At 70.5% G+C, this 227,824-nt stretch carries 191 protein-coding genes (2 of these 191 cut by a window edge); 90 read left to right on the top strand and 101 right to left on the bottom strand.

The genetic code is table 11. The features are described 5' to 3' along the window. The 3 genes in view from recJ to ETAA1_RS12070 are tightly spaced (at most 41 nt apart) and all read left to right on the top strand, a layout consistent with a single transcriptional unit that may run on beyond the window. Positions 1 to 1,466: the 3' portion of a single-stranded-DNA-specific exonuclease RecJ gene (recJ, locus tag ETAA1_RS12080; RefSeq protein ID WP_145238179.1), read on the top strand. It extends 343 nt beyond the left edge of the window; 1,466 of the gene's 1,809 nt are visible here — the last part of the coding sequence; its start codon lies beyond the left edge, outside the window; the stop codon is at positions 1,464 to 1,466. A gap of 30 nt (positions 1,467 to 1,496) precedes the next feature. After that, the gene (locus ETAA1_RS12075) at positions 1,497 to 3,860 is read left to right on the top strand and encodes a S9 family peptidase (RefSeq protein ID WP_145238176.1); all 2,364 of its coding nucleotides are present in this window, start codon (positions 1,497 to 1,499) and stop codon (positions 3,858 to 3,860) included. A gap of 41 nt (positions 3,861 to 3,901) precedes the next feature. Continuing rightward, a complete protein-coding gene (locus ETAA1_RS12070) occupies positions 3,902 to 5,845 on the top strand; it encodes a DUF362 domain-containing protein (protein ID WP_145238173.1) in 1,944 nt (647 codons plus the stop codon). Positions 5,846 to 5,863: 18 nt separating this feature from the next. On the opposite strand, the gene ETAA1_RS12065 is transcribed toward ETAA1_RS12070, so the two are convergent. From ETAA1_RS12065 to ETAA1_RS12050, 4 genes are all read right to left on the bottom strand, one after another. After that, complete coding sequence (locus ETAA1_RS12065; protein ID WP_145238170.1) at positions 5,864 to 6,202, bottom strand: hypothetical protein; 339 nt, start codon at positions 6,200 to 6,202, stop codon at positions 5,864 to 5,866. Positions 6,203 to 6,322: 120 nt separating this feature from the next. Then, positions 6,323 to 7,177, bottom strand: coding sequence for an MBL fold metallo-hydrolase (locus tag ETAA1_RS12060; RefSeq protein WP_145238167.1), 855 nt, complete (start codon positions 7,175 to 7,177; stop codon positions 6,323 to 6,325). A 97-nt stretch (positions 7,178 to 7,274) separates the two neighbouring features. Next, on the bottom strand, positions 7,275 to 7,481 hold the full coding sequence (locus ETAA1_RS12055) for a hypothetical protein (RefSeq protein ID WP_145238164.1): 207 nt from the start codon (positions 7,479 to 7,481) through the stop codon (positions 7,275 to 7,277). A 20-nt stretch (positions 7,482 to 7,501) separates the two neighbouring features. Next, entirely contained in the window at positions 7,502 to 8,542 is a 1,041-nt protein-coding gene (locus ETAA1_RS12050) for an FAD:protein FMN transferase (RefSeq protein ID WP_145238161.1), read from the bottom strand. A gap of 76 nt (positions 8,543 to 8,618) precedes the next feature. Between ETAA1_RS12050 and ETAA1_RS12045 the strand changes: the two genes are divergently transcribed. Together ETAA1_RS12045 and ETAA1_RS12040 are read left to right on the top strand one after the other, a co-directional pair. Continuing rightward, entirely contained in the window at positions 8,619 to 9,692 is a 1,074-nt protein-coding gene (locus tag ETAA1_RS12045; RefSeq protein WP_145238158.1) for a formylglycine-generating enzyme family protein, read from the top strand. A 117-nt stretch (positions 9,693 to 9,809) separates the two neighbouring features. After that, positions 9,810 to 11,141 (top strand): Gfo/Idh/MocA family protein, encoded by a 1,332-nt coding sequence (locus ETAA1_RS12040; protein WP_145238155.1) that lies wholly within the window; start codon positions 9,810 to 9,812, stop codon positions 11,139 to 11,141. A 49-nt stretch (positions 11,142 to 11,190) separates the two neighbouring features. Here the strand turns inward: ETAA1_RS12040 and ETAA1_RS12035 are convergent, their stop codons facing one another. From ETAA1_RS12035 to ETAA1_RS12015, 5 genes are all read right to left on the bottom strand, one after another. After that, complete coding sequence (locus ETAA1_RS12035) at positions 11,191 to 12,066, bottom strand: sugar phosphate isomerase/epimerase family protein (protein WP_145238152.1); 876 nt, start codon at positions 12,064 to 12,066, stop codon at positions 11,191 to 11,193. A gap of 280 nt (positions 12,067 to 12,346) precedes the next feature. Next, positions 12,347 to 13,618, bottom strand: a complete 1,272-nt coding sequence (locus ETAA1_RS12030) for a Gfo/Idh/MocA family protein (RefSeq protein WP_145238149.1) — start codon at positions 13,616 to 13,618, stop codon at positions 12,347 to 12,349. Positions 13,619 to 13,725: 107 nt separating this feature from the next. Continuing rightward, complete coding sequence (locus ETAA1_RS12025) at positions 13,726 to 16,203, bottom strand: DUF1549 domain-containing protein (protein WP_145238146.1); 2,478 nt, start codon at positions 16,201 to 16,203, stop codon at positions 13,726 to 13,728. A gap of 32 nt (positions 16,204 to 16,235) precedes the next feature. After that, complete coding sequence (locus ETAA1_RS12020; protein WP_145238143.1) at positions 16,236 to 16,637, bottom strand: hypothetical protein; 402 nt, start codon at positions 16,635 to 16,637, stop codon at positions 16,236 to 16,238. Positions 16,638 to 16,657: 20 nt separating this feature from the next. Beyond that, positions 16,658 to 17,950 carry a DUF1501 domain-containing protein gene (locus tag ETAA1_RS12015; protein ID WP_145238141.1) on the bottom strand — a complete coding sequence of 431 codons (1,293 nt, stop codon included), beginning with the start codon at positions 17,948 to 17,950 and terminating at the stop codon, positions 16,658 to 16,660. 235 nt (positions 17,951 to 18,185) lie between these two features. Between ETAA1_RS12015 and ETAA1_RS12010 the strand changes: the two genes are divergently transcribed. The 5 genes from ETAA1_RS12010 to ETAA1_RS11990 all read left to right on the top strand — a co-directional run bounded on the left by ETAA1_RS12010 (position 18,186) and on the right by ETAA1_RS11990 (position 24,754). After that, the gene (locus ETAA1_RS12010; RefSeq protein WP_238389425.1) at positions 18,186 to 21,101 is read left to right on the top strand and encodes a WD40 repeat domain-containing protein; all 2,916 of its coding nucleotides are present in this window, start codon (positions 18,186 to 18,188) and stop codon (positions 21,099 to 21,101) included. A gap of 154 nt (positions 21,102 to 21,255) precedes the next feature. Then, positions 21,256 to 21,864 carry an HAD family hydrolase gene (locus ETAA1_RS12005; RefSeq protein WP_145238135.1) on the top strand — a complete coding sequence of 203 codons (609 nt, stop codon included), beginning with the start codon at positions 21,256 to 21,258 and terminating at the stop codon, positions 21,862 to 21,864. Positions 21,865 to 21,906: 42 nt separating this feature from the next. Beyond that, positions 21,907 to 23,151: a serine hydroxymethyltransferase gene (locus tag ETAA1_RS12000; RefSeq protein WP_145238131.1), complete on the top strand. Its 1,245-nt coding sequence runs from the start codon at positions 21,907 to 21,909 to the stop codon at positions 23,149 to 23,151. Positions 23,152 to 23,181: 30 nt separating this feature from the next. Then, complete coding sequence (locus ETAA1_RS11995) at positions 23,182 to 23,628, top strand: hypothetical protein (RefSeq protein WP_145238129.1); 447 nt, start codon at positions 23,182 to 23,184, stop codon at positions 23,626 to 23,628. Between the two features lies 1 nt (position 23,629). Then, entirely contained in the window at positions 23,630 to 24,754 is a 1,125-nt protein-coding gene (locus ETAA1_RS11990) for a THUMP domain-containing class I SAM-dependent RNA methyltransferase (RefSeq protein ID WP_145238126.1), read from the top strand. A 3-nt stretch (positions 24,755 to 24,757) separates the two neighbouring features. Here the strand turns inward: ETAA1_RS11990 and ETAA1_RS11985 are convergent, their stop codons facing one another. The 4 genes from ETAA1_RS11985 to rlmN form a co-directional block, all read right to left on the bottom strand. Then, a complete protein-coding gene (locus ETAA1_RS11985; RefSeq protein WP_145238123.1) occupies positions 24,758 to 25,312 on the bottom strand; it encodes a hypothetical protein in 555 nt (184 codons plus the stop codon). 2 nt (positions 25,313 to 25,314) lie between these two features. Continuing rightward, entirely contained in the window at positions 25,315 to 27,018 is a 1,704-nt protein-coding gene (locus tag ETAA1_RS11980) for an anti-sigma factor (protein WP_145238120.1), read from the bottom strand. A 5-nt stretch (positions 27,019 to 27,023) separates the two neighbouring features. Next, positions 27,024 to 27,677, bottom strand: a complete 654-nt coding sequence (locus ETAA1_RS11975; RefSeq protein ID WP_145238117.1) for an RNA polymerase sigma factor — start codon at positions 27,675 to 27,677, stop codon at positions 27,024 to 27,026. Between the two features lie 194 nt (positions 27,678 to 27,871). Further along, complete coding sequence (gene rlmN, locus ETAA1_RS11970; protein WP_145238114.1) at positions 27,872 to 28,996, bottom strand: 23S rRNA (adenine(2503)-C(2))-methyltransferase RlmN; 1,125 nt, start codon at positions 28,994 to 28,996, stop codon at positions 27,872 to 27,874. Positions 28,997 to 29,196: 200 nt separating this feature from the next. Between rlmN and ETAA1_RS11965 the strand changes: the two genes are divergently transcribed. Together ETAA1_RS11965 and ETAA1_RS11960 are read left to right on the top strand one after the other, a co-directional pair. Continuing rightward, the gene (locus ETAA1_RS11965; protein ID WP_145238111.1) at positions 29,197 to 29,505 is read left to right on the top strand and encodes a DUF2089 family protein; all 309 of its coding nucleotides are present in this window, start codon (positions 29,197 to 29,199) and stop codon (positions 29,503 to 29,505) included. Then, complete coding sequence (locus ETAA1_RS11960) at positions 29,505 to 29,858, top strand: hypothetical protein (protein WP_145238108.1); 354 nt, start codon at positions 29,505 to 29,507, stop codon at positions 29,856 to 29,858. Before ETAA1_RS11965 ends, ETAA1_RS11960 begins: the two co-directional genes overlap by 1 nt. Positions 29,859 to 29,873: 15 nt before the next feature. Here the strand turns inward: ETAA1_RS11960 and ETAA1_RS11955 are convergent, their stop codons facing one another. From ETAA1_RS11955 to ETAA1_RS11940, 4 genes are read right to left on the bottom strand one after another with little or no spacing between them, the layout of a single operon-like run. After that, the gene (locus ETAA1_RS11955; RefSeq protein WP_145238106.1) at positions 29,874 to 31,517 is read right to left on the bottom strand and encodes a hypothetical protein; all 1,644 of its coding nucleotides are present in this window, start codon (positions 31,515 to 31,517) and stop codon (positions 29,874 to 29,876) included. Beyond that, entirely contained in the window at positions 31,514 to 32,800 is a 1,287-nt protein-coding gene (locus ETAA1_RS11950; protein ID WP_145238103.1) for a DUF1501 domain-containing protein, read from the bottom strand. Before ETAA1_RS11950 ends, ETAA1_RS11955 begins: the two co-directional genes overlap by 4 nt. 8 nt (positions 32,801 to 32,808) lie before the next feature. Then, positions 32,809 to 34,398, bottom strand: coding sequence for a DUF1553 domain-containing protein (locus ETAA1_RS11945; RefSeq protein WP_145238100.1), 1,590 nt, complete (start codon positions 34,396 to 34,398; stop codon positions 32,809 to 32,811). Between the two features lie 47 nt (positions 34,399 to 34,445). After that, positions 34,446 to 34,697 carry a hypothetical protein gene (locus ETAA1_RS11940; RefSeq protein WP_145238097.1) on the bottom strand — a complete coding sequence of 84 codons (252 nt, stop codon included), beginning with the start codon at positions 34,695 to 34,697 and terminating at the stop codon, positions 34,446 to 34,448. Between the two features lie 110 nt (positions 34,698 to 34,807). Here ETAA1_RS11940 and ETAA1_RS11935 point away from each other — a divergent pair, with 110 nt between their 5' ends. The 3 genes from ETAA1_RS11935 to ETAA1_RS11925 are packed head-to-tail and all read left to right on the top strand — an operon-like array spanning position 34,808 to position 38,138. Continuing rightward, positions 34,808 to 37,447, top strand: a complete 2,640-nt coding sequence (locus ETAA1_RS11935; protein WP_145238094.1) for a tetratricopeptide repeat protein — start codon at positions 34,808 to 34,810, stop codon at positions 37,445 to 37,447. Positions 37,448 to 37,470: 23 nt separating this feature from the next. Next, a complete protein-coding gene (locus ETAA1_RS11930) occupies positions 37,471 to 37,806 on the top strand; it encodes a DMT family protein (protein ID WP_145238091.1) in 336 nt (111 codons plus the stop codon). 23 nt (positions 37,807 to 37,829) lie between these two features. Further along, the gene (locus tag ETAA1_RS11925; RefSeq protein WP_145238087.1) at positions 37,830 to 38,138 is read left to right on the top strand and encodes a hypothetical protein; all 309 of its coding nucleotides are present in this window, start codon (positions 37,830 to 37,832) and stop codon (positions 38,136 to 38,138) included. A gap of 72 nt (positions 38,139 to 38,210) precedes the next feature. Here ETAA1_RS11925 and ETAA1_RS11920 read toward each other — a convergent pair whose 3' ends face one another. The 4 genes from ETAA1_RS11920 to ETAA1_RS11905 are packed head-to-tail and all read right to left on the bottom strand — an operon-like array spanning position 38,211 to position 43,082. Next, the gene (locus ETAA1_RS11920) at positions 38,211 to 39,581 is read right to left on the bottom strand and encodes a BRcat domain-containing protein (protein ID WP_145238084.1); all 1,371 of its coding nucleotides are present in this window, start codon (positions 39,579 to 39,581) and stop codon (positions 38,211 to 38,213) included. A 41-nt stretch (positions 39,582 to 39,622) separates the two neighbouring features. Beyond that, entirely contained in the window at positions 39,623 to 40,246 is a 624-nt protein-coding gene (locus ETAA1_RS11915) for a hypothetical protein (RefSeq protein ID WP_145238081.1), read from the bottom strand. A gap of 57 nt (positions 40,247 to 40,303) precedes the next feature. After that, the gene (locus tag ETAA1_RS11910; protein ID WP_145238078.1) at positions 40,304 to 41,563 is read right to left on the bottom strand and encodes a ribonuclease D; all 1,260 of its coding nucleotides are present in this window, start codon (positions 41,561 to 41,563) and stop codon (positions 40,304 to 40,306) included. Positions 41,564 to 41,612: 49 nt separating this feature from the next. Beyond that, positions 41,613 to 43,082 carry a glycosyltransferase family 39 protein gene (locus tag ETAA1_RS11905; RefSeq protein WP_145238075.1) on the bottom strand — a complete coding sequence of 490 codons (1,470 nt, stop codon included), beginning with the start codon at positions 43,080 to 43,082 and terminating at the stop codon, positions 41,613 to 41,615. 114 nt (positions 43,083 to 43,196) lie between these two features. Here ETAA1_RS11905 and ETAA1_RS11900 point away from each other — a divergent pair, with 114 nt between their 5' ends. After that, positions 43,197 to 43,460: a hypothetical protein gene (locus ETAA1_RS11900; protein ID WP_145238072.1), complete on the top strand. Its 264-nt coding sequence runs from the start codon at positions 43,197 to 43,199 to the stop codon at positions 43,458 to 43,460. A 101-nt stretch (positions 43,461 to 43,561) separates the two neighbouring features. Here the strand turns inward: ETAA1_RS11900 and ETAA1_RS11895 are convergent, their stop codons facing one another. Beyond that, positions 43,562 to 44,056, bottom strand: a complete 495-nt coding sequence (locus ETAA1_RS11895; RefSeq protein WP_145238070.1) for a MarR family winged helix-turn-helix transcriptional regulator — start codon at positions 44,054 to 44,056, stop codon at positions 43,562 to 43,564. A gap of 105 nt (positions 44,057 to 44,161) precedes the next feature. On the opposite strand from ETAA1_RS11895, the gene ilvC reads away from it, so the two are divergent. The 3 genes from ilvC (at position 44,162) to ETAA1_RS11880 (ending at position 46,936) form a co-directional block, all read left to right on the top strand. After that, positions 44,162 to 45,214 (top strand): ketol-acid reductoisomerase, encoded by a 1,053-nt coding sequence (gene ilvC, locus ETAA1_RS11890; protein WP_145238067.1) that lies wholly within the window; start codon positions 44,162 to 44,164, stop codon positions 45,212 to 45,214. Between the two features lie 531 nt (positions 45,215 to 45,745). Next, positions 45,746 to 46,135, top strand: a complete 390-nt coding sequence (locus tag ETAA1_RS11885; RefSeq protein ID WP_145238065.1) for a hypothetical protein — start codon at positions 45,746 to 45,748, stop codon at positions 46,133 to 46,135. A 39-nt stretch (positions 46,136 to 46,174) separates the two neighbouring features. Then, positions 46,175 to 46,936, top strand: a complete 762-nt coding sequence (locus ETAA1_RS11880; RefSeq protein ID WP_145238062.1) for an MlaE family ABC transporter permease — start codon at positions 46,175 to 46,177, stop codon at positions 46,934 to 46,936. Here the strand turns inward: ETAA1_RS11880 and ETAA1_RS33415 are convergent. Next, positions 46,920 to 47,477: a PEGA domain-containing protein gene (locus ETAA1_RS33415; RefSeq protein ID WP_145238059.1), complete on the bottom strand. Its 558-nt coding sequence runs from the start codon at positions 47,475 to 47,477 to the stop codon at positions 46,920 to 46,922. The genes ETAA1_RS11880 and ETAA1_RS33415 overlap by 17 nt on opposite strands. 154 nt (positions 47,478 to 47,631) lie before the next feature. Here ETAA1_RS33415 and ETAA1_RS11870 point away from each other — a divergent pair, with 154 nt between their 5' ends. Together ETAA1_RS11870 and ETAA1_RS11865 are read left to right on the top strand one after the other, a co-directional pair. Next, positions 47,632 to 48,966 (top strand): PP2C family protein-serine/threonine phosphatase, encoded by a 1,335-nt coding sequence (locus ETAA1_RS11870; protein ID WP_202920839.1) that lies wholly within the window; start codon positions 47,632 to 47,634, stop codon positions 48,964 to 48,966. Between the two features lie 118 nt (positions 48,967 to 49,084). Continuing rightward, entirely contained in the window at positions 49,085 to 51,448 is a 2,364-nt protein-coding gene (locus tag ETAA1_RS11865; protein WP_145238053.1) for an FG-GAP-like repeat-containing protein, read from the top strand. 5 nt (positions 51,449 to 51,453) lie between these two features. Here the strand turns inward: ETAA1_RS11865 and ETAA1_RS11860 are convergent, their stop codons facing one another. The 4 genes from ETAA1_RS11860 to ETAA1_RS11845 all read right to left on the bottom strand — a co-directional run bounded on the left by ETAA1_RS11860 (position 51,454) and on the right by ETAA1_RS11845 (position 56,730). Further along, positions 51,454 to 52,161 carry a 3-keto-disaccharide hydrolase gene (locus ETAA1_RS11860; protein WP_145238050.1) on the bottom strand — a complete coding sequence of 236 codons (708 nt, stop codon included), beginning with the start codon at positions 52,159 to 52,161 and terminating at the stop codon, positions 51,454 to 51,456. A 138-nt stretch (positions 52,162 to 52,299) separates the two neighbouring features. Beyond that, positions 52,300 to 53,814, bottom strand: coding sequence for a vWA domain-containing protein (locus tag ETAA1_RS11855; RefSeq protein ID WP_145238047.1), 1,515 nt, complete (start codon positions 53,812 to 53,814; stop codon positions 52,300 to 52,302). A 277-nt stretch (positions 53,815 to 54,091) separates the two neighbouring features. Further along, positions 54,092 to 55,474, bottom strand: a complete 1,383-nt coding sequence (gene tnpC / locus ETAA1_RS11850) for an IS66 family transposase (protein ID WP_145238044.1) — start codon at positions 55,472 to 55,474, stop codon at positions 54,092 to 54,094. Positions 55,475 to 55,734: 260 nt separating this feature from the next. Continuing rightward, positions 55,735 to 56,730, bottom strand: coding sequence for a zinc-dependent alcohol dehydrogenase family protein (locus ETAA1_RS11845; protein ID WP_145238041.1), 996 nt, complete (start codon positions 56,728 to 56,730; stop codon positions 55,735 to 55,737). A 72-nt stretch (positions 56,731 to 56,802) separates the two neighbouring features. Here ETAA1_RS11845 and cls point away from each other — a divergent pair, with 72 nt between their 5' ends. The 3 genes from cls to ETAA1_RS11830 are packed head-to-tail and all read left to right on the top strand — an operon-like array spanning position 56,803 to position 60,904. Continuing rightward, positions 56,803 to 58,272 (top strand): cardiolipin synthase, encoded by a 1,470-nt coding sequence (gene cls / locus ETAA1_RS11840; RefSeq protein WP_145238037.1) that lies wholly within the window; start codon positions 56,803 to 56,805, stop codon positions 58,270 to 58,272. Positions 58,273 to 58,307: 35 nt separating this feature from the next. Then, on the top strand, positions 58,308 to 58,802 hold the full coding sequence (locus tag ETAA1_RS11835) for an HIT domain-containing protein (protein WP_145238034.1): 495 nt from the start codon (positions 58,308 to 58,310) through the stop codon (positions 58,800 to 58,802). A 5-nt stretch (positions 58,803 to 58,807) separates the two neighbouring features. Beyond that, positions 58,808 to 60,904: a COG1470 family protein gene (locus ETAA1_RS11830; RefSeq protein ID WP_145238031.1), complete on the top strand. Its 2,097-nt coding sequence runs from the start codon at positions 58,808 to 58,810 to the stop codon at positions 60,902 to 60,904. Positions 60,905 to 60,978: 74 nt separating this feature from the next. Here ETAA1_RS11830 and ETAA1_RS11825 read toward each other — a convergent pair whose 3' ends face one another. Both ETAA1_RS11825 and ETAA1_RS11820 read right to left on the bottom strand, forming a co-directional pair. Beyond that, positions 60,979 to 61,398 carry a four-helix bundle copper-binding protein gene (locus tag ETAA1_RS11825; protein WP_202920838.1) on the bottom strand — a complete coding sequence of 140 codons (420 nt, stop codon included), beginning with the start codon at positions 61,396 to 61,398 and terminating at the stop codon, positions 60,979 to 60,981. Then, positions 61,395 to 61,745 carry an ArsR/SmtB family transcription factor gene (locus ETAA1_RS11820; RefSeq protein WP_145238028.1) on the bottom strand — a complete coding sequence of 117 codons (351 nt, stop codon included), beginning with the start codon at positions 61,743 to 61,745 and terminating at the stop codon, positions 61,395 to 61,397. Before ETAA1_RS11820 ends, ETAA1_RS11825 begins: the two co-directional genes overlap by 4 nt. Before the next feature lie 201 nt (positions 61,746 to 61,946). On the opposite strand from ETAA1_RS11820, the gene ETAA1_RS11815 reads away from it, so the two are divergent. Continuing rightward, positions 61,947 to 62,573, top strand: coding sequence for a 3-keto-disaccharide hydrolase (locus tag ETAA1_RS11815; RefSeq protein ID WP_145238025.1), 627 nt, complete (start codon positions 61,947 to 61,949; stop codon positions 62,571 to 62,573). A 68-nt stretch (positions 62,574 to 62,641) separates the two neighbouring features. Here ETAA1_RS11815 and ETAA1_RS11810 read toward each other — a convergent pair whose 3' ends face one another. The 10 genes from ETAA1_RS11810 to ETAA1_RS11765 form a co-directional block, all read right to left on the bottom strand. Continuing rightward, a complete protein-coding gene (locus ETAA1_RS11810) occupies positions 62,642 to 63,919 on the bottom strand; it encodes a metal-dependent hydrolase family protein (RefSeq protein WP_145238022.1) in 1,278 nt (425 codons plus the stop codon). A gap of 18 nt (positions 63,920 to 63,937) precedes the next feature. After that, a complete protein-coding gene (locus tag ETAA1_RS11805) occupies positions 63,938 to 64,789 on the bottom strand; it encodes an alpha/beta fold hydrolase (protein WP_145238019.1) in 852 nt (283 codons plus the stop codon). Positions 64,790 to 64,799: 10 nt separating this feature from the next. Then, entirely contained in the window at positions 64,800 to 66,119 is a 1,320-nt protein-coding gene (locus ETAA1_RS11800) for a Gfo/Idh/MocA family protein (protein ID WP_145238016.1), read from the bottom strand. A gap of 50 nt (positions 66,120 to 66,169) precedes the next feature. Beyond that, positions 66,170 to 66,616 (bottom strand): ATP-binding protein, encoded by a 447-nt coding sequence (locus tag ETAA1_RS11795; protein WP_145238013.1) that lies wholly within the window; start codon positions 66,614 to 66,616, stop codon positions 66,170 to 66,172. A 16-nt stretch (positions 66,617 to 66,632) separates the two neighbouring features. Continuing rightward, positions 66,633 to 66,998 carry an STAS domain-containing protein gene (locus ETAA1_RS11790; protein ID WP_145238010.1) on the bottom strand — a complete coding sequence of 122 codons (366 nt, stop codon included), beginning with the start codon at positions 66,996 to 66,998 and terminating at the stop codon, positions 66,633 to 66,635. A gap of 130 nt (positions 66,999 to 67,128) precedes the next feature. Further along, the gene (locus ETAA1_RS11785; protein WP_202920837.1) at positions 67,129 to 67,641 is read right to left on the bottom strand and encodes a YkgJ family cysteine cluster protein; all 513 of its coding nucleotides are present in this window, start codon (positions 67,639 to 67,641) and stop codon (positions 67,129 to 67,131) included. After that, positions 67,638 to 68,705: a D-alanine--D-alanine ligase family protein gene (locus tag ETAA1_RS11780; protein ID WP_145238005.1), complete on the bottom strand. Its 1,068-nt coding sequence runs from the start codon at positions 68,703 to 68,705 to the stop codon at positions 67,638 to 67,640. The genes ETAA1_RS11785 and ETAA1_RS11780 overlap by 4 nt, the downstream gene beginning before the upstream one ends. A 141-nt stretch (positions 68,706 to 68,846) precedes the next feature. Beyond that, positions 68,847 to 69,467: a Uma2 family endonuclease gene (locus tag ETAA1_RS11775; protein WP_145238002.1), complete on the bottom strand. Its 621-nt coding sequence runs from the start codon at positions 69,465 to 69,467 to the stop codon at positions 68,847 to 68,849. 38 nt (positions 69,468 to 69,505) lie between these two features. Next, entirely contained in the window at positions 69,506 to 70,528 is a 1,023-nt protein-coding gene (locus tag ETAA1_RS11770) for a D-alanine--D-alanine ligase family protein (protein ID WP_145237999.1), read from the bottom strand. 67 nt (positions 70,529 to 70,595) lie between these two features. Continuing rightward, complete coding sequence (locus ETAA1_RS11765; protein ID WP_145237995.1) at positions 70,596 to 72,014, bottom strand: KamA family radical SAM protein; 1,419 nt, start codon at positions 72,012 to 72,014, stop codon at positions 70,596 to 70,598. A 298-nt stretch (positions 72,015 to 72,312) separates the two neighbouring features. On the opposite strand from ETAA1_RS11765, the gene mutS reads away from it, so the two are divergent. Then, positions 72,313 to 74,877, top strand: a complete 2,565-nt coding sequence (gene mutS / locus ETAA1_RS11760) for a DNA mismatch repair protein MutS (protein WP_238389424.1) — start codon at positions 72,313 to 72,315, stop codon at positions 74,875 to 74,877. 3 nt (positions 74,878 to 74,880) lie between these two features. Here the strand turns inward: mutS and ETAA1_RS11755 are convergent, their stop codons facing one another. From ETAA1_RS11755 to ETAA1_RS11705, 11 genes are all read right to left on the bottom strand, one after another. Continuing rightward, positions 74,881 to 76,830 carry a sigma 54-interacting transcriptional regulator gene (locus ETAA1_RS11755; RefSeq protein WP_145237992.1) on the bottom strand — a complete coding sequence of 650 codons (1,950 nt, stop codon included), beginning with the start codon at positions 76,828 to 76,830 and terminating at the stop codon, positions 74,881 to 74,883. Positions 76,831 to 76,939: 109 nt separating this feature from the next. Beyond that, the gene (locus ETAA1_RS11750; protein ID WP_202920836.1) at positions 76,940 to 78,058 is read right to left on the bottom strand and encodes a pyridoxal phosphate-dependent aminotransferase; all 1,119 of its coding nucleotides are present in this window, start codon (positions 78,056 to 78,058) and stop codon (positions 76,940 to 76,942) included. Between the two features lie 9 nt (positions 78,059 to 78,067). After that, on the bottom strand, positions 78,068 to 78,265 hold the full coding sequence (locus ETAA1_RS11745; protein WP_145237989.1) for a hypothetical protein: 198 nt from the start codon (positions 78,263 to 78,265) through the stop codon (positions 78,068 to 78,070). A 130-nt stretch (positions 78,266 to 78,395) separates the two neighbouring features. Further along, positions 78,396 to 79,466, bottom strand: a complete 1,071-nt coding sequence (locus ETAA1_RS11740) for an alpha/beta hydrolase family protein (protein WP_145237986.1) — start codon at positions 79,464 to 79,466, stop codon at positions 78,396 to 78,398. Beyond that, positions 79,463 to 80,662 (bottom strand): methyltransferase, encoded by a 1,200-nt coding sequence (locus ETAA1_RS11735; RefSeq protein WP_145237983.1) that lies wholly within the window; start codon positions 80,660 to 80,662, stop codon positions 79,463 to 79,465. Before ETAA1_RS11735 ends, ETAA1_RS11740 begins: the two co-directional genes overlap by 4 nt. Positions 80,663 to 80,674: 12 nt before the next feature. After that, positions 80,675 to 82,570 (bottom strand): DNA mismatch repair endonuclease MutL, encoded by a 1,896-nt coding sequence (mutL, locus tag ETAA1_RS11730; RefSeq protein ID WP_145237980.1) that lies wholly within the window; start codon positions 82,568 to 82,570, stop codon positions 80,675 to 80,677. Between the two features lie 81 nt (positions 82,571 to 82,651). Further along, the gene (locus tag ETAA1_RS11725; RefSeq protein ID WP_145237977.1) at positions 82,652 to 84,043 is read right to left on the bottom strand and encodes a sigma-54-dependent transcriptional regulator; all 1,392 of its coding nucleotides are present in this window, start codon (positions 84,041 to 84,043) and stop codon (positions 82,652 to 82,654) included. A 30-nt stretch (positions 84,044 to 84,073) separates the two neighbouring features. Beyond that, positions 84,074 to 85,534: a caspase family protein gene (locus ETAA1_RS11720; RefSeq protein ID WP_145237974.1), complete on the bottom strand. Its 1,461-nt coding sequence runs from the start codon at positions 85,532 to 85,534 to the stop codon at positions 84,074 to 84,076. A 133-nt stretch (positions 85,535 to 85,667) separates the two neighbouring features. Then, complete coding sequence (locus tag ETAA1_RS11715) at positions 85,668 to 86,636, bottom strand: CoA transferase subunit A (RefSeq protein WP_145237971.1); 969 nt, start codon at positions 86,634 to 86,636, stop codon at positions 85,668 to 85,670. Between the two features lie 12 nt (positions 86,637 to 86,648). Then, on the bottom strand, positions 86,649 to 87,128 hold the full coding sequence (locus ETAA1_RS11710; protein WP_145237967.1) for a DUF1579 domain-containing protein: 480 nt from the start codon (positions 87,126 to 87,128) through the stop codon (positions 86,649 to 86,651). A 94-nt stretch (positions 87,129 to 87,222) separates the two neighbouring features. Beyond that, entirely contained in the window at positions 87,223 to 87,663 is a 441-nt protein-coding gene (locus ETAA1_RS11705) for a TPR end-of-group domain-containing protein (RefSeq protein WP_145237964.1), read from the bottom strand. A gap of 408 nt (positions 87,664 to 88,071) precedes the next feature. Between ETAA1_RS11705 and ETAA1_RS11700 the strand changes: the two genes are divergently transcribed. Then, on the top strand, positions 88,072 to 90,288 hold the full coding sequence (locus ETAA1_RS11700) for a tyrosine-protein kinase domain-containing protein (protein WP_202920835.1): 2,217 nt from the start codon (positions 88,072 to 88,074) through the stop codon (positions 90,286 to 90,288). Here ETAA1_RS11700 and ETAA1_RS11695 read toward each other — a convergent pair. From ETAA1_RS11695 to ETAA1_RS11680, 4 genes are all read right to left on the bottom strand, one after another. Next, complete coding sequence (locus ETAA1_RS11695) at positions 90,285 to 90,509, bottom strand: hypothetical protein (RefSeq protein WP_145237958.1); 225 nt, start codon at positions 90,507 to 90,509, stop codon at positions 90,285 to 90,287. The two genes, ETAA1_RS11700 and ETAA1_RS11695, sit on opposite strands and share 4 nt — an antisense overlap. Before the next feature lie 26 nt (positions 90,510 to 90,535). Continuing rightward, on the bottom strand, positions 90,536 to 91,969 hold the full coding sequence (gene glnA, locus ETAA1_RS11690) for a type I glutamate--ammonia ligase (protein ID WP_145237955.1): 1,434 nt from the start codon (positions 91,967 to 91,969) through the stop codon (positions 90,536 to 90,538). A 113-nt stretch (positions 91,970 to 92,082) separates the two neighbouring features. Next, on the bottom strand, positions 92,083 to 92,901 hold the full coding sequence (locus ETAA1_RS11685; RefSeq protein ID WP_145237952.1) for a hypothetical protein: 819 nt from the start codon (positions 92,899 to 92,901) through the stop codon (positions 92,083 to 92,085). Positions 92,902 to 92,908: 7 nt separating this feature from the next. Then, on the bottom strand, positions 92,909 to 93,292 hold the full coding sequence (locus ETAA1_RS11680) for an STAS domain-containing protein (RefSeq protein ID WP_145237949.1): 384 nt from the start codon (positions 93,290 to 93,292) through the stop codon (positions 92,909 to 92,911). 213 nt (positions 93,293 to 93,505) lie between these two features. On the opposite strand from ETAA1_RS11680, the gene ETAA1_RS11675 reads away from it, so the two are divergent. After that, entirely contained in the window at positions 93,506 to 95,554 is a 2,049-nt protein-coding gene (locus ETAA1_RS11675; protein WP_145237946.1) for an APC family permease, read from the top strand. 9 nt (positions 95,555 to 95,563) lie between these two features. Here the strand turns inward: ETAA1_RS11675 and ETAA1_RS11670 are convergent, their stop codons facing one another. Further along, complete coding sequence (locus ETAA1_RS11670) at positions 95,564 to 98,764, bottom strand: WD40 repeat domain-containing serine/threonine protein kinase (protein ID WP_145237943.1); 3,201 nt, start codon at positions 98,762 to 98,764, stop codon at positions 95,564 to 95,566. A 105-nt stretch (positions 98,765 to 98,869) separates the two neighbouring features. Here ETAA1_RS11670 and ETAA1_RS11665 point away from each other — a divergent pair, with 105 nt between their 5' ends. Beyond that, positions 98,870 to 99,874: a zinc-dependent alcohol dehydrogenase family protein gene (locus tag ETAA1_RS11665; RefSeq protein WP_145237939.1), complete on the top strand. Its 1,005-nt coding sequence runs from the start codon at positions 98,870 to 98,872 to the stop codon at positions 99,872 to 99,874. A 57-nt stretch (positions 99,875 to 99,931) separates the two neighbouring features. Then, entirely contained in the window at positions 99,932 to 101,032 is a 1,101-nt protein-coding gene (gene ychF, locus ETAA1_RS11660) for a redox-regulated ATPase YchF (RefSeq protein WP_145237936.1), read from the top strand. A 10-nt stretch (positions 101,033 to 101,042) separates the two neighbouring features. Here ychF and ETAA1_RS11655 read toward each other — a convergent pair whose 3' ends face one another. Beyond that, positions 101,043 to 101,795 carry a 3-keto-disaccharide hydrolase gene (locus ETAA1_RS11655; protein ID WP_145237933.1) on the bottom strand — a complete coding sequence of 251 codons (753 nt, stop codon included), beginning with the start codon at positions 101,793 to 101,795 and terminating at the stop codon, positions 101,043 to 101,045. Positions 101,796 to 101,966: 171 nt separating this feature from the next. On the opposite strand from ETAA1_RS11655, the gene ETAA1_RS11650 reads away from it, so the two are divergent. Continuing rightward, complete coding sequence (locus tag ETAA1_RS11650) at positions 101,967 to 102,971, top strand: glycosyltransferase family 2 protein (protein WP_145237931.1); 1,005 nt, start codon at positions 101,967 to 101,969, stop codon at positions 102,969 to 102,971. Here the strand turns inward: ETAA1_RS11650 and ETAA1_RS11645 are convergent. Continuing rightward, positions 102,934 to 103,401 (bottom strand): hypothetical protein, encoded by a 468-nt coding sequence (locus ETAA1_RS11645; RefSeq protein ID WP_145237928.1) that lies wholly within the window; start codon positions 103,399 to 103,401, stop codon positions 102,934 to 102,936. The two genes, ETAA1_RS11650 and ETAA1_RS11645, sit on opposite strands and share 38 nt — an antisense overlap. 211 nt (positions 103,402 to 103,612) lie before the next feature. On the opposite strand from ETAA1_RS11645, the gene ETAA1_RS11640 reads away from it, so the two are divergent. Then, entirely contained in the window at positions 103,613 to 104,626 is a 1,014-nt protein-coding gene (locus ETAA1_RS11640) for a S1C family serine protease (protein ID WP_145237925.1), read from the top strand. Positions 104,627 to 104,686: 60 nt separating this feature from the next. Here the strand turns inward: ETAA1_RS11640 and ETAA1_RS11635 are convergent, their stop codons facing one another. Further along, entirely contained in the window at positions 104,687 to 105,355 is a 669-nt protein-coding gene (locus ETAA1_RS11635; protein WP_145237922.1) for a 3-keto-disaccharide hydrolase, read from the bottom strand. A gap of 146 nt (positions 105,356 to 105,501) precedes the next feature. Between ETAA1_RS11635 and ETAA1_RS11630 the strand changes: the two genes are divergently transcribed. The 3 genes from ETAA1_RS11630 to ETAA1_RS11620 all read left to right on the top strand — a co-directional run bounded on the left by ETAA1_RS11630 (position 105,502) and on the right by ETAA1_RS11620 (position 112,047). Next, positions 105,502 to 106,971, top strand: a complete 1,470-nt coding sequence (locus ETAA1_RS11630) for an MFS transporter (protein ID WP_238389423.1) — start codon at positions 105,502 to 105,504, stop codon at positions 106,969 to 106,971. Between the two features lie 311 nt (positions 106,972 to 107,282). After that, the gene (locus ETAA1_RS11625) at positions 107,283 to 108,608 is read left to right on the top strand and encodes an efflux RND transporter periplasmic adaptor subunit (protein WP_145237919.1); all 1,326 of its coding nucleotides are present in this window, start codon (positions 107,283 to 107,285) and stop codon (positions 108,606 to 108,608) included. A 118-nt stretch (positions 108,609 to 108,726) separates the two neighbouring features. Then, complete coding sequence (locus tag ETAA1_RS11620) at positions 108,727 to 112,047, top strand: efflux RND transporter permease subunit (RefSeq protein ID WP_145237916.1); 3,321 nt, start codon at positions 108,727 to 108,729, stop codon at positions 112,045 to 112,047. 22 nt (positions 112,048 to 112,069) lie between these two features. Here the strand turns inward: ETAA1_RS11620 and ETAA1_RS11615 are convergent, their stop codons facing one another. Then, on the bottom strand, positions 112,070 to 112,567 hold the full coding sequence (locus ETAA1_RS11615; protein ID WP_145237913.1) for a hypothetical protein: 498 nt from the start codon (positions 112,565 to 112,567) through the stop codon (positions 112,070 to 112,072). Positions 112,568 to 112,656: 89 nt separating this feature from the next. On the opposite strand from ETAA1_RS11615, the gene dapF reads away from it, so the two are divergent. From dapF to hflX, 4 genes are all read left to right on the top strand, one after another. Beyond that, entirely contained in the window at positions 112,657 to 113,508 is an 852-nt protein-coding gene (gene dapF / locus ETAA1_RS11610) for a diaminopimelate epimerase (protein ID WP_145237910.1), read from the top strand. Positions 113,509 to 113,526: 18 nt separating this feature from the next. Further along, positions 113,527 to 114,237: a lysophospholipid acyltransferase family protein gene (locus ETAA1_RS11605; protein WP_145237909.1), complete on the top strand. Its 711-nt coding sequence runs from the start codon at positions 113,527 to 113,529 to the stop codon at positions 114,235 to 114,237. 51 nt (positions 114,238 to 114,288) lie between these two features. Then, entirely contained in the window at positions 114,289 to 116,067 is a 1,779-nt protein-coding gene (locus ETAA1_RS11600) for a glycosyltransferase family 87 protein (protein ID WP_145237906.1), read from the top strand. 80 nt (positions 116,068 to 116,147) lie between these two features. Then, a complete protein-coding gene (gene hflX, locus ETAA1_RS11595; protein WP_238389422.1) occupies positions 116,148 to 117,419 on the top strand; it encodes a GTPase HflX in 1,272 nt (423 codons plus the stop codon). Positions 117,420 to 117,492: 73 nt separating this feature from the next. Here hflX and ETAA1_RS11590 read toward each other — a convergent pair whose 3' ends face one another. From ETAA1_RS11590 to hemP, 3 genes are all read right to left on the bottom strand, one after another. Further along, the gene (locus ETAA1_RS11590; RefSeq protein WP_145237904.1) at positions 117,493 to 118,974 is read right to left on the bottom strand and encodes a DUF11 domain-containing protein; all 1,482 of its coding nucleotides are present in this window, start codon (positions 118,972 to 118,974) and stop codon (positions 117,493 to 117,495) included. Between the two features lie 94 nt (positions 118,975 to 119,068). Further along, positions 119,069 to 120,148, bottom strand: a complete 1,080-nt coding sequence (locus tag ETAA1_RS11585; RefSeq protein ID WP_145237902.1) for a hypothetical protein — start codon at positions 120,146 to 120,148, stop codon at positions 119,069 to 119,071. A 244-nt stretch (positions 120,149 to 120,392) separates the two neighbouring features. Next, positions 120,393 to 120,566 carry a hemin uptake protein HemP gene (hemP, locus tag ETAA1_RS11580; RefSeq protein WP_145237899.1) on the bottom strand — a complete coding sequence of 58 codons (174 nt, stop codon included), beginning with the start codon at positions 120,564 to 120,566 and terminating at the stop codon, positions 120,393 to 120,395. A 311-nt stretch (positions 120,567 to 120,877) separates the two neighbouring features. Between hemP and ETAA1_RS11575 the strand changes: the two genes are divergently transcribed. The 3 genes from ETAA1_RS11575 (at position 120,878) to ETAA1_RS11565 (ending at position 123,175) form a co-directional block, all read left to right on the top strand. Continuing rightward, complete coding sequence (locus tag ETAA1_RS11575) at positions 120,878 to 121,822, top strand: DUF1559 family PulG-like putative transporter (protein WP_145237897.1); 945 nt, start codon at positions 120,878 to 120,880, stop codon at positions 121,820 to 121,822. Positions 121,823 to 121,835: 13 nt separating this feature from the next. Next, positions 121,836 to 122,057, top strand: a complete 222-nt coding sequence (locus ETAA1_RS11570; protein WP_145237894.1) for a hypothetical protein — start codon at positions 121,836 to 121,838, stop codon at positions 122,055 to 122,057. Between the two features lie 71 nt (positions 122,058 to 122,128). Beyond that, complete coding sequence (locus ETAA1_RS11565) at positions 122,129 to 123,175, top strand: PepSY-associated TM helix domain-containing protein (protein ID WP_238389421.1); 1,047 nt, start codon at positions 122,129 to 122,131, stop codon at positions 123,173 to 123,175. A 63-nt stretch (positions 123,176 to 123,238) separates the two neighbouring features. On the opposite strand, the gene hemB is transcribed toward ETAA1_RS11565, so the two are convergent. Beyond that, the gene (gene hemB, locus ETAA1_RS11560) at positions 123,239 to 124,237 is read right to left on the bottom strand and encodes a porphobilinogen synthase (protein ID WP_238389420.1); all 999 of its coding nucleotides are present in this window, start codon (positions 124,235 to 124,237) and stop codon (positions 123,239 to 123,241) included. Positions 124,238 to 124,352: 115 nt separating this feature from the next. Here hemB and ETAA1_RS11555 point away from each other — a divergent pair, with 115 nt between their 5' ends. After that, positions 124,353 to 125,687, top strand: a complete 1,335-nt coding sequence (locus tag ETAA1_RS11555) for a BBP7 family outer membrane beta-barrel protein (RefSeq protein ID WP_145237889.1) — start codon at positions 124,353 to 124,355, stop codon at positions 125,685 to 125,687. A 231-nt stretch (positions 125,688 to 125,918) separates the two neighbouring features. Here ETAA1_RS11555 and ETAA1_RS11550 read toward each other — a convergent pair whose 3' ends face one another. From ETAA1_RS11550 to ETAA1_RS11540, 3 genes are all read right to left on the bottom strand, one after another. Next, positions 125,919 to 126,356 (bottom strand): RNA recognition motif domain-containing protein, encoded by a 438-nt coding sequence (locus tag ETAA1_RS11550; protein ID WP_145237886.1) that lies wholly within the window; start codon positions 126,354 to 126,356, stop codon positions 125,919 to 125,921. A 400-nt stretch (positions 126,357 to 126,756) separates the two neighbouring features. Continuing rightward, positions 126,757 to 126,966: a carbon storage regulator CsrA gene (gene csrA, locus ETAA1_RS11545; RefSeq protein ID WP_145237884.1), complete on the bottom strand. Its 210-nt coding sequence runs from the start codon at positions 126,964 to 126,966 to the stop codon at positions 126,757 to 126,759. 248 nt (positions 126,967 to 127,214) lie between these two features. Further along, positions 127,215 to 128,246: a HEAT repeat domain-containing protein gene (locus ETAA1_RS11540; protein ID WP_145237881.1), complete on the bottom strand. Its 1,032-nt coding sequence runs from the start codon at positions 128,244 to 128,246 to the stop codon at positions 127,215 to 127,217. A 158-nt stretch (positions 128,247 to 128,404) separates the two neighbouring features. Here ETAA1_RS11540 and ETAA1_RS11535 point away from each other — a divergent pair, with 158 nt between their 5' ends. After that, positions 128,405 to 129,127 (top strand): hypothetical protein, encoded by a 723-nt coding sequence (locus ETAA1_RS11535; protein WP_145237878.1) that lies wholly within the window; start codon positions 128,405 to 128,407, stop codon positions 129,125 to 129,127. A 22-nt stretch (positions 129,128 to 129,149) separates the two neighbouring features. On the opposite strand, the gene ETAA1_RS11530 is transcribed toward ETAA1_RS11535, so the two are convergent. Further along, positions 129,150 to 134,483, bottom strand: a complete 5,334-nt coding sequence (locus ETAA1_RS11530; protein ID WP_202920834.1) for an Ig-like domain-containing protein — start codon at positions 134,481 to 134,483, stop codon at positions 129,150 to 129,152. 315 nt (positions 134,484 to 134,798) lie between these two features. Here ETAA1_RS11530 and ETAA1_RS11525 point away from each other — a divergent pair, with 315 nt between their 5' ends. Both ETAA1_RS11525 and ETAA1_RS11515 read left to right on the top strand, forming a co-directional pair. Beyond that, the gene (locus tag ETAA1_RS11525; protein ID WP_145237872.1) at positions 134,799 to 135,554 is read left to right on the top strand and encodes a glucose 1-dehydrogenase; all 756 of its coding nucleotides are present in this window, start codon (positions 134,799 to 134,801) and stop codon (positions 135,552 to 135,554) included. A 48-nt stretch (positions 135,555 to 135,602) separates the two neighbouring features. Further along, a complete protein-coding gene (locus ETAA1_RS11515; RefSeq protein ID WP_202920833.1) occupies positions 135,603 to 137,438 on the top strand; it encodes a DUF4129 domain-containing protein in 1,836 nt (611 codons plus the stop codon). A 56-nt stretch (positions 137,439 to 137,494) separates the two neighbouring features. Here ETAA1_RS11515 and ETAA1_RS11510 read toward each other — a convergent pair whose 3' ends face one another. The 3 genes from ETAA1_RS11510 to ETAA1_RS31835 form a co-directional block, all read right to left on the bottom strand. Continuing rightward, on the bottom strand, positions 137,495 to 138,223 hold the full coding sequence (locus tag ETAA1_RS11510; RefSeq protein WP_145237867.1) for a cytochrome c: 729 nt from the start codon (positions 138,221 to 138,223) through the stop codon (positions 137,495 to 137,497). 67 nt (positions 138,224 to 138,290) lie between these two features. Next, the gene (locus tag ETAA1_RS11505; RefSeq protein WP_145237864.1) at positions 138,291 to 139,202 is read right to left on the bottom strand and encodes a metallophosphoesterase; all 912 of its coding nucleotides are present in this window, start codon (positions 139,200 to 139,202) and stop codon (positions 138,291 to 138,293) included. Positions 139,203 to 139,315: 113 nt separating this feature from the next. Further along, on the bottom strand, positions 139,316 to 139,612 hold the full coding sequence (locus tag ETAA1_RS31835) for a hypothetical protein (RefSeq protein WP_202920832.1): 297 nt from the start codon (positions 139,610 to 139,612) through the stop codon (positions 139,316 to 139,318). A gap of 382 nt (positions 139,613 to 139,994) precedes the next feature. On the opposite strand from ETAA1_RS31835, the gene ETAA1_RS11495 reads away from it, so the two are divergent. The 3 genes from ETAA1_RS11495 to ETAA1_RS11485 are packed head-to-tail and all read left to right on the top strand — an operon-like array spanning position 139,995 to position 143,144. Further along, entirely contained in the window at positions 139,995 to 141,245 is a 1,251-nt protein-coding gene (locus ETAA1_RS11495) for a tagaturonate epimerase family protein (RefSeq protein ID WP_145237863.1), read from the top strand. A 3-nt stretch (positions 141,246 to 141,248) separates the two neighbouring features. Further along, on the top strand, positions 141,249 to 142,055 hold the full coding sequence (locus tag ETAA1_RS11490) for an SDR family oxidoreductase (RefSeq protein ID WP_145237861.1): 807 nt from the start codon (positions 141,249 to 141,251) through the stop codon (positions 142,053 to 142,055). A 9-nt stretch (positions 142,056 to 142,064) separates the two neighbouring features. Beyond that, positions 142,065 to 143,144, top strand: coding sequence for an aromatic ring-hydroxylating oxygenase subunit alpha (locus ETAA1_RS11485; protein ID WP_145237858.1), 1,080 nt, complete (start codon positions 142,065 to 142,067; stop codon positions 143,142 to 143,144). A 68-nt stretch (positions 143,145 to 143,212) separates the two neighbouring features. Here the strand turns inward: ETAA1_RS11485 and ETAA1_RS11480 are convergent, their stop codons facing one another. After that, positions 143,213 to 144,277 carry an FAD-dependent oxidoreductase gene (locus ETAA1_RS11480; RefSeq protein ID WP_145237855.1) on the bottom strand — a complete coding sequence of 355 codons (1,065 nt, stop codon included), beginning with the start codon at positions 144,275 to 144,277 and terminating at the stop codon, positions 143,213 to 143,215. Between the two features lie 167 nt (positions 144,278 to 144,444). Between ETAA1_RS11480 and argA the strand changes: the two genes are divergently transcribed. The 4 genes from argA to ETAA1_RS11460 all read left to right on the top strand — a co-directional run bounded on the left by argA (position 144,445) and on the right by ETAA1_RS11460 (position 147,219). After that, complete coding sequence (gene argA / locus ETAA1_RS11475) at positions 144,445 to 145,770, top strand: amino-acid N-acetyltransferase (RefSeq protein WP_145237852.1); 1,326 nt, start codon at positions 144,445 to 144,447, stop codon at positions 145,768 to 145,770. A gap of 97 nt (positions 145,771 to 145,867) precedes the next feature. Further along, positions 145,868 to 146,164, top strand: coding sequence for a hypothetical protein (locus tag ETAA1_RS11470; protein WP_145237849.1), 297 nt, complete (start codon positions 145,868 to 145,870; stop codon positions 146,162 to 146,164). Between the two features lie 39 nt (positions 146,165 to 146,203). Next, the gene (locus ETAA1_RS11465; RefSeq protein ID WP_145237847.1) at positions 146,204 to 146,749 is read left to right on the top strand and encodes a hypothetical protein; all 546 of its coding nucleotides are present in this window, start codon (positions 146,204 to 146,206) and stop codon (positions 146,747 to 146,749) included. A gap of 23 nt (positions 146,750 to 146,772) precedes the next feature. After that, positions 146,773 to 147,219 carry a GNAT family N-acetyltransferase gene (locus ETAA1_RS11460; RefSeq protein WP_145237844.1) on the top strand — a complete coding sequence of 149 codons (447 nt, stop codon included), beginning with the start codon at positions 146,773 to 146,775 and terminating at the stop codon, positions 147,217 to 147,219. Here the strand turns inward: ETAA1_RS11460 and ETAA1_RS11455 are convergent. From ETAA1_RS11455 to ETAA1_RS31830, 4 genes are all read right to left on the bottom strand, one after another. Continuing rightward, positions 147,216 to 147,800, bottom strand: coding sequence for an anthranilate synthase component II (locus ETAA1_RS11455; protein WP_145237841.1), 585 nt, complete (start codon positions 147,798 to 147,800; stop codon positions 147,216 to 147,218). The genes ETAA1_RS11460 and ETAA1_RS11455 overlap by 4 nt on opposite strands. 5 nt (positions 147,801 to 147,805) lie before the next feature. Beyond that, a complete protein-coding gene (locus tag ETAA1_RS11450; protein WP_145237838.1) occupies positions 147,806 to 148,087 on the bottom strand; it encodes a hypothetical protein in 282 nt (93 codons plus the stop codon). 2 nt (positions 148,088 to 148,089) lie between these two features. Further along, positions 148,090 to 149,064 (bottom strand): sugar phosphate isomerase/epimerase family protein, encoded by a 975-nt coding sequence (locus ETAA1_RS11445; RefSeq protein ID WP_145237835.1) that lies wholly within the window; start codon positions 149,062 to 149,064, stop codon positions 148,090 to 148,092. A 71-nt stretch (positions 149,065 to 149,135) separates the two neighbouring features. Further along, positions 149,136 to 150,893, bottom strand: coding sequence for a hypothetical protein (locus ETAA1_RS31830; protein WP_202920831.1), 1,758 nt, complete (start codon positions 150,891 to 150,893; stop codon positions 149,136 to 149,138). Between the two features lie 199 nt (positions 150,894 to 151,092). Here ETAA1_RS31830 and ETAA1_RS31825 point away from each other — a divergent pair, with 199 nt between their 5' ends. Beyond that, entirely contained in the window at positions 151,093 to 151,353 is a 261-nt protein-coding gene (locus ETAA1_RS31825; protein WP_202920830.1) for a putative signal transducing protein, read from the top strand. A 72-nt stretch (positions 151,354 to 151,425) separates the two neighbouring features. Here ETAA1_RS31825 and ETAA1_RS11430 read toward each other — a convergent pair whose 3' ends face one another. Continuing rightward, entirely contained in the window at positions 151,426 to 151,749 is a 324-nt protein-coding gene (locus tag ETAA1_RS11430) for an HU family DNA-binding protein (RefSeq protein WP_145237829.1), read from the bottom strand. A 377-nt stretch (positions 151,750 to 152,126) separates the two neighbouring features. On the opposite strand from ETAA1_RS11430, the gene ETAA1_RS11425 reads away from it, so the two are divergent. Together ETAA1_RS11425 and tkt are read left to right on the top strand one after the other, a co-directional pair. Further along, positions 152,127 to 153,905, top strand: coding sequence for a WD40 repeat domain-containing protein (locus tag ETAA1_RS11425; RefSeq protein ID WP_145237826.1), 1,779 nt, complete (start codon positions 152,127 to 152,129; stop codon positions 153,903 to 153,905). A 227-nt stretch (positions 153,906 to 154,132) separates the two neighbouring features. Beyond that, entirely contained in the window at positions 154,133 to 156,202 is a 2,070-nt protein-coding gene (tkt, locus tag ETAA1_RS11420) for a transketolase (protein ID WP_145237823.1), read from the top strand. 37 nt (positions 156,203 to 156,239) lie between these two features. Here the strand turns inward: tkt and ETAA1_RS11415 are convergent, their stop codons facing one another. After that, on the bottom strand, positions 156,240 to 157,139 hold the full coding sequence (locus ETAA1_RS11415; protein WP_145237820.1) for a metallophosphoesterase family protein: 900 nt from the start codon (positions 157,137 to 157,139) through the stop codon (positions 156,240 to 156,242). A gap of 89 nt (positions 157,140 to 157,228) precedes the next feature. Between ETAA1_RS11415 and ETAA1_RS11410 the strand changes: the two genes are divergently transcribed. From ETAA1_RS11410 to ETAA1_RS11400, 3 genes are read left to right on the top strand one after another with little or no spacing between them, the layout of a single operon-like run. Further along, complete coding sequence (locus ETAA1_RS11410; RefSeq protein ID WP_145237817.1) at positions 157,229 to 157,978, top strand: SDR family oxidoreductase; 750 nt, start codon at positions 157,229 to 157,231, stop codon at positions 157,976 to 157,978. Positions 157,979 to 157,980: 2 nt separating this feature from the next. Next, positions 157,981 to 158,295, top strand: a complete 315-nt coding sequence (locus ETAA1_RS11405; protein WP_145237814.1) for a P-II family nitrogen regulator — start codon at positions 157,981 to 157,983, stop codon at positions 158,293 to 158,295. A 9-nt stretch (positions 158,296 to 158,304) separates the two neighbouring features. Further along, positions 158,305 to 159,654 (top strand): sulfatase family protein, encoded by a 1,350-nt coding sequence (locus ETAA1_RS11400; RefSeq protein WP_145237810.1) that lies wholly within the window; start codon positions 158,305 to 158,307, stop codon positions 159,652 to 159,654. Between the two features lie 48 nt (positions 159,655 to 159,702). On the opposite strand, the gene ETAA1_RS11395 is transcribed toward ETAA1_RS11400, so the two are convergent. Continuing rightward, on the bottom strand, positions 159,703 to 161,181 hold the full coding sequence (locus tag ETAA1_RS11395) for a c-type cytochrome domain-containing protein (protein WP_145237807.1): 1,479 nt from the start codon (positions 161,179 to 161,181) through the stop codon (positions 159,703 to 159,705). Positions 161,182 to 161,442: 261 nt separating this feature from the next. Here ETAA1_RS11395 and ETAA1_RS11390 point away from each other — a divergent pair, with 261 nt between their 5' ends. The 3 genes from ETAA1_RS11390 (at position 161,443) to ETAA1_RS11380 (ending at position 165,528) form a co-directional block, all read left to right on the top strand. Next, positions 161,443 to 163,434, top strand: a complete 1,992-nt coding sequence (locus tag ETAA1_RS11390) for a glycosyltransferase family 2 protein (protein ID WP_145237804.1) — start codon at positions 161,443 to 161,445, stop codon at positions 163,432 to 163,434. 533 nt (positions 163,435 to 163,967) lie between these two features. After that, entirely contained in the window at positions 163,968 to 164,096 is a 129-nt protein-coding gene (locus ETAA1_RS33410) for a hypothetical protein (protein ID WP_261342012.1), read from the top strand. 322 nt (positions 164,097 to 164,418) lie between these two features. After that, positions 164,419 to 165,528, top strand: coding sequence for an HD domain-containing protein (locus ETAA1_RS11380; protein WP_145237801.1), 1,110 nt, complete (start codon positions 164,419 to 164,421; stop codon positions 165,526 to 165,528). 76 nt (positions 165,529 to 165,604) lie between these two features. On the opposite strand, the gene ETAA1_RS11375 is transcribed toward ETAA1_RS11380, so the two are convergent. Then, positions 165,605 to 166,093 carry a hypothetical protein gene (locus tag ETAA1_RS11375; protein ID WP_145237799.1) on the bottom strand — a complete coding sequence of 163 codons (489 nt, stop codon included), beginning with the start codon at positions 166,091 to 166,093 and terminating at the stop codon, positions 165,605 to 165,607. Between the two features lie 169 nt (positions 166,094 to 166,262). On the opposite strand from ETAA1_RS11375, the gene ETAA1_RS11370 reads away from it, so the two are divergent. Then, complete coding sequence (locus ETAA1_RS11370; RefSeq protein ID WP_145237796.1) at positions 166,263 to 167,255, top strand: NAD-dependent epimerase/dehydratase family protein; 993 nt, start codon at positions 166,263 to 166,265, stop codon at positions 167,253 to 167,255. On the opposite strand, the gene ETAA1_RS11365 is transcribed toward ETAA1_RS11370, so the two are convergent. Next, complete coding sequence (locus ETAA1_RS11365; RefSeq protein ID WP_145237793.1) at positions 167,250 to 168,149, bottom strand: OB-fold protein; 900 nt, start codon at positions 168,147 to 168,149, stop codon at positions 167,250 to 167,252. The genes ETAA1_RS11370 and ETAA1_RS11365 overlap by 6 nt on opposite strands. Positions 168,150 to 168,253: 104 nt before the next feature. Between ETAA1_RS11365 and ETAA1_RS11360 the strand changes: the two genes are divergently transcribed. Continuing rightward, complete coding sequence (locus ETAA1_RS11360; protein ID WP_145237790.1) at positions 168,254 to 168,646, top strand: response regulator transcription factor; 393 nt, start codon at positions 168,254 to 168,256, stop codon at positions 168,644 to 168,646. Here the strand turns inward: ETAA1_RS11360 and ETAA1_RS11355 are convergent. From ETAA1_RS11355 to ETAA1_RS11340, 4 genes are all read right to left on the bottom strand, one after another. Further along, positions 168,643 to 168,933, bottom strand: coding sequence for a hypothetical protein (locus ETAA1_RS11355; RefSeq protein WP_145237788.1), 291 nt, complete (start codon positions 168,931 to 168,933; stop codon positions 168,643 to 168,645). The two genes, ETAA1_RS11360 and ETAA1_RS11355, sit on opposite strands and share 4 nt — an antisense overlap. A gap of 10 nt (positions 168,934 to 168,943) precedes the next feature. Beyond that, positions 168,944 to 170,416: a porin gene (locus tag ETAA1_RS11350; protein ID WP_145237785.1), complete on the bottom strand. Its 1,473-nt coding sequence runs from the start codon at positions 170,414 to 170,416 to the stop codon at positions 168,944 to 168,946. Positions 170,417 to 170,523: 107 nt separating this feature from the next. Continuing rightward, complete coding sequence (rnc, locus tag ETAA1_RS11345) at positions 170,524 to 171,249, bottom strand: ribonuclease III (RefSeq protein ID WP_145237782.1); 726 nt, start codon at positions 171,247 to 171,249, stop codon at positions 170,524 to 170,526. Between the two features lie 122 nt (positions 171,250 to 171,371). Beyond that, positions 171,372 to 173,078, bottom strand: a complete 1,707-nt coding sequence (locus ETAA1_RS11340; RefSeq protein WP_145237779.1) for a YncE family protein — start codon at positions 173,076 to 173,078, stop codon at positions 171,372 to 171,374. 280 nt (positions 173,079 to 173,358) lie between these two features. On the opposite strand from ETAA1_RS11340, the gene ETAA1_RS11335 reads away from it, so the two are divergent. The 5 genes from ETAA1_RS11335 (at position 173,359) to ETAA1_RS11315 (ending at position 180,412) form a co-directional block, all read left to right on the top strand. Further along, positions 173,359 to 175,401: a WD40 repeat domain-containing serine/threonine protein kinase gene (locus tag ETAA1_RS11335; protein ID WP_145237776.1), complete on the top strand. Its 2,043-nt coding sequence runs from the start codon at positions 173,359 to 173,361 to the stop codon at positions 175,399 to 175,401. 180 nt (positions 175,402 to 175,581) lie between these two features. After that, positions 175,582 to 176,487, top strand: a complete 906-nt coding sequence (locus ETAA1_RS11330) for a PP2C family protein-serine/threonine phosphatase (RefSeq protein WP_145237774.1) — start codon at positions 175,582 to 175,584, stop codon at positions 176,485 to 176,487. Positions 176,488 to 176,566: 79 nt separating this feature from the next. Then, positions 176,567 to 177,955, top strand: coding sequence for a N,N-dimethylformamidase beta subunit family domain-containing protein (locus tag ETAA1_RS11325; protein WP_145237771.1), 1,389 nt, complete (start codon positions 176,567 to 176,569; stop codon positions 177,953 to 177,955). Positions 177,956 to 178,127: 172 nt separating this feature from the next. After that, positions 178,128 to 179,423 (top strand): Gfo/Idh/MocA family protein, encoded by a 1,296-nt coding sequence (locus ETAA1_RS11320; protein ID WP_202920829.1) that lies wholly within the window; start codon positions 178,128 to 178,130, stop codon positions 179,421 to 179,423. An 80-nt stretch (positions 179,424 to 179,503) separates the two neighbouring features. Beyond that, positions 179,504 to 180,412, top strand: a complete 909-nt coding sequence (locus ETAA1_RS11315; protein ID WP_145237765.1) for a DUF6263 family protein — start codon at positions 179,504 to 179,506, stop codon at positions 180,410 to 180,412. A gap of 233 nt (positions 180,413 to 180,645) precedes the next feature. On the opposite strand, the gene ETAA1_RS31820 is transcribed toward ETAA1_RS11315, so the two are convergent. Beyond that, a complete protein-coding gene (locus tag ETAA1_RS31820) occupies positions 180,646 to 180,822 on the bottom strand; it encodes a DUF6800 family protein (RefSeq protein ID WP_202920828.1) in 177 nt (58 codons plus the stop codon). A gap of 130 nt (positions 180,823 to 180,952) precedes the next feature. Between ETAA1_RS31820 and ETAA1_RS11310 the strand changes: the two genes are divergently transcribed. Further along, positions 180,953 to 182,239, top strand: a complete 1,287-nt coding sequence (locus tag ETAA1_RS11310; protein ID WP_145237762.1) for a glycosyltransferase family 87 protein — start codon at positions 180,953 to 180,955, stop codon at positions 182,237 to 182,239. Here the strand turns inward: ETAA1_RS11310 and ETAA1_RS11305 are convergent. Further along, complete coding sequence (locus ETAA1_RS11305; RefSeq protein ID WP_145237759.1) at positions 182,236 to 183,573, bottom strand: TIGR02996 domain-containing protein; 1,338 nt, start codon at positions 183,571 to 183,573, stop codon at positions 182,236 to 182,238. The two genes, ETAA1_RS11310 and ETAA1_RS11305, sit on opposite strands and share 4 nt — an antisense overlap. A gap of 116 nt (positions 183,574 to 183,689) precedes the next feature. On the opposite strand from ETAA1_RS11305, the gene ETAA1_RS11300 reads away from it, so the two are divergent. Further along, entirely contained in the window at positions 183,690 to 184,097 is a 408-nt protein-coding gene (locus tag ETAA1_RS11300) for a CBS domain-containing protein (RefSeq protein WP_145237757.1), read from the top strand. A 6-nt stretch (positions 184,098 to 184,103) separates the two neighbouring features. Here the strand turns inward: ETAA1_RS11300 and ETAA1_RS31815 are convergent, their stop codons facing one another. Beyond that, positions 184,104 to 184,253: a hypothetical protein gene (locus tag ETAA1_RS31815; RefSeq protein ID WP_202920827.1), complete on the bottom strand. Its 150-nt coding sequence runs from the start codon at positions 184,251 to 184,253 to the stop codon at positions 184,104 to 184,106. Positions 184,254 to 184,515: 262 nt separating this feature from the next. Here ETAA1_RS31815 and ETAA1_RS11295 point away from each other — a divergent pair, with 262 nt between their 5' ends. Then, positions 184,516 to 185,943 (top strand): serine/threonine-protein kinase, encoded by a 1,428-nt coding sequence (locus ETAA1_RS11295; RefSeq protein WP_145237754.1) that lies wholly within the window; start codon positions 184,516 to 184,518, stop codon positions 185,941 to 185,943. A 25-nt stretch (positions 185,944 to 185,968) separates the two neighbouring features. Here ETAA1_RS11295 and ETAA1_RS11290 read toward each other — a convergent pair whose 3' ends face one another. Continuing rightward, positions 185,969 to 187,114 carry an endonuclease/exonuclease/phosphatase family protein gene (locus ETAA1_RS11290; RefSeq protein ID WP_145237751.1) on the bottom strand — a complete coding sequence of 382 codons (1,146 nt, stop codon included), beginning with the start codon at positions 187,112 to 187,114 and terminating at the stop codon, positions 185,969 to 185,971. A 39-nt stretch (positions 187,115 to 187,153) separates the two neighbouring features. On the opposite strand from ETAA1_RS11290, the gene ETAA1_RS11285 reads away from it, so the two are divergent. The 5 genes from ETAA1_RS11285 to serS all read left to right on the top strand — a co-directional run bounded on the left by ETAA1_RS11285 (position 187,154) and on the right by serS (position 191,831). Further along, positions 187,154 to 187,717, top strand: coding sequence for a hypothetical protein (locus tag ETAA1_RS11285; protein WP_238389419.1), 564 nt, complete (start codon positions 187,154 to 187,156; stop codon positions 187,715 to 187,717). 54 nt (positions 187,718 to 187,771) lie between these two features. Beyond that, positions 187,772 to 188,611, top strand: a complete 840-nt coding sequence (locus ETAA1_RS11280) for an amidohydrolase family protein (protein ID WP_145237748.1) — start codon at positions 187,772 to 187,774, stop codon at positions 188,609 to 188,611. 170 nt (positions 188,612 to 188,781) lie between these two features. Beyond that, complete coding sequence (locus ETAA1_RS11275; protein ID WP_145237746.1) at positions 188,782 to 189,930, top strand: citrate synthase; 1,149 nt, start codon at positions 188,782 to 188,784, stop codon at positions 189,928 to 189,930. Next, positions 189,930 to 190,436 (top strand): DinB family protein, encoded by a 507-nt coding sequence (locus ETAA1_RS11270; RefSeq protein WP_145237743.1) that lies wholly within the window; start codon positions 189,930 to 189,932, stop codon positions 190,434 to 190,436. Before ETAA1_RS11275 ends, ETAA1_RS11270 begins: the two co-directional genes overlap by 1 nt. A gap of 102 nt (positions 190,437 to 190,538) precedes the next feature. Then, positions 190,539 to 191,831, top strand: coding sequence for a serine--tRNA ligase (gene serS, locus ETAA1_RS11265; RefSeq protein ID WP_145237740.1), 1,293 nt, complete (start codon positions 190,539 to 190,541; stop codon positions 191,829 to 191,831). A gap of 54 nt (positions 191,832 to 191,885) precedes the next feature. Here the strand turns inward: serS and ETAA1_RS11260 are convergent, their stop codons facing one another. Continuing rightward, positions 191,886 to 192,245 carry a hypothetical protein gene (locus tag ETAA1_RS11260; RefSeq protein WP_145237737.1) on the bottom strand — a complete coding sequence of 120 codons (360 nt, stop codon included), beginning with the start codon at positions 192,243 to 192,245 and terminating at the stop codon, positions 191,886 to 191,888. A 764-nt stretch (positions 192,246 to 193,009) separates the two neighbouring features. On the opposite strand from ETAA1_RS11260, the gene ETAA1_RS11255 reads away from it, so the two are divergent. The 3 genes from ETAA1_RS11255 (at position 193,010) to ETAA1_RS11245 (ending at position 196,412) form a co-directional block, all read left to right on the top strand. Then, a complete protein-coding gene (locus tag ETAA1_RS11255) occupies positions 193,010 to 194,104 on the top strand; it encodes a DHH family phosphoesterase (protein ID WP_145237733.1) in 1,095 nt (364 codons plus the stop codon). 536 nt (positions 194,105 to 194,640) lie between these two features. Further along, the gene (locus ETAA1_RS11250; RefSeq protein WP_202920826.1) at positions 194,641 to 195,105 is read left to right on the top strand and encodes a TraR/DksA family transcriptional regulator; all 465 of its coding nucleotides are present in this window, start codon (positions 194,641 to 194,643) and stop codon (positions 195,103 to 195,105) included. A 173-nt stretch (positions 195,106 to 195,278) separates the two neighbouring features. Beyond that, positions 195,279 to 196,412, top strand: coding sequence for a S1C family serine protease (locus tag ETAA1_RS11245; RefSeq protein ID WP_145237730.1), 1,134 nt, complete (start codon positions 195,279 to 195,281; stop codon positions 196,410 to 196,412). 96 nt (positions 196,413 to 196,508) lie between these two features. On the opposite strand, the gene ETAA1_RS11240 is transcribed toward ETAA1_RS11245, so the two are convergent. After that, positions 196,509 to 196,619 carry an LPXTG cell wall anchor domain-containing protein gene (locus ETAA1_RS11240; RefSeq protein ID WP_145237727.1) on the bottom strand — a complete coding sequence of 37 codons (111 nt, stop codon included), beginning with the start codon at positions 196,617 to 196,619 and terminating at the stop codon, positions 196,509 to 196,511. Between the two features lie 335 nt (positions 196,620 to 196,954). On the opposite strand from ETAA1_RS11240, the gene ETAA1_RS11235 reads away from it, so the two are divergent. Next, positions 196,955 to 201,664 (top strand): glutamate synthase-related protein, encoded by a 4,710-nt coding sequence (locus ETAA1_RS11235; protein ID WP_145237724.1) that lies wholly within the window; start codon positions 196,955 to 196,957, stop codon positions 201,662 to 201,664. Positions 201,665 to 201,746: 82 nt separating this feature from the next. Beyond that, positions 201,747 to 202,028 (top strand): hypothetical protein, encoded by a 282-nt coding sequence (locus tag ETAA1_RS11230; RefSeq protein WP_145237722.1) that lies wholly within the window; start codon positions 201,747 to 201,749, stop codon positions 202,026 to 202,028. 44 nt (positions 202,029 to 202,072) lie between these two features. On the opposite strand, the gene ETAA1_RS11225 is transcribed toward ETAA1_RS11230, so the two are convergent. Both ETAA1_RS11225 and thiC read right to left on the bottom strand, forming a co-directional pair. Further along, entirely contained in the window at positions 202,073 to 202,894 is an 822-nt protein-coding gene (locus tag ETAA1_RS11225) for a ThuA domain-containing protein (protein ID WP_145237719.1), read from the bottom strand. Positions 202,895 to 202,947: 53 nt separating this feature from the next. After that, positions 202,948 to 204,825 (bottom strand): phosphomethylpyrimidine synthase, encoded by a 1,878-nt coding sequence (gene thiC / locus ETAA1_RS11220; protein ID WP_238389418.1) that lies wholly within the window; start codon positions 204,823 to 204,825, stop codon positions 202,948 to 202,950. Positions 204,826 to 204,913: 88 nt separating this feature from the next. Between thiC and ETAA1_RS11215 the strand changes: the two genes are divergently transcribed. Beyond that, positions 204,914 to 206,446 (top strand): sulfatase family protein, encoded by a 1,533-nt coding sequence (locus ETAA1_RS11215; RefSeq protein WP_145237716.1) that lies wholly within the window; start codon positions 204,914 to 204,916, stop codon positions 206,444 to 206,446. Between the two features lie 18 nt (positions 206,447 to 206,464). Here ETAA1_RS11215 and ETAA1_RS11210 read toward each other — a convergent pair whose 3' ends face one another. Both ETAA1_RS11210 and ETAA1_RS11205 read right to left on the bottom strand, forming a co-directional pair. Then, positions 206,465 to 208,345 (bottom strand): hybrid sensor histidine kinase/response regulator, encoded by a 1,881-nt coding sequence (locus tag ETAA1_RS11210; protein WP_145237713.1) that lies wholly within the window; start codon positions 208,343 to 208,345, stop codon positions 206,465 to 206,467. 185 nt (positions 208,346 to 208,530) lie between these two features. Next, positions 208,531 to 210,849, bottom strand: coding sequence for a tetratricopeptide repeat protein (locus ETAA1_RS11205; RefSeq protein ID WP_145237710.1), 2,319 nt, complete (start codon positions 210,847 to 210,849; stop codon positions 208,531 to 208,533). A 329-nt stretch (positions 210,850 to 211,178) separates the two neighbouring features. On the opposite strand from ETAA1_RS11205, the gene ETAA1_RS11200 reads away from it, so the two are divergent. From ETAA1_RS11200 to ETAA1_RS11175, 7 genes are all read left to right on the top strand, one after another. Beyond that, on the top strand, positions 211,179 to 212,438 hold the full coding sequence (locus ETAA1_RS11200; RefSeq protein WP_145237707.1) for a peptidylprolyl isomerase: 1,260 nt from the start codon (positions 211,179 to 211,181) through the stop codon (positions 212,436 to 212,438). A gap of 153 nt (positions 212,439 to 212,591) precedes the next feature. Then, positions 212,592 to 212,930: an ArsR/SmtB family transcription factor gene (locus ETAA1_RS11195; protein WP_145237704.1), complete on the top strand. Its 339-nt coding sequence runs from the start codon at positions 212,592 to 212,594 to the stop codon at positions 212,928 to 212,930. Positions 212,931 to 212,941: 11 nt separating this feature from the next. Further along, positions 212,942 to 213,424, top strand: a complete 483-nt coding sequence (locus ETAA1_RS11190) for an SRPBCC family protein (protein ID WP_238389417.1) — start codon at positions 212,942 to 212,944, stop codon at positions 213,422 to 213,424. Between the two features lie 57 nt (positions 213,425 to 213,481). After that, positions 213,482 to 213,748 (top strand): hypothetical protein, encoded by a 267-nt coding sequence (locus tag ETAA1_RS32855; RefSeq protein ID WP_238389416.1) that lies wholly within the window; start codon positions 213,482 to 213,484, stop codon positions 213,746 to 213,748. Between the two features lie 50 nt (positions 213,749 to 213,798). Further along, positions 213,799 to 214,749: a sugar phosphate isomerase/epimerase family protein gene (locus tag ETAA1_RS11185; RefSeq protein WP_238389415.1), complete on the top strand. Its 951-nt coding sequence runs from the start codon at positions 213,799 to 213,801 to the stop codon at positions 214,747 to 214,749. A gap of 10 nt (positions 214,750 to 214,759) precedes the next feature. Beyond that, positions 214,760 to 215,050 (top strand): FmdB family zinc ribbon protein, encoded by a 291-nt coding sequence (locus tag ETAA1_RS11180; protein ID WP_145237700.1) that lies wholly within the window; start codon positions 214,760 to 214,762, stop codon positions 215,048 to 215,050. A 91-nt stretch (positions 215,051 to 215,141) separates the two neighbouring features. Further along, entirely contained in the window at positions 215,142 to 216,602 is a 1,461-nt protein-coding gene (locus ETAA1_RS11175) for an NAD-dependent succinate-semialdehyde dehydrogenase (protein ID WP_145237697.1), read from the top strand. A 67-nt stretch (positions 216,603 to 216,669) separates the two neighbouring features. On the opposite strand, the gene ETAA1_RS11170 is transcribed toward ETAA1_RS11175, so the two are convergent. The 7 genes from ETAA1_RS11170 to rpoB all read right to left on the bottom strand — a co-directional run. Then, a complete protein-coding gene (locus tag ETAA1_RS11170; protein WP_145237695.1) occupies positions 216,670 to 217,380 on the bottom strand; it encodes a CPBP family glutamic-type intramembrane protease in 711 nt (236 codons plus the stop codon). Positions 217,381 to 217,383: 3 nt separating this feature from the next. Next, positions 217,384 to 218,784 carry an HD-GYP domain-containing protein gene (locus ETAA1_RS11165; protein WP_145237692.1) on the bottom strand — a complete coding sequence of 467 codons (1,401 nt, stop codon included), beginning with the start codon at positions 218,782 to 218,784 and terminating at the stop codon, positions 217,384 to 217,386. 188 nt (positions 218,785 to 218,972) lie between these two features. Then, a complete protein-coding gene (locus tag ETAA1_RS11160; protein WP_145237689.1) occupies positions 218,973 to 221,108 on the bottom strand; it encodes an elongation factor G in 2,136 nt (711 codons plus the stop codon). Positions 221,109 to 221,277: 169 nt separating this feature from the next. Next, positions 221,278 to 221,754, bottom strand: a complete 477-nt coding sequence (rpsG, locus tag ETAA1_RS11155; protein ID WP_145237686.1) for a 30S ribosomal protein S7 — start codon at positions 221,752 to 221,754, stop codon at positions 221,278 to 221,280. 116 nt (positions 221,755 to 221,870) lie between these two features. Then, positions 221,871 to 222,245, bottom strand: coding sequence for a 30S ribosomal protein S12 (gene rpsL, locus ETAA1_RS11150; protein ID WP_145237683.1), 375 nt, complete (start codon positions 222,243 to 222,245; stop codon positions 221,871 to 221,873). 134 nt (positions 222,246 to 222,379) lie between these two features. Beyond that, positions 222,380 to 226,780 carry a DNA-directed RNA polymerase subunit beta' gene (rpoC, locus tag ETAA1_RS11145; protein WP_145237680.1) on the bottom strand — a complete coding sequence of 1,467 codons (4,401 nt, stop codon included), beginning with the start codon at positions 226,778 to 226,780 and terminating at the stop codon, positions 222,380 to 222,382. A gap of 139 nt (positions 226,781 to 226,919) precedes the next feature. Continuing rightward, on the bottom strand, positions 226,920 to 227,824 hold the 3' end of the coding sequence (gene rpoB, locus ETAA1_RS11140) for a DNA-directed RNA polymerase subunit beta (RefSeq protein WP_145237677.1). The gene runs 2,833 nt beyond the window's last position; the window shows 905 of its 3,738 coding nt (coding positions 2,834-3,738); its start codon lies beyond the right edge, outside the window — the gene reads right to left on this strand; it ends in the stop codon at positions 226,920 to 226,922.

Raw genomic sequence — 227,824 nt, 5'->3', positions numbered from 1 at the left:
TCCCGCACCGCCTCTCGGAGGGGTACGGCCTCAACGCCCCGCGACTACGGGAGCTCGCGGCGTCGGGCGTGTCGGTGGTCGTGTCCGTGGACTGCGGCATTGCCAGCATCGAGGAGGCGGAGGAGGCGCGGGCCGCCGGACTGGAACTGATCATCACCGACCACCACGAGATGCGGACGGACGCGGCCGGCGTGCCGATCCTGCCGCCGGCCGCGTGCCTGGTTCACCCGCGCCTCCCCGGCAGCACGTACCCGTTCGGCGAACTGTCCGGCGCGGGCGTGGCACTGAAACTGGCGTGGGAAGTGGCTCGCCGGGCCAGCGGCGGCGCGAAGACGAGCCCCGAGCTACGCGAGTTCCTGCTGGACGCCGTGGGGCTGGCCGCGCTCGGCCTCGTCGCCGACGTGGTGCCGCTCCACGACGAGAACCGCCTGCTCGTGAAGCACGGCCTGGCGCGGATCGCGGAGAAGCCCACGATCGGCCTGCGGGCGCTCCTCGACGCCGCGATGGGCCGGCCCGAGGCGGGCAAGGAGCGGAAACCCGTGACCGCCGAGGACGTGGGCTTCCGACTGGGGCCGCGCCTGAACGCCGCCGGCCGGTTGCAGTGCGCCCGCATGGTGGTCGACCTGCTCACAACGACCAACACCGGGAAGGCCCAGCAGATCGCCGCATACCTCGAAGACCTGAACGGCCAGCGGCAGACGCTCGAGCGGAAGATCACCCAGCAGGCCAAGGACATCATCGACGCCGGCGGCCTGGCTTCCGCCCCCGGCCTGGTCGTGTGGTCGCCCGAGTGGAACGAGGGGCACCAGGGCGTGGTCGGGATCGTGGCCAGCCGGCTGGTCGAGACGTACGGTCGGCCGGCGCTGGTCATCGCCACCCGCACCGACGAGGACATCGCTGTCGGCTCGGGGCGGTCGGTGTCGGGCTTCCCGCTGCACCTGGCGCTGAAGGCGTGCGAGGCGCACCTCGTGGGCCACGGCGGGCACGCGGCGGCGGCGGGGTTCAAGCTGCGGCCGGCGAACATCCCCGCGCTGCGCGACGCCTTCGCCGCCTACGCCGCGGCCCACTTCCACACCGACGGCCCGCCCCCCCCGCGCGTCACACTCGACGCGGAGGTTCCCCTCAGCGCCGTAACCTGGGGCCTGCTCCGCGACATCGACAAGCTCGAACCCTACGGGGCACAGAACCCGCGGCCCAAGTTCCTCGCCGCGGGGCTGCGGGCCGAGAGCCTGCGAACGATGGGGAGTGGTGAGGTGCAGAAGCACCTGAGTTTTCGGGCCGTGCAGGGCGATACGAGCTTCCGCGCCGTGGCGTGGAACATGGCCGACCGGATGGAGGAGTTGCTCGCGGCAAACGGCGAGTGCTGCCTGGCGTTCACGCCGAAGGTGAACGACTTCCGCGGCCAGCGCTCGCTCGAGCTCCAGGTCATCGACGTGAAGGTGGGGAAGTCGGTACAACTCGGGTAGAGGCCGAACGCCCCCGAGAGACGTACCGCCATGACCCGTCGCCTCGCCCCGCTCCTCCTCCCTGCAGTTCTCGCCGTCGTTGTTGCCCGGCCGCTGCCGGCGGCGGACCCGCTGCCGCGCTTCGTCCCCACACCCGCCGACCTCAAGGATGCCGACCGACGGGCCGCCCTGCCGCCGACCCCGGGCCGCGCCTACCGCGACAAGGTGACGCCGAATTGGTTCGCGGAGGGGACGAAGTTTTGGTACCGGAACGACCTCAAGGCCGGGACAAAGGAGTTCGTACTCGTTGACGCGACGAAGGGGACGCGCCGCCCGGCGTTCGACCACGCCAAGCTGGCCGCGGGGCTGTCGAAGGCCGCGGGGAAGGAGTACGCCGCCGAGCGGCTGCCGTTCCAGTCGATCACGCTCGACGACGCCGTGACCCGCGTCCGCTTCCAACTGCGGGACGACGAGTGGACGTGCGACCTGACCAGCTACGTGTGCGCGAAGCAGGCCGCGCCGCCCGGCGGATGCGACGAGCCGGCACCCGCACCCGTCGTCGAGATGCCGGACCCGCTCTTCCCCGACGGCCCAGTGATCGCCCCCGACCCGTTCGCCGTCGTCGCCCAACAGCAACCGCCCCGCAAGTCCGCCGAAGCACGGTCGCCCGACCGCAAGTGGACCGCCGTCATCCGCGACGCCAACGTCGTGCTGCGCGACGCCGACGGCAAGGACACCCCGCTCACGAAGGACGGCAAGGACGGCGCCAACTACGGGATGCTGAGCTGGGCACCGGACTCGAAGGCACTCGTCGCCTGGCGGATCGAGCCGGGCGAGAAGAAGGAAGTGTACTTCGTCGAGTCGTCGCCGAAGGCCGGGGGGCGGGCGGTGCTGCACACCCGGTCGTACCCGCAGCCGGGCGACAAGTTCACCCGCTTCGAGCCGCACCTGTTCGACCCCGCCACTGGCAAGGAACTGAAGACGGACGCGCCGGCGGTTGACTTCGGCGTGCCGAACGTGCGGTGGGCGAAGGACGGCGAGCGCTTTACGTACGAGAAGGTAGACCGCGGCCACCAGCGGCACCGGCTCGTGGCCGTGACCGCCGCCACCGGGGCGACGCGCAACCTGATCGACGAGAAGAGCGACACGTTCGTGTGGACGCAGCACTTCGACGGGTTCAACTTCGCGGCCGTGACGTGGCTGACGAAGTCGGCAGAGATCATCCACGCGACCGAAAAAAGCGGCTGGCGGCACCTCTACCTGCTGGACGCGGCGACGGGCGAGCAGAAGGCCGCGATTACGAGCGGGGAGTACGTCGTCCGCGGCATCGACCGCATCGACGAGGACGCGCGGCAGGTGTGGTTCCGGGCGGGTGGCAAGAACGCCGGCGAAGACCCGTACCACGTCCACCACTACCGCGTGAACTTCGACGGCACCGGCCTCGTGGCGCTGACCGCCGGCAACGGCACGCACGCGGTACAGTTCTCGCCCGACCGCCGCTTCCTGATCGACACGTACAGCCGCGTCGACGCACCGCCCGTCACAGAGCTCCGCGGCTGCGCCGACGGCACGCTCGTGTGCCGGCTCGAAGCCGCGGACGTGACCGAACTGGCCGAGGTGGCACTGCCGGAGGTGTTCCACGCGAAGGGCCGCGACGGCACCACCGACATCTGGGGGCTGATCTGCAAGCCGCGGAACTTCGACCCGGAGAAGCGCTACCCGGTCGTCGAGTACATCTACGCCGGGCCGCACGGGTCACACGTGCCGAAGGCGTACCGGGCGTTGCCCTGGCACCGCGCCCTGACCGACCTCGGGTTCGTGGTCGTGCAGATCGACGGCATGGGCACGGCGAACCGGTCGAAGGCGTTCCACGACGTGTGCTGGAAGAACCTCAAGGACGCCGGCTTCCCGGACCGCGTCCGGTGGCACAAGGCGGTGGCGGCGAAGTACGCGTGGTACGACGCCGAGCGGGTGGGCATCTACGGCACGTCCGCCGGCGGGCAGAACGCGATGGGGGCGCTGCTGTTCCACGGCGACTTCTACCGCGCGGCCATGGCCGCGTGCGGCTGCCACGACAACCGGCTGGACAAGTCGAGCTGGAACGAGCAGTGGATGGGGTATCCGGTCGGGCCGCACTACGCCGCGTGCTCGAACGTGGACAACGCCCACCGCCTCCGCGGCCGGCTGCTGCTGATCGTCGGGGAGATGGACACGAACGTGCCGCCCGAGAGCACGTTTCGCGTCGCCGACGCGCTGGTGAAGGCGAACAAGGACTTCGAGCTGCTAGTGGTGCCCGGTTTGGGCCACTCCGACGGCGGGGCGTACGGCCGGCGCAGGACGCAGGACTTCTTCGTCCGGCACTTGCACGGGGTGGAACCGCCGGACCGCAACCGGGCGGAGCTCCCGCGGCGCTGATCGTGTTCTACGCTGGGAGCATAACTCCTGGGACGCCGCGCATGCTGACGACCGCCCTCGACCGGCTCGCCGAACTGGCCGCCCCCGGCGGCGGCTGGGGCTACCAGCCCGGCCAGCCTGCCCACCTGGAGCCGACCGCGCTCGCGGTGCTGGCGCTGTCCGCGGACCGCACCAGGTACGCGACCGTGATCGACGCCGGGGTCGCCGCGATCGAGGCGAACCGCGCCGCCGACGGCACGTACCGCCTCACCCGCGGCCGGCCGCAAGCCGTCTGGCCGACGGCGCTCGTCCTGTTCGCGGAGCAGGCGCTCGGCCTTGGCGCAGACCGCCTCGCCACCACCGCCGATGTGCTGTTGCGGTCCGAGAGCCGCGCCATCGACGGGGCCGACGAAAAGGACATGGCGTTCGACATCGACCTGACGCTGAAGGGCTGGGGCTGGGCGGAAGCGAACTTCGCGTGGGTCGAGCCGACGGCGTGGGCCTGCCTCGCGCTGCGGGCCGCGGGCAAGGGGTCGCACCCGCGCGTGGCCGAGGGGCTGAAGCTCCTCCTCGACCGCGCCTTCGACAGCGGCGGGGCCAACTACGGCAACCGCATCGTCCTCGGTAAAAGCACCGAACCCATTCCCGGGCCGACGGCCGTGCTCGTGCTCGCTCTCCAGGGCGTGCCCGACGAACCGCGTGTCGACGCCGCCCGGGGGTACTTGCGGGTTCACGCCGCGAAGTCGACCGACCTGGAACACCTCGCCTGGGCCAAGCTCGCGCTCGCCGCCGACCCGACCGATTCGGCCGCGTTTCTACCCGAACTCGACCAGCGCATCGCCGGCGCGCTGAGCGAAGAGATCCACCGAACCGACGGCCTCGGCGCCGGTCCGTATCGCCTGGCGCTGGCCGGCCTCGCGCTGAACACCGCGGCGCGGCACCCGTTCCGCCTCGCGGACAAGCCGACGGTCGGCGTCGGTGCCGGGCCGCGGCAGCAACCGCAGGCACCGCCGACGCCGCCGCTCATGGAGCGCCTGAAGGGGAAGGTGCGCAACTGGGTGCTCGGCAAGCTGAGCAACGTCCGCCCGCTACCCGAATCGTCGGCCGTTCACATCGCCCGCGCCGCCGACTACGACGCCCCGCTCGCCGACATCCTGGCGACGCAGTACGAACACTTCCGCGCCGCGGTGCCGCTCGCCGGCAAGCGCGTCGTGCTGAAGCCGAACCTTGTGGAGTACCGCCGCGAGAAGGTCATCAACACCGACCCGCGCGTCGTGGACGCGGTCATCACGCTCTGCAAGAAGGAAGGCGCGGCCGAGGTCGTCGTCGCCGAGGGGCCCGGGCACTGGCGGAACGTGCAATTCCTGGTGAAGGAGAGCGGCCTCGGGGCGGTGCTGGAAAAGCACGGCGTTCGCTTCGTGGACATCAACCACGACGAGCCGGTAAAGCTGCCAAACATGGGCCGCCTGACCGGCCTCGACCACCTGTACCTGTCGCGCACGGTGGCGTCGGCGGAAGTGCTGATTTCGCTCCCGAAGCTGAAGACGCACCACTGGGCCGGGGCGACGCTGAGCCTGAAAAACCTGTTCGGCACCCTTCCCGGCATTTGCTACGGGTGGCCCAAGAACGAGCTCCACTGGCGCGGCATCCCCAACAGCATCGTGGACATCGCCTGCACCTGCACGCCGCACCTGGCGATTGTTGACGGCATTGTCGGCATGGAGGGCGACGGGCCGCTCATGGGTACGGCGAAAACGGTGGGGGCACTCATCATGGGGGCCGACCTGGTGGCCGTGGACGCGACCTGCTGCCGGCTCATGCACCTGCCGCCGGAGCGGGTGCCGACGCTGGTACTCGCCGCGCTCAAGCGGCTCGGCAGGCTGAAGGAGGCGGACATCCCGCAACTCGGAGTACCGATCGCGGCGCTGGCGACGCCGTTCGAGTGGCCGCCGCGGATCGAGGAGCAACTGCTGACGGTCGAGAAGGCAGCAGCCGTGAAGGTGTGATGCAACCCGCCGACCGAATCAGGGTGCCGGTGGGACGACCAGGTACGGCCCTGATTCGGGAACTACTTGCACCCCGTTCAGAAGCAGCACTGTGTTGTGCGACACGGCCAGCCCGCCGACCAGCGCGACGGGTTGGTTGCTCGTCCCGCCGACGACCGCGTAGCCGGAATAGGTGAACGTCGGGGTCACGCTCAACAGCATGTTGCCGGTGGTGGCCATCGAAGCGATCAGCGAGTTTCGGAGCGCCACAACACCCGGGATGATGCCGAACACGATCACGGCGAGGATCAGGATCAACTCGACGGAGAGGATGACGCCATCGTCGTCGTCCCAGAGTTGGCGGAAGAGTCGGGTCATGGCGCACCGTATGGCTGAGCGGTGCCGCCGGGGTCGGTGTTCGTGACGAGGACATCCGAGTCCGGGACCGCCCCGCGGCCGCCGCGGATGAGATGTCATCCGCGAACGGCGTGCCGGCGGTCAAATCCACAGCCGCATCCGCGGCTTCAGCACCTCGGGCAACCTCGCGTCGAGCAACCGCCGCACCTCGTTCGGGTGGTAGCGCGTGCTGAAGTGCCCCGCCACGATCAACTCGTTCTTGAAGCGGTCGGCCCGCTCCACGAAGTCGTCCAGGTGCATGTGCCCGAACTTGTGAATCTTCTCGCGCCGGTGCTTGTCGCGGATGAAGCTCATCTCCGTAATCAGCACCTTCGCGTCGAAGCACGCCGGCTCGGCGTCGAGGCCGGCGGGGGCCGTGTCGCCGGTGTACGCCACCAGCGGCACCCGCACCTCACGCGTGATCTCGACGCCGGACAGCTTCAAGTCCCGGATCTGATTCCCGGGCAGGCCGACGTACTCATCCTTCAGCTTGTGCCGGCGGTCCCACACGACAAACCCGCGGCTCGGGATGGTGTGGACCGTGTTGAACACCGTGACGACGTGCTCCCGCGACAGCGCGATCTCGTCGCCGGGCGAGACGCCGCGAAGGTCGCAGTGCTGCCGGCCGCGGTCGAGGCGGTGGAAGATCATCAGCAACTTCTTCACGTCGTCGAGCGCCTCGGCCGGGACGTACACCGTCGGCGGCTCCATCTTCATCATCCGCCGCCGGGCCACGTACACCGGCAGGGCCGCAACGTGGTCGAGGTGCGTGTGCGAGATGAACCAGGTGCCGGTGCCCATGAAGTCCCACGGGTGGGCGCCGAGGTCGAAGCCGAGCTTCAGTTCCGGGACGCGCCAGTAGCTCTGCACGGCGGCGCGGGAGTAGCCTTCGATGGTGAGGCCGGCGTGGGCGTGCGTGAGGTACGGGGCGTTGTCCACCGGCCGGTCGGCGCTCATGACGGTCTCGCAACAAACTCGAAAGCCCCGGGACGCGGTCCCGGGGCTGCGTGCAGGTACGGATGGTTTACGACGTGGCAGGGTTCGCAGCGGCCACTCAACTGCCGAACATGCCGCCGAGCTTGTCGCTGAGGCCGCCGAGCGGGTTGCCGCCGCTCTGCCCCGTCAGGAAGCCTTCGACCTGACCCGCCAGCGGCTCCGGCAGCTTCCCCTTCACGAACTCCGCGGCCGTCGTCAGCACCTTTTTCACGGTGTCCGCCTCAATGCCCGTCTTCGCCGACACCTGGTTCACCAGTTCGTCCATCGGTCGTTCTCCGGGTGGGGTTACTTCGGCGGCTCGGGCACCAGATGCTGCGCGAACCGCCGCGTGGAACTCGACTGCACCGATTCGTTCGGGCCGACCGTGGCCTGGTACGCGGCCGCTCCAGGAGTTTGCTCGATCAGCTCGAAGCCGCGGCCGGGCGGCATCAGCATCACGGCTTTGGTATAGCTGTCGGCCGTGACGCCGCGCGGGGCGATCACTGTCACGCTCCGCCGGCCCGTGACGCCGAGGCCGGTCCGCGGGTCCACGACGTGCGAGTAGCGGACGCCGCCGATCTCCACGAACTGCTCCAGGTCGCCGGATGTGGAAACCGCCGCGTTCACGAGCCGGAGCCGCCGCACGGGCTCGCCGCGGGCGATGGGGGCGATGTCAACCTCCCAGGCGTCGCGGCCGGGCGGGGCGTCGCCGCAGGTGATGTCGCCGGCCGCCGCGACCAACGCCCGGGTGATGCCGAATCGACCACGCAGCAGCGCGAGCACGGCGTCGGCGGCGTAGCCCTTGGCGATGCCGCCGAGGTCGAGCTGCATTCCCGGTACAAGGAGGCGAACCGTCTTCTTCTCGCGGTCGAGCTCAACGCTTCGCCAACCGACCAGCCGCATCGCCGCGGCAAGTTCTTCCTTCTCCGGCAACTGCTGCGTCCGCCGCGCGTGCCGCCACAACTGCACGACCGGGCCGACCGTCACGTCGAAGGCGCCGTCGGATGCTTGCGACAACTCGCGGGCGGCCCACAGCACGGCGAACAGATCGTCGCTGACGGCGACCGGCGAGCCGACTTCGGTGCGGAACGCGGCGCACAGCTTCATCAGTTCGCTGTCACGCTTGTAGTCGCTCATGCAGGCGTCGAGCGCCGCTACCCGGGCGAAGCCGGCATCGGCGGCCTCTTTCGCGCTCGGCGCGTCGGCGGCGTACAGCACGATGCGGAACGTCGTCCCCATGTGCTTCGACTCGAACTCGTGCCGGGCGAGCGCGGGTTGAACCGGCCGCACGGGCAGCGCCGGGATAAGATACCCCAGCACGACGAGCAGCCCGACCCGGACGACCATCCGAAATCCCCCACTCGCGCCCGGTTCCGGCGGCCAGCCAGTTGACTTCGGCCGCCTCATCGGAGACTGTAACAGAATGCTCCCCCGCGTCACACTGTTCGCCGCCGCGATCGCTACCGCCGCGGTCGCGCTGCCGCCCGCCGCCGGCCAGCCCGCGGGCAAGTTGGAACCGAAGAACTTCACCGAGAAGGTGGTCGCGTACAAGATCGACGAGAACTCGAAGCAGAAGTTCGACATGAAGGCCCAGTTCGACATGGTGTACGTCCCCGGTGGGGAGGTCACCGTCGGCAGCCCGGACGGCGAGGCGGGCCGCGACAAGAACGAGGGGCCGCGGTACAAGGCGAAGGTCGGCAACTTCTGGATGGGCAAGTGCGAGGTGACGTGGGACGAGTTCGACCTGTTCTGGTTCGACAACTCCTACCTCGTGGCCAACGACGACCGCGCCAAGGACTTCAAGGCCGACGCCATCACCCGGCCGACGAACACGTTCGTGGACGAGACGTACGAGCACGGCCGCGACGGGCATCCGATCATGTGCCTGACGCACCACGCGGCGTGGATGTACTGCCACTGGCTGCGGAAAAAGACGGGTAAGAACTACCGCCTGCCGACGGAGGCCGAGTGGGAGTACGCCGCCCGCGGCGGCAAGGGCGACGCGGCCTACAGCTTCGGCAACGACCCCGCCGAGCTCCCCGAACACGCCTGGTTCAAGGACAACTCCCCGGACCCGGACAACTTCCCGAACAAGCCGAAGGGCTGCACCCACAAGGTCGGCACGCGCAAGGCCAACCCGTTCGGCCTCCACGACCTGTACGGTAACGTGTCCGAGTGGACCCTCGACCAGTACGACCCGAAGGCCTACGAGCGCCGCGCCGCGATCAGCCTGAACCTGAACCCGGTCGTGGTGCCGACGGCGGACAAGTGGAGCCACGTCGTTCGCGGCGGGTCGTGGGCCGACAAGGCCGACCGCTGCCGCAGCGCCGCCCGGCGCATGTCGGACCGGAGCTGGATGAAGTGGGATCCGCAGGAGCCGCAGAGCATCTGGTGGCTGACCCGGATGGACGTGGTCGGCTTCCGCGTGGTGATCGCGGAGACCGACCCGCCGGAGTTGCGTGACCTGGCCCCGAAGGTGATCAAGAAGTCCGAGTAACTCGGCGAACGGCCGGCGGCAGCCGGCTGGTCGTTGGCGCAAGTGCCTGTTATCGCCATCAGCCGGCTGCCGCCGGCCGTTCGCCAAGCCCGATCCCTAACCCCGAAGGAGACTCGCATGTCCTCTCCCCAGTCCGGCACCCGCCGCGACTTCGTGACCGCCTCGGCCGCGGCCGGCGTCGTCGCCGCAGCCAACGTCGGCGCCTACGCCGCCGGCAATGACACCATCCGGGTCGGCCTGATCGGCGCCGGCGGCCGCGGCACCGGCGCCGTCCGCAACATTCTCGACGCCGAGCGGACCATCAACGGGGCCAACGGCAAGGTCGAGATCGTCGCCGTCGGCGACGTGTTCAAGGAGCGGGCCGAGGGCGCCGTTCGCACGTTCAAGAACGGCCGCGACTACGCCCAGTACGCGGCCCAGGTGAAGGTGACGCCGGAAACGACCTTCGACGGCCTCGACGCCTACCAGCGCGTCCTCGGGGCGAACGTGGACCTGGTGATCCTGGCCACGCCGCCCGGCTTCCGCCCGCTCCACCTGGAGGCCGCGATCCGGGCCGGGAAGAACATCTTCTGTGAAAAGCCGGTGTGCGTGGACGCCGCGGGCGCCCGCAAGGTGTACGGGTTGGTCGAGGAGTCGCGCCGGAAGAATCTGGCGATCGTCGCCGGCACCCAGCGGCGGCACCAGAAGGGCTACATCGAGACGATCAAGCGGATCCACGACGGCGCGATCGGCGACGTGGTCTCGGCCCGGGTGGCGTGGAACTCGGGCGGCAGCCCGCCGATCTGGTTCAACGCCCGCCGGCCGGGCGAGACCGACGCCGCCTACCAGCTCCGCAACTGGTACCACTTCCAGTGGGTCTGCGGCGACCACATCGTCGAGCAGCACGTCCACAACCTGGACGTGGCCAACTGGGTGCTGAAGGGCCGGCCGGTGCGGGCCACCGGCATCGGCGGGCGGTCGAGCCGGCCGGGCGGGGCCAACGCCGACCCGAAGGAGTTCGGCAACATCTGGGATCACTTCGCCGTGGAGTACGAGTACGCCAACGGGGTTCGGGTGTTCTCGTACTGCCGGCACATCGCCGGGAGCGAGTCGGACGTGTCCGAGACGGTGTTCGGGTCGCGCGGCGTCAGCCGGGTGAACAACTACACCATCAACCGCGACGAGGTCGGCAGCGACGACCGCGACGCCTACGTGCAGGAGCACATCGACCTGCTCAACAGCATCCGCGCCGGCCGGCCGCTGAACGAGTTGCAGGCCGTGACCGACTCGACGTTCACCGCCATCCTGGGCCGGAACGCGTCGTTCGCCAACCGCTGGCTGACGTGGGACAACGCCCTGAACGCGGACGAGGACACGATGCCGAAGGGGCTGACGCTACAGGCGACGGTGCCGGTGCCGGCGGCCCCGGTGCCCGGGGCGTGGCGGCTGCCGCCGCGCGGGAAGGCGTAAGAATGCAAGAAGCCCACCCGCCACGGCGGGTGGGCTTTTTCGTTTCCTGCTACAGCCCCAGGACGCGGTCCATCTGCGCCGAGATGCGGCGCAGCACGTCCTCGCCGCCGCCGGCCACCTCGGCCGTCGCCCACCCGTCGTAGCCGACCTCGCCGAGCGCCTTGAGCACCTCCGGCCAGTCCTCGTCGCCCTCGCCGATCGGCACCCACTGCTTGGCGTTGCTGTAGCCCTTGAAGTCGAACTTCACCATCCGCCGGCCGAGGCGGCGAATCCACTCCGCCGGGGCGACGCCGTACTTGATCATGTTCGAGCAGTCGAAGTACGCCGCGACGTGCTCGCTGCGGAACTGGTCGACGTAGCGGATCAGCTGGTCCGGCGTCGTGATGAAGTTGTTCCACACCACCTCGATGGCGATCTTTACCCCGAGCTTTTCGGCGAGCGGCAGCGCCTTCCGTACCTCGGCCGTGGACCGCTCCCAGCACTGCTCGACGGTAACGTCCTTGTTCACCACGCCGGGCACCAGCAGCACCGTGTTCGCGCCGACCTTGCGGGCGTCTTCTAAAGCCCCGTTCAGCGCCCGGAGCCCGCGTGCCCGCACGGCCTCCTCCGGGTGCGAGAGCGTGTCGGACCAGTGGACCGAGTCGATGACGCCGTGGACGGCGACGCCCGTTTCCTTGCTCGCGGCGACGAGGTCGTCGAGGTTCTGGGTGCCGGGGCTGTCGATCTCGACGCCGGCGAACCCGCAGCGGCGGGCGAGGTCGAGGCGGTCCTTGTGCGACCCGCGGGCCTGGATCATGCCGTACTTGACGGCCTTCCGCAGCCGTGGCCGCTTCGGCTCTTGAGCCACCACGGCGGCGGGCGTGAGCGCCGCGGAGACCGCGGCGCACACCCGCAAGAACTCACGACGACCGATCGGTCGGGTCATGACGTGGACCTCCGGAGGCGAGTCGCGGGCGGCCTCCGGCGGCCCGGCTGCACGGGGGGACGACGTGGGGGCTTCCCGTCCTGGGGAGCCGGGGGGATGGGCGGGACGGCGGGCGAGTCGGCCGTCCGACGTGTCAGCTAAACAGACGCGGTGCAGCGACGCCAGCGCAAAATCGGGAGAATCGGTACAGGCGAGCGGCCCGCGTCCGCGGGCTGTTCCCGTGCGCATCGATGCGCACGGGAACAGCCCGCGGACGCGGGCCGCTCGCCTGTACCGATTCTCACACGAACTGGTACTGCCCCGGCTGGGGTACGCCGGTCACCTCGTGCGGCCCCCACTGCGGGTTCGCCGGCACGAGGTTCTGCTTCGACGCCAGCATCTGCGCCCAGGTGATCCGCTTGCCGCTGTACGCCGCCTCGCGGGCCAGGATCGCCATCAGCGTGCTGTTCGCCGCCGCCTCGCCGTCGTTGATCGGCCGGCCGGCGCGGATGCTGGCGAACAGCTCGTCGTGCTCCACCTGGTACATGTTCTTTACATCGCCCTCGCCCATCTCCCAGCCGGAGCCGCCGCCGTTCACGCTGATGCTGTGCCGCATCAAGTGCGCCTGGCCCTTCGTGCCGAAGACGTGGTCGTTCACGTCGCCGTTGCAGCCGGCCATCTGACGGCAGTGCGAGAAGAGCTTGGCTCCGCTGCGGTACTCGAACGTGGCCGCGAAGTGGTCGTAGATGTGGCCGTACTTCGGGTCGGTGCGGACTTGCCGGCCGCCGACCGCGGTGCAGGCCACCGGCATCTCGCCCTTGAACACCCACGCCGCCTTGTCGAAGTTGTGGCAGTGCTGCTCCACGATGAAGTCGCCGCTGAGCCACGTGTAGTAGTACCAGTTCCGCATCTGGTAGTGCATCGGCGTCCAGTCCGGGTTCTCGCCGCGGTGCCAAAGCGTGCCGGTGAGGTAGGTGATGTGCATGGCCTGCACGTCGCCGATCATCCCGTCGTGGATGCGCTTCACCGTCTCGCGCTTGGCCTGGTCGTAGCGGTAGCAGAAGCCCGAACACAGCCCGAGGTTCTTCTCGCGGGCCATGCGGGCCGTCTCGACCACGGAGCGGACGCCGGTGGCGTCCACGGCGACGGGCTTCTCGCAGAACACGTGCTTGCCGGCCTGGATGGCGGCCCGCAGGTGCTGGGGCCGGAACCCGGGCGGCGTGCACAGGAGCACCACGTCCACGCCGCTGTTGAGGAGGCGCTGGTAGCCGTCGAAGCCGTCGAAGCAGCGCTCGGGGGTCACGTCGATCTTGCCGGCAATGGCGCGGATGTTCCGCAGCTCGCGAAGGCTGCTGTCGAGGCGGTCCTTGAAGGCGTCGCACATGGCGACGAGCTTGACGTTCGGGTCGGCCTGGAGGGCCTGGCTGGCGGCGCCGGTGCCGCGGCCGCCGCAGCCGACGAGGCCGACGCGCAGGGTGTCGTTGCCGGCGGCGAAGGCGCCGGCCGGGAGGAGCGAGACGGCCGCGGCGGACCCGGCGAGGAACGTTCGGCGGCTCGTGGCGTCTGGGATCATGGTCGGCCCTGTGGGGTGGAAGAGATGGTTATTGTATCGGCTCAGGGTTTTCGCCGCCTGCGGCGTAGCGGCGTCGACGCCGCTACGCCGCAGGCGGCGATCTCGGGTCACTGGTTGAACAGGAACGCCTTGCTGTTCAACAGCGCCCACACGACGTTCTCGTAGGCCTGCTTCTTGGCCGCCGGCGTCGTCGCCCGGCCGATGTGTTCCACGGCCACCCGCAGCTGCTCGGCCGTCGGCCGGCGGGCGTGGGCTAGCAGGAACAGCTCCGTCACCTTGTCGGCGTCCGGCCGCGGGTCGCGGCTCAGGGCGTCGGCGCGGCCGCCGGCGCGGGCGATGCGGTCCTGAACGTCGTTCGAGTTCAGGAGGTGGAGGCTCATCGCCAGGCTCGCCTCGTTCACCCGCTCGCACTCGCACGCACTGATCCGCTGCGGCCGGCCGGTCACGTCCAGGAAGTAGCTCGTGAACGACTCGTCCGGCAACATGATCGCCCGGCTCGGGGCGTGGCGGTCGGCGGGAAGCCCGGCGAAGCCCGCGGGGCTGCTCGTCAGGCGACCCACGGCGTCGAACAGTACCTCGGCCTGGAGCCGCCGCGGGTAGTAGCGGGCGAACGACGCCTTGTCCTCGGAGTTGAACTCGTTCGGCGTGCTGCTCAACTGGTACGTCCGGCTCCGGCAGATCGTGCGGATCAGCGCCTTGAGGCTGAAGTTGTTGTCGGTCAAGTCCTTGGTCAGCGCGTCGAGCAACTCGGGGTTCGACGGCGGGTTGGTCACGCGCATGTCGTCGAGCGGGTCCACGATGCCGCGGCCGAAGAAGTGCGCCCAGTAGCGGTTGGCCACGGCCTTGGCGAAGAACGGGTTCTTCGGGCTCGTCATCCAGTCGGCGAACTTGGCCCGCGGGTCGTCCTCCGCGCCGAGCTTCACGCTCTCGCCTTCGAGCGGCCGCATGTCGGCGACGCCGCCGGTCCGCTTGTTCGTGACGCTGCCAGCCGTCTTCGTGAAGATCACCTGCCGGCCGCCCTGCTGACCCTGATTCTGCTGGCCGGGGATCGCCACCGTCTTCTTGCCGACGCGGCCGTAGAACGCGGCCAGCCCCCAGTAATCGTCCTGGGTCCACTTCTCGTAGGGGTGGTGGTGGCAGTTCGCACACGCCAACCGCTGGCCGAGGAAGACCTGACTCACGTCGTCGACGAAGTTCTCGGGCGTGGCGACCTCGCGGAACCAGAACGTGGGCGGGTTGCGGTGCTCGTCGCCGCTGGCGGTGATGATGCCGCGGACGAACTGGTCGTACGGCCGGTCCGTGGCGACTGCTTCCCGAATCCACTCGTGGAAGGCGAACGTGCCCGCCGCCCGGTTCGCCTGGTTGCGCCGCTTCACCCGCAGCACGTCGGCCCACTTGTTGGCGAAGAAGTAGGCGTACTCCGGCGTCTCCAGCAGCCGGTCGATCAGCTTGTCGCGCTTCTGCGGGTCACGGTCGGCGGCGAAGGCGACAACCGCGGCGGCGTCGGGGATCGTGCCCGTCAGGTCGAGCGTGACGCGGCGGATGAACTGCTCGTCGGTGCAGAGATCGGACGGGGCGATGCCCAGGTCACGCCACTTCTTCGCGGTGTGGCCGTCCACCACGGTGCGGGCGGCGAACTCGAACGCCGGGGCGGCGCCGGGCCGTGGCACGACCGCGCGGAAGACCGTCACGTTCCCCTGGTAGCGAACCATCACCGCGGCCTGCCCCGTCACGTTCAGGCTGTTCACCAGGCCACTCTCGCTGACCGTGGCGACCTCGGTGTCGTTGCTCTCGAACTGCGCCCGCCGGGTCACGTCCTCGGTGGTGCCGTCCGAGTAGTGGGCGTACACGGCCAGCTGCTGGCGACCCTTGCGGTCGATCACGCGGGTTTCCGGGTAGACGCTGACGCGGGTCACGGTCGGGTCGGTCGGGCTACCGTAGGGCAACCCGGAGGCGATCCAGCGGCGGACGATCTTGTACTCCTCGCCGTTCGGCTCCATCTTCTTGCCACCGCCGTGCGGCGCCTGGCCGGTGGCCTTGGTCAGCAGCAGACTCGCCTCCGGGTTGGCGGGGAACACGCGCCGGCCGCGGCCCTCCTTCAGCAGGTTCTCGTAGTCGAACTGCGGCTCGAAGCCGAGCAGGGACAGGCGGAAGCCGTTCTGCCCGGCAATCTTCCCGTGGCAGCCGCCGCTGCTGCACGCCAGCCGGGTCAGAATCGGCACCACCTGATTGGCGAAGTTGATCGGCAGCGCCCGGTCCATGTCCGCGCAGGTGACTGGCACGCGGACGGTGTGACCGCCCACGGTCGCGGTGATCTCGGCGGTGCCGTTGCCGACGGGGAACACCCGCCCGGCGGCGTCCACGCGCGCGACTTTCGGGTCGGACACGGCGTAGGTGGCGGCGGCGGTCACGTCCACGTCACGGCCGTCGTCCTGCCGGCCGGTGACGAGTAGTTGAGGGGCGTCTTCCAGGCCGCGCATCCGCAGCTGGGTGGGGTACGGCATCGCGGCGGTGATGGCCGGCTGGGCGGCCGCGGGGCCGGCCCAGGCGAGGGCGGCGGCGAGCGCCAGGAGCGTGCGGGACATGGTCGCACCTGCGGACTTGGAACCAGGCGGGGTTACTTCGGGGGCAGGCGGGTGAACCGGAAGGTGGAGTCCTTCCCGCGGCCGCCCACGATCATCTTATCACCGTCGATCACGACCTGCTCGGACAGCTTCGTCTGGCCGTCGAGCGGCGGGTCGAGGTTCGTGAGGGTCACGCTGTCGCGGAGGCCGAGCGTGTAGCGCCCGGCGGCGACCTTCTCGGTGTTCGGCTCGGCCCGGTCGGGGATGACGCGGAGGATGGTGAATTTTCCGTCCTCGGTGAACTCCCAGACGATGTCGGCGGGGCCGTTCGGGCCGACCGGCAGATCGACCGAGTCGGCCCGCCACCGGCCCACAATCTTCCCCGCGTTCCGCGACTCGCACCCGACGGCGGCCAGAACGAGAACCAGTGCGGCGAGGCGGAGCGTCGGGGTCATGGGGTCATGGTAGGAGCCGGTCAGCCGATCAACTCGCGGACCGGCTCGCGGTCGTCGAGGACGTACATCGGCCGGCCGCTGCCGTTCGGGAAGGTCATGGCGGGGTCGATGCCGAGGGCGCGGTACACGGTGCTCAGCACGGCCGGGACGGTGTAAGGCCGGTCCTTCGGCCGCTCGCCCTTCGCCGTCGATTCGCCGATCGCCTGTCCCATCCGCAGGCCGCCGCCGGCGACCAGGGCACTCATGACCGGGCTCCAGTGGTCGCGGCCGGCGTTCATGTTCACCTTCGGCGTCCGCCCGAACTCGCCCCACATCACGGTCACCACGTCGTCCTGCATGCCGCGGTCGTGCAGGTCTTGAATCAGCGTGGCGACGCCCTTGTCCACCTGCGGCAGCTGCCGCTTCAGCGTCTGGAAGTTCTGGCCGTGGGTGTCCCAGCCGCCGATCGACAGCGTGACGCAACCGACGCCCGCCTCGACGAGCCGGCGGGCGGTGAGGAACTGCTCGACGCCCTTGTACCGGTCGCGGCCGGCCTGCGGCTCCTTCGTCAAGTCGAGGGCGTTGCGGACGACGCCGGCGGTCACCATCTCGATGGCCCGCTCGGTGTAGGCGTCCATGCCGCGCATGGTGCCGGTGGCGTCGATCTCGCGGCGGGTGTCGTCGAAGCTCGTCAGCAGGTCGCGGCGGGCGTCGAGCCGCTGCTCGGTGACGTTGTTGGCGAGCCGCAGGTTCGAGTTCCCCTGGCCGCCCGGGGTGAACGGGCGGTGGGCGATGCCGAGGTAGCCGGGCTCGGTGCCGCGGCTCATCCCCCGCAGGCTCACGAACGGCGGCACTGCCGACGCCTCCTGGCTCCGCAGCTTGCTGATGACGGAGCCGATGGACGGGTGGTCGGCGGTGCGGTTGACGCGGTCGGGGTAGCCGGTGAGCACGAGCGAGTCGCTGTGCTCGTCCACGGACACGACCGAGCGCACCACGGAGAGCTTGTCCCACATCATGGCCTGCATCGGCATGTGCTCACAGATGCGGACGCCGGCGACGTTCGTGTCCACGGGGCGGAACTCGCCGCGGAACTCGGCGGGGGCGTCCGGCTTGAGGTCGTACATGTCCATGTGGCTGGGGCCGCCCGGCAGGTAGATCATGATCGCCGACTTCTGCGACCGCGTGGGCTGGCGGAGGGTCGCGGCGGCCTGGGCGTCGCGGGCGCGGAGCATGTCCGCGAGCGTCAGCCCGGCTCCGAACGCGCCGACCTGGAGGAAGTTTCGACGGGAGACGCCGTCGCAGAAGGAGCGGGCCGAGCCGGTGAACCGCAGCATGGCAGACCCCAGTAGAAAGTGAAAGCGAACGGGGTGGGCAGGGGAGCAGGCGGGGGCCGCGCCGCAAGGCGCGGAATTCAACTCCACCCCAACGATCACGTCCCGTACCAACGTTGTCAACCGGAAAAATGAAAATTCGATGGGGGCCGGCTCGTTGACGCCGCCGGCCGCGGGTGCGACACTGCCTCCCACCGGCGCAGCCGGCCCGCCCCACTCCCCCTTCCCCGGTCGTCCCATGCCACTCCCGCGTCGGCTCACCGTGCCGCTCGCCTTCGCCGTCGGCTTCTTCGCCGTGAGCTCGTCGGGCCAGGCTCCCGCCCCGGACGTGGTCGGCGTGCTGAAGGGGCACTCGGACACGATCGCCGCCGTGGCCGTGAGCCCCGACGGGACGCTGATCGCCACCGGCAGCTTCGACAAAACGGTTCGACTGTGGGACGCTGCGACCGGCAAGGAACTGCGCGTCTACGGTGGCGACAAGGGACACACACTGCAGGTGCTGTCGGTGGCGTTCTCGGCGCAAGGCGACCAACTCGTCAGCGGCGGGGCCGACAACAAGGCGCTCGTCTGGGATATGCCGACGCCGAACCCGGTGAAGACGTACGCCGGCGCCGCGGCGCTCAAGGCCGTCGCCGTGTCGCCGGACGGCGTGACGTTCGCGGTCGCCGGCGCCGACGGCACGATCAAGGTTTACCCGAAAGGCGAGGAGAAAGGCGCCGTCGAGTTGAAGGGACACACCGGCCCCGTCGTCGGGCTCGGCTTCAGCGCCAACAACGGCTTCCTGGTCTCGGCCGGGGCCGACAAGACGGTCCGCTTCTGGACGCCGAAAGACGGGAAGGCCGTAGCCGCGTACCACACCGGCACCGCCGATCTGACCGGCCTCGCGGTGAACGCCGGTAACGCGCTCCCGTACACGGCCAGTGCCGACGGCCTGCTGCGCGTGTGGCAGGCCCCGCCGCCGCCGACCCCGAAGGCGCCCCCGGCCGCGAAGGATGCGCTGACGCACCTCGTCACGTCAACGGACGGCGCCACGGCCGTGGTCGCCTCCGCGGACAAAACAGCCACGCTGTTCGCCGTCGCCAACGGCACCCCCGCCGGAAGCTACGGCCCGACGAAAGCCTCGATCGAAGCGCTGGCCCTATCGCCCGACCAGCAGACACTTGCGGCCGGGCTCGCCGACGGCTCCGTCGTCATGTGGGACCGCCAGGGGAAGGTGAAGGCCGAGGTGCCCGCCGCGGCCGCGGGCGGCGTGACGGCCGTGGGCTTCCACCCGTCGCAGCCGGTGTTCCTGACGGCCGGCGCGGACGGCTTGGCGAAGGGCTGGGCACTGCCGATCGACCCCAAACAGCCGGCCGACAAGGCGACGAAGTTCGCCATCAAGGCCCACACCGGCAAGCTAACCGCGGCGTTTTTTCACCCCACGAACGGCTATCTGGTGACGGCCGGCGCCGACAAGCTCGTCCGCGTTTGGGACACCGCGAAGGCCGACAAGGCACTCCGCGAGATCGGCCCGCTGCCGAACGTGCCGACGGCGCTGGCGCTGAGCAAGGACACCCAGACTCTTGCTGCCGCTGTCGGGAAGGACGTGATTTCCTGGAACCTCGCCGACGGTAAGGAACTCGCCAAGATCGCCCAGCCGGCTGACGTGCTGTCGCTATCTTTCAGCGCCGACAAGTCGCGCCTGCTGCTCGGCCGCGCCGATAACCTGGCAGTGCTCGCCGACGCGACGACGGGCGTGATCCATCAGGCGTTCCCGCACGCCGGGCCGGTGCGTGGGGCGTTCCTGTCGCAGGCCGCGCCAATCGCCGTCACCGCGAGTGCGGACAAGACCGTCGGCATCAGTCCCATCACCGTCCAGCGCGTCATCGTGGTCGGCACCGGGAAGGTGGCCGGGATTGCGCTGTCGCCGCAGGGCGAGCGCGTGATCGCGGTCGGCCCCGGCAAGGAGGTGACGAGCTGGAACACCGGCAACGGCACGAAGGAGAAGGCGTTCGACGTGGGAGCCGAGGCCATCGCGGCGGCGTTCACGAAGGACGGCCAGCGGCTCGCGGTGTCGGCCGCGGACGGCTCGGTGAAGGTGTTCACGATCGCCGACGGCAAGCAGGTCGGAAGTATCGCCGCCGGCGCACCGGCGACCGGGCTGGCCTTCCATCCGACCGCCCCGGCGCTGGTCGGCGTGCTGAACTCGAAGGCGGCTGCGGCGTGGAACGTGACCGTCACTCCCGGCATGCCCACGCCGCCGGAGTTCGGGCGCGCACTCCAGAGCTACCCGCACCCGGCGGCCGCGGTCGGCCCCGCGTTCCTTGCCGACGGGTCGTTCCTCACTGCCGCCGACGACAAGCTTGCCCGCCGCTTCAAGATCGCCGGCAACGCCCCGGCGAAGACGTTGCCGCACCCCAACCTCGTGGACGCCGTCGCCTTCGACGAGACGGGCAAGGTGATCGCCACCGGCTGCCACGACGGCTCGCTCCGGCTGTTCGACGTGGAGAAGGCGGCGCTGTCGAAGGAGGTGAAGGCCCACATCAAGCCGGCGCCGGCGAACGAGCCGCAGCCGATTTACGCGGTCGTGTGGGCGCCCGGGAGCAAGCAGGTGCTGACGGCCAGCTTCGACCGCTCGCTGAAGCTGTGGGACGCGGCCGGCGGCACCCTCGTGCGCGAGTTCAAGGCCGCCCCGGAGCCGAAGCCGGGCGACAAGCTCGAACCGCCGAAGGGGCCGGTCGGCCACCGCGATCAAGTGTTCAGCGCGGTGTTCACGAAGGACGGCAAGCTGCTGGCGAGCGCGTCCAGCGACCGCACCGTGAAGCTGTGGGACGTGGCGAGCGGCAACCCGGTCCGCGAATTCGCCAACCCCGACCTGAAGAGCCCGTTCCCCGGCGAGCCGCCGGCCAGCCACCCGGGCTGGGTCCACGCCGTGCGGTTCTCGACCGACGAGAAGTTGCTCATCACGGCCGGCCCGGCCCCGCGGTACAAGGGGTATTTGGCCGCGTGGTCGGTCGCCGACGGCAAGCGCGTCGCCGGCGCGGAGCGCGACGTGGGGCCGATCCACGCGTTAGCGGTGACGCCGGACGGCACCCGCATCGTGATCGGCTGCGGCCCCAAGTCGCGGGCCGAGTCGGCGGTCGAAGCGCTTATCCTGAAGGCGCCGGGGAAGTAGAAGCGAAATGGATTAACCACAGAGTCACAGAGGGCACAGAGAGAAAACAGAAAACCGAGACAGAGGATGGTTTGAAAACATCGTCTCACTCGGTTTTCTGTTTTCTCTCTGTGCCCTCTGTGACTCTGTGGTTAACTCTGATCTGGTAACTGTCATGATCCGCACCATCGTCTTCGACTTCGGCAACGTCGTGGCCTTCTTCGACCACGGCCGCTCCGTCGCGAAACTGGCCGCGTACACCGCCCTGCCGGCGGTCGAACTCGCGCTCCGCGTCTACGGCGACCCCATCGCCGACGACTACGAGCGCGGCCTTCTCAGCACCACCGAGTTCGTCCGCGAAGCCATCCTGAACGCCAAGCTTACCTGCACACCCGTCGAGTTCCTCGCCGCGTACACCGACATCTTCTGGCCCAACCCCGAGGTCATCGCACTCGTCCCGAAACTGAGGGCGAACTACCGCGTGCTGCTCGGCTCGAACACGAACGAGGCGCACTTCCTCCGCTTCACCGCCGACTACGCCGCGGAGTTGACCCCGTTCGACCACCTCGTGGCCTCGCACCACGCCGCCGCTCGCAAGCCGGACCCGGCGTTCTTCGCCTACGCCCACCAGTACGCCAACGCCGAGCCCGGTGAATGCCTGTTCATCGACGACCTGCCGGTGAACGTCGAGGCGGCGCGGCGGTTCGGGTGGGAGGGGCTGGTCTACCAGCCGGACGGGACGCTGCCCGAAAAGTTGCGGGCGGCGGGGGTTCAGTTCAGCTGACCGGGGCGATACAAAGAAGGGATTGCCGCCCCGGAGCCCCTGATGGACATTTTGGAACAGGCCGACCCCGAGGTTTTCGCCGCGGTCCGCAGCGAGCGCCGCCGGCAGCAGGACGGCCTGGAGATGATCGCCAGCGAGAACTACACCAGCCCCGCGGTGATGGCCGCGCAGGGTTCGTGCCTCACGAACAAGTACGCCGAGGGCTACCCCGGCCGCCGTTACTACGGCGGCTGCGAGTTCGTCGACGAAGTGGAACGTGTAGCCATCGACCGCGCCAAGCGGTTGTTCGGCGCCGCGCACGTCAACGTGCAGCCGCACTCCGGCGCGCAGGCGAACATGGCCGTGTTCCTGGCCACGCTCCAGCCCGGCGACACCATCCTGGGCCTCGACCTGGCGCACGGCGGCCACCTCACCCACGGGATGCGGCTGAACTTCTCGGGCAAGTACTTCAAGGTCGCCTCCTACGGCGTCCGCCCGACGGACCACCGCATCGACTTCGACCAGGTCGCCGCGCAGGCCCGCGAGCACAAGCCGAAGCTCGTCATCGCCGGTGCCAGCGCCTACCCGCGCGAGTTCGACTTCGCCAAGTTCGCTGACATCTGCGCTGAGGTCGGCGCGCTGCTGATGGTGGACATGGCCCACATCGCCGGGCTGGTGGCTGCCAAGGTCCACCCCGACCCGGTGCCGCACGCCGCGTTCGTCACCAGCACCACGCACAAGACCTTGCGCGGCCCCCGTGCCGGCATCATCCTGTGCCGCGAGGAGTACGCCAAGGCGATCGACTCGGCCGTGTTCCCCGGCGTGCAGGGCGGGCCGCTCATGCACGTCGTCGCCGCGAAGGCCGTCGCCTTCAAGGAAGCGCTCCAGCCGGACTTTGTTCGCTACCAGAGACAGGTGGTGGCGAACGCAAAAGTGCTGGCCGAGGAGCTGACCCGCGCCGGCTACACGCTCGTGAGCGGCGGTACCGACAACCACCTGATCCTGGTGGACGTGTTCGGCAAGCAGGGGGTGCCGGGGAAGGTGGCCGAACACGCCCTCGACCGGGCCGGTATCACGGTCAACAAGAACATGATCCCGTTCGACCCGCGGAAGCCGCTGGACCCGTCCGGCGTTCGCATCGGCACCCCGGCCCTGACGACGCGCGGCATGGCCGAGGCCGAGATGAAGCGCGTGGCCGCGTGGATCGTCGAGGTGCTGGCGGCCCCCGAGGACGCCGCGGTGCTGGAGCGCGTCCGCGGCGCCGTCCGCGAGTTGTGCCGGCAGTTCCCCGCCCCGGCCGAGGCGTGAGCTTCCTACCCCTGACTCCGAGGTTGAGCGGTGAATGGTAACGGCGGCAACGTCGGCGCCGTCCTGTTCGTCTGCTGCGTCTTCACGCTCCTGCTCCTGCCGGTCGTGCTGTTCCTGCTGACGTACATCTTCCGGCTGTCGTGCACGCTGTGCGGGTTGCCCAAGCCGTCGGTCCTGGCGGCGTCCGGGATCATGCTCATCAACTACGTCGCCGACGTGGTCGCCTTTGCTGTCCTGGAAACGGTCGTCCACGAGGGCACCCGGATGATCGCCATCCCGAGATGGGAGGCGTGGTTCGTCGCCAAGTTCCTGTACATGCCGCTCGACCTGGCGATCTCGGCCGGGCTCCACGCCGCGGTGATGGGGATCAAGTTCGGCAAGGGGATCGAGGTGTGGTTCACCCAGCGGCTCATCATGCTCGGCATCGTGGCCGCGTGCGTGCTCGTCGGGACGATCTACGTCCTGGCCCGGGGGTAGCGTGGTCGCATACTTCGTGACGTGCGCCCGCGGGCTGGAGCCGCTCCTGGCCGGCGAGCTGGTCGCCCTCGGCGGGGCCGACGTGGAGCTCGGCCGCGGCGGCGTCTGGACCCGCGGCGACACCGCCCTCCTCTACCGCGCCAGCCTGTGGCTGCGGACGGCCGTGCGAATCCTCCGGCCGGTGTTCGGCGGCCCCGTCCGCTCGACCGACGAGTTGTACGACGCCGTCCGGTCGATCGACTGGTTCGAATTCATGTCGCCGGACCACACCCTCGCGGTGGACTGCAACGTCCGCGACTCGGCGATCACGCACTCGCAGTACGCCAGCCGCAGGGTGAAGGACGCCATCTGCGATCAGTTCCGCGACCGCGTCGGCCGCCGGCCGAGCGTGGACACCGAGCGGCCGATGGTCGGCCTCAACCTGCACGTCTATCGCAACCACGCGACGCTCAGCCTGGACGCGAGTTGGGACTCGCTGCACAAGCGCGGCTACCGACCCGTGCAGACGCGGGCGCCGCTCAACGAGGCACTCGCCGCCGGGTTGCTGCTCCACGCCGGCTGGGACCCGGCGACGCCCCTCGTGGACCCACTGTGCGGCTCCGGCACGTTCTGCATCGAGGGGAGTTGGCTGGCGCTGGACCGGCCGCCGGGGCTGTTGCGGAAGTGGTTCGGCTTCCAGGGGTGGCCCGACTTCGACCGCGGACTGTGGGCTGCCGTACGGGAGGACGCCCGACTCGGCGTCCGGCCGCACCTGTCGGCGCCGATCGTCGGCAGCGACGGGCGGGCCGACGCGATCGAGTTCGCGCGCGGGAACGCCCACGCGGCGGGAGTCGGCAATCTACTGCGATTCGACCGCTTGGACGTGCGCGACGCGCGCCCGCCGGACGGGCCACCGGGGGTGTTGGCGTGCAACCCGCCCTACGGCGAGCGGATCGGTGAGGAGGCCGAGTTGGTGGGGCTGTACCGCACGCTGGGGGACGTGTTCGGCACCCACTGGCGCGGCTGGCGGGTGTTCGTGTTCAGCGGGAACGACAACTTGGCGGGCGAAGTGGGGCTCCCGGTGCGGGGGAGTACGCCCTTCTTCAACGGCAAGATACCGTGCCGGCTGTGGGAGTTCGAGACGTGAGCGTCACGCCTCGTGGAACTCACTCACCCCGTCCGCGGTCAGCTCGAACAGCCCGAAACTGATCGGCCGCCGGGCGTCGGCTTCCAGCTCGCGCAGCTTCGCCACCATCATCTCGCGGTACGCCCGGTCGCGCTTCGGCAGCACCACCAGCGACTCGCGCTGCGGCACAACCGCGCACACCTCACTGGTCTTCAGCAGGTCGCAAGCCTGCTCGTAGAGGTCGGGCAGCAACAGGCACGCCGCCGCCCGCGGGTGGTCGCAGTACAGCAGGAAATGAACCGGGTCGCCGACCTCACCGAGCATCTGGATCGACAAGTCGGGCGAGTCGTCGGCGAAGCGGACGAGGTTCGCCAGCGCCTGCTCGTGGGCGTCGCCCGCGCTCAGTCCAGCGGAGGCGAGCTGGTCCGGCGACACGGCCGCGTGAACGATGCCGTTCGCGCTCGTGGTGTCCTCGAACAGCTGCACCCACACGCCGTGCCCGACGGGTACGCACGCCGGCTCCCAGTCCGGGTTCAACAAGCCCGGCACGAGGTACGGGTACAACTGGTCCAGGTTCATGGTCACTCGCTCCCCGGCCGCGGCACCGGGCGCGGCGGCAGGCTGTACGTCTTCTCCCACTGGCTCGGCGGCCCCGGCGGCATCGCCCCGGGTACGCTCAGGTCGTGCGCCCGCGCCAGCCGCAGCAGCTCGGCCGGGTACTCGGGCCACCGCCCCGCCTTCTCCGCGAGCCCGGCCCACTCCGCCGGCGTAACCATCTTCTGTAGCGCCGGCAGGAACTGTTCAACCTCCGGCCGGAATTCGCCGGGCCGGGCCGGGCCGAGGTGAAACTCCTTCCCCGCGAACTTGGACTTCGACATCCCGCGGTTCACCTCCAGGGCGAAGTCGGGCCACCGGCCGACGACCTCCGCCCCGGCCTTGTTCACGATCCGCTTCGTCATCACGTCGCGGAGCAGCGGCGGCAGGTCGGCGAAGTCGGTGGTCATCTTCCCGTTCGGGCCGGCCTCGGGGTACGTCTCGTAACGCGGGTTGCGGGAGATGTCGTAGACCGTCTTGCCGAGCCACGCCCACTCGCCGCCCTTCTCCCCGCGCTCCAGCGCCTCGGTGAACCTCGTCCGGTCCGCGGGCAGCAGGCGGTTCTTCTTCGGGTCGCCGGGGTGGTAAGCCGATTGGGCGAAGTCCAGCACTTGCTTCTTCAGCGTTTCGTCGGTGAACGGCCACGGCTGGCGGCCGGAACGGACGAACTCGTGGTGGAAGCGGGCCGTGTTCCAGCGGTCGCGGTTCGTGTCCTCCTCCGCCTTCCACTTCACGATCGTCTCCCCGCGCTCGACGGGCGGCATCGTCTTGAGTTTCTGCCGCTGCGCCGCCGGGAGGCCGGCCACCCACTGCGTGCTGCGGGTGTCGTCGATCGCCTCCAGCCGGTCTCCGGGGGACGGTGCGGCGAGGATTTTCTTGCGGTCGGCGTCGGGGAGGCGCTGGAGCCACGCCGCGTACACCTCCAGCACCCGTAGCAGCGTGTCGCGGCGGGCGTCGGGCAGGTCGTGCAACTGATGATCCAGCTGCCGCAGCTTGTCCTGACGGTCTGGGGGCAGCTCGCGGAACGCTCTCACCAGTGCGTCGAGCTCCTTTCCGTCCGGCTTGTCTGGCTCGACCGGCGCAGCCGACTGAAGCCCCACGTCGTCGCCGAAGCGGTCGTGTGCGGCCAGCCTCTCGACGAACTCCAGGTCGTCGGCGGGGGCGTAGAGTGCGAGCCGCTCCACCACGCGGTAGTCGGCCAGCGGCAGCGTGTCGGCCGTCACGTCGAGGGGTGCGGGCGGCGGGAAAAGGTACGTCCGTGCCGCGGCCGTGCCCAGGTAACCGACGCCGAGCGACACGCCGATCAGCAGCACCAGCACCAGCGCCCACGTGCCCGTGCGCGGCGGCGGTACCGGCGTCAGGATCGGCGTCCCCGTCCCCGACGGGTGCGCGACCGGCACCGGCTCGGTCGGCTGCACCGGCGGCGCCGCCGGCGATGACTTCACCGCCGGCAGCCTGTCGAGGGTGCGGCTCGTGAACGCCGCCGAGGGCTCGGGTTTCGGCAGGAAGTCGAGCAGGTCGTAGGAGCGCTTCAGCGCCTCGGCCCGCGCCCGCAGCTTCGGGTCGGCCGCGATCCGCGCCTCCACCCGCCGCGCCGCCGCGGCGTCGAGTTCGCCGTCGAGGTACGCCACCAGCTCGACCTCGGTGTGGTCGGGGGCGTCGTCCGGCGGTTCCGTCAACCCGTCGGCCATCGGCGTCACTCCTCCGGGCCGTCGTCCGGCGGCGGGGCGTCGCCATCCATGTAGATATACCCCTGCAGCGCCTCGCGCAGCTTCACCCGGGCGCGGCTCAACAGCGACTTCACCGCCTTCGTGCTCAGTCCCATCACCTCGGCGATGTCGGCGTAGCCCATGTCCTCGAACTTGTTCAGCACGATCGCCACCCGCTGCCGCTCGTTCAGGCCGTCGAGCGCCTCGCGGATCACGGCCGCCAGCTCCTGCTGCTGGAGGCTGTGGGCCGGCGGCGCGTCGCGGGTCTGGGCGGGGGCGTTGTTCGTCGTGGGCACGTCGCCGCCGCTCTGCTGCAACTCCAGCGGCACGGCCGGGCGCCGCCGGCGGTCGCGCAGGGCGTTCAGCGCCAGGTTGTTGGCGATGGTGAACAGCCACGTGCTGAACTTGGCCCGCGGCCGGTACTTCTTGCGGGTGCGGTACACCCGCAGGAACACCTCCTGCGCCAAATCCTCGGCCTCGTCGGCGCTGCCGACCAGGTGGTGCATGACGCCGACGAGGCGGTGCTGGAAGCGCTCCACCAGTTCGGCGAACGCGGCGGCGTCGTCGTCCCGGACCCGGAGCATGAGCCGGATGTCCGGGTCGCGGAGGGCCATCAGCGTGCTGGTCTGGCCGATGGACATGGGGCCGCGGGGTGGGATCGGGGGGGCCGGTGCGGCCCTTCCGCGAGTGTAGCAACCAAATACCGAACGCGACAGCCGACGCCGCGAATCCTCATTCGGGCCCGGATCATTGTTTCCGGCCGAGGGGGGTCGATCCCCGGAAACATGTCACCAACTCATAAAAAAGTCGGTTCGTGCGAGTCACTCTACGAGTCTCACGCGGAACCTGCTGGGGCCACACCGGTTGCGGCCGCCTCGGCCTGTCGGCGTAGCTGGCCGCACGCGGCGTCGATCTCCGAGCCCTTCCGCTTGCGGACCTTCACGCTCACGCCCGAGCGGCGGAGGGTGTCGATGAAGTTGGTCAGGTCGCCGTCCTTCGGGCGGCGGTAAGGCAGGCCGTCCACGTCGTTCCACGGGATGAGGTTGACGTGCGCCTTCCGGCCGGTCAGCAGCCGGGCGAGCTCGCGGGCGTGGTCGGCCCGGTCGTTCAGGCCGCCGAGCACGACGTACTCGTAGGTCACCTGCCGGCCGGTCTTGTCGAAGAACTCGTCGGCCGCTTCCAGGATGGCGCGGATGCCCGTCTTGTCGTTGGTCGGCACGATGCGGGTGCGGAGCGCGTCGTTCGGGGCGTGCAGCGACACCGCCAGGCTGTACTGCTTGCCCGCCTCCGCGAGCCGCTTGATCTTCGCCGGCAGGCCGACCGTGGAGATGGTGACGTGCCGCGCCCCGATGCCCAGCCCCTTCGGGTCGCCGGCCACCTCCAGCGCTTCGAGGAGGTTGTCGAGGTTCGCCAGCGGCTCGCCCATGCCCATGACCACGATGTGCGACAGGCGCGTCGGCAGGTCGGGCCGGCCGCCGTCGTCCTCGCGGCGGGTCAGGTTGCGGAGCCGCAGCAGCTGTTCGAGGATCTCGCCGACGGTGAGGTTGCGGACGACGCCGTTGATGCCGCTGGCGCAGAACACGCAGCCCATGCCGCAGCCGACCTGCGTGCTGACGCACGCGGTGGCCCGGCCCTCGTCCTGGATCAGCACGCACTCGATCATGCGGTCGTCGGCGAGCCGCAGCACGAGCTTGTGCGTGTCGTCGCCGGCCTTCAGGTGCTTCTCGACGCGGGTCGAGAACGGGCTGAACGACGCGGCCAGTTCCCCGCGGAGGGCAAGCGGCAGGTCGGTCATGGCGTCGAACGACTCGGCCCGGTTGGCAAACAACTGCTTGCGAATCTGGGCGGCGCGCATCGGCGGCTGGTTCCGCTCGGCGAGCCAGTCGCGGAAGTCGTCGGCCGGCGTGTCGAGGAGGCCGGGCGGGCGGGACGGTACGGCGAGCGGCAGGGGTGCGGACATGTGGGGATTGTACGCGCGAGATGAGAATTGGGCTTGTTTGGGGTTTCGCCGCTTGCGGCGTAGCGGGGCACGCCCCGCTACGCCGCAAGCGGCGAAACCCGACGCGCAATCGTTTTCGTTTTCTTCACCTTGACTTTCGATTCTCCCATATCAATAATCCGCACATCGCCTTTCGCTTTTCGCAAGTTGGAGTCGGCCGAATGGAGTCCGGGGGCGTCCCCGTGTGGTTCGCCGAGCTGGGCGACGAGGACCGCGAGTTCGTCCGCCGGGTCGTGCTCGCGTCCGGGTCGCTGAAGGAGCTCGCGGAGGGGTACGGGGTGTCGTACCCCACCATCCGGGTTCGCCTCGACCGGCTCATCGCCCGGGTGAAGGCGGCGGAGGCGGCCCGCGGCGCCGACCCGCTGGAGCGGAAGGTGCGGGTGCTGGTGGCGGAGGGGGTCATCGACGCCGGCGTCGGCCGGCAGTTGCTCGCCGCTCACCGGGCGAGCTTAACCAGGGGGGGCGGGTGATGGCCGCGGAACCGTGGGTCGATCCTGTGGTGATGACTTGGGCGGGGGGCATCGGTGGTGGTGTCGTCGGGCTGTGGGGCGCGGCCCTCGGCACGGCCGGCAGCCGGCTCGTGCCGAAGGGGAAGGGACAGGCGTTCGTATTCGGGCTGCTCGGCGTCGGGGCCGTGGTGGGCGTATTGTTGCTGGGCTTCGGCCTGGTCGCGCTCGCGGCCGATCAGCCGTACCCCGTGTGGTACGGGCCGACGCTCGCGGGTGGGCTGCTGGTGGCGCTGTCGGTGCCGTTCGCGTTCATCATCCGGGGGCGGTACCGCGATGTGGAACTGCGCAAGATGCACGCCGCGGAACTTACCTGACCGCCGCGAGTGGCGTCACTCCTTCCGCGCCGCGGCGTCGAACGCCGTCGCCTCCGCTAGCGAGATCAGCCCGTCGCGGTCCGAGTCCGTCGCGTCGAACTCGGCCCGCGTGCCGACGAACTCGGCCCGCGACACGTCGCCGTCGGCGTTGCGGTCCATCTTGCGGAACCACACCGGGCCGGCCTGCGGCGGCCGCACCGCCCCCTGCCCCGCGTCCGGCGACTGGAACCCCGCGAACCGCTCCGCCGGCCGGCTCAGCCTCAGCATCGCCGTCGGCCGTATCGCCGCCTTCGTGATCGCGTCCACCCGCCCGCTCTCCGACGGCTCCAGCACCGCCAGCCGGTCCCACGCCGTGCGCAGCTCCCGCACCGACAGCCGGCCGTCACGGTTGTCGTCGAGCAGCTGGAAGAGGGTCGGCGTCTGCACGGCGGGCGTCAGGGCCACGGCCGCGGCTGCGAACGTTTCGAAGACGGAAAGGTGCGCGTCGAGCTCCGCACGGGTCAGCTTGCCGTCGGCGTCGGCGTCGGCCGGGTCGAACAGGACGCGGAGCAGCTGGAAGCGCGGGGCGTTCGCGCCGCCCAGGTCGGCGTCGGTGACGAACCGCTTGCCGGCTGCGGCCGCGTCGAACATGGTCAGGAACTGCGTCCGCTGCACGCCGCCCCGGGTGGCCGCGTTCGCCGCCCCCACGACCGCGGACAACTCGACGGCCTGCTGCCCGTGCCGCAGCACCAGCCGCCGCGGCTCCGTCTGCGACACCGTGAACCCGCGGGCGGCCAGCGCTTTCGGATCGGTGGTGACGCGGGCCACGCAGTCGGCCGCGGCCGGCGCGAACGACAGCGTCACGTCCGCGTCGGCCGGGTCGGTCCACCACGTCGCGGCCGGCCGGCCGAGCGCCGCCCAGTCGTACTTCGTGCGGACGTGTTCCTTCACCACGTCCGCCGCCCCACCCTTCCGGGCCACCGTGACCGGTGGCACGACCTGGCGCGGCGCGGGTGCGGCGCCCGCCGGCCGGACCACGAACGCGGTCGGGCCGACGACCTCGGTCAGGCTCAGGCACTCGTCCTCGTCGGCGTCGCGGGACACGACCAGGCGCTCGGCGGCGGCGACCTCGGCGCGGGTGAGTTTGCCGTCCTTGTCGGCGTCGAGCAGGGCGAACAGCCCCTCGGTGGCGGCGGCGTTCTGCGGGTTCTCGGGCAGCGGCGGGAACGCCTGCGAGGCCGCGGCCGCGGCCTGCCGGTAGTAGCCGGCGAACTCGGCGAACGACACCCGGCCGTCACCGCCGGCGTCCACCCAGGCGAGGGTCGGCAGGTCGTTCGGGAACGGCGAGTAGAAGCCGTTCTGGAGGAGCCCCGCGGCGGACGTGTCGGAGAACATCCGCTTCAGTTCGACGGCGTCAAGCGAGCCGTTGTGGTCGCGGTCGAACGCGCCGAACACGGCCTTCAGGCTCTCGGCCCAGCGCACGCCGAGCGGCTGCCCCTGGTAATGCACGTGGACGGCGACCCGGATCGGCCGCTGCGCGCCGAGCACGACCAGGTCGTACCGGTCGGCCGGCGTCGGCATCGGCGGCGGCGCGGGCGTGGCGCTCGGCGTCGGCCGCGGCGGGAAGGCGACGGCGGCGCTACCGCCCAGCGCGGCGGCCACGAGCAGGAGGCGGATCACGCGACGACCTCCGTCACCGGGTTCGCCCCGCGGTCGGCGATGGGGATCGGCCGGCCGACGTTGGACATGTTCGGCTTCTCCGGGTCCACGCCCACGATTCGGCACAGTGTCGCCAGGAAGTCGGCGGCCGACACCGGCCGGTCCGTCACGGTCACGCCGTCGGCGCTTGTGCGGCCGACGGCCTGCCCGCCCTTCACGCCGCCGCCCGCGACCACGGTGGACCACGCCGTCGAGAAGTGGTCGCGGCCGCGCTGTTGGTTGATCTTCGGCGTGCGGCCGAACTCGCCGGCGAACACGACCGTGGTGCGGTCGATCAGGCCGCGCTCCGTCAGCTCGGTCATCAGCTGCGCCCACGCGCGGTCCAGCGTGCCGCACAGGGCGCGGACCTGGTCGAAGTTGTTCGAGTGCGTGTCCCAGCCGCCGAGCGTCACTTCCACGAACGGAACGCCGCGCTCCACCAGCCGGCGGGCCAGCAGGCACCCCTGACCGAACAGGTTGCGGCCGTAAGCGTCGCGGACGTTGGCCTTCTCCTCCGTCAGGTCGAACACCTTGCCGCCGGCCGAGCGCATGAGCCGGACGGCGCGGTCGTAGGCGGCGGCGTGCGCCCGCGTGACCCCGCCGGGGTGTGTCGCCGCAAAGTCGTCGTGAACGCCGCGGAGCAGATCGAGGCGTGTCGCGGCGGCGTCCTCGGCGACGGTGCGCGGGCGGGCCAGGTCGGCGACCCGGAGGACGGCGTCGATGTCGGGCACGTTCGGGCCGAACTGGCCGTCGCCGACGATCAGCGGCGCGTGCTGCGGCCCGAGGAAGCCGGGGCTGTACGCCTCCTGGCTGAAGAACCGCTGTGGGGCGATGCTGACGAAGTTCGGCAGCTCGCCGGCCGGGTCGCCGAGTTCCTTCGACAACAGCGACCCGACCGTCGGGTACTGGATGCCGGCGGCGCTGGGGACGACGCCGGTCCGCATGAGGTAGGTGCCGCGGCCGTGGTCGCCCTCGCGGGTGCTCATGCCGCGGAGGACGGCGAGGCGGTGGCCGTGGTAGGCGAGGTTCGGCAGGTGCTCGCCGATGCGGAGGCCGGGGGCGGTGGTGTCCACGGGGCGGAAGGGGCCGCCGTTGTCGTGGCCGGGCTTCAGGTCGAACAGGTCGATGGTGGCGGGGCCGCCGGCCATCCACAGCAGGACGACCGAGCGCCGCGGCTTGGCGTCGGCCGCGGCCAGCCGGCCCAGCCAACCCGACACCGAGACGCCGGCGGCGGCGGTCAGGAGTTGCCGACGCGACAGGGTCATGGCGGGCCTCAGTGGTTGAACAGGAACTCGGGGCTGTTCAGCAGTACCCAGAACACGTCGCCCAGCCCTTTGCGCCGGTCGCCGCGCTCGACGTGGCTGCTGAACCGCTCCAGTTCGTCGGCCGTCGGCCGGCGGGCGAGCGCGGCCAGGAACAGCGTCTCGACGCGGCGCTTCGTGTCCCACCCGGGGATGTCGGCGACGGCGCCGAGCAACTCGGCCGTGTCGGGGGCCGTTTGCGCGTCGAGGAACTGGCCGTTCATCAGCATCAGGGCTTGCAGGATGGTCGTGCCCGCCTCGGTGGGCCGGTCGGTGCTGGTGAAGCGGTTCAGGAACAGGCTGCGCGGGTTGCCCGGCTGCACGAACCCGGCGAAGGTGTTGGCCCGCTGCTGGGCCGACTCGCGGTAGCCGGTGGCGCTGACGAGGCTGTCGAACAGCTGGGCCGGCGTCAGCCCGCGGACGCTCATGCGGGCGAAGCGGCGGGCGTCGGCCTGCGTCGGGTGGCTCATCCGGCTGCTCAGCTGGTACGCCTTCGTGCGGGTGATGGCGCGGACGAGCAGCCGGTTGTCGAACCCGCCGGCGGCGAACGCCTTGCCGAGCGCGTCCAGCAGTTCGGGGTGGCTCGGCGGGTTGGCGTCGCCGGGCTCGTCCACGGGGTCGGTGATGCCGACGCCGAAGAAGTGCGCCCACATGCGGTTGGCGAGGTTGCGGGCGAAGTACGGGTTCTGCCGGCTCGTCAGCCACGCCGCCAGCTCCTGCCGCGGGCTCGTCACCTCGTTCCACTCGGGCGAGGTGCCGTCGAAGAATCTGGCGACCACGACCTGCGACGAGTTCGGCAGCTGGATGCGGTTCCTGGTCCCCTGCGGGCCGGGCGGCGCGTCGGCGGTGGGAACGCGGTTCAGATCAGCGAAGAAGGCCGCGAACTCCCAGAACTGCTCCTTCGTGTACGGGGCGAACGGGTGGTCGTGGCACTGGGCGCACTCCAGCTTCACGCCGACGAACAGCCGGCTCACCGCCGCCGCCGCGTTCTCGGCCTTCGCCTCGTTCGCCTGGTAGAAGCCGACGATGGTCCGGTGGTCCGGGTCGTTCCCGACCGGCTGGACGAACCGGAAGGTGTTGCCGACCTGGCCGGTCACCTGCACCTGGTACGGCACTTCGAGCAGCGCCCGGACGGTGCGGTCGGCGGGGACGTTGTCGCGGTACTGCTTGCGGAGCCACGTCTCGAGCTGGAAGCCGAAGCCGGCGAAGTTCGCCCCGGCGACGGACTGCGGCAGCCACGCGGCCCGCGTCACGGCGGCGAAGTGCGCCGCGTGCGGGGCCGTGCCGAGGAGCCGGTCTACGAGCTTCGTGCGCTTGTCGGGCGCCTTGTCGTCGAGAAAGTCGAGCGTCTCGGCGACCCGCGGGGTGCGGCCGATCACGTCGAGGTACACGCGGCGGCAGAACTCGGCGTCGTCGGCGGGGGCGGCGGGGACGACGCCGCGGGCGGCCCAGTCGGCGGCGAGGTGCTTGTCGATGACGGCGGCGAGGTCCGTCGCCGGGTCGGCGGCGCGGGCGGGGGCGGCGATCATGAGGGCGGCGAGCGCCCAGGCCCGGATCGACATGCTTCGGCCCTCGCGGACTGAGGGGAGGACGGGACGCGACCCCGATTCTAACCGCCCCGGCGTTCGAGGTGGTCGGCAATCACGACCAACTGCCCGAGCGCGGCCGACGCCACGGCGAAGGTGGCGAGCAGGAGCAGTGCGAGGACCATCTCGACGCGCGTGGGGGCGAGGAATTGCAGGCCGAACACGCCGAACAGGAACGTGAACACGCCGATGCCGGTGAGCACGCCGCGGATCAACCGAGGCGTCGATCGTTCGGGGACGACGGTGGTGGCGAACAGCGCGCGGACGCGGGACATGGGGCACCTGCGACGGGAATCGATCCCGGAGCCATTATCAGCACGACGCCGCCCGCTTGCTCGCATTTCACCGGCCCGATAGGGTGGTGTTCGCCGCCCGGGGGTTCGTCATGCGCCGCGCCGTGTTCGCCGCCGTCACCGCCGCCGTGGTCGTCGCCCTCGGCACGTCCGCGCAGCCGCCGACGGGCGACCCGCTCGCCGAGCCGCGGCAGCGCCTCCGCCGCGGCAACTACGAGGAGGCCCGCGCCGGCTTCGCCGCCGCCGCTAAGGAGCACGCCCCCGCCGCGGCCATCGGCACCGCCCGCGCCTGGCGCGCCGAGGGCGAAGCCACGAAGGCCCGCGACGTTCTCGACGCCGCGCTGAAAGCATCCGCCGGCCACCCCGACCTGCTCGCCGCCCGCGCCGACCTCCTCTACTCGCTCGGGAAATGGGACGACGCCCTCGCCGACGCCGCGGCGGCACTGGCGAAGCAGCCCGACCACGTCCTCGCCCGGTGGGTCAAGGCCCGGCTGCTGCGCGATAAGGGCGACCTGCCCGCGGCCGACGCCGAGGTGAAGTGGTTCGTCCGCCACTACTCCGACGCCGAGAACGCCGACCGGCCGATCACCGACCCCGACACGCTGCTGATCGTCGGACAGGCCGGCGTCGAGAACGCGACGTGGAACAACCGGCCGCAGCAGTTCCAGTTCGTGCTCAACGAGGTGTACAAGGACGCCAAGAAGCACGCCCCCGACTGCTGGGAGGCGGAGTACCTCGCGGGTTCGTTGCTGCTGGAGAAGCACAACCGCGCCCAGGCGCTGGAGGCGTTCGACGCCGCGCTGAAGATCAACCCGCGGGCCGCGGACGCCCTCGCCGCCAAGGGGGAAGCCGCGCTCGACGCACTCGACCTGACCGTCGCCGACCGCCTCGCCGACGCCGCGCTGAAGGTGAACCCGCGCCACCCCGCGGCGCTGCGCCTGAAGGCCGACGTGTTCCTCGCCGGCGGCGACACGCTCACCGCCCGCCGGCACTTGCTGGCGGCGAAGCAGGTGAACCCGCGCGACGAGGCGACGCTCGCCCGCCTCGCGGGGCTGGCCCGGCTGGCGAACGACGCCTCCGCCTTCGACGCCCTCGTGAAGGAAGTCGAAGGCTTCGACGCCAGGCCGGCCGCGTTCTACCACGACCTCGCCGGCGTGCTCGACGCCCGCAAGCAGTACGGGCAGGCGGAGACGTTCTTCCGCAAGGCCGCCGAGTTGCGGCCCCAGTTGCCCGCGGCGAAGGCCGGGCTCGGGATGCTGCTCCTCCGCACCGGCCGCGAGCCGGAAGCGAAGGTCGTTCTCGACGCCGCATTCAAGGCCGACCCGTTCAACGTCCGCGTGTCGAACTCACGGCTCGTCCTGAAGCACCTCGAAACGTACCAGACGGTCGAGACGCCGCACTACGTCGTCCGCTTCGACCCGAAGGCGGACAAGCTGCTGGCCCCGTTCCTGGCCGAGTACCTGGAAGACGTGCACGCCGGGTTCGCCACGGACTACGGGTTCTCGTTCGACGGGAAGGTGGTGGTCGAGGTGTTCAGCAGCCGCGAGATGTTCAGCGGCCGCACGATCGCGCTGCCGGGGCTGCCCGACGTGGCGGCGGGGGCGTGTACCGGCCGCGTCGTCGCCTTCCCGTCGCCGTCCGCCGACAAGCTGAACTGGTCGCGCGTCGTGCGGCACGAACTCACGCACGCCTTCAACCTGCTCCAGACCGACTACCGCGTGCCGCACTGGCTCACCGAGGGGCTCGCCGTCCGCAGCGAGGGCGGCGAGCGACCGCCGGAGTGGATGGCGGTCCTGCGCGAGCGGCACGCGGCGGCGAAACTGTTCGACCTGGACACGATCACGCTCGGGTTCGTCCGCCCACGCACGCCCGACGACTGGCCGCTCGCGTACCTGCAAAGCCTGCTCTACGTCGAGTACCTGACCAGGACGCACGGCCAGCCCGCCGTCGGGAAACTGCTCGACGCCTACCGCGGCGGCGCCTCCACGACCGCGGCGCTGAAGGCGGCAACCGGCGTCGAGCAGGGGACGTTCGAGGCGGGGTATCGCGCCTTTGTCACCGAGGTGGTCCGCGGGAAGGGCGCGCGGCGCGAGAAGGCGCTGACCTTCGCCGAGCTCGAAGCGGCTCAGAAGGACCGGCCCGACGACCCGGACCTGATGGCGCGGCTCGCCGGCGAGTACGTCCGCCGCAACAAGGCCGCCGACGCCAGACGGCTGATCGACGCGGCGCTCGCTGCCGAGCCGGGTCACCCGCTGGGGTCCGTCCTCAAGGCGCGAATGCTGGACGCGGCCGCCGGTCGGGCCGTGCTGGAGACCGCGGCGAAGGAGAACCCCGACGACGCCCGCGTGCTGCTGGCGCTGGGCCGGGCGCTGACTGCGGCGAAGGAGTACGACGCCGCCGCGGTCGTGTTCGAACGCGGCCGAAAGGCAGCGTCCGAAGGGCCGGACTGGCTGCCGGAACTGGCCCGGTTGTACACCGTGCTCAAGAAGGCCGACCCGCTTGCCGATGTCCTCGCGGAGATGACCGCCCGCGACCCGGACGACCTGCCGGCCCGCCTGCGGCTGGCCCGGCTGCGGCTCGACGGCGGGAACGCGGGCGCGGCCGAGCGCGCGGCCCGCGAGGCGCTGCGGCTCGACCTGGCCCACGAGGAGGCACGGACGTTGCTACTGGCGGCCCTGCGGGCGCAGAAGAAGGACGCCGAGGCCGACCGCATCGCCCGGCGGTACGAGTGACGTTTGACACGCGAGGACCGTTGATGAACCCGATCGCCGCCGTGGTCCTCCTCCTGGTCGGGTCGAACGCCTTCATGACGGTCGCGTGGTACGGCCACCTCAAGCACCGCGACGCCGCCTGGTACTGGGTCGGCCTCGTTAGCTGGGTCATCGCCCTCCCCGAGTACGCCCTCCAGGTGCCGGCCAACCGCCTCGGCTACGGCCACCTCACCGCCACGCAGCTGAAGGTGATTCAGGAGGCGATCTCCGTCAGCGTGTTCGTCGTGTTCGCGTTCTTCTACCTCGGCGAGGTGCCGACGTGGCGGACGGCGGCGGCGTTCGCCCTGATCGTGGCGGCGGTGGCGCTGGTGCGCACGTAAGATGCCGGCAGGGGGGAGGCGCGATGTTTCGGCGACACTACAGCCTGATACTGATGGCCCTGTGGCTCGGCGTGGCTACGGCGCTGCTGGCCCCGGAGGCGGTGCTGCCGGAGAAGGCCCGCGGCCAGATCGGCGGCCTCGGCGGGTCGATGACCGGGATGCTGGCGCTGGCGTTCGCGGCGTACAACCTCGTCCGCTGGTGGGCGACCCGGCACGTGGTTTCGGTACGCCCGCGGCCGAACCCCCTGGCCCGCCGCGGCGACGACGAACCCTACGTGCCGAACCCCGAGCTCGACTTCCTCCGCCCGCCGGACGCCGAGCGCGAGAGATGAAGCAAGCTCACGCAGAGCCGCAGAGAGAACCGAGATGCCTGGGTCTCTCTGCGGCTCCGCGTGAGCTTGGATTTACGGCCCTTCCCGCAACGAGCCGGCGATCTGCTTCAGCCGGTCCTCGAAGACGAGGCGGTCTTCCCAGGCGCACCACGCCGTCACCACCACCACCTTCTCGCCCATCCGCCGGGCCGACACCACCCGCAGCCGGTTCGCCCCGCGCGCCCCCACGGCCTTCTCCTCGAACCGCGCCACCGGGGCCGTCTCGTCGATCGGGTTGGCCGGGTCGCCCTCCGGCTCGCCGGTCCGCGGCGTGAACACCAGCTTCACCCCGGGCGTCTTCTCCACCTCGGCCCGCCGCGCCTCCTGGACGTGCTTCACCCCCTGGGCCAGCGGGTCGTCGCCGGCCGGCGGCAGCACCAGCACCAGCAACTCGGCCTCCAGCGGGAAGTCGCGGCCCTTCCGCTTCTCCTTCGCCCGCAGGTACAGGTTGCCGGCCGGGTCGAAGTCCTCCGCCTTCCCGTCCGGCGGCTCGTTCCAGATCCCCTCGCCGTCGAGCACCTGGAAGTCGTACTTGTGCCCGCCGAACGGCCGCGTCGTCCCCTCCTTCGGCGTCCACTTGTCGCGGGCGGTCAGCAGCCGGAACCGGCCCCGGACGGCGTCGAACTCCGGGAACGCGGCCGCCGAGTCGCCCTCGCCGGTCCAGCAGATCGACCAGTACGCGAACCCCTTCGCCGAGACGGCGTGGGACTCGCCAACCCACGTCTGACCACTCTTCTTGCCGAGGCCGCGGAACTCGAACCCCACCGCCGGCTCGCCGAGCCACTTGCCGTTCTCGACCTTGTTCGTCGTCAGCTCGTCGAAGAGCGTGTTGAGCGGCCGGAGGAGGCCGTCGCGCAGCTCGCTCGGCCGCGGGTTACGGGTGTCGTAGTCGCGGGCGGCGAAGGCCATGAACGCCTCCGGGTTCTCGCGCCGGTAGGCGAGGAAGAACGGCGCCCCGAGCTTCACCCGCACGTCGTCGTCCTGCACCCACGGGGCGCCGGGCGGGTCGAACGTGAGGTTCCGCTCGCGCATCTCGCCGGGCGACGCGGTCGGGCCGCCGGTCCGCAGCGGGTTGATGCGGAAGTACACCATCAGGCCGACGCCCATCAGCATCGCCACGCCGACGACGACGAGGAGCAGCGTGTTCCCGGTGCTCACCGGGCTCGGAGGCACCGCCCGCGCGGCGGGCCGCGCGGCGGGCTGAGCGGCGGGTTCGGGGGGCGGGAGCGGGGCCGGCGGGGGTTGCGGCGGCGGGTATGCTGACGGGTAGGCGGGGGGGGGCGGCGGGCCGAGGGTGAAGCGCATGCCGCACCGCGGGCACGTCAGCAGCGACCCGGGCGGCACCTGGGTGGGGTCGAAGAGGTACGGGCAGCTCGGGTTCGGGCACTTGAGCGCGGTCGACATGCGGCCTCCCGGTCGTCCCGTCCGTTATACGGCCGGCCGGTTCAGCCGCGGTAGTAGCGGGCCGTCGCCAAATTCATCCCGCCGCCGTCCGCCGCCGGCTCGCGCTCGCGCTCGCGCCGCGGCCCGCCACCCTCGACGGCCGCGGCGAAGGCGTCGCTCACGCGGTCCAGCGTGATTGAGCGCTCGTCGATGGTCGCCGCCCGCACCCGGTCGTCGACGAGCGCGACCGCCAGCACGACGCTCGCCAGCCCGACAAGGAACGCGATCAGGTACAGATCCGTGGCGCGCTGCTTGCCGACGAACTCGGAGCCGAAGCCGGTGGCGAGCGCCGCCAGCAGCCCGATTCCGAGCGCCACCCACGCCCGCTTGCTGCGGCGGCGGTGGCGGTCGCACACCGGCAGCGCCAGGTCGATCGACCGGCGGGCGAACACGACGCCGTACAGGAACGGCAGGGCACAGGCGACGTTGGCCAGGCTGCCGGCGCGCGTGCGGGGAAACAGGTCGGGCGCGAGCCACGGCAGGCCGCACAGGAGCAGCGACCACGACACCCAGCCGGCGCTGCGGCGGAAGGTCTCGGTACGGGTGCAGGTCGCGCCCTCACCGCAGACGCAGCAGACGGGCGGCAGGTCGTGTGCGTCGGAGCGGCGAACGGTGGCGCGGGCCATGACTTCCTCGGCGGAGCGGGCCGGGAAGTGTAGGACACGCCGCGCCGAATCGAGCGGTCAGGTTTCGGCCGATTCCTCGGGTCCGTCGGCAAGCGTGGCGTCCGCCGCGGGCAACGGCTCGGACACGGGCAGGTACGCGAGCGGTGCCAGCGACGTGGGCTTTACCACCCGCAGCGCGTGATGGCCGTCCAGCACCGCGAGCAGTTCCGGAAGGATGTGCCGGCCGCGCCAGCCCCGCGTCAACTGCACGTCGGGCAGCTCGCCGCCGCAGGCGCGGGAGCGGGCCACGGCCTTCAGGTCGGACGTGGTGGCCACCAGGTTCGACGCCAGCTTCATCCGCGAGCACAGGTCCGTGAGCACGACGCCGAGGAGGTTCGCCATGAGCGTGATCTGCGGCGAATCGCTCTCCTTCGGCTCCACGCCCGGCAGCTCGTCGGCGGCCAGCGCCCGCGCCCGCGACACGGCCGAGAGGATGGCGTCCTGCTCGCCGCGCGGCAGGCCGCGGAGGTTTTGCAGGTCGTCGAGCGACTTCGGCAGCCGGCGGGCGATCTCGGCCAGCACGTCGTCTCGCATGAGCATCCGGGCCGGGCGGTTCACCCGGTGGGCGAAGCCGTCGCGCCAGGCGTGGAGCTCGCGCACCGCCGCGAGGCCGCGCGGGTCGAACCCGCCGGTCCCCTTCACGCGCCGCCACCGCTCGGCCGTCACGTCGTCGGCGACCGCCTTGTCGGTGAACGTGACGAACTCCTCCTCGGCCCACTCCAGCCGCTGGTCGCGGGTTAGCCGGTCGGTCAGCTTCTTGTGCGCCGGCAGGAGGAAGCGCACGTCGTCGAAGGCGTACCGCAGCTGGGCGGCGGCCAGCGGGCGGCGGCGCCAGTCGGTCAGCGTCTCGCCCTTGTTCATGCGGTGGCCGAGGAGTTCGGACACGAGCCCGGCGTAGCCGATGGGCCAGCTCAGCCCGGCGAGGCCGGCGGCGACCTGCACGTCGTACACCTTCGCCGGCGCCTTCCCGGCCGCGAAGTTGCAGATGCGCAGGTCTTCCCGCCCGGCATGAACGACGATCACCTTCGCGGGGTCGGTCATGACCTCCCAGAAGGCGTCGAGCGGGCCGCAGGCGAACGGGTCGATCACGAACAGCGCCTGCGACGACGACACCTGCACGAGGCACAGCTCGGGCCGGTACGAGTCCTCGCCGACGAACTCGGTGTCGAACCCGATGATCGGGGCGGCCGAGAGGTGGGCCGTGGCGGCCGCCAGTCGGGCGGGGGTGGCGATGACGTGCTCGGGTAGGGTCACGAGCTTGGAGGGTCGGCGGCGCATCGGGTCCAGGGCGGCGAGTCGCTCGGGCCGGGGGGCGGCCCTTATCCGGCTATCGTGGCAAGTCCCCCCCGGGTGGGTCAAGGCGCGCCGCCGCAGTCGTGCCCCCGTCCGGCCCGCGCACACCCCCCGACCGGCAGTATTCCAACAACCAGTACCCGCCCACGAGCTCGCCGCGGACCACGAGCGGGAACACGCGCACGCCCCGCGGCGGGTCGAACCCGCGGGTCATCTCGGCCGGGATCGGCTCGTCGGCGAACACCAGCACCCGCTCCCGCCCCGCCAGCCGCTCCGGCGTCTGCGTGAAGTGGCTGGGCCGGGTGATGCCGTCGATCTGGTGGGCGTCCACGCCGTGGAACCGGAGCAGCGCCGCCCACTGGTAGCTGGCGACGAACACGGGCTCGTCCTTGCCGCGAAGCGTTTCGGCAAGCGACCGGGCGAGCTCCATCTTCGACCGCTGCCGGGTCACGCGGTCGGCCTGCGGCGACAGCAGCGGCAGCGGCCGCACCAGGTGCACGGCCAACAGCAGTACGGCAACCGCCGGGATGCTAAAGCCGAGCGGGGTGACGCGCTTCCAGAACCCGCCCTCGCGCAGCCGGTCGTACCACACCGCGGCGAGCGGCCAGACGGCGATGTAGCACGCGAGCGCCCAGTTCCCTTCGAGCGGGCCGCGGGTCGCCTTGAACAGGAAGAACGCGAACGGGAACGCGAACAGCCCCGCACACGCCCGCAGCCGCGGGTCGGCGAGGACGAACCGGCGGTTCAGCACCGCCCAGCCGAAAACAACGAACGGGATCGTCCCGAACAGCAGCAGTTGGATGCCGACGAAGCCCAGAAACGGCATCACGCCCGGCTCCGGGCTGCTCATCGAGTGCTTCCACTGGTACAGCAACGGCGCGAAGTCGTGGCGGATGTTGTGGATCAGGATCGGCAGCGTCACCACGAACGCGACGGCCAGATGCCCCGCGTAGCCCACGACCCAGCGCCGCCAGGGCACCGCGACGGCGAAGGTGAGGAAGCCGCCCATCACGGCCAGGCCGGTGGTGTACTTGCCGAGGATGCCGCAGCCGAGTGCGACGCCGCCGAGGCACCACTGCCACCACGGCACGCCTTCCAATTCCAGCTTCTCGTGCGTCTTGACGAGCCACAACAGGTACAGCGCCCAGAACATGAGCAGCGGCGTGTCCGGCGTCACCAGCACGGCGCCGAGTGTGAACAGCGGCGTACACACGACCAGCGGCAACAGGCTCCGCGGCCGCGTCAGGTAGCCGACGACGCCCAGCACGGTGAGCGTGGACAGGACGGCCGGGAGGCGGATGGCGAACAGGGTGTCGCCGAACACGGCCGTGGCCGCGCGGATGAGGTACGCGGTCATCGGCGGGTGGTCGTAGTAGCTCCACTGGAGGCTCTCGGACCAACACCAGTAGTACAGCTCGTCGTCGGCCGGCGGCACGACCGCGGCCAGCACGAGGTACACCGGCACCAGTCCGGCGAGGAGCCACCCGAACCCGCGACCGCTCACGCCGTTCCCCCCCGTCCGTGGGAGCACCCGGGCCGCGTCGTGCGGCCGACGGCGGGGTATACACTACCTGGGCGGGCGGGGCGAGAGCGGTTTTCGAGCCACCGGAGCGGGGCGATGCTCGACGAGTACCTGAACGAGCGCGTAGTCCTCGACATGAGCAGCATGTTCGTCTGCCTCGGGAAGCTCGCCCGGTTCGACGACCACTTCATCGAGCTCCGCAACGCCGACATCCACGACCTGCGCGACACGGATACGACGCGCGAGAACTACGTCGCCGAGTCGGTGGCGACCGGCATCAAGCGGAACCGCAAGAAGGTGCTCGTGCGCCGGGCCGAGGTGGTGGCCATCGCGCGGATCACGGACGTGGTGGACGCCTGACCGGAGGAATGACCGATACCGATGACCCACCAATAACCAAGCAAGAAACCGCCGGTCTACCTTGGTCATTCGTGGGTTATCGGTATCGGTCATTCGCGGCGCTACCCCGCCACCTGTGCCAGCCACCGACGTAGTGTTTCCTCCAACTCGGCCCGCTCGTCCGGCTTGAACGGCGGCTGCGACTCGGCGGCCTCCGCGAACCGCGTCCGCGTCGCGGCGTCGATCGTGCGGCGGCCCTTCGCGGTCAACTCGACTACCACCTTGCGGCGGTCCTTCGGGTCGGTCTTGCGGTAGATCAGCCCGTCGCGGCAGAGCGAGTCGAGCCGGGCCGTCATCCCGCCGGACGACAGCATCACGCTCTCCAGCAACTGCGTCGGCGTCAGCCCGCCCTTCGGCCCGTTCCGCCGCAGCGTCGCCAGGATGTCGAACTGGCCGAGCGTGAGGTGGTGCTTCTCCAGCGCCTCCTCGACGCTCTTCTCCAGGTGTTGGGCCAACACGATCACCCGCCCGACGAGCCCCAGCGGGGACGGGTCCAGGTCCGGCCGGACGCTCTTCCACGCCGCCATCATCCGGTCGATCACGTCGGCGTCGCTCATGATTCTGAGGGTATTCGGAGATATCTTGATGTCAAGATTCTTGACGGCGAGAGAAATCGCCGATAGGCTCACCCCGGGCACCCACCCCCAACCCGCGAGGCGGCGATGAAGGAAATTCGGATCGGCGACACGGTCGAGCAGTGCGTCGAGCGGGCGGACTACCCGCCGGAGAAGATCAAGGCCATCCTCGGCGGCGAGACCGTCGCCGTGCTCGGGTACGGCGTCCAGGGCCGCGGCCAGTCGCTCAACATGCGCGACAACGGCGTCAAGGTGATCGTCGGTCAGCGGAAGGGCGGCAAGGCCTACGACCTGTGCATCGAAGACGGCTGGAAGCCGGGCGAGACGCTGTTCGACCCCGAGGAGGCGGCCGCGAAGGGGACCGTCGTCCAGTACCTGCTGAGCGACGCCGGCCAGAAGGACATGTGGCCGAAGATCAAGCCGCACCTCACGAAGGGGAAGGCGCTCTACTTCTCGCACGGCTTCTCGATCGTCTTCAAGGACCAGACCGGCGTCGTCCCCCCGGCCGACATCGACGTGATCCTGTGCGCGCCGAAGGGCTCGGGCACGACCGTCCGCCGGCTGTTCCTCGAAGGCCGCGGCATCAACAGCAGCTTCGCCGTGTTCCAGGACGCGACGGGGAAGGCCCGCGACCGGGTGCTGGCCCTCGGCGTCGCCATCGGCTCGGGCTACCTGTTCGAGACGGACTTCAAGAAGGAAGTCGTGAGCGACCTGACCGGCGAGCGCGGCGTGCTGATGGGCGCCATCTACGGGCTGTGGCTGGCCCAGTACGAGGTGCTGCGGGCCAACGGGCACAGCCCGAGCGAGGCGTTCAACGAGACGGTCGAGGAGGCGACGCAGAGCCTCTACCCGCTGATCGGCGAGAAGGGGATGGACTGGATGTACGCCAACTGCAGCACGACCGCGCAGCGCGGCGCGCTCGACTGGTTCGGCCCGTTCCGCGACGCGAGCAAGCCGGTGTTCGAGAAGCTGTACCAGTCGGTCGCCAGCGGCGAGGAGGCGCGGCGGACGCTGGAGGCGAACAGCAAGCCGGACTACCGCGCGGGGTTGGAGAAGGAGTTGAAGGCCATCGCCGAGTCGGAGATGTGGCAGGCCGGCGCGCAGGTGCGGGCGCTGCGGCCCGAGCGGCAGGGCCAGTGACAGTCGATTGTCACCAAAGTGACAGTGTGGTGTCACGACCAGTGACACCACACTGTCACGACCGGCGCCGCGGCACCGGCCGGGCGAAACGAGTTTTCCGCGGGAATTCCCGTGCGGAACGCGCAGACGGTGACACCGGCAATTCAGATACGAGCACCAACACGACATTTGCGACGCTTCTAGTCGTGTTTTTGAGCATCGAGCCCGCCGAAACTTTTTTTGGAATTCCTTCCGCCACCCCCGTCCGGCGCAACTGCTTACCCCGGCGGGGGGTCCGGCGGGGGCCGCGCGCGCATCTCCGCACGGGGGGTCGGGGGGCTCGTCCGCCGTCCTTGACACCCCCTTTGACCCCCCTCTAAGATGCCCGGGTTCGACCTCGGCCGCCCGTCGCCGGTGACCCTCCGAGGGTGGACTTATCCCCACCCCGGCCGGCACCCGGTCCCATCGCAGTGGCCCCGATCGACCGCGTATTCGTTGCGTAAGTCGTTGTCTCGTCGTCCGTTGCGGCCCGGCCGCAGGGGGAGCGTCGCCATGCCGCCGACCGACGCCGTCGCCGAGTTCCGCCGCAGCTGGCTGCCGTACACGACCGCCGCAGGACTAGGCCGCCTCATCGACCTGCTGGAAAAGTCGAGCCCCCTTTTGATCCACGGGGCGTTCACCCGGGCCGTTCCGATGGGCTGCCTGGCGACGCAGATCGCCTGGAATCACCCGCGCACGGCCCACTTCGAGCACGAGGCCGGGGTGATGTGGCTGTGCCGCGTCGCCCGCCTCAATCCCGCCACGTCGACGCTCATCCTCGCCTGGGACCGGAGCGGCGTCGGCGACTACGAGCTGCGCCAGGGGCTGCTGGAAGCCTGCCACGAGGAGCGCGAGCGGCGCGCGGGGGCGGGTGTGGAAGAGGCGGAACTCGTCGGCTGCTGACGCGAGGGGCGGTCGGCCCGCCTCGCGTATCATGTTTTCATGTCTTCGCCAATCGATGCCCTCGCCTGGGTCGGCCGACTTGCCGCGTTCGGCGCGCGTGCGTCGGCCGCAGCGCTTCTCGCGCTGCCGCGGTATCACCTGTGGGTGCGCCCGTTCCACGGCATGGTCGTCGGCGCGCTCCCCCTCGCCGGCGTCGCCGGGCTCGCCATCGGCGTCGTAATCTGGCTTCACACCCGCGACGTGCTCGCCCGCGCCGCGCCGGGTGCGGTCGAGTACCTGCCCACCTTCCTCGCCGCGGCGGTGCTGCTCGAACTCGCCCCCGTCGGTGCTGGGCTGATCGCCGCGGCGCGCACCGGGGCCAGCCTCGGGGCCGAACTCGCGTCGATGAAGGTCGGCGAGCAGCTCGACGCGCTGCGGCTCCTCGGCGTGTCGCCGCTCGCGCGGCTCATCGGCCCGCGGGTGCTCGCCGCGGTCCTGGCGGTGCCGGTCCTGCACGTGTTGATCGCGACGGTGGCGATGGGGAGCGGGTTCGTCGCCGAGGTGGTGGCGGGGCAGACGACGCCGCTCCGCTACGAGACGGCGGCGGTGCGCGAGTTGTACCTGGCGGACGTGCTGCCGGCGGGGCTGAAGACGCTTGCGTTCGGGCTCGTCGTGGGCGTCGCGGGCTGTTTCGTGGGGCTGACCGCCCGCGAGGGCTCGGAGGGCGTCGGCCGGGCGGCGACCGACGCGGTCGTGGTGTGTTCGCTGCTCGTGCTGGCGGCCGACGTGTTGTTGGTGGGGGCGATCAAGGCGCTGGCGTGAGGCGCGGCACCACCGGCCCGGGTGCCGGCGGCGCGACCGCGGCGGGCGGCGCGACCGCGGCGGGCGGCAACTCCATCGGGGCGGTCAACGTCCGCGGGCCGGGGTCGTCCGGGGCCGGGTCTTCGGCGCGGGGCAGGTTGATGCCCCGCATCCGCAAGCCGTCGGCGCTCTGGATCAGTTCGCCCGGGTCGGGCCGGCGGATCGGCGTCATCTCGAAGTAGTACCGCCGCACGTCTTCGATGCCGAACGGCCACAGCACGTCGGCCAGGAAGTCGAACGGCGGGTAGGCGTACCACGGGGCGACGACGTGGACGCGCTTCGTGAGCGTCTCGTGGTCGGGGTGGACGAGGCGCACCGTGTAGTAGCCGTAATAGTCGAACGGCGCGTGGGCCGGCGCCGCGCCCTGGTACTTGTTGTCGATGTACACCTGGGCGTTCGGGACGTTCGACTCGACAACGAAGCGGCGGTTGACGTGGCCGCACCCGGCCAGGGCCAGCCCGACCACCGCGACCGCGAGTATCCGACCGGCCCGACCGGACATCCGGTTCCCCCCGCCCCCGGCGGTTTGGTGCTAGAATGAGAACACGCCGCGGCCATACCCGCGGGTCGGGGTGGGGTCAACCGGAACCGCGGGCTGGCGGGTCGGCCCCCCTCCCGGCTACACTGGGGGCACGAGCTCTCCCGAGGGTCGTCCGTTGGCGGCATTTGAACCCGTCCGGTACGCCGCGCTCACCGACGTCGGTGTGAAGCGGAGCCACAACCAAGACGCCTGCCTGCCGGTCCCCGCGGCCGACGAGGCGGCGTGGCGCGACCACGGCCACGTGTTCGTCGTCGCCGACGGCATGGGCGGCCACGCCGTCGGCGAGAAGGCGAGCTTCAAGGCCGTCCGCGACATCCCGCAGATTTACAACAAGCACGCCCGCGACGGGGCGGCCGCGGCCATCCGCCGGGCGTTCACCGAAGCCAACCACGGCATCTACTCCATCGGCCAGGAGAACCCCGAGTTCCGCGGCCTCGGCACCACGGCCGTGGCGCTGTTCCTGCGGCCGGAGGGGGCGTGGGTCGGCCACGTCGGCGACAGCCGGGCCTACCGCTTTCGCGACGGCAAGGCGGAGCAGTTGACGTTCGACCACTCGTGGGTGTGGGAAATCGCCCGCCGGCAGGGCGTGGACCCGGACGAACTCGGCGACTTCAAGAAGAACGTCATCATCCGCTCCCTCGGCCCCGACCCCGAGGTCGAGGTGGACGTGGAGGGGCCGCACCCGGTCCAGCCCGGCGACGTGTTCCTCCTCTGCTCGGACGGCCTCACCGGCGTCGTGACGCCCGACGAGGTGGGGGCGGTGGCGACGGCGCTGCTGCCGGAGGACGCGGCGAAGCTGCTGGTGCACCTGGCGAACCTGCGCGGCGGGCCGGACAACATCACGGTGATGATCGTGCGCGTCGGCGGCGGGTCCGAGGCCGCCGGCGGCCGGCCGGGCACCGGGGTGCTGGCGCGGTGCCTGAAGGCGTGGAACCGGCGGGTGCCGCTGCCGTTCACCGCGCTCGGCGGCGGCGGGCTCCTCGCGGGCCTGGCGCTGGCCATGCACGTCAGCGAGATCCCCGGGGCGAGCATCCTGTTCGTACTCGCCGCCGCGGTGATCCTCGCCGGCATCGCCGGCCTGATCGGGCAGTTGATGAAGGACCAGCCGGAGGAGGAGCCGCCGCCGCCCGAGGACGAGGGGCCGCGGGAACTGCACGTGTACAAGACGACGCCCTGCCCCGTGAGCGCGGACGTGGGCGACAAGTTCGCCCAGCTCGAAGTCGCGCTCGAGCAGGCGATGCGGGCGCAGGGCGTGTCGGCCGACTGGGGCGGGCACCAGAAGCTCGCGGCCGCGGCCGAGGCCGCGAAGGCCAAGGGCGACGGCGAGGCGTTCAAGGCCCGGTGCAAGGCGCTGCTGTTCCTGGCCGAGGCGTTCCACAAGGCGCGCAACAAGGAAGAGTCGTTCCGCCCGAGTTGGAAGGACCGCAACGGCCCCGGCCCCTCCGCTTGACCCGTCCGATTTGACAACTCCGCTCCCCGCCCTATCGTTTCGCGTCGACCCGCCCCCCTTCGCCCGCGGTCGTCCCGGCCCACAACCCGCACGCCACCGTGCGGCCGAGGGATGATACATGCGGCGCCTCACCGCCCTCCCGCTCGAACCCCGCGACCTCCCCAGCCTGCTGGGCACCACCCTGTTCCCGGCCGACAACCCGTGGAACCAACGAATCACCGGCGCGCCCGTCGCCGCCAACTCGGCGGCGGTCATGACCGCGCTCACGGCCGCGGGGAACGGCCGCATCCACCCCGACTTCGGCGAGAGCAGCCGCGGCCCGAACGACCTGTACGGGATCCCTTACAACGTGGTCCGCGGCAACTCCGCGCCGCGGGTGAACGTCGTGATCGACGCCTACGCCGGCGAGAGCGACATCGTCGCGGTTCCGATGCCCGCGACGGTCGTGCTGGAGGGCGACTACCAGAACGGCCCGCGGGTGGGCGTCGACGCCCGCGGCGACTCGCACCTCTTGATCTTCGACATCGACAACAACCGGGCCTACGAGTTCTTCCGGGCGTCGCGCCCGAGCGAGAACCCCGACGGCCTCTGGCACGCCGACCAGCAGTCGGTGTGGGACACATCGGGCAACACCTTCCGCCCGCTGACGTGGACCTCGGCCGACGCCGCCGGGCTGCCGATACTGCCGGGCCTCGTGCGGCCGGACGAAGCGCTCCCCGTGTCGCAGGGCGGCCAGGGCGTCATCACCCACGCCATCCGCTTCACGCTGCAGAACAGCAAGGTGCTGAACCAGTTCATCTACCCGGCGTCGCACACCGCGAACCCGGGGAACACGAACGCAACCACGATGCCGCCGATGGGCGCCCGCTTCCGGCTGAAGGCGGGGGTGGACCTGTCGCAGCTCAACCCGCAGTCGCGGGTGATCGCCCAGGCGATGAAGGACTACGGCCTGATTCTCGCCGACAACGGCAGCAACTTCTTCTTCTCCGGCGCCAGCTACTCCGTGGACGCCAACAACGGCTTCGCCCTCACCTTCGACGACGACGACATTCAGCACACGACCTACGGCCTGAAGAGTCTTCGCTTCGCCGACTTCGAGTTGATCGACCTGACGCCGCAGGTGACCGGTCTGAGCGCGGCGACCGCCGCGGCCGGCGACACGATCACGATCAACGGCCTGAACTACGGCGGCGCCGCGGGCCATCTGGCGGTGTACTTCGGCCCCACGCCTGCGACGAACGTGACGATCCTGAGCGAGAGCCAACTACGGGTCGTGGTGCCGGCCGGCTCCGGCAGCGTGAACGTGACCGTGAAGTCCGGCGCGGACATGCCCGGGGTGCCGCAGAACATCAAGAACCCGGTGTTCGGCTACGGCGTGTCGCCGGTCACGACCGCCGGCCGGTTCACTTACGGTTCCCCGTCGAGCCCGCCACCGGCCAGCCCGCCGCCAGCGAGTCCGCCACCGGCGAGCCCACCGCCGCCGGCCAGCCCACCGCCACCGGCCAGCCCACCGCCGCCGGCCAGCCCGCCGGTGTACCCGCGTGTGTCGCCGAACGAGTTCGCCGTCGGAAACGACCGCGGCGGCGGGTCGGTACGGCTCTACAACCCGGACGGCTCGCCGCGCTTCACGGCGACGCCGTTTAGCAGCGGCTTCGTCGGCGGCGTGCGGACGGCCGCAGCGGATTTCAACCGCGACGGGGTCGCCGATGTGGTCGCGGGTACTGGACCCGGCGGACCGACGCGCGTGGTCGTGCTCGATGGCGTGACACAGGCGGTGTTGTTCGACACGGCCCCGTTCGAGCCGGCGTTCACCGGCGGCGTGTACGTCGCGGCCGGCGACCTGGACGGCGACGGCGTCGCCGATCTGGTGGTGACGCCCGACGAGGGCGGCGGCCCGCGGGTGCAGGTGTACGCGGGCACCGGCTTCGGAAAGGTCGCGGACTTCTTCGGGATCGACGACCCGGCCTTCCGCGGCGGCGCCCGCGCGGCGCTCGGCGACCTGACCGGCGACGGCGCGGCCGATCTCGTGGTTTCGGCCGGGTTCGGCGGCGGGCCGCGGGTCGCGCTGTTCGACGGCCGCTCGATCGGCGGCGGGCGCACCAAGCTGGCCGACGACTTCTTCCTCTTCGAGCCTGCGCTGCGGAACGGGGCGTTCGTCGCGGCCGGCGACGTGGACGGGGACGGGTTCGCGGACCTGATCGGCGGCGGCGGCCCCGGCGGCGCCCCGCGGGTTCTGGTGCTCCGTGGGGCCGACCTACTCGCAGGGAAAGCCGGCGGCTCGCGCGAGCTCGCCAACTTCTTCGCGGGCGATCCCGCCGACCGCGGCGGGGTGCGCGTCGCCGCGCGAGACCTGAACGGCGACGGCCGCGCCGACGTGGTGGTCGGCGACGGCACCGGCAGCCGCGTCACCGCGTACATCGGCGGCGCGGCGGCGTTCGGGTTCGACGCCTTCCCCGGGCTGGCCGGCGTGTTCGTCGGCTGACCGCGTTACTTGATCTCGACCCGGGTCACCTTGAGGTTCCGGTAGGCCACCGGCCCGTGGTCACCCTGGAGCATCAGCGGGCCTTCCGGCGCTTCCTTCCCGGTCAGGCCGCCGGGCGTTGCACCCTTCATCTCCACGTCCTTGTGGAGTGTCGTGCCGTTGAGCACGACCGACCGGAACTTGGCGTTCGTGGTCTTCTTCCCGTTCTCGAACTTCGGCGCCTGGAAGATGATTTCGAACTTCTGCCACTCGCCCGGCTTCTTGGCCGCGTTCACCTTCGGGGCGGCGGCGCTGTACAGCGCCCCGAGGTCGCCCATGCCGAGCTTGTCGGCCGGCTTGCCGTAACTGTCCAGCACCTGCACCTCATACTCGCCCATCACGTAGATGCCGGAGTTCGACCCCTTCGGCAGCATGAACTCGACCTCCAACAGGCAGTCGCCGAACTTCGCCTCGGTGTACAGGTCCGACCCGCCGCCGCTGATCGCGGCCAGCACCTTCCCCGAGCCGTCGGGCGAGTTGTCGATACCGCCGACGAGCTTGCCGGGGTCCTTCTCGTTCCACGACGCGGCGCACGCCTGCCACTGGTTCTTGGCGGGATTTTTCGCCTTCCAGCCGGTGAGGTCCTTGCCGTTGAAGAGCTTGACGGGGGTGGGGTCCGCGGCCGGCGCGAGCGACGCGACCAGGACGGCGGGGACGAGCAGGAGGAAACGCATGAGGGGCTCCGAGAGGAGTGAGCGGGGTGGGACCGACGCAACGAAATGCTACACGACGCGCCCGCGAAAAGCGACGTTGCCGCTAGCGGCTTCGCGCGGGGCAGCGCGAAGCCGCTAGCGGCAACTCAACGACCTGAGTTAGCCCGCCCGCCGCTCGGGCAGCGGGTACTCCAGGATTTCCTGGAGCAGCTCCCGCTTGCTCGGCCGGGCGAGCAGCGGCACCAGGTTCGGCAGCGCGTAGTAGTCGCCGTCGAACTGGTAGGCGTCGGCCGCGACCCCGGCCTTGCGGCACGCCGCCTCCAGCTCCGCCGTCGCGCCCGTCACCTTGACGAAGCAGACCGCCGGCTCGACCTTCAACTCGTCCCGGTACTTCAGGAGTTCCGGCACGAACAGGGGGGCGGTGTTCTCTCCCTCGTCGGTCACGACCACCAGCTGCTCGACGTACTGCCGCTTCCGCCGCAGCACCTCGACAGCCGCGCCCACCGACGTGCCGCCGCCGGCGGTGATGCCCGCCAGCGCCGTCTCCCACGCCGCCAGGTCCGGCCCCGCGGCCTCGACCGGGTAGGCGATGGTGTCGAAGGCGTAGGCGTACAGCTCCCGGTCGGCCACGGCCGCGAGCAGCGCCCCGAGCCGCTTGCCGACCTCGATCGCCTGCGACATCGACCCCGACTTGTCGATGAGCAGCGCCGTCGGCCGCGTGATCCGCCCCCGCGCCTTCACGCGGGCGTCGGCCACGGCGTCGAGCCGGGCCTTCACGTCGGCCGACACGCCGGCCGCGTCGCGGGCCTTCTCGGCCTTGAACGCGCTGACGCGGCCGACCGTCTTGGCCTGCTCCAGCCGGGCCTCGACGAGCGCCTTCACGGCCGGCTCGTCGAACGCCCCGCGGCGGCTGAGCATGTCGAGGTTGTTGATGACCTCCTGCGGCGTCATCCGGCCCACGAGCGCCTTCAGCACCGGCGGGGTCATCGCCTTCACCAGCCCGACGGCGACGCGGAACGGCACGTCGTGCTGGGCGATGAGCCGGGCCGCCAGGTCGGGCGAGTCGGCGCCGGCGAGGGCCTTGAGCCCGGCCAGCTTCGACCCCTCGGGCGGCCGGTCGTCGAACAGCACGGCCTGCGCCCGCGGGCCGGGCTTGACGTGCAGCAGGGCGTACAGCCGCTTCAGCGCCTTGCGGGCGGTGAGGGCGGTGCTGTCGAACCACCGGTCGTCGGCCTCGCGCTCGCGGAGGTACCGCGTGACCTCCGTCCGCACCGACCGCGGCACGTTCCGGCCGAGGCCGCCGTCGGCGGTCATCCGCACCCGCTCCTTCTTCGGCGCGACCACCTCGACGGTCACCTCCTCCTTCCAGCCGTGGATGAAGTCCACGACGCGGCCGAGCTGGTACGCCGGCAGCTGCCGGAGCAGCGCCAGGCCGACCCCGCGGTGGCCCGGGAAGCCGCTCAGCACCAGCGTGACGACGAACATCTCGTGGTGGTCGCGCACGTCGCCGTGGTCGGCGTACCAGGCGGCGAGGCGGACGTAGAACCGCGGGTCCGTCGCCGCCAGGTCGGCGTGCAGCGGGTGGACGAGGCCGAGGTTCCGGTGCGGGCAGGTGAGGAGGCTGTTGAGCATCGCCAGCCGCAGGTCCTGCTCGTTCTGCACGGTCGTCGTCATGGGCGGACCTCCAACGAAAGCGGCCGCCCGCGGCGGCCGTGGAATGGAACCCGTACAAGTTCGGGAAGCGGTCTTCACGACTGGTGTTCGGCCGGGGCGCGACCCCGTGTGGCCTCTTCGGCACCGAAATATGTGTGTACGCTTCCGCCGTCGGGTACGGGTTGGCTCGATGATAGCGGCGAACGCCCCGGGCCGCCGCACGAGTCCGGCCGGCTTTGGGTTACACAAAGTGCTCTACCACTGAGCTACCCCCCGGTGAGTCGGGGGCCGTACTTGATTAGCCCGTCGGCAGTAGCACCGGTCGCGGGACCAGCCCGTTGCCGGCCGCGCGGAGCGTCTGGCTGATGTAGTCCACGACCGCATGACCCCGTCGCCGGCACGTCTCCAGTACTGACATCAGCACCCCCTGCGCCCACGCGCCAGCCGCCGTTCGGTTCCCGCCCCACACCTTCCGGTTCACCACCGCCGGCCGGATCGCCTGCTCGGCCGCCCAGTTCGTCGGCTCGACCCGCGGGTCGAACACGAACCCGAACCACTGCTCGAAGTGACGCCACAGGTGCCGCGCCAGCGTGGCGTGCGCCGGGACCGCACGCGGCCGGAGCACCAGCCGCCGCAACCGGTCGTCGAACCCCTCCCGGTGCTCCTCCAACTGGTCCGACGTCCACGCCCCGGGCGCGTACCCGTTCCGCCAGTGGATCGCCTCCGTGAGCAACGCGATCACCTGCCGCGGGAACCGCACGGCTCCCCGGGTGGCCGTCGCCAGCAGGTCGCGGGCGCGCCGCAGCACGTGGGCCACGCACTGCTGATGGATCGCGCCCTCGAACCGGTCGTACGAGGCGAAACCGTCGTGGCTCAGGATGCCCGACCAGTCCACGCCGATGACCCGCTCCAGGACGGCCGCACTGCGCTGGGAGTCGATGGCGTACGCGGTGGCCCGGTCACCGACCCAGGCGTGGAGCCAGGCGGGGTGCCCCCCGATCCGCCACCCCGTCTCGTCGGCCGCGATCTGCTCGGACGTCCGCACCTCACCGAGGATGAGGTGGTAGTCCGGTTCGAGTCGCGTCGCCGCCCGGAGGTTGATCTGGGCGCTGGCCCCGCGGGTGAGCGTGATGCCGAACAGGGCGTCGAAGACGGCGGCCACCTTGCCGTGCGACAGCCCCATCCGGGTGTGCAAGGTCGCGGCCGCGGCCTGGGCGTCGGGGCCGACCTGGCTGGCGGCCGCGCCGAGGGCGTCGGACGTCTGGAGCGGGTGCCGGCCCTGGGTCCGCTTGCCGCACGTGTCGCAGTGACCGACGTGGATGCGGAACTTCCGCACGAGCGGGCGGCGTGGGATGTCGGTCTGGAACTGGTCGGCGGTGCCGGTCTCGACGATGCGGCCCGGGCAGTGCGGGCAGGCGTCGGGGAGGTGGGCGTCGTGGCACTCGGCGATCTGGTCGGGCGGCGGCGGGGGCCGGTGGCCGTGGGTACCGTGGGCGGCGCCCGACTTGCGGCCGGGCGTCTTCGGGTCGGGCTTGGGCGGACCTTTGCGGAACGGGGCGGCCTGCCGCTTGCCCGCGCGGAGTGCGTCCTCGAGCTTCCGGGTCAGCTCGGCGACCCGGGCTTCGAGAGCGGCGACGCGTTGGAGGAGTTCCCGGCAGCCGGGACACGCGGGCTCGTCCATGACGGCAGGGTAGGAAATCGGGCCGCGATCAGCTCCCCCTGCGTGCCAGCGGGGGCGCTAAACAAGTACAGTCGGGGGGGCCGGAGTCGAACCGGCGACCACTTCCGTTTAATGGAACGTGTTTGTAGGCCACCCGCGTTGGGTGCGGCGACCCGGTGCGTTCGCAAAAAGGGACGCGACGGGCGGGGGGAGGTTCGGGGGATTCCTCGGTTTTGCCGCAAGCGGCTTCGCACCGTGGTGCGAAGCCGCTTGCGGCAAACCTAATTCCGCTCCCCGATCCGCAGCAGCACCTTGCCGCCCTTCCCCGCCGCGGCGGCGTGCGTCACCGCCTCGCGCACCTTCGCCAGAGGGTACGTCGCGGCGATCGGGCTGGTCAGCGTGCCGTCGCGGATGAGTTCGCCGACCTCGCGGAACAGCCGCAGCATCCGCAGCACCGGCTGCGACTTCGCCCAGCTGCCGAGCCAGAAGCCTTCGACGCGCACGTCGCCGCTCAGGATGCGCCGCGGGTGAACGCTCACCACTTCGTCCGAAAGCGACCCGAACAGCAGGACGCGCCCGCCCGGCGCGAGTGAGGCGATCGCCGCGGTGCCGGTCGCGCCGCCGACGGGGTCGATGGCGTAACGCACGCCCCCGGGCACCGCCGCTCGCACCTGCTCCTCGATCGGACCGTCGCCCTCTACGATCACGGCGTCGGCGCCGAGCGCCGTCAGCTCGGCGGCCTGTTCGCGGCGGCGGACGACGTTCAGCGTGCGGAAGCCGGCGCGCTTGCCGAGGCGGATCACCATCTGGCCCAGGTTGCTCCCCGCGGCCGTTTGCAACAGCCACTCGCTGGCCGGCACCTTCAGCACGTCGCGGGTCATGGCGACGGCCGTGGCCGGGTTGACGAAGAACGTCGCGGCCTGCTCGTCCGGCAGGTCGTCGGGCACCGGGATGACCTGCCGGGCGCGGGTGACGGTGTACTCGGCCCAGTTGCCGACGCGGTCGTTGATGACCGCCACCCGCTTCCCCTTCCGCAGCCAGCCGAGGACGCCGCCGCCGTTCGATTCCACGACGCCGACGCCCTCGAACCCCGGCGTCGCCGGGAGGGTCGGCTTCAGCCCGTACTTCCCCTCGACGTACATGAGGTCGGACGGGTTGACGGGGCTGGCGAGCATCCGCACCAGCACCTCGCCGCGGCGCGGCTCCGCGGCCGGCACCTCGCGCAGCTCCAACACCTCGGCGGGGGGTCCGGTTCGGTCGAACACGACGGCATTCACGCGGGCACTCCTGGGGTGCAGGGTGTTTTACGGTAGAATCACACCACCGCCTCGATTCTGTAGGGAAGCCGCGTGACCGCATTCCTCGACCAGTTCTGGCAGGACGTCGCCGGCTGGCTGTTTCTCCTCGAAGTCGTCGTCACCGTCGGCACGCTGTTGTCGGTCCTGCACCTGAAGCGCGAGCCGATGTCGGCCATCGCCTGGAGCTTGGCGGTGATCCTGCTGCCGCTCGTCGGGCCGCTGATGTTCTTCGTCTTCGGCTACCAGACGATCAGCCGGCCGATCCGGCGGAAGCAGCACCGGCGAAAGAAGTACCTATCGCTGGCAGCCGACGTGCCGGCCGAGGCGAAGACCGGCGAAGGCGCACCTGGACCGCGCGCCGTGCCGCGCCGCTGGGAAGTGCTGGCCAAGTTGGCCCACCACCCGGAGGGCTTCCCCGTTACGGCGGGGAACCGCGTCGAGCTGTACCACCTCGGCGAGACGGCCTACGCCGCCATGCTCGCGGCCATCGCCGAGGCGAAGCACCACGTCCACATCGAGTTCTTCATCTTCCGCCCCGACGAGTCCGGTCGGCGGTTCGTCGCCGCTCTCACGCTGGCCGCGCGGCGGGGCGTCGAGGTGCGATTCCTGTACGACTCCGTCGGCTCGCACTCGACCAGCCAGCGGCTGTTCAAGGCGATCGTCGCCGCGGGCGGAAAGGTGAGCGGCTTCCTGCCGCTGCTCAACCCGGTGTACCGGTTCCGCGTGAACCTGCGGAACCACCGGAAAATCCTGGTCGTGGACGGCCGCGTCGGCTTCACCGGCGGGCTGAACATCGGCGACGAGTACGTCGGCAAGGTGCCGCAGTTCGGCCACTGGCGCGACACCCATCTACGCGTCGAAGGGCCGGCCGTGGAGTCGCTGCAGCGGGTGTTCCTGGAGGACTGGCACTTCGCCACCGAGGAGGCCGCCCGCGGCCCGGCGTACTACCCGGTGCACCTCCCGCACCCGGGGACGAGCCTCGTCCAGATCGTCCATTCCGGCCCGGACGCGGAGCACAAGGCGGTCCGCGAGTCGTACTTCGCCGGCATCCTCCGCGGGCGGAAGCGGGTGTGGATTGCCAGCCCGTACTACGTCCCCGACGCGGGCGTCCGCGACGCCCTCGTGCTCGCCGGCCGGGCCGGGGTGGACGTGCGGCTGCTGTGCCTGTTTCGGCCCGACCACTGGGTCGCGTTTCTCGCGGCCCGGTACTACTGGCCCGAGTTGCTCGCCGCCGGCGTGAAGGTGTACCAGTACGCCCGCGGCATGATGCACAGCAAGTACCTGCTCGTGGACGGCGAGTGGGCGTCCGTCGGCAGCGCGAACCTGGACAACCGCAGCCTGCTGCTGAACTACGAGGCGAACGCCCTGATCTACGACGCGAAGGTGGTCGCCGAGCTGGAGGCGGAGTTCCTAAACGACCTGGAGTGGTCGGTGCGGATCGACCCCGAGGTGTTCGCGGCACGCCCCGCGGCCGCACGGCTGGCCGAGAACGCCGCCCGGCTGCTGTCGCCGATTCTGTGACAACGTATCCTGACGCGACCGACCGGAGGACCGACGTGGATCAGCTCTGGGCGCCGTGGCGGCTGTCCTACGTGGCGGCCCCCAAGGAGAAGCCGAAGGACGACGGGTGTTTCATCTGCCGCGGCGTGGCCGAGACGGCCGACCGCGACAACCTCCTGGTTCACCGCTCCGAGCTGTCGGTCGTGGTGCTCAACCGCTTCCCGTACAACAACGGCCACCTGCTAATCGCCCCGAAACGCCACCGCGGCCGCCCCGCCGACCTCGACGACGCCGAACTCCTCGACCTCCAGCGCGTACTCCGCGACATGCTCGGCATCCTCGAACGCCGGATGACGCCGGACGGCTTTAACGTCGGCCTCAACCTCGGCGCCGCCGCCGGGGCCGGGCTGCCGGGGCACCTTCACTGGCACGTCGTGCCGCGCTGGAACGGCGACACCAACTTCATGCCCGTCGTCGGCGATACGAAGGTCATCGTGCAGTCCCTCGACGCCCTGTACGACCTCCTCGCCGCCGACCTCGCCGCCCGGTAACCGCCATGCGCCCCGCCGCCCTGCTCGCGCTTCTCGTTGCCGTCACCGCCGCGCGGGCCGAACTGCCGTCGCCGCGGTTCGACCGCCTCACCCCGCTCGGCGGCTCGCCCGGCTCGACCGTCGAAGTCGAGGCGATCGGCGCCGATCTGGAGGACGCGACGAAGCTGATCTTCGACCACGCCGGTATCACCGCCGAGCACTTGAAGGACCGAAAATTCAAGGTCACGGTCGCGGCGAACGTCCCGGCCGCGACCTACGACGCCCGGCTCGTCGGCCGCTACGGCGTCAGCAACCCGCGTCTGTTCGCCGTGTCCGACGGGCTGACGGAGCTGGCCGAGAAGGAGCCGAACGACGAACCCGCGCAGGCGCAGGCGGTGCCGGTGAACGCGGCCGTGAACGGCACGTCCGACCAGGGGCGCGAGGACGTGTTCCGCGTGGCCGTGCGGAAGGGCCAACGCGTCGTCGTCGAGTGCTTCGCCCAGCGCCTCGACTCGCAGCTCGACGCCACGCTCACCGTGTCCGCCGTGGACGGCCGGCCGGTCGCGTCCAACGGCGACTATTTTGGCCGCGACCCGCTCGTCGAGTTCGTCGCGCCGGCGGATGGCGACTACCTCGTGAGCCTGAACGACCTGTCGTTCCGCGGCGGGCACCCGTACCGGCTCGTCGTGTCCGACCGGCCCCACGTCGAGAACCTGTTCCCGCGGGCGGTGAAGGTCGGGCAGCCGTCGCTCGTGTCGGTGTTCGGCCGCAACCTCCGCGGCAAGGCGTCCGGGCTCGTCCTTAACGACCTACCGCTCGACGTGATCCCGGAGACGGCCGATCCGCTCCGCGACATTTTTAACCGCGGCCTGTTCCGCTTCACCGAGCACCCGACGGCCCACAGCGTGCTGCCGACCGCGGCGACGTGTACGCTCACAGGCCTCCAGCACCGCGGCGTGCCGCTACTTGTGACTGACACCGCGGTGTCAGTGGAACAGGAGCCGAACGACGACCCGAAGGCGCCTCAGAAGCTGGCGCTGCCGGCGGTCGTGAGCGGCCGGTTCGACAAGGTGCGCGACGCCGACTGGTTTGCGATCGAGCCGACGGAGAGCGGCCCGTACAGCTTCGAGGTGTACTGCGAGCGGATCGCCGGCCGGGCCGACCCGTACCTGGTCGTGCTCGACGAGAAAGACAACCGCGTCAGCGAGCTGGACGACTTCGGCATCCGCGCCAACGCCTTCGACGGCCACCTCCGCGACCCGTCGGGCGTCGTGAACCTGACCGCGAAGCAGAAGTACCGCGTGCTGGTGCAGGACCGCTACCGCCGCGGCGGCCCGCGCTACCAGTACGTGCTGACGGTCCGCAAGCCGGTGCCCGACTTCTACCCGGCGGTGATCCACCACCAGAACCCCGGCCCCGGCGGCACGACTGTCCGCAAGGGGGGTACCGCCTACCTCGACCTGATCGTCCACAACAAGGACGGTTTTGCCGGGCCGTTCACGGTCACGGCCGAGGGGCTGCCGAAGGGGCTGCACGCGGCGCCGACGGCGGTGACGGGCGGCGACCGCGCCGTGGTGGTGCTGTGGGCCGACCCCGACGCCCCCGACTTCGTGGGGCCGATCCGCCTGACCGCGACCGCGAAGCGCGGCGACGAGCCGCTCGTGCGCGAGGTGCGCCCCTACACCCGCGTGTGGAACAGCACCGACCTGAACAGCAGCCGGCCGACGCGCGAGCTGGTCGTGGCCGTGGCCGACGCCGCCCCGTTCGCGGTGGTGCCGGCGACCGAGCGCCTCACGATCGAGGCCGGTAGGAAGGCCGACCTGAAGCTGACGTGCCAGCGCCACCAGGCTGACTTCAAGGCCGCGGTGAACCTGACCGGCCTATCGGTGCCGAACGCGGTGCGGGTGACGACCGCGTCGATCCCCGAGGGGAAGGCGGACGCGACGGTGACGGTGGAGGTGCCGGCGAACACGCGGCCGGGCGAGTACACGTTCGCGCTGCAGTGCCAGGCCCAGGTGCCGTTCAGTAAGGACGCGAAGGCCGCGACGCGCCCGAACACCCTGGTGACGACGCCGAGCCGGCCGGTGACCGTCGTGGTGACGGCGGCACCGGGGAAGAAGTGACCCACCTGCCCGCACGACGGTAGCGGATGACGGGCTCGACCGAAGTACTCGCTCCTTCGGGCGAGCCCGCCCGCTCACTTCTTCCGACCCTGCGCCCGGCACTCCGCCGCGCACCGCCGGCACTGCTCCGCGCACGCCAGACACGTCCGGTCGTCCCGATGCTTGGCGCACTCGCTGGCGCACCGCTCACACGCTTCCGCGCAGGCGGCGCTGATGGTGGCTTCCAGCGGCCCGCCGCGGGCCGCGATCCGGGCGCACGCGCCGCAGACGTCCGCGCAGTCCTGACACAGCTTGATGCAGTCCTTCCGGTCCGCCTTGCCGCCCGCCAGCTCGTTGAGGCAGTCGGCGGCGCACCCGAGACACGACTTCTCACACGCCTGACACTCGATGCAGCAGCGGTCCGCCTTCTTGCCTTCCTGGGCGCTCGCCACGGGAGAGCCCGCGTTGGCGACCAGCACCGCCGCAACCAGGCCCACGAACAACGCACGGATCATCTTGTTCCCCTTGCAGGACGGTTAGGATTCGGGGGCCGAGCGGGGTTCCGCCCCCGCCTGTCGGTTTCCTCGACGAGACACAACCCACGCTCCAGGAGGATCAGCACGCAGTTGTCGACGATCCGGTAGTAGGCGTTGTTACCCTGCCGGCGGGACGCCACTATTCCCTTGTCCTGCAACCGTGCGAGTTGGTTCGAAACCGCTTGCGACTTCATGTCCAACGCCGCCGCCAGGTCGGTGACGCACACCTCATCCCGGCGGGCGATTTCGTGTAGGAGCCGCAACCGAGAATCGTTCGCCAGCACCTCGAACAGTGTCTCGACCTGACTCGCCTGGTCGTAGGACATGAGCGGCCGCACCCGGAGAGACGCCTTCTCCGGGCACGGTTCGGGGGACGCGTTCGCCGGACGTGGAGCCACACCTAAACCCTCCTGACACTGTGACACTACTCTGTGTCATAGTTACTGTCAAGCCCCAACCCGGTGATCCGGACCGGGTGTCGGAGTCACTATAACTTGAAGCACTTTCTCCCTCCCGAGGTCTCGGCCATGCGAACGGTACTGGCGCTCTTTCTCTCGTCGGTAACCACCACGCTGCTCGCGGCCGAGCCGGCGTCGCTGTTCGACGGCAAGACGTTCGCCGGGTGGGAGGGCGACACGGCGAAGACGTGGAAGGTCGCGGACGGCGTCATCACCGCCGGGTCGCTCGACGCTACCGTGCCGCGAAACGAGTTCCTCTGCACCACCAAGACCTACGGCGACTTCGAGTTGAAGGTCCGCTTCAAGCTGGAGGGCGACAAGGAGCGCGTCAACGCCGGCGTGCAGTTCCGCACGAAGCGCATCCCGAACCACCACGAGGTGAGCGGCTACCAGGCCGACGCCGGGCAGCAGTACTGGGGGGCGCTGTACGACGAGTCGCGGCGGAACAAGATTCTGGCGAAGCCGGACGAGAAGCTGCTCGCCGGCCTCGTCAAGCACGGCGACTGGAACGAGTACACGATCCGCTGCGAGGGGCCGCGCGTCCAGCTGTGGCTGAACGGCACGAAGACCGTGGACTACACCGAGGCGGACGAGAAGGTCGAGCGGACGGGTGTGATCGGCCTGCAAATCCACGGCGGGGCCAAGGCGCGGGTGTCGTACAAGGACGTCCGCATCGAGGAGCTGAAGGCGAAGTGAGCGCCGGCGAGCGGCCCGCGTGAGCGGGCTGTTGGCTCGCGCCACTGATACGCCGACCAACAGCCCGCTCACGCGGGCCGCTCGCCGGCAACTTTTCCCGCCTTCACCGCCCCGCCCTGCATCACGGCGACGAACCGGCTTCGGTCCTCCAGCAGCGAGATGTCCGCCAGCACGTCGCCGTCCACGACCAGCAGGTCGGCCAGCATCCCCGCCTCGACGGTGCCGAGCTCGGCGGCGCGGCCCAGGATTTCCGCCCCGGTGCGCGTCGCGCACGTCAGCACCTCCAGCGGCGACAGGCCCACGTAATTCACGAAGAACGTCAGCTCGCGGGCGTAGTCGCCGTGCGGGTTCCACGCGAAACCGTAGTCGCCGCCCATGCCGAGCCGGCCACCGGCCTTCAGGATCATGCGGGCGCTCTCGGCCCCGGCCTCCAGTGTCTCCTTGTGGCCGTCGATCACCCGCGGCGGCAGCCCGAACTCGGGGCCGCGCTCCACGCTCGCCCACTCGAAGTACAGCGCCGGCACACACGGCACGTCCCGCGCCAGCAGCAGGTCGAGCGCCTCCGCGTCCATGAACGTGCCGTGCTCGATCGCGTCGTAGCCGGCGCGCAGGGCGTTCTTGATCCCTGCGTTCGCCCGGCAGTGACCGGTCACCTTCAGGCTGTGGTTGTGGGCCGTCGCCACCACCGCGTGCATCTCCTCGAACGTCATGCAGAGGGTGTGGTGGTCGTTCGTGTCCGGGGCCGCGGCGTCGCCGGTGGGGTACGTCTTCACCCACTCCACGCCGTCCTTCACCAGCTTCCGCACCGCCGCCCGCGCCTCGTCGGGGCCGTTCACCAGCAGCACCAGCCCCTCCATGCCGATCTTTCGGTAGTCGGGGTTCCAGTCCATCAGCCCGCCGACGCCGCAAATCTCCCGCCCGCTCGCCGCCAGCCGCGGGCCGGGGCACAGGTCGTTCTCGATCGCCTTCTTCAGCCACACGTCGATGTTGAACAGGCTGCCGCCGCTGCGGGCCGCGGTGTAGCCGCACTCGAGCGCCAGCTTCGCGTTCGCGGCGGCCAGCAGCGTCACGTACTCGACCGGGTACTTGATGTCGAGGTCTTCGAGCGCCGCGACGTTGAAGTACGTCGGGTGGAAGTGCGCCTCCACGAGCCCCGGCATGATCGTCCCGCCGGCCGCGTCGATGCGCCGGGCCGTCGGCTCGACCGGCGGCGCCCCGCGGGCCGGGCCGGCGTAGGCAACGCGGCCGTCGGTCACGATCACGGTCGCGTTTGGGACGGGCGGGCCGCCGTTTCCGTCGAGCAGCGTGCCGTTGGTGACGACTGTGGTGCCGGGGGCGAGCTTCATGGGAGAGAGTCCGCCGGGTCAGAGCGAGTCGAGGAAGGCGTGGAGCAGCTTCAACGTCGCCGCGGGGTCTTGCGTGTGCGGCAGGTGGCCGACGCCCTGGAGATCAACGCGCGTGCAGTCGGTCAGCGCCGCGGCGAGCGGGTCGGCGTCGGCCGGCGGCAGCATCCCGCCGGCCTTCGGATCGCCGACGAGGAGCAGCACCGGGCAGCGGACACGGCCGAGTTGCGGCGCCAGATCGAAGCCTTCGAGCCAGCCGCCTTCGACTGCTGGGTTGAGGGTCGCCGGGTCGATGTCGGCGACGCACCGGGCGACGAACCGGACGGTCGCCGCGTCGCGGGTGCTACCGTAGGTGGTGGTCTGCCCCGGCCGCGTGGCGTCCGGCACGCGGAGGGCGCCGAGGCGCCGGGCGAGTTCGGCGACCGACGAGCCGCGGCCGGCGAGCGCGCGTATCCCGGCCCAGACGGCCGCGTACGGGGTTTCCGCGATGTGCGAGACGAACGTCGTTCCCGGCGGGTCGAGCAGCACGACGGCCCGCACCTTGTCCGGGCGCGCGGCCGCGACCCCCAGCGCGACCAGCGCCCCGAGCGAGTGACCGACGATCACCGCCGGCTCGCTCTCGTCCTGGACGAGTGCCGCGATGTCGCCGAGGTAATCGGTGACGAGGTACGACGCGGCCCGGTCAGACCGGCCGTGGCCGCGGTGGTCGGGCGCGCGGACGGTCCAGCGGGCGGCGAGGTCGGGGAGGATCGGGCCGAAGTCCTGCCAGCGGCGGATGAGGCCGTGGACGAGCCACAGCGGCGGGCCGTTCCGCGGCCCGGTCGCCACGTTCAGCCGCAGGTCGCCGACGGGCACGAGCGATTCGGTGAACACGCGGCGACCCTCAAGCCAGTTCCCACCCGCGGCGGTACTCGCGGCGGATCAGCGCGTCCGCCTCGGGGGCGTTCGTCGCCCTCATCGCCGCGGCGTCCCAGTCGAGCTTCTTGCCGACGCGGTAGGCCACGTTGCCGAGGTGGTTCGCCTCCGTCAGCCAGCCGGCGTACTCGAAGTTGCACGTGGTCGGGGCGCCGGTCTTGGCCGCGTGAATCCACTCGGTGTAGTGCCCGAGCGACTTCGGGATCGACGGCAGCGGGCGGGCGAAGTCGGCGAACTGGTTCTCGGGCAGCAGCAGGTGCCGCGAGTAGTCGGCGAGTAGCATCCCGCGCGAGCCGACGAACAGGACGCCGCTGCCCCACTGCGGGATCGTCCGGGCCGTCCACGCCGGCGGCTTGTTCGCCCCCTGGTACCACGTCATCGTCACCGCGGGCATCGAGCCGCGGGCGGGGAAGCGGTACGTCGCCTGCATCGACGCCGGGGCGATCTCCGGGTGCGGCGGCAGCGGGCCGCTCGCCTCGATGCTGGTCGGCGCCTTCAGGTCGAGCGCCCAGAACGGCAGGTCGTTCCAGTGGCTGCCGAGGTCGGACATGGTGCCGTTGCCGAACGCCCACCAGCGGTACCACTTCGGCCCCGGCACGTACACCGGGTTGAACGGCCGCGCGGGGGCGCCGCCGAGCCACAAGTCCCAGTCCAGGTCGGCCGGCGGCCGCACGTCCTCCGTCGGCCGGTCGGTGGCGTGAACGATGTCGCCGTTCTTCTTCGCGTCCTCGGCCGACTGCAAGCCCCACGCGCGGCCGACCCAGACGTGCGCCTCGGTCACGCCGCCGATGGCCCCGGCCTTCACCAACTCGACCACGCGGCGGTAGTTGTCGGTGGCGTGAATCTGCGTCCCCATCTGCGTCGCCAGCTTCGTCTTGGCCGCCTCGGTGCGGATGAGGCGGGCTTCCCAGACGTTGTGCGTCAGCGGCTTCTCGCAGTAGACGTGCTTGCCGGCCCGCAGCGCCCGCAGCGTGGCGTGGGCGTGCGTGTGCTCGCAGGTGCTCACCACGACGGCGTCGAAGGCGCGCTCGCGCTCGTCGAACAGGCGGCGGAAGTCGGCGTAGTGGGCGGCGCGGGGGAAGCGGCTCGCGGCGGCCCCGATCGCAGCGCGGTTCACGTCGCACAGGGCGACGACGTTCTCGGCGGCGACTCCCGCCAGGTTCGCGGCGCCGCGGCCGCCGCAGCCGATGACGGCGACGTTGAGCCGCTCGTTCGGCTGGCGGGCGGAGAGTACCATCGGCGCGGCGAGGGTACCGGCGGCGGATGCCAGAAAGGTGCGGCGGCGCATGACGGGCTCCGGGGGAGGGTGAAGACGGAACCGGCGGAAGTGTCGCGGCGTCAGCTGTCGGCGGGCGGCTCGGCGTCTTTCACCTTGCTCATCGTCACCACGTTGCCGCGGCCGTGGTAGCGGACCTCGTCCATGAAGCCGTTGATCAGCAGCAGCCCGCGGCCGCACGGCCGCTCGATGTTGACCACGTCCGTCGGGTCGGGCACGTCGGCCGGGTTGAAGCCGGGGCCGTCGTCCTCGATGCGGATCTCGAACCGCTTCGGGGTAATGGTGTAGCCGATGCGGACGCGCTTGTCGGGGTCGTACTGGTTGCCGTGCTTGACCGCGTTGACGGCGGCCTCCTCGACGGCGAGCTTGATGGCGAACTGCTCCGACTCGCCCCACCCGGCGGTGGCGAGGGCGGACTCCAGGCGGTCCTGGAGGAGACGAACCTCCCCCAGGTCGCTGAAGAACTCGTACTCGGTGTCGTACCCGCCGGGAGGCGCCGCACCGGTCATCGGAGCACCCGGGGGGTCAGAACGCCTGGAGCCCGGCCTGCTCGTCCGCCACGATCACCAGGATCTTGTCGAGCTTGGTGATGCGGAACACGTCCAGGATGTCCTTGGCGATCTTGCACAGCACCAGCTTGCCGCCGGCGCCCTGCAACTTGCGGTGGAGGGTGATGAGCTTGCCGAGCGCGGCGCTGGACATGAACTCGACGTTTTGGAAGTTGAGCAGCACCTTCTTCCGGCCGAGTTCGTCCACGAGCCGGAACAGGTCGTCGCCGATCATCTGGATGTTCTGCTCGTCGAGGATCTTCTTGTCGACGAAGTTGACGACCGCGATGTCCCCCATGTCCTCGACTTCGAGCCGCCGCCGACGGCCACCTGAGCCTGTCATCTCAGACCTCCGGGGGGACGTGCTCGGCCGGTCGCGACGAACCACGACCGCCACCGCGCGAGTCCGCACAAGGGATTCCAAGGCATCATTCTAGGACCGCCCCAACCTGTCAAGGGGCGCCGCGGCCGAATTAGCCCGGAACGCCGTCGAGCTTCGCGGCGAGGGCCAACTCGCCCTCCAGCGCCTCGACGGCCGGCCGGGCCGTGTTCGCCGGGTTGAGGCAGAACAGCGTCGTCCACTGCTCGCCCTCGTAGCCCCACTGCCGGACGTACCACCCGGCGTCGCCCTTCTCCAGCGGGAACAGCGCGCACTGGCTCGGCTTGTACATCAGCGGGTCGCCGTCCGCGGCGCCGATGCCGTGAAGGGTGCAGCCGCCGTTGAACAACACACACCACCCGGCCGCCACGCGGACCATCGGCTGTCCGAGCTTCTTGCGGTTGCTCAGGAACCCGTCGGCCTCGACCACCGCCCGCGCCTCGGGGCGGAGCAGCGGCAGCACCCGCGGCAAGAGGGCCGTGATGCGCGCGGCCTCGTCGGCGTCCACGCTCGGCCGGCCGTTACGGCAGCAGACGCCCTCGCAGCCGCGGCCGAAGCTGCAGTCGAAGGTGGCGGTGTCGGCGTTGACGACTTCGAGCGCGATCACGTCTCCACTCCGGTAACCACGCCGACGGGGACGTCGACTTCGCCCGCGGCCGGGCGGGTGCCGCCGCGGGCCAGGGCGGCGAGCGCCATATTCGTGACGACCCACTCGTGCGTGCGGTTCGTGGCCATCAGGCCGTTCACCAGCGCCAGGCTGTTCAGGTACGGGTTCGGGTTCATCTCCAGAACGGCGAACTTCCCCTCGGCCGTCAGCCGCACGTCGAGCCGGGCGTAGTCGCGGCACTCGAAGAGGCGGAACGCGCGCACCGCGATTCGTTCCACCTCCTTGAACAGCGGCTCGTCGATGTACACGGGCGCCTTCAGCGGCGCGTTCTTGTACTCGTCGCTCTCCATGTCCCACTTGGCGGTGAACGTGTACACCGGCCACTTGCCCGGGCGGCGGTCGTGGAATTCGATCTCGGCCAGCGGCAGCACCTCGGGCACCCGGGCGCCGGCGACCTCAATGACGTTCACGTGCAACTCGCGGCCGAACACGAACGCCTCGACGAGGCAGTCCCCGCCGTAGGTCTTGCGGACGTACTCGACCCGTGCCGCCAGTTCGGCCTGGGTGTTGACGACGCTCCCCTGGTCGATGCCGACGCTGGCGTCCTGGGCCGCAGGCTTAACGATGGCCGGCCAGCCCCGACGCCACCGGGGGATGGGACCGCCTTCCGGGACGACAAGGTACGGGGCGGTCGGCAGCCCGGCGGCGGCGAGGAGGTGCTTGCTCCGCACCTTGTCGCGGCCGACGGACAGGCACGGCGACGGGCAGCCGGTGAACGGCAGGTTCAACCATTCCAGCAGCGCCGCGACCGACACTTCCGTCCCCGGCTGGGTGGGGATGCCCTCAAACAGGTTGAACACGGCGTCCGGACGGTGGTCGCGGACTTCGTCGAGGAGCGGCCGGGGGTCGTGGTTGATGCCGAGCTTGCGGGCGTCGAACCCGGCCGCCTGGATGATCTTGAACGTGTCGGCGACGGTGTCGAGGATGTCGTGCTCGGCCCCGGCGTCCGGGTGGGACGCGGGCAGGACCGGCTCGTTGTACAGCACCAGCACGCGGGGGGGCATCGGACGACGGCGGCTCCGGCGGGCCTGCTTCAACATCCACACTTTATTGCGGCCGCAGGGGGTGTGCGGAATGCGGCGTCGGCGAATCCGCGCGGCGGACGGCGCGACGCGGCCGCACAGCCGTTACGAGCGGACCGCGGCTCAGCGCAACGGCGGGTTCTCGGGCAGTCGGACGCCGCGGTAGATCGCCGCGAGGGGTATCTCGACGGAGATGCACTCCAGGTCGAGCGCACCAGCCGGGTCATCGTACTCGATCAGCAACCACCGCCCGCTCGTCTGCCGGACGTACCGCTCTGCGTGCGTCTGCTCTTGGGAGATCATGACGTACTCGCGGAGCGACGGAATGCGCCGGTAGTGCATCATCTTCGTCGTCCGGTCGTACTTCTCCGTCGATTCGGACAGGACCTCGACGATGACCGTGGGATTCAGCAGGGTATCACGCTTCTCGTCGTCGAGGAACTCTGGCGTGCCGCAGTAGACGACAACATCCGGGTACGTGTGGAGGCCGGTGGCGCGCACCTTCACGCGCATGTCACTTGACAGCGCCTCGCACGGACCGCTTTCCAGGGCGTTGCCGAGGGCCCGGGCCACGTTCTCCTTGATCTTATTGTGGTCAAAGGTGGCGCCGGCCATGCCAACGACGCCCGCCGGGCCTTGCATCGGGTACATGACGCCGTCGTAGAACTCGCTCTTGAACTCGGCGGCGCGCTCGATTTCGAGGTACTCGGCCTCAGTCAGCTTTCGCTTCGGGATCGCGCTCATCTCGTGGACTCCGCGGTAACCACCAATGTTACCACGCCTCAGGCGAGCCCGCAGCGCGTCGCTGCGGCGCCGAAGATCAGGCGGATCAGGTCGGCGTAGGTGTGGCCCATGCGGTAGGCGAGGTAGCACAAGTCACCGCTGTCGGGGTTCAGCCCCGGCAGCGGGTTGATCTCCAGGAAGTACGGCACCCCGTCGCGGACGCGGAAGTCGGCCCGCGCCACGTCCCGGCAGCCGAGCGCGGCGAACGCCGCCAGCGCGTCGGCCTCCACCGCCGCGTACACGTCGCGCGGCAACTTCGCCGGCGCCTCGTAGCTCACCACGCCGTCCCAGGCGCGCTTCACTTCCAGGCTGTACACGAACTCGGCCGACGACTCCTTCGGGACCACACGCATCACGCCCAGCGGTTGTGGCGGGTCGTTCCCCACGATGCCGACCGTCACCTCGTCGCCGACGATGAACTCCTCGACCAGCGCCGGTTGGCGGTACTCCTGCCACAGCGCCACGACCGTGGGGCCGAACTCCTCGGGCGTCCGCACCAGCGCCGTGCGGCGGATGCCCTTGCTGCTGCCCTCCAGGGCGGGCTTCACGATCACCGGGCACGTCAGGCCGGCGGCTTCGAGTAGCGCGGGGAACTCGGCGTACTCGCCGTCGTACTCGCCCGGCGGCGGCGCGAGTGTGAATCCCTTCGGCACTGTCAGACCGGCGGCTTCCACGAGGCGGCGGGTCATGTCCTTGTCGAGCGCGACGGCGAGCGCGAGCGGGTCGGAGCCGGTGACGGGGACGCCGAGCATCTCGCACACCGCCGGCACACGGGCCTCGCGGGACCGCGACACGCCCTGCCCCTCGGCGAAGTTGAACACCAGGTCCGGCGGGTCGGCCATCACGGCTTCGAGGAACGGCCGGCCGTCGCCGAGCGAGCGGACGTCGTGACCCAGTGACCGCAGCACGGCGGCGACGGCCTCTACGGTGGCCGGCGAGTCGAACTCCTCGGCCCAGTCGTCACTGGCGCCGGGCGGTGGCGGGCCGTCCGGCTTCAGCGTGCAGGCGATGCCGATCCGCATGGGTGGCTCCGACAAAAAAGCCCGGGGACGGCTGTCCCCGGGCTTTTCAGGTTTCACGATTCGGGCTTCAGCCGTTCGACGCCGCGTGGCGGCCGTTCATCACCGGCAGCGGCAGAACACCCGGCGGCCCGTCCGAGTCGCCGCCGCCGCAGCCCGCCTCGTAGCCGGGGTCCAGCACTTCCATCCTCCGGCGGCGCTCCATCCGTTCGTTCCCCTCGGGCATCAACTGCGTCTTGTCGCCCTGGAGCAGCGCGCTCACGCCGCGGGTCCGCGGGCCGGCGGCCGGCGACAAACCTGGCTTGTCCTCGGCCTGGTAACGGATCAGCATCCCCTCGTAGTTCCGCAGCACGACCGCATCGTCGGCCATGCTCACGAGGTAGTTCGGCATCATCGGAATCTTGCCGCCGCCGTGCGGGCTGTCCACCACGTAAGTCGGGATGCCGATGCCGCTCATGTGCCCGCGGAGGCCTTCCATGATCTCGAGCCCCTTCCACACGCTCGTGCGGAAGTGGCCGGCACCGGTCACCGGGTCGCAGTGGAACAGGTAGTACGGCCGGACCTTGATCCGCAGCAGGCCGCGGAGCAACTCGCGCATCGTGCCCAGGTCGTCGTTCACGCCCTTCAGCAGCACCGAGTGGTTGTTCACCGGCATCCCGGCCTTCAGCAGCGCCTTCACCACGCGCGCCGACTCCGGCGTGATCTCGCGCGGGTGGTTGAAGTGCGTCTGGATGTACACCTTCTCGGCCGACGCCAGCAGGTCGATGAGTTCCTGGTCGAACAGCCGCTGCGGGAGCGTGACCGGCACGCGGGTGCCGATGCGGATCACGTCCACGTGGTCGATGGCCTTCAGGTTGTCCAGGTAATAGCGGAGCTTGCCGACCGGCAGGGTCAGCGGGTCGCCACCGCTGACGATCACGTCGCGGATGCTCTCGGTGCGGCGGACGTAGTCGATCATCCGCTCGTCGTCAGCGCTGATCCCCTCCCAGCCGCCGCGGGTGAGCGTGGCGCGCTTGCGCGTGCAGTACCGGCAGTACATCGAGCAGTTGGGCGTGGTGATGAGCAGCGCCCGGTCGGGGTACCGGTGCGTGAGGCCCGGCACCGGCGAGTCCTTGTCCTCCTCGAGCGGGTCTTCCAGCTCGTACCCCGACTGGTTCTGCGCTTCCAGGGGCGACGGCACGCTCTGGAGGCGGATCGGGTCGAACGGGTCGTCCGGGTCGATGAGCGAGAAGTAGTACGGCGGGATGGCGAGCTTGTACTCGCTCTCGATCCGGCCGATCGCTTCGAGCTCGGCGGGGGAGAAGGTGAGCAGGGTGCGGAGCTGGCGAACGGAGCGCACCGAGTTCTGCGTCTGCCACCGCCAGTCGGTCCAGAGGTGGTCCGGGACGTCCTGCCACGCGGGGAGCCGCCGCGACCGACTCGGGGGCTCGTCGTCGTCGAATCCGCTCGCGGCCGGCGTCGTGCTCGGGCGAGTGTCGGGTTCGGCCATGCCGGGTTTCGCCTCCACGGGCCTCTTAACCCGGGCCGGTGTCATCCGACGACGACCGGCACTGCGGGGGGGCGACGCCTTGAGTGCGCGAAGCGCGACGTACACCTTAAGAACAGATCGTAACGCGGGGTGTGTGAAAAACAAGTTGAGCGTCCGCCGTTGCCGCGCGGAATTTCCCACTTTTTCCCGCAACACCGGCGCGACACGGCGCACTTCGGCCTCAGCTCCCGGCATCCCGCGCCGCCGCGCGCGCCGATACACTTCTCTTTCCGACACCGACGAGCCGCGCGGGACCGCCATGAGCCGGATGCTGCAACAGTACCGCGACGCGAAGGCGCTTCACCCGGGAATGCTTGTCCTTTTTCGCAACGGCGACTTCTACGAACTGTTCGAGGACGACGCCGAGTTGGGCTCCAAAGTGCTCGGCCTCACGCTCACGAAGCGCGACGGCACCGTGCCCATGGCGGGCGTGCCGGTGCACCGCCTGGAGCACTACCTCGGTCAGCTCATCAAGGCCGGCCACCGCGTCGCCGTGTGCGAGCAGATGGAGGAGCCGGACCCGAAGAAGAAGATCATCCACCGCGAGGTGAACCGCGTCGTCACGCCGGGCACCGTCACCGAGGAGGGCTTGCTCGACCCGAAGTCGCCGAACCACCTCGTCGCCGTTTTCGCCACGAAAAGCAGCGTGTTCGGCGTGGCGTGGGTCGACCTCAGCGCCGGCGTCTTCGGCGCGGCCGACGTGCCCGCCGCGCGGCTGACCGACGAGTTCGCGCGCCTCAACGCCGCCGAGGTGCTTTACGCGGATGGACAGGCAGGCACGATCACGGAAGCGGCGAGCGTCGTCATGCCGCGGACGCGGTCGCCCCGGCCGGACTGGACGTTTGACCCGACGACCGCGACGCAAGCGCTCAAGACGCACTTCCAGGTGGCGACGCTCTCCGGCTTCGGCTTCGAGGACGACCAGCCGTGCCTCACGGCCGCGGGCGCGATCGTCGTCTACTTGCAGGAGACGCTCCGGGCCAGCCTGTCGCACCTGCGCCGCCTCCAGCCGCACCGGCCCGACACGCTCCTGACGCTCGACGAGGTCACGCGCCGCAGCCTGGAACTGACGCGCACCCTGCGCGACGCCCAGCGCGACGGCTCGCTGCTGTCCGTGCTCGACCGCACCGTCACGCCGATGGGCGCGCGGATGCTCCACGACAGCCTGCTGGCCCCGCTCACCGACCGCGCCGCGATCACGGCCCGGCTCGACGCCGTCGAGGAACTGGTGAAGGACCACGCCCTCCGCGGCCAGCTCCGCGACCAGCTCGACGCTTGCTCCGACATTCAACGCCTCGCCACGCGCGTCTCGACGGCCCGCGCCACGCCGCCGGACCTGGCGAAGATCGCCGCCACGCTCCGCCTGTTGCCCGCCGTGAAGGCGAAGCTGTCCGGCCGCCGCTCGTCGCTGCTGGCGGCGTTGGAGCAGCGGCTCGAACTGTGTCCCGACCTCCGCGACCTCCTCGACCGAGCCCTAAAGGTTGACCCGCCCTTGTCCGCGAAGGACGGCGACGTGATCAAGGAGGGCTACAGCCCCGACCTGGACGAGCTGCGGAAGCTGTCCAGCGAAGGCAAAGGGTGGATCGCCCGCTACCAGGCGGCGGAGATCACGCGGACGAACATCACGAGCCTGAAGGTCGGGTACAACGAGGTCCACGGCTACTACATCGAGGTGACGCACGCCAACGCCGGCCGCGTGCCGGCCGACTACGTCCGCAAGCAGACGCTGAAGAACGCCGAGCGCTACATCACGCCGCAGCTGAAGGAGTACGAGGAGAAGGTGCTGTCCGCGCAGGAGAAGAGCCAGGCGCTGGAGCTACAGCTGTTCAACCAGCTCCGCGAGCAGGTGGCCGCGCAGACGCACCGCCTCCTGAACACCGCCGACGTGCTCGCCGCGGCCGACTTCCTTGCGGCTCTCGCGGAGTTGGCCGCGTCCCGCAACTACGTCCGCCCGGTGCTGGTTGACGAACCCGTCCTCGACATCAAGGACGGCCGCCACCCGGTCCTCGACGTGATCCTGCCGCCGGGCACGTTCGTCCCGAACGACGCCGCGTTCGGCCCCGAGGCCGGCACCTTCTGGCTCATCACCGGGCCGAACATGAGCGGCAAGAGCACGTTCATCCGGCAGGTGGCGCTGCTCACACTTATGGCCCACGTCGGCAGCTTCGTCCCCGCGAAGGCCGCGACCGTCGGCCTGACCGACCGCATCTTTACTCGCGTCGGCGCCAGCGACGAACTGAGCCGCGGCCAGAGCACGTTCATGGTCGAAATGACGGAGGCGGCGAACATCCTGAACAACGCCACCCGGCGCAGCCTGGTCATCCTCGACGAGATCGGCCGCGGCACCAGCACGTACGACGGCGTGTCGCTCGCGTGGGCCATCACCGAGTACCTGCACGGGGCGGTCGGCTGTCGGGCGCTATTCGCCACGCACTACCACGAACTCGCGCAGCTCGCGGCGACGCTGCCGAACCTGCGGAACTACAACGTGACGGTCCAGGAGCACGAGAAGGACGTGGTGTTCCTGCACAAGATCGGGCCGGGCAACGCCGACAAGAGCTACGGCATCCACGTCGCCCGGCTGGCGGGCGTTCCGGAACCGGTGCTGGCCCGCGCCGAGTCGGTACTCGGCACCCTGGAAGCGCGGCACCAGCTGCCCGTCGGAACACCGCCGCCGGCGGTGGAGACGCCGGCACCAAAGCCGCCGGAACCCAAACCGACGCGGAAGAAGCCGACGCCGACGCCGGTCGCGCCGCCGGAAGCGCCGAAGCGAAAGCCCGCAGGGCCGACCCTGTTCGACGACCCGAACGGGCCGCCGTTCTGAGCCTCAGCGCGCCAGGTTGTACCCCTTGATCTTCCGGTCGAGCGTCGAGCGCTCGATCCCGAGGATCGCCGCCGCCTGCGACTTGTTCCAGTCGGTGTACTTCAGCGTCGCCTCGATGTGCCGCTTCTCCACGTCGTCGATCGTCTCCGGCCGGTACACGCCCGGCGCCGAGCCGATCACCGGGCCGCCGACGTCCAGTTCGCTCAGCCAGATGTCGACCGCGTCGACGACCGGGCCGGTCCCCAGCGCCACCGCGCGCTCCACGACGTTCCGCAGTTCACGGACGTTCCCCGGCCAGCGGTAGCCCTTGAGCTTGTCCACCGCGGCGGGGGTGAAGCCGCGCATCTTGCGGCCGGTCTCGCGGGCGAACCGCTTGAGGAAGTGGTCGGCGATCGGCGGCACGTCCTCCGGCCGGTCTCGCAGCGGCGGCACGTCCAGCTGCACCACCTGCAACCGGAAGAACAGGTCGCGGCGGAACGTGCCCGCACGCACGGCTTCTTCGAGCGGCCGGTTCGTCGCCGCGACGACGCGCACGTCCACCCGGATCGGCGTGTTGCCGCCGACGCGCTCGAACGCCTGCCCCTCCAGCACGCGCAGGAACTTCGCCTGCGTGGTCTGTGCCATCTCGCCGATCTCGTCCAGGAAGATGGTGCCGGTGTCGGCCGCCTCGAACTTGCCGATCATCCGCTCGGTCGCGCCGGTGAACGCCCCCTTCTCGTGGCCGAACAGCTCGCTCTCCAACAGGGTCTCGGTCAGGGCCGCGCAGTTGAGCGTCACGAACGGCGCGTCCTTGCGGGGGCTGCGCGAGTGGATCGCCCGCGCCACCAGTTCCTTGCCGACGCCGCTCTCGCCGCGGATCAACACCGTGGCTTTCGTGGCAGCGACCCGGCTCGCCTGCGACTCGATCGTCGCCAGGCCGGCGCTGTCGCCGACCATCTCGCTCTCGATGCGGAGCTGGTCCTTGAGGTTACGCACCTCGACGGACAGCGTCGCCTGCTTCCGCAGCCGGTGCCACGCGGTGCCGAGTTGGCGGGCGACGGCGAGCGTGAACTCCAGGTCGTCCGCGTTCAGCGGGTGCGTGATGTGCGCCCGGTAGAGGTGGAACAGCCCGATGAGTTGATCCTCGACGATCACCGGGGCGCAGATGAGGCTGGCCACCTTCAGGTCGGCGATGCTGTCGCGGTCCTTCAGCGCCCGCTCGAGGGCCACGTTCTCCGCCAGGATGGCCTGCTTCGTGCCCAGCACCTCGTGGCTGACGAAGTTGGACACCTTGTGGTACGTCGGGTGACCGGCCCCGCGGTGCCGGTACACCACCGGCTCGAACTCGCGGCCTTCCTTGAGTGCCAGCACCGCCCCCACCTCGGCCGGCGTGGCGCGGAACGCGGCGTCCACGACCAACTCTCCGAGTTCGGCGGGCGTGGCGGCGTCGGCCATGTCGAGGGCGAGGCGGTACAGGATGGCCAGCGCCTGCGACGGCGACACCCGGCTGTCGGTGCGGGCCGGCTCGGTCGGCGGCGCGGCCGACGGCGCGGGAATCGGCGGGTGGTACTTGGTCTGCCCGAGGCGCTTCTTGATCGCCATCCCGTCGGACTTGTCCGACGACCGCGACGCCGCCGGCTGCGGCACGTCCGGGATTTGCGTCAGGTCTTCGATGAACACGAACTCGACGCGGCCGACGCGAAGGTCGTCGCGGGCCGTGAGCCGCTGCTCGCGGCGGAGTTGTTCGCCGTTGAGGTGGGTGCCGTTGAGGCTCCCGAGGTCGCGGACGAACCAGCCGCCCTCGGCGGGGAAGACCTCGGCGTGCTCGCGGCTGCACAGGTCGTCGCGGAGCACGACGCGGTTGGTGGGGGCGCGGCCGAGGGTGTAGCGCGTCCCGTCCTGGAGCGGGTACACGTCCCCAAACCCGTCGTCCCGGCGGGCGACGAGAAACGCACTGGGTGGGGCGGCGGCCATGCCGTCACGATAAGCCGCCGGCCGGTCCGGGGGAAGGTGAGGACTGGCGAACGGCCGGCGTGAGCCGGTTGGTGGGGGTGGTAGGCACCCGTACCAACGACCAGCCGGCTCACGCCGGCCGTTCGCCCAGCCGATTCAGAATCTCGATCCCCCGGTCCAGCGTCTCGTCGGTCGCCGCGTAGGAGATGCGGAAGTGCGTGTCGCGGCCGCTGAACGTGCCGCCGGGGATGACCAACAAGTTGTTGCGGATCGCCTCCGACACGAACTCCGTTCCCGTGCCCCACGGAGCTTTCGGGAACAGGTAGAACGCCCCGCCGGGGACGGCGAGCTCGTAGCGGCCGCGCAGTGCCTCGCACAGCCGGTCGCGCTTGCGGCGGTAGTCGGCGACGAGTTCGGTCACGTCGTAGTCGAGCGCCGCGACCCCGGCGTGCTGGGCCATGCTGGGGGCACATACGTAGGTGAACTGCTGCAACTTCGCCATCTCGGCCAGGAGCCGCGTCGGGCCGTGCGCCCACCCGAGCCGCCACCCGGTCATCGCGTAGGTCTTGCCGAAGCCCTCCACGACCAGAACGTTCTCGTCCCACTCGGCCGGGCTGCGGGCCGGGCCGTCGTAGTGGAATGCCCGGTAAATCTCGTCGCTGATCAGGAGAACGCCGCGCTCGCGGGCCAGTTCGGCGACCGCCTTCAGCGCTTCCGGTGTCGCCACAACGCCGGTCGGGTTCGACGGCGTGGACAGCAGAATCACCTTCGTCCGGGGCGTGATCGCGGCGGCGATGCGGTCGGGGTCGAGCGCGAAGTCGGGGTAGCCCGGGACCGGCACCATGCGGCCGCCGGCGAGAGTGATCATGTGGGGGTAGGCGACGAAGTACGGGTCGGGCGTCACGACCTCGTCGCCGGGGTTCACGACTGCCATCAGCGCCAGTAGTAGCCCGCCGCTCGTGCCGCTGGTGACGAGCACGTCGCGGTCTTGGCCGGGGAAGCGGGCCGCGGCGTCGGCGGCGAGGCGGTCGCGCAACTCGGCCACACCCTGCGTCACGGTGTAGCCGTTGTGGCCGGCGTCGATGGCCGCCTTGGCCGCCTCCCGGACCGGCTCCGGGACCGGGAAGTGCGGCTGACCGATGCTGAGGTTGACGGGGTTCTTCAGCGACTTGCCGAGCTCGAACACCTTGCGGATGCCCGACAGCTCGATGTGCCGGGTGCGCTCCGCCAGCCAGGATTCGGGGATCATGCAACAGGCTCAGGGCTTGTCGGACACGCTGTCGAGATCGCCGACGCGGGCGACCACCCAGGCGACGAACACGACAACCGCGACCACGCCGGCGACGATCAGCCAGCCGATCATCGGGTCGCCGGTGGTATGAGCCGGGTCGCCGCCGGTGTAGGTGTAGCCCCCGGCCGGCGCGTCGGCGAACAGTCCGGTCAGATAGCGGGTCATGGGCAACCTCCCGGAAGTAGCCGGACCACCCGGCCGCCCCTGTCTCGACACCTCCGTTTACTCTATTGTTCGCTCCCGGCCGTCAGTTGTGGTGAAAATCGGCCCGAATTCTGCGGAAATCGCGGGCCGGTCAGGGTTTCAGCACCGAATCGAACAGCTTGTAGGCGGCCTCGCGCATGTCGGTCGGGAAGTCGTGCTCGCACTCGGGGTGCTCGACCCGCAACCGGTCCGGGTGGCCGTACAGACGAAACACAGGGCGGGCCGCCGCGGCGATTCGGTCCACGCTGTCGGCACGGAAGTTGGAGTCTCGCGTCGGGGCGACGATCAGGACGTGCCGCGGGGCGAGCGCCCCGACCATCTCGTGGAAGTCGAACGGGATGTCGGCGAGGCGGCCCTTGTAGTCGGCGAGCTTCCGCATGTACCGCGTCTGGCACCACCCGCGCTCCGGCTCCCAGTTCTTCGGGTCGCCGCGGTAGTAGTCGGAGTACGAGTCGAGACCGCAACTGCTGACGACCGCGACCAGCCGCGGGTCGAACACGGCGGCGTACACCGAGTTGTGCCCGCCGAGTGAGTGGCCGATCGCGGCGAACTTCTTCCCCTCGACGTAGGGGAGCGATTCGAGCAGATCGAGGCCGCGGGAGTTGTCCCAGACGGCCTTCATGGTGCCGCTCTCGAAGCCGAGCGCCTTCAGGTCCGGCTGGTATTTCGCCAACAACGGGTAGCTCGGGGCGAGGACGACGTATCCGCGTTCGGCCAGTTCGGCGGCGTAGGCGCGGTTCGCCTTGCCGCCGAGGCCGACCACCACGTCGTGCCCGATGGTGTTGTCCGTCGGGTGAAGCGCGAGCACCGCGGGCGCCTTCTTCTTGCCGTCGAGGGCAGTCTTGGGCACGAGCAGCCACGCCGGCACGCGGCCGCCGGGAGTCGAGCTGTACGTCACGAGCCGGCGGACGTAGCTCCCCGCGTCCGTCTCCGACTCGATCCTCAGGTCGAGCGGCCCACGCCGGTCGGCACCGGGGAACTTCCCCATCACCGACTCCATCCCGCGGACGACCTCGGCCCGCCGCTTCTCCCAGTCGGCGACGGTCTTCACCTCGGCGGCGGTGCCGTCGGCGGCGCGGTAGAGGAGCAGGTTCTCGCGCGGCAGCCGCGGAGCGGGGTCGGCGGCGAACACGAGCAGCGCGAGCGGGGCAAGACGAATCACGTCGGTTCCTCCCGGACGAGGCGGCGGAACGGGTCGCCGAGGGCGGTTTCGAGGTACGGCGTCACGCCCCAGAAGCGGCACAGCTCGCGGTACTCGGCAACGAACGTCGGGTCACCGACGGGCAGGCCGGAGGTGGCGCGGATCATCAGATTGCGGGCCGTGTGCTCGGGGCTCACGAACTCGACCACGTCCGTGCGGTAGCCCATGATCCGCAGCGCGAGCGCCCGCAGGGCGTCCGTCAGGATGTCGGCGGTGCGCTGCTGCAAGATGCCGTGGCGCAGCACGGGCCGAAGTACCGTAGCGGGGCCGTTCGACTTCACGACGGGATTCAACGCCTGATGGCAGCACGGTACGCTCAGCACCAACCGGGCCTCGGAGCGGACCGCCTGCGCGAGTGCGTCGTCGGTGGCGGTGTCGCAGGCGTGCAGGGCGAGAACGACGTCCGCGGGCCCGCCGAACGTGCCGATGCGGGCGCAGGCGAAGCCGGCCCCGTCGGCTGCGATTCGGTCCGCGGCAGCCGCCGACTTTTGCACAACGTGCGGGTTGGCGTCCACGCCGGTGACGCGGGCGGGGATGCCGAGCACGTCGTTGAGGTAGTGGTGCGCCGCGAGCGTGAGGTGCCCGGAGCCGGAGCCGCAGTCGAGTATTTCGACCGGCCGGCCGAGCCCGCGCAAGCCGGCGTCGTCGAGCTTGTGGTCGAGGTGCTTGAGGAACTCGTTCACCTGCGTGAACTTCGCCCGCATCGTCGGCCGGACGCGGCCGTCGGGCGTCATGACGCCGATCGCTTCGAGCAGGTGGTCGGCGCGGCCCTCGGGGAGTGGCAGGTCCTTCTCGCGGTTGTGAGCCGTGCTGGCGGCCGAAGCCGGCGCCGTGCGACCGACGAGCACCTTCCCTTTCTTCGAGAGGCGGATGTCGGTGCCGCCGGCGTCTGTGTCGAGGTGAACGGCAGAGAATCCGACTGACATCAGCTGATCGAGTCGGGCTTCGGACTCGCCGCGGCTGACGTTGTGCGTTCGACACTGGCGGGCGTCGTAGTACGCGAACTGGAGTTGGCGCCCCCCACGGAGTTCGACCGGCCGCACGACCACCCGGACCCAGCCGGCCGGGTTCTCGCCCCGGGCCACGCCGGCGAACGTGCCCCGGCGGAAGCCGGGGCCGAGCACGGCGGCGGTGACGATCGAACGCGGGTCACTCATGCGGTCATGCTATCAGACGCGGCCGAACTGCTTGTCGAGTTCGTGCCGGGTGAACCGGAGCGACGTCGGCCGGCCGTGCGGGCAGTGGTGGCTGTCCTCGGCCATCTCGCGGAGGTGGAGCAGGTACGAAATCTCCTCCGGCGACAGCCGGTCGCCGGCCTTCACCGCCGCCTTACAGGCCATCGTCGCCGTCAGGTCGTGGAGCAGAGCGTCTCGCGTCGGCGGGCGCTCCCTCGTGAGCAGGTAATCGACCACGCCCTGGAAAATCTCGTGCGGCGGCCGGCGGCCGAGGAGCGTCGGGTAGCTCGCCAGCAGCACCGTGTTGCCGCCGAAGTCGGACACGTCGAGGCCGAGTTCGCGGAGGGTGTCGGCCGCCTCGAGGACGAGCGCCGCCTGCTCGGCCGGCAGGTCGATCGGCTCCGGGATGAGGAGCCGTTGCACTTCGAGCTTGCCGTCGCGGATGCGGCGGCGGAACTGCTCGAAGAGGATCCGCTCGTGCAGCGCGTGCTGGTCGATCACGAGCATCCCGTCGGTCGTTTCGAGCACGAGGTACGAGTCGTGAACCTGCAGCGCGGTGCCCGGCGGCGGCAGCGGGAACGGCGTGAGTTCCGGGGCGCCGGCCGCGGGAGGCGGAGCGGGTTCGGCCGTCGGGACGGTTTCGGCACCGGCCGGCGCGTCGAGGGGCAGCCGCGGCGCAGCTGCCGCCGTGCGCACGAGCCCCGCGAACGGATCGGCCGCGCGCCCTTCGGGCGGCGCGACGAGCTCTGCCCGCCACGCCGCGGGCGGCATCTCCCACGGTGCGACGGTCCGGTCCGACACCGCCTGCCGCGGCGAGAACAGCGCCGGCGTGTCGGGCGCCTCGGAGCGCGGGCCGGCGCCCACGGCTTCGCCGGCGGGAGCAGCCAGGTACGGTACGAGGTTCTCGCGGAGCAAGCGGGCCTTCACCGTGGCGCGGACCAGGGAGTAGACCAGCGAGTTTTCCTGGAAGCGGACCTCCGCCTTCGTGGGATGGACGTTCACGTCCACACTGTCCGGCGGCACCGTCAGGAACAGGAAGCCGACGGCGTACCGGCCCGTCATCAGCAGCCCGCGATAGCTCTCTTGCAGCGCGTGGGCCAGGCTACGGTCGCGGAACCATCGGCCGTTCACGAACAGGTATTGCAGTTTCGCGTTGCCGCGGTCGCACTTCGGGTCGGCGACGTAGCCGACGACCCGCTGCCGGCCCGGGCCGCTGTCGATCTCGTACAGCGTGTCGCGGACCTCGGCGCCGAAGAACAGGCCGATGCGGTCCGCGAGTCCGGCCGTCGCGGGGACCTCATACACGAGCTTGCCGTTGTGCCGCAGCACGAGGTGGAGGCCGGGGTTCCCGAGCGCCAGCCGCGTCACCGTCTCGCAGACGTGGCCCAGCTCGGTGGCGACGCTCTTGAGAAACTTCTTCCGCACCGGCACGTTGTAAAAGAGGTGCCGCACCTCGACCCGCGTGCCCGGCGACCCGTTCCACGGCCGCACCGCCGACAGGTCGCCGCCGTCGCACCGCACCTCACACCCGCTGGCGAGCGCCGGCGGCCGCGACTGGAGCGTCACCTTGCCGACGCCGGCGATCGACGCGAGCGCCTCACCGCGGAAGCCCATGGAGCTGATGGCGAACAGGTCGTCGGCGGACGTTAGCTTGCTGGTGGCGTGCTGGGCGAAGGCGAGGGCCAGGTCGTCCGGCTCGATTCCGTGGCCGTCGTCGGCGACGCGGATGAGCTCCGTGCCGCCGACCTCCAGGTCGATGTCGATGCGGGTGCTGCCGGCGTCGATGGAGTTCTCGACGAGTTCCTTGACGACCGACGACGGCCGCTCGATGACCTCGCCGGCGGCGATCTTGGCGACGACGTGCGGCGGAAGTTGCTGGATGCGGGCCATGCGTCTACTATCGGCCGGCGGCCGGGGGCGGCGGAAGCTCAGTTGCCGGCTGGCAGTGCGACTGACCCGTATCGCCGACGGTCAGTCGGCCTCGTCCCCGCTCCCCTCATTCTTCCACTTCTGGAGGTTGCGGTACAGCGTCCGCTCGCCGATGCCGAGCAGCCGGGCCGCCTCCTCGCGGTTCCCGGTCGTCAGCTCCAGCGCCTTCTCCATGTAGTACCGCTCCACCTCCGCCAGCGGCCGGCCGATCAGCTGATCGCTGCCCGACGCCAGCCCGCCACCCTCCGCCGCCGGCTTCAGGCCCGAATCCTCGGGCAGGTCGTCGAGCGTCAGCTCGCCGTCGAGGTCGAGGACGAGCATCGAGTCGAGAAGGTTCCGCAGCTCGCGGACGTTGCCCGGCCAGTCGTGCGCTTCGAGCGCCTTCCACACCGCCGGCGCCACCTTCGGCACCACCTTGCCGTGGCGCTTCGCCAAATCCTTCAGGAAGTGCGCCGCCAACTGCGGCACGTCCTCGCGCCGCTCGCGCAGGGCGGGGAGTTTCACCACGCCGACCTTCAGCCGGTGGTACAGGTCGAGGCGGAACTTGCCGTCCTTGATCGCGGCCTCCAGGTCGCGGTTCGTCGCGGCGAGGATGCGCACGTCCACCCGGATCGAGTCGTTGGCACCGATCCGCGTCACCTCGCCGTTCTCCAGCACCCGCAACAGCTTGGCCTGGAGGGCGAGCGGCATGTCGCCCACCTCGTCGAGGAACAGGGTGCCGCCGTTGGCGTGTTCGAACCGCCCGGCCCGCCGCCCCCGCGCCCCGGTGAACGCACCGTCCTCGTGGCCGAACATGTCGTCGTCGAGCAGGTTCTCGTTGAGCGCGGCGCAGTTCATCGCCACGAACGGCCGCCCCTTCCGCGGGCTGTTGGTGTGCAGCGCCCGCGCGGCCAGTTCCTTTCCCGTGCCGTTCTCGCCGAGAATCAGCACGGAGGCCGTGGTCGGGGCGTACGCCTTGAGGAGTTGCAGCACCCGCTGCATCCGCGGGCTGTTGCCGACGACGCCCTCGTAGCCGAACTTCTCGTCCAGTTGCCGGCGCAGGTCACGGACGGTACGAACCCGCTCGGCCGACTTGTCCACGACCGCCCGCAGCTCGGCCAGGTCGAGCGGCTTCGTGAGGTAGTGCGACGCCCCGCGCTTCATCGCCTCCACGGCCGTCTTCACCTCGGCGTACCCGGTGACGACGAACACCTCCGCGTCCGGCAGCACCTTGCGGGCCTTCTCGACGATGGCCAGGCCGTCCACGTCGGCCATGCGCAGGTCCGTCAGCACCACGTCGAACGGGTCGCTGTCGAGCTTCGCGGAGCCGGCCCGGCCGCTGGTGGCGACGGTGACGGCGTGGCCGCGGCGCTCCAGGCTCTCGGCGATCGTCTCGGCTAGCAGCTTGTCGTCGTCGATGACGAGAACTTGCAGCGGCTCGGGCGCGGCGGACATGTCTACCCCGGCGGTGGCGCGTGAACCGGGTTAGTGTACCGGCCCCGGCAGCGCCTTCGGCTCGCCGACGCCGCGGAACGTGCGGAGGAACGCCAGGAACTGATCGAGCAGCGACGCCCCGGCACCGGGCCGACCCTCGATCGTCACAGCCGTGCGGCTCACGGTCACGCGGCCGGCGAAGCCCGCGAGCCGCACCTCGGCCGCGTCCGCACCGCTGGCGATGTGAACCTTCACGCCCTCCGGCGGGGCGTCCTCGATGCGGTCCACGAACTCTGCGACATCGACCGGCGCCGCGAACTCGAACACGAGTCGGTCGAAGCGGCTGCCGAACACGCTCGTGAACCCCTCGGACCGCACGAACCCGGGGTCCGCGAGGCGGCTCAGGTCGCGGCGCCAGATCACTTCCGTCGGGTCGTCCGGGTTCACTTCCACCGTCACCGTGTACTCGAAGTCCGGCGTGCGAAGGAAGCCGAGGCCGTCGCGCTCGGCGGAGGCGTCCAGGTCTTTGCGCTTGTAGCCGAACGTCTCGCGGACGGCGTCGAACGTCTGGTCGAGGTCGGCCTTGATGTCCGGCTGGGCGACGCGGTTGACGTACTTCCGCGCCCAGTCGTTGGCCCGGTCCGGCAGGCTGTGCGACTTGCGGAACCCGGCCAGCTCCTTCACCTTTCCCGGCGTCTCGGAGCGGAAAACCACTCGCTTCATGCGGGCCGGGTCGAGCAGGTCGCCGCCGGGGCCGAGGAGCGCCGCCAGGTCGGCGACGGCGTTACCGCCGTGGGCGTCGCCGAACAGCAGAGGCGTCTGTTCCTGGGGTGCCTCGTAGGCCCGGCGAAGGGTGCGCGGCACCGCGTCCGCGAGGTAGGCGTGTAGCCCGGCGGCGGTCAGGATGCCGTCCTTGCCGACGCCGCTGCGCGTCTTGCCGGTAACGGCTTCGATCAGGTGCGAGCGCCAGATGCCGTGCCGGAGGGTCGCCGACTCGTGGGAGCGTTCCCCGGGCGCCGCCGCGAGCAAGGTGACGCACGCCGGCGAGTCGTCGAGCAGCTTCCGGAGTTCGCCCTCGTCGAGACCGCCGGGGGCAAGATCGCCGGTGACGACGAGCGGGTCGAGGTCGAGAAGCACGGTCACTTCCGGGCAGCGTGTCTGGTGCAGCGCCGCGAACAGGTCGGTGACCGGGACGGCCGTTCCCGGCAGGTCGGCGGGTAGCGTGTCGGCGCAGGCAACGTAGCCGCGGCCCTTGTGGCTGAAGGCACGGCCGACGACCAGCACGAGGAGCGAATCCGGTTTCCCGATCAGCTTCGCGAGGCGCGCCAGGTGCGACTCGACGCCGGCCTTCGTGGTGCGGTGGCCGGCGACGAGGACGCAGCGGTCGGCGGAGTACCCGGCAGCCGGGAGGGCTCGCAGAAGCTCGGCCGCGTCGGCGGCGGCGTAGGGGACCGGCGGCGCGGCCTCGAAAAACGTCTCGACGGCGATCAACAGCGCGGCGCGGTTCGGCACTGAGGGCACCTCGGTGTGTTGGGGGGAGATTCTACCGGAGGTGCGACGGGCGAATCAAAGTGCGAAGGGTTCTGTTGCGTTGCCGCTTGCGGCTGCGCGCTGGGCAGCGCGCAGCCGCGAGCGGCAACCATCGCTATCGACCCATGTGCAGCAGGTGTTCGCGGTGCCGGAGCTGTTGCAGCCGCGTCAGCCCGCCGCACAGGTCCAGGTACTCGGGGAACGTCCTCACGCCGAAGACGTGGTCGTCGAGGAACTGCCGGAACGCAGCCGGGTCGCGCTCCACGTCCAGCCACAGGCGCAGGTGGTCCTCGTCGGAGAAGTACTCGCCGGGCATGTTGCCCGGGTAGCTGCCGAACGGCACCTCGCAGACGGCGTCCACGCACAGGAACGGGATCGTCGTCAGGTGCGGGTTGCGGCGCATTTCCTCGTGCGGCACCAGTCGCTCGCACGTGATGATGACGCGCTTCGCCGCCCGCGCCAGGTCGTTGTCGGCGACCGACGGGCCGATGAACCGGGCGTTGCCGTAGCGGTCGGCTTCGTGGACGTGAATCGCCGCCACGTCGGGGTACAGGGCCGGGACCGCCGCGACCGTCTCGCCGGTGAACGGGCAGGTGAGAGTCTTCGCGCCGCTGCGGGCGAACGTGTCCGTTCCCAACATGCTTCGCGCCGGCAGGAACGGCACCCCCATCGCGGCGGCGGCGAAGCGAAGGGCCAGCGTGTAGTTCGTCCACTCGACGCACGCCACGCCACCACCTTCGACCACGCGGCGGGCGTGCGGCGATAACCCGCGGGCTTCCAGGCCGAGGATGTAGGCCACGTCCACGAGCGCCAGCGTTTGCCCGCGGCCGGTCAGGTTGCCGGCGCACAGAATCTCGAAGTCGTGGGTGGACGTGTGGCCGGCGAAGCCGAGGCGCTGCCGGCCCTGGCGGAGGATCTCGTGCAGGACGGCCGTCGGGATGCGGTTCGTGCCGAAGCCGCCGGCCGCGAAGTAGTCGCCGTCGCGGACGAACCGCCGGACGGCTTCGGCGACGGGCATCACTTTGTCGGTCAGCCCGCGCGGCTTGTCGCGGAAGGCGGCGCGGGCGGCGTCGGATGCGGTCATCGTACCGTCGTCCTACGCGGCCCGGTGGTATTCGGCCTTCATGAACTCGTGCCAGTTCCCCTCGGCGTCGCGGAACCGCGACCGCAGCAGCTTGCGGCCGTCGGCCGTCTGTTCCCAGATGTCCTGGTAGAGTGCCGTAGCGTGCGGGTCGGTGAAACTCGGCCCCTCGGCGTCGAGTGTCAGCACGTCGCCTTCGAGGACGCCCTCGTAGACCCAGTGGTGCGTCATGCACGACGCGACGAACGATCCGACGAACTTGCCGCGGGCCGGGTCGAAGCCGAGGGTCATCCGGCTGGTCATTGGCGTGCCGTCCATGCCGGGCTGCACCCACTCCGAGATCGTCCACAGTCCGCCGAGCGAAATGGTCTTGTCCGTGCCGGCGGCCGTCATCGGCGGTTGGTCCGGCCCCATCACGCACTCGGTTGTAAACGTCCAGTCGCCGACCATGCGGGTCAGCCAGTCGTGCTCCGGCTTCGGGGCGGGCGGTTGCATTGAACCCCTCGGGGTGAAACGAACCCGCGGCGGGGTGCCGCAGGTGTTCTCGTGTATACCGGGGTATCGACTGATGGGTCGAGGTGAGTTGCGACTATTTCTTCCGCCGGAACTCCTTCACCAGTTGCCGGAAGCGCGGGTCCTTTCGGATCGACTCCAGGTCGCGGTCTTCTTCCATGTAGCGGAAGTCGCGGTAGCCCAGTTCGACCGCCCGTCGCAGCGTCACCAGTGCCAGGTCCGGCTGCTTCAACAGGGCGTAGCGGCACGCCAGGTTGTAGTGGGCGGTCGGGTCTTCGGGCCGCGTGGAGACCAGCTTCTTGTCGATCGTCAGGCCGTCGTGGAGGCGGCCCTTCGTCGTCAGGTTGCTGGCCTGCGCCCGCAGCACCTCGTGGAAGTCCGGGTTGCCGCTGAGGATGCGGCCGAAGAAGTCGAGCTCGAAGTCGACCTGATTGCGGTCCGCGAGGAACGAGAGCACGGACCCGGGCGGAAAGCCCTCCCCGGCCGGCGGGGACGGGCGCTTACTCGGCGACGGCATGGCGGTCCCCTGTCAGGAGGCCGGACCGGGAGCGGGCACGTAGGCGAGAGGCGAACCCACCACCCCATAGGATTATAACCTCACCCGGCGCCGGGGCAAACGGCCACCGCCGGGGCAACTGTCACGAAATTCCGGTCGCGCCGGAAGCCCCGACACCGCCTCGCCCGCACAGCTTACCGCCCGGCCGCGGAATCGCCGGTACTTCACACAATCCGGTCCGCCGGTTGCTGCGTCGTACGGGGGCGGCAGCTCATCCCCGGCGTCGGGCGGCACCTCCCCAGGTTGCCGAACCCTAACAGCCGGAAACGCTCCCGCACCCCGACCGGCCAACTCCTCTTGGACTCGGCCGGACGACCCCCAAGAATGGGGTTGGCCGCAGACCCCGTTCGACCGCCCCGAGGCAACCCCGTGGCCCTCTCGCCGCAACCCGATACTCCCGCCCCCGCCGAAGCCGCCACCACGGCCCCTGCCCCCGCCGCGGTGTCGGCGCCGGCGGCGCTTCCGACACCGGCCGCCCGGTCGCGGTCGGCGATGGTGCTCACCGCCGGCTTCGTCGGCCTCATCGCCGGGTTGGCTGCGGGGTACGACCACTTCCGGAAGCAACCGGCCGAGTACGCCTCGACCGGCGTCGTGTCCGGCCGCGATCCCGGGGCCGTGGTCGCGCCCGCCGTCCTGGATCGCGCCGCCCGCAAGCTCGACGCGATGGTGCCGTTCGCCCCGGCGCTTCCTGCGACCACATCGGAGCGCGCCGCGTACCTGCACGAGCACCTGGCGGTGGAATCGCGGGACGGCACGTTCCACGTCGTGTTTCGCGGCCCGAACCCGGCCGACACGCCGAAGTACCTGCGGGCCGTGCTCGAAGCTTACGTCGCCGAGGGCGCGCCGCGGCCGCAGCCGACACCGCCGCTGCCGCCGGCCCCGGGTGCGACAGTGCCCCCGAGCCCGACGCCGGTCGATTCTGATAGCAAGATTGCCGCCGAGCGGCAAAAGCTCGAACGCGACCTGGCCGCGGTTACGGCCGAAAAGCTGCCCGCGATAGAGACCCGGCTGGCGCAAAACAAAACCGCCCTGATGACGACGCAGGGGAAACTCCGCGACGCCGACCGCGACCTGAAGGCGATCGACGCAGCCGGCAGCGACAAGACCCGCCGCGCCGCCCTGATGAAGCAGTTCGGCGTGACGCCCGACGCCGCGCCACCGTTGGTGTCGAGCCCGGAGGAAAAGGAGTTGTCAACCCAGCTGGTGTCGTTCCAGCGGAAGAAGGCCGAACTCGGCCGGCGGCTCGGGCCGGAACACCGCGACATCGTGGCGCTCGACGAGCAAATCCGCTTCGTGCGAGATCTGCTGGCGAAGGCCGCACCCCCGAAGCCGGCCGCCGACGCGCTCGACCGCCACCGCGACGCGCTGACGGAGCGGTGGGCGAAGCTGAACACCGACGCCTCCGCGCTGGCGGAAAGCGTGCAGCGCGACGAAGCCACGCTGGCCGCCGCAGCCCCGATTCGGGCCAAACTCGACGAACTCGCCCTGCGCCCGCCGGCGCCGCAACCCTTCCCGGTGCAACAGCAGCCGGCACCAGCCGCGACTCCGACTCCCGCACCGGAGGCCGTCGCGACGGGGCCGGAGGTCATCAGTTCGCCGTCGGAAGGAGAGCGTGTGTCGCCGTTGCTGGCGGCGTCGCTCGTGCCCGGCGGGGCCATCGGCCTCGTCGGCGGCCTCGTGCTCGGCTTCCTGGCATCGCTTGTGTCAGCCGCAGTGGCCAACCGCCCGAAGCGAGAATCCCCGAAGGCCGCGCCGCCGAAGCCGGTCGTGCAGTCCGGCACGGTCCGCCGCACCGGCCTGACCCGCGTCGTGAAGTACGACGGCCCGCCGCTCGGCGTCCCCGTTCTCGGGCTGATCCCACCGCTGCGGCTCGACCAGCCGGTCGAGAAGAAATCGGTCGAGGGGTGGTCGCCGGCTCTGGTGAGCTACGCCCGGCCGAACAGCCCGGAAGCGGAAGCCTTTCGCGCCGCCCGCCGGGCATTGACAGACGCCCTCGACTCGGCCGGGCACAAGGCCGTCGTCGTGACCGGTCCCGGCGACGGCGGCGACGGCAAGACGACGACGGCCGCGAACCTGGCGCTCTCGCTGGCCCAGTCCGGGAAACGCGTTTTGTTGATCGACTGCGACTACCGCGGCACGAAGCAGCAGGAGCTGTTCCGCCTCGGCCGGCTCGGCGACTCCTTGAAGTCGGTGCTGATGAACGACGTGGACCTGCGCGTCGCGGTGCGGACGTGCGACGTGCCGAACTTCTACATCCTCCCCGCCGGCCGCGGCCCCGTGGACGGCGCCGACCTGCTGACGCGGGCCAAGTTCAAGGACCTGGTGTCCGAACTGAAGGCGCAGTACGAGTACGTCGTGCTCGACGCCCCGCCGACGACCGCGGAGAAGGAGTTGAAGGCGCTTGCCGAGCAGGCCGACGGGATGGTGCTGGTCGTTCGCGGTGGCGCCGACGCGGCAAGCCGCGTGGCGACGGCGACGAGCGAGATCGCGCGGGCGGGAAGCCGCGTGCTGGGGGCAGTGGTGACGGCGGCACCACCACGGCCGGCGGTGCCGCAGGCCGACCCGGCGGGCGCGACGGCGGTTTAACGGGATGGTTCGGGCGGTGTCGAGTCGTCCCCCTTCGCCCGCCGGAGTTCGTCTCGGAGTCGCCGGTTCTCGTCCTCCAACTCCGCGACGGAGCGGCGACCAGAATTCCTCCCGGACTGCACGACGACCAGTACGACGACGGCGACGACCACCGGCACGAAGCACAGAAATCCGAGGAGCAAGATTTCCTGCCCGCCCAGGCCGGGTATGAACGCGAACACGGTTCCTCCTTCAGCGGCGTCCCCGCTCAGATGTCGTAGTAAAGGCTGAACTCGTAGGGGTGGGGCCGCACCCGTACCGCGGCGACCTCCTCCTCGCGCTTGTAGCGCACCCACGTCTCGACCACGTCCTCGGTGAACACGCCGCCTTGCAGCAGGAACTCGTGGTCGCGCTCCAGCGCCGTCAGCGCCTCGTCGAGCGTCGCCGGCATCCGCGGCAAGTCCTTCAACTCCTCCGGCGGCATGTCGTAAATGTCCTTGTCGAGCGGCGGCCCGGGGTGCGTCTTGTTGCGGATGCCGTCCAGCATCGCCATCAGCATCCCGGAGAACGCCAGGTACGGGTTCGCCGCCCCGTCCGGCACCCGGTACTCCAACCGCTTCGACTTCGCCCGCGCCGAGTACACCGGGATGCGCACGGCAGCTGAGCGGTTCCGCTGGCTGTACGCCAAATTCACCGGCGCCTCGAAGCCCGGCACGAGCCGCTTGTAGCTGTTCGTCGTCGGGTTGGTGATCGCGGCGAGGGCCGGGGCATGCTTCAACAGCCCGCCAAGGGCGTACATCGCGGCGTCGGACAGGTTCGAGTAGTCGCTGCCGGCGAACAGGTTGGTGCCGTTCTTCCACAGGCTGACGTGGACGTGCATGCCGCTGCCGTAGTCGTCGAACAGCGGCTTGGGCATGAACGTCGCCGTCTTGCCGTGCTTCCGGGCCACGTTTTTTACCACGTACTTGTACTTCAGCACCGCGTCGGCCGCGCTCACCAGGTCGTCGTACCGCACGTTGATGGCCGACTGCCCGGCCGTGGCCTTCTGGTGGTGGTGGCTTTCGACCGTCAGGCCGCACTCCTCCATCGCCAGCATCATCTCACTGCGCAGGTCGTGCGTCGCGTCGGTGGGCGGGCACGGGAAGTAGCCCTGTCGGTACGGCACCTTGTAGCCCAGGTTCGGCTTCTCGCGCCGACCCGTGTTCCACGCCGCCTCGGCGCTGTCCACGGAGTAGAAGGCCGAGTGCGTAGTCTGGTCGAAGCGCACGTCGTCGAACACGAAGAACTCGAGCGACGGGCCGACCATCGCGGCGTCGGCGGTGCCCGTGCTCTTCATGTAGTTCACGGCCTTGCGGGCGACGTTCCGCGGGTCCTTGCTGTAGTCCTCCTTCGTCAGCGGGTCCTGGATGTTGCACAGCATCGCCAGCGTCACGTCCTTGGCGAACGGGTCGATGAACAGCGTCTCCGGCTGCGGCACGAGCAGCATGTCCGACTCGTTGATGGGCATCCAGCCGCGGAGGCTGGAGCCGTCGAACCCGATGCCGTCCTCGAACACGTCCTCGGTGACGGCCCCGGCGGGAACGGTGAAGTGCTTCCACAGGCCGGGGAAGTCCATGAACCGGAGGTCCACGGCCTTTACCTCGCGCTCGCGGAGAAAGGCCAGCACTTCGCGCGGCGTCCGGACGGGTTCGCGGGTCGGCACGGGTTCGGTTCCCTGGATCAACGGGAAAAGCGGTGCGCGGACGGGGGGAGGGGCCGTGCGTGAGTGTCGTTATAGGGTGGGGCGGCCGCCCGATGCAACCCGTTGGCGTCGCCCTAGTTGCCGCGCAGCCGCACGACCAGCAGGATCAGCAGTAGTGGCACCAGCAGCAGCTCAGGCGTGTGCAGCGCCCAACGCCACGCGGCGCGGACGCCGCGCCGACCGGCCCGGTGGGCGCGGCCCTGCGCCGACACGCGACGGAGCCACGCGTACTCGCGCCGGACGGCGTCGCGGCCGCGGCGCCAGTCGGCCGCCAGCGCCACCCGTTGGTCCGGGAGGAAACGCCGAAAGGTGTCGAGGATCAGCGGCTGCCGCACGAGCGCGGCGCAGACGCCACCCGGTTCGCCGACGCCGCCCATCACACCTTTCACACCCGGCAGCAACGGCCGGACGGTCCGAACGGCTTCGAGCAGGACCATGACGCGGACCGGCGTGTCGGCCGGGTCGTCCGGGTCGCCGAACACGACCCCGACCCGGTCCCACGCACGAATCAACCGCCGCACGACTGCGAGCCGGGCGTACACCCAGCGGCGGCCCGCCGGCAGGTCCTCGGCGAGTGGCAGCACCTCGGCCGGCGGCGGAAGCTCCTCCACCACCTCGAACGTCGCCGGGGGTCGTGCCGGCTGTAGTGGCTCGACGAACTCGTACCGCGGTGGTGCCTCAGAGAAGGCGATGAGCGCCTGGGCCAGCCGCGTCATCCCCTCGGTGACGAGTTCGGGGTGGAGGAGCTGGTACGGGCGGAGGCGGTCCATCCGGTCGAGCGCGCGGGTCTCGGCGTCGGCCGGGTCGGCCGGGTTGCCAAGCAGGACGTGCGGCTCGGGCGGCCACTCGCCAGCGGGGAGTTCGAGCCAGGACCGCAGAAGGGCGTGGTCCACGGATGAGTCAATCGGAGCCGCCGAGGGTGTTCAGGGCCTCGACCACCGTGTCGTACAGGGCCCAGTGGTTGTCCAGGTTGGTGATCCGCAGCAGTTCGCGGATGTTCGGATTCACCCCGGCCAGCACCAGCTCGCTGCCGCGCTCGGCGCACACGCTGTGGCAGCGGAGCAGGAACGTGATGAACGCCGAGCCGAAGTAGCGGACGGCGGCCAGGTCGACGATGATCTGGCCGGGCGGGTCGGCCTTCAGCGGGGCCAGCACGAGCTGCGCGGCTGGTTCCAGCAGCGTCTCGGGCAGGTGCTCGACCTGCGGCGACGGCACGATCACGGCCACGTCGCCGTGCCGGCGCACCTGGAAAAATTCGTTGGCCAGGTCCGCGTCGGAGGCCATGCGAGTGTCCTTCGGTCGGGGGAACTAACCCCCAAGCGTAACCCCGCCGGTGCGGGGACGCAAGCAGCCGTCGCCGGCCGCCTAGGACGGTACGCACCGACGGCTGCCTGGGTTCGAAGGAACTCGTCCGGCGGCCGGGGTTTTCTCTATCATGACGGACGGTTTTGGGGCGGTGGCGACTCACCGGAAACCGCCCGGCGTCTCCCCACCCCCATGAGCAACTCCCCGGGTCCGCACGCGGAGCCGGCCGGGCACCACCAGTCATTCTGGCTGTGGGTCATGTGCCTGACCGGCGTCGATTACTTTTCCACCCTCGGCTACCAGCCGTCGATCGCCGTTCAGAACGCCGGCCTGCTCGCCCCGCTGGCGACGGTCGTGCTCGTGCTCCTCACCCTGTTCGGGGCGCTCCCGGTCTACGCCTACGTCGCCGGGAAGTCGTTCACCGGCCAGGGCTCGATCGGCATGTTGGCCCGGCTGGTGTCCGGCTGGCCGGGCAAGCTCATGGTGCTGGTGCTGCTCGGCTTCGCCGCCACCGGCTTCGTCATCACCAAGACGCTGTCCGCGGCGGACGCGGCAGTCCACGTCGTCGAGAACCCGAGCTGGCCGTTGAAGCCGGGCGACGGCGAGACCGACACCCGGCAGCTGATTCTCATCACGATGCTGCTACTCGTCTCGCTCGGGGCGATGTTCATGCGCGGGTTCCGCGAGGTGATCGGCATCGCGGCCGGGATCGTCGGCGTGTACCTGGCGCTGAACCTCGTCGTCGTCGGCGCCGGGCTCGTGTACCTGACAAACCACCCCGAGTTGTGGAACGCCTGGGTCGCGCGGCTGGCGGCTGGCGAGTGGTACCTGCCGCACAACCCGCTGGGCTCGTGGCAGTTCGCCGGCTGGGGCGGGATGATCGCCGTGAGCTTACTGCTGTTCCCCAAACTCGCCCTCGGCCTGAGCGGCTTCGAGACCGGCGTCGCGGTGGCGGCGAACGTCCGCGGTAACGCGGACGACGACCCGGCGAAGCCGGCCGGGCGGATCGCCAACACCCGCAAGCTGCTGGCGGTCGCGGCGCTCGTGATGAGCGTTTACCTTCTCGGCTCGTCGGTCGTGGTCAGCACGATCATCCCGCCGTCGGAGATCACGCCCGTCGCCGCGGCCGGCGGCTACCCGTGCGACGCCGCCGGCCGCGAGTTGCCCCACCCCGAAGACTGGCCGAAGAAGCCGGCCGCCGGCCGGGCGCTGGCGTACATCGCCCACGGCGAGGGGACGACGAAGGCGGTGTGCCCGCTGTTCGGCCCGGTGTTCGGATTCGTTTACGACGCCAGCACCATCGTGATCCTGTGGTTCGCCGGGGCCAGCGCCATGGTGGGGCTGCTGAACCTGGTGCCCAAGTACCTGCCGAAGTACGGCATGGCCCCCGAGTGGGCCGCGGCCGTGCGGCCGCTCGTGTTCCTGTTCACCGCCATCAACCTGTTTGTGACGTGGGTGTTCAACGCCAGCGTGGACGCCCAGGGCGGCGCCTACGCCACCGGGGTGCTGGTGCTCATTACCAGCGCGTGCTTCGCCGCCGTCATCGACGTGTGGCAGGGCCGCACCGGGTCGTGGCTCCGCCGACTGTCGTGGCCGTTCGCGGCGATCACCGCGGTGTTCGTGTACACGACCGTCGCCAACGAGGTGGAGAAGAGCTTCCAGGGGCTCAAGATCTCGCTGTTCTTCATCGCCACGATCCTGGTCACGTCGATCGCGTCGAGGTTCGCCCGCAGTCGCGAGCTGCGCTTCGGCGGGTTCAAGTTCGCCGACCCGGATTCGCACTTCCTCTGGGACACGATCCGCCACCTGGAACTGACGATCCTGGTGCCGCACCGCCCCGGCCGCCGCACGCTCGCGGACAAGGAGGCGCAGATCCGCCTGGAACACCGCATCCCGTCCGAGCTGATGGTGGTGTTCGTGCAGGTCGAGCTCGCCGACGTGAGCGACTTCGAGCACGAGCCGGTGCTCCAGGTGGTGCAGGAGGAGGGGCGGTACATCATGCGGATCACGGAGGTGGCGTCGATCTCGCACACGCTCGCGGCGCTGGCCCTGGAGATGGGGAAGGTCGGCCGTCCGCCCGAAATCCACTTCGGGTGGACGGACGAGACGCCGGTGAGCGGCACCCTCGGGTTCCTGCTGTTCGGCGAGGGGAACGTGCCGTGGATGGTCCGCGACCTGATCCGCCGGGCCGAGCCGGAGGAGGCGAAGCGGCCGCTCATCATCATCGCGGGAACGGCGTAATCGGCGCCCTTACTGGGGGCCGTCCCAGAAAGCGATTTCGCCGCGGCCCCCGGCGGAGGCTGCGGCCGTGAGGAGTAGCCCGCCGCCGGCGTCGAACTCGGCCTCCGTCACCGGACCGTTGTGGCGGCGGAGGCTGACCAGTTCAACCCCGGTCCGCACGTCCCACAGCTTCACCTCGCCGGTAGCGCCGCCGCTGACGAGCGTCCGCCCGTCCGGCGACGCCGCCACGGCCGTTACCCGGCCGACGTGCCCCAGCAGCGTCACTTCCTCGCGGGCCTGGCTGACCGACCACACGCGGAGCGAGCTGCCGCGGCCGGCGGTCACGAGCCGGTCGCCGGCCGGGAAGAAGCGGAGGAGCCACAGCCCGTCGCCGTGGCCGGCAACCTCCGCGATCGCCTTCTCGGACCCCGACGCCCACACCCCGACGTTGTTCCCCGTCGTCGGCGCCGCCACCCGCTCGCCGTCGTCGGACAGCGTCAGGTGACGCACAGGCGCGCCGGTCGCGGTGTCCACTGACATCACCGGAGAGCCGTCGGCCACACCCCGCACCACGATCCGGCCGCGCTCGCCGCCGACCGCCAATCGCGCGCCGGTGGCCGAGAGCGTCGCAGCGGACACGCCGCCGGTGGGCATCTCGACGCGCAGGACCGCCGTCGGCGTCGCCCCGAACGTCCACACGACCGCGGCGCGGCCGGCCAGTTCGACGCCGACCGGCGGGCCGTCCCCCGGGCAGCGGATGGCTACGATCGGCCCACGCCCGCCGGGAGGCACGCGCCGCGGCGTCGCCCCGCGCTGGAGGCCGACCTCGACCGAGCCGTCGGCATAGGCTACGGCATACCCGCGGCCGTCCGGGTGGGCCGCGACGGCGGACACCGTACCGGGCAGGTCGCGGGCCGTCGTCCCTTCCGGGTCGGCGGTCAAGTCCCACAGCTTGAGGACGCCGTCCTCGGCTACGGTGACGAGTGATCGGCCGTCGGCCCCGAAGCCACCCCCTCGGACGGCCGCGTCGTGCCCGCGGAGCAAGAAACGAGTCGCACCGCTCGCGACGTCGAGCACCCGCACGCCGCCGTCGGCTCCCCCGCAGGCGACGAGTGAGCCGTCGGGACTGACGCAGACGGCGGTTGCGCCCCCGGCCGGCCCCAGGAGCGTACGGACTTCACGCCCGTCGCGGTCGAACAGGTGAACGTTTCCGTCGCCACGACCGGCGGTTGCCAGTACCCAGCCGGCCCCGTCCGGCAGCACGCCGCACCACCCGGCCCCGTCCACGCCACGAACCTCCCCGACGGCACGGCCGGTGTCGGCGTCCCAGATCCGTACCGAGGCGCCGAAGGTAAACGCGGACCGGGCGTCGGGCGACAGCGCGACGGAGGCGACCGGCTCGCCGGCCTCCCAGGTTCGCTCGGCGCGGCGCTCGGCCGCGTTCCACAGCACGACGACGCCGAGTCCGGTGCCGACCAGAACGCGGCGGCCGTCCGCGGCCACCGCGAATGACGTGACAGGGCCGGGGATCGCCGGTGGTGGCGCCACCGCCACAAGACCGCCGTTCGCGCCCACATTCCAGACGCTCAGCAGTCCGTCGCCGCCGGCGGACAGCAGCCTCGCCCCGCCGTTCAAGAAGGCGACCTGCCGGACGCCGCTCGTGTGGGCCGCGACCGTGCCCAGTAGCGTACCGGCCCCGCGGTCCCAGAGGGCAACGGTACCGTCGGCGTGACCCGTCGCGGCGCGGGTGCCGTCGGAGTTCAGTGCGAGCGTCCGCGCACCGGGCGGGCCGGTGGCCGAGAGACGCTCGACGCGGCCGAGTTGCCCGAGGTAGCCGAGGGCGAACCCGGGGTTGTCGTTGTTCAGCGACGCGACCGTCCGCGCGCCGGCCAGCGACTCGGCCATCTGCAGCCCGTCGCCGGCGCGCCAGGCCAGGAACGCGTTGCGGACGTGGCGGGCGTACTCGCGCTCGCGGTCGGCCCGAGCCCGCACGGCCTGCGTGTTGTCGCGGTCCGTCCGCAGCTGCACCGTCTCGCGGGCGTGCCACACGCCGAAGCTGCTGAACACCAGCGCGACCAACACCACGACGGCCAGCGCCACCGCCTGGTCGTTGCGGCGGAGCCACCGGGCGGTCCGGCCGGTCCACTGCAGCGGCCGGGCCAGCGTCGGCAGGCCGTCGAGGAACCGCCGCAGGTCGTCGGCCAGGTCGATCGCCGTGCGGTATCGCTTCGCCGGGGCGCGGCTCATGGCCTTCAGGCAGATCGCCTCCAGGTCGCGCGGGATTTCCGCCCGCAGTTCCCGCGGCGGGACAAGCCGGCCGTCGATGGCCTGGCGCAGAATCTCCACGTCGCTCGCACCGTCGAACGGCGGGCGGCCGGCGAGCAGTTCGTACAGCATGACGCCGAGGGCGTACACGTCGGCGCGCACGTCCACGTCCTCGTGCCGGGCCTGGGCCTGCTCCGGGGCCATGTAGCGTGGCGTGCCGAGCACCTGGCGCGTGGCCGTCTCGCCGGCGGCGGGGGCGGCCAGTTTGGCGAGGCCGAAATCGAGTACCCGCGGCACGTAGTTCTCGCCGCGGAGGTTTACCGAGCCGGGCGGCGGCCCCTGGTCGGCCGGTAGCCCCTTCGACTCCATCAGCAGGATGTTGTTCGGCTTCAGGTCCCGGTGCAGGACGCCGCGGTCGTGGGCGTGCTGAACGGCGTCGGCGATGGTGGCCACCAGCCGGGCCGCCTGCCGCGTGGGCACCGGGTACGCCTGCCGGTCGAGCCACTCGGCGAGTGTCTTGCCGGGGCAGAACGCGGTGGCGACGAACGACAGCGGCCCGATCTCGCCGGACTCGTAGACGGGGACGAGGTTGGGGTGGTCGAACTCGGCCGCGGCCCGCGCCTCGCGCGCCAGCCGGCGGCGGGCGTCGGCGTTGAGGAGCATCTCGGGCCGCGGAATCTTCAGCGCCACCTCGCGCTTCAGCTTCGGGTCGTAGGCGAGGAAAACGAGTCCGCAGCCGCCCTTCCCGAGTTGCCGGCGCAGCTCGTAGCGGCCGATGCGGTGCGGCCCGGTCGGCAGCGGTGACGGGGTGCGGACGTCCGGGATGAGTTCGCTGAGCGAGCCCTCGTTGCCCGGCTGAATGGCGAGGGTGGGGGCTTTGCCGTCGGCCGCGCCGATCCCCTGGTCGTAGGCGGCAAGCATCCGCGCCAGGTGTTCGTCGAGGTGGAGCAGTTCGGCCGAACTCATGAGGCGGAGCCGGTGACGTGGGCCGGGGCGGCGAGTGCGTCCCGGGCTCAGTGTACCATAACGACGACGGGCGGCCCCAACCGATTTCACGACCGGGGGACGGCGATGCGAGCGTTCGTGGTCCGCGGCGGGTTCGGGTTCGACAACCTGGCGTTCGAAGAGCGGCCGGACCCGGTGCCGGGTCGGGACGAAGTGCTGGTGCGGGTGCGGGCGGCGTCGCTGAACTTCCGCGACCTACTGGTGGCCCGCGGCGAGTACAACCCGAAGCTGCCGTTGCCGCGCGTGCTGGGCTCGGACGCGGCCGGGGAGGTGGTGGCGGTGGGGGAGAACGTCGGCGCGTGGCGAGTCGGCGACCGCGTGGTCGGCTGCTTCTTCCAGGAGTGGATCGGCGGGGACCTCACCGAACTGGCGGCGCGGTCGGCGCTTGGGGCGGACCGCGACGGCGTACTCGCGGAACTCGTGGTCTTCAGCAAGTACGGGCTGGTGCCGGTCCCCGAACACCTGAGTTACGAGGAGGCGGCGACGCTGCCGTGCGCCGCGGTGACGGCGTGGAACGCGCTCCGGGCTCCCGGTGCGGGGGCCGATATGACCGTGCTGATTCAGGGCACCGGTGGCGTGTCGGTCTTCGCGCTGCAGTTGGCGAAGGCGATGAGACGCACCGTGTTGGTGACGACACGCAGCGCGAGGAAGGCCGAGCGCGCTACGGCGCTCGGCGCGGACGCGGTGTGCGTGACCGCCGACACCCCGGCCTGGGAGAAGTGGGCGTGGGAGCAGACCGGCGGGCGCGGCGTCGACCTGGTGGTCGAAGTCGGTGGCGCGGGGACGATGGAGAAGTCTCTCCGGGCGGTGCGCTACGGCGGGCACATCGGCCTGATCGGCGTGCTGTCCGGGCCGGGGGCGTTCAACCCGATCGGAGCCGTCATGAAGCGGGTGACGATTCACGGCCAGTTCGTCGGCTCGCGGGCGGACTTTCTGACGCTGAACGCGGCCCTCGAACAGCGCCAGCTTCGCCCCGTGATCGACCGCGTGTTCCGGTTCACGGAGGCGCGGGCGGCGTTCGAGTACCTCGCGGCCGGCGGGCACGTCGGCAAGGTCGTTGTCGCGCTCTAGCCTCCCACGGTTCCGGGCCGTATCCAGGCTGTTTCGGCATCCCCGGAGACACTCGGCATGGGCTTCCGCTGCGGCATCGTCGGCCTCCCGAACGTCGGCAAATCGACCCTGTTCAACGCCCTCCTCTCGACCATGCAGGCCCAGGCGGCGAACTACCCGTTCTGCACCATCGAGCCGAACGTCGGCCGCGTCGAGGTGCCCGACCCGCGGCTCGACACGCTCGCCAAGATCGCCGGCTCCGCGAAGCTCATCCCCACGCAGCTGGAGTTCGTGGACATCGCCGGCCTCGTCCGCGGGGCCAGCAAGGGCGAAGGAAAGGGGAACCAGTTCCTCTCGCACATCCGCGAGGTGGACACGATCCTCTACGTCCTCCGCTGCTTCGCCGACGACGAGATCACGCACGTCGAGGGGAGCGTGGACCCGCTCCGCGACGCCGAGGTGGTCGAGCTCGAACTCATCCTCGCCGACCTGGAGAGTCTGGAGAAGCGCGTCCCCGCGACGCAGAAGAAGGCGAAGGCCGGCGACCGCGACGCCCAGGAGGTGATCGGCCTCATGGAGCGCGTCCTGAAGGTCGTGTCCGACGGGAAGCCGGCCCGGGCCACGGCCACCCGCGACGAGGTCGAGCGGAAGCAGCTGGCGAACATGCAGCTGCTCACGACCAAGCCGGTGATGTTCGTGTGCAACGTCGACGAGGCGTCGGCCGCGACCGGGAACGCACTGTCGGCGAAGGCCGAGGCGATGGCCAGGGAGCGCGGCGCCCCGTGCGTTGTGGTGTCGGCGAAGATCGAGTCCGAAATCTCGATGCTGCCCGAGGGCGAGAAGGCCGACTTCCTGGCGGCGATCGGCCTCAGCGAGACGGGCCTGGCGCGCGTCATCAACGCGGGGTACGGCCTGCTCGGCCTGGTGACGTTCTTCACCGTCGGCCCGAAGGAGGCGCGGGCGTGGACGATCCCGTCCGGCACGCTGGCCCCGCAGGCGGCCGGCGTCATCCACACCGACTTCGAGCGCGGCTTCATCCGCGCCGAGACGGTCGGCTATTCGGACTTCGTGGAGCTGGGCGGCGAGGCCGGCGCGAAGAAGGCCGGCCGCTTCCGCCTGGAGGGGAAGGAGTACCCCGTCCAGGACGGGGACGTGCTGCACTTCCGGTTCAACGTGTGACCGCCGCCGGTCAGTTCGGCAGTTGCTTGAGGTAGATGTTCTTGAACCACAGCGGGTCGCCGTGGAACTGGAGTTCCACCGGCCCGGCGGCCGGCAGCGCCTTCCCCTTGTCCCAGTAATTCGGCAGCGCGGCGCGGTCCACCACCAGCTCGTTGTTCAGCTTCACCGTCACCTTGTCGCCGACCATCGTGATGTGGAACGTGTTCCACTCGCCGACCGGCCTGTCCGCCTTCTTCAGCGGGATCTTGCCGACCTTCTGCCCGGCCTTGAGCGTCGCCGCGGCGTCCTTCGTGTCGGTGCCGGCCGGGTACGGCGTGTTCCACAGGCCGCCGGAGCCGGTGTGCTTGTCCACGCCGTTGGCGCCCGAGGACAGGTCCGAGTCCCAAATCTGCACCTGCGGCTGGCCGCGGAGGTACAGGCCGCTGTCGCCCTTGGCCTCGATCTTCCAGTCGAGCAGCAGTTCGAAGTTGGCGTAGTCCTTCTCCGTGACGAGGCTGACGCCGCCCTTCCCGTCGCAGTGGATGGCGCCGTCCACAACCTTCCAGTGCTCGGCGGCCGTCTTCGACCGCGTGGCCTGGAGCTCGGCGAGCTTCTCGGGGGCGAGCCTGGCCCGCTCGGCCATCGTGGTGTGCCCCTTCCAGCCGGTCAGGTCCTTGCCGTTGAACAGGGCGACGAATCCGGCCGGCGCCTTGGGGGCGTCGGCAGCGAAACTCACTGGCAGGAACGCGGCGGCGAGGGGTACGACCAACAAAGCGGCTCTCATGTGCGGCTCCGGGCGGGAGGGATGGGGCCGGGTCAGCGTACCCCTCGCGCGGGGGTTGGCAACCGGAAACCAGCCCCGCGGTTCACGTTGACACCCACGTCCGCCGGAGGGTAGAAACCCGCGGCGGCCGTCGCCCACGGCCCGCAGCCCGGCACCCGCAGGACGCGCTTCATGCCGCAGGCCCTCCCCGCCGTCCCCACCGCGACCCCGCCGCCGGCGGTCGTCGACGTGTCGGTGTGCATCGCCAACTGGAACTGCTGCGACCTCCTCCGCCGCTGCCTGGAGTCGCTCTACGACCAGCCGCAGGGCGTCAGCTTCGAGGTCGTCGTCGTCGACAACGCCTCCACCGACGGCGCCGCCGACATGATCGCGGCCGAGTTCCCCGGCGTCCGGCTGGTGCGGAACAAGGACAACCGCGGCTTCTCGAAGGCGAACAACCAGGCGGCTGCACTCGCCACGGGGCGCTACTTCTTCTTCCTGAACAACGACACCGTCGTCCCGCCGGACACGCTGCGGAAGTTCCTCGAATTCGCGGAGGCGAACCCGGCCGTCGGCATGGTCGGCCCGCGGCTCCGCGGCGGCGACGGGAACGCGCAGATCTCCTACCGCCGCCGGCCGACGCTCGGGGCGCTGCTCCACCGCGTCAGCCTGCTCCGCTGGACCGGCCTGTTCCGCCGGGCGTACTACGACTACCGCCGCGACTCGTTCGACCCCGAGGGCGTGCGCCCGGTCGAGGTGCTGATGGGGGCGGCGGTGTTCCTGCCGCGTGCGGTGTTCGAGGACAGCGGCCGGTGGGACGAGCAGTACCGGTTCGGCGGCGAGGACATCGACCTGTCCACGCAGGTCGGCCGGCGGCGCGAGCTGGTGTACGTCGGCGACGTGGAGGTGGTGCACTACGGCCGGATGTCGAGCCGCAAGAACATCGGCTTCGCGGCCCCGAACGTGGCGATCGGCTACGTCCACTACTTTCGCAAGGCCGGGGCGACGCCGGCGGCCCTGCGGGTGTACAAGCTGTTCGTCACTGCCGACGCCCCGGTGCAGTGCCTCGGGAAGTGCCTGCAGGGGGTGGTGAGAATGGCCCGCGGCCGGACGGAGAAGGCCCGCAAGAGCTGGCTCGCCGCCCGCGGGCTGTGGCACTTCATGACGCGCGAGCTGGTCCGCTTCTGGCAGGCGTGACCGGGCCGGCCCCACTCCCACTCCGAATTTCCCGCGGCTTCGTCGCCGCGGGCGTCACGGTGCCCGGAACGGTCACGGTGCCGGGTCGCCACGGGTCCGGCCGCGAGACCGTTCCGGGCACGGTCCGCGGGGCCGTCGCCGCCGCGGGTGTCACGGCCGGCGGCGCGGGCGGGATCGCTGGCGTGGCCGGCACCACGGCCCCCGCAGGCAGCGGCGCGGGCCGCGGCTCGGCGACCGTCGGGGCCGGTTGCGTCACCACGCCCGGACCGGTCGGCACCCCGGCACGGGGGCCGTTAGTGATCCACGGCGGGGCCGGGAAGACGAGCCGCGTCGGCCCCTGCGGCGCCGGCCGCGGCGGGTACTGCGCCGCAACGGGGGCGGCGGCGCCGATCACCGTGGCGAGACCGAGCAGCTTGCGGGCTAGGGTCATGGGTCGATCCTCCGTGACGGACGGGTCGGCGCCACCGCGGCCCGAACGTCCCCTTCATCGGACACCACCTTCGCAACCCCCGCCGCCCGCACCACCGATTCGGACGGTGCCGGAGCGGCGCCGCCGCACGACCCGCACAGCTTACCCCGCTTCACGCCGCCCGCTTGACCCGCACGGCTACGATGGGTCACCGCGAACCCGGGAGCAGGCCGTGAGCCGGTTCTGGCAACATTTTGTGACCAACGGCGGGACCGACCCCGTCCCAGCCGATAGCGGCGCGCCGCCCGACGATGCCGAGGCACTCGACGCCTTCTCGAATGCCGTCGTGAGCGTGGCCGAGAAACTGCGGCCGGCGGTCGTGAATCTCCGCGTCGGTCGGCGCGGCCGCGGCGGCAGCGGCTCCGGGGTGTTGTTCGCTCCGGACGGTTTCCTCCTCACGAACCACCACGTCGTCGGCCGCGACGACGACGTGCGCGTCCGACTCCACGACGGCACCGAACTGCCCGGCCGCGTCGTCGGCAACGACCCGTGGACCGACCTGGCCGTGGTCCGCGTCGAGGGAGACCGCTTTCCGCACGCCACGCTCGGCGACTCGGCGAAGTTGAAGGTCGGGCAGTTGGCGGTGGCAATCGGCAGCCCGCTCGGCTTCGAATCGACCGTGACGGCCGGCGTGATCTCGGCGCTCGGCCGCACACTGCGAAGTGTCAGCGGTCACCTTGTGGACAACGTGATCCAGACCGACGCCGCGCTGAACCCCGGCAACAGCGGCGGCCCGCTCGTGGACAGCCGCGGCCGCGTGGTCGGCATCAACACCGCGGTCATCCAGCCGGCTCAGGGCATCTGCTTCGCCGTGCCGGTAAACACGGCGAAGACGATTCTGCCGCAGTTGCTGAAGCACGGCCACGTGGTCCGCGGCTACCTCGGCCTACACGCCCGGCAGGTGCCGGTGGCCCCGGACCTTCGCCAGCGCTACGCCCTGGAGCAGAAGTCGGGCGTGGAAATCGTGATGTTGGAGGAGGACGCCCCAGCCCAGGCGGGTGGGCTGTGGATCGAGGATGTGGTGGTCGGCTTCGCCGGCCGGCCGGTCGCCGACGTGGACGACCTGCACCGACTGCTGACGGCACACCCGGTCGGCATCCCGGCCGCGGTCGTGGTGCTGCGCGAGGGGCGGCGGCTGGAGCGGACGGTGGTACCGGCGGCGTACCCGGATACCGTGCGGACGTGAGCGGTTCCGCCGCTCGGGGCGTGGCGGGCGATAGCCGCCACGCCCCGAGCGGCGACCCGATTACTTCGTCAGCTTCTTGAACTTGATGTCGCTGAACTCGACGCGCATGGAGGCGTACCCCGCGTGCGCCTGGAAGGCGATGATCCCCTCCGTCGGGGCGGCCTTCGCGTCCTTGCCCGGCAGCGTCGGGAAGTCCTGGTCCACCATCGTCTCGCCGTTGATCTTGATGGTAATGCGGTGGCCCTTCGCCAGGATGTAGTACTCGTTCACGCCGTCCTCCTTCACGGCGGCCTTGAACTTGGCCGGGTCGGACGCCTTCATCATCCCCCCGACGCCCTCGCCGTACAGGCTGCCCCAATACCCCTTGCCCACGTCCACCTGCGGCCCGCGGACGCGGTACGGGTTCTTGTCGCCGTCCTGGTCGGTGCGCTCGCTGCGAATCTGAACGCCGCTGTTGCCCACGCCGCCTTTCAGCACCACCTTGCAGGTCAGCTCGAAGTCGGCGTACTTGGTCTTGCTGCACAGGAACGTGTTGTACTTCGGGTCTTCCTTCGTCTCGCCGACGACCTTGCCCGGTGAGACGGTCCAGATGTCCTTCCGGCCCTCCCAGTTGTCGGGGTTGAGGAACGCGGCGGTGTCGTCGCCGGTCTGGACGGCGGGGGCGGGGGCGGCGGCGAGGACCGCGGCCAGGGCGGTCGCGGCGAACGCGACCAGGTGGGGGAGGCGCATGCGGGGCTCCGGGAGGGACCGGCCGGCGGCCGGGCCGTGATAGCATCCGCGGCCGCCGGCCCGGAGGCAAGGGGCGGTTGCCCGCGGGGGCGTTGTCCGTACCTTTCACCGCACCCGCCAGTGCACCCGTCCCGGAGAGCCGCACCGTGTCGTCCGTCACCAAGTGGCTCGTCCTCACCGTCGCCGCCGTCGGCTTCTTCTTCGACACCTACGAACTGCTGATGTTCCCCGTCATCGCCGCCCCGGCGCTGGGCGAGCTGTTGAAGGTGGACCTCGACAACGAGCAGGTGACGCTGTGGGTCGGCCGGATGCTGTGGATCGCGGCGGTCTGCGGCGGCGTCTTCGGCCTCCTCGGCGGCGTCCTCATCGACCGCCTCGGCCGCAAGCGGGTGATGGTCGGCAGCATCCTCATCTACTCGTTCAGCCCGGTCGCGGCGGCGTTCAGCACCGAGCTGTGGATGCTCGTCCTGTTCCGCTGCACCACCTTCATCGGCGTGTGCGTCGAGATGGTGGCCGCCGTCACGTGGCTGGCCGAGCTGTTCGAGGACAAGAAGGCCCGCCAGCTGGCCATCGGCTGGACGCTGGCGTTCGCGTCCGTCGGCGGCCTGTTCGTGTCGCTGGTGAACAAGGCGGCCATCGCCTACGGCGCGTCGCTCCCCGCGCTGCCCCTGCCGGAGGGGTTCGACCAGCACGCCGCGTGGCGGTACACGCTGCTGACCGGCCTCGTGCCCGGCGTGTTCATCGCGCTGCTGCTGCCGTTCGTGCCCGAGTCGCGGGTGTGGGCGGCGAAGAAGGCCGCGGGTACGTTGCGGCGGCCGGCGTTCGGCGAGCTGTTCGCCCCCGGCCTCATCCGCGTCACGCTCGTCTCGACGCTGCTCTCGGCGTGCGGGTACGCGGCAGCGTTCGGCGCGCTGCAACTCACGCCTCCGCGGATCGTGCCGGGCCTCCCCGAGTTCTCCGAGCGACGGGCCGAGCTCGGCAAGGAAGCCAAGGTGCTCGACGCCCGCAAGGAACTGCTGGCGAAGGTGACCGACGAGAACGACAAGATGAAGGGCGGCGACAACCTGAAGGCCCGCTACGCCCAGTTGAAGCAGGACAAGGCCGAGCTGAAGAAGGCCGGGCAGAACCGCGGCGCGACCGTTCAGTTCTGGCAGGAACTCGGCGGCCTGACCGGCCGCGTGCTGCTGGCCGTACTCGTCGTCTTCGTCGCGGGTCGGTTGCTGCTGCGGCTGTTCGTCGTGCCCGGGTTGCTGATGTTCCCCGTGACGTACTACCTGCTGTTCCCCGACCAGCCGGGGCTGTTCGTGGTCGGCATCTTCCTGTGCGGGCTGTGCACGGTGGCGCAGTTCAGCTACTTCGGCGAGTACCTGCCGAAGGCGTTCCCGATGCACCTCCGCGGCACCGGCGGCAGCTTCGCCTTGAACGTCGGCGGCCGCATGGTCGGCACCTCGGCCGCGTTCCTGACGACGAACGTCGTCGCCCCGATGATGCCGTCCGAGAATGCGTTCCGGCAGGTGGCCATGGCTGCGGCCGTCGTCGGCGGCGGGGCGTACCTGCTGGCGCTCGTGCTGTCGTTCTTCCTGCCCGAAGTCCAGGAAGAAACCGAGGTCGCTTGAACCGGGATTGTTGTTTCGGGCAAGGGGGGTCGGGTTCCCGAAACATGTCACCGACTCATAAAAAAGTTTGATCCGACCAGCCGGTCGGCGAGCGTCGGCCGTAAAGGCCGACGCCGCCCGCACATCCGCCGTCGCGGACGACGGCAGGTGGGTTCACCCGCACCGTGGGGCTGCCGGCGACAGCGCTGTAAGCACCTCCGCACGCCGCTGGTATCCGTAGCTTTGGGGATGACGCGGCCGCCGCACGTTCTCACCGTCGGCACGGCGTTCGCTCCCCGTCCGCGGGTCCGTCCACGCATTCAGGGTTCCGTATGCCCCCCGCTCTCGGTCGCGTGGCCTTCCTCGTACTGCTCGCCGCCGCACCCGGGTGCAAGAAGGCCGCCGAGGCGCCACCGCCCCCGCCGCCGCCGAAGGTCGGGGTCGCCAAACCCACCGTCGCCCCCGTCCTGGGGTACTACGAGTACAACGGCACGCTCGAGACTACCAAGGCCGTCGAGGTCCGCGCCCGCGTCAAAGGCTTCCTGAAGAAGGTGTACTTCGTCGAGGGCACCGAGGTCCGCGGCCCCGACCCCGAGGCGTCCGACGACGAGCACAAATTCGGCGAGAAGCTGTACGCCATCGACCCGCGTGAGTACAAGACGGCCGTCCGCAAGGCCGAGGCCGAGCTGGCGAAGGCGGGCGCCGACATCCTGAACTGGAAGGCGCAAATCAAGCTCGCCGCCGCCGACGTGGAGCGGCTCACCCAGGCCGGCACCGCCGCGTCCAAGACCGAGCTCGACAAGGCCAAGGCCACCCTCGAGGTGAACGAGGCCGAGCTCAAGGCCGCCGAGGCCACCCGGGAGGCGGCCGACGCCTCGCTCCACACCGCCAACATCCAACTCGGCTACACCGACGTCCGCGCCCCGCTGTCCGGCCTCATCAGCCGCACGCACGTGGACGAGGAGAACCTCGTCGGGCAGAGCGAGCCGACGCTCCTCACCACCATCGTTCGGATGGACGAACTCTACGTCTTCTTCGACGCCCCCGAGCGCGACCTGGTGGACTTCCAGCGGGCGTCGGCGGCGAAGAAGGTGCCCGACCCGGTGGTCACGTCCGTGCCCGTGTTAGTCGGCGTCACCGGCGAGGACGGCTACCCGCACAAGGGCACCATCGACTTCCGCGAGAACCGCGTGGACCCCGGCACCGGCACCATCCGCGTCCGCGGCCGGGTGCCGAACCCGAAGTCCGGGCCGAACAACGTGTGGCTGTTATACCCGGGCCTGTACGCCCGGGTGCGGGTGCCGGCGGGCACGCCGGCCGACAAGCCCGTGATCCCCGAAGAGGCGCTGATGACCGGCCAGGAGGGGCGGTACGTGTACGTCGTCGGCGCCGAGAACAAGGTCACCAAGCGGACGGTCACCGTGGGGACGCAGGTGTACCGCGCCCCGCCGCCGGCCCCGGACGCGCCGCCGGCGGCGTGGTCGTACAAGGCGCCGAGCGGCGCCCCGCCCGGGCCGGTGGTGCGCTCGGTGGTGGCGATCGAGAAGGGGCTGACGAAGGACGACGTGGTCGTGATCGACGGCTTGCAGCGGGTGCGGCCGGGCGCGCCGGTCGAGCCCCAGGTGTACGAATTGAACGGGCCGCCGCGGGCCAAATGACGACCGCGCCGGCGAACGGCCGGCGTCAGCCGGCTGGTGGTTGGTACAAGTGCCTGGGGCAACGACCAGCCGGCTGACGCCGGCCGTTCGCCGGGTGTGGGCATTACGCGGAACCTGAATGATCTCGCGCTTCTTCATCGACCGCCCCGTCTTCGCCAACGTCCTCGCCATCCTCATGGTGCTGTTCGGCGTCGTCGCGCTGCGGCGGCTGCCGGTCGAGCGCTACCCGTCCATCACGCCGCCGACGGTTACCGTCAGCACCAACTACCCCGGGGCGAACGCCGAGGTGGTCGCCAACACCGTCGCGGCGCCGATCGAGCAGGAGGTGAACGGCGTCGAGCGGATGATGTACATGGCGTCCACGTCCAGCGCCGACGGGTCGTACCAGCTGACCATCACGTTCGAGATCGGCACCAACCTGGACGACGCCCAGGTGCTCGTGCAGAACCGCCTCCGCGTCGCCGAGCCGCGGCTACCCGAGGAAGTGCGGCGGCAGGGCGTCACCGTCAAGAAGCAGTCGCCGAGCATTCTGCTCGTCGTGTCGCTCACGTCGAAAGACGGCACCTTCGACGGCCTGTTCCTGTCGAACTATGCCAACCTCCGCCTCCGCGACGAGCTGTCCCGCGTCGACGGCGTCGGCGACGTGCTGGCGAAGGGCGTCGGCTCCTACGCCATGCGGGTGTGGGTCGATCCGGACAAGCTGGCCGCGCGCCAAATCACGACGAACGAGGTTGTCGGGGCGCTGGCCAGACACAACGTGCAGGTCGCGGCCGGGCAGGTGGGGCAGCCGCCGAACCCGTCCGGGCAGGCGTTCCAGCTCACCGTCACCACGATGGGCCGACTCACCGACGTGAAGCAGTTCGAAGAAGTCATCGTGAAGGCCGGCGCGGAAGGCCGCACCGTCTACCTCCGCGACGTGGCCAAGGTCGAGCTCGGGGCGCAGACGTACGACTCGTACACCGAACGCAGCTCGCTCGAAGCGAGCAACATTCTCATCTACCAGCTGCCGGGGTCGAACGCGCTCGACGTGGCGACCCGCGTCCGCGAGGCGATGGAGCGGATCAAGCCGACGCTCCCCGACGGCATGGAGTACGACATCCCGTTCGACACGACCAAGTTCGTGGACCGGGCCATCACCAACGTGTACCGCACGCTGATCGAGGCCGGCGTGCTGGTGCTGATCGTGATCCTCGTGTTCCTCCAGAGCTGGCGGGCGCTGCTGGTGCCGGCCACCACGGTGCCCGTGACCATCATCGGCGCGTTCGTCTTCCTGTGGCTGTTCGACTTCTCGGTGAACCTGCTGACGCTGTTCGGGCTGATCCTCGCCATCGGCATCGTCGTGGACGACGCAATCGTCATCGTCGAGAACGCCAGCCACCACATCGAGCACGGCACGGCGCCGCGCGAGGCGACGATCAAGGCGATGGGCGAGGTGACCGGGCCGGTCATCGCCATCACCGTGGTGCTGATGGCGGTGTTCATCCCGACGGCGTTCATGGGCGGCATCACCGGCCAGATGTACCGCCAGTTCGCGCTCACCATCGCGGCCACGGCCATCATCAGTGCGGTGAACGCGCTGACGCTCAAGCCGGCGCAGTGCGCCGCCTGGCTCAAGCCGCACGCCGGCAAGAACTGGTTCACCCGCGGGTTCGACTTCTTCTACAAGCCGGTGGAGCGCCTGTACTCCTGGTCGGTGGGCCTGCTGCTGACCGTGTGGCCGCTGGTGCTGGCCGCGTTCGTCGGCATCGTCGGGTTCACGGGCTGGTGGTACACCACGATCCCGACCGGCTTCCTGCCGACGGAGGACGAGGGCTACGCGGTCATCGCCGTGCAGCTGCCCGACTCGGCGTCGCTGGACCGCACGAAGGCCGTGACCGACAAGATGAACAAGGTGTTCGCCAAGTACAAGGACCGGGGCGTCGTCGAGAACTGGTTCACCATCGGCGGGCTGTCGCTGCTCGACGGCGTGAACGCCCCGAACGGCGCGACGGCGTTCGTCGCCTGGAGCGACTGGGCGAAGCGGACGACGCCCGAGACCTCGCAGGCGGCGCTGGTGAAGGAGCTGCAGGGCGAGTTGTTCGCGTTCCGCGAGGCGAACATCTTCGTGATCGTGCCGCCGTCGATCCAGGGGCTCGGCTTCGCCGGCGGCTTCGAGTTGAAGATCGAGGACAAGGAGGGGGTGGGGCTCGACGTCCTTCAAGAGCGGACGCAGGCGGTGATCGACACGGCGGCGAAGACGCGGCCCGAGATCGCCCCGCCGCCGGCCATTCGCACGACGTTCCGGGCCGGCGTGCCGCAGATCTACCTGGAGATCGACCGCGCCAAGTCCGAGCAACTCGGCGTGCTGATCAGCGACGTGTTCTCGACGCTGCAAACGAACCTGGGTTCGGTGTACGTGAACGACTTCAACAAGTTCGGGCGGACGTACCAGGTGCGGGTGCAGGCGCAGCCCGAGTTCCGCGCCGACGCCGAGGTGATCCGCCGGCTGGAGGTTCGCAACCGCGACGGCAAGCGGGTGCCACTCGGGACGCTGTTGACCGTGGAGCCGAAGGTGGGGCCGCCGGCCATCGCCCGGTACAACCTGTACCCGTCGGCGACGATCTCGGGGGCGACGGCGCCGGGGGCGAGTTCCGGGCAGGCGCTCGAGGCGATGGAGGAGGTGGCGAAGGAGGTGCTGCCGAAGTCCATGGGGTTCGAGTGGACGTCGATCGCGTACCAGGAGCGGCGCGTCAGCGGCGGGGCGTACACCGTGTTCGGGCTGGCAGTCCCGGAAGCCGTCATGATTTTCGGGCTGGCCGTGCTGCTGGTGTACCTGGTGCTGGCGGCGCAGTACGAGAGCTGGCTGCTGCCGTTCGCGGTGATCCTCGTCGTGCCGCTCGGGCTGCTCGGCGTGGTCGCGGCGGTGTGGTACCGCGGCCTGGAGAACAACATCTACACGCAGATCGGCGTGGTGCTCATCATCGCGCTGGCGTCGAAGAATGCGATCCTGATCGTGGAGTTCGCGCGGGAGTTGCGGCTGGCCGGGCGGTCGATCCGCGAGGCGGCGGTGGAGGCGAGCCGGCTGCGGTTCCGGCCGATCCTGATGACCTCGATCGCGTTCATCCTCGGCGTGGTGCCGCTGGTGCGGGCGACCGGGGCCGGGGCGGCGAGCCGGCAGGCGCTGGGCACGGCCGTGTTCGGCGGCATGGTCACGGCGACGGTGCTGGCCGTGTTCTTCGTGCCGATCTTCTACCTGGTGATCCAGACGATCAGCGAGTGGATCAGCGGCCCGCCGAGGACGCCGGGTGAGCCGAAGCCGGCCGACGTGCCCGCGAAGGTGTTGCACGCGAACTCGCCGAACGGTACCGGTGCGAACGGCACGCACGGCCCGCCGTGGAAGGCGGAACCCGCCCCGGCGGGAGCGGGTGACCTGAACCACCCGGACCGTGACGGCCACTGACCTGCGGCGACCGGCCCGCGGCTTACGAGGCGGGCTCGGCCGGTTCTTCCTCACCCGTCAGCGTCGCGGCGTAGGCTTCGAGCGCGTCGCCGGCGGCGTCGGCGAACTCCTCGGGGTCGTCGATGTCGAGGCGGATGTAGCCGTAGGGCTCGCGCGGGTCGATCCGCGCCACGATGTCCACCCAGTAGCCGCCGAGCTGGTACGTCAGCCAGCCGACCTCCATCGGCTCGAACCGGGCGTCCGGCACGCCGAACAGGATGGTCGTGTCGGGCCGGTCCGGCTGCACGAGCCGCGCCGCCTCGCGGACGGCGTCCTTGAGCTGCGGGTACAGGTCGTCCGGCGGCGGCGTCAGCTCCCAATCGCTCCCCTTAACGCGGTAGTAGAGCGCCCCCTCGCCCTCCATGAAGCGCACCTCGACGCGCTCGGCCTTGTCGCGCAGCGCGGTGAGGAGGATGGTGTGGAGGTAGCGCCGGGCCGGCGGCTCGGCGAGGAGTTGTTCGGTCGATTCGTAGACGAGCACGGCGGGTTCCTTGGGGTCCGGCCATTGTAGGTCGGGCTTCACGCCCCGGGCCGGGATGGTACAATTCCGCCACTCACCCGGGAGCAGCCATGCGGTTCACCAAGATGCACGGGATCGGCAACGATTACGTGTACCTCGACTGCGTCCGTCAGCGGCCGCCGGCCGACCCCGCGGCGCTGGCCCGTGCCGTCAGCGACCGGCACTTCGGCATCGGCTCCGACGGGCTCATCCTGATCTGCCCGAGCGAGCGCGCCGACGCCCGGATGCGGATGTTCAACGCCGACGGGTCCGAGTCCGAGATGTGCGGCAACGGCGTTCGCTGCGTCGCCAAGTACGTGTACGACCACGGCATCGCCCGCAAGCCGCGGCTACTCATCGAGACCGGCCGCGGAGTGCTGACGCTCGACGTCGAGGTGACGGGTGAGACGGTGAGCCGCGTCCGCGTGAACATGGGCGAGCCGATCCTGAAGTCGGCCGACATCCCGACGACGCTCCCGGGCGACCCGCCGGTGGACGCGCCGCTGACCGTCGGCGGCGTGACGTTCGCGGCGACGTGCGTGTCGATGGGGAACCCGCACGCTGTCGTGTATGTCGGCGACGAGTACTTCCGCGCCGGCGAGCGCGATTTGGTGGCCGAGCTGGGGCCGAAGGTCGAGCACGCCCCCGAGTTCCCGCGGCGGGTGAACGCGCACTTCGTGAAGGTGCACTCGCCCGGCGAGATCACGATGCGGACGTGGGAGCGCGGCAGCGGCATCACGCTGGCGTGCGGCACCGGGGCGTGTGCGGTGTGCGTCGCCGGCGTGCTGACGGGCCGCACCGGCCGGACGCTGCTGGCCCACTTGCCCGGCGGCGACCTGGAACTGGAGTGGTCGGAAGCCGACAACCACGTGTACATGACCGGCCCCGCGACCGAGGTGTTCTCGGGCGAGTGGCCGGGGTAGCGACGCCGGCAGGACGCCATGAAGATCCGCAACCCGCGCCTGCTCGCGGCCGTCGGCTGGGCCGCCACCCGCGCCACCCGCGGGCTCGTCCGCACGCTCCGCGCCCGCACCCAGGCGATCGACCCGGCGAGCCACCCGGACCACGTCCCGCCCGGCGGCCGGGTCATCTACTCGATCTGGCACGAGAACCTGCTCTTCCCCACCGTCCACTTCGGCCGGCCGTCGATGGCCGTGCTCGTCAGCCAGCACCGCGACGGGCAGTTGCTCGGCAGCCTCATCACGTCGCTCGGCATGGGGATGATCTGCGGCTCGACCACGCGCGGGGGAGTCGAGGCGGTGCGGAAACTCGTAGACGTGAACGCCCCGTTCCGCCACGTGGCCGTGACGCCGGACGGGCCGCGCGGGCCGCGGCGCGTCGTGCAGCACGGGCTCGTCTACGTCGCGTCGCGGACGGGGATGACGGTGTCGTGCGTCGGCGTCGGCTACCGCCGGCCGTGGCGGCTCGGCAGCTGGGACCGGTTCGCCGTACCCCGGCCGTTCACCGCGGCGCGGTGCGTCATCGGCGCGGGGATCGTGGTGCCGCCGGGGCTGAAGGCGGGGCAGCTGGAGCCGTACCGGCTGCTCATCCAGGCCGAGATGGACCGGCTGAACGCCGCCGCGGAGGCGTGGGCCGAGTCCGGCCGCCTGGAGCTGCCGCCGGCCGCCGCGCCTCTCCGGCTCGCCTCTTGACCCGGCACGGTCGGCCCCGCACGTTGTTCGAGGTGCGAACGGAGGGCCGGCGTGAGTGAGGGGATCCCGCGGCGGGTCTGGGGCTGGGCCGCGGGCGGGTGGGTCCCCCGCGCCGTCGCCTGGGCCGTCGTCCTGGCCATCGCCTTCAACCGCTACCACACCGCCCGCTCGTGGCTGGCCAACACGCCGGACACGCCCGACGGCGTCCGCCGCCCGTTCTCCGACCCGCTGACGCACACGCAAATCGACTTCGGCGGCCAGTGGGTGATGGGCCGCATGATCGCCCTCGGCCACGGCCGCCAGCTCTACCACCGGCAGGTGCAGTGGCAAGTCGTCCGCGCCGGCTACCCGGTGTCGGAAGAAACGCCCGCCCAGCGCGAGGACTCGCTCCAGTCGCCAGACCAGTGGCGGTTCGCCCGCACCGCCGACGACACCGGCCACGACGCCGACGGGCTGATGTGGACGTTCATGGGCGCCGACCCGGCCGAGTGGAAGACCGTCGGCGGCGCCGCCGCCCTCCCCCTCGCAGCCGACTTGACCGGCAACCCGCTCGCCGCCCTCGCGCACGGTGTCGCCGCGCACGAAGCGGTGACGCCCGAAGTCGTCGCGGCCGTGAGCGAGCCCGCGATCGGCGGGCCGCTGTACCCGCCGGTCCACGGGCTCTTCTACGCCCCGCTCGGGCTGATCGACTCGCCGCGGGTGGCGTGCCACGTCTTCCAGTGCGTCGCGCTCGGGTTCGCGTTCCTGGCCGGGCTCGGGCTGTCGGCGCTCAGCCGGTGGCGCGTGTGGTGGTCCGGTTGCACCGCGGCGGTGCTGCTCTTCCCCGGGTGCGGGCCGTCGCTGGAACTCGGCCAGAACCCGACGCTCACGCTGTCCATCGCCGTGTGGGGCTGGGTGCTGGCGAGCCGCGGGCGCGACGCCGCCGGCGGCGTGGTGTGGGGGCTGTTCGCGTTCAAGCCGGTGTGGGCGTTGGCGTTCTTCCTGGTGCCGCTGCTCCAGCGCCGGTGGCGGTTCCTCGGGGCGATGGTCGGCACCGGCGTGGCGCTCGGCGTGGCGACGTTCCCGGTCGTCGGCGTGCAGGCGTGGTTCGACTGGCTCGCGGTCGGGCGCGAGGCCGCGGCCCTGTACAACGTGAACGAGTCGTGGATCCATTTGAGCCGGGATTTACAGGGCATCCCGCGCCGCTACCTGCACGACTTCTCGAAGCCAGAGGCCGAGCGCGAGACGCGCTTCGCCGCGCTGCTGGCCTGGGGGCTGTGGGGGGCGGTGTTCGTGCCGACGGTGGCGATCGGCCTGTGGCGCGGCGGCCGCCGGGCGGTCGGGCTCGGGGCGGCGTTCCTGTTCTGGGGCGCGTTCCTGACGTGCTACCGGTTCATGTACTACGACGTGCTCCTGGCGCTGATGGGCTTCGCCGCCCTCGCCGGCGAGCCGGGGCGGCTGCTGCGGACGCGCGTCGTGCGGATGCGCGTCTCGCCGCCGGTCACGCCACCCGACGTACCCCCACCCGCCGCCGACGACACCCGCGCCCTCGGCTACGTGAACTCCTTCGCGCTCACGGTGCTGTTCGGGCTGTACGCCCTGGAGAACGTGCTGATCCCGTACGACCTCAAGGCCACGGCCTTCGTCGGCGGCTGGTCGCGGACGAAGCCCGACGGCACGGTCGGCCCGGCGACGTTCGAGCTGGTGGCGAACCTCGACTACCCGTGGGACACGTACCTGATCGTGCTGCTGTGGGCGTGGGCCGGGGTGAAACTGCTGTGGCGGGCCGAACCCGGTGAAAAAACCGCGTGTCCGGTGCTTCCGCCGGGGGGCGCGGCCCCTCTACAATAGGTGATTCCCGCGGAGGTGCGACTATCAGCAAGGCATTCGAGACGAACCGCGCCGAGTTCTCGGTTTCCAGCGAGAAGGCGGTGCTGGTCAGCGTGGCGCTCCCGGCCCGGCCGTGGACAACCAACGACCCCTGCGACGAGATCCGCGGGCTGGCGACGACCGCCGGCGCCACCGTCGTCGGCGAACTGACGCAGAAGCGGCAGGAGGTGCAGCTGGGCACCTACGTCGGCAAGGGGAAGGTGGAGGAGCTCCAGGAGCTGGTCGAGCAAACGGACGCCGACGTGGTCGTGTTCGACAACGACCTGTCGCCCGCGCAGGCCCGCAACCTGGAGCAGGCGCTCGGGGTCAAGGTGCTGGACCGCAGCGAGGTCATCCTCGACATCTTCGCCACCCGCGCGCAGACGGTCGAGGCGCGGTTGCAGGTCGAACTCGCGCAGCTCGAGTACTCGCTGCCGCGGCTCAAGCAGATGTGGACCCACCTGTCGCGCCAGAAGGGCGGCGGCATTGGCCTGCGCGGCCCCGGCGAGACGCAGCTCGAAGTGGACCGCCGGCTCGTCGGCGGCCGCATCCGCGACCTGAAGGACCGCCTCGCCGAGGTGCAGGCCCGCAAGGACCGCGAGGTGGCCAGCCGCAGCTCCGAGCACACCGTGTCGCTGGTCGGGTACACGAACGCCGGCAAGTCGCGGCTGATGAACGCGCTGACCAAGGCGGACGTGTACGTCGAGAACAAGCTCTTCTCGACGCTCGACACGCGCACCCGCCAGTGGCGCATCCGCGACTGGGGGCGGGTGCTGCTGTCGGACACGGTCGGGTTCATCCGCGACCTGCCGCACCACCTCGTGGCGTCGTTCCGCGCCACGCTCTCCGAGGCGCGGCACGCCAAGCTGCTGCTGCACGTCGTGGACGCGAGCAACCCGCACGCGGAGGACCACATCAAGGCGGTGAACAGCGTCCTGTCCGAGCTCGGGTGCGGCGACAAGCCGACGATCCTGGTGCTGAACAAGGTGGACGCCGTGGCCGACCACTCGCGGCTGCACCTGCTGACGGCCCAGCACCCGAAGGCGGTGACGGTGAGCGGCCTGACCGGGGCCGGCATCCCCGAGCTGGAAGACGCGGTGATGGCGTCGCTGGCGGCCGACTTCGCCGAGGCGGAAGTGGTGACGACGGCCGGGAACGGGCGGGTGCTGGCGTTCCTGAACGCCCACGCGGAGATTTACCGGCAGGAGTTCCACGACGAGTCGAACGAGGTGGTCATCCGCTGCCACCTGCCGCGGCACCTGGCCCGCCACATCGCGGGGCCGGACGTGAAGGTGCGCTACCTGAACGGGAGCGCGAGCGAGCGGCCCGCGTGAGCGGGCTGTTCCTGAGCGCGTTGACGTGCTCAGGAACAGCCCGCTCACGCGGGCCGCTCGCCGGCCGCACTTACTACCGCACCTTCGCCCGGAAGCGAACGGTACCGCCCTGCCCCGGCAGCAGCACGCCGGGCAGCTCCCAGCGCACCACCGACGACCCCGCCTCGTTCTCGCCCGCGGAGAAGTTCGCCGCCCGGTCCGACTCCGCCGAACCCGGCACGAATTCCAGCCGGCCGCTGAGGCTGTCGCTCACCACCACGTCCGACACCGGCCGGCTGCCGCTGTTGACGTACCGGAGCGTGATCGTCACCACCGAGCCCGAGCGCACCTCGCCGTCGGCGTCGATCACCTTCGACACGGTCAGCGGGCAACCCGGATACCACGTCAGCACCTCGGGCTCGACCACCGCACCGGTCACGGCCACGCCGTCCACCTGACCCACGATCGCCGGCCGCGTGCCGCCGACGAAGAAGCCCACGCCGGTGAGGCCGACGTAGCCCATCGGCCGCGACCGGCCCTGCACCGCACCCGGCCGCTCGCGGCCGACCTCGGCCATCGCCGCCTGCCGCTCGCGGAAGGCCTGCGGGGCCACGAGGTTGTGGTTGACCGCGAGCGAGAACGGCACGTCCAGGGCGTTCGGCCCGATCTCCGTGCGCTGGATCACGAACCGCGGCACGCACAGGCACACCACGTTCGACGTGGTGACGCGCCGCTTGCCGTCGATCGTGTACTCGACGCCCACGTCGGTCGGGTTCAGGCCGCCGAGCCGGCCCGCCGGGCCGATGCCGAGCGGGGCGAGGCGGTCGCCGCCGTCGATGAAGCACTCGCCCACCGGGCCGCGCGGCCCGGCGATGGGGTCGAAGAAGCGGGCCACCGCGAACGGCAGCTGCGGCGGCGCCGCCGGCGCCCGCAGGTGCCGCTCGCCCGGCGCGAGTACGGTGCCGTCCACGGCCGAAGCCTGAAGCTCGGCGGCGGTCGGGGACTTGGAGCCGAGCCGGACGATGGCGACGAGGCGGCCGTTGGCGATGGCCTCGTTCACCACCTCCTCCTCGGAGCCGGAGGGAATTTCGACCGGGTTCATCAGCCCGAATTCGGTCGGGATCGCCTTCTCGGGGTCTTCCAGATACACGGCCTTGACCACGACGCCGCCGGCGAGGGCGCGGTCGAGGTCGGCCTGGGTAAACAGCAGCGGCGCGGGCCAGTCCATGTACCGCATCCCGGCCCGCGGCACGAGCACGCCGCGCACCTCGACCTCGGGGTACAGCACGCGGCCCGGCTGGTACGGCAGGTTCGACAGCTCCAGCCGGTAGACGTACCCGGGGCGGAAGCCGAACACGGCCGGCGCGTCGTGCATCCGGGCGAAGCCGGTGCCGGGGTTGGCCGTGACGCGGACGCCCGCCGGGGCGATGACCCGCGCCGCCAGCAGCGGCGCCGGCACCGGCAGGCCGCTCCCCGGCTGCGGCGCGGCCATCACCGGCACGGCGGGCGCAGGCTGCGGCAGCGGCTGCTGCCCGACGGCGAGCGACCCGACCAGCGTGAGCAGACCGACGTTCATGGCGAACCCCTGCGAAAAAAGCCCACGGACGCCGGTCCGCGGGCTTCTGGTTGAACGCCCACCCGCTGCCGCGGGCGGGCTTCGCCCACAACGCTTAGCGCGCCGCCGGCCGCGGCTGGACCGACATCGGCAGAGCGCCGGGGCCGCCAGGCAGCGCGCCCGTCGGCGGGGGCACGGTCGGGACCGGCATCGGGCCGCCGCCCACGCCCGGGACCGGCGGGATCATGCTGCCCGGCGGCGCGGTCATCGCCGGCGAGCTGCGGTTCTCCAGGTCGATGTTGCCGAGCCGGATCACGGCCAGGATGGTGCCGCGGCGCTGGGCCTCGGCCACCGGGTCGGCCCCCGGCTCCAGGCGGGTGGAGACGATCTCCTCGATCCCGCCGACGGCCGCGAAGTCCTGGAACGTCGGGTCCGGCAGGTAGACCACCTTCACGACGAGGTTGCCGTCGGCGGCCTGGCGGAAGTCCTCGTCGCTGAACGTCAGCGGCACCGAGGCGTGGGCCAGGAACGTCAGCGTCCGCGGCGTAGCCGGGGCGATCTCCAGCGTCGGGTAGAACACCCGGCCCGGGAAGTTCGGCATGATGTTCGTCAGCCGCAGGCGGTACACCTGCCCCTGGACGAAGTTGTACTCCTTCGGGGCGGTCAGCCCGCTGCCCTCGTCGTTGAACCCGCCGGTCGGCAGCTGCCACGTGATTCGCATCCCCTGCGGGCCGGTGAACCGGACCGAGGTGCGGGCGTTCGTGGCCGGCGCCCGGAACGGGGGCACCATCGCCCCGACCGCGGCGACGGCTCCGGGCGGCCCCATCCCCGGCACGGGGAGGATGCCGCCGACCGGCGGGACGCCCGGGCCGCCGCCACCGAAACCGTTGACCTGCTTCACGCCGCCGTCGGTGTACAGGCCGCCGGGCAGGTTGGCCTGCACGACCTTGCCGCCGGCGGACTTGCCGCCGGCCGGCATCACGGCGGACAGCATCGTCTTCTTCTCGGAGGTCGGCGCCGCCCCGCGGGCGGTGGTCATCGTGACCGGCTCACCGCCCGGCCCCTGGACGCCCGGGATGGTGGCGGGCCGGGTGACGGCCCCGAACTTCCCGGACGGGTTCTCGGCCCGGTCGGGGGTGGTACACCCGCCGCCGAACCCGGCCAACAGCGCCAGCGTGGTCGTGGTCCGTTTCATGGTTCCCCCCAGCGTCGTCGCACCCCCGGGGACCGGTACCCCGGGCGGGGGCGATCCCTGCGAACAGAGTTCGTGCGGCCGGTCGCGTCGCTACAGGTTTCGGCACCGCGAAACCCCGAACTTTGGTCAAACCCGGCGCGACCGGCACGACGGGCAGGGCGGGAACCGGTGAAGGGGTGAAAGGGTGAAGGGGTGGGAGAAGCGGGGCAATCCCGAGAACGGCCGGGCCCGGCCGTCGACCTCGCTACTTCTGAAGAATCAGCTTACCCCGTCGCGTGATCCGCAGTCGGTAGCGGACGCCGTCCAACTCGATCCACACCTCGCGCCTGTCGCCGAACAATTCCGCGGCCCGGAGCACGCGCGAGGGCTCGCCGTCGGCGGGGATGTCGGCGCGGTCGTCGTCGTGCGAATCGGGCATGGGCCACCCGTGGGTGAGACGCGGTATCAGCAGAAGCGGCTTTTCCACACCGGCTCCCCGATCTGGGAGCGATCCGGTGCGATTTTTTCGCCACTGGTTCTTGACTGTATCCCGACGCCGGCTAAGGTAAAGGCGTCTTGTTGAGATTGTGTCTCATCTGCAACAAGGCCGGGTGCCGCGGTTGAACTGCAGTACCCGCCCGCCGAGTACGCTCCGCCAACGTTCGGGACGCGGCCCCTCACCGGGCGGCTCACCCTCCGTCGCAACGCGGCTCGCCTGACCCCGTTCCCCGGAACCGGAGGGCTGCCCCCATGCGTCGTGTTCGTACCCGCGGGTTCACCCTGATCGAGCTGCTGGTGGTGATCGCCATCATCGCGATCCTCATCGGGCTGCTCCTGCCCGCCGTGCAGAAGGTCCGCGAGGCCGCCGCCCGCACCCAGTCGCTGAACAACCTCAAGCAGATCGGGCTGGCCGCCCACATGTTCCACGACGCGAACAACCGCTTCCCCTCGGCGAACTACGCCGAGGCCGCGGGCGGCAGCGGGTCGAGCAGCGCCACCAACGCCCGGTTGTACAGCGCCTTCACCGACATCCTGCCGCACCTCGAGCAGGAGGCCGTCTCGAAGCGGTGGCAGCCCGGCCTGTCCTCCTCCGACCCCACCCCCGGGCCGGACGGGTGGAGCAACCTGACCCTCACCCAGCAGCCGGTGAAGACGTTCATCGCCCCGGCCATGCCGGCCCCGTCCCCGGACCCCGGCCCCGGGTGGAGCAGCTACGGCTTTTGCGCCGGCAACCGGGTGGTGGACCCGGCCGTTCACCTGTACGCCTCCCGGGCGGACGGGATGATCGTCCCGGCCATCCACGGGAAGGTGACGCTGACCGGGGTACCCGACGGCACCTCGAACACCCTGCTGGCCGGGGAGATGCACTGGACCATCCGCGGGTGGACCTACACGTCCGGCCCGAACGCCGGGCAGCCGCGGACGGGGCGGACGTTCTGGCACAACGGCCACCCGTTCGTGTCCTGGACGTGGACCAACACCCCGTTGAACACGGCCGACGAGCCGGCCGTCGCCCCGACCGGGGACGCCTGGTGGAACCGGGGTCTGTACTCGTTCCGCAGCGTTCACCCGCAGGGGGTACACTTCGTCCTGGCCGACGGGTCCACCCGGCTGATCCGCCAGTCCATTCCGCACGCCACCTACCAGGCCCTCGGCAGCCGCAACGGCGGCGAAGTCCTCACCGCCCTCGACTAACGGAGTTCACGACGTGAAGCGAATGTCCTGCGCAGTCGCCGCGGTCCTGGCGCTGACTGCGGCCGGGTGCGGCGGGTCGTCGGCGCCGGCGGCCGGCGACCCGAGCAAGAAGATCACCTGGGAGGTGTTCCGGAAGATGCCGGCCGAGGAGCAGTCCGACCCGTACGTCTTGAACAACCTCGACGACGACGCCCGGAGGAAGCTGGCCGAGGCGGGCAAGAAGAGAGGCCGGTAGGTGCCCTGATGGCCACCCCGGGCGACCCCCCCGCCCGGACTTCATCCGCATACACCACCCGAATTATCCCCATGAGTACCGTCTGGCTCGACCCGACCGAAGTCGAACCCGCCCCCACGGCCGCCCCGCGCCCGCGGCCGCTCCACAAGCGGCTGATGCACGTCGTCCGCCGGCTGCACCTGTACCTGGGGCTGTTCCTGTTCCCGTGGGCGGTGCTGTACGGCGTCACGGCGTTCCTGTTCAACCACCCCGCGGCGTTCAGCGACCAGCCGACGACGACGTTCGGCCCGGCCGCGACCGCCGGCACCGCACTGGCCGAGGCGCCCGCCCCGACCGCGGTCGCCGAGGCGGTCGTGGCGAAGCTGAACGAGCAGCAAACGCCGGCGACGCCGTACAAGCTGGCCGGCGCGGCAAAGTTCGCCCGCGACTTCGCGTTCGCCACCGTGAAGGCCGACAGCCAGACCGTCAGCGTGCTGCTGGACGTTAAGAACGGCGGCGGCACCGTCCGCGTCACGCCGCCGGCCGTCGAGAAGGCGGAGCCGGAGAAGGCGCCGTTCGCCACCGGCGCGGCGAAGGCCGGCGGCCGCGACAAGGGCGGCAAGGGCGGCACGAGGGGGGGGATGAAGGGCGGCGCGACCAACGCCCCCGGCGAGGGCGTGAAACTGCCGGACCAGCTGCACGACCGTTTCAAGGCGGCTGTGCCGACGATCCTGGAGCGGACCGGCTTCCCGACCGGCGAGGTGACCGTCACGTCGGTGCCGGACATCTCCTTCCCGGTCGAGGCCGACGGCCGCACGTGGACGGCCAGCTACAACCCGCAGACCGGGGCCGTGAGCGGCTCGCCCGAAGGGGCCGCGCCCGCGACCGAGCTCGGCTGGCGGCGCTTCCTGCTGCGGCTGCACACGACTCACGGGTATCCGGGCGAGCAGACCGCGCGGTGGTTCTGGGCGGTGGTGGTGGACGTGATGGCCGGCACGATGTGCTTCTGGGGCGTGTCGGGGCTGGTGATGTGGTGGCAGTTGAAGGGCACGCGCAAGCTCGGCGCGGTGGTGCTCGTGTTCAGCGCCGCGGCGGCGACCGTGCTCACGCTCGGGATACACGCGGCGCTAACGGGGTAATCCGATCCGCCGCTTGCGGCGTAGCGGCTAACACCGCTACGCCGCAAGCGGCGACCCGACCGACTACCGCAGCCACTTCGCCACGTCCTTCGCGTGGTACGTCAGCACCATGTCCGCTCCGGCGCGGCGGATGCTCGTGAGGATTTCGAGCGTCACCCGCCGCTCGTCGATCCACCCCTTCGCGGCCGCGGCCTTCACCATGGCGAACTCGCCGCTCACGTTGTACGCCGCCACCGGCACGCGGAACCGCTCCTTCACCCGGCGGATGATGTCCAGGTAGCTCAGCGCCGGCTTCACCATCACCATGTCGGCGCCCTCCGCGAGGTCGAGCGCCACCTCCTTCATCGCCTCGTCGCCGTTGGCCGGGTCCATCTGGTACGTGCTGCGGTCGCCGAACTGCGGCGGCGACTCGGCCGCGTCGCGGAACGGGCCGTAGAAGCCGCTCGCGTACTTCGCCGCGTAGCTGAGGATCGGCACGTGAACGAACCCTGCCGCGTCCAGCCCGCGGCGGATCGCCCCGACCATGCCGTCGAGCATCCCGCTCGGCGCCACGATGTCGGCGCCGGCCTTCACGTGGCTGACGCACTGCTCGGCGAGGTTCGCCAGCGTGGCGTCGTTGTCCACGTCCGTCACGCCGTCGCGGGTGTGGAGAACGCCGCAGTGGCCGTGGTCGGTGTACTCGCAGAAACACTCGTCCGGGATCAGCAGCACGTCTCGGCCGAACGCCTTCCGGGTCGCCCGCAACGCCTGCTGCACGATCCCTTCGTCGTGCAGGGCGCTGCTGCCGGTGGCGTCCTTCGTGGCGGGGATGCCGAAGAACATGAACGACGCGATACCCATCTCGCGGGCCGCGCCGACTTCGTCCACGAGCGTGTCGACGCTGAGTTGGAAGTTCCCCGGCATCGAGCCGATCTCCTGCCGCACGCCCTTCCCCGGCCGCACGAACAGCGGCAGGATCAGGTCACGCGGGGAGAGTTCCGTCTCGCGGACGAGCTCACGGAGGAGCGGGTGCGAGCGGAGCCGGCGCGGCCGGGAGGTGGGGAAGCCGGGGAACTCGGACACGGCGGCACCGGGGGTTAGGGAAGGCGGATATTCTACGGCGGCCGTCGGTTCGGCTGGACGACCGCCGGCCGTTGCGGCATAGGTTCCACCCACAATAGGTGCGGAGAACCGAGTCATGCGGACGGTCGCCCTTGCCGTCGCGGGTTGGCTCCTGGTCACGAGTGGGGCGGCGGCCCAGCCGCCCGTCGTCATCCCCGTCCCGCCGCCGGCCGAGCCGGTCGAGCCGGCACTGCCGGGCGGCGCGGCCGTGTCGCGGCCGTTGCAACCGGTCGAATTGAAAGTCGAAGCGCCCAAGCCCGCCGACCCGCCGCCGCCGGAGTTGCCGCCCGAGATCACCGAACCGTGCCGCGACCCCGGGCCGAAGAAGATTCTCGGCGGCCACTGGGGGAGCGACGAAATCCTGATTTGGTGGGCGAAGAACGCCCCGGTCCCGGCACTGGTGACCGGCGGCCGCGCCGGCCCGCCCGTACTCGGAGCCCCCGGCACCGACGTGCTCCTCGGTGGAAGTCCGATCAACACGCCGGACATAGCCGGTTACCGCCTTGCCTACGGCTACTCGCTCGACGCCGGCGATCGCGTCGGCTTCGAGGGCACGTACTTCTTCCTCGGCACGCGCACGATTTCCGACTTCGCCACGAACGTGACGAACCCGCGGCACCCGTTCGTCGGCCTGCCGTTCGTGAACGCACAGACCGGCCAGCCCGACGTGCTGACGCTGGCCCGCCCCGGCGACTCGTACGTGCTCGCCAACCTGTACACGTCCACGCGCCTGCAGGGGGCCGAGGCCACGCTCGTCGGCAACCTCGTCGCCCGACCCGGGGCGAAGATACACGCCGTCGCCGGCTACCGCTTCTTGCAGGTGAACGAGGGGCTGCGGCTCGAAACGACGTGGATGCAGTTCGCGCCGTCGCGGTACGGAAACTCGACGGTCCTCGGCATCACGGCGGACCAGTTCGACGGCCGCAACGAGTTCCACGGGGGGCAGGTCGGCCTCGTCGGCGACTTCCACCGCGGGCCGTTCTACGTCGAGGTGACGGGCAAGGTGGCGGTCGGCACCAACTTCCAGGTCGTGAACGCGGACGGTCAGACGCACCTGCTCACGGCGGCGAACCCGGTGCCGGTGGGCGCCTCGTTCAACGGCGGCGTGTACGCGCAGCCGACGAACATCGGCCGGGTGACGCAGACGGTGTTCGCGGTCGTGCCCGAGGGGATGTTCAAGGTGGGGCTGAAGAGCGGCGAAAACGGCCGGTGGTTCGTCGGTTACAACTTCTTGTACCTGAGCAACGCCGTCCGCCCCGGCGACCAGATCGACGGGACGGTGAACCTGTCGCAGATCCCGACCCTGAACCCAGGTGGCGGGCTGGTCGGCCCGGACCGGCCGCGGCTTGGCATCACCACGTCGGACTTCTGGGTCCAGGGGCTGCTGATCGGCTTCGAGGGACGCTTTTAGGCGAACGGCCGGCGTCAGCCGGCTGGTCGTTGGTGAAGGTGCCAGTACCAACGACCAGCCGGCTGACGCCGGCCGTTCGCCTAGCAAAAAAGCCCGGGGGGTGTCCCCCGGGCTTTCACCGTTGACCCCGTGCCGGGTCGGGCCGGCGGGGGAGTCGGAGTTGGGTTTGACGACACTTCCCGTTTCACAAGGAAGGGGCGCTCCTCACCCACTCCCCGGCTTCACGCCGGATCAGTATCCGCCGCGGCTGCCGCCGCCGTAGCCACCACCGCCGCTGCTGCGGCCGCCGCCGCCGCCGCCGTAGCCACCACCGCCGCCACCGTAACCACCGCCGCCACCGCTGCGGCCACCGCCGCCGCCGTAGCCGCCGCCACCGCTGCGGCCACCGCCGCCGCCGTAGCCGCCGCCGCCACCGCCGCCGCGGTCCTCACGGGGCTTGGCCTCGTTCACGGTCAGGGTGCGGCCGCCCAGCAGGGCGCCGTTCATCGCGTTGACCGCCTCCTCGCCGCCGTCGGCCATCTCGACGAAGGCGAAGCCGCGGCTGCGGCCCGTCTCGCGGTCGGTGATGACCTGGGCGCTGGTGACGGTCCCGAACTGGCCGAACACCTGGGCCAGTTCCTCGTTCGTGGTCTGGAAGGCGATGTTGCCTACGTACAGTTTCTTGCTCATGGTCCTGCTTCCGAGGGCCTCACGGCCCGATACTCGAACACGCCCGCGGCCCCTACGGCCGCGGTTCACGGTCAGGTCTGACGACGGCCCGACGGGCGGGTCCACTTCCGGCAGTAGCGCTCATCCCGACGGGAGGGCCACAACGACGGACGTGCGGACTCAAACGCCGAACCCCTGGGGCGGCACTGGCTTCACAATCTTGGGGGCCGTGAGGAAGAACTCAGAGCTGTGGGACCAAGACGGGTCGAAGCAAAAGGGCTGCACTACGGTTCGTCGGCTCCTGCACGGCGGGCAACTTACCCGCCGTCACGGAACTATACGCTCCGGGCCGGAAGAATAAAGCCGAAATTCCCGAAAATCGGGAAAAAGGCTGGACGCCGGCCGCGGAGTGCTCTCGGTGTCAACCGCGGCCGTCGGGCTCGGCCTTGACGACCGACCCGCCGGCGCGGGTGCCGTGGATCGCCTCGTACACCTCTTCGCGGTGGACGGGCACGTCCTTCGGGGCGACGATGCCAAGGCGCACCTTGTCGCCGCGGACCTCGATCACGGTGATGACGATGTCGCCGGCGATGACGATCGATTCGTTCTTCTTCCTGGACAGCACGAGCATGGCTGCCGAGCCTTGGGTGGACGTGGTCCGGCGGGGTCGGTCCTCCGTGGCGATGGGGTCGGCTCCGGCGACCCCGGGCGCGGCCGACGGTCCCGTTCCCGGTGACACCAGTTGTGCGTCCGGTACGGGACAGGTTCGTGCCCGAACCGGCACGACCTTCGGCGCCCAAATACCACTGTAAAACGGGGTAAGATGCGCAGTCAAGGACGGTTCGCGGTGCCGGCGCGGATTTTTCTTGACTTGTCCGATCAGTTCCCACTTACGGGTCGGACCGCGCCGTCCACCCGCCCCGAGGCTGCCCGGTAGTACGCCGCGATACGACGCACCGTCGGTTCGGGGTCGGCCTCGGCCAGGCGCGTTACCCACGGCGGCAGCGCCTGCCGCCGCTCGGCCGCCATCTCCGCCGCCACCCGGGCCGCTCCGGCCCGCACGCCGGGGTCGGCGTCGCGTGCCAGCCGCTCCAGCCAGGGCTCGGCGTCGGGCACGTCGTCGTCGGACCGCAGGTCGAGGAGCAGGTCCAGCCGCTCGCCCGGGTCGGGGTTCGTGAGGCGACGCCCGAGGCGGATTTCGGTGTCGGTCCGTCCGCGGCTGGCCAGTGCGTCCTGACACACGCGGCGGACGCCGGCGTCCGGGTCGTGCAGCCAGCGGAACAGGTCCTCGTCCCCGATCACCGGCTCGTCGTCGGTCGCGGGGCCGACGGCGAACAGGGCCGCACGCCGGACGTCCGCCTCGGCCGCGGCCAGCAGCGGCACCACCTCCGTCCTCAGCTTCACGAGCGGGTGCATCGCCGCCCGGATCGCCGCCAGCCGCGCGGCCGCCGACGGCAGCTTTAACCCCGTCGTGGTCGCCGCCTGGCACCGTGCGGCGCCGGCCGGCCCGGTCCGCTTCAGCAGCGCGGGGGCGAGCGACAACACCGCCTCCTGCCCGCCGGCGTCGCAGGCCGCGAACCCGTCCAGCAGCGCCTCCGCCAGCGCGGTGGTGGCGGGGTCGCCGTCGGGTTGATCGCCGAGCCGATTCTCGACGACGGGGACGATCGCCGCGCGAACCTCCGGGCTCCCGGCGACGACCAGCCCGACGACCGAGCCGCGCGCGGCGTCGCCGTACTCGACCAGTCGGACGGCCCACGCGGTGCGCTCGTCGTCGCTGGCGGCGCGGGTCAGTTGCCGGGCGGCGTAGCGGGCGCCGAGGTCGGCGCGGTTCGCCCACGCCCACGCGCCGGCGGCCGCGACCACGAGGCCGAGCCCGATTGCCCCGCGCTTCCACCCGCGTCCGTGCGCCATCGCCGACCCTCCGGCCAGTCAAGCGCGGGAGTCTAGCCCGGCGGCGGTAACGGGGGCAAGGGCAACGGTACGAAGCCCCCGGAATTCCTCATCCCACCCGCCCCGCCGGATCGATGCCTACCCGCGTATCTTTCGCCCGCCCCCGGGTCGAGGTGCTCATGGTCCGCGTCGGCCGCTCGCTCGGCGTGTTTCTCGGCACCCTGGGTACCGCCGTGGCCCTGGCCCAGCCGCCGGCCCCGGGGCCGGTCGCGCCCGCCACGACGATGCCGGCCCCCGCCCCGACGCGCGTGGTGCTGTCGGAGGTGGTGGACCCGCCGTTCCGCGCCGCGGTGCTGGAAGTGGTGCGCCGACCCACCGTGTCCACGCGCGGCTCGGGGTCCGACCTGGTGTGCTCGCCGGACCTGTTCGCGTGGCTGCTCGACCACCCCGACCGTACCGCCGCGGCGTGGCGGCGGCTCCAGGTGCCGTGTGTGGAGATCGCCGACGCCGGCAAGGGCCGGTTCAGCTGGACCGACACCGACGGCAGCGACCTGAGCTGGCAGACGGTCGGCACCTTCCCCGAGGGGCGGGTGTGGTACGCGACGGGGAAGGTGAAGCCGGCCGCGGTCGGGCCGACGGTGCCGCTGAAGGCGGTGGTGGTGGTGAGCCACCCGGGGACGGCGGTCGGCGGCGGGGCGGCGAGGATCACTCCGACGGTGCAGGCGTTCGTGCAGACCGACAGCAAGGCGGCGGCGGTGGCCCTGCGGGTGCTCGGCCCGACCGCCCCCAAGCTGGCCCAGGACGCGGCCGAGCAACTGGTGCTGTTCTTCGCGGGCGTCGCGCGGTACGTCCACGCCCACCCCGACCGGGCGGACGAACTGCTGGCCCCGGCGCGACGCTAAGGCGAACGGCCGGCCGTTCGCCTCACCCCGCGCCGACGAACACACCGCCGGGGAAGTCGGCCGCGTAGGCGTCGATCATTTCCAGCAACTCGTCCGCCTTCGGGTCGAGCACCAGCACCGACCGCGCCTGCTCCGTCGGCGCCACGATCACCGCGGCGCGGCCGTCCGGGGTGCGGCCCCGCGTCGTCGCCACCGAGATGCCGCCGCGCAGGTCCTCGTCGAACGCCGTGGTCGAGGTCATCAGCTCGCCGGTGCCGCCGCGGAAGACGCGGACTACCGGGCCGCCGCCGTCGCCGGGGCCGACCACGATGTCCGCCTTGCCGTCGCCGTCCACGTCGCCGGCCGCCACCGTGATGCCGACCCGGGCCACGTCGAAAGCCAGAAACCCGCTCAGCACGACGCCGTCGCGGCCGAACACTTTTACCTCGGGCGAGAGCGTCGCGGCGCCGACGATGATCTCGTCGCCGGCGATGCCGTCAAAGTCGCCGAGGGCCACGTTCACGCCGCCGGAGAAGTCCTCGCCGAAGGCGAAGAAGCTACCGAGCGGGCCGGCGATCTGCCGGGCCTCGCCGTCGGCCACGTGGAAGGTGCGGAGGTGCGACCCGCCGCCGGGGGCCGCGGCCGCAACGACCTCCGTCACCCCGTCCGCGTCGACGTCGCCGACGGCGATGTTGGCCCCACTCCGGAAGCGCGCGTCGAACGCGAAGAAGCTCGCGAGCTCGGTCAGGTCGAGGCCGCTGAACACCTTCACGTGCGGGCCGCCGCCGGGGCCGGGCGTTGTGACGATGTCTGGCACGCCGTCCCCGTTCACGTCGCCGACGGCGACGCGGACGCCGCCGCGGAACGACGAGTCGTAGGCGAAGAAGCTGTACACCTCCGCCCCAGTCTCGGCGTCAAACACCTTCACGTGCGGGCCGCCCCCCGACCCCGCGCCGGTGGCGATGAACTTCCGCGGGGTCGGCGTCACGGTGATGGTGACGGTCGCGGCGGAGCTCGCCCCGTGCGGGTCGGTGGCGGCGTAGACGAACGAGTCGGTGCCGGCGAAGCTCGGGTCCGGGGCGTAGGTGTAGCTGCCGTTCCGCTCCAGTGTCAGCCGGCCGTGAGCCGGGCCGGACACGAGTGAGATGGTGATCGGCTCGCCGTCCGGGTCGGAGTCGTTGGCGCGAACGCCGCCGGACGGGCTGGCGGTGAACGACCCTTGCTGCACGGTCACGCCGTCGGCCACGGCCACGGGCGCCCGGTTCTGCCGGTTCACCTGAAGGAACGCGGTGGCCGGTGCGCTGGTTCGCGGCGGGCCGCCGGCGCTCGCGTCGTCCGTCACCGTGAAGGTGAACGAGTCCGGCCCGTCGTACCCGGGGGCGGGCGTGTAGGTGACGAGGCCGGTGGCCGGGTTGAAGCCCGACAGGGTGCCGTGGGCCGGCGGCGTGACGATCGAGAACGTCAGTGCCTGGGCCACTTCCGGGTCGCCGTCGTCGCCGGCGAGTTGTAGCCCCGCCGACGAGTTGGCCGCGACCGACACCCCCTGCGAGAACGCCGACGGGGCCGCGTTCGTGGCGGCGACGGTGACCGTCACGGTGCCGTCGGACGAGTCGCCGTTCGTGTCGCTGACACGGTAACTGAACGTGACCGTGCCGTTGGTGCCCGGCGGGGGCGTGTACACGATCGAGGTACCGACCACGACCGCGGAGCCGACCAGCGGGGCGGTCAGGAGGGCGAGCGTGATCGGGCCGTCGAGGAGGCCGCCGTCGTTCACGAGTACGGGAATCGTGACCGCCAGCCCTTCCGGCGTCGTGACCGTGTCGGGGACGGCGGTCGGCTGCGCGCCCAGGATGAACCGCTCGATGCCCACGTAGGTCACGCCCGGCGAGGTGGCGATGGAGCCGGCCCCGGGCGCCGGCCGGTCGGGGACGGTGGCGGTGAGGACGAGCGTGTCGCCGGCGGCGTGCGGCCCGCCGACGACCGTGAGCGGCAGCGGGCCGGGTGTCACGGTGAAGGTGTCGTCGTCGGCGCTGCCCACAGCCGTGAGTGTGTCGATCCCGGTGCCGGCGGTCACGGGCAAGAAGCCGGCGAAGCGGACGGAGCCGTTCGCCACCGTCGCGTCGGCCGACGCCGGCGCCGCCACCGACACCCGCAGCCCGTCGGCGGCCGCGAACGTCGGCGCGGTCACCACCAGCGACGCGGCCGTGAGCGACACCTCGACCGCGGTCATCAACTGGGCCGTCGCCGTGGTCGGCCCGGTGACGCGGACGTCGACGGTGCTGTTGGTGGCGGACGAGTTGAGCGCGAGTTGCCCGGCCCCAGCGTCGACCGCGACCGGGCCGAACCGGACGTAGCCGACGACGCCGTGCCCCGCCTCGGACACCTGCCCGCTCATCGTCGGCGTGAACGACACGGCACCGCCCGAGCCGACGACGCGGAGGGTGTTGGCCGAAGCCGTGTCGCCGCCGTCGAGCGAGACGCCGCCGGCGAAGGCGTGGTCGGCTGCGACGGTGAAGTGGTCGGCGCCGTCGCTGCCGTTCAGGTTCAGCCGGTCGGCGGTGACGCGGACCGCGTGGGCGTCGCCGCCGGCGTGCGCCAGCGAGACCGTGCCGTCGGTGGCGATCGAGATCGAGTCGTCGTACGCGGTGCCGTCGACGAACACGACCGTCGCCGCGACCGCCGCCCGTTCGATGTTGCGGTACAGCAGCGCCAGCAGCGCCGAGCCCGCGGCGGACGCCACGTTTACCGTGCCGGAGCCGCCGACGAGTCCGAAGGTGACGCCGGCCCGCGGGGCGTTGACCGTCAGGGCGTCGGCCCCCGCCTGCCCGAGGCCGTCGGCAGCGAGCGATTCGACGTCGGTGAGCGTGAACGCCGTGGCGGCCGAGCCGCGGGCGAGTGTCAGCACGCCGCCTTCGGCCGAGTCGGGGGCGTAGGTGATGGCGTCGTCGTCGCCGCCGCCGAACATCGTTACCGAATCGCTGCCCGAGCCACCGACCACACGTACGGCCGCGGTGAAGCCGGCGTCCGGCGCCCGCAGCGCGACGGTGTCGCCGCCGTGGCCGAGGCCGACGACGAGCGTGCGCGTGGGGTTCCGAAAGCGTGTGTACTCGAAGGTCGAGCCCGACACGGCGGAGAAGCCGGGCCGCCCGGCGGGGCCGTCGGGGTCGCCCGACCCGCCGTCGTCGCCGACGCTCACGTCAGGGTTCGGCGTCGTCGGCAGGTTCACGATCAGGTCGGCGGCGTCGCCCGTGAGATCGACCGGCTCCACCTCGGCGAAGCTGATCAGGCCGCTGGTGCCGATCTGCACCGTCCCCGTCTCCGGGCCGTCGTGGCCAACCACCACCACGTCGACGCTGTAGCCGGTGACGACGATGCGGTCGTTGTCGCCGGGCGTCTCGCCGCCGGCGAACGACAGCCCGGCCGAGGCGAGCGGCGCGCCGTTGCCGTGATCGACGGTGAGCGTGTCGGAGCCGGCGCCGCCGTGGACCGTGACGCGGCCGAGCTTGGCCACCGAGATCGCGGCCAGCAGTGCGTCGTTCTTGAAGAACTCGACGGCGTCGCCGGTCGCGTCGCGGCGGACGAGGAAGCGGTCGTCGCCGTCCCCGCCGTCGAGGGTGACGTCGAACGGCCCGCCGACCGCGAGCACCGCCGGGAGCGCCTGGACGAGGCCGGCACCGGTGTCGGCGTCGAACCCGCGCGGCCCGATGTCGATCGCCGTGGCCGCGAGCGCGTCGACGACCTGCGTCGGCGTCAGGCCGCGGTTGGCCTGGAGCATCAGGGCGGCAATGCCGGCGGCGTGCGGGGCCGCGGCCGACGTGCCGGTGAAATTCGGCGACCCGTCCGGCTCGTCGTCGCTCCCGAAGAACGTGGTGTTCACGCCGTCCGGGGCGACGAACCGCGGCTCCGGGCGGGTCGAGGCGCCGGTCGGCGTGCCGGAGCCGTCGAAGGTGAGGATCGGGGTGCCGCCGCGGCCGCTGAACGCGCGAACGATGCCGGGGTCGGTGCCGAACCGCGGCGTGTCGGAATACCGGGCCGCGCCCACGGTCGCGGCCCCGGCCGCGTTGGCGTGGCCGAACACGGTCGAGCTCTGCGTGTCGTACTCATTCTGGACGAAGCCGTCCGAGAACGCGACGTACTTCACCAGCACCGGGTCCGGGCTGCTGACGGAGAACTTGCCGAGTGCGATCTGGTAGCGGCCGCCCGTGAGGCCCGCGTCCACTTCGAACACCTCGGTCGGGTCGCCGCCGACGTTGGAGGTGAACCCGCCGACCGCGGCCAAGAAGACGCCGTTCTCGTCGAACAGCGCCAGGTCCATGTCGATCTGCGCCCCCGGCCCGCCGGCCGAGGCGTAGCGGTCCGCCCACTGGAACGAGAACGTCGTCCTGCCGGCGGGCAGCGTCACCGACTGGAAGTAATCGACGCCCGCGCCGGGGTCGAAGTCGTGGGCCAGGAAGTTGGTCGTGGTGGGGATGATGCCGGTGCCGCTGCTGCCGAGGTTCTCGCCCTGGCGGTACGCCGACTGATACGACTGCCGCCCCAGATTTCCCGCGGCCGAGAAGTAAACCACGCCTGCGGCGACGACCTGATCGACGGCCTGCGCCACCGGCCCATCCTGGAACATCGGTTCGGACGGGAAGGTCACGTCGTCCACGATGATGTCGGCGCCGGCGTTGGCGAGCGCCCGGATACTGGTGGCCAGTTGCAGCTGCGTGGTGCCGGCCGCGGTGAACAGCAGGTGCGCCCCGGGGGCCACGTCGTGGATGACCTGCAACATCGCCCGGCCTTCGTCGCTCCCCCCGGCCCCCTCGCTCAGGACCGTGACGTTGGCCGGCAGGTCGCCCGAGAGCACGTCTGCGGACGCGCCGCCGCGCACGTTGTAGCTGTCCGAGATGACGCCGACGCTGACGCCCGAGCCGTCGAGCCCCAGAAGCGAGCGCACCTCGTCGGAGCGCTGGGCGGCGTCGCCCTGGCTCGTGACGCTGCCGGCACTCGTGACGATCCGGTACGCCGGCCGCAGAGATACGAGGGACGCGAGCTCGGCTGCGGCCCCGATGCTGCGGATCGGCAGCCAGCCGGCGACGACGGCGGCCGGGGGCGTCGTGGAGACGAACCCGACCCCGGCGAGCCCGACCGCGGTGTCGGACGTGACGGCTTCGACGGCGACGTAGCCACCGAGCACTTGAAGGAGGGAATTCGATGGGGGGGAGCCGGCTACGGCTTCACGGCTGAGCAGTGCAAGGTCGAAGCCGACCTTCGCCAGCGGGCCGGTGCGGTCGCCGCCGGTGTCGAGGCGGGCGAGAGCGACGAGCGATTGGTCGGCCAGGACGGCGGGGACGGCACGGTCTTCGAGTGCTTCCGCGAGCAGGCGGACGCGCACGGGCCTAACCGCGGGCCGCGGTAACCGAAGGAACCACCTGGAGATGCGAACCATCGACCACACGGTGTGGGCACCTCGGGGCGGTCGAGAGCCGGACGGCAGGGTTGCGGGGGGACCGGGACAACCAGGCCAGTTTGTTTTACCGAGGCCGGGCTGCACGACAAACCGACGACGGTTCGGACGTGGGAGTGGCGGCGCGCGGACTTTACAGTTTAGACGGCCCGGGTGTCCGGTCGGTTTGCCAGCGGCCGAATTTTCCCCCCGACCGCCCCGCCCTATACTTTCCGCGGCGACCGACCGGCACAGGGGGAGCACATGGCGGACAAGCGACTGGCGGGGAAGGCTGCGATCGTCACCGGGGCCAGCCGCGGCATCGGCGCGGCCATTGCCAAGCGACTGGCCCGCGACGGGGCCGCCGTGGTGGTCAACTACTCCAGCAGCCGTGCGGCGGCGGATGACGTTGTGAAGGAGATCGAGGCGGCCGGCGGACGGGCGATCACCTACCGGGCCAACATGGGAACGCCGGCCGACATCCCGCCGCTGTTCGACGCCTGCCTCAAGGAGTTCGGCCGCCTCGACGTCCTCGTCAACAACGCCGCCGTCATGAAGCGGACGTTCCTGGAGGAGGTGACGGCCGAGAACATCGCCCAGCACTTCGACGTGAACGTCCGCGGCTACCTGCTGGCGTGTAAGGAGGCCGCCGCCCGCATGACCGGCGGCGGCTGCATCATCAACGTCGCGAGCGCCATCAGCCGCATGGCCTACCCCGGGGCGGTCGTCTACACCGCGACGAAGGGCGCCATCGACGTGATGACCCGCGTGCTGGCGATGGAACTGGGGCCGAAGGGGATTCGCTGCAACGTGGTCGCCCCGGGCTCGACCATCACCGACATGAACAGCGAGAAGAGCGGCAAGACGCAGGCCGAGGCCGACCAGGAAATCGCCATGACCGCCCTCCGCCGACAGGGGCTCCCGGACGACATCGCTGACGCCACGGTGTTCCTCGCCACCGACGACGCTCGCTGGGTGACCGGCTCGTGGCTCGATGTGTCCGGCGGCATCCGGCTGTAACCGGCGGCCGCGGCCGGCGTCGTACAATCACGCCGCCCGGAGCCGCCGATGGCCGCCGACCGTGACCCGCCCACCGCCGCCGACTACGCCGTCACCGCCGCCAGCCCGGCGCTGGTGATGCTCATGGTCGGCAGCCTCGTCTTCTTCCTCGTTGAAGTCCTCTACGCCGGCTTGTACTCCGAGCGCCTGCTGTACACGCTGTTCTTCTTCGTCTTCGGCGCCGTCCTCGTCGCCCGCATCGCCATCCAGTACGACGCCGCCCGCGCCACCGTCTACGGTCTCGGCCTCGGCGGCGTCACGTTCCTGGCGCTGATGGCCTACGTCGAGTACCCCGCGGGCACGCCGTTCCAGTCGGTGCGCTGGCTCGTCAACCTCGGGCTCATGCTGCTGATCTGGTGGAGCGCCCACAAGCTGACCTGGGACTGCACCCACATCGACGAGAACCGCGACAGCTCGGGCCGCGGGCTGCTCAGCGCCGCAGGGTTCGGCGACGAACCGGCCGAGGACGAACCCCCTGCCCCGGAGCCGGCCGGGAAGAAGAAGAAAAAGAGGGGGCACGGGGCGTTCGCGGGGTGGGTCAACGGCTGGCGGGCGACCCTCGCGGCCCGGCGGAACCGGCCGCACACGCCGGGCGTCTGGGTCATTTATTTCGCCCTTGCGGCGCTGCCGCTGTTCGCCATTGGCCAGTCGCTAATCCCGCCCGACGACGCCGACCGACGCCGGGCCACGTTCCTGCAAATGGCCGTGTACGTCGGCAGCGCCCTCGGCCTGCTCGTCACCACCAGTCTGCTGGGGTTGCGGCGATACCTGCGGCAGCGGAAGGCGAAACCACCCGCAGCCCTGACCGCGGGCTGGCTCGGGCTCGGGGCGGGGCTCATCGTGGTGTTCCTGGCGCTCGGGGCGTTCCTGCCGCGGCCGCACGCCGAGGTGCCGTGGTTCGGCCTGCCGCGGGCCGGAACCAGCGAGCGTGAGGCGAGCCAGTACGCCCAGCTTGGCGACTCGGCCGGCAAGGGCGATGGGGCGGAAGGGAACGTGTCCGAGAAGGGGGCCGGCAACGCCGCCGGCAAGGGCGGCGAGCCCGGCGGCGGCAAGGGCGAGAAGGGAGCCGGCGGCAACGGTGACGACGGCAACAGCGGCGGCGGGAAGGACGGCAAAGGGGCCGGCAAGTCGCAGGCCGGCAGCAAGGGCGAGGCCCGCGGCAAGAGCGACGGCGCGAAGGGGAAGGACGACGGCAGCGGCGGCAAGGTCGAGCGGGACGGCGGTGAGAGCCGGGGCAAGTCGGGCCGGCGGACCAGCGGCGGCGGCAGCCCGCCGCAGGTCAGCGAGTCGGTGCAGAAGGTGGCGGAAATCGCCAAGTGGATCGTGCTGGTGATCGTGGCCTTCCTGGTGCTCGCCGGCGTGGTCCTGGCGGTGCTGAAGTACCTGGCCCCGTTCACCGGCTGGGCGCAGCGCTGGCTCGACGCCGTCCGCGCATGGTGGGTCGGGCTGTTCGGCAAGACGGAGGCGGGGCGTTCGGCTGCGGCGGACGAGGAGGAGCACGGCCCGCTGCGGCCGCCGCCGTTCTCGGCGTTCACCGACCCGTTCGCGGGCGGCTCGGCCGTCGGCCGCGACCCCGCGGAGCTCGTGGAGTACACGTTCGCGGCGCTCGACTCGTGGGCCTGGGACCGCGACCACGGCCGCCGGGCGGACGAGACTCCGTTGGAGTTCGCGGCCCGGCTGGCGGACGAGTTCCCCGACCACGGCCCCGATTACCGCCGCCTGGCGGGCGCGTACGCGCGGGTGGCGTACGCGACGGGATCGCCCCCCGCGGGGACGCTGAAGTTGCTGGAAGCGGTGTGGGACCGCATGGTACACGGCACGAGTGCCGCGGCGGCCGTGGACTGAGGCAAAACAAAAGCCCGGGGACGGTCGTCCCCGGGCTTCGCGGCTAACCCCCCGCGTCAGTCGCGGAAGTCGTTGTGGCAGTTGCTGCAGCTGTCACCCATCTTCTTCAGCGCCGTCGTCATCGCCTTGGCGTCGTTCTTGGCGGCCGCCTCGGTCAGGCCCACGCCGGCCGTGCCCATGTCCTTCGACCACCGCTCCCACTTCGTCTTCATGCTCGCGTTCGTCAGGGCCTTCTCGTTCGGGAGCTTCAGCGTGTAGTCGGCGATGGCCGCCACGCGGGCGCCGAGCACGAGCGCGTCCTTGGCGTCCACCTTGGCCCCGGCCTTGGACAGGTCACGGATGTCCTTCTCGATGTTCAGCCCGCCCGACTTGCTCATCGAGAACGGGTGCATCACGTCGTGCAGCTCGAACGTGCCGTCGATCGCTTTCGAGTCGAACTTGCCGCCGGCCGGCGGGCTCGCGAGCGCCTTCACGGCCTCGACGCCGCCCTTGTAGTCCTTCTCCTTCAGCTTCAGCCCGGCGTACACCTTGGCCGCCTGGGCCTTCGTCGGCTCGTCGCCGTAGTTCATCAGCAGCAGCGCGATGCCGCGGGCGCCGACGGCCAGGTTCTTCTTCTGCGTCGAGGACAGCTCGGCGAGTTGCTTCTCGAGGGTGGCCACGTCGGCGGCGACGGCGGCCTTGGCGGCGTCCTTGGACAGGTCAGCGGACACGGCCCGCGGCGCGACGACGAAGCCGAACGCGACGGCGAGCGTGGAGCAGGCGAACAGGCGGGAGCGCGGGGTCACGGACGATTCCTCCGGGGGCGAAAGACTCGCGGGTATTATCGCAGCGGGGCGGGGCGTCGGCCATCAATCACGCGGTCATTCCGGCCGCCCGGAGGGTGAACACGGCAACTTCCGGGCGGACGCCGAAGCGGAACCGCCAGCCGTAGCCGACGCCCTTGTTCACGTACACCTGCCCGCCGCCGTGCGCGTACATCCCCGCCGCCCACCGCTTCGCCTTGCGGCTCAGCATCAGCCGGCCGAGGCCGGGCCAGTCCACCTGGCCGCCGTGGGTGTGGCCGCTCAGCATCAGGTCGAACCGGTGGCCGGCGAACTGCTCCACCGACCGCGGGTTGTGCGCCAGCACCAGCCGCGGCGTGTCCGGGCAGCACCCCGCCAGCGCCGCCGCCGGGTTCGATTCGAGGCTCCACAGGTCGTCCACGCCGGCGACCACCAGCCCGCCGCCGGGCCGCGTCAGCCGCACCGACTCGTTCCGGAGCACACGCACGCCGTGGCCGCCGAGCGCGTCGGCGACGTGCCGGTGCAGGTCGGCGTGGCGGCGCACGCCGCGGGCGGTGTGGACCGAGAAGTCGTGGTTGCCGAGGACGCCGTACACGCCGAGCGGCGCCCGCAGCTCGCGGAACAACTTCGCCGCGGCGTGGAGGTGCTTCGGACCGCGGTCGATGAAGTCGCCGGTGAGCGCGATCACGTCCGGCTTCTCGGCCAGCGTGCGCTCCAGGGCGCCCTCGACGTAGCCCTTCGGCAGGTGCGGGCCGTAGTGGAAGTCGGTGAGGTGCGCGACCTTGAGGCCGTCGAAGTCGGCGGCCAGCCCGCGGACGGAGAGCGTGAAGCGGTTCAGTTCCAGCCAGGTGGGTTCGACGTGCCGGGCGTAGCCGACGCGCGCCCAGTTGCGGCCGATGGCCTGGGCGAGACGCGCCTTTACCGTCGGCGGCCGGGGCGGTACGGGCCGGGGGAGGTGAGGCGGGCGGGGCGGGTGGTTCATCGCGGGCCGCACTCCGGAGGCAGGGCCGGCGGGTTGGAGGCGGTCCGCCTCACCGGGGATTCTACGCCCCCGGGAAAGAGCACGGGGCGGGCCGAAGCCCGCCCCGCACGCGATTACTCCTCGTCGTCGTCCTCTTCTTCCTCGTCGTCGTCCAGGTCGTCGTCGTCGTCGTCGTCGAAATCGTCGTCGTCGAAGTCGTCGTCCAGGTCGTCGAGGTCATCGTCGTCGTCGAACTCATCGTCGTCGAGGTCGTCGTCGAGGTCGTCGTCGTCATCGTCGTCGTCGTCGTCTTCCAGTTCCTCGTCGTCGTCCTCGTCGGCGGCGGCGAGCGGGGCCGGGACCAGCGACCACGACCGGAGTTCGTCGTCGGCCGGGGCCATTCCCGGGAGGGTCAGCAGGCGTCCGGGCATGCGGGATCCTCTGTGTACGGGGTGTACAGTGTGTCCGGTGGGTGCTATCGGCGCCCGCCGGGGGGAACTCCAATCCGATAACCCGCTACCCGCGGGGTCGCTCGCGTGTCCGCCCCACGGGCCAGGGGCGGTCAAAGGTAGACGCTTCTTATCACCCGCCGCCGGTGAGGCAAGCAAACTTCCGGAGTTTTCGCCACACCCACAAACCCTCACGAAATCAGGGCTTGTGGCGCATCGAATCGGAATTCCTGAGACAGTTCCGACAACCGCGCCGACCCCGCCGATCGGCGCGTCACGGAGAACCGCGCCGCGGCCGAGGTTCGCACCGGTCGCCCGGACGCGCCCGGCGGCGTAGAACAGCCGCACCCCCCGCGAGGCGCCCATGCTCTCCCTGGCGAAGTTCTCGATCGGCGTCGGAGACCGCTTCGCCCACCAGGCGAAGGCCCAGTTGCGGGCGTGCCTGCTGGCCGCGGACCACGGCGTCGAGGTGATCCCCGTCTGGAACAAGTCGAACCGTGAGCACACGATCATCGGCAGCGAGCCCGGCACGACTCGCGCTGCGGCCGACGCCGCCGTCCGCGAGTTGAGTTGGGCGAAGCCGTACCACGTGGACGCCGACCACATCCGGCTCGACACCGTCGATCGCTTCCTGCCGGCGTGCGACTTCTACACCATCGACGTGGCCGACTCCATCGGACTTCCCGCGGACCCGGCCGCGGTCGAGGCGCTGGCCAACCGGCTGTCCGACCTGGCGGGCCGGCTCAGCATCCCCGGCATCGACGAGCCGTTCACGGTCACACGGGCGGACCTGCTCCGCGTCGGCACGAAGTACCTGAAGGCGGTCCAGGACGCCGGCGCCATCTACCGCAAGATCGCCGCCACGAAGGGGGCCGGGAACTTCATCACCGAAGTGTCGATGGACGAGACCGACGCCCCGCAGACGCCGCCGGAACTCCTCGTGATCCTGGCCGCGCTCGCCGCCGAGGGCGTGCCGGCGCAGACGATCGCCCCGAAGTTCACCGGCCGGTTCAACAAGGGCGTCGATTACGTCGGCGACCTGCGGCAGTTCGAGAAGGAGTTCCGCCAGGACCTCGCCGTCATCGCGTTCGCGGTGCGGGCGTTCGGCCTGCCGGCGAACCTGAAGCTGAGCGTGCATTCCGGCAGCGACAAGTTCTCGCTCTACCCCGTGATGCGGCAAGCCGTCCGGGACTTCGGTGCCGGCCTCCACCTGAAGACGGCCGGCACGACGTGGCTCGAAGAGGTCATCGGCCTCGCGGAAGCCGGCGGGCCGGGCCTGGCTCTGGCGAAGGAGATCTACGCCCAGGCGCTCGCCAAGAAGGACGAACTCTGTGCCCCCTACGCCACCGTGATCGACATCGACTCGGCGAAGCTGCCCTCGACCGCGGTCGTGGCCGGGTGGTCGGGAGCGGAGTTCGTCGCGGCGCTGCGGCACGAGCCGACGAACCCGGCGTTCAACCCGCACCTGCGGCAGCTGGTACACGTCGGCTTCAAGGTCGCGGCGAAACTGGGGGACAAGTACCTCGGGCTGCTGCGCGAGTGCGAGGCGAGTGTGAGCCGGAACGTGACCGGCAACCTGTACGACCGCCACCTGAAGCCGCTGTTCGTGGAGTAGGCGATGAACCTGTTCGACCTGTCCGGCGAAGTCGCGGCCGTGTTCGGCGGCACCGGCGTGCTCGGCGGCGCGATGGCCGACGCGCTCGCGGCGCACGGCGCCAAGATCGCCGTCATCGGCCGCAGCGAGGACCGCGGCCGTTACGCCGTCGAGCGGATCGAAGCGGCCGGCGGTACGGCGGTCTTCGTCCCCGCCGACGCCATGAGCAAGGACTCGATCCGCGCCGCCCGCGACACCATCCTGAACAAGTGGGGCGCGGTCACGGTGCTGGTCAACGGCGCCGGCGGCAACAAGCCCGAGGCGACGGTGATGCCCGGCGGCGACTTCACGAAGCTGCCGCTGGAGGGCTGGTCGGCCGTGTTCGACCTGAACCTCGTCGGCGGCACCCTGCTGCCGTGCCAGGTGTTCGGCGAGACGATGGTCGCCGCCGGCCGGGGAAGCATCATCAACGTCGCGTCGATGTCGGCGATCCTGCCGCTGTCGCGGGTGGTGGCGTACTCGGCGAGCAAGGCCGCGGTGCTGAACCTGACGCAGTGGCTGGCCCGCGAGTGGGCCACGAAGGGCGTGCGGGTGAACGCCATCAGCCCCGGCTTCTTCCCGGCCGAGCAGAACCGGCGGATGCTGCTCCGCGACGACGGCACGTACACCGAGCGCGGCCAGTCGATCGTCGGGCACACGCCGATGGGCCGGTTCGGCGAGGCGCCGGAACTCGGCGGCGCGATCGTCTGGCTGGCGTCACCGAAGGCGTCCGGGTTCGTCACCGGGCAGAACATCGTCGTGGACGGCGGCTTCTCGTCGGTCACGATTTAAGGGGCAACAATGGCCCACGGCTTCGACCCGGCGCTGCCCCTCTCCCGCGCCCGCACCCTCCCCAACACGTGGTACACCGACGCGGCCGTGCTCGCCGCCGAGCGCGAGCACGTCTTCGCGCGCGGCTGGCAGCTCGTCGGTCGCGTCGAACAGGTGAAAGCCCCCGGAGACTTCCTCACCGCGAATATCTCCGGCGAACCCGTGCTGGTCGTGCGCGGCGACGACGCCGTGCTACGGGCGTTTTTCAACGTGTGCCGGCACCGCGCGGCGCCGATCCGCACCGAGCCGTGCGGCCACGCCACCAAGCTCCGCTGCCGCTACCACGGCTGGACCTACGACCTCGCCGGCAAGCTCCGCGGCACCCCCGAGTTCGAGGGCGTCGAGGAGTTCGACAAGGACGCCAACGGCCTGCCGCCGGTGGCCGTCGCCGAGTGGGGGCCGTTCGTGTTCGTCCACCTCACGGAACCCGCCGCGTCACTGGTCGATTTCCTCGGCCCGCTGCCGGCGTCGGCGGAAACCCGGAACGCGTTCGCGGGACTGGAGTGGAAGGCCCAGAAGAGCTACGACCTGGCCTGCAACTGGAAGGTGTACGTTGATAACTATCTGGACGGCGGCTACCACGTGAACACCGTTCACCCCGCGCTCGCCGGCGTACTCGACTACCGCGAGTACCGCACCGTCTGCGACGGGAACACGGTGCTACAAAGCAGCCCGCTGACGCCCGGTGACGGGGCCGCCGGCCGCACCCGCACCGGCGACCTGGCCGCGTACTGGTGGGTGTGGCCGAACCTGATGCTGAACCTGTACAGCGGCGTAATGGACACCAACCTGGTGCTGCCGCTCGGCCCCGACCGCTGCCGCGTCGTCTTCGACTTCTACTTCGCCGCGGGCACCGACCCGGAGTTTGTCGAAGAGAGTGTGCGCGTCGCAGACCAGGTGCAGGCGGAAGATGTCGGCGTGTGCGAGGAGGTGCAGCGCGGGCTGAACAGCCGCAGCTACACGACGGGGCGGTTCAGCGTGAAGCGCGAGAACGGCGGCTACCACTTCCACCAGATGCTGGGTCGAACGATCGGCGAGCGGCCCGCGTGAGCGGGCTGTTCCTGTGCGCATTGGTTCGCACAGGAACAGCCCGCTCACGCGGGCCGCTCGCAAGCTCATCACACCAGCCCGTGGTGCCCCAGGTAGCGCTCCGCGTCCAGCGCCGCCATGCACCCCGTCCCCGCGGCGCTGATCGCCTGCCGGTAGTAGTCGTCGGCCACGTCGCCGGCCGCGAACACGCCCTCGACGCTCGTGTAGGTGCGGCCGAGGGTCGTCCACTCCACGTACCCGCCCTCGTTCAACTTGAGCTGACCGTCGAGGAAGTTCACGTTCGGCGTGTGGCCGATCGCCAGGAACAGGCCGCTCGCCGGCATGTCGGTCGTCTCGCCGGTCTTGAGGTTCTTCGCCCGGATGCCGGTGACGCCGGCCTTGTCCTCGCCGAGTACCTCGTCCACGGCCGTGTGCCAGCGGATGTCGATCTTCGGGTTTTTCAGCGCCCGCTCGGCCATGATCTTGCTCGCCCGCAGGGCGTCGCGGCGGACGAACAGGTGGACCGTGCTGGCGAACTTCGTCAGGTAGCCGGCTTCTTCCACGGCCGAGTCGCCGCCGCCAACCACGACGATCGGCTTGTTGCGGAAGCGCGGCAGCGCCCCGTCGCAGACGGCGCAGGCACTCACGCCGTTGTTCTTGAACTTGTCCTCGCTCGGCAGCCCCAGGTAGTTCGCCCGCGCCCCCGTCGCCACAATCACGGTGTGGGCCTGCACCGTCTCGCCGTCGTGCGTGGTGAGCGTGAACGGGCGCTTCGAGAAGTCCACCTTCACCACGTCCTTCGACTCGACGCGGGTGCCGAAGTTCACGGCCTGCTTGCGGCTCAGGGCGACGAGCTCGGGGCCGTTGATCCCGTGCGTCGGCTGCGGCTTGTTGGCCGTCACCCAGTACGGCTGGTCTTCCTCGTCGAGGGCGGTCTTGAGGTACTGGCGGGTGTCGCCGGCCGGCCAGCTGGGGAAGTTCTCGACCTCGGTGGTGAGGGCGAGCTGCCCGAGCGGCAGGGTGCCGTTCTCCTGATTCTTCTTGTCGAACGGGTTCCCCTGGATGACCAGCGGGTTGAGGTTCGCCCGCGCGGCGTAGATGGCGGCCGTCCAGGCCGCGGGGCCGGACCCGATGATGACGACGTTCTCAGGCATCGCGGAGAGCTCCGGCGGGGGCGGGTATCTGTGTCGTAATGTACCGGGTCGCGGCGGCGGGTTCGCACGGCCGGGCCTTGGCCGGCCAGCGGCCCGGCCTATCGCCGCGGCGGGCAACGGGTGTATTGTAGAAAGCCATCACGGCACGGGGTTTGGGGTCCACGTTGATGCGTGAGCGGCTGACGCAGTTCCGCGAAATTCTCCGCTACGTCCCCCGGTTCCGCGACCGGGTGTTCGTCATCGCGCTCGACGGCGCGGTCGTGGAGGACGAGAACTTCCCCAACCTGCTGCTGGACATCGCCCTGCTCCGCAGCCTGAGCATCCGCGTCGTGATGGTCCACGGCGCGGCCCACCAGATCAAGCGCTACGCCGAACGGATGCACGTGCCGCCTTCAGACACCGACGGCACCGGCATCACCGACCGCGACACGCTCCAGGTGGCCATCACGGCCGCGAACCGCGTCACGCACGAGATCCTCGAGGGGTTGCTGGCGAACGACCTGCGTGCCACCTGCCCGAACGCCGTGGTCGCGCACCCGAAGGGCATTCTCGGCGGCGTCGATCACCAGTTCACGGGTCGGGTCGAGCGGATCGACGTGGTGTTCCTTCAAACGCTGCTCGAACACGACATCATTCCCGTCATCCCGCCGCTGGGCTGCGACGGCGCCGGCAACTCGTACCGCCTCAACTCCGACGCGGTGGCGGTCGAGGTGGCGAAATCGTTGCGGGCCATCAAGCTCGTGTTCCTCACCACCGAGGGCGGCATCCGCAACACGGCCGGCGCGGTCGTGCGGCAGCTCACCGTCGAGGAGGCCGACGCGTACCTGAAGCGGAACAAGGCCGACCTGTCGCCGAACGCGCTGACGAAGCTCGGCCACGCCGTCCGCGCCGGCAAGGAGGGCGTGGAGCGAGTTCACGTCATCGACGGCCGGGAGCAGGAGGGGTTGCTCGGCGAGGTGTTCTCGAACGAGGGGATCGGCACCCTGGTGTACGCGAACGAGTACCAGTCGATCCGCCCGGCCCGAAAGTCGGACGTGCGGGCCGTGTTCAACCTGATCCAGCAGGGCGTGAAGTCGGAGGAACTGGCGAAGCGGACGCGGGCGGACATCGAGAAGCAGATCGCCGACTTCTACGTCTTCGAGGTGGACCGCAACCCGGTCGCGTGCGCGGCCCTCATTCGGTACCCGGAGGAGAACAAGGCCGAGATCGCCAGCGTGTACGTGGACGACCGCTACGCCAACCAGGGGATCGGCCTCAAGCTCATCCACTACGCCGAGAACCTGACGCGGGCGGAGGGCTTCGGCACGCTGTTCTGCCTGAGCACGCAGGCCATTAACTACTTCGTGCAGAAGGCGGGGTTTGCGCTGGGCACGCCGGACGACCTGCCGCCGACCCGGCGCGACCGGTACGAGCAGCAGGGGCGCAAGTCGCAGGTGCTGGTGAAAGTGCTCAACGAAGAAAGCTCACGCAGAGGCGCAGAGCCGCAGAGATGAACGGGAGTGACGGTTCTTTCTCTGCGGCTCTGCGCCTCTGCGTGAGCTTTCTTCTTTTGCCCCCGCTCCCCTCCCCGCCGCGGCCGATCGTTGCGGCATGGCGACGTTCTACATCCTCCCGCCGCGGGCCTGTCTCGACGACGCCGTGGCCGCGTTCCTGGGTAAACTCCTTCCCGGCCTCCCCGCCCCGTCGTGGGATCGACTCGCGGACGGACTCGGCCGCCCCGGCGTGTACTTCGTCCCGCGCGACGAGTTGCCGGATGGGGAATCCCTGGCCGAGGCGCTGGCGGGCGGCTTCGGCGCGGAATTCGGGGACCGGGTGGTCGAGGTCGCGCTGACCGGCGCGGCGCGGGCCTGGGTGGTGGGCGGCGTGTCCGGGGCGGCGGCGGCCTGATAAGATGTCGGTACCTTACCCACCGACAAGAACCCTCCCATGACCGACCCGGACGACGACTGGGGCGACCTCGCCCGCGAACTCGGCGTTCAGAAGCCGACCGCCTCCGCCGCCGACGCCTCGCCGCCCGAGGAAGTCGAGGAGCCGGAGGCGATCCACGAGCTTCACGCCACCCCGGTCGAGGAGGAACCCGAGTTCGCCGAAGGTCTCGCCGACGAGGCGGCCGAGGGCGAAGTCGAGGGTGAGGGTGAGGGTGAAGAAGGCCCCGGCGACAAGCAACCGGGCGACGGTCGCAAACGGCGGCGCCGCCGGCGTCGTCGGAAGAAGGGCGAAGGAGACGCTGCCGACGCCGGCATTGCGGACGAGCCAGCCCCCAGCTATCAGGCCGCCGGCCGGGCGCCGGTCGTGGTGGCGGCGCCCGTCGCGGAGCCGGCGGGGGACGACGAGGACGGCGACGACGGGGAGGTCGGCGGCGGCGTGGTGTCGCCCGCCGAGGAGGACACGGCCGGAGAAGTCCTCCGCGAGCTGATTGCCACCTGGAATGTGCCGGCGTGGGACGAGATCATTTCCGGCCTGCACCGCTGAGTGCGCCGGACGGGGGCGTGCCGATGGCCGACGCTGTGATCGACGTGCTGGAGAAGGAAGAACTCCCGCAGCTGGTCGAACTTTACAACCAGGTGTACCGCCCGACGCGGACGGAGGAGACGTTCCGCCGCCGCTGCCTCGGCCGGTACAACGTGCTGCCGCTGGTGGCCCGGATCAAGGACCGGCCGGTCGGCTTCTTCCTCGGCTACGAGGCGGAGCCCGAGGTGTTCATCGCCTCGACGTGGGGCGTGCTGCCGGACGCGCGGCGGGCCGGCATCGGCTCACAGTTGCTCGAAGCGGCTCAGGAGTGGGCCGGCGAGCGCGGCTACGAGTCGGTGCGGCTGGAATGCCCCAACAGCCAGCACCCGATGCTGCACATGGCCCTGGGGCTCGGCTACGACATCGTCGGCACCCGGGCCGACGCCGACCGCGGCGTCACGATGGTGCTGTTCGAGAAGAGCCTGTCTTAACGGACCGGTGCCAGCGCCAGGAAGTTCTTCAGGATCGTCGGCCCTTCGACGGTCAAAAAGCTCTCGGGGTGGAACTGCACCCCGTGCAGCGGCCACGTCTTGTGCCGCACGCCCATGATCTCCCCTTCGGCCGTCCAGGCGCTCACCTCGAAGTCCGGGTTCGTCCACGTCTCGCGGCGGATCACCAGCGAGTGGTAGCGTGTCGCGTCGAACGGGTTGGACATGCCCGCGAACACGCCCTTGCCGTCGTGGTAGATCGGCGACACCTTCCCGTGCATGATGCGGCTGTTGCGGACGACCTCACCGCCGAAGCTGTGGCCGATGCACTGGTGGCCGAGGCACACGCCGAAGATCGGCCGCGTGGGGGCGAACCGCACCAACACGTCGTTGCAGATGCCCGCTTCCTTCGGCGTGCACGGGCCGGGCGACAGGATGATGTGCGTGGGGTTCTGGGCCTCGATCTCGGCCAGCGTGATCTGGTCGTTACGGACGACCTGCATCGGCAGCGTCGGGTCGATCTCCCCGAACCGCTGGACGAGGTTGTAAGTGAACGAGTCGTAGTTGTCGATCAGCAGGATCATCGGCGTCAGGATTGGCGGGTGGGGAGCTTCTGGGCGCTGTTCGCGGTGGCGTCAAACTTCACGTCGGCAGCGGTCACGACTTCCAGGAACGCGGCCGTGGCCGGGATGTCGTACCACGCCCCGTCGGCGAAGTCGACCAGCGCCCGGCCGCCGTAGTTCACCGTCACCACGCGGCCGACCATGCCGGCGAAGCGGGTGTACTCGGGCACCCCCTCCCGGACGCGGACGTACTTGTCCGTCCACTCGGCCTTCAGCGCCTCGGCGTCGTCGAAGCTCGGGAACTTCACCGTTACCTCCGCGCCGGCGCGGGTACGTCGATGGCCTTCACGAACCGGCAGGCGTCGGCGGCGCCGTACTCGCGGTCCATGCCGGGGTCGTGCCAGTCCACGGCGAGCGGGCCGTCGTAGCCGATCTCGTTGAGGACGCGCACCAGGCCCGGCCAGTCGATGCCGCCGTGGCCCGGCGAGCGGAACTGCCAGCCGGCCCGCGGGTCGCCGCTCGGCCAGTACCCGGCCAACAGCCCGGCCCGGCCGTCGAGCGTCAGCTGGGCGTCCTTCACGTGGACGTGGTAGATTCTATCGGGAAACCGCCGCAGAAACGCGGCCGGGTCCACGCCCTGCCAGTGGAGGTGGCTCGGGTCGAACAGGAAGCCGAACTCCTCGCGGCCGCCGAGGGCGTCGAGCACCACTTCCGCCGAGTACAGGTCGAACGCCAGCTGCCCGGGGTGAACCTCGCACGCGAAGCGGACGCCGCAGTCGCGGGCGGCGTCGAGGATCGGGTGCCACGCCGCGGCGAACTCCTTCAGCGCGTCCGCGATGACGTCCGGTCGTGGCGCGGGGTAGCCGGCGACGTAGCCCCAGATCGGTGAGCCGGTGAAGCCGCTCACGACGCCCGCCCCGAGTCGCTCGGCGAGGCGGAACGTCGCCGTCATCTCCTCCGTGGCGCGCTGCCGCACGCCCTCGGGCCGGCCGTCGCCCCAGACGTAGTCGGGGAGCAGGCCCTGGTGCCGCTTGTCGATCGGGTCGCAGACGGCCTGCCCGACCTTGTGGTTGGCGACGACCGGCACTTGGAGGTCGCTGCGGGCCAGCAGGTCGAGGCGGGCGGGGCCGTAGGTGTCGTCGGAGAGGGCGCGCTGCACTTCGAGGTGGTCGCCCCAGCAGCACAGCTCGAAGCCGTCGTAGCCCCAGGCGGCGGCCTTGCCGGCGAGGGCGTCGAGCGGCACGTCGGCCCACGGGCCGCTGAACAGCAACACCGGGCGGGGCATGGGTTCGTCCGTGAAGCGGCAACAAGAAAGCCCACCCGTCGCAACGGGTGGGCTTCGTACACGTCACCCGGTCACACGATCGGCTTGTCGTCCGGCTTCGGCGCCTCGGCCGGCGGCGGGGGCGAGACGACCGGCGGCGGGGGCGAAACGACCGGCGGCGGGCTCACGACCACAGGCGGCGGGGGCACCACCGGCGCGGGCGGAACCGTCGGCGCGGTGATGACCGTCAGCGGCGTGCCGCCCACCGGGCCCGACGCGACCGCCGGCGCCTCGGGCGGCTTCGGCGGGGCCGGCGGCACCTGCGGCTCGTCGTCCTCCAGGAACACCTCGTCCGGCTCCGCCTCGTCCACCTTCTTCCGCATCAGGAAGTACACCGCCGTCGCGGCCGTCCAGAAGAAGCTGTAGCTGAACCCGAGCATCATCAGGAACGCCAGCCCCAGCCAGAACCCAACCAGCCCGGCCCCGAACGTGTTGAACCAGTAGAACTCCGCGCGGTTGCGGTCGTACTCGGCCGGGTCCTTCTTCGAGTACACGTCCACCACGCGGCCCGCCGGGCTCACCGCAGTGCTGTGCGTCACCTCGTAGGGGCTCCCCTGCAGGAACAGCTCCTTCCACCCGAACGACTCGGGGGCGTAGATGAACAGGTACTCGGGCTTGCGGCTCTCCGCCATCGTGCTCGCCGGCAGCCCGACCGCCCACTTCCCCACGTACACGGCCAGCGACGTGAAGAACAGCACGAAGAACGTCACGATCGCGCCGTACAGCACGGCCACGAACCAGTACCAGAGGTAGTGCCACGGCGACTGGTAGACGTAGTTCACCGACCGGCTCAGGGCGTCGAACGTGTCGGAACTGTCGCCCTCGACCGACAGCGTCGGGTACATCAGCGGGTAGCCGACGAGGCCGACCAGGAAGATGGCCATGATGACGCCGGCCAGCAGCACCAGCGGCAGCAGGAGGCCGAGCAGCAGGATGTCGCCGACGAGCGGGATCAGGGCGATCGTGCCGTAGACGAACAGCCCGACGATCACGACGGCGATGATGGCCAGCGGCACCATCGGCGAGAGGACGTAGTTCACGTACCGGGTGCAGACGAACTGCACGGCCTGCTTCAGCGTGACCGGCCCGCGGCCGGACAGGCTCACCGCCGCCAGCCGGGTGATGACGCCGCCGAAAAATGCCCACACCGCCACGTTCCACAGGATCAGGAAGAACAGGTAGACGCGCGTCTGCGCCCCGACGCCCGGCGACACCATCTTCGCCACCGGCACGAGCAGTTTTACCAGCGGCTCGACCAGCACGGGGATGGAGCCGCTGATGAAGCGGCCGAAGGCGTCGGCGCGCTCGGTGGCGCCGCCGGCGAGCGCGTTGGTGGCGAACAGGAACGGGTTCGGGCCGCGGTACTCGTCCCACGGGGCGGCGCGGAACCGGCCGACGGGGATCGGCCGCTTCGTGGCCGGGTCCACCTCGTCGGCGGGGCCGGCGAGGTCGGCCATGACCCGCCACTTCTCGAAGTCGGCGGCGAACCGCTTGTTGCCGATGTCGGTGAAGTCGGCCTCGGTGTACGAGGCGTCGGTGCCGGGCTTCTTCTGCCCCTCCTTCTCCTTGGAGATGGTGCCGTTGCTGTACTCCGGGGCACTGCGGTCGGGCGCCTTGTAGTAGAAGAGCGCCGACAGCACCCACCAGCCGATCGACATGACCAGGATGCCGGCGGCGGCGACCAGCAACTTCCGCGGGTCGAGTGCGACCTGGAAGCAGCGGAAGATGCTCATCCACGGGAACGCGGCCCGGAAGCTGAATCCGGGTGCGGCGTTGGGCCCGTCTGCCATGCTGGTTCCTCAGTCGGTGGGCTGCGGCCGGACGGGGCCGCGCGGGTCGGGGGTACAATATACCCACCCCCCACGGACCGGCCACCGACGGCGCCGGAACGCGGCGGCTCCCAGTCGCAACCGCACGGCGTGTGTCTACGTCGCGCGGGGGCGGAACGGGGTTTGCGGTGCTGGCATGCCGTCGCCCAGGAGGACACCCGTGGCACACGACCCGACCGACGTTGTGAAGGTGGCCCAGGCCGACCACGTGACGACCGAACTGTACCGCAACGAACTGGTCGCCGAGGGGATCGACGCGAGGGTGCTCGGCGAGAGTTTGGAGGCGAGCTTCGGCACCGCGATCCAGGGCTCGGTGGAGCTGTGGGTTCACCGGGCCGACGCAGACCGTGCCGCGGCGCTGATCCGGCGGATGGAGGCCGAGCGCGGCACGACGACGGAGGAGGGACTCGTCGGCGAGTAACGACCGAGCCGGCCCCGGGGGGAGCGCCTGGCGCTTCCCCCGGGGCCGGCTCGGGAATCACCTCGACACACGTTACTTCAGCGATTCCTTGAGCGCCTTGATCGGGCTGAGCCGGACCTTGTTGTAGGCCGGCTTGTCCTTGGTGATGTAGGTGCCGCCCGTGAGCGGGTTCTTCTTCTCGACGCCGCCCTTCACGGCCTTCACCTTGGTGGCGCTGATGCGGGCCAGGCCGGGGATGACCAGCTTGCCCGGGCCCTTGCCGCTCAACTCCCGCTGCACCAGTTCGACGATCGCGGTCATGACCGCGTCGATCTGCTTCTTGCTCAGCTCGGTCTTCTCGGCCACCTCGGCCAGGAACGCGGACTTCGTGAGCGCCTTCTTCGCAGCCTTCGCCATGACGTGTTCTCCGGTCTGAGGGGAATCAGAACTCGAAACTGCCTGAAAACTAAGGGTTCCGTCGGGGGGTGTCAACGGACACGCCGGGATTTCCGCGAAATAATGCCGGTCTTTTCCGCGAAACCGCCGTTTTCCGGAGTTTCCGCGTCCGTCCTGTGAGCTCACGACCCCACACACGACCCGTTGACCGCTGGAATCGCACCCCGTGGTACGCTGACCCGGGGACGGCCGGCCGGGGCATTCACCCCTGCCGCTCCCTGCCGTGGCGCGGTACGATCGGGTGACCGACGAACCGCTGCGCCGGCGTCATCCTCCATTCCAAACCGGCCGCGGGCGTCGGGCTTCATCCCCATCATTCCCGTTTCCGGGAGGCCGTCGTGCGTGTCCTGGCCCGTCTCTCCGTGTTCGCGCTCGCGCCGCTGGTCGGCGGCGTGTGCCGCGCCACGGGCGTCGCCGTCGCCGCCGAAAGCGCCTCGGCCGTCGCCCGCTTCCTGTCCGACCGCCTCAGCGACCAAAGCCTTCGCGTCGCCGACGCACTCCGCGACGCTGCCGACCGCGCGTGGGCAACGCTCGACCGAGCCCTCGCCGGCGACTCGGCACTGGCCGTGGCCGACCGTGCCGAGGACCGCGCGTTCCGCGAGCAGCTCCGGCTGTTCGTGCTCGCCGCGCAGACCGACGGCCGGGCGACCGCCGACCCGACGTTCGTGCCGCGCTGCCGCACCGAGCTGACGGCGGCGAGGGCCGCCGGCCTCCTCGCCGGCGACGCCGACCCCGTCGCCCTCGCCGACGGGCTCGGCACCCTCACCCGCTTCGACGAACCGACCGCACTCCTGGCCGCGCAGTGGGGCGTGGCCGACGCCCTCGCCGCCGACCTGCACGCCGAAGGATTCCCGTCGCTGGCGTCGCTCGTGGCGCTGCGGCCGCCGTCCGACCCGACCGCGGCTCCGCTGCTTGCGGTGGCCGTGCGCTACTACTTCCGCCGCTCCGTGGAGGACGACCCGAAGCTGTTCCAGGGGCTGGCGTTCGCGCAGCTCGAACGGCTCGGCAAGGCCCAGGAGGACGGCGCCGCCCAGCTGGCGGCGCTGATGGCGCGGTACGTCGAGCGGCTCGAGGCGCGGCTCGGCGAACTGACGGACACGGCCCTGACGACGCGGGCGGAGGTTCGGGCGCTGGTGGCCGCTCTGGCGAGCGGCGGCGGGCAGTGGGCGGTGGGCGGTGGGCAGGCCCACCCCGAGCCGGCGACGCCGGTGCTGCCTTCACAGCCCGCCGCCCACTGCCCGCTGCCCACAGTGCTGCAAGTCCACACTGGTGCCGTGGCCTGCCTGGCGATCTCGCCCGACGGCACCCGCGCCGTGTCCGGCGGCGCCGACCGCGGCATCGTCGTATGGGACCTCGTCGCGCGGCGCGAGCTGCGCGTCATGGCCGGGCACCGGGACCGCGTCTGCTGCCTGGCGTTCGGGCCGGACGGGCGGAGGGTGCTGTCCAGCAGCCTCGACCAGACGGTGCGCCTGTGGGACGCCGACGCCGGCATCGAGCTGAAGACGTTCGACCGCCAGACGAACCGCAGCGCCGCCTTCGCCCCCGACGGCACGACGGCCCTGTGCGGCGCCCTCTACGACGGCAAGCTGCGGCTGTTCGACGTGGCCACCGGCAAGGCGCTGAAGGTGCTGCCGGGGCACGCCGACTGGGTGGTCGGGGTGGCGTTCGCGGCCGACGGCAAGCTCGCCCTCTCCGGCGGGCTCGACCGCGCGGTGAAGTTGTGGGACGTGCCCACCGGCCGGCTGCTGCGGACGTTCGCGCTGAAGAACACGATCCTGTCGAGCGTCGCGTTCAGCCCCGACGGCTGGCGGGTGCTGTCGGCCGGCGCCGACGGGCTGGTGCGGGTGTGGGACACGTTCACCGGCGCCGAGCTGTTCCGGCTGGTGGGCCACACGGACGCGGTGTCGTGCGTGAGTCCCGCGCCCGACGGCGACCGCGCCGCGTCGGCCGGGCACGACGGCACGGTCCGCGTCTGGGACTTGCGGGCGAAGAAGGAACTCGCGCGGTTCACGGGCCACGTCGGCAACGTGCTGACGGTCGCCTTCACGCCGGACGGCAACGCCGTGCTGTCGGGGGGCGACGACGGCACGGTCCGCGTTTGGGCACTGAACCGTTGACCGACCGTTACCGTTTCGGTTGCAACCGGCGACGGGCCGGCGGCTTCGCCAGCGACGGCCTGTCGCGCCACCCCAACGTTCTTTTGTGGCATAGACTCAATGCGTGCCTCGACCCCCCGGGGGGGTCGGTGACACACAATGAGGCCGGCCAGACCGTCGTTCCCGCTGACACGCCGCGCCGCGACTCGTAAGCTGGCACCGACCCCGATTCCCACCCCGAGGCAGTCATGGCCCAGCCCGCGTTCGACAACCTGGACGGGCTCTGCGTCAACACCATCCGCACCCTGGCGATGGACGCGGTGCAAAAGGCCAACAGCGGCCACCCCGGCGCCCCGATGGGCCTCGCCCCCGTCGCCTACGTGTTGTGGAACCGGTTCCTGAACTACGACCCCAAGTTCCCGTACTGGACGAACCGCGACCGGTTCGTGCTGTCGAACGGCCACGCCTCGATGTTGCTGTACTCGCTGGTCCACCTGGCCGGGGTCGTGGACCGCGACGAGCACAACAAGCCGAAGGACACGCCGAGCCTGCCGATGGAGCAACTGAAGCAGTTCCGCCAGTTCGGCAGCCGCACCCCGGGCCACCCCGAACAGGAGGCCACGAGCGGCATCGAGACGACGACCGGGCCGCTGGGTCAGGGCGTCGGCAACGCCGTCGGCATGGCCATCGCCCAGAAGTGGATGGCCGGGTACTACGGCCGGCCGGGGTTCGAGAAGCTGTTCGACCACAAGGTGTACGCCATCTGCGGCGACGGCTGCATGATGGAAGGCGTGGCGTCCGAGGCCGCGTCGCTGGCGGGGCACCTGAAGCTCAACAACCTGTGCCTCATCTACGACGACAACGGCATCACCATCGACGGTCACACCCACCTGGCGTTCAGCGAGGACGTGGCGAAGCGGTTCGAGGCGTATGGCTGGGACGTTCTCCGCGTCAACGACGGCAACGACACCGCCGGCATGGCGGCGGCGCTGGAGACGTTCAACAGCAGCGCCACGAAGCCGACGCTGATCGTGCTGAAGACGGTGATCGGCTACGGCTCCCCGCACAAGGCCGACACGCACGCGGCGCACGGCGAGCCGCTCGGCCCCGACGAGATCAAGCTGACGAAGAAGGCCTACGGCTGGCCCGAGGACTCGTCGTTCCTGGTGCCGGACGGCGTGTACGGCCGCTTCCAGGACGGCATCGGCAAGCGCGGCGGCGCCGCCCGCGCTGCGTGGGACAAGCTGTTCGCCGACTACAAGGCGAAGCACCCGGACTTGGCGACGCAGATCGAGACGCTGGAGCAGCGCGACCTGCCGGCCGGGTGGGACAAGGACATCCCCGTGTTCCCGGCCGACCCGAAGGGACTGGCGACGCGGGAGAGTTCGGGGCAGGTGCTCAACGCCATCGCCAAGAACGTGCCGTGGATCGTCGGCGGGTCGGCCGACCTGAACCCGTCGACGAAGACGTTCATGAAGTTCGAGGGCGCCGGCGTGTTCACGGCGAAGACGCCGGCCGGGCGGAACATCCACTTCGGTGTCCGCGAGCACGGCATGGGCGCCATCATGAACGGCCTGGCGCTGTCGAACCTGAAGGCCTACGGGTCCGGGTTCTTCATCTTCAGCGACTACGGCCGCGGGGCGCTGCGGCTCGGGGCCGTGATGCACATCCCGGTCGTCTACGTGTTCACCCACGACAGCATCGGGGTCGGCGAAGACGGCCCGACCCACCAGCCGATCGAGCACCTGGCGAGCCTGCGGGCGATGCCGAACATGGTGGTCCTCCGCCCCGGCGACGCGAACGAGGTGGCCGAGGCGTACCGGTACACCGTCCAGCAGAAGCACCAGCCGGTCACGCTGGTGATGACCCGGCAGGCGCTGCCGACGCTCGACCGCACGAAGTACGCCCCCGCGGCCGGGCTCCAGAAGGGCGGGTATGTACTTGCCGACGCCGCGGGAGGGAAGCCGGACGTGATCCTGATTGGGACCGGCAGCGAGGTGTCGATGGTGGTCGAGGCCTACGAGAAGCTGACGGCCGAGGGCGTGAAGGCTCGGGTGGTGAGCCTGCCGAGTTGGGAGCTGTTCGAGAAGCAGGACCAGGCGTACCGCGACAGCGTCCTGCCGCCCGCGGTGACCGCCCGGGTGTGCGTGGAGATGGCGGCGGCGTTCGGGTGGGAGCGCTACGCCGGCCCGACGGGTGCGATCATCGCCATGCGGTCGTTCGGGGCGTCGGCGCCGCTGAAGGACCTGATGAAGCACTTCGGGTTCAGCGTCGAAAACGTGCTGAAGGTGGCTCGCGAGCAACTGGCGAAGAAGTAACGAGACACGAAGCCCACCCGCCGCGGCGGGTGGGCTTTCACTCGCCGTTCAATTCCAACTCGAATCGGTCCGCGTCCAGGAAGCGCCCCGTACCCAGATCAAAGACCCGCCTCAGCCCACGCAACCGCGTTCCGTCGATCTCGTACTCGTGATAGCCCCACAGCTTCTCCTGGCAGGTGCTGCCGACGCACACCGAGTGGAACGGCTGTGCTTCACCGGTTTCGAGCACGTACCACACGTGTTTGTGCCCGTGCAGCCAAAGGCCGACGCCGCACGCTGCCGCCGCGTCCCGCGCCTCGGCCCAATCGAGGAGACGGTGCCAGCGGGCCTCGGGGTGCCGGCCGCGCGTCAACAGCGGGTAGTGGCTCACCACCACGCGCGGCCCCGCGTCGAGCCTGGCGCACAGCCGCTTCAGCCGTTCCAGTTGCGCCGTGCCGACGCGTCCGGTCGCGTCCCACGGCAGCACGTTCGGCTTGGCCGAGTTCAGCGCGATCAGCCAGACGTGGCCCACCTTCTTGGCGAACGGATACGTGTGCGTGTCGTCGGCGCGCTCGCCCTGCTGCCACGCCGAGAACGCGAACTCGAACGTCCGCCGGCGGGTGGCCCCGAACGTGTACAGGTCGTGGTTCCCCGGCACGGCCAAGGCCGGCGGCAGCGTCGCGTCCCACACGCCGAGCCGCCGCGCCGACTCGGTCATCTCGGTGTCGAACGCCATCGTGGTGGCGTCGCCGGAAAAGACGAGTTGGTCGTACCCGCGGGTGCGGCAGTCGGCCAACAATGCCTCGACCACCTGATTCGCGTACCGGAACCGATGCCCGCGGCCGCGCAGGCGCACGTTCACCCAGCCGGTGCCGCGCTTGGTGAACAGGTCACCGAGCCGCCACCCGACATTCGGGGCGGTGAGGTGCACGTCGCTGAAGTGGATCAGCCGAATCATGCGGATTGCGGGTTGCGGAAGTCTGTTTCCCGGCGACAATCCCTGTCAGCGGCCTGTTCTATTCCGCGTCCCGCAAACCGCATTCCCTCATGATCAAGTTCGACTTCGCCGGCAAGGTCGTGCTCGTAACCGGCAGCTCCCGCGGCATCGGCGCCGCGATCCTCACCGCGTTCGTCCGGGCCGGCGCGAACGGCGTCTTGCACTACTGGGACGACCCCGACGGGCTCAACCGCGCCGACGCCGCCGCACTCGCGGGGCGGCTCGGAGACGGCGTGCTGTCACTGGCCGGGGACATTCGGGACGCCGCACAAGTAGAAGGGTTAATGCGGCAGGCGAAGGAGCGCTTCGGCGGCCTCGACGTGGTCGTGAACAACGCCGGCATCATCAAGGACCGCACCCTCCGCAAGATGACGCCGGACGAGTGGCACGCCGTCATCCAGACCAACCTCGACGGCGTCTTCCACGGCTGCAAGTACGGCGCGGAGGTGCTGCGCGACGGGGGCCGCATCGTGAACATCGCGTCGGTGGCGGGGCTGGTCGGCTTCCACGGGCAGGCGAACTACGCAGCGGCAAAGGCCGGCGTCATCGGCATGACGCGCGTGCTGGCGAAGGAGTTGGCCCGCCGCGGCATTACGGTGAACGCCGTCGCCCCCGGCGTGATCCAGACGCCGATGCTCGGCGAGGTGAAGGCCGAGGTGATGGCCGAGTACCTGAAGCAAATCCCCGCCGGCCGGCTCGGGAAGCCCGAGGACATCGCCAACGCGGTGCTGTTCCTTGCGAGCGAAGAAAGCGGCTACATCACGGGCCAGGTGCTGCCCGTCACCGGCGGGTGGGTGTAGCCGTGAAGCAACTCACGATCGTGGTGAAGCCGTTCCGGGCCGAGGCGGTGCTGGCCGTGATTGCCGAGATGGGCGTGAGCGTGTGCGCCGTCCGCGAGGCGAAGGGGTACGGCCGGCAGAAGGGCTACCTCGACCGCTACCGCGGCTCGGAGTATAGCACGGCCTACCTGCCGAAGGTCGAAATCACCGTCTGGGTAACGGACGACACGGAGCACGAGCTGGCCGACCGCGTCGCCCGTACCGCCCGCACGGGGCGGATCGGCGACGGGAAAATCTTCGTCGTCCCCACCGTGTGGCCCGACGCGCTCGAGTTCTGAGGCGACCCCATGACCCCACTACTCCTCTCCCTCGCCGCGTTCACCCCGACCGACAGGGCGCCGCCGCCGAACGTCGTGCTGCTCATCGCCGACGACCTCGGCGCCGACGACTGCGGCCCGTTCGGCAACCGGGCCGTTCGCACGCCGAACATCGACCGCCTCGCCCGCGGCGGGACGCGCTTCGACCGGGCGTTCGTGCCGGCCAGTTCGTGCAGCCCGAGCCGGTGCAGCCTCCTGACCGGCCGCTACCCGCACAGCCACGGGGCTCCCCAACTCCACCAGCCGCTCCCGGCCGGGCAGCCGAACCTCGCCGCGCTGCTGCGCGCGGCCGGGTACTGGACCGCCATCGCCGGCAAGACACACCTCGGGAAGGACGCCCTCGCCGGCTTCGACGTGGTGAACGCCGGCGGCGGCCCGAGCGGCTGCGGTCAGTGGGTGGAGACGCTCCGCCGGCGGCCGCGTGACAAGCCGTTCTTCGCCTGGCTCGCCGCGTTCGACCCGCACCGGGACTACGCGCCCAACGCGATCCCGCAGCCGCACCGGCCGGCAGACGTAATCGTGCCGCCGTACCTGCCCGACACGCCCGAAGTCCGCGCCGACCTGGCACTGTACTACGACGAGGTTTCGCGCCTCGACCGCTACATCGGCGACGTGCTCGACGAACTCGACCGGCAGGGTGTGGCCAACGACACGCTCGTACTGTTCCTCAGCGACAACGGCCGGCCCTTCCCGCGCTGCAAGACCACGGTCTACGACAGCGGCTGCCGCACGCCCTTAATCGCCCGCTGGCCGGGCGTCGTACGGGCCGGCGGGACGTGCGGGAGCCTGGTCAGCACCATCGACATCGCGCCGACGCTGCTGGGGTTGGCGGGTGCGGCAGTGCCCCCGACCGTGCAGGGCCGGAGCTTCGCCGGAGTGCTCCGCGACCCGGCCGCAAAGCACCGCGACTTCGTGTACCTGGAGAAGAACTGGCACGACTTCGACGACCACGCCCGCGCCGCGCGCTCGGCCCGGTACCGCTACGTCCGCAACAGCTACCGCGACGTGCCACTGACGCCGCCGGCGGACGCTGTACGCAGCCCGACGTTTCAGGCGATGATCGCGCTGTTCGACGCGGGGAAGTTGCCGGCGGAGATGCGGACGTGCTTCGTCACGCCGCGGCCGGCCGAGGAGTTGTATGACGTGGACGCCGACCCCCACGAGTTGCGGAACGTCATCGCCGATCCGCGGCACGCCGCCGTGCTGGCGTCGCATCGCCAGGCGCTGGACGAGTGGGTCATGGAGACGAGCGATCGGGTGCCCGCGGCGCGGACACCCGATCGGTACGACCGGCGGACGGGGTTGGTGCCCAAGAAGTGACACCGCTTGCGGCGTAGCCCGGGCCGCGCTACGCCGCAAGCGGGTGGGCTACTTCTTCGCCGGCTCCGGCGGCCGTGCCACGAACCCCGGCGAGGCGTTGAACAACTTCGGAGCCGCCTTCGCGTCGGTCACCTTCCACACGGCCACGTTGCCGTCGTAGCCGCCGCCGGCGACGTACTCGCCGTCCGGGCTGAACGCCACCGCGTACACGTAGTCCGTCAGGCCGCTCAGCGTCGCCCCGGCGGCCAGCGTCTCGCTGTTCCACAGCCGGACCGTCTTGTCCGCCGACGACGTGGCCAGCATCGGTTGCTTCGGGTGGTAGATCACGCGGAACACTTCGTCGGAGTGGCCGCCGACGCCCTTCACCTGCTTCCCCTCGCCGCCCGGCTTCCACGTCCGCAGTTGCTTGTCGGCGCCGACGGAGAAGCCGGCCGAGCCGTCGCCCTTCACCGCGACGCCGTACACGATGTTCTGGTGTTCGGGGAACGTCACCACCGACTCCTTCGCCCGCAGGTCCCACACCTTCGCCGTCTTGTCGCGGCCGGCGGTCACCAGGTAGCGGCCGTCGTTCGAGATCGACACGCCGAGCACCCAGTCGGCGTGGTTCTCGACGGTCTGGTCGAGCCGGGCGTTGGCCACGCCCGCGGACAGGTCCCACACCCGCACGGCCCGGTCGGTGCCGCCCGCGGCCAGGAACTTGCCGTCCGGCGACACCGCGATGCACAGGACGGCGTCCTCGATGTCCACGAGGTGCTTCACCATCACCGCCTTGTCGTTCACCCCGTCCAGAATCTCGACCGCGCCCGCCATCCGGCCCTTGGCCTTCAGGTCGTAGACGCGCACGTCGCCCTCCTGCCCCGGGCGGCCGCCGGCAACGGCGAGCAGGCCGTTCGGCAGGAACACCATCCCGTAGGCCCGCTCGGAGCGGGTGTAGACGCGCTTCAGCAGCTTCGACTGAGCGAAGTCCCACACCGTCAGTTCGTGGTGGCCGCCGATCACCAGCGTCTTGCCGTCGGGGCTGAAGGCCAGCGCGTTCACCACGGCCGGGAACGTGTACTTCTCCGGCGGCGTCGGCGGCTGCCAGCGGACGCGCAGTTCCTTCACCAGGTCGGCCTTCGGGTCGAGGCCGCCGTCCAGCTTCGCGCCCTGGTCGATCCACCTGGCGATCAGCAGCGCCTTCTCCTTCGGCACCGCCTCGCCCTTGTCGCGCGGCGGCATCCGGCGCTGCTCCGTCGTCACGATCAGGTCGTGGAAGTCACTTTCCTTTGCCTTCCCGGCGGTGATCGGCGGGCCGTCGGGGCCGCCGGCCATCATCTTCTCGAACGTCGTCATGTCGTACTTGCCCGACTTTTTCTTGGCGTCGTGGCAGGCGAAGCAGTTCTCCTTCAGGATCGGCGCCACGTCCTTGATGAAGCTCACGGACTTGTCCTGCGCGGCGGCGCGGGGCGGGGCGGCGAACAGCATCAGGTACGCGGTCATCGCCGCGGTCGCGCAAAGGATGCAGAAGCAGAAGCGGCGTCGCAGCATGACGGCGTCCGGGAAAGGAGTCGGGGCAGGAAGTCTGATTCTACCGGGCCGGTGGAGGGTTCGGAAGAGTTAAACCCCGACCGCGGGCGGAGGTGTCGCTCAAAGCTCGGCCCGAGCCCATTGTGTGTACGGCTCCCCCCCGGGGGGTCGAGGCACGAATTGAGTCGATGCCACAAAAGAGCGTCAGATCGACGGCCGGGGTTGTGTCGCATCACCCGGCGGGCTATAAGTCGCCACTTCCGCACACGTTCGGATGATCCGATGGCCGACGACCCCGCCCGCGATCTCGCCGCCGCCCGCCGGCGCATCGAGCAGCTCGAAACCGCCCTGATGCGGCGGACGGAGCTCCTCGAACAGAAGCAGGCGGAGCTGGCTGCGGTCCGCGCCTCGAAGGCGTTCCGCGCCGCCAGCTTGATCAACAAACTCATCGATCGCCTGTTCCCGCTCCACACCCGGCGCCGCACCGTCCTGAAGCGCACCGCCCGCCGCCTGACCGCCATCCCCGCCGCGCTGTTGGCGCGCCGCAAGGCCGCGAACGGCCCCCCGCCCGACGAGCGTTACCTGAGCGAATGCACGCCGCCGGACGAGTACCGCCGCTGGATCGGCAAGCACGAACCGGACGCCGCCGCGCTGATGAAGCAGCGTGCCCACCGCTTCAGTCGCGCGCCAAAGATCAGCGTCGTGGTGCCGGTCTACAACCCCCCTGCGGGCTTCCTCGAAGCGATGATCGCGTCCGTCCGCGACCAGACCTACGGCAACTGGGAGCTCTGCCTCGCCGACGCCAGCACGCAGCCGCACGTCCGGCCGGTGCTGGAGAAGGCCGCTGCTGATAGCCGCATCAAGGTCGAATTCCTCGCCGAGAACCGCGGCATCGTCGGCAACTCGAACGCCGCCGCGGCAAGTGCCACCGGCGACTACCTCGCCCTCCTCGATCACGACGACACGCTCGCGCCGTTCGCGCTGCACGAGGTCGTCGCCGCGATCAACGAGTCGCCGGACGCCGACTTCCTGTACTCCGACGAGGACAAGATCGACACCCACGGCGACCGCGTGGAGCCGAACTTCAAGCCGGACTGGTCGCCGGAAACGCTCCGCAGCCGCAACTACGTCTGCCACCTCACCACGCTCAAGCGGGCGCTGTACGAGACGATTGGCGGCTTCCGCCCCGGCTTCGACGGCTCGCAGGATTATGACCTGGTGCTGCGGGCCAGCGAACGTGCGAAGCGCATCGTCCACATCCCGCGGGTGCTGTACCACTGGCGGATGCACGCCGAGTCCACGGCGTTCGTGAAGGGCTCGAAGAACTACGCCTTCGAGGCCGGCAAGAAGGCCGTGGCCGAACACCTGACCCGCCTCGGTATCGACGCCAGCGTCCACGACGGGGCCGTGCAGGGGCTCTATCAGGTCGTCTACCACCTGAGGACGCAGCCGCTCGTCAGCGTCATCATCCCCAACAAGGACCAGGTGGGGCTCCTGTCGCGGTGCGTCGAGTCGCTGGCGAAGTCGAGCTACGCGAACTACGAGGTGGTGATCGTCGAGAACGGCAGCACGCTCCCCGAGACGCACGCGTACTACCGCGAGTTGCAGAAGCAACCGCACGCCCGCGTCGTGGAGTGGACGAAGCCGTTCAACTACGCCGCGGTGAACAACTTCGCCGCGGCGCAGGCGAAGGGCGACCTGCTGCTGTTCCTCAACAACGACACCGAGGCCATCAACCCCGACTGGCTCGAAGCGATGGTGACGCAGGCGGTGCAGCCGGGCGTCGGGGCCGTCGGCGCGAAGCTGTACTACGCCGACGACACGATCCAGCACGCCGGCATCGTCGTCGGCATGGGCGGCGTGGCGGGGCACAGCCACCTGTTCTACCCGCGCCAGGCAAGCGGCTACATGCAGCGGCTCCGCATCACCCAGAACGTGGCCGCGGTGACCGGGGCGTGCCTCCTCATGCCGCGGGCGGTATTCGCGGAGGTGGGCGGGTTCGACGAGGGGTTCGTGCTGGCCTTCAACGACGTGGACCTGTGCCTGGCGGTGCTGAAGGCCGGCTACCGCGTGGTGTGGACGCCGGACGCCGAGCTGTACCACCTGGAGAGCAAGACGCGCGGCTACGAGGACACGGCCGAGAAGCAGGCCCGGTTCCGGCGCGAGTACGACCTGTTCCACCTGAAGTGGTCGTCGTTCCTGAAGGCCGGCGACCCGTACTACTCCCCGCACTTCCGCCTCGACCGCCCCGACTTCGCGCTGAAGGCGGCGTAGCGCGGAACCGCTCGTTGTCGGGTATCATCCGGCAAGAGCGGTTCCGAGGATGGGCTATGACCGAAGCGGAATGGCTGGCGGCGACCGACCCGTTGCAGATGCTTCAATTCATTCAGGGCCGCACGAGCGACCGGAAGTTGCGGCTATTCGCCGTGGCATGCTGTCGGCGAGTTTGGCAACGACTTGTTGCACAGCGTCACCGAGCTGTCGTTGAGTTGGTTGAGGCGTTTGTGGATGGAGGAGTGAGTTACGACCAAGTCCGCGCTGCGAGAGGGGCAATCTGGCAGGGGCCGAAACTTTGGCCGACACCTTGGCAAGCTGCGAACGACGATGCGTTCAGGGCTGCCCTATTCACACACCAGAACGCTGCCCGTATCGCAAGCCGCAGCACGGACGACAAATCGTCTCATCAAGACCTGCTTCGTGACATCATCGGGAATACTCAACGCACCATCGCCTTCGAGCCGTCTTGGCGGACAGAAGCCGTCGTCGCCCTCGCCCGTGGGATGTACGAGTCGCGGGACTTCGCCCCGATGCCCGTGCTGGCCGACGCGCTCGAAGACGCCGGCTGCGCCGACAACGACATCCTCGCCCACTGCCGCGGCGACGGGCCGCACGTCCGCGGCTGTTGGGTCGTCGATCTGGTGCTGGGGAAAAGCTAATGCGGTCGTTTCACGTCCGATGGCGCCGAGGTTTTCAGGCCAACGGCCTGACAGCCCTCAGCCCAGGGCAACGCCCTGGGTAGGCGGCACGAATCACCTTGCAGGCTGAAGGCCTGCGAGCCGGCTCGCAGGCCTTCAGCCTGCAACTCCCCGTAACCACAAACCCAGAGCGGCGGTCGCTGCGCTCCCTTGCCCTGGGCTGAGGGCTGTCAGGCCGTTGGCCTGAAAACCGAGGTTGCTCCGCGGCAGCCGTGGTACAATGCCCCCGAGCCTCGCGGCGGCACCGGACAGGCTCGTTAATCAAACCGCCGCACCCCCTTCGATGCCGGACCCCAAGCTCCGCCGGGCCATCGCCTTCGAGGCCGCCCGGCTCATGTACGCCCGCACCGAGTCCGAGTACTTCACCGCCAAACGCAAGGCGGCCGACCGCGTCTGCCGCGGGTCGGTGAAGCCGTCGGACCTCCCCAGCAACGCCGAGATCCGCGACCTCATCCAGGAGTTCGCCCGCACCCACGAGGGCGACCGCCGCACCGCCGACCTCAAGGACATGCGCCTTCACGCCCTCCGCCTGATGAAGCTCCTCGCCCGCTTCCGCCCCCGGCTCATCGGGAGCGTGATGACCGGCCACACCCGCAAGGGCTCGGACATCGACCTCCACCTGTTCAGCGACCACCTCGAACCCGTCACCAGCGTGCTCGACGAGGAGGGCGTGCAGTACGACGTGGAGCGGAAGCAGATCACCAAGCATAACGAAACCCGCGTGTTCACGCACGTCCACGTCTACGACGTGTTCCCGTTCGAGCTGACCGTCTACGCCGAGGACAAGGCCCACTACGTGTTCACCAGCTCGATCACCGGCAAGCCGATCGAGCGGGCCACGACGAAGGAGTTGGAGGAACTCATCGCCCGCGAGCACCCCGAGGTGAACGTCGCCGACGCGCTCGCCGAGCAGGAGGCGGCGGTGGACCCGCACCAGGTGTTCCGCCTGCTGCTGCTGCCGCTGGAGCGGGTGAAGCAGAACCCGAAGTGGCACCCCGAGGGGGACGTGCTGTACCACTCGCTGCAAGTGTTCGAGCAGGCGAAGGACGCCCGGCCGTGGGACGAGGAGTTCCTGACGGCTGCGCTGCTGCACGACGTGGGCAAGGGGATCGACCCCTACGACCACGTCGCCGCGGGCGTGCAAGCGCTGGAGGGGCTGATTACGGAACGCACGGCGTTCTTGATCGAGAACCACATGCTCGCCCAGGAGTACAAGGCGGGAACGCTCGGCCACCGGGGGCGGGTGCGGCTGGAGGCGTCGGACGACTTCGAGGACTTGCTGGAACTGCGCGAGTGCGACGACCGCGGCCGGGTGCCCGGTGCGGTCGTCGGGACGGTGGACGAGGCGCTGGGTTTCTTGCGCGAGCTGGAGCGGAGCAACCGGGGGAAATGACAGTTTCGAGTTCAGAGTTTCGAGTTCAAAGTTGGGCAACCGAACTTTGAACTCGAAACTCTGAACTCGAAACTCGTCAGCGGCCCGGCTCGTACATGAAGAAGTCGCGCGGGCTGCGGACGAACGGGTGGTGCGGGAACACCAGCGTGCCCTGGTTCGCCGCGTACGGGTTGGGCGCACCGTGGCCGCCGACGCCCGGGCCGCCGGTGTAGCTGCCGTGGCCGAACGGGCCGCAGCCGCCGCTCGGGCAGCCGCCGCGGTGCTTGCCGTTGCACTCGCCGCAGGTGCTGCACCCCTTGTTCAGCGAGAACAGGTTCCGCAGCCCCGGCAGCAGGCCGTAGCGGTCCGGCGGCCGCTCCGCCGGGGCCGACATGGCGCCCATCAGCGTCGTCGGCGCGGCAGCGGGGGCGTTGTGGTTGGCGGGCATGGCGTAGCCGCCGGGCATCTGGCCGCCGGGCGCCTGCTGGCCGCCGCGCGGGGCGGGCGGGGCGAAACCGCCGGGGTCGGCGCTGGCGGCGGTCGCGGACAGGGCGGCGACCGCCAGCGCGAGCAGAATCCGTTTCATGATCCGGTCCCTCCGTGGCCGGGCGGGGCTCCGCCCCGGTCCGTGCGTCTGGTATCGGCCGCACCCGCCCCCCGGCCGGCACATCCGACTCGTTCCAACGCCCACCCCGGCGGACGGCCGGCGTTACAGCCGGTATACCCGGAAGGGTCGGACCACGGGCGGGGGTTGCATGGCAGGCGTGACGGTCGTCACCGGCGGGGCCGGGTTCATCGGGTCGCACCTCGTCCGGCTTCTGGTCGAGCGCGGCGAACGGGTGCGGGTGCTGGACCGCCCGGGGGCCGCGGTCGAGCATCTGCCGCTGAGCCAGATCGACTACGAACCCTGCGACATCCGCGACGAAGCGGCCGTGGCACGCTCCCTGCGCGGCTGCGGCGTCGTGTACCACCTGGCGGCCAACCCGCAGTTGTGGACGCGCCGGCGGCGCGACTTCCACCGCGTCAACTACCTCGGCACCGTCCACGTCCTGACGGCGGCGCTGCGGGCCGGGGCGACGCGCGTCCTCCACACCAGCACCGAGAGCATCCTGACCCGCCGCCGGCAGACGGCCGCCATCGCCGAGACGCAGGACGTACCGAGCCGCGACGTGATCGGGCCGTACTGCCGCTCGAAATTCCGCGCCGAGGGCTTCGCGTTCCACCTGGCTCGCGCCGGCGCCCCGGTCGTGGTCGTGAACCCGACACTCCCCGTCGGCCCCGGCGACCGCGGCCGCTCGCCGCCCACGCAGATGATGCTCGACTTCTGCCGCGGCGGCCGGTCCGCGTACCTCGACGCCGACCTGAACCTGATGGACGTGCGCGACATCGCCGCCGGCATGACGCAGGCCGTGGAACGCGGCAGACCGGGTGTGCGGTATCTGCTCGGGGCCGAGAACTGGTCGGTGAAGTCGGTCTTCGATTACCTGGCGAAGCAAACCGGGCTGCCGCCGCCGCGGTGGCGGGTGCCCTACCCCGTCGCGCTGACGGCGGCCTACGTCAGCGAGTTCGTCGCCGACGCGATCACGCGCACGATCCCGGCCGCGACCGTGACTGGCGTGAAATTGACGCGGCGGCGGATGAAGTTCGACGCCAGCCGGAGCCTCGCCGAGTTGGGCCTCACGCCGCGGCCGGTTGCGGGTTCCATCGACGAGGCGTTGGCGTGGTTCCGCGAAGTCGGCTGGCTATGACGGCGGCGGCAGCACGACGGCCTCGGCGAGCGTCGCCTTTCCGTCCACCAGCCCCAGGCACTTCCCCGTCGCCGTGACCGGCGAGCCGCGGCGGGCCGGTACGTTCATCCGCGCCTTCGCCGCCCGCCGCACGGCGACGTCGCCGTCCACGGTGAACGCCCCGTCAGCGGTGTCCGTGACCTTCCCGTTCACGCGCACCCACCGCCCCTTGAACCGGCCGTCGGCGGCCGCGGGGTCGGCCTTGTACGCGGCCGCGAGTTCCGTCGCCGACACGGCCAGCGGTTCCTCCACGATCGCCGGCCCGAATGCGGGGCCGAGCTTCACCGTGTCGAAGAACGCGGCCGCGTCGGCGAGCGCGGCCTCGGCGCCCGCCTTGTCGCCCGGCGCCTTCACGGTCATCCGCACGGCGCACGTCTCGCCCACGACCACGCGCACGGCCGTCAGCCGGCCGTCGTCGCGGCCGGCGATCACGACCTCGCGGCCGACGTGCCCGTCGTGCTTCGCCGCGCGGCTGGTCACGGGCGTGCCGTCGGTGTTCGCCGCGAACATCACCACGAGCATCTCGGCCTGCGCGTCGCGGCCGGCGGGGCCGGGCTCCTGGTTGCCGGGGTTCAGGCCGTCCTGCACGGTCACGGCGTACTCGCGGCGGCCGACCGACGCCTTGGCCCCGCGCTCGCCCCACTTCAGAAATGCCGGGTCGGCGGTGATGACGGGAAGCGCCGCCGGCGGGTTCGGGAACGTCGCGGTGAACACGCCGTCGGGGTCGGCGTAGTCGGCCGGCCGCGACAGGTTGGAGTAGACGAGCCACCCGCCGCCGCCGGCGGCCGCGAGGACCACCAGCGCGGCGAGGAACCAGCCGAACCGGCGGCGGGGCTTCGGGGCGGGCGCGTTCATCGGGCACCGGGCGGAGAGGGAGGTGCGGCTAGCATATCCTTGTTCCGGCCGGCCGGCGCTGGTAAGGTTTAACGTGTTCCGCGTGCCCGAGTCGAGGTCCGGTCATGGCCGATCAGAAGCTGGTGCTCGTCGTCGACGACGACCGCGAGTTGGTGGACGGGCTGCGGATGATGCTGGAGCGGCAGGGCTACAAGGTGATCCAGGCCCACGACGGCATCCAGGGGCAGCAGGCGATCTACGGCCAGCGGCCGGACCTGGTCATCCTCGACATGATGATGCCGCGGAAGGGCGGCTACCCGGTTCTCGAGCACTTCAAGGGGAAGGCCGACGCCCCGCCCATCATCATGATCACGGCCAACGAGGGGAGCCGGCACAAGGCCTACGCCGAGTACCTCGGCGTGGTCGACTACATCCGCAAGCCGTTCGCCATGGAGCGGCTCATGGAGGTGGTGAACCGCACCCTCAAGCCGGAGCCGAAGGCTCCGACCGAGGGCTAGTCGGCACCGGTCTCGAGGTCCGGCCGACGGGCCAGCGAGTGGTCACGGCCGCCGCGGCACAACTGGTACACACCGGGTTCGTCCAGCGTCTCGCCCGGGGCCAGCCGGCACGCCGCCCGCTTCAGTCGTGCGACGGCCAGCAACTGCGGCAGACACGCGGGGCACGCGAGCGAGTACGTCTTCAGTTCGTCGGTCAACCCGTCCGACCAGTGGGCCGCCACCTTGTACGCCGCCAGCTCCGGGCACCCGGGTGCGTAGCAGCGGACGGGGTAGGGCGGCATCGACATCGGGTGCGACTCAGTAGTTCATCTGGAATTGCAAGCGGAACACGCCGCCGTCGAAGTTCCGGTACGAGGTCACGCGCGCCTGGTTGATCGCGTTCAGGTTCGCCCCGTCCACCAGGCTGTACTCGGCCACCAGTTCCATCTCCTTGCGGATCTGCCACTCCACGCCCAGGTCCCACTGGTTGTGTGTGCCGTAGGGGGCGTTGGCGATCGACCGGTAGCCGCCTTTGTAGTACTGCCAGCGGCAGTACGGCGTGAAGATGCCGTAGTCGCAGGTGTCGACCTTGCACATCACCATCGCGTAGCCGCCCTGGAGCCAGCGCGTCTCGACGGCCGTCTGGGCGTCGTTCAAGCCCGGCCCTTCGCCCCAGTTCCACTCCGACTGGAAGCCGAACGGCTGCGGGTAGTAGACGAACGTCGTGCCGACCCGCTGGTCGCGGTGGCCGGTGTTGCCGCCGGTCCCGGCCGGGGTTATCGCACTGCCGCGGCCGAGCGGGCGGATGGCACTCCCCTGCACGACGTATTCGCCGGTGTACCCCTGGACGCTGGCCTCGACCACCTGCCCGCTGTCGAGCCGCGTCGGCCAGGTGAGGCGGGCGACGGTGTGGAGGTTCAGGTTCTGCTCGACCTGCGACCCGCCCTGTCCGTCATACACCCCGATCCCAAAGATGCCGTAGTTGCCGCTCCCCTTCAGTCCGCCGTCGACCAGGTCGCGGAAGAGTTTCTGCTTGTCCTCCGGCGTCCAGTAGTAAAACACCCCCAGGTCCCGCTCGTTCGGACTGACCGCGCTGTTGATCGGGTCGGTCCGGTCGAGGGGCACCCGGTTCTGGCTCGACTGCAGGTTCTCGAATCCGAACGGCACTTTCGACAAGCCGATTCTCAGTCGGTGAATTTTTGTGGTGTCGATGTACACGTCGGCGTAGGTGTCCCGGAGCTGGCCGAAGAACGTGTTCGTCGTGGCTCCCTGGGGAAGGTTTGCGAAGTCCGGCTGGATGTACACCCCGAGGTGCTCGCTCACGTCCCCAAAGATGATGAGCCGCATCCGTCGAATCGAAAAGTTCTCGGCATTCCCATTGACCGACCGGTCCCCGAGCAGGTTGGGGTTAGCGCTATCGGTCTCTTGGTCGATGGTGCGGGTGAACCGAAACTGCGTGTAACCGCGAATCGCGATCTTGTCGTACCACTTCGACTTCGACTTCCCCGCCGGGTGGAGGGAGTCGAACAGCGACTTCAGGCCGTAGTCGTCGTCCTGATGGAGCGAGTCGGTCAACGACTTTTCGGCCTTCGCGCCGCCGTCGGCCTTCGCCCCGTCCTTGCCCTTCGCGTCGTCGGGCAAGTCGGGGAGCACCTCGGGCGCCACGACCGGCGACGGGCCGGCGATGGGCTCCGGCCCGGGAAGAAGCGCCCCGGGGGTCTGGGCGAATGCGGGGCCGCCGGCAACGAGTGCGGCGGCAAGCAGGGCGATTCGGGCGGTGGAGATTGGCAAGGAACGGCCCAATGCGGGTCGGGTCTTGCCGGTGGTATCGATTGGAAGGGGGGCCGAACTTCAGTCCGGTGCCCGATCAGGCGGAATAATCAAACACCCGCGGCGGATCAGTGCGTCGGCAACTCCTCACCGCGGATCTCGGCCAGGCCGTTGAGCGCGGCCCGCAGCTCGGCGTCCTTCTTGTTCCGCCCCCAGGCCGGCGGGAACTGGTACCCGGCCGCCTGGGCCGCGACCTTGAAGCACTTGTCGTGGTCCGGCCCCTGCTCGTCCAGCACCGCGTACCGCGGCGCCTCGCCGTACAGCTGCTGCACGACGTGCTGGAACTGCGACTTGGCGTTGGCGCCGACCGCCTCCTGGGCCACGCGGTCGATCTCCGGGCCGACGAACCGCTTCACGAAGTCGCGGGCCGCGTCCCACCCGCCGTCCAGGAAGATGGCCGCCACCAGCGACTCGAACACGTCGGCGAGGATGTTCGACGGCAACTCGCCGTAGTTGCCGACGCCCTTCCCCAGGAACAGGAAGTCGCCGAGGCCCATCTCCTGGCTGAACGCCGCACACGTCTTGCGGCTGACCACCACCGACTTGACCTTGGTCAGGTCGCCTTCCTGGTACTCCGGGAAGCGGCGGAACAGCTCCTCGCAGGTGACGAGGCCGAGGACGCTGTCGCCGAGGAACTCGAGCCGCTCGTTGGAGGCGGCCCGGGTGTTGGCCCCGGACGTGTGGGTGAGCGCGGCCTTCAACAGTTCCGGCTTGCGGAACTGGTAGCCGACGGCGGCCTGGCAGTCGTCGAGAACGGCGCGGTCGCGCGGCACGGTGCGTGGCGGGGGGGGCATTCGTCGGCTCGGAGGGCGAGCGGTGACGGCGAGTGTGAAGAGAAGCTAACACCCAGCCGGGCCGCCGGCAAGCCGACCGGACAGATTGTGACCGCCGTGTGAGAACGGCCGCCGCTCGCAGGCTACTCATCGTCGGGGTCGTCGAGCACGGTCAGGCGGAACTGCTGCTCCGTGCCGACGTCGCCGACTTCTACCCGCAACCGAACAACTGACGTGCGGGCCGCCCCCGTACCCGGCGTCCAAACGACTTCGCCGTTCGGCTTCACCTGCATCCCGGGCGGGCTCTCGACGAGCTTCACGGCGGTGGGGCCGTCGCCGTTCGTCCACACCGCCGGCCGGTACCGCCACTCGGCCGAGCGCGGTGCCCACCGAGACGGGTCGGAGCCGATCACGACGTGGGTTTGAACGAGGTCGGACAACAGTTCCTTGACGTCGACCTTGGTCAGGAGCAACCGCGTGGGGGTGCCGGTGGAGACCACCACAGCCAGCCCCGCCGCCGGCCACAGGTGGACGCGCTGGTCTGCCGTCACCGCCGACAGCTCACCCATTTCTACCCCCTTCGGGCCGCCGACCGACGACAGGGGGACTGAGGCGGCGGCGGCGGCGGTCAGGTGGAGGCGCAGCTCCGGGGTCGGGTCGGCCGCGTCCTGCACCACCTGGCTCAGGAACAGATCGGTCCCCTGGGCGGTGGGAAACGTCAGCCGTTTGGGGCCGGGTTGGAGGGCACCGTCCGGGGAGAACAGTCCTCTCGGCGTGAACACGAGCGCGCCGTTCCGGGCCGGGGTCGCATACTTCGGGGGGTTGGGCCCGGTCGCCCGGAGTACCACCGCGGTCGGGGCGGCCTGTGGCGAGGGGAAGCGGAGCACCGCCGCCCCACTCGCGGTCGACGCGGTCAGCGTCAGGCCGTCGTCGGAGGCGCGGACGTGCGTGTGGGCCGCGCCGAGCCAGTTCGGCACCCCGTACGCCGCCTTTTCCGCCAGCGTGTCGGCGTCGATGACCCGGACCGTCGCCGCACCGTTGATCGGGGCGTTCACCAGGTACAGCGGCCCGTCCGTGCCCGCTCCCACGGCCAGGGCTACGGGCGGCAGTGCGTCCCGCGGACGCTGCACGCTGTGTTCCTTGACCCGCGTTTCCAGGTCCCACCGCTCCAGCGAGTTGCCCGCGTCGTCGGTCCGGAACACGAATAGCTTGCTCGCCGAACCGGCGAACAACGACCGCCCGCCGCCGGTGTCGAACTTGGCGATGACGTCGCCGACGTTCGGGTCGAAGACGTGAACCTCACCCGTCCGCGAGGTACGCAGCAGCAGGTAGCGGCCAGCGGCGGCGCGGCCGACGGCGTCGACCGTGCCGGCGAGTTGAATCTGGCCGCTGTCGGCGGCGTATTTGGTGGACTCGACCGGGCCCGGCCGCGCCCCCGTGTGAACGACGGTCGTGCCTCGGTCGTCGGGGAGGCCGGACAGGAGCGTGAGCGCCGCCCAGCCGAGGAACGACATCGACGCCACGAACCCGAGCCCGAAGCAGCCGAGGACCGCGCACGCGGCGAACACCTGCGGCTTCGGCGGTTCGGTCGGCTCCTCAACCCGTCGCGGCGGGCCGGCCGGCGGCGGCTTCGGCCGCGCCGGAACCACCTCCGCGAGCGGCAGGTCGTCCGCCGGTGCGGCGACCGGCGGGGGGGCCGGCGGTCCGACCTTCAGGTCCGGCCCCGGCTTGGCCTCGACCAACTCGGCGAAGAGCGGGTCGTCGAGGAGCGAGTCGCGGGACGGTTCGATGACCTCCCGGCCGGCGGGTGGCGGTGCGTCGTCGTCCGGCGCGGGGGGCGGGGGGCTCATGGGCACTCCGAGGTGCGAAGTGATGGGATTCTACCGAAGCACCGGCAACGACGGGAGTACCGGTCGGAACGGGGGTGCCGGCGAGCTCATTCCACCGGCAATTTCGCGCCGGCCCGAACGACCGGATCGGCCGGCCGGGCCGCACCCGCGGCATCGCCCCTATGCCCGGACCTGACAGGAGTTAATTCGTGCCACGAGCGGACTCCGGCCGACTGGCCGTGCAGGAGGCCGATTCGTCCGGTATGCTGGTAGGGGTCGAATTCGTCCGGGGGGAGGCCGCGTGGGCCGCCGCCGGATCCTCCCCCACCGAGCCGACCGCGCCGGCACCCCGCCGCGGTCGGACCCGTTCATGGCCAGCCGCGTGAGCCCCGCCGCCGACCCCGACGCCCCGGGCGACCACACCAAGGTCGCCCCGGCCAACCCGTCCCCGTCCGCCGCCGGCCGGGAGGACACGTCCTTCGCGCTCGCCGCCGACCTGGCCCCCGGCCGCGTGCTCAGCGGCTTCGAGATCATCGGCGAGATCAACCGCGGCGGCATGGGCGTCGTCCTGAAGGCCCGCCAGCAGGGGCTCGACCGCATCGTCGCACTGAAGGTCATCTCGCCGACCCGCCTCGGCAACCCGGACGCCCTCCGCCGCTTCAAGCAGGAGGTCCGCGCCGCCGCCTCGGTGGTCATCTCCCCCAACGTCGTCGCCGTCTACCACACCGACCTCGACGGCCCGCTGCCGTTCCTGGCGATGGAGTTCGTGGACGGCATCGACCTGTCGAAGCTGGTGAAGTCGAGCGGCCCGGTGGCCCCCGCCGACGCCGTGTTCTACCTCCAGCAGGCCGCCACCGGGTTGCAGCACGTCCACGAGGCCGGGCTCGTCCACCGCGACATCAAGCCCGCGAACCTGATGGTCACGCCGAACCCGCTGCTGACGAAGGGTAAGAAGACCGGCCGGCTGCCGAAGCTGAAGATTCTGGACATGGGCCTGGCCCGGCACGCGACCGAGGCCAAGGAGGAGTCCGGCCTCACCCGCGACGGCATCTTCCTCGGCACGCCCGACTACGTCGCCCCCGAGCAGGCCGAGGACTCCCGCAAGGCCGACATCCGCGCCGACATCTATTCGCTCGGCGCCTCCATGTACTACATCCTGACCGGCGAGGTGCCCTTCCCCGGCACCACGATCGTGCAGAAACTCCGCCGCCAGATGACCGAGCCGCCGCCGTCGCTCATGGCCAAGCGGCCGGAGGCCGGCCCCGGGCTGGACCTGCTCGTCCGCCGCATGATGGCCCGCAACCCCGACGAGCGCTTCCAGACGCCGTCCGAGTTGCTCGACGCCGTCGACCGGGTGAAGCGCGGCGGCGCGCCCGAGACCGCCACCCACGCACCCATCGGCGTAGCCGGTCAGGCGCCCCTCAACGGCGGGTCGGCGGTGTTCTCGCTGCCGGCCGGGCATACCAGCACGAAGGCCCACGTCGGCGCCGTCAGCGGGTTGCTCGTGAGCGGCGACGGCAAGCAGGTCATCACCGGCGGCCCGGACGGCACCATCAAGGTGTGGAACGCCCTGAAGCTGAAGGAAGTGCGGAGTTTCGAGGGCGACGTGGGGAGCGTCGAGCAGTTGGCGGGCGCGCCGAACGGCCGGTGGATCGCGTCGTGCGCCACCCGGCTGACCGTGCCCGAGATGCGGATCCAGATCTGGGACACCGCCACCGGCACCGAGCACGGCCGCCTGAAGGGCGCCGGCGACAACTACCGCTGCGTGGCCGTGAGCCCGGACGGGAAGCGCGTCGCGGCCGGCAGCGCCGACCGGTCGGTGTGGGTGTGGGAGTTCGCGGCGGACGGGCCGAAGCCGACTCAGTTGCTCGGCCACACCGGCGCCGTGACCGCCGTGGCCTTCCCGAAGTTCGGCGACACCCTGCTGAGCGCCGCCGCCGACGGCACGGTCCGCCAGTGGGGCCTGACGACCGGCAAGGAGCGGGCGTCGCTGAACGGCACGGTCGGCCCGGTGTTGGGCCTGGCGTTCCAGGGGAAGAAGCTGGCCGTGACTGGTAAGGCGCTGGCCGTGCGGCAGACGGACGGCTCGTTCCACCGGTTCGTCGGCCACGACGGGCCAGTTCTCTGTGCCGCGTTCAGCCCGGACGGGCGGCTGCTGGCGAGCGGCGGCTCCGACGGCACGGTGCGCGTGTGGCAGGCCGACGACGGCACCGAGCTGACGACCCTGACCGGCCACGCCGGCCCGGTTCGGTCGCTGAGTTTCGGCGTGGACGCAGGCGTCTTGTACAGCGGCGGCGAGGACGGGACGTTGCGCCGCTGGCCGGTCGAGGCGCCGCTGGGCTGACCGGAGTCGGCGGGCCATCCGTGGTCGGGGGATCACCCCCGAGGCCCGAACCCGGACTGTTGATGTCGCGCCTTCCGCGAGTCCACAACTCGGCGATAGCACGTCTCGCCGCACATCGTTTATACTCCAACCCAGCGGCCGATCTGCCGACAGTGACCTTGCTGGCAGAGGAGGTGGCGGGTGAGCGACACCAACGAGCATGACACGGTGGACGATGTCCCGTCCCTCGGCGGGGGGGCGTCGCGGGCCGTCGGGCCGATCTTCGTCGACGCCGCCGGGCGGACGCACGTCGGGCACGCCCGCAAGTCCAACGAGGACAACTTTCACATCACCCGTTTCGGCCGCTACCTGCGGACGGTCGCGTCCAGCCTCACCGCGCCCGACACGCCGGACGACTTTGAGCAGGTCGGGTATGGATTTGCGGTCGCCGACGGGGTCGGCGGGAGCGCCGCCGGCGAGGTCGCCAGCCGGCTGGCGATCACCCTCATCATCGACCTCGTTCTCCAGACGCCCGACTGGGTGTTCGCCGAGAACGCGATTGACGTTCGAACCGTGATGGCGCGGACGGCACGGCGGTTCGGCCTGGTCAACGACGCCGTCGTCGCCGAGGCCGCGGCGCGGCCGGGGCTGCGCGGGATGGGGTCAACCCTTTCACTGGCCATCAGTATGGGCGCCGAACTGATCGTCGCTCACGTCGGCGACTCGCCCGTGTTCCTGTACCGCGGCGGCCGCCTGCTACGGCTGACCCGCGACCACACGGTCCCCACGTCGCAGCTCGGCGTCCACCCGGCCGTCGCCGCACGCGTCCGGCTCGCCCTGACGCACGCGATCGGCATCCCGGCCACCGGCGGAGCCCCGGAACTGTCCCGCCACAAGCTGGCCGACCGCGACCGCATCCTCCTCTGCACCGACGGGCTGACCGACCTCGTGAGCGAGGACGACATCGCCGACGAGTTGGGCCGCGTGTCGGCCGAGGACGCCTGTCAGGCCCTCGTGGGGCGGGCGCTGGACCGGGGCGGCGGGGACAACGTGACCGTGGTCGTCGCGTCCTTTCGGTTCCCTGGTACGGCCGGCACCACGGGCTGACGCCGGCCGGGCAGTTTGGTTTTGGCACGCGGCCGACGCGGGGAGTACACTGGCGGCGGACCGACTCCCCCGGTGACGTATGCCCCGCCCTACCCGCCGCACCGCACTCGCCGCCCCGTTCGCGGTCGCCGCCGCCCAGCCGGCCACCCGACCGCCCCTCGAAGCCTACACCGACCAGCTCAGCTACGCCCCCGGCGACACGGTTCGGTTCCACGTCTCGTTCGCCGGCGGCTTCGGCGGGCGGCTCGTCCGGGTGGGCGGTGGGGACGCGGTCACCCTGGACCTGCCGGGTGCTCAGGCTGAGGCCCACCCGGTGCTGAAGGACGCCTCGGCGCGCGGCTGTCGCTGGCCGGCAGCACTCGCCTACACGCTGCCTGCGGGCACGCCCACGGGGTACTACCGCACCGAGTTCCGCACCGGCCGCGGGGACGGGGCGGCGGCCGGCGAGTGCTTCTTCGTGGTGCGGCCGAGGCGGCCCGCGGCCGACGCCAAGGTGCTGATTCAGCTCTCGACCAACACCTACAACGCGTATACGAACTGGGGCGGGTACAGCCTGTACGCCTACCACGGCCGCGACAAGGTGCAGGGGCGGCGGGTGTCGTTCGACCGGCCGCTCAGTTCGCAGTTCCGCCAGTGGGAGGAGCACTTCGTCCGCTGGGCCGAGACCGCCGGGTACAGGCTCGACTACTGCGTCAACTCGGACCTGGAGTTCCGGCCCGAAATCCTCGCCGGCTACAAGCTCGTCCTGAGCGTCGGCCACGACGAGTACTGGTCGGCGCCGATGCGCGACAACCTGGAACGCTACATCGGTGCCGGCGGGAACGTGGCCTTCTTCAGCGGAAACACCTGCTGCTGGCAGGTCCGTAGCGAGGACGGGGGCCGGGCGCTGGCGTGCTGGAAGCAGAACTTCGGGGACGACCCTGCGTACATGGCCGGCGACCACGCCAAGCTCACGTCGCTGTGGAGTCATCACCTCGTCAAGCGGCCGGAGAACAGCCTAACCGGCGTCGGCTTCCTGTGGGGCGGGTATCACCGCAGCCACGGGCAGTTCATGGACGGCAGCGGCGCGTACACGACGCACCGGCCCGAGCACTGGCTGCTGGCGGGAACGGGCCTCAAGCGCGGCGACCCGTTCGGGGCGAAGCTGCCGGCGTACAAGGTGGTGGGCTACGAGTGCGACGGCTGCGAGCTGAGCTGGACGAACGGCCTGCCGACGCCGACGGGGCGGGACGGCACGCCGGCGAACTTCGAGGTGGTGGCGACGGCCCCGGCCCGGTGGCACCCGGACGACTGCGAGTGGTACGAGCGCTGGGAGAAGGGCCGCACCGGCAACGCGGTGATCGGCAGCTACACCCGCGGCGGCACGGTGGTGACCGTCGGCAGCACCGACTGGGCGCACGGCCTCCGCGGCAACGACCCCGCGATCACGCGGATCACGCGGAATGTGCTGGACCGCCTCGGTTCTTGAAGCAGAAGCGGGATTAACCACAGAGTCACAGAGAGCACACAGGGAAGACAAGAAGCAGAGAGGAGACGAAGTCTGTGTTCGAACTCTGCTTCGTCTCGGCCTCCTGTCTTTCCTCTGTGCTCTCTGTGACTCTGTGGTTAATCCCGCTTTCCTCCCCTCCCCGGAGCCTGTCATGCCCTCCCGCCGCGTCTTCCTCTCCACCGCCGCGGTTGCCGCCGTACCCGCTTCTGCCCCTGCCGCGCCCGGCCCCGACGCCGTTCCGATCGCCGTCATGGGCTGTGGCGGCATGGGCACGAACCACCTCCGCCTCCTGGCCCAGAACCCGCGCGTCCGCATCACCCACGTCTGCGACGCCGACGCCAACCGACTCGCCGCCGCAGCCAAAATCGCCACCGACGCCGGCCACCCAGGAGCGCCGGTGAAAGACATCCGCCGCGTCCTCGACGACCGCGGCGTTGTCGCCGTGTGGATGGCGACGCCCGACCACTGGCACACCCCCGGCGCGATTCTCGCCGCCGACGCCGGCAAGCACGTGTACGTCGAAAAGCCGTGCAGCCACAACGTCCGCGAGGGCCGGCTGCTGGCCGACGCCGCGGCGCGGAACAAGGTCGTCATCCAGGTCGGCACCCAGGCCCGCAGCACGCCGACGGTCAAGGCCGCGATGGACCGCCTCAAGGGCGGCGCCATCGGCGACGTGCTCGCGTGCAAGGCGTGGAACAGCCAGCTGCGGCGCAACCTCGGCAAGGTGCAGGCGTCGAAGCCGCCCGAGCACCTCGACTACGAACTGTGGCAGGGGCCGGTGCCGGAGGCGCCGTTCTTCAGCAACCGCGTCCCCGGCATGTGGCGGTTCTTCAAGGACTACGGGGCCGGCGACATCGGCAACGACGGCGTTCACAACATCGACGTGGGCGTGTGGGGGATGGGCTTCGACCGGCTGCCGAACCGCGTCGCGGCGCTCGGGTCGAAGGCGTTCTTCGACGACGACCAGGAGTGGCCGGACACGCAGTACGTGGTGTGCGAGTACGACCCCGGCAACGGCGGCCGCACCCGCCGGCAGTTCACCTTCGAGCAGCGCATCTGGTCGCCGTACGTCCAGGAGGGGTACGAGAACGGCAACGCCTTCTACGGCACGAAGGGCGTCCTGATCATCGGCCACACCGTCGGCTGGAAGCTGTACGGCGAGCGGAACCGGCTGATCGAAGAAATGACCGGCAGCGTCGACCTGCGGGCGCACCACAACAACTTCCTCGACGCCGCGACGCGCGGCGCGGCGGCGAACGCGCCCGCGGCGGTGGGGCACGTCGCGGCGGGCATCTGCCACCTGGCGAACATCGCCGGCCAGTTGCGGGCGACGCTCGAGTTCGACCCGCAGCGGGAGGCGGTGTTGAACAACCCGGCGGCGCAGGCGATGCTGTCGCGCCGCTACCGCGAAGGGCACTGGGCCGTGCCGCGCGGCGTCGCGGGCTGACGGCGGGTGCTTGCTTCTGCCGGCCGCGGCGCCTACCGTTCCCTGTGGGCACCTCCCCGCCCCCTACCCCGGAGCAATTGATGCGCCCCGTTCTCGCCCTGGCCCTCACGGCCGGGCTCGTCGTCACGAGCGGCACGGCCCAGGAGCCGGTCACCGTCAAGTGGACCCTCAAGGAAGGGCAGCAGTTCTACGCCAAGGCCGTCACCGACATGGACATGTCGATGGGCATCCTCGGCATGAACGTCGACCTGAAGATGAAGACGACCGCCGTCCAGAAGTTCAAGGTGTCGTCCGTCAAGGACGACTCGACCACCGTCGAGATGACCTTCCTCGACATGTCGATGGAGGCCCAGGGGCTCCCCGGCGGCGGCGGCCTGCCCGGGCTCGGCGACATCGGCGACAAGATCAAGGGGGCCAAGATCGGCGCCGTGCTCGACAAGGAGATGCAGGTCACCAAGCTGATCGGCTACGAGAAGTTCATCGACAAGATCGCCGGCGACGACGACACCGCCCGCGCCCAGCTCGGCGCGCAGCTGTCCGAGGCGGCGGTCGGGCAGATGGTGTCGCAGGCGTTCACGTCGGTGCCGCCGATGCCGGTGAAGGCCGGCGACACCTGGAGCCGGACGACGAAGGTGCCCGCGGCCGGGCTCGGCGACGCGACGGTCAAGGAGAAGTACACGTTCGACGGCGTCTCGAACGGCGTGGCCAAGATCGGCGTGGTCGGCGACATGACGTTCAAGTCGGGCAAGGGCGGCGTGCCGGGCCTGCCGCCGGGGGTGAAGGTGAGCCGGTTCAGCATGAAGGCCGAACAGTACAAGGGGACGCAGCTGTTCGACCTGAAGGCCGGCCGGCTCAAGGAGGGGACCGTGGACATGGTCATGAAGGGTTCGCTGGCCATGTCCGCGAACGGCCAGGACATCGAGATGACGATGCGGATCAAGGCCAAGCAGTCGACCACGGTGACGGAAAAGAACCCGGTCGTGGACTAAGGCGGCATCGCGAGTGGCGAGCGGCCCGCGTGAGCGGGTCGCTCGCCACTTCCACGTCAACCGGCTTGCGGCAGACAAGTTCCGTGCCGCGGGATCCGCACCCACGCGGCGACGCTGAACACCGCGGGTCAACCGGCTTGCGGCAGACAAGTTCCGTGCCGCTGGGGTGGGGCCACTTTCCCGCCGGCCCCACCCCAGCGGCACGGAAGTGAGCTACGGGAACCCGGTTCACGTCACTTCTTGGCGTCGTCCTTGGCCGGCTCGGTCCACCACGGGCTGAGGCGGTGGATCTTGTACAGCACCTTGTCGCGGTCGGCGCCGCTCGTGGTCTCCAGCTTGGCCTTCAGCTTGGCCATCTTCTTCTTCCGGTGGTACCGCCGGCCCAGTTCGATCTGCCGCTCCACGGCCATACAACAGCCCTCCGCTCACGCGCCCGGTTGGAACCGAATGAGTGCAACTTACGCCCCGCCCCCCGCCCCGACAAGCCGGCGCTGGGTAACCCCCGCGCTCGCCGCGGTGCCGGTCGTGTGGTGCCTTGCCGTGCTCGTACTCATGCGGCCCGACGCCGTCGCGGCGCGGGAGGCGATCCCGTTCGAGATCAAGTGGCTGGTCTACGACGAGTCCGACCTGACGGCCCTGGCCCTCCGGGGGGCGAACGCGCACGCCGGTCGCCTTCCCGGCCGGATGGACGAGCCCGAGGGCGTGGACGACACCCGCGACTTCGCACCGTACCTCGACGGCTACGAGCAGCCGCTCGCCGACCGCTACTACCTCGAATACCCGACGCCGACGCTCGCCCTGTTCCGCCTCGGCTTCCTGCACCGGCCGCGCGACCCGAACCTGCTGCCGCCCGCCGTCGCCGACGGGCAGCAGTTCGGCATCGGCTTCCACCACCCGCGCGACGAATCGGAGCGCGCCACGTGGTCGGTTCTCCACGACGGCGTGGTGGCGATCGTCGTCGTGATGACGGCTAGCCTGGTGGCATTAATCCTGATCCTGCGCCGGGGCTACGAGCCGGGCGACCCGCGGCCGTGGGCGTGGCTGTGCGTGTTGCCGGGGGCGGTGTTCTTCTCGCTGAACCGCTTCGACATCCTCCCCGCGATGCTCACCGCCGCCGGGTTCGCGCTACTCGCGCGGCGGTGCGACGGCTGGAGCGGCGCGGCCTTCGCCGTGGCGGCGCTACTGAAGGTGTACCCGGTCCTGCTGGCCCCGGTGATTCTGCGCCACCTCGGCGTCCGCCGCGGGGTCGTGTGGGCGGTGGCGTTCGGGGGCGTCGGCCTCGCCGCGATGGGCGTATCGGTCGCAACGCTCGGGCGGGAGTCGACCGAGGGGCCGATCCGGGTGCAGCTGTCGCGGGACTACGTGGAGAAGAGCTGGACGCTGTACGGGGCGGTGCTGCCCGAGTGGCTGGCCCAAAAGGAGCAGAGCAACGTGCGGCTCGCCGTCCTGGCGGCGGCGGTGCTGTTGGCAGCGGCCACACGCCCGGCGGGGCTGCCGGGCCTCCTGCGGCGGTGCGGCGTGGTCCTCGTGGTGTTCGTGGTCCTGGCGGTGTTCTGGTCGCCGCAGTGGATCGTGTGGTTCCTGCCGCTGCTGGCGCCGCTGGCCCCGCGGCGGCGGTGGGTCGGCGTCGCGGCCGTACTGCTGGACGCGGTCAACTACTTCAACTTCCCCGTGCTGTTCTGGATCCTGTGGAACACCGTCCAGAGTCAGGACGTGCTCGACGTGCTGGCCGCCGCGATGATCTGGGTGCGGGCGGCGCTGTGGCTCGGGCTGGCGGCGGGGCTGGTGTACGACGAGTGGCGGGCGACGCGCGGGGCGACCGGCTAACGCTCGCGGCGTGCCGGGAACGCGACGCGGCGCCGGAGTTCGTCCACGTTGCCGGCGTCGGGGTTCGGGGCGTCGTGGTCCAGCGCCGCCATCGGCCCCGAGCCGTCCACCGGATTACCGGTCACGTCCGGAATGACGCCGCGGGCCACGGCCGCGTCGCGGACGGCGTTCACCCCGCGCCACGTCAGCCGGTTGCCGCTCACGTCGATCGCCTGGAGTCCGGGAAGCCCCCGCGCCACGGCGTCGGCCAGGACGAAGGCGCCGGCGTCGGTGATCTGGTTCCGCGACAGCCGCAGCCGCTTCAGCCGCGCCGCTCCGGATGAGGCCACGAGAACTGCCGCACCACGGTCGCCGAGGTAATTCTTGTCGAGGTCGATGGCCGTCGCCTTCAGCAGGTCGGGACACGCGGCCAGTGCCTCCGCCCCCGCCGGGCCGACGGCGTTCGCCCGAAAATCGACGCGGCCGTCCCGCGCCAGCATTCGCCGGAACAGGTCGGAGCCCGCCAGCGCCGCCGCGCCGCCGTCTCCGACGTGGTTCCCGGCCAACCGCAGGGCGCTGAGCCGGGCCAGCGTGCAACTTGCAACCAGCGCCCGCACGCCGGCGTCGTTCACGTCGTTGCCGCCGAGGTCGAGATCGGTGAGCCCCTGGAGGTGCGGCGAGTCGGCGAGCGCCGTCACGCCGTCCCAGGTGACCTGGCCGTTGTCGTTTAGCGACAGCCGCTGCAGGCCGGCGAACACCGGTGACCGCGCCAGCCCGCGGACGCCGGTGTCGTCGAGCCCGTTGAACGACAGGTCGAGGCCGCGGAGGCGCGGCAGGCGCGGGCCGCGGGCCAGTTGCTCGGCGCCGGCGTTGCCCAGTTCGCCGCCGGCGAAGCTGATTTCTTCCAACTGCGCCAGCGCCGGGCAGGCCAGCAGCCGCGGCAGCACACGGGCGGGGTCGAGGAGGTGGACGCGGCGGAGGTACGACCGGCCTGAGGGCGTTCGTGTCCGGGCGATTAGTTCCTCGCCACGGGCGGCGAACACGCCGGCATCCACGGAAACCGAATCGGGCAAGCCGCGGCGGAACTCGACACCGCCGACCAGGCCGCGTAGCGGCTCCGTCCACGCGGCCTGATGACGAGCGAGGAGGTCGGTCTGTTGGTCCTTCAGGGCCGGCCGCCGCGGGTGGTCGTCGGGCATCCGCGCCAGCGCGAGCTGCACGCGGATCAGGTCGGCGCGGGCGGCGTCGGCGGGTGTGCCGGTGTCGGCGAGGAAGTCGGCGTAGACGAGCCGCGGCGCGTCGTCGCCGGGCCGGGCGAGGATCGCGTCGAGGAACGGGAGCTCGTCGGGTGACATGGTAGTGGGATTCTACCCCCCGGCGGGGACGAACGCGACGGGGAACCACTCACCGCTTGACACCCGGCCCGCGGTCTGTGACTGTGACCGTATCACCCCCCACCCGAGTGAACACGATGGCCGCCCCGCTCACCCTGCTCGCCGACACCGCGGCCGACCTGATGACCGCCGGCCCGGTGTCCATCCACGGGTCCGCGACCGTCAACGAGGCCGCGGCCTTCTTCGCCTCCCGCGGGTTCGGCGCGGCCGCGGTGCTCGACGCCGCCGGACGGCCGGTCGGCGTCGTCACCAAGTCGGACCTGCTCATTCACGCCTGCGGACTGGCCGAAGGGGTGGAACACGTCCGCACGCCGGTTGACAGCGTGATGACGCCGACGGTGTTCTCGGTGCGACCCGACACGCCGGCCGCGTCGGTGGTGGCCCAGCTGGTAGCGCTGAGCGTGAAGCACCTGTTCGTGGTGGACGCGGCCGGCGTGCTGGTGGGGGTCATCACGCCGGCGGACGTGATCCGCAAGTTGGGCTGAGGCGGGCTACTTCGGGGCGTTCATCAGCAGGTAGTTGGCCAGCCCGACGCACACGCACATCAGGAACAGTACAAGCCAGGCCTGGAACAGGATGCTGTCGGCGGTGCCGTACTCCGGCATGGTCTGCGGGGCGTCCGGCTTGTCGTGGGTGTTCATCGCGGCTCCTCCTGCCTCCCATCATCGGCTGGCGGACCCGCCGGTTCCAGTCTGAACGGGCACCCAGTACCGGCTCGGGGTCGAGTCGCGCCGGTAAGACGGCCCCGCCGGGCGGCGGGGGCTGCGTCGGGTCTGCCGCTTTGACCGACAAATTCGGACTGTCGGAGGGCGAATTCCCCTCTGCCGGTCTGAGACGACGAGCTAGAATTCAGGGTATCTCGCCTGACCTGCTCAGCCGGCCCGCCTCACACCGTCAGGCCGAATGGTGATCGCGTCTGCGGAATCCCTGGTCGAAGCCGTCCGCGACAGCGGCCTGTTCGCCCCTGCCGCGGTCGAGGCACTGGCCCGCGCCGTCGCGCCGTTCGGCGACGACACCCAGGGCGCACTCAAGCACGTCGTCGAACGCAACCTCGTGCCCGTCTACCAGCTCCGCAAGGTGATCCACGGCAAGGCCGCCGACCTGATCGTCGGCCCGTTCGTCGTGCTGGACAAGCTCGGCGAGGGCGGCATGGGGAAGGTGTACAAGGCCCGCGACACCCGCACCGGCCGCATCGCGGCGCTGAAGGTCGTTCGGCCGCAGCTCCTGGCGAACCCGGTCATCCGCGGGCGGTACGAGCGCGAGGTGCGCGCCGCCCTGAGCCTGCGGCACCCCAACATCGCCGCCGCCTACGAGGGCGGCGAGGCGGGGGGGAAGGTGTACCTGGCGCTGGAGTTCGTGGACGGCATCGACCTGGCCCGGCTCGTGCGCACCTACGGCGTGCTGCCGGTGCCCGAGGCGTGCGAGTACCTCCGGCAGGCGGCGCTGGGGTTGGCCCACGCCCACGCACAGGGGTTCGTTCACCGCGACATCAAGCCGGGGAATCTGGTCGTGGCCGGGGAGCGGCACCACCCGGACGCGACCGAACCGGCGGTGGTGAAGCTCCTCGACATGGGCCTCGTCCGCAACGTGGGCCTCGACGACGAGATGGCCGGCGACCTGACGCGGGCGGGCACCGTGGTCGGCACGCCGGATTACATGTCGCCCGAGCAGGCGAAGAACAGCAGCCTGGCGGACCACCGGGCCGACCTGTACGCCCTCGGCGGGGCGTTCTACTTCCTGCTGACGGGGAAGCCGCCGTTCCCCGTCGGCAGCCCGATCGAGAAGCTCCTCCAGCACCAGCTCGACGCGCCGCCGCCGATCCAGGCCATCCGGCCGGACGTGCCCGACGATTTGGCCCGACTCATCACCCGGCTCCTGGCGAAGAAGCCTGAGGACCGCCCGCAGTCGGCCGCCGACGTGGCCGCCGCGCTGTGGCCGTTGACGAAGTTCACCCCCGAGTCGGCAAAGGTGCGGATGAGCGGCACCGTGCCGGTTCTGAGCAAGTCGGACAAGTCCGAGACGGGGAGCGTGGCCTCGGCCGATACGGTGTCACCCCCCGGCCCGGGCGTGAAGTTGCCGAAGCGACGGCCGCGGCAGGTGCCGATGGATCAGCCGTCCGTCGCCGAGTCGGCCCCCGTACCGCCAACGCCACCGACGCCCGAGGTGGTGAAAATTCCTCCGCCAGCCCCGGCCCCGGCCCCGGTCGTGGAGCAGTTGGACGAGGAGGAGGACGAGCCGCGCCGCGAAGTGCCGGGGTGGCTCGTGGCTCTCGTGTCGGCGGTCCTCGCCGCGGTCACAGCCGTCGTGGTGTGGAAGATGATGGGGCGGTGAGAGCGTCGCCGATCGCGTTGACGAATTACTGCTCCAGGAGCTTCAAGGTCACCGTCACGGGGAAGTGGTCGGCGTAGCCGCGCTGTACCGCCTTGTCGTTCTTGTCGCCGAACCGCCACGGCCGCCGTGCCACGGTTCCCGCCCGGCTCATCCCGGCCGTGGGCACGGCGACCGAGTCCGGGTCGCAACCCCACCCCACCGCGTCCAGCAGCCCCGGCGACACGGCGACCTGGTCGAAGATCGACGCCTTGCGGTCGCGGTCGTAATAGATGGTGCTGAACCGGTCCAGCGGCTTCCCCGACAACAGCCCGAACAGCTTCGCCTGCCGCGCCGCCGCGGCCACCGCCGCGCGGTCGGCGGTGACGCCGAGTACGTTGGCGACCGCGTCCGATTCGGGGTCGTCGTTGAAATCGCCACACACCAGGAAGTCCACGTCCGGCTTCGTCGTCAGGTCGCGCTCGTAGCGCTCGCGGATGACGCTGGCGTACTTGTTGCGGCCGCTCCCCTTGTGCGTGCCGTCGTCGGACAGCTGCGAGGTCCAGTGCGAGGCGATGAGCGTCAGGTCCGCCCCGTTGGCGACGACGTGCGTCTCCAGGACGCGGAGGTTGTGCGTGCCGAGTAACTTCGTGCGCTCCAGCGGCAGCTTCGAGATCACACAAGGCGCCATGAACCGGCCGGCGTTCGCGGCCAGTTCCTTCATGGCGACGTGCTCGTACTTCGCGGCCCCGGCCGGCAGCTTCTCGTTGAGCGCGTCGCGCAGCAACTCCGCGGCGCGAACGCTCTCCACCTCGACGCAGGCGAGCACGTCGGGGCCGTTGCCGCCGTTCTGCTTCAGGATGATCTCGGCGAGGCGGTCGAACTTCAGCCTGCGCGCGGCGGCGTCCTCGGCGAACCAGTTGTCGTAGGGCTCGTCGATGCTGTTGCGGCGGTCGTCGCGGTCGTCGAACAGGTTCTCGACGTTCCAGAACATGAAGGCCACGGCGCCCGGCGCGACTGCCGCCGGCGTCGACGGCGGCTCCGCCGACGGTCCGCCGCGGCGCGAGTACACGACGAGCGCGACCGCGCCGACGACGAGGGCGAGGACCACGACGACGACCTTGCCGGCGGTGGGGAGGCCCAGAAACGTGCGGAACGCGGCCTCGGCGGCCTTCTGGTTGCGTCTGCGGCTCACGCGGCACCGATTCGGCTGGACAGGGTTAGTGGCGATGATATGACCCGACCGAGCCCCGGGGTCGGGGCGCACCCGGGAGGGGCGGCCATGCAGGCGGGGCGGATCGGGTACGCGGCGGCCGGCGTGGCACTGGGCGTGGTCGCGGCGGCGTTCTACCTCGGCCAGCCGCGGCCGGCCGGGGCCGCGTCCAACGACCGGCACGGCGACACCATCATGGCCACCGGCGCGGTGTCGGTCAACCCGCGCATCCAGACCGACGGCGTCTGGCTCCTCGACTACAAGGCCGGCAAGCTGCTCGGCACCGTGGTGGACCGCACCGCCGGCAAGATCGTCGGCTGGGCCGAGGTGGATCTGCGGAGCGAGTACGAGATTCAGGCGCTGCAGGACGTGCACTTCCTGATGACCACCGGGTACATCACGCAGGGCCAGTCCGCGCTGTACCTCGCGGAGACGAGCACGGGCAAGTTCGGCGTGTACACGATGGGGCCGGGGCCGAACGGCACCGGCGTCGTGATTCGTCGCCACGACATGACACAGTTCCGCGCAGGGGCCCCGGCGCCGGGCGTGGTGCCGGCCGCGGGCGTGGCGCCGAAGATGCCCTGACCGCCCGACCACCCATAGCATGATCGGGACCGGACCCGCACCACGGGCCACCCGATGATCGACGTTCACATCCACGCGGTCCCGCCGAACCTGCCCGGGGTGGGGCCGCTGTCGCCGCTGCTGAAGCTCGCCCCCGAAACCATCGCCGCCGAGCTGCGGGCGCAGATGCAGACGGCCGGCGTCACCCACGCACTGGCGATGGGCCAGTGGGCCGCCGGCGACGACGACCCGCTCGGGGTGAACAAGACGCTCGACATTGCGGCCCTCGTCCCCGGCCTGAAGGCCATCGGCGCCTGCGACCCCACGCGCACCGACGACGCCCACTTCGACCGCTGCGCGGACGTACTCGCCGCCGGCCGCGTCGTCGCACTGAAGTGCTACCTCGGCTACCTGCACTACGAGCCGGCGCACCCCCACTACCGTCGCTACTACGAGCTCGCCGCCCGCTACCGGGTGCCGGTCATGTTTCACTGCGGCGACACGTACTCCCCGATGGCCAAGCTGCGGTTCGCCCACCCGCTCGGCGTCGACGAGGTGGCGGTCGATCACCCGGACGTGCGGTTCGTGATCTGTCACCTCGGCAACCCGTGGGTGACCGACGCGGCGGAAGTCATCTACAAGAACATAAACGTGTGGGCCGACCTGTCGGGGCTGCTGGTCGGCGACGACGGGGTGCTGAGCTCCGAAGAGGCGAAGGCGCTGGCCGCAGACCTGGTGCGCGAGGTGCGGCGCGGGATGAAGTACGCGGAGCGGCCGAACCGCTTCCTGTACGGCACCGACTGGCCGCTGGCGCCGATGCCCGCGTACCGCGACTTCGTCCGCGACGCGGTACCGGCCAAGTTCCACGACTGCGTGTTCGAGGAGAACGCCCGCCTGCTGTTCCGGCTCGCATAGGCGAACCGGCGGCGGACGCCGCCGTGTGACGTCGCTCAGAGCCCACGCGGTCGCGGCTGGTGCCCTCACCCGGCGGCTGACGCCGCCGGTTCGCCCTGCCCGCCTGTCCGCCCCGCGGCCGTTGGATACAACCCCTCAAAGCCCGCCTCGCCGCCCTCCCGAGACCGTACATGAGCACCGAACCCGAGTACCGGCCCGGCCTCGAAGACGTGCCGGCCGCGAAGTCCGCGGTCAGCTTCCTGGACGGCAAGAAGGCCCGGCTCGAGTACCGCGGCATCCCGGTCGAGGTGCTCGCCAAGGAAAGCTGCTTCGAGGAGGTCGCCTGGCTCCTCATCAAGGGCGATCTGCCGACGCAGAAGCAGCTCGCCGAGTTCGACCACGACCTGCGCCATCGCCGCGCCATCCACTACCGCCTCAAAGACCTGGTGAAGTGCCTCCCCGCCGACGGGCACCCGATGGACGCGCTGCACGCCACCGTCGCGGCGCTCGGCATGTTCTACCCGTGCAAGACCGTCTCCGACCCCGCCAAGAACTGGGACGCCACGCTCCGGCTCGTCGCGGCCATGCCCACGGTCGTGACGGCGTTCGCGCGGGCACGCCGCGGCGAGGAAATCCTCGAGCCGCGGGCCGACCTCGACCACTCGGCGAACTTCTACTACATGCTCACCGGCAAGGAGCCGACGCCGGCGACGCGGAAGGTGCTCGACGCCTGCCTGATCCTGCACGCCGAACACACGATGAACGCCAGCACGTTCACCGCCCGGGTGACCGGCTCGACGCTCGCCAACCCGTACCACGTCGTCGGGGCCGCGATCGGCTCCCTGGCCGGGCCGCTGCACGGCGGGGCGAACGAGGAGGTGCTCCACCAACTCGCCGAGATCGGCAGCGTGGAGAACGTGAAGCCCTGGCTCGACGCCAAGCGCGCCGCCGACCCGAAGTTCAAGGTGATGGGGCTGGGCCACCGCGTCTACAAGGTGAAGGACGGCCGGGCGACCGTGGTGCAGGAGGTGGCCGAGCAGGCGTTCGCCGAGACGAGCCGACCCAAGACCTACGAGATCGCCCTCGAGCTCGAGAAGTACTGCGAGGGCATCTATGGCCCGAAGGGGATTTACCCGAACGTCGATTTCTACTCGGGCGTCGTGTACCAGAGCCTCGGCATCCCGGTGGACGTGTTCACCCCGATCTTTGCCATCGCCCGGGTGGCGGGGTGGCTGGCCCACTGGCACGAGCAGCTCGTCGGCAACCGCATCTTCCGGCCGGAGCAGATTTCGACCGGCAAGCACGACGTGAAGTACGTGCCGCTGGCCGAGCGGCCGTGATGTCGCAGCGCCTCCGCGACGCCCTCGACTCCCTCCGGTTCGCGCGGGCGTACAGCCTGCCGCTGATCGACTCGTTCGCCCCGGACGAGTGGTTCACGATGCCGCCGGGGGGTGTCACCCACCTGGCGTGGCAGGTCGGCCACCTGGCGATGGCGCAGTACCGCATGTGCATCGAGCGCGTCCGCGGCGTCCGGCCCGAGGACGCCGAGCTGATCGCCCCGGACGTGCTGGCGCTGTTCGTCCGCGAGTCGGTGCCGGACCCCGACCCAGGTCGCTACCCGAACCCGGCCGAGCTGCGGGCCGTCCTGGACCGGGTGAACGAGAGGGTGCTTGCGGACCTGGCCGACTGGCCGGACGCCGACCTGGACGGCCCGCCGGCGATGACCTCGCACAAGTACGCGAAGACGAAGCTGGAGTGCGTCCGCTGGTGCGCCGCGCACGAGATGCTGCACGCCGGGCAGATCGGCCTGCTGCGGCGGATGCTCGGCCGGCCGGCGCTGTGGTGAGAAACCAAGACAAGCTCACGCAGAGGCGCCAAGCTGCGAAGAAAACCAGGGTCTCTTCGCGGCTTGGCGCCTCTGCGTGAGATTCTTCCTAACGGACCCCTCATGCTCGATGCCGCCTTCGTCCGCGACCACCTCGCCGCGGTCAAAGCCAACTGCGCCAACCGCAACGTCTCGGCCGACGCCGCCGACCGGGCCGTCGCCGCCGACGACGAGCGGAAGCGCCTCGTGAAGTTGCGCGACGAGACGAGCGCGAAGGCCAACGCCAACTCCAAGCTGTTCGGCGCCGCCAAGACGCCCGAGGAGAAGGACGCCGTCCGCCAGCAGGGCGCCGCGTTGAAGGAAGAAGTGGCTCGCCTCGAGGTGCAGTTGAAGGGCGTCGAGGAGGAGTTGAAGACGCACCTGCTTCAGTTGCCGAACATGACCCACCCGGCCGCCCCGGTGGGCACCGACTCGGCGGCCAACGTAGTCGTCGCCGAGTTCGGCAAGAAGCCCGCCTTCGACTTCGCCCCGAAGGATCACGTGGCGCTGTGCGAGTCGCTGGACCTGGCCGACTTCGAGGCCGGCACCCGCGTCGCCGGGCAGAAGTTCTACTTCCTCAAGAACGAGGCCGCGCTGCTCGAAATCGCGCTCGTTCAGTACGCGGTGCAGGCCTGCGTCAAGGCCGGGTTCACGCCGGTCATCACGCCGGACCTGGCGCGGGTCGAAGTGCTCGAGGGCATCGGCTTCCAGCCGCGCGACAACGCCGAGACGCGGCAGGTGTACACCGTCGCCGACACCGACCTGTGCCTGATCGCCACCGCGGAGATCACGCTCGGCGGGATGCACAAGGACCGCATCTTCGACGAGGCCGAGTTGCCGAAGCGGTACGTCGGGCTGTCGCACTGCTTCCGCACCGAGGCCGGGGCCGCCGGCCGCGACACCCGCGGGCTGTACCGCGTCCACCAGTTCACGAAGGTGGAGATGTTCGCGTTCTGCACGCCGGAAAACAGCGACGCCATCCACGAGGAAATCCGCACGCTGGAGGAGCAAATCTTCACCGGCCTCGGGCTGCACTTCCACGTCATCGACACGTGCACCGGCGACCTCGGCGGCCCGGCGTACCGCAAGTACGACCTGGAAGCGTGGATGCCGGGCCGCGGCGCGGGCGGCGACTTCGGCGAGATCACGAGCACGAGCAACTGCACCGACTTCCAGGCGCGGCGGCTCGGCATCCGCTACAAGGGGAAGGGCTTCAAGGGGACGCGGTTCGTCCACACGCTCAACGGCACCGCCGTGGCCTGCACCCGGGCACTGGTGGCGATCCTGGAGAGCTACCAGCAGGCCGACGGGAGCGTCGTCATTCCCGACGCACTGCGGCCGTGGGTGGGCAAGGACGTGATCGCGGCGCGGAAGTGACTGGCGTTGCAGCTTCGCGCTGAGAAGCGCGAAGCCGCAAGCGGCGTATGCAGATTACTTCACCGGCGCCGTCGCGGCCGCGCCGCAGCAGGCCGAGCAGTCGATCTCACACAGCGGGCAGCCGTCGCAGGTCGCGCCGCAGTCGGCGCACGGGGTGGCACAGCACGTGGCGGTCGCGGCCGGCTTGGCGGCGCAGCAGGTTCGCGCGGCCGGGGTCGTCGGGGCGGTCACGGCGGCGCCGCAGCAGGCCGAGCAGTCGATCTCGCACTTCGGGCAGCCGTCGCACCCGTCGGCACAGGCGGCACAGGGGTTGGCGCAGCACAGGGTCGTGGTGCGGCTCACGGCAGTGTAGCCGAAGGCGCTGCCGACGATGGTGCCGACCACGGCGGCGGCGATGGACAGAATCCTCGTCATGTCTGGGTCTCCACGTTCGATTGAGTGTGTGTCGAAAATTCGCTCCGGGACACGCCCGGACGGCGTTGCACGGACGCGACGGCGCGTCAGATGGGGATTCACACTCTGGAACGGGTCAACAGTGCATGACGTGGCGGTCGAAGAGCGCGGCGGAGCGGGCGTCTATCCCGGCTCGTTCGGGCAGATTTCGCCCCGCCACGAACGCCGGGTGTACGGGGGCGACGGTCGCCAGGAAAACCGGCAGGAGCTCGCCAGTAAAGTCCGGCGGCAGCGGCTGGGGTGAGGGGTCGGCCGTGATGGCAACCGCCTGACCGTCGCAGAAGATGCAGTGCGGATTCGCCGGAAGCGGTTTGGGCGATGGGGTTTCCGGCGTCGCGGGGGCTTCAGATTGGCAGCAATGCGGACAAGTGTGAACAGGGGCAGGTTCGGCCGCGACAACGGCCGCGGAACCGGCGAAAAGCCAGCGGGCCTGGCAGCAGCAGAGGGCTGGGGCGATGACCAGCATCAGCACCAGACCGACCCGAACGAGTGCCTGCAACGAGCACCTCGTGTGACTTCAGCGAACCCGCGCGAATTATGACGTTCCCTCAGACAAAGTCAAGCCCCCCGTGCCGCCACTCGACCGCGTTGAGGCCAACCGGCGTTGGCGGCCGGTCGGCGACCGGGTAAAACGGAGGGACGCTCTCGGATCGAGCGTTCGCCTGCCTGCCCCGGAGTCGGGCCGCACGGACCGCGGCCGCGGGGTCGTCGGAGGTCGAACCCATATGGCGCGATCGAGCGCCGACCCCGAAGGGGTCACGCGGTCGGGGACCGTCGGCATCCGCCGGTCTCACCGTTTCCTGTCCGGCTTGAAGACCGCCGAACGCGTCGTCTTCGTGTCGCACGTCCAGCCCGACCCGGACAGCCTCGGCTCCATGCTGGGGCTCGCCCACCTGGTCGAGCAGAAACTCGGCAAGCCCACCCTCATCACCCGCGACGGCCTCATCAGCCGGGCCGAGAACCGGGCCATGGTGAAGGTACTGAACCTCCACCTCACCAAGGTCGAGGACGTGGACTGGCGTCCCGGCGACGCCGTGGTGATGGTGGACAGCCAGCCGAACACCGGCCGGCACACGCTGCCGGAAGACGCGCCGCTGTACGCCGTCATCGACCACCACGACACCCCCGGCGACCTGGACAACGTGCCGTTCACCGACATCCGGGCCTCGCACGGCGCAACGTGTACTGTGGTGACGAAGTACCTGCGCGAGCAGGACTGCGACATCCCCGAGAAGTTGGCGACCGCCCTGCTCTACGGCATCGAGACGGAGATGGCCGGCTTCCCCCGCGAGGCCAACCCCGCGGACGACGACGCGCTCATCTTCCTCTACCCGCTCGCGGACAAGGACCAGATCGCCCAGATCCGCAACGCCCGCCTGCCGCACAGCCACTTCGAGTGCCTGCTGCAAGCGCTGCAGAGCAGTTTCATCTACGACAACCTCATCATCAGCTGGGTGGACGACCTGCCGCAGCCGGAGCAGGCCGCCGAGGTGGTCGATTTCATGATCCGCTTCGACCAGGTCGATTGGGCCGTGTGCGGCGGCGTGTACAAGGATCAGCTGATTCTGTCGGTGCGTGCCGCGATGGCGGACGCGCGCTCGGGCGACATCCTGCGTCAGGTGGTCGGAAAGCTCGGCAAGGCCGGCGGCCACGACCGCCGCGCCGGCGGCAGCATCCGACTCACGAGCACGGCACCAAGCGCGGTCGACGAATTACAGGCGGAACTGCGGCGGCGGTTCTTGAAGGCGCTGAAGATCGACGACACCCGCGGCCGTCGCCTGGTGCCGCTGCGGGAGATGCTGCAGAACTTGCAGTCGTGACACCCGAGTGATGCGCGGGGCCTGTGGATGGTTTTCTCAGACCTCAGGCTCCGCTGATGTCGGCGCAGACTGGAGCCTGACGCTACCATCCGTTCACCGCTGCACCACTTCGCAACACATGCCCGATTTTGCGCAGCCCCACACCCCCACCCGGATTTGCCCAATCCGGCCAACCGGCTGTGTCGTCGGAGTTTTCGCCAAGCCGCCGGAAGCATTCTCAATTCCGCCCCGCCCGGGTGCCGAGACGAAAACGGTTTGCGGCACGCCGGTTGCATTGCGGCAGGAAACCGCGATAGTGACGGGTTCGTGAAGAACCCGAATCCTGGCGGCGGAACCCCGACTCCAAGTGGTGCCGAGCGGCGAAGTTAAGCTCAGGACGGCGGGACAGACCCGCGGCCCGGCTGGAAAGACCTGCCCGGCACGACACTAGTATCCGATGGGGGCCGACAGCGTGTCGGCTCCACGACCCCCGAACCCGTCAGGCTCCCACCGGTAACAACCGGACCGGAAGCTATGCCCCCTGGAGGTGGCGAGCCGTGGCACGAACTGACGCACTCCTGCAACTCCATAGAGCCCTCGTCGGCCGCCGGACCGAACTCCGCAAGCGGCTCGGCATGGAACTCGACATCCTCTCCGCCGGGAAGGGGATGCAGCGGGCCGGCGACGCCGCCGACGCCGCCTTCGACAGTAGCGGCGAGGAACTCTCCTCGCAGTTGGCCGAGCTCGAAGCCAAAGAGCTGGTCCAGGTCGAGCGGGCTATCCGCCGGCTGAAGAACGGCAGCTACGGCACGTGTGAGGGCTGCCAGACCAAGATCCCGATGGCGCGCCTGTCCGCCCTCCCGTACTCGACGCTGTGCATCAAGTGCCAGCGTGAGTTCGAACGCGACGGCAGCGTCGGCGACTACACCGGCGAGGCCGACTACGGCCGCATGGCCGATCACGGCAACATGGACGAGCGCGAGGTCCGCCTCGCCGACCTGGAGATCGACCTGAGCCGGTAACGCCGGTTGAAGGACTCCGACAAGGCCCGCGGTCTGCAACGACCGCGGGCCTTGTGCGTTTCGTGCGGCCACCCGTCGCGACCACTTCCGTGAGCTCGTCCGGAATTTCTCAAGCCCCCTTGCCCGACCCGTTAGAGTGCGGGTGTGGTACTTCCCGGCCGGGAGGGTTGCGCATGGTCCGTCGATTCGCCGTGGCGGTGGGGCTGGGTGGGTGTGCCCTTCTGGGAGGGGCCGCCGCACAACTCGCGTTCCACGCACCACCCCCCGCGGCGGCGCACGGCCTGCCGCTGCCGCCGATTCCCACCGTGACCGAAGTCAACGCCACGGTCCCGCCCGCGGACCGGTTCCCCGGCGTCGTTCGTAGCGTGTCGCCGGCCGTGGTCGCCGTGGATGCGGTGAAGCCGAGCACGGGCACGGCAACTGGCAAGGCGAAGGAGGAATCGGGCTCCGGCGTTATCGTCCGCTTCCCGGGTATCGCCGGGTGCGTGGTCGTCACCAACAACCACGTCGTCGGCGACGCCCCGCGCGAGAAGGTGTACGTCACCCTGTCCGACGGCCGCATCCTTCAGCCGACGCGCATCCTGGCCGACCCCGAGTCCGACGTGTCGCTGTTGCAGCTGGCCGACGAGTCGCTGCCCGCGTGTTCCTTCGCGGACAGCGACCGCGTGGTCCGCGGGCAGTACGTGCTGGCGTTCGGGAGCCCGTTCGGCCTGAACCAGACGGTGACGCACGGCATCATCTCGGCCACCGACCGCGGCCAGATCAGCCTCGGCTCGACGATCCGCATCAAGGAGTTCCTCCAGACCGACGCGTCGATCAACCCCGGCTCGAGCGGCGGCCCGCTCGTAGACCTGGACGGCAAGGTGGTCGGCATCAACACGGCGATCGCGTCGCAGAGTGGCAACAATACCGGCGTGTCGTTCAGCATCCCGGCCAACCTGGTGAAGCGGGTGGCGGGTCAGCTGTTCGAGAAGGGGGCGGTGACGCGCGGTTACCTGGGCGTGCAACTGGCGGCGACGATCGACCCGGCCGAGGCGCTGCGGGTGGGGCTGTCGAAGGTGTGCGGCGGGCTGGTGGAGATTGTCCACCCGAACACGCCGGCGGCGGCCGCGGGGCTCCGCGCCGGTGACGTGGTGCTGCGGCTCGAGGACGTGGAACTGCGCGACGAGCACCACCTTATCAACCTGATCTCGGCACTGCCGCCGGGCCAGCGCGTGCGGCTGACGGTATGGCGTGACCGGCGGGCGGAGGCGCTGAGCGTGCTGATCGGCGAGTACGCGGCAGGGCGGCAAGCGTTCCGGCGCTGAAGTGAAGCGCACGGCAGGCCGGGGGCGTGAGCCCCCGGATTCTGCGGAATCTACTAAAGGATCCGGGGGCTCACGCCCCCGGCCCGCCGGCGCACCTTAATCCTCGTCCTTGTTCCGCTTCTGGAGGAAGATCATCAGGCCGACGAGGCCCAGCAGGAGGACGACACCCGCGACGAAGAACATGGGACTGCCGATGAAATCGCCCATACCTCGGTCCTTCCAGAAGGGTGAAAGCGTGTGCCCCGGTCGGTCGGCCGGGCGGGTGGGGCGACGGGTGTCCCACGACCGGCGAGTCGGACGCCCCGTGTTCTACCTCTCCGCTCGTTGGCCAGCAAGCGTGCACCCAGATTTTTCACCACTCGGCGAAAAGCCGTCCCCTCCCCGAACCCGTGACCTGGCCTTGCCATCCGTTCGGCGGGTTCTGTAAAACAAAGCGTTGGTCACCCTCTCCCCGACCACACGCACGCGAAGCCCGGCGACGGCCACCGCCGGGTGTTCACCCGAACCGTTCTCTACCACCCTTCCCATCGGTGAACGTGACGATGAGCCACCAGGCGGGTCTTGCGCGGGTTCGCAGCGGCGAACTGCTGTACACGGACGAGGTCGGCCGGGACGCCTGCGGCATCGGGGGGGTCGCAGCGCGGGACGGCAAACCGTCGGCCGAGGTCATGCAGAAGGCGCTCAACGCCCTCCGCTGCATGGAGCACCGCGGCGGCGTGTGCGGCTCCGCCGGCGACGGCGCCGGCCTCACCGCGGCGCTGCCCCAGGCCTTCTTCCGCGCGCAGGCGAAGCAACTCGGCTTCGGCGTGTCCGACGGCGACACCCTGGCCGTCGGCGCGTTCTTCTTCCTCGACAGTGACGCCGCCAAGCTCGACGCCGGCCGGGCGCTCGTGCGCGAAGTCCTGAGCGGCGGTCCCGTGCGCTTCCTCGGCTACCGCCCGGTGCCGACGAACGAAGACGCGCTGCCCGAGTCCGCGAAGGCGGTCCGCCCCGGGGCCATCGAGCACGCCCTGTTCCAGGTGGACGGCGACGCAGACGAGGCCGAGAAGCACCTGTACCGCCGTCGCCTCGTGCTCCGCGAGCGCGCGCGCGCCGCCGGCCTCGGCGTATACCCGTGCTCGCTGTCTACCAAGCTCGTCAGCTACAAGGGACTGCTGACCAGCCCGCAGTTGTGCGACTTCTACCGCGACCTGACCGACCCGGCGTTCGAGACCGGCGTCGTCAGCTTCCACCGCCGCTACAGCACGAACACGTTCCCGAACTGGACGCTGGCCCAGCCGTTCCGCCTGTCGTGCCACAACGGCGAAATTAACACGGTGCGCACGACGCGGAACGCGGTGTCGGCGTTCTCACGCAGCCTGAACCCGCCCATCCCCGGCGGCGAGCTGAACACGCCGAAGATGTCCGACTCGGCCAGCCTCGACGAGTGGCTCGAGTACTTGATCCTCGAACAGGGCTGGAGCCTGCCGCGGGCGCTGCGCCTGTCGATCCCGCCGGTGTGGGACACGGAGGCCGACATCTGGGGGCAGGAGGCGTTCGACCTGTTCACGTACTACCGCCGGGCGTTCGGCAGCCTCGCGGCCTGGGACGGCCCCGCCGGCATCATCGGCACCGACGGCCGCACCCTCGTCGGCCTCGTCGACCGGATGGGCCTCCGCCCCGTGCGCTGGTGCTCCGACAAGCGCGGCTGGTTGTACATCGGCAGCGAGTCGGGCGTGTTCGGCCTCGACCCCACCACCATCGTCGCCAGCGGGCAGCTGCAGCCGGGGCAGATGATCGCCATCGACACCGCCACCGGCGAGCGGCTCGACAGCTACCAGATCATGGACCGCGTCGTGGCCGAGGCCAAGGCCGAACTCGGCAGTGTGCAGGAGCTGAACCGCCGGCAGATCATCATCCCCGAGGGCTTCGACTACACCCGCCAGGTCGACGACGCCGTCGGCGCGATGCTGACCGAGCGCGACTGGAAGCTCGACCACCTGCTCCAGGCCGCGGGCTGGGACTTCGAGCGGGCCGTGTTCGTGAAGGACATGGCAAAGCTGAAGAAGGAGCCGCTGTCGAGCATGGGGCACGACCGCGTGCTGACCGTGTTCTCCGACCACCACCCGACGCTGTTCAAGTACCTCCAGCAGACGTTCGCCGAGGTGACCAACCCGCCGATCGACCCGTACCGCGAGGGCGGGGCGATGTCGCTGGCGACCTACCTCGGCCGCGGGCCGCGCGCGAACGGCGCGAACGGGGACGACCTGCCGGTGAAGCAGATGGAGTTGCCGAGCCCGGTCATCTCCGACGCCATCGTCGAGGAAATCCGCCAGAACGAGGTGCTCGGCTTCAAGCTGCTCGACGCCACGTTCCCGCTGTCCGGCGGGGCCGAGGCGCTTCGCGCCAGCCTGGTGGCGCTCCAGAGCGCCGCCGAGAAGGCGGTGCACGAGGGCTTCCACGTCCTGTGCGTGTCCGACAAGGAGGCGTGCAAGCGCGGCATCTATCCGGTGCCGTCGCTGCTGGCGCTCGGGGCCGTGAACACCTACCTGTGCCGCCAGGGGCTCCGCGACCGCTGCTCGCTCGTGGTGCAGGCCGGCGACATCCAGGAGGGCCACGACATCTGCGTGCTGGTGGCGTTCGGGGCCGACGTCGTCCACCCGTACCTGATGCTGCGGCTCGTGAAGGACGGGCTCGTCTTCAAGGACGGCGACACCAAGCAGGAAATCCGGCTGGAGCCGCGCGAGGCCCTGGAGAACCTGTTCGCCGCCCTGGAGGACACCACGAAGAAGGTGATCTCCAAGATGGGGATCACGACCATCGAGGGGTACCGCGGCGCCCAGCTGTTCGAGGCCGTCGGCTTCGGCCCCGAGTTGATGGAGTTCCTGGGCGACTTCCCGAGCCGCGTCGGCGGCATCGGCTTCGCCGAGCTGGTCGAGGACGCCCAGTGGCGCGTCGCGCGCGCCGAGGAGATGGTGGCGAAGAAGAAGGAGTTGGGCAAGAACATGGACTACCGCGCCTTCACGGGCGCGGTGCGGATGGCGCTGCGGAACGCGGTGAAGGAGGCCCACCCGGAGCCGGAGGGCGGCGGCGGCGAGATGGCGTACACCGCCCCGCCCGCCGAGGCCGACCCGGACGCGCTGATCCGCGTCGGCACCAAGTGGGGCAAGTTCACGAACATGGTGAACACCCGCGTGCCGACGGTGCTGCGCGACCTGTTCAACATCAAGCCGGGCACGGCGGTGCCGATCGAGGGCGTGCAGCCGGCGCGGGACATGGTGGCGAACCACTTCCGCGGCGCCGCCATGAGCCACGGGGCGCTGACCGGCGCCTCGCACATGACCATCGCCGCGGCGGTGAACGAACTCGACGCCCTCAGCAACAGCGGCGAGGGCGGCGAAGCCCGCTGGCGGAACGACATCCCCGAGCGCGCCTGGGGGCCGTACTGGGAGAAGGTCCGCAAGCAGCGCCAGGAGTACCCCGAGATTTACACCCTCGGCGGCAAGCTCGAAAAGAGCCGCTTCCGCAGCCGCATCCGCCAGATCGCCAGCGGCCGGTTCGGCGTGGACGCCGAGTACATCGTCAACGCCGACGAGATGTCGATCAAGATGGCGCAGGGCGCGAAGCCCGGCGAGGGCGGCCAGCTGATGGGGAAGAAGGTCACGGCCGAGATCGCCGAGATCCGCTTCGCCAAGCCGGGGACGGACCTCATCAGCCCGCCGCCGCACCACGACATCTATTCGATCGAGGACCTGGCGCAGCTGATCTACGACCTGAAGGCCGCGAAGCCGGGCATGCCGGTGTCGGTGAAGCTGGTGGCCGTGGAGAACGTCGGCACGATCGCCGTCGGCGTGGCGAAGGCCGGCGCCGACATCATCGAGATGGACGGCATCGACGGCGGCACCGGCGCGGCGATGGTGTCGAGCAAGGAGCACGCCGGCTTGCCGAGCGAGATGGGCCTCGCGGAGGCGCACCAGGCGCTGGTCGTGAACGGCCTGCGCACGTCGGTCAAGCTCCGCGTCGGCGGCGGCATCAAGAACGGGCACGACGTGATCAAGTACGCCCTGTTCGGGGCGGACGAGTTCACGTTCGGCCAGGGGCTGATGGTGTCCGTCGGCTGCATCGTGTGCAAGAGCTGCCACATCCCGAACTGCCCGACCGGGATCACCGGCAGCCCCGAGATCTTCAAGGGGCACCCGGAGCACACCAAGGCGTACCTCCTGACCGTCGCCGAGGAGGCCCGGCAGCTGCTCGCGCTGATGGGCTTCACGCACCTGAACCAGATCACCGGCCGGTCCGACCTGCTGGTGCGGCGCGACGACTTGAAGGCCAAGCACCCGCGGGCGGCGCTCGTGGACGTGCGGCGGTTCATCCAGCCCGACATGGCGCTGGTGGGACTCGACGACCGCTACCCACAGGTCGGCGAGCGCGGCGTGTGCGGCGGCGGCGACTCGTTCACGCTGAACGGCCGCATCCTGAGCGCCGCCCACGACGCCATCGACACCGCCCAGAACGCCGACATCGTGTTCCGCGTGCGGAACTCGGACCGCTCCGTCGGCGCGACCGTGGCCGGCATGATCGCCCGGCTGTACGGCCGGGAGGGGATGCCGAACCACCGCAAGATCAAGGTCCGCCTTGACGGCGAGGCCGGGCAGAGCTTTGGCGCGTGGTGCGTGAACGGCCTCGACCTGGAGCTCCGCGGCTTCGCCCAGGACGGCGTCGCCAAGGGCATCTCGGGCGGGACGGTGATCGTCACGCTGGACTACACCGCGAGCGACTACGGCGGCGAGATCCAGAGCGTCGCCGGGAACAACGTCGGCTACGGGGCGACGGGCGGGACGATCTTCATCGGCGGCCGGGCCGGGCACCGGCTGGGCATCCGCAACAGCGGGGCGACGATCGTGGCCGAGGCCGCCGGCAAGTACGCCTGCGAGTACATGACCCGCGGCCGGGTGCTGATCCTGGGGCCGGTGGAGAACGAGATCGGCAGCGGCATGACCGGCGGCGAGTTGTACGTGTTCGACCCGCACACCGAGGTGCCGGCGAAGCTGCACAGCAAGAGCGTGGCGGTGATCGACTGCACGCACGTCGATTACGAGTGGATGCACCCGCTGCTGCACCAGTACTTCGCCCGGACGGGGAGCCGGCAGGCGGAGCACATCCTGAAGAACTGGGCCGAGATCCGCCGCGGCCGCCGGCTGCGGAAGGTTCTGCCGCTGGCCGTGGCCCGCGCGATGGAAGACCTGAAGACCGCGGGCACCAACGCGGGGTGATGCTGAGGCTGGAATCCGAGAGCCCGGGGGCAATACCCCGGGCTCTCGTCATTTCCTGTCGCGTCGATTGAGGAGTACAGCGATGTTCCTGCGGTGCATCTGCGGTAACTCACTCGACGACATCGCAAGTCCAAGCCCGACCGTTCGTCACGTCCTCACCGATACCGGCATCGAAAAGCTCCAGGACGCTGTCGATCAAGAGGTCGCGGAGAATGGCATCGTGGACATGTGGCCCGAACATTGGGAGACTGCCGGCACGCAGGAAGTGTGGCTGTGCTCGGCATGTGAGCGGCTGTACATCGGAGTAAATGGCTCAGAGCCCATCCGCGTGTACAAGTTGGAGCAGGTGGGGTTGAACGAATAGCCCCGGGGACGGACTCGTCCCCGGGGTCATAGTGCCTCTCGAACTCACTTCGCCGGTGTCAGGTGCGCCGCGTCGAGCTTGTCCACGCTCCACAGCAGGCCGCGCGTCACCAGGTCGAGGTAGCGCGGGTCGGCGACGGTGTCGTTGTTGTGGCCGAGGGTGGTGCCGAACACGCGCGTCTTGCCGTTGTACCGGTTCGTCCACGCCACCACCGCCTCCTCCGTCCGCTTCTCGCCGTTCTTGGCCGTCACCGTCTGCTTGCCGCGGGCCACCGGCTGGGCCGTCTCATGGAGTTTGCCGGAGAGGTTGTTGTAAAGCTCCTCATTCTTCGTGGTCCAGCCGGTCAGCCCCTTCGTGATCGGGCTCGCGGGGTCGGTGTAGCTCACCTCGATCGGCAACTGCGGGCCGTGGCCGGTCGTCGCCAGCCCGGTGAAGTCGAACCACGGCGTCGCCTTCGGGAAGCCCTCAGTTCGGTAGCAGTGCATCCCGCAGTGGATGACCACCCCCGGCAGTCCGGCCTTGTGCGGGGCCAGGATGCGCTCCACCGTCTTGGGGTCCTTCACGTCGGCGGTGCACTCGTCGTGTACGACCACGTCGAAGCCCTTGGCCCAGTCGCCCTTGTCGTAGATCGGGTTGAGGTGTTTCGTGCCGGTGTCCGGGTCGTAGCTGATCGTCCACACCACGTTGGCGCGGGCGGAGATGCCCTTAGTCAGCAGTTCCTGTTGCTTCTTGTAGTCGTGGCAGCAGCCGCCGATGACGAGCAGCGCCTTGATCGGCGCGGCGGTCTGCTTGGCGGGGGCGGGGGCGCCGGCGGCGACGAGTACGGCCGCGACGAGCGCGGCGAGGAGGGGGGCGGTCCGGGTCATGGGCTGGGTCGTCCGGTGGGAAAGGGGAACGGAACGGTCGGCGAGTCGGTCGGTCACTCGCCGACCTGCGCGAGCGGCACGCGGCGGGCCTGGATGCTCTGCGCCTCGGCGTCGTCGGCGTAGTCGCTGTGGCACGCGGCCTTGTCGTGGTCGGCGCCGACGGCCTTCTTCGTCTTGCTGGCCAGCCGGTGGATCTCGGCCGGGCTCAATACGCCGCGCTTCTCCAAAATCTCGCGCTGCTCGGCCGACAGTGCCGCCGTCACCTTGGCCTTGCCGCGCTGGTAGTCCTCGTCCTTGCCGGACGCGAACTCGACGATCTCCTTGCTGATCCGCACGCTGCACCAGTCGTGGCCGCACATGGCGCAGAAGTCGGTGTCCACGTCCAGGTCTTCGTCGTGGTACGCCCGCGCGGTGTCGGGGTCGAAGCTCAGCTCGAAGTGCTTCTCCCAGTTCAGCGCGGCGCGGGCCTTGGTGAGCTCGTCGTCGCGGTCGCGCGCCCCGGGGATGCCGAGGGCCACGTCGGCGGCGTGGGCGGCGATCTTGTAGGCGATGCACCCCTGCTTGACGTCGTCCTTCTTCGGCAGGCCGAGGTGCTCCTTCGGGGTCACGTAGCAGAGCATCGCGGCGCCGTGGTACGCCGCGGCGGTGGCGCCGATGCACGACGTGATGTGGTCGTAGCCGGGGAAGATGTCGGTGACGAGCGGCCCTAGCACGTAGAACGGCGCCCCGTGGCACACCGTCCGTTGCAGCTTCATGTTGTACTCGATCTGGTCGAACGGGACGTGTCCCGGCCCCTCGACCATCACCTGCACGCCCTTGCGCCACGCCCGCTCCGTCAGCTCGCCGAGCGTATATAGCTCCGCGAGCTGGGCGGCGTCGGTGGCGTCGGCGAGACCGCCGGGGCGGAGGCCGTCGCCGATCGAGAACGTCACGTCGTAGCGGCGCATCACGTCGCAGATGTCCTCCCAGTGGGTGTACATCGGGTTCTGCGCGTCGTGCGTGATCATCCACTTCGCCAGCAGCGACCCGCCGCGGCTGACGATGCCGATGAGCCGCTTGCGGATGTACTGGAGGTGTTCCTTCAGCACGCCGGCGTGGATGGTGAAGTAATCGACGCCCTGCCGGGCCTGGTGCTCGAGCGTTTCCAGAATCATCGCCGGCGTCAAATCTTCGATCTTGCGGCCGATGATCATCGAATAGATGGGCACGGTGCCGATGGGTACGGTGCTGGCGCGGATGATGGCGTCGCGGGTGGCGTTCAGGTCGCCGCCGGTGGACAGGTCCATCACGGTGTCGGCGCCCCACTTCTCGGCCCAGCGGAGCTTCTCGACCTCCTCGTCGGTGCTGCTCGACACGGGTGAGGCGCCCATGTTGGCGTTCACCTTCGTCTTGCTGCCGCGGCCGATCGCCATCGGGTCGAGGCGGTAGCCGAGGTGGACGGTGTTCGCGGGGATGACCATGCGACCAGCCGCGACCTCGTCTCGCACCTGGGCCGCGCTGAGGTGCGGCTCGCGCTCGGCGACGCGGCGCATCTGCGGAGTGATGATGCCGAGACGGGCCGATTCGAGTTGAGTGATCGGGGTAAAGTCGACTGGGAACTCGACGGTTCTTACCGTCTCGTCTCCCTGAAGGAACGTCGCGACCTTGGTGCCGGTTCCGAAGGAGGGTGTTTTGATTTCGCTAACGGCTTCACCCCGTGGTCGCTTGGCCGGCGGAAGCTCGAAGGTATCCGTCATCCAACCCGCCGGCAGGAAGTCCCATGCGGTCTTGTCCGACGCCGCCGGCATCCCCGGCGTGTCGGGCGAGGAGAACGTCCGCGCCCCGAGAGGGCCGGGGGTGAGCGCCGGGCGATTGGCAAAGCTGCCGGGCGTCGTGCCCTGGGCGGTCGAGGACGGGTTGAGCCCGAGCGGCGGGAGGGGGTACTGGTTCATGTCGCGTCCGTGGCGAAGGGTGCTTCTCTCAGAATAGCCGGCCCCGGCTCACTAGAACACCCGCACCCGTTCCCGCGGAGCCTACCCGATGCGAACCCTCGTCGCGGTTGTCGTCGCGCTCGCGGCCGCCGCCCCGGCCCGCGCCCAGGTGCCCAAGCGGCCGCCGAACATCGTCGTCGTCTTCACCGACGACCACGCCTACCAGGCGGTCAGCGCCTACAACCACCCGCTCAAGCTGAACCAGACGCCGAACATCGACCGCCTGGCCAAGGAAGGCGTCCGCCTCGACCGCTGCCTCGTGCCGAATTCGATCTGCGGGCCGAGCCGGGCCGTGCTCCTCACCGGCCGGTACAGCCACTCGAACGGCTTCTACAACAACACGAATTCCCGCTTCGACGGCAGCCAGACCACGTTCCCGAAACTGCTCCAGCGGGCCGGCTACCAAACGGCCCTGTTCGGCAAGTGGCACCTCGTTTCCGACCCTACCGGGTTCGACACCTGGCAAATCCTCCCCGGCCAGGGGCAGTACTACAACCCGCCGATGAACCGCATGGGGCAGCGCGTCGTCGTCCCCGGCTACGTCACCGATGTCATCACCGACCTGTCGCTGGACTGGCTGCGCGGCCGCGACCCGAACAAGCCGTTCCTGCTGATGTGCCAGCACAAGGCGCCGCACCGCGAGTGGTCGCCGGCGCTGCGGCACCTGAACCACAATAACGACCGGGTGTACCCCGAGCCGGACACGTTGTTCGACGACTACGCCGGCCGCGGCGCCGCCGAGCGCAACCAGGACATGACGCTGGAAAAGTCGATCAACGCGCTGGACATGAAGTTCAACGACCCGCCCGGCCTCACCGCGGACCAGAAGAAGACGTGGGATGCCTACTACGCCCCGCGGAACGCCGCGTTCAAGGCCGCGCCCCCACAGGGCCGCGACCTCGTCCGCTGGCGCTACCAGCGGTACATGCACGACTACCTCGGCTGTGTCAAAGCCGTGGACGAGGGCGTCGGCCGCGTTCTCGACTACCTCGACCGCGAGAAGCTGACCGACAACACGATCGTGGTCTACGCCTCCGACCAGGGCTTTTACCTGGGCGAGCACGGGTGGTTCGACAAGCGATGGATCTTCGAGGAGTCCGTCCGCACGCCGTGCCTGATCCGCTGGCCCGGCGTCGCCCGACCGGGCACGAGCAGCGAGCGCCTCACCAGCCTGCTCGACGTGGCGCCGACAGTCCTGGAAGCGGCCGGACTGCCGGTACCGGAGGGCACCCACGGCCGCAGTCTGAAGGGGTTGCTGGCCGGGCAGACGCCAGCCGACTGGCGGACGAGCTTCTACTACCACTATTACGAGTACCCAGGTCCGCACGACGTGCGACGGCACTACGGCGTGGTGACGGAGCGGTACAAGCTGGTGCGCTTCTACGGAGCTCCGGGGGCCGAGTACTGGGAGCTGTTCGACCGGCAGACCGACCCGCGAGAGCTGACCAGTGTGTACGGCCGACCCGAGCACGCCGACGCGCAGCGGCAACTGCACGCGGAACTCGACCGGTTGCGACAGGAACTTCGGGTGCCAGCGACGGACCCACCAGAGGCGCAGATTCTTCCGAAGAAAAAGCAGTGACGGCGGCAGGCGGCGGCGTCACACGGTCGCCGCCGCCCGCGCGGCCATGCGGCTCATCGCCTTTCCCGCGATCCGCAGGAGGTCGGCCGGCGTAAACGGCTTCGGCAGGAAGATCGCTCCGGGGATCGCGTCCAGGCGGCCGATGTCCGAGTGGTAGCCGCTGATGAACACGACAGCCGCATCGGGCCGCTCCGCCCGAACCAGCCGGGCCAGCTCCTTGCCGCTGATGCCCGGCATCGTCAGGTCCGTCACCAACAAGTCCACCGACGCCAGTTCCGGGAGCTGGGCCAGCGCCGCCTCGCCGCTCGCCGCCTCGTGGACGACGTAGCCGGCCGACTCCAGCGCCGTTCGCGTCAGCTTCCGGACGGCGTCCTCGTCTTCCGCCAACAGCACCGTGCGCCCCTTCCCGCCGGCCGGCCGCGGCACCGGGTGCGGAGTCAACATCATTGACGACGGCTGAGCCGCGTCCGCGCACCACGGCAGGTCCACGCGGAACGTCGTCCCGACCCCGACCGCCGACTCGACCGTCACCCGGCCGCCGGCCTGCTGCACGATGCCGTACACCGTGGCCAACCCCAAGCCGGTCCCCTTCCCCATCGCCTTCGTGGTGAAGAACGGCTCGAATATCTTTTCCCGCACGTCGTCCGGGATGCCGACTCCCGTGTCGCTCACGGTGACCCGGGCGGACCGCATCGAGTCGCCGTCAGGTGGCCTGGCGGCAGTCGAGATCGTCAGGGCGCCGCCCGTCGGCATCGCGTCCTTGGCGTTGACAGCGAGGTTCATCACCACCTGCTCGAACTGGCCGCGGTCGATCCGCGCCCGCACCGACTGCGGACAAAGGAGCGTCGTCACCGACACCCGCTCACCGAGCAGCCGGCGGAGGATGCCGGCCATGTCCGACACGGCCTCGTTCAGGTCGAGAACGACCGGCCGGGCCGGCTGCCGTCGGCTGAACGCGAGCAGCTGCCGCACCAGGCCCGTGGCGCGGTCGGCGGCGCCGCGGATGTCCTCGATCAGGTCGGGCGGCGGTAGCTCGTCCGGGTTCATGGCGACGAGTTCGGCGTTACCGCGAATGACCGTCAGTAGGTTGTTGAAGTCGTGGGCGATGCCTCCGGCGAGGCGGCCGACCGCTTCGAGCTTTTGCGACTCGCGCAGCTGCGTTTCCAGTTGCCGGCGGCCGGTCATGTCGCGAATCACGGCGACGCGGTGCGTGGGGCGGCCGTCCGGCCCCGCTACCGGCACGACCTGCCACTCGGACCACACCCGGGCACCGTCCTTCCGCCGGCTCGGTACGTCGAGCCGGGCCGGGGCACTACCCCCGAGTGCGGCGCGGACCGACGCCAGCGCGGCGGCGGCGGCTTCCTCGTCGGGATCCGGCGTCGGCGGGTGGTTGCGGGCCGAACCGGACGTCTGGCAGAACACGCTCGGGCTGAGTCCGGCGGCTTCCTCAACCGTGTAACCGGTGATCCGCTCGAACGCCGGGTTGGCGTAGACGACTCGGAGACCGGCCGCGTCGTGGGGGTCGGCCTCGGCGATCATCACGCCGTCGGACGACGCCCCGACGGCGGCCTCGAGCAGCGTCAGCCGGCCGGCGTCCTCCGCGCGGGCGCGCTCCGCCGCCGCCACACTGCGCGGGAATGCCACGCCCAGCACGACCGCCGACGCGAGCCCGACCGCGGCCGCCGGCCACGCCGCCCACGGGAAGTAGTGGTCGAGCTGAGCCACGGTCGTGGCCCCGGTCGCCAGCGCGACGGCGGCGTAGACGGGCCGGTGAGGCCCCGGTCGGCGCAGCGCGTGCCAGGCCAACGCGAGCGTGGTGACGACGGACGCACCGACCACGAGGGCGTTCGCTGTGGGGTCGGCGAGTGTTCCGGTCGCGAAGAGGAAGGACGACGGCATGGCGGTGCCCGGGGGGCGGGGTTGCACGAGCGAACAACCCTAGAACCCGAACTGCCTGCGTCCGGCTGGAATTCGTGGCCGCCGTTCAGGTTAGCGCCGGATTCTTCCGCCGCCGCAACGACGTTGTCGTCGGGCGCGAACGCCTGCCGGGGAGCTCCGCGCCTGGACTTGCCGGTCGCCCCGGCTCAGCGCATCGGCCGGATCAGCGACGGCCACTCGCGCTCCCAGTAGTCGCGGCTGTACTCGCCGGACCGGGCGGGGAAGCCGTTCGTCTTCTCCTTCAGTGCGGCGAAGGCGTCGCGCATGTGAGCTTCGACCGTCAACCGCCCCTCGTCGTTGTTCAGCTGGAGGTAGCCGTGGTACATCATGCTCAGGACGATGAGTTCCTCGACCTTGCCGGCGTACTCGCGGCGGATGGGGTCGGCGGTCGTCAGCACGTCATATGGCTTGCGGAGCAACACCTGGGCCAGGAGTACGCGCAACTGGGCCTGCGTCCGCAGCCACGGGTCGCCGGTCGCGGGGCGGTTCGCCACCTTGCGGGCGTCCACCTCCGTCAGCACTTCCTTGAGCAGCTTCAACGCCTCCTCGCCCGCCTTGTCGGCGTCGGGGGCCGGCACCTTCGCCCGCGGGTCGATCCGCTGAAGGAGTGCCGTGCCGAGCAGGAGCTTACCCTGACCCGCCTCGGGGCCGTTGGCGTACAGGCGCAGCTGCGTGCGTAGCCGGGCCTCGGCCTTCTGGAAGTCGCGGGCCTGAATCGCCTCGTTGGCCAGCTCGACGAACGCCTTCTCCTGGTACTCCTGCTCCGCCGGCGAGACGCGCTCGGCCTGCGCGATCTGTTCCAGCAACTCGATGCCGAGCGGCAGCTTCTTCGGGTCGCGGGAGTCGATCAGGTTGCGGGCCAGCTTGTGCCGCACGGCCGTGGACGTGGGGCCGCCCGTGTCCAACGCCCGCTTGAACGCCACGAGCGCGTCGGCCGGGCGGTTCGCGGCCAGGAGCCCGTCGGCGTACTCGGCCCAGATCGGACCGGCAACTTCGTCGGGCAGCTTCGGCGTCGCCGCGGCCTGCTTCAGCAGGTCAAGCCCGCCCGTCGGGTTGCCGGCCTTCCGCTGAAGGCTCGCGGCCAGGCGCAGCTGCTCGGCGCGGTACGGCAGGTCGGGTGGCAGCGCGGCGGCGACAGCGGCGTACTCCGCGGCCGCGGAGGCATAACGGGCCTTGCCGTCGGCCCCGGCCTTCTCCAGCGCCGCCCCCCACGCCGTCAGCACCTCGGCCTTCTTCTCGCGCTCCTTGCCGCCGACCGCGACTGGCGCGTACGCCTCGGCCGCGGCCACCGCCTCGGGGAAGGCGCCGTCGGCGGTGAGCACTTGCACCGCCTGCTCGAACGCGGCCTGCACCTCGACGGCGGGGACGAGCCCGCCCTTGGCGGCCTTCGCGGCCGTGGGGAGGTAATTCGCGGCGGCCTTGCGGCGGGTCGCGTCCGGGTTGCGGAGCGTCAGCCCGACGAGCTTCACCGCCGCGGCCGGGCCTTCGGGCCCGCTCGACTTCGCGGCCTCGTCCAACAGCTTCACGGCGTCCGCGTCGTCGGCCTTGAGGCGGACGCGGCACTCGGCCAGGTAGTACGCGGACATCGACCGCAACCCCTGCGGCAACTCGGCGGCGCGGGCGGCCTCCCACTCGCGGGCGGCCCCGGCCCAGTCCTGTTCGGACATGCGGATGCGGGCCAGCTGCGCCTTCGCGGACGGCAGCACGTCCGGCGGGGCGTCGGCGCCGATGGCCGTCAGCCACTGCTTCGCGCCGTCCGGGTCGCCGAGTGCCAGGTGCACCTCGCTGAGCCGCAGCTTGGCGCGGGTCAGCGTCGCCGACGGGGTGCCGAGGCCGGCGTTCGTCAGGTAGCTGGTCAGGCCGTCCTTTGCGGCCTTCAGGTCAGGCGGCGTGGCACGGAGGCTCAGCTCGGCGCCGAGGCGCGGGGCGTCGCCCGCGTCTTCGCCGAACGGCGGGCGCGACAGGATCGCCCGGATCAGCTCGAAATCCGCCGGCGTCAGCGACGCGGGCGGGTCGGCGGCCTGCGACTTCGCCCGGCGGAAGACGAACTTCACCCGCTCCAGGTCGGACAGCTTCGACTCGTCGCCGGCGGTGAAGTGCTGGCGGGCGAGCACCCAGTACCCGCGGGCCTCGCCGCCGTCCGCGGTCAGCTCGGCGAGCCGGGCGTAGCCGCCGCCGAGGGCCGCGTGCGCCCGCGCCGCTAGTTCCGGGTAGTGCATCACCTCCGCTGCCACGCGGTCGAGCGCCGCCTTCAGCTCCCGCGCGTCCGGGTTGACCCGTTCCGTCGAGCCCACGAGCGCCGCCAGGTCGGCCTCGAACGTGGCGGCGACGGTGTTCTGGATCGGGATGAGCCCCTGGTAGGCGGCGACGAACGCGGCCGCGCCGACCAGGAAGGTCGGCACCTGCCACAGCCGGCGCGGCGGGGCGGGGCGGGTGACCGGGGCGGCGGCCGTGTCCGTGGCCATGTGCGGCGTCCGTCGGGGGGTGGGAGCATCGCAGTAGAGCCGCGACGCGGGCGGGGAATCAAGTCCAACCCGCCGCCTGCTCAAATCGAGATGATTGTTTCCGACCGCGGGGGGTCGATCCCCGGAAACATGTCACCGACTCATAAAAAAGTTCGTTCCGTCGAGGCATCTCTTTCCCGTCGCGCTGAACCCGATCGACGTCCGGCACTTGCGCGGAGGGTGGCTCCCGGCACGGCCCACCACCGAGCGGGCGCGTCCGGAGGGGGGTGCAGTTGCATCTTGCCCCGGCGTTGGGTATTACCCCGCTCCCCATCCCGGAGGAGACGCGAATGCGACTGTTCACACGCGGGGTCGCGGCCCTGCTCATCGGGACCGGCGTTACGGCGTCGGCCCAGCCGCCGGCCCCGCCCGGCGCCCCGCCGGCCCCGCCGGCAGGGCTGCCGGCCCCCCCGGCCGGGCTGCCGGCCCCGCCAGCGGTCGCGCCGCCGGCCGCCGCCCCGAAGGCCGACTTCCGCCCCACCGGTGACGCCGCCAAGGTCAACAACCAGGCCATCCCCGAAGTCGCCGTGTACCGCGCGCTGCGGCAGTTCCCGCCGGCCCACCACGAGATGGCCCGCAAGGAAATCGTCAACCACCTCGTCGAGAACACGCTGGTCGACCAGTACCTCAACGCCATCCAGGTGAAGGTGACCGACCAGGAGACCGAGAACCTCATCAACGAGCTGAAGAAGGAACTCGTCACGGCCAAGAAGGACTACCAGCAGGAGCTGAACGTCATGCTCCTGACCGAGGCCGAGTTCCGCGCCGAGGTGCAGGCCCAGCTGCGGTGGGAGGGCTTCGTCAAGCAGCAGTCCACCGACGCGGCGCTGAAGAACCTGTTCGACGCCAGCCCGGACGTGTTCGACGGCACGATGGTCCGCGCCCGCCACATCCTCATGACGCCCGGCACCGACGCCGCCAAGCAGCAGGAGGCGGCCGGCAAGCTCCGCGGCATCAAGCAGGTCGTCGAGGCCGAGGCCAAGAAGGCGTCCGACGCGACGATGGGCGAGCCGCTCGCCAAGGTGCAGGCGGGCCAGCGGAAGGCCGACGAGCTGTTCAGCGCCTACGCCAAGGAGTACAGCACCTGCCCGTCGAAGCGCGACGGCGGCGACCTGAACTTCTTCCCGCGGGCCGGGGCCATGGTGGAGCCGTTCGCCAAGGCCGCGTTCTCGACCCCGGTCGGCAACCTGACGGACGTGGTGGCCACCGACTTCGGCTACCACCTGATCCTGGTGACCGACCGCAAGGAGGGGAAGAAGAAGCAGTTCGACGAGGTGAAGGAGGACGTGCGGCTGCTGTTCGCCATGCGGCTCCGCGAGGCGGTACTCGGGCAGATGAAGCCGAAGGCGCAGATCACCATCAACCCGGCCCCGCAGTACCCGGCGCCGACGCCCGCGCCCGCGCGGGTCGGCGCTCCGTCGGCGCTGACGCCGGGCACGCCGCCTCCGGTCGGCGGCCCGGCCCCGGTCGGTGGCCCGGCGCCGATCCCCGGCCCGGGGGCGCCGCCCGCGGTCGCCCCGCCGGGGCTGCCCGCGCCGCCGAAGATGTAACGCGATCGCGCTTACGTTCTCCGCCGCTTGCGGCTTGGCGTCGCCCGACGCCAAGCCGCAAGCGGCGACTTCATTTTCCCCCACTTCGCTTGACCACCCCCATTCGCGCGGCTACATTACCTCCAGGTTATAAAACCGCGGAGTTATTCACCCATGCCGGTCGCCCGGCTCGACGCCACATTCGCCGCCCTCGCCGACCCCACCCGCCGCGCCATCATCGCCCGCCTCGCGAAGGGTGAAGCCACAGTCACGGAGCTCGCCGCGCCGTTCCGCATGAGCCAGCCGGCGGTGTCCAAGCACCTCAAGGTGCTGGAGAAGGCCGGCCTCATCACGCGCGGCCGCGACGCCCAGCGGCGCCCGTGCCGGCTCGTCGCGGCGCCCATGAAGGAGGCGACCGACTGGCTCGAAACCTTCCGCCGCAACTGGGAACAGGTCTTCGACCGACTCGACGCCCTGCTCGACGAACTGCAACAGACCCCCAAACCCGACTGAGGCTCTCACCCGTGAAGAACCCCGCCACGTTCACGACGCCGAGCGACCGCGAGATCGTCGTCACCCGCCGGTTCAACGCGCCGCGGAAGCTCGTGTGGGACACGATGACGCAGGTCGAGCTCAAGAAGCGGTGGATGACCGGCCCGCCCGGCTGGGTGATGACCGTCGGCGAGAGCGACACGCGGACCGGCGGCACCTTCCGCGCCGTGTGGACGGGGCCGAACGGCGAGACGCTGACGATGTCCGGCGAGTACCGCGACGTGACGCCGCCCGAGCGGTGCGTCCGCACCGAGAAGTTCGAGATGGTCGGCGGCCCGCCGATGGGCGAGCAGCTGGCAACGCTGGTCCTGACGGACGAAGGCGACAAGACGCTGATGACACTCACCCTGGAGTACGCCACGAAGGAGGCGCGCGACGGGGCCGCGGCGTCCGGCATGGAGCACGGGATGGAGGCGAGCTACGCGCGGCTCGACGAAATCCTCGCCGCGGCGTAACCGCGGGGCGTCGACCTGCGATAATACCCCTGAGCCACACGAGGCCCGGGGGTCGCAATGTCGAAGAAGGTCGGATGTCACTGCGGCGGGAAGTCGGGCTGCAAGTTGTGCGGCGGCGCGGGGCGGTACGAGTACCAGCCCGGCCCGCTCGGCTGGATGCCGTTCACCTGCCCCACCTGCGAGGGGAAGCGCCGCCTCGCCGAGCCCGGGGAGCAACCGGTGGCGTGCTTCACCTGCCGCGGCACCGGCCGGGTGGACCCGGCCGACCCGCCCAGCAGCGGGTGGGTGGACGTGATCCGCAAGGCGTTCTTCGGCGCGACGTGACGGCGGGGGTCGCTACAATTCCCGCACCCCTTCCCCGCCGGAGTTCGACCGTGTCGCAGCTGCTCTCCCGCCGCACGTTCCTGCAAACCTCCGCCGCCGCCGTCGGCACCGCGGCCGTCGCCGCCGCCCAGGACGCGCCGCGGCCGCTGTTCGACATCTCCATCGCCCAGTGGTCGCACAACCGGGCGTTCTTCGGCCGGCCCGGCGTCGAGAAGAAGGACCCGCTCAAGTTCGCCGAGATCGCCAAGACCGATTACCAGATCGCGGCCGTGGAGTACGTCAACCAGTTCTACCGCGAGAAGAAGGCCGACCAGGCCTACCTCCGCGACCTGAAGAAGGTAGCCGACGACAACGCCGTCCGCAGCGTGCTCATCATGTGCGACGGCGAGGGGAACCTCGGCAACCCCGTCGAGGCACAGCGCGTCACCGCGGTGGACAACCACAAGCGCTGGGTCGAGTGGGCGAAGTTCCTCGGCTGCCACAGCATCCGGGTGAACGCGGCGAGCAACTGGAACCTCGGCTTTGAGGAAACGAAAAAGCTGGCCGCCGACGGCCTCCGCCGGCTGACCGAGTTCGCGACGACGCACGAGATCAACGTGATCGTCGAGAACCACGGCGGGCTGTCGAGCCACGGCGGCTGGCTGGCCGGCGTCATGCGGCTGGTGAACCTGCCGCGCTGCGGCACGCTGCCGGACTTCGGCAACTTCAACATCGGCAAGGTGACCGGCATCGACATGACGAGCTACGACCGCTACCGCGGGGTGGACGAGCTGATGCCGTTCGCCAAGGGCGTGAGCGCGAAGTCGCACGACTTCAACGCCGCGGGGAACGAGACGGCGACGGACTACCGGCGGATGCTGGACATCGTGCTGAACAAGCACCGGTTCCGCGGGTTCATCGGCATCGAGTACGAGGGCGGCCGGCTGAGCGAGGCCGACGGCATCCGCGCGACGAAGCGGCTGCTGGAGACGGTGCGGGCGGAACTGGCCGCGAAGAAGTAAGGAGGCGGCGATGCCGATCTACGTGTACGAAGAAATCCTCCCCGACGGCAGCGGCGGGGAGCCGTTCGAGGTGATCCAGCCGATGAGCGCCGCCGCGCTCACCACGCACCCGGACACGGGCAAGCCGGTCCGCCGGGTGCTCAGCGCCCCGAACGCCCCGCGGGCCTGGACCGACGCCCACGGCAAGGCCGCGATGACCGACAAGAACCTGGCGTCGAAGGGGTTCACGAAGTACGTCAAGTCCGGCGACGGCAGCTACGAGAAGACCGCCGGCGACGGCCCGAAGCAGATCAAGCGGTAGTTCGATCTACTACCCGAAAGCCCGGGGACGCCCGTCCCCGGGCTTCGCCATTTCGCCTACGATAACCCACACCGTCACCGAGGTTCCGCACATGGCCGCGTCCGCCCCCCCCGTTTCGCACCGTGACCTGTACATCGCCGGCGAGTGGGTGAAATCGTCGTCCGGGAAGACGCTCGCGGTCGAGAACCCGGCCACCGAAGAAACCATCGCCGAGGTGGCGTTCGGCACCCGCGACGACTGCAAGCGGGCCATCGCCGCCGCGGCCGCCGCGCTGCCGGCGTGGTCGAAGCTCACCCCCTACGACCGCGCCAAGGTGCTGAAGAAGACGGCCGACCTGATGCGCGAGCGCGCCGACGCCCTCGCCCGCACGATGACCATGGAGCAGGGGAAGCCGCTGGCCGAGGCGAAGGGCGAGGTGCTCCACTCGGCCGACACGTTCGAGTGGTTCGCCGAGGAAGGCAAGCGCGCCTACGGCCAGGTGATCCCGCCGTCGAACGCGGCGAAGCGGCACCTCACGATCAAGCACCCGGTCGGCGTCGTCGGCGCCATCGGGCCGTGGAACTTCCCGATCACGCTCCAGGCCCGCAAGATCGCCCCCGCGCTCGCCGCGGGCTGCACCATCGTGTGCAAGCCGGCGAGCCAGACGCCGCTGTGCCTGATCGGCGTGTTCGAGTGCCTCATCGACGCCGGCTGCCCCGCGGGCGTGGCGAACCTCGTGATCGGGCCGGCCGGCGACATCGCGGACGAGTTCATGACGAACCCGGCAGTGCGGAAGATCAGCTTCACCGGCAGCACGCCCGTCGGCAAGCAGCTGATGCGGCAGGCGGCCGACCAGGTGAAGCGGCTGAGCCTGGAACTCGGCGGCCACGCCCCGTTCATCGTCTTCCCGGACGCCGACCCGGAGGTGGTGGCGAAGGCGGCGGTGCTCGGCAAGTTCCGCAACAACGGCCAGGTGTGCATCAGCCCGAGCCGGTTCTTCGTGCACAAGGACGTGTCGAAGCGGTTCACCGAGGTGGCCGTCGAGGAGGCGAAGAAGCTGAAGATGGGCAACGGGCTCGACGAGGGCGTGGTGGTCGGCCCGATGTTCGAGAAGAAGGCGCTGGCCGGCACGCAGGCGCTGATCGACGACGCGACCGGCAAGGGGGCGAAGCTGCTGACCGGCGGCAAGCGGTCGGAGCGGTTCGACAAGGGCTACTTCTTCGAGCCGACGGTGCTGAGCGGGCTGAGCGCCGACGCCCGCATCCTCACCGACGAGCCGTTCGCGCCGGTGATGCCGGTGCTGGACTTCTCGAAACTCGACGAGGTGATCGCGGCGGCGAACAACACGCCGTACGGGCTGGCGGCGTACGTGTTCACGAACGACCTGTCGGCGGCGTGGCGGATGGCCGAGGGGCTGGAGGCCGGGATCATCGGCGTGAACGACGCGGTGCCGGCGACGCCGCAGTGCCCGTTCGGCGGGATGAAGGAATCCGGCCTGGGCCGCGAACTCGCCCACGAGGGGCTCGAGGCGTACCTGGAGACGAAGTACGTCTCCATCGGCCTGCGGGGGTAATCGGCTCGGGTCTTCGCCGCCTGCGGCTTGGCGTTGGGCAGCGCTAAGCCGCGAGCGGCAGAATTCGTCACGCCACGCCGACGAGGATGTCGTACCCGGCGTGGGCGGCGACCGCGACGCCGAAGCCGCGGCCGACGTACAGCGCCGTGAAGTACAGCCCCGCGATCACCCGGAACAGGAACACGTAGGCGTTCATCGGCTCGCCGTACGGGCCGACGTGGTGCGCCGCCGCGAACCCGCACGCCGCCACGAACGCGGCCAGCGGCAGCGCGATCAGCCGCGGCAGCAGCACCAGCCGCAGCATCAGCAGCAGCCCGCCGAACAGGCCGAGGCGGAACAGCGCCTCCTCGTAGATGCCGGCCCCGAGGTATGTCAGCACCCGGGCCGCGCGGTCGGGGGCGGCGGGCACGTCGAGGCGGACGCCGAGCTTGTCGATGATCGGGCCGTAGTTCTGGCCGAACTGCCACAAGACCGCCGCGTACGCCGCCCCCTCGAACGCCATCCCGAACCACGTCCGCACCGGGTCGGCCGGGCAGTCGGCGGCGCGCCACCAGCTCCACAGCAGCAGGATGCCGAGGACGAGCATCGGCGCCGCGAAGGCGTGGCCGGCGCCGAACGTTTCGAGCTGCCAGCGGACCCAGGCGTCGGCCCCGTTGCGGAGGCGGTCGGCCCGGTCGCCGCCGAGCCACACCACGCCCCCCTCGTACACCGCCACCAGCGGCACGAGGAACAGGAACGACGACCACGGGTGCCGCGTCGCCCGGAGGTAGTCCCGCATCGGTTACACGAGGTCGGGGTAACGGGCGCCGAGCAGGTCGCGGCGGCGCTCGGCGGGAAGCGTGCGAAGGATGCCGCCACGCGCCGACGCGGACAGATCGACGTGCTCCGGCCGCGGCAGCAGCGCCCCGTCGGCGTCGGCCAGCACCGCGACCACCGGCCGGCCCGGGGCGCGCGGGTCGAGGCGGTCGGGGTGGTTCGCCGCCACCACGCCGACCCGGCCGTCGGTCAGTTCCACCACCGCCCCCACGGGGTAGAACGCCAGCGTCACCAGGTACTCGGCGAAGTCCTTGTCGAGCTGCCCGCCCTCGGCCGCGAGCAGCACGTCGGTCAGCGCCGCCCGCGTGTCGCCGGCCGGGCGGTACGGCCGCGCGGCGCAGCACGCCGCGTACACGTCCGCCGCCGCGAGCAGCCGCCCCAGCGACGGGATGGCCGCGCCCTTCAGGCCGGCCGGGTAGCCGGTGCCGTCGGTCCGCTCGTGGTGGCAGGCGACCGCGGCCGCGAGCGGGGCCGCGTCCGGCAGATACCGCACGATCAACTCGGCGCTGTACTGGGCGTGCTGCTCCAGCTCGCGCCGCTCGGCCGGCGTCAGCTTGCCCGCCTTCGCCAGCAGATCGACCCGCACCCGCAGCATCCCCGCGTCCATCACCAGTGCGGCGACGACCGCGGGGAGCGGCCGGCTCGCCCACTCGTAGTCGAGGTGGACGACGCGCGCCACGACCTGCGCCACCGTGAGGGCGTGGGCCGCGACGAACCGCGCCGGCGCCGGCAGCTCGACCCCGCCGGGGTACGACGCCGCCGAGAGTACGTCGGCGTGCAGCACCCGCAGCGCCTTGCCCTGACGGGCCTCTTCGATCAGCTCCTCGGCGAGCGAGGCGAGGACGTTCAGGTTCACCTGCTGGAAGCGGTTCATCGCCGTGAGGCACGCCGCGACGCGGTCGATCCGCGTGTAGTCGGTCCGCCGCAGCGCCAGGGCACGCTCCTGGACGGTGAGCCGTTCTTTCACCACTTCGAGCACGCCTTCGAGGCCGTTACACATCTTCAGCTGCACCGACGGCGACTCGGGGAAGCTCTGGGCCATCCGCACCGCGGACGCCATCATCGCCGTCGTCTCGCGGTGGTAGGCGATCAGCGCGTCGTTGGTCGACGCGGCGGCGAGGCCGGCCACGACCGGGTCGGCGGTGAAGGCGCGCTGCCGGTCGAGGAGCGTCTTGGCGAAGCCGAGGAGCTCGCGGGCGCGCTGCGTGAGTTGCGGCGGGAGCGGGTCGGCGCCGTCGGCCCCGGCGAGGCTCAGGACGGAGCGGCGGAAGCTCTCCGGCTCGGCGACACTCGGCGCGGGCGTGGCGTCCCCGAGCCGCTGGCGGAAGGCGGTGATGCGGTTGAGCAGTTCGCGCGTGTCGGTCATGTCGCCCCCGTCGGCCCGTGCGGACCGGTCCCCCGTCGGTAGGGATCGGCGGCCGGGGCGCGGGAACTTGAAGCGATTTTGACGGTGGTGAGGAATGTGCTCACGGAAAGGCGGCAAGCCGCAAAGAAGAACTGAACCCAGCCTTCCATTTCTTCGCGGCTTGCCGCCTTTGCGTGAGTTTCCTGGCTTTACTCGCCCAGCAGTTGTCTCAGCACCGAGTCCGGGGCCGGCTGGTAGCTGTGCGGCTCGATCGCCGCGGCGGCGCGGCCCTGGCTCAGGCTCCGCACCTCGTTCGCGTAGGTGAACAGCTCCGACAGCGGCACCCGGCCCGTCACCTCGGCCAGCTCGCCGTTCGGGCTCATCTCCTGCCCGTCGATCTCGCCGCGCCGCTTCGCCAGGTCGCCGATCACGTTCCCCAGGAAGATCGACGGCGTCGTCACCACCACCTTCATGATCGGCTCGAGCAGCTGGATGTTGTCCCGCGTCGCGTCGCGGTAGGCGTGGATCGCCGCCGCCACGAAGGCGTCCTCGGTGCTCAGCTGCGGGTCGAACTTCGCGTCCAGGATGCGGGCCTGGGCGTGCATCATCGGGTAGCCGAGCTCGCCGGTCTGGAGCGCGTCGGTCAGCGCCCGCTCGGCCGCGGCCAGGAACGCCACCGGCGTCGGGTTCTCGTCGCTGTTCACGACGTTGAACACGGCCACCGGCTTCTCCGACCGGAAGTTCGTGAACGACACCTTCAGCATCGCCATAGCCGGCTTGTCGCCCAGCCGCTCGATGTTCGCCACGACCTGCCGCGGGCTCCGCATCATCTCGCGGAAGCTGACGCGCGGCTTGCCCACCCGCACCTTCACGCGGAAGTCGCGCTCCAGGCGGTGCTTCTTCACCTCCAGGTGAAGCGTGCCCATGCCGCTCATCAGCGTCTGGCCGGTGTCCTTGTCGGCCTTCACGATGAACGTCGGGTCTTCGAGCTGCAGCGCCTCCAGCGCCAGCCCCAGCTTGTCCTTGTCGCCGCCGCTCTCGGGCTCGATCGACTGGCTCACCACGGCGTCGGCGAACGAAATGGCTTCGAGCAGGATCGGGTGCTGGGTGTCGCACAGGGTGTCGCCGGTGGCCGTGTCCTTCAGGCCGATCACGCACACGATGTCGCCGGCAGGGCCGCTCTCGACCTCTTCGAGCCCGCGGTTCGGGTCGGCGTGGACGTGGTACAGCTTGGCGACGTTCTCCTTCGTGTCGCGCCGCGGGTTGAGTGCCCGCATGTTCGTCCTCATCACGCCGCTGTAGACGCGGACGAAGAAGCGGTGCCCGTTCGGGTGCCACGCCGCCTTGAACACCAGCCCCGCGAACGGCTCCTTCGAGTCGGGCTTCCGCTTCTCTTCCTTCTTCGAGCCCTTCGGGTTGATGCCGCTCACCGGCGGGCGGTCGAGCGGGCTCGGCAGGTAGTACGTCACCGCGTCGAGCAGCGGCTGGATGCCGATGTGCTCGCGGCCGCTGCCGGACAGCACGGGGTAGATCAGGCGCGCGAGGCACTGCTCGCGGACGAGCTGCCGCACCTTCAGCGGGTCGGGGTCCTGGCCCTCCAGCACCGCGGACGTGATGAGGTCCTTGTCGTCGTGCTGGGTCAACTCGTCGAACAGCTTCTCGCGGTAGCTCCTGGCCTCGGCCAGATTCTCCTCGGGGATGTCGGCGGTGCGGACGGTCTTGCCGTAGTCGCCGGCGTCGAAGAAGCGGGCCTTCATGTCGATGAGGTCGATGACGCCGCGGAACGGGGTGCGGCTGTCGGCCGGGCCGCCGCTGCCGATGGGGATGACGATCGGCACCGCCTTGCCGTGCGCGACCGGGTCCGGGGCGAGGCGGCCGCGGACGCTCTCCAGCGTCTGCGCGAAGTTGGCGCCGACCACGTCCATCTTGTTGACGAACACGAGCCGCGGCACGCCGTACTTGTTCGCCTGCCGCCAGACGGTCTCGGACTGCGCCTCGACGCCCTTCTGGCCGTCGAACACGACGATGGCGCCGTCGAGCACTCGCAACGAGCGCTCGACCTCGGCGGTGAAGTCGACGTGGCCGGGGGTGTCGATGAGGTTGACGGTGTGGCCGGCCCACTCGAACGGCACGCACGCCGAGTAGATGGTGATGCCGCGCTGCTGCTCTTCGGGGTCGTAGTCCGTCTCGGTGGTGCCCTCGTCCACGCCGCCGAGCTTGTGCTTGGCGCCGGCGTAGTACAGCAGGTGCTCGGTGGTGGTCGTCTTGCCGGCGTCGATGTGGGCGATGACGCCGATGTTCCGGACCTTCGGCAGGTCGAAGCCGAGTGTGCCGCCCTTAGCCATGACGCACCGTCCGCCGGAAAAAGAGATTAACCACAGAGTCACAGAGGGCACCGAGGGAAGACAGGAAGCCGAGAGAAAGAAGCATTTTCAAGAATGGTTCTGTCTCTGCCTTCTGTCTTCCCTCGGTGCCCTCTGTGACTCTGTGGTTAATTGTATTCGGAGCCCACACTCACCAGGCGAAGTGGCTGAACGCCTTGTTCGCCTCGGCCATCTTGATGGTCTGCTCGCGCTTGCTCATGGCCTCGCCCTGGCGCTGGTAGGCGGCCATGAGCTCCTCGGCGAGGCGGAGGTACGTCGGCCGGCCGCTCTTGCCGCGGATGGCGGCGAGGAGCCAGCGGACGGCGAGGCTCTCGGCCCGCTTGGCCTTCACCTGCATCGGCACCTGGTAGTTCGCCCCGCCGACGCGCCGCGACCGGACCTCGAGCGTCGGCTTGATGTTGTTCAGGGCGTCGGTGAAGATGGCGATCGGGTCGGCGTCCGGCATCCGCTTCTTGATCTGGTCCATGGCGTCGTAGAAGACGCGCGTGGCCGTCGCCTTCTTGCCGTCGTGCATCAGGCAGTTGATGAACTTGCTGGCCAGGAGCGACCCGTACCGGGTGTCCGGGATGAGCTTCGTGTAGCTGGCGGTCCGGCCTTTGGAACCCATAGTAGTTTCGAGTTTCGAGTTTGAAGTTTCGGGTTCAGAGTTCGCGGCTCCGAGTCCGGCCTCTCACCCGACCGGCGGGTCGGGACTCGAAACTCCGAACTCGAAACTCGAAACTGTTACTTGCCTTCCTTCTTTGCCCCGTACTTGGAGCGGGCCTGCTTGCGGTCGCCGACGCCCTGGCTGTCGAGCACGCCGCGGACGATGTGGTAGCGGACGCCGGGCAGGTCGCGGACGCGGCCGCCGCGGACCAGCACGATGCTGTGTTCCTGCAGGTTGTGCCCCTCGCCGGGGATGTACGCCGTGACCTCGATGCCGTTCGACAGCCGCACGCGGGCCACCTTGCGGAGGGCCGAGTTCGGCTTCTTCGGGGTCATCGTCTTCACGACCGTGCAGACGCCGCGCTTCTGCGGGCAGCCCTGCATGGCGGGGTGCTTCGGCTTCGAGCGCTGCGGCACCCGCGGGGAGCGGATCAGCTGGTTGATCGTCGGCATTCCAACCTCGTCTGGCCCGCCAATGCGGGGACCGGTCCCGGAACGAACGGGTTAAGTCATTGAACGGAAACCCACCCCCAGGGGCCAGGGGTGGGGGTGAGTTTTTGCCGCGCACGACACGCGGCCCGACTCCGTTACTGCGCCCCGGCCACGGCGGTGGCGTCCGGCGGGGCGTAGTAGTTCGCCCCGTCCGGCATGTTGATCCGCACCTCGGCCTCCTGGTGCGACTTGAACCCGGTGCCGGCCGGGATCAGGTGCCCGAGGATCACGTTCTCCTTCAGGCCGACCAAGTAGTCCACCTTGCTCGCCAGGGCGGCCTCGGTCAGCACCTTGGTCGTCTCCTGGAAGCTGGCGGCGCTGATGAAGCTGTCCGACTGCACCGCGGCCTTCGTGATGCCGAGCAGCTGCACCTCGTTGGTGGACGGCTCGGGGATCGACATCGTCGGCAGGGCCTTCTTCTTGCCGGCGGCCTCGACGGCCGTGCGCTCCTCCTCGTACGCCTCGCGGCTGAACACGCGGCCGGGCACCAGCGACGAGTCGCCGGCCTCGATCACCTTCACGCACTCCTCGGTCAGCCGGCGGTTCACCTCGTCGAACGCGAACCGGTCCATCACCGCCCCCGGCAGCAGGCCGGTGTCGCCGGTGTCCTTCACCTTCACCTTGCGGAGCATCTGCGCGACGATGATCTCGATGTGCTTGTCGTCGATGTCCACCCGCTGGGAGCGGTACACCGCCTGCACCTCGCGCACCAGGTACTCCTGCACGGCGTCGGTGCCCGACACGCGGAGGATGTCGTGCGGCACGAGCGGCCCGTAGACGAGCGGGTCGCCGGCCTTCACGTACTCGCCGTCGTGGATGCGCATCGGCGCCCCGGCCGGCACCTGGTGCTCGCGCTCCTCGCCGATCTTCTCGCCGTCGTCGTTGGCCGGCTCGACCCAGATGACGCGCTTGCCGCGCTTCCGGTCGCCGATCCGCACCTTGCCCGACACGTCGGCCATGACCGCCGGGTTCCGCGGCCGCCGGGCCTCGAACAGCTCGGTGACGCGCGGCAGGCCGCCGGTGATGTCGTGCGTCTGCGACACCTCGCGCGGCGTCTTCGCCAGCAGCGTCCCGGCCGTCACCTTCTGGCCAGTCGTGACCTGGAGGTTGGCCCGCTCCGGGATCGGGTAGCCCTTCAAGATCTGGCCGCGGTCGCCGACGATCTCGATCTTCGGGTGGAGGTCGCCCTTGTGCTCCATGATCGTGAACCGCTCGACGCCGGTCTGGCGGTCCAGCTCCTTGCGGAGGGTGACGCCCTCCTTGATGTCCACGAACCGCACCGTGCCCGTCTCCTCGGACACCACCGGCAGGGCGTGCGGGTCCCACTTCACCAGCGACGTGCCGGCGGCGACCTCCTGGCCGTCGGTCACGAACACCTCGGCCCCGTTCGGCACCGCGTACCGCTCGGCGATGGCCCCGCCGGCGCCGCGGAGGACGAGGATCTCGCCGGTCCGCGTCAGGGCGATGTGCTGCCCGGCCTCGTTGGTGACGACGTTGATCCGCTCGAACTGGATCACGCCGCCCTTCTTGGCCTTCGACTCGCTCTCGGTCGTGTTCGACCGGCTCACCGACCCGCCGATGTGGAACGTCCGCATCGTCAGCTGGGTGCCCGGCTCGCCGATCGACTGGGCGGCGATGATGCCGACGGCCATGCCCTCCTCGACCATCGCCCCGGTGGCCAGGTCCATGCCGTAGCACTTGCGGCAGATGCCGAGCGGCGCCTGGCACGTCATCGGGCTGCGGACGGTGATCTTGTCGAGCCCGACCCGCTCCAGCTCTTTGGCCTTGTCCGGCGTGATCATGTCGTTCTCGTGGACGATCGGCTCCCGCGTCGTCGGGTGCTCGACCGTCGTCCGGCTGACGCGGCCGCGGACGCCGTCGGACAGCGGCCGGTCCACCTCGTCGCCCTTGTACATGATCCCCTTGGTGATGCCGAGCGTCGTCCCGCAGTCCTCCATGGTGATGACGACGTTCTGCGCCACGTCCGCCAGCTTGCGGGTGAGGTAGCCCGAGTCGGCGGTCTTCAGCGCCGTGTCGGCCAGCCCCTTGCGGGCGCCGTGCGTGCTGGAGAAGTACTCCAGCACGGTCAGCCCCTCGCGGAAGTTACTCTTGATGGGCGTCTCGATGATCGCCCCGCTCGGCTTGGCCATGAGGCCGCGCATGCCGGCCAGCTGGCGGATCTGCTCGATGCCGCCGCGGGCGCCCGAGTGGGCCATCAGGTAGATCGGGTTGAGGTACGGCACCACCTTTCCGGTCACCTGGTCGACCCGGCGGTCGTTGGCCAGGTCGACCATGAGCCGCTTGGTGATCTCGTCGCGGGCGCTCATCCAGGTGTCGATCACCTTGTTGTAGCGCTCGTTCTCGGTGATGATCCCCTTCTCGAACTGCTTGCGGAGCTTGTCCGCCTCCTTGTCCTTGGCCGCCAGCACCGCCTCCTTGTTCTCCGGCGTCCGCAGGTCGGACGACGCGAAGCTGAGGCCCGACCGCGTCGACTCGCGGAAGCCGGTCTCCTTCATGCGGTCGAGCAGCGCGATCGTCTCCCGCCGGCCGAGCTGCTGGTAGCAGTCGGCGATGATGCGGCTGAGGTACTTGCTCGTCAGCGGCAGGTCGTAGTACGCCATCTTCGGGTGGAGGATGTCGTTGAAGATCACCCGCCCGACGGTGGTGCGGACCAGCCCGTTCGGCTTGCGGGGGATGTCCTCGGCCCGCGAGGCGCCCTTCTCGTCCTTCAGCTCGCTGACGAACCGCTTCTCGATCGGCAGCCGGACGCGCACCTTGGCGTGCATCCCGAGCTTCCCTTCCGCGTGGGCGCGGAACAGCTCGCCGGGGCTGTGGAACACCATCCCGTCGCCCTTCTCGACCGCCTCGTCGTCGGCCCCGCGGCTGGCGGTGAGGTAGTAGCAGCCCATCACGATGTCCTGCGACGGCGTGATGATCGGGTTGCCGTTGGCCGGGCTGAAGATGTTGTTCGTGCTCATCATCAGCACCGTCGCCTCGACCTGCGCCTCGATCGACAGCGGCAGGTGGACGGCCATCTGGTCGCCGTCGAAGTCGGCGTTGAAGCCCTTGCACACGAGCGGGTGGATGCGGATGGCGTTGCCCTCGATGAGCACCGGCTCGAACGCCTGGATGCCCATGCGGTGCAGCGTCGGGGCGCGGTTCAGGAGGACCGGGTGGCTCTTCGTGACCTCTTCCAGGATGTCCCAGACCACGTCGTCCTTGCGCTCCAGCATCTTCTTCGCCGACTTGATGGTGTCGGCGTGCTGGAGCTCCTTCAGCCGGCGGATGATGAACGGCTGAAACAGCTCGAGCGCGATCTTCTTCGGGAGCCCGGCCTGGTGCAGCTTCAGCTCCGGGCCGACGACGATGACCGACCGCGCCGAGTAGTCCACCCGCTTGCCGAGCAGGTTCTCGCGAAACCGGCCCTGCTTCCCCTTGATCATGTCGGTCAGGGACTTCAGCGGGCGGTTGCTGCTGCCCAGCACCGGCCGCTTGCACCGGTTGTTGTCGAACAGCGCGTCCACGCTCTGCTGCAGCATCCGCTTCTCGTTGCGGATGATGACCTCGGGGGCGTTCAGGTCCACGAGCTTCTTCAGCCGGTTGTTCCGGTTGATGATGCGGCGGTACAGGTCGTTCAGGTCACTCGTCGCAAAGTTGCCGCTGTCCAGCAGCACAAGCGGCCGCAGGTCCGGCGGGATGACCGGGATGCACTCCAGGACCATCCACTCGCACTTGTTGCTGCTGTCCCGCAGCGCCTCGACCGTCTTGAGCCGCTTGACCAGTTCCTTGAGCCGCTGCTTGCTCGCCTTCTCGCCGCGCAGCATCTCCTTGTCGAGCCGCTCGCGCAGCTCGCGGGACAGGTCCACGAGGTTGAGCTTCTCCAGCAGCTTCTTGATGGCCTCGGCGCCCATGTCCACTTCGAACGTGTCGCCGAACTCGGTGCGGGCGGCCTTGTACTCGTCCTCGGTGAGGAGCTCGCGCTCCTTGATCGTCTTGGTGCTGCCGGGCACCTTGTTGCCGAGGGACGTGCCGGCGTCGACGATCACGTAGTCCTGGAAGTAGATGATCTTTTCCAGGCTGGTGGTCTTCATGTCCAGGAGCGTCCCGAGGCGGGACGGCATGGCCTTGAAGAACCAGATGTGGACGACCGGGGCGGCGAGCTCGATGTGCCCCATCCGCTTGCGGCGGACGCGGCTGTGCGTCACCTTGACGCCGCACCGGTCGCAGATCATCCCCTTGTACTTCATGCCGCGGTACTTGCCGCAGGTGCACTCCCAGTCCTTCTCCGGCCCGAAGATGCGCTCGCAGAACAGGCCGTCCTTCTCCGGCCGGTACGTGCGGTAGTTGATCGTCTCCGGCTTCTTGACCTCGCCGAAGCTCCACGAGCGGATGTCGTGCGGGGACGCCAGCGAGATGCGGACGGCCCCGAAGTCGTTGATCCGCTCGTAGGTGCTGCTGTCGGCGGCGTCGGCGGTCTTGGCGGCGGCGGTGGACATGGGTCACCTATTTTCGATGGATGATTTATGATTGACGATATTCGGCTTCGGGCGGCCCGCCGGCACCACGTCCCGCGTGAAGCGGGCGGGAGCCGGGCGGGCCTCAATCACGCAATCTGAAATCGCAAATCACAAATCCCTACACCCGCTTCTTCTCCAGCTGCATGTTCAGGCCCAGGCCGCGGATCTCGTGGGTGAGCACGTCGAAGCTCGCCGGCGTGCCGGCCTCCAGCGTGTTCTCCCCCTTCACCATCGACTCGTAAATCTTGGTGCGGCCCTCGACGTCGTCCGACTTCACGGTCAGCAGCTCCTGAAGGATGTAGGCGGCGCCGTACGCCTCCAGCGCCCACACCTCCATCTCGCCGAACCGCTGGCCGCCGAACCGCGCCTTGCCGCCCAGCGGCTGCTGGGTGATGAGGCTGTACGGCCCCGTCGCCCGGGCGTGCACCTTGTCGTCCACGAGGTGGTGCAACTTCAGCATGTAGATGTAGCCGACCGTCACCGGCTGGTCGAACGCCTCGCCGGTCCGGCCGTCGTACAGCGTGCTCTTGCCCGTCTCCGGGACGCCGGCCTCCTTCAGCGCCTCGCGGATCTCCTCCTCCGTGGCCCCGTCGAACACCGGCGTGACGGCCTTGAAGCCGAGCTTCGCGGCGGCGTACCCGAGGTGGGTTTCGAGAATCTGGCCCACGTTCATGCGGCTCGGCACGCCGAGCGGGTTCAGCAGGATGTCCACCGGGGTGCCGTCGCGGAGGAACGGCATGTCCTCCTCGGGGAGCACCTTGCTGATGACGCCCTTGTTCCCGTGCCGGCCGGCCATCTTGTCGCCGACGCTGATGACGCGCTTGGTGGCGACGTACACCTTCACCATCTGCTGCACGCCGCTCGGCAGTTCGTCGCCGCGCTTCAGCGAGTTGAGCTTCCGCTCCTGCTCGTCGATGAAGAACTGGATCCGCTCCCAGTGCCGGCCGTGGATCTTCTTGGCCTTCTTGTCGTGGTCCGGGCTGCGGATGTCGAGCGCGTCGAGCTTGAAGCCCTTCGCCTGCT

Source organism: Urbifossiella limnaea (genome assembly GCF_007747215.1).
Classification (GTDB): domain Bacteria; phylum Planctomycetota; class Planctomycetia; order Gemmatales; family Gemmataceae; genus Urbifossiella; species Urbifossiella limnaea.
This window is presented reverse-complemented; position numbering and strand designations above follow the sequence as displayed.

What these genes read in the sequence shown, in the direction of transcription:
- ETAA1_RS12075 (WP_145238176.1), top strand. Translation starts at nt 1,497, where the DNA reads ATGACCCGTCGCCTCGCCCCGCTCCTCCTCCCTGCAGTTCTCGCCGTC.
- ETAA1_RS12070 (WP_145238173.1), top strand. Translation starts at nt 3,902, where the DNA reads ATGCTGACGACCGCCCTCGACCGGCTCGCCGAACTGGCCGCCCCCGGC.
- ETAA1_RS12065 (WP_145238170.1), bottom strand. Translation starts at nt 6,202, where the DNA reads ATGACCCGACTCTTCCGCCAACTCTGGGACGACGACGATGGCGTCATC.
- ETAA1_RS12060 (WP_145238167.1), bottom strand. Translation starts at nt 7,177, where the DNA reads ATGAGCGCCGACCGGCCGGTGGACAACGCCCCGTACCTCACGCACGCC.
- ETAA1_RS12055 (WP_145238164.1), bottom strand. Translation starts at nt 7,481, where the DNA reads ATGGACGAACTGGTGAACCAGGTGTCGGCGAAGACGGGCATTGAGGCG.
- ETAA1_RS12050 (WP_145238161.1), bottom strand. Translation starts at nt 8,542, where the DNA reads ATGGTCGTCCGGGTCGGGCTGCTCGTCGTGCTGGGGTATCTTATCCCG.
- ETAA1_RS12045 (WP_145238158.1), top strand. Translation starts at nt 8,619, where the DNA reads ATGCTCCCCCGCGTCACACTGTTCGCCGCCGCGATCGCTACCGCCGCG.
- ETAA1_RS12040 (WP_145238155.1), top strand. Translation starts at nt 9,810, where the DNA reads ATGTCCTCTCCCCAGTCCGGCACCCGCCGCGACTTCGTGACCGCCTCG.
- ETAA1_RS12035 (WP_145238152.1), bottom strand. Translation starts at nt 12,066, where the DNA reads ATGACCCGACCGATCGGTCGTCGTGAGTTCTTGCGGGTGTGCGCCGCG.
- ETAA1_RS12030 (WP_145238149.1), bottom strand. Translation starts at nt 13,618, where the DNA reads ATGATCCCAGACGCCACGAGCCGCCGAACGTTCCTCGCCGGGTCCGCC.
- ETAA1_RS12025 (WP_145238146.1), bottom strand. Translation starts at nt 16,203, where the DNA reads ATGTCCCGCACGCTCCTGGCGCTCGCCGCCGCCCTCGCCTGGGCCGGC.
- ETAA1_RS12020 (WP_145238143.1), bottom strand. Translation starts at nt 16,637, where the DNA reads ATGACCCCGACGCTCCGCCTCGCCGCACTGGTTCTCGTTCTGGCCGCC.
- ETAA1_RS12015 (WP_145238141.1), bottom strand. Translation starts at nt 17,950, where the DNA reads ATGCTGCGGTTCACCGGCTCGGCCCGCTCCTTCTGCGACGGCGTCTCC.
- ETAA1_RS12010 (WP_238389425.1), top strand. Translation starts at nt 18,186, where the DNA reads ATGCCACTCCCGCGTCGGCTCACCGTGCCGCTCGCCTTCGCCGTCGGC.
- ETAA1_RS12005 (WP_145238135.1), top strand. Translation starts at nt 21,256, where the DNA reads ATGATCCGCACCATCGTCTTCGACTTCGGCAACGTCGTGGCCTTCTTC.
- ETAA1_RS12000 (WP_145238131.1), top strand. Translation starts at nt 21,907, where the DNA reads ATGGACATTTTGGAACAGGCCGACCCCGAGGTTTTCGCCGCGGTCCGC.
- ETAA1_RS11985 (WP_145238123.1), bottom strand. Translation starts at nt 25,312, where the DNA reads ATGAACCTGGACCAGTTGTACCCGTACCTCGTGCCGGGCTTGTTGAAC.
- ETAA1_RS11980 (WP_145238120.1), bottom strand. Translation starts at nt 27,018, where the DNA reads ATGGCCGACGGGTTGACGGAACCGCCGGACGACGCCCCCGACCACACC.
- ETAA1_RS11975 (WP_145238117.1), bottom strand. Translation starts at nt 27,677, where the DNA reads ATGTCCATCGGCCAGACCAGCACGCTGATGGCCCTCCGCGACCCGGAC.
- rlmN (WP_145238114.1), bottom strand. Translation starts at nt 28,996, where the DNA reads ATGTCCGCACCCCTGCCGCTCGCCGTACCGTCCCGCCCGCCCGGCCTC.
- ETAA1_RS11965 (WP_145238111.1), top strand. Translation starts at nt 29,197, where the DNA reads ATGGAGTCCGGGGGCGTCCCCGTGTGGTTCGCCGAGCTGGGCGACGAG.
- ETAA1_RS11960 (WP_145238108.1), top strand. Translation starts at nt 29,505, where the DNA reads ATGGCCGCGGAACCGTGGGTCGATCCTGTGGTGATGACTTGGGCGGGG.
- ETAA1_RS11950 (WP_145238103.1), bottom strand. Translation starts at nt 32,800, where the DNA reads ATGACCCTGTCGCGTCGGCAACTCCTGACCGCCGCCGCCGGCGTCTCG.
- ETAA1_RS11945 (WP_145238100.1), bottom strand. Translation starts at nt 34,398, where the DNA reads ATGTCGATCCGGGCCTGGGCGCTCGCCGCCCTCATGATCGCCGCCCCC.
- ETAA1_RS11940 (WP_145238097.1), bottom strand. Translation starts at nt 34,697, where the DNA reads ATGTCCCGCGTCCGCGCGCTGTTCGCCACCACCGTCGTCCCCGAACGA.
- ETAA1_RS11935 (WP_145238094.1), top strand. Translation starts at nt 34,808, where the DNA reads ATGCGCCGCGCCGTGTTCGCCGCCGTCACCGCCGCCGTGGTCGTCGCC.
- ETAA1_RS11930 (WP_145238091.1), top strand. Translation starts at nt 37,471, where the DNA reads ATGAACCCGATCGCCGCCGTGGTCCTCCTCCTGGTCGGGTCGAACGCC.
- ETAA1_RS11925 (WP_145238087.1), top strand. Translation starts at nt 37,830, where the DNA reads ATGTTTCGGCGACACTACAGCCTGATACTGATGGCCCTGTGGCTCGGC.
- ETAA1_RS11920 (WP_145238084.1), bottom strand. Translation starts at nt 39,581, where the DNA reads ATGTCGACCGCGCTCAAGTGCCCGAACCCGAGCTGCCCGTACCTCTTC.
- ETAA1_RS11915 (WP_145238081.1), bottom strand. Translation starts at nt 40,246, where the DNA reads ATGGCCCGCGCCACCGTTCGCCGCTCCGACGCACACGACCTGCCGCCC.
- ETAA1_RS11910 (WP_145238078.1), bottom strand. Translation starts at nt 41,563, where the DNA reads ATGCGCCGCCGACCCTCCAAGCTCGTGACCCTACCCGAGCACGTCATC.
- ETAA1_RS11900 (WP_145238072.1), top strand. Translation starts at nt 43,197, where the DNA reads ATGCTCGACGAGTACCTGAACGAGCGCGTAGTCCTCGACATGAGCAGC.
- ETAA1_RS11895 (WP_145238070.1), bottom strand. Translation starts at nt 44,056, where the DNA reads ATGAGCGACGCCGACGTGATCGACCGGATGATGGCGGCGTGGAAGAGC.
- ilvC (WP_145238067.1), top strand. Translation starts at nt 44,162, where the DNA reads ATGAAGGAAATTCGGATCGGCGACACGGTCGAGCAGTGCGTCGAGCGG.
- ETAA1_RS11885 (WP_145238065.1), top strand. Translation starts at nt 45,746, where the DNA reads ATGCCGCCGACCGACGCCGTCGCCGAGTTCCGCCGCAGCTGGCTGCCG.
- ETAA1_RS11880 (WP_145238062.1), top strand. Translation starts at nt 46,175, where the DNA reads ATGTCTTCGCCAATCGATGCCCTCGCCTGGGTCGGCCGACTTGCCGCG.
- ETAA1_RS33415 (WP_145238059.1), bottom strand. Translation starts at nt 47,477, where the DNA reads ATGTCCGGTCGGGCCGGTCGGATACTCGCGGTCGCGGTGGTCGGGCTG.
- ETAA1_RS11865 (WP_145238053.1), top strand. Translation starts at nt 49,085, where the DNA reads ATGCGGCGCCTCACCGCCCTCCCGCTCGAACCCCGCGACCTCCCCAGC.
- ETAA1_RS11860 (WP_145238050.1), bottom strand. Translation starts at nt 52,161, where the DNA reads ATGCGTTTCCTCCTGCTCGTCCCCGCCGTCCTGGTCGCGTCGCTCGCG.
- ETAA1_RS11855 (WP_145238047.1), bottom strand. Translation starts at nt 53,814, where the DNA reads ATGACGACGACCGTGCAGAACGAGCAGGACCTGCGGCTGGCGATGCTC.
- tnpC (WP_145238044.1), bottom strand. Translation starts at nt 55,474, where the DNA reads ATGGACGAGCCCGCGTGTCCCGGCTGCCGGGAACTCCTCCAACGCGTC.
- ETAA1_RS11830 (WP_145238031.1), top strand. Translation starts at nt 58,808, where the DNA reads ATGCGCCCCGCCGCCCTGCTCGCGCTTCTCGTTGCCGTCACCGCCGCG.
- ETAA1_RS11825 (WP_202920838.1), bottom strand. Translation starts at nt 61,398, where the DNA reads ATGATCCGTGCGTTGTTCGTGGGCCTGGTTGCGGCGGTGCTGGTCGCC.
- ETAA1_RS11820 (WP_145238028.1), bottom strand. Translation starts at nt 61,745, where the DNA reads ATGTCCTACGACCAGGCGAGTCAGGTCGAGACACTGTTCGAGGTGCTG.
- ETAA1_RS11815 (WP_145238025.1), top strand. Translation starts at nt 61,947, where the DNA reads ATGCGAACGGTACTGGCGCTCTTTCTCTCGTCGGTAACCACCACGCTG.
- ETAA1_RS11810 (WP_145238022.1), bottom strand. Translation starts at nt 63,919, where the DNA reads ATGAAGCTCGCCCCCGGCACCACAGTCGTCACCAACGGCACGCTGCTC.
- ETAA1_RS11800 (WP_145238016.1), bottom strand. Translation starts at nt 66,119, where the DNA reads ATGCGCCGCCGCACCTTTCTGGCATCCGCCGCCGGTACCCTCGCCGCG.
- ETAA1_RS11795 (WP_145238013.1), bottom strand. Translation starts at nt 66,616, where the DNA reads ATGACCGGTGCGGCGCCTCCCGGCGGGTACGACACCGAGTACGAGTTC.
- ETAA1_RS11790 (WP_145238010.1), bottom strand. Translation starts at nt 66,998, where the DNA reads ATGACAGGCTCAGGTGGCCGTCGGCGGCGGCTCGAAGTCGAGGACATG.
- ETAA1_RS11780 (WP_145238005.1), bottom strand. Translation starts at nt 68,705, where the DNA reads ATGCCCCCCCGCGTGCTGGTGCTGTACAACGAGCCGGTCCTGCCCGCG.
- ETAA1_RS11775 (WP_145238002.1), bottom strand. Translation starts at nt 69,467, where the DNA reads ATGAGCGCGATCCCGAAGCGAAAGCTGACTGAGGCCGAGTACCTCGAA.
- ETAA1_RS11770 (WP_145237999.1), bottom strand. Translation starts at nt 70,528, where the DNA reads ATGCGGATCGGCATCGCCTGCACGCTGAAGCCGGACGGCCCGCCACCG.
- ETAA1_RS11765 (WP_145237995.1), bottom strand. Translation starts at nt 72,014, where the DNA reads ATGGCCGAACCCGACACTCGCCCGAGCACGACGCCGGCCGCGAGCGGA.
- mutS (WP_238389424.1), top strand. Translation starts at nt 72,313, where the DNA reads ATGAGCCGGATGCTGCAACAGTACCGCGACGCGAAGGCGCTTCACCCG.
- ETAA1_RS11755 (WP_145237992.1), bottom strand. Translation starts at nt 76,830, where the DNA reads ATGGCCGCCGCCCCACCCAGTGCGTTTCTCGTCGCCCGCCGGGACGAC.
- ETAA1_RS11750 (WP_202920836.1), bottom strand. Translation starts at nt 78,058, where the DNA reads ATGATCCCCGAATCCTGGCTGGCGGAGCGCACCCGGCACATCGAGCTG.
- ETAA1_RS11745 (WP_145237989.1), bottom strand. Translation starts at nt 78,265, where the DNA reads ATGACCCGCTATCTGACCGGACTGTTCGCCGACGCGCCGGCCGGGGGC.
- ETAA1_RS11735 (WP_145237983.1), bottom strand. Translation starts at nt 80,662, where the DNA reads ATGAGTGACCCGCGTTCGATCGTCACCGCCGCCGTGCTCGGCCCCGGC.
- mutL (WP_145237980.1), bottom strand. Translation starts at nt 82,570, where the DNA reads ATGGCCCGCATCCAGCAACTTCCGCCGCACGTCGTCGCCAAGATCGCC.
- ETAA1_RS11725 (WP_145237977.1), bottom strand. Translation starts at nt 84,043, where the DNA reads ATGTCCGCCGCGCCCGAGCCGCTGCAAGTTCTCGTCATCGACGACGAC.
- ETAA1_RS11715 (WP_145237971.1), bottom strand. Translation starts at nt 86,636, where the DNA reads ATGACCGCATCCGACGCCGCCCGCGCCGCCTTCCGCGACAAGCCGCGC.
- ETAA1_RS11710 (WP_145237967.1), bottom strand. Translation starts at nt 87,128, where the DNA reads ATGCAACCGCCCGCCCCGAAGCCGGAGCACGACTGGCTGACCCGCATG.
- ETAA1_RS11705 (WP_145237964.1), bottom strand. Translation starts at nt 87,663, where the DNA reads ATGCCGTCGCCGAGTAAGCGCCCGTCCCCGCCGGCCGGGGAGGGCTTT.
- ETAA1_RS11680 (WP_145237949.1), bottom strand. Translation starts at nt 93,292, where the DNA reads ATGGCCTCCGACGCGGACCTGGCCAACGAATTTTTCCAGGTGCGCCGG.
- ETAA1_RS11675 (WP_145237946.1), top strand. Translation starts at nt 93,506, where the DNA reads ATGAGCAACTCCCCGGGTCCGCACGCGGAGCCGGCCGGGCACCACCAG.
- ETAA1_RS11670 (WP_145237943.1), bottom strand. Translation starts at nt 98,764, where the DNA reads ATGAGTTCGGCCGAACTGCTCCACCTCGACGAACACCTGGCGCGGATG.
- ETAA1_RS11665 (WP_145237939.1), top strand. Translation starts at nt 98,870, where the DNA reads ATGCGAGCGTTCGTGGTCCGCGGCGGGTTCGGGTTCGACAACCTGGCG.
- ychF (WP_145237936.1), top strand. Translation starts at nt 99,932, where the DNA reads ATGGGCTTCCGCTGCGGCATCGTCGGCCTCCCGAACGTCGGCAAATCG.
- ETAA1_RS11655 (WP_145237933.1), bottom strand. Translation starts at nt 101,795, where the DNA reads ATGAGAGCCGCTTTGTTGGTCGTACCCCTCGCCGCCGCGTTCCTGCCA.
- ETAA1_RS11650 (WP_145237931.1), top strand. Translation starts at nt 101,967, where the DNA reads ATGCCGCAGGCCCTCCCCGCCGTCCCCACCGCGACCCCGCCGCCGGCG.
- ETAA1_RS11645 (WP_145237928.1), bottom strand. Translation starts at nt 103,401, where the DNA reads ATGACCCTAGCCCGCAAGCTGCTCGGTCTCGCCACGGTGATCGGCGCC.
- ETAA1_RS11635 (WP_145237922.1), bottom strand. Translation starts at nt 105,355, where the DNA reads ATGCGCCTCCCCCACCTGGTCGCGTTCGCCGCGACCGCCCTGGCCGCG.
- ETAA1_RS11625 (WP_145237919.1), top strand. Translation starts at nt 107,283, where the DNA reads ATGCCCCCCGCTCTCGGTCGCGTGGCCTTCCTCGTACTGCTCGCCGCC.
- ETAA1_RS11620 (WP_145237916.1), top strand. Translation starts at nt 108,727, where the DNA reads ATGATCTCGCGCTTCTTCATCGACCGCCCCGTCTTCGCCAACGTCCTC.
- dapF (WP_145237910.1), top strand. Translation starts at nt 112,657, where the DNA reads ATGCGGTTCACCAAGATGCACGGGATCGGCAACGATTACGTGTACCTC.
- ETAA1_RS11605 (WP_145237909.1), top strand. Translation starts at nt 113,527, where the DNA reads ATGAAGATCCGCAACCCGCGCCTGCTCGCGGCCGTCGGCTGGGCCGCC.
- ETAA1_RS11590 (WP_145237904.1), bottom strand. Translation starts at nt 118,974, where the DNA reads ATGAACGTCGGTCTGCTCACGCTGGTCGGGTCGCTCGCCGTCGGGCAG.
- ETAA1_RS11585 (WP_145237902.1), bottom strand. Translation starts at nt 120,148, where the DNA reads ATGAAACGGACCACGACCACGCTGGCGCTGTTGGCCGGGTTCGGCGGC.
- hemP (WP_145237899.1), bottom strand. Translation starts at nt 120,566, where the DNA reads ATGCCCGATTCGCACGACGACGACCGCGCCGACATCCCCGCCGACGGC.
- ETAA1_RS11575 (WP_145237897.1), top strand. Translation starts at nt 120,878, where the DNA reads ATGCGTCGTGTTCGTACCCGCGGGTTCACCCTGATCGAGCTGCTGGTG.
- ETAA1_RS11565 (WP_238389421.1), top strand. Translation starts at nt 122,129, where the DNA reads ATGAGTACCGTCTGGCTCGACCCGACCGAAGTCGAACCCGCCCCCACG.
- ETAA1_RS11555 (WP_145237889.1), top strand. Translation starts at nt 124,353, where the DNA reads ATGCGGACGGTCGCCCTTGCCGTCGCGGGTTGGCTCCTGGTCACGAGT.
- ETAA1_RS11550 (WP_145237886.1), bottom strand. Translation starts at nt 126,356, where the DNA reads ATGAGCAAGAAACTGTACGTAGGCAACATCGCCTTCCAGACCACGAAC.
- csrA (WP_145237884.1), bottom strand. Translation starts at nt 126,966, where the DNA reads ATGCTCGTGCTGTCCAGGAAGAAGAACGAATCGATCGTCATCGCCGGC.
- ETAA1_RS11540 (WP_145237881.1), bottom strand. Translation starts at nt 128,246, where the DNA reads ATGGCGCACGGACGCGGGTGGAAGCGCGGGGCAATCGGGCTCGGCCTC.
- ETAA1_RS11535 (WP_145237878.1), top strand. Translation starts at nt 128,405, where the DNA reads ATGGTCCGCGTCGGCCGCTCGCTCGGCGTGTTTCTCGGCACCCTGGGT.
- ETAA1_RS11525 (WP_145237872.1), top strand. Translation starts at nt 134,799, where the DNA reads ATGGCGGACAAGCGACTGGCGGGGAAGGCTGCGATCGTCACCGGGGCC.
- ETAA1_RS11515 (WP_202920833.1), top strand. Translation starts at nt 135,603, where the DNA reads ATGGCCGCCGACCGTGACCCGCCCACCGCCGCCGACTACGCCGTCACC.
- ETAA1_RS11505 (WP_145237864.1), bottom strand. Translation starts at nt 139,202, where the DNA reads ATGAACCACCCGCCCCGCCCGCCTCACCTCCCCCGGCCCGTACCGCCC.
- ETAA1_RS31835 (WP_202920832.1), bottom strand. Translation starts at nt 139,612, where the DNA reads ATGCCCGGACGCCTGCTGACCCTCCCGGGAATGGCCCCGGCCGACGAC.
- ETAA1_RS11495 (WP_145237863.1), top strand. Translation starts at nt 139,995, where the DNA reads ATGCTCTCCCTGGCGAAGTTCTCGATCGGCGTCGGAGACCGCTTCGCC.
- ETAA1_RS11490 (WP_145237861.1), top strand. Translation starts at nt 141,249, where the DNA reads ATGAACCTGTTCGACCTGTCCGGCGAAGTCGCGGCCGTGTTCGGCGGC.
- ETAA1_RS11485 (WP_145237858.1), top strand. Translation starts at nt 142,065, where the DNA reads ATGGCCCACGGCTTCGACCCGGCGCTGCCCCTCTCCCGCGCCCGCACC.
- ETAA1_RS11480 (WP_145237855.1), bottom strand. Translation starts at nt 144,277, where the DNA reads ATGCCTGAGAACGTCGTCATCATCGGGTCCGGCCCCGCGGCCTGGACG.
- argA (WP_145237852.1), top strand. Translation starts at nt 144,445, where the DNA reads ATGCGTGAGCGGCTGACGCAGTTCCGCGAAATTCTCCGCTACGTCCCC.
- ETAA1_RS11470 (WP_145237849.1), top strand. Translation starts at nt 145,868, where the DNA reads ATGGCGACGTTCTACATCCTCCCGCCGCGGGCCTGTCTCGACGACGCC.
- ETAA1_RS11465 (WP_145237847.1), top strand. Translation starts at nt 146,204, where the DNA reads ATGACCGACCCGGACGACGACTGGGGCGACCTCGCCCGCGAACTCGGC.
- ETAA1_RS11460 (WP_145237844.1), top strand. Translation starts at nt 146,773, where the DNA reads ATGGCCGACGCTGTGATCGACGTGCTGGAGAAGGAAGAACTCCCGCAG.
- ETAA1_RS11455 (WP_145237841.1), bottom strand. Translation starts at nt 147,800, where the DNA reads ATGATCCTGCTGATCGACAACTACGACTCGTTCACTTACAACCTCGTC.
- ETAA1_RS11445 (WP_145237835.1), bottom strand. Translation starts at nt 149,064, where the DNA reads ATGCCCCGCCCGGTGTTGCTGTTCAGCGGCCCGTGGGCCGACGTGCCG.
- ETAA1_RS31830 (WP_202920831.1), bottom strand. Translation starts at nt 150,893, where the DNA reads ATGGCAGACGGGCCCAACGCCGCACCCGGATTCAGCTTCCGGGCCGCG.
- ETAA1_RS11430 (WP_145237829.1), bottom strand. Translation starts at nt 151,749, where the DNA reads ATGGCGAAGGCTGCGAAGAAGGCGCTCACGAAGTCCGCGTTCCTGGCC.
- tkt (WP_145237823.1), top strand. Translation starts at nt 154,133, where the DNA reads ATGGCCCAGCCCGCGTTCGACAACCTGGACGGGCTCTGCGTCAACACC.
- ETAA1_RS11415 (WP_145237820.1), bottom strand. Translation starts at nt 157,139, where the DNA reads ATGATTCGGCTGATCCACTTCAGCGACGTGCACCTCACCGCCCCGAAT.
- ETAA1_RS11410 (WP_145237817.1), top strand. Translation starts at nt 157,229, where the DNA reads ATGATCAAGTTCGACTTCGCCGGCAAGGTCGTGCTCGTAACCGGCAGC.
- ETAA1_RS11400 (WP_145237810.1), top strand. Translation starts at nt 158,305, where the DNA reads ATGACCCCACTACTCCTCTCCCTCGCCGCGTTCACCCCGACCGACAGG.
- ETAA1_RS11395 (WP_145237807.1), bottom strand. Translation starts at nt 161,181, where the DNA reads ATGCTGCGACGCCGCTTCTGCTTCTGCATCCTTTGCGCGACCGCGGCG.
- ETAA1_RS11390 (WP_145237804.1), top strand. Translation starts at nt 161,443, where the DNA reads ATGGCCGACGACCCCGCCCGCGATCTCGCCGCCGCCCGCCGGCGCATC.
- ETAA1_RS33410 (WP_261342012.1), top strand. Translation starts at nt 163,968, where the DNA reads ATGCCCGTGCTGGCCGACGCGCTCGAAGACGCCGGCTGCGCCGACAAC.
- ETAA1_RS11380 (WP_145237801.1), top strand. Translation starts at nt 164,419, where the DNA reads ATGCCGGACCCCAAGCTCCGCCGGGCCATCGCCTTCGAGGCCGCCCGG.
- ETAA1_RS11375 (WP_145237799.1), bottom strand. Translation starts at nt 166,093, where the DNA reads ATGAAACGGATTCTGCTCGCGCTGGCGGTCGCCGCCCTGTCCGCGACC.
- ETAA1_RS11370 (WP_145237796.1), top strand. Translation starts at nt 166,263, where the DNA reads ATGGCAGGCGTGACGGTCGTCACCGGCGGGGCCGGGTTCATCGGGTCG.
- ETAA1_RS11365 (WP_145237793.1), bottom strand. Translation starts at nt 168,149, where the DNA reads ATGAACGCGCCCGCCCCGAAGCCCCGCCGCCGGTTCGGCTGGTTCCTC.
- ETAA1_RS11360 (WP_145237790.1), top strand. Translation starts at nt 168,254, where the DNA reads ATGGCCGATCAGAAGCTGGTGCTCGTCGTCGACGACGACCGCGAGTTG.
- ETAA1_RS11355 (WP_145237788.1), bottom strand. Translation starts at nt 168,933, where the DNA reads ATGTCGATGCCGCCCTACCCCGTCCGCTGCTACGCACCCGGGTGCCCG.
- rnc (WP_145237782.1), bottom strand. Translation starts at nt 171,249, where the DNA reads ATGCCCCCCCCGCCACGCACCGTGCCGCGCGACCGCGCCGTTCTCGAC.
- ETAA1_RS11340 (WP_145237779.1), bottom strand. Translation starts at nt 173,078, where the DNA reads ATGAGCCCCCCGCCCCCCGCGCCGGACGACGACGCACCGCCACCCGCC.
- ETAA1_RS11325 (WP_145237771.1), top strand. Translation starts at nt 176,567, where the DNA reads ATGCCCCGCCCTACCCGCCGCACCGCACTCGCCGCCCCGTTCGCGGTC.
- ETAA1_RS11320 (WP_202920829.1), top strand. Translation starts at nt 178,128, where the DNA reads ATGCCCTCCCGCCGCGTCTTCCTCTCCACCGCCGCGGTTGCCGCCGTA.
- ETAA1_RS11315 (WP_145237765.1), top strand. Translation starts at nt 179,504, where the DNA reads ATGCGCCCCGTTCTCGCCCTGGCCCTCACGGCCGGGCTCGTCGTCACG.
- ETAA1_RS31820 (WP_202920828.1), bottom strand. Translation starts at nt 180,822, where the DNA reads ATGGCCGTGGAGCGGCAGATCGAACTGGGCCGGCGGTACCACCGGAAG.
- ETAA1_RS11305 (WP_145237759.1), bottom strand. Translation starts at nt 183,573, where the DNA reads ATGTCACCCGACGAGCTCCCGTTCCTCGACGCGATCCTCGCCCGGCCC.
- ETAA1_RS11300 (WP_145237757.1), top strand. Translation starts at nt 183,690, where the DNA reads ATGGCCGCCCCGCTCACCCTGCTCGCCGACACCGCGGCCGACCTGATG.
- ETAA1_RS31815 (WP_202920827.1), bottom strand. Translation starts at nt 184,253, where the DNA reads ATGAACACCCACGACAAGCCGGACGCCCCGCAGACCATGCCGGAGTAC.
- ETAA1_RS11295 (WP_145237754.1), top strand. Translation starts at nt 184,516, where the DNA reads ATGGTGATCGCGTCTGCGGAATCCCTGGTCGAAGCCGTCCGCGACAGC.
- ETAA1_RS11285 (WP_238389419.1), top strand. Translation starts at nt 187,154, where the DNA reads ATGACCCGACCGAGCCCCGGGGTCGGGGCGCACCCGGGAGGGGCGGCC.
- ETAA1_RS11280 (WP_145237748.1), top strand. Translation starts at nt 187,772, where the DNA reads ATGATCGACGTTCACATCCACGCGGTCCCGCCGAACCTGCCCGGGGTG.
- ETAA1_RS11275 (WP_145237746.1), top strand. Translation starts at nt 188,782, where the DNA reads ATGAGCACCGAACCCGAGTACCGGCCCGGCCTCGAAGACGTGCCGGCC.
- ETAA1_RS11270 (WP_145237743.1), top strand. Translation starts at nt 189,930, where the DNA reads ATGTCGCAGCGCCTCCGCGACGCCCTCGACTCCCTCCGGTTCGCGCGG.
- serS (WP_145237740.1), top strand. Translation starts at nt 190,539, where the DNA reads ATGCTCGATGCCGCCTTCGTCCGCGACCACCTCGCCGCGGTCAAAGCC.
- ETAA1_RS11260 (WP_145237737.1), bottom strand. Translation starts at nt 192,245, where the DNA reads ATGACGAGGATTCTGTCCATCGCCGCCGCCGTGGTCGGCACCATCGTC.
- ETAA1_RS11255 (WP_145237733.1), top strand. Translation starts at nt 193,010, where the DNA reads ATGGCGCGATCGAGCGCCGACCCCGAAGGGGTCACGCGGTCGGGGACC.
- ETAA1_RS11245 (WP_145237730.1), top strand. Translation starts at nt 195,279, where the DNA reads ATGGTCCGTCGATTCGCCGTGGCGGTGGGGCTGGGTGGGTGTGCCCTT.
- ETAA1_RS11240 (WP_145237727.1), bottom strand. Translation starts at nt 196,619, where the DNA reads ATGGGCGATTTCATCGGCAGTCCCATGTTCTTCGTCGCGGGTGTCGTC.
- ETAA1_RS11235 (WP_145237724.1), top strand. Translation starts at nt 196,955, where the DNA reads ATGAGCCACCAGGCGGGTCTTGCGCGGGTTCGCAGCGGCGAACTGCTG.
- ETAA1_RS11230 (WP_145237722.1), top strand. Translation starts at nt 201,747, where the DNA reads ATGTTCCTGCGGTGCATCTGCGGTAACTCACTCGACGACATCGCAAGT.
- ETAA1_RS11225 (WP_145237719.1), bottom strand. Translation starts at nt 202,894, where the DNA reads ATGACCCGGACCGCCCCCCTCCTCGCCGCGCTCGTCGCGGCCGTACTC.
- thiC (WP_238389418.1), bottom strand. Translation starts at nt 204,825, where the DNA reads ATGAACCAGTACCCCCTCCCGCCGCTCGGGCTCAACCCGTCCTCGACC.
- ETAA1_RS11215 (WP_145237716.1), top strand. Translation starts at nt 204,914, where the DNA reads ATGCGAACCCTCGTCGCGGTTGTCGTCGCGCTCGCGGCCGCCGCCCCG.
- ETAA1_RS11210 (WP_145237713.1), bottom strand. Translation starts at nt 208,345, where the DNA reads ATGCCGTCGTCCTTCCTCTTCGCGACCGGAACACTCGCCGACCCCACA.
- ETAA1_RS11205 (WP_145237710.1), bottom strand. Translation starts at nt 210,849, where the DNA reads ATGGCCACGGACACGGCCGCCGCCCCGGTCACCCGCCCCGCCCCGCCG.
- ETAA1_RS11200 (WP_145237707.1), top strand. Translation starts at nt 211,179, where the DNA reads ATGCGACTGTTCACACGCGGGGTCGCGGCCCTGCTCATCGGGACCGGC.
- ETAA1_RS11195 (WP_145237704.1), top strand. Translation starts at nt 212,592, where the DNA reads ATGCCGGTCGCCCGGCTCGACGCCACATTCGCCGCCCTCGCCGACCCC.
- ETAA1_RS32855 (WP_238389416.1), top strand. Translation starts at nt 213,482, where the DNA reads ATGTCGAAGAAGGTCGGATGTCACTGCGGCGGGAAGTCGGGCTGCAAG.
- ETAA1_RS11180 (WP_145237700.1), top strand. Translation starts at nt 214,760, where the DNA reads ATGCCGATCTACGTGTACGAAGAAATCCTCCCCGACGGCAGCGGCGGG.
- ETAA1_RS11175 (WP_145237697.1), top strand. Translation starts at nt 215,142, where the DNA reads ATGGCCGCGTCCGCCCCCCCCGTTTCGCACCGTGACCTGTACATCGCC.
- ETAA1_RS11170 (WP_145237695.1), bottom strand. Translation starts at nt 217,380, where the DNA reads ATGCGGGACTACCTCCGGGCGACGCGGCACCCGTGGTCGTCGTTCCTG.
- ETAA1_RS11165 (WP_145237692.1), bottom strand. Translation starts at nt 218,784, where the DNA reads ATGACCGACACGCGCGAACTGCTCAACCGCATCACCGCCTTCCGCCAG.
- ETAA1_RS11160 (WP_145237689.1), bottom strand. Translation starts at nt 221,108, where the DNA reads ATGGCTAAGGGCGGCACACTCGGCTTCGACCTGCCGAAGGTCCGGAAC.
- rpsG (WP_145237686.1), bottom strand. Translation starts at nt 221,754, where the DNA reads ATGGGTTCCAAAGGCCGGACCGCCAGCTACACGAAGCTCATCCCGGAC.
- rpsL (WP_145237683.1), bottom strand. Translation starts at nt 222,245, where the DNA reads ATGCCGACGATCAACCAGCTGATCCGCTCCCCGCGGGTGCCGCAGCGC.
- rpoC (WP_145237680.1), bottom strand. Translation starts at nt 226,780, where the DNA reads ATGTCCACCGCCGCCGCCAAGACCGCCGACGCCGCCGACAGCAGCACC.